The sequence below is a fragment of the Halobellus sp. EA9 genome (genome assembly GCF_051195055.1).
Classification (GTDB): Archaea; Halobacteriota; Halobacteria; order Halobacteriales; family Haloferacaceae; genus Haloquadratum; species Haloquadratum rubicundus.
The window spans coordinates 1-219,104 of the sequence record NZ_JBNTJW010000007.1; the positions used below are offsets into that span (position 1 = coordinate 1).

The window sequence follows — 219,104 nt, forward strand, 5'->3', positions numbered from 1 at the left end:
CCTCCTCATTCCTCACAAAAACGTTCCTCGATAAGCCGCTGCTGTCACGCGGTTATTCTCTTAGCTAAAGACGGATGCCGTTACTCCGTTACGGACTGTTTCAAAATACTCTACTTGTTGATTTGGGGGAGTACGGCAAAATCACCCCCCGTTACGTATCAAGACTTTCTTGCTTCGTCTCAGTTGTGTTAGTCCACCGGATATTGGTGTCTAATTCATCAACTGCAGGAGCAAATGGCTTGATTCCGGTGAATACCTTTGTGTTGCTCCCTGTGAGCTTTTTACTCTGGCCGTCATTGATCCCTGAAGTTTCCTTCAACGTTCTCGTGAAGCCGCTCTGTGCGTTCCATTCAGGGTCTTTGTCTATGTCGTCGGCATAGGCTTGCGCAAAGTCGTGTATATCGCCTTTGTGAGCAACGTGATTGCTCTCGCCTGTCACTTCAAGACAGTTGTGGATGAACCGATCAACTACGCCACCGAAGGCGTCACACAACTCTTTCTTGCCGCCAACGCCACGCTCGCCTGAGAATTGGCCTTGATCCATTAACCGCTGCAGTCCCTCCAACATCCAGTTAAGGATACCTGATTTTTCGTCCTGCAGTTTGTCCAGTAAGGCCTTATCCTGTTCACCCTCCGGAACAGTATCGGGGAATCGAACGAACAGACAGCGGTTATAGAAGGCTTCATCCGCACGTTCGATAGAAGGCACCTCGTTCGTGGCGAACAGGAACTTTTGCGTGACGGTAAACTCGAACTTATCTTGTCCTTTGTATTCGGCTGCGATCCGATCACCGCCACCCGTAAGCTCCTTGAACCGTTCGACGTTGCCCAATCCATCAGCTGTTATTTCATTTCGGATATTCGCGGCTGTGCCATAGATCCCCGCTGCTCCCCAGCGGGATTGCATCAGGTCGTCTAAACTTTCGCTGCCAACGTTCTCCTCGCCAAGAACGGATTGAATCGCTTTCAACGCCGTGCCTTTGCCGGAATCAGTTGGCCCAACCAGAAAGAGCGCCTTTCCGAACGGTTGGCTGTGGTGCCACAGCGTATATCCGGCGTACTCTTGGAACTTTCGTAAGTCTGTGTCGTCGCGGATTGATTCATCAAGGAACCGAAGCCACGTTTCGGGTGGATCAGCGTCAGAGTCGTATTCAACATCTAATTGCCGTATCGCCCGGTGCTCGCGCTTCAACGGTTCAAGCTGCGGTCCGTCGCGTTCAAGCAAATGAAGCAACCCGTTTTTGACGGCAATCGTCTCATCAGGAGCACCCAATTCGTCGGGAGTGATGATCTTCCGCGCCCGCGTTTCCTCTTTCAGTTGGTCAAGCACACGGGACGAATAGGCAGATTGCAACCCTTGGCGGCCATATTCCCGTAGTTGCTGTTCGCCGTTGAGGTTCCATATCCCGTTATCGTATGCTCGCAGTTGCCCATTAGAGACTGCTAACACGTCGTCACGGCCGGTCTGTTCCATTACGTCCCACACATACGTTGCTGCCTCAGCGTTCCGAAGGTCGTGAATTGTGGGCTTGTCGCCGTCATCTGAGACGGATAGGCGGCCGTATGGGTCATCCAACGCCGCGTTGATAATCCCAGTCGGTGTAAGGGTGTATTCCCCCGTCTGAGTGTGGGGGTTAGTGCTTGAAGAACCGGCTTTAGACGGGGTTGGAACCGTCCAGCCACCTTCTTTCGCCTTGTGAACTAAGCTTGCAACCGTTACCCCGGACCCTTGCGACCCCTGCGACCATATCCAGTCGATGGAATCTTCCGCAGCGTCGTCGTACTTACTGCCTTGTCGGGACCAGTCCTCGAAGAGCCTACGTCCGGTTGAACCGGAGCCAAAGTCGTGAACAGCAAACCCGACGTTGATCCATTCGCTATGTGGAAGGTCCGGGTCAATGTGGCTTAGTGCCTCCTCAATATCCGACTCAGTTAGATATTCGCCGCGGTCCTCGCCGTCGTTGGTGGACCTACCCTCGCCCGTGGTGGGGAGCGTCCCACGAATATTTTTGTAGGCTTTGAGTAGCCACGGTGCGGGATCTATCGGTTCGATTGAATCCCCGCTTAGTTCGTGCTTGTCGCCCGTGAATATGCTAAATTGCTTCCGTAACACCTCAACACCTTCGTGATTGCCCATTTCACAATTAGACCACCACTCCGGTATCTTGCTGTTGTAAACAGGGATTGTAAGCCCGGTGCCTGAGGTTGAATATTCGATATACGATCCCTCGAAGTGGTTTAGATCTGGCACCCACTCTTTGAGGGAGTTATCTTCAAGCACCGCGCCGTCAATATCCAGACAAGCGTACTTCCCGTCTGAATAGTCATCGTTTTCACCAGCAAACACATAGCCGATGTCAACTGATCCACCGGAGTGTGCGGCGTCTCTCGCCTCCTCGAAGGTATGCCACACGTTCGGGTCGGTGTAACTAACGGGCGTTCCGTTCCACCGCGGGCGCTTGGGTTTCTCTGCAGAACGATCCCGATTAAGCCATTGGGGGCGTTGCTTCAGGTCGTCGGTTATTGCCTCAAGCGGGGAGACAGTCTTACTCATTCAATCACCCTGTAGGCTTTCGCGTGAATCTCACACACGGCTACCCCGTTGACGTGGGTAAACGTCGGTTCGTAGCACTTACCGCAAAATCTTTGAGACTCCCCGACATACTTTGACTTGACGGATCTCCCATTCCCGTCACCCTTCATTCTACAGTCACCTCGCGCAGCTTCAGGTGTCCGTTTTTGACTTGGTATTGAACCGACTCGGCGTCAGTTACGCCAAGTCCTTCAAGTTCGGATTTACCGAGAAAGAGCACAACGCCGGGCGTATTCCCGTCCGGCGTAGTGTTGACCGTTGCTTCTGGATATTCATCATTCTGTTCGGTCGCCGCTTTTGAATCTTGAATACTCATTTATATTCAGAGTTAGAATCACCGCCTGCAGGGGACCGCCTCCCTGCGTAGTTACCAACGCCGTCATACGGGTGGGTCGCTCCTACACAACTACACCCGGACGGCGTATCTTGTCAATACGTCAATCTTCAAGAAGCCGGTTTACTACGTCGTCGTATGTGTCATTCGGCCCTTCCTTTCGCTTGAACAGTTTTTCGCGCGTTTCAGGCCGAATCGCAATTTGTGCTTCGCTTTTTGACATATTTTTGTATGAATATATTTCCGAAATCTATACATCACAGCATCCAACTCAGACTTTTTGCCATATTCTGGTTCAAAGTCTACTAACCTTCGCGGGGCTTCCATCAGATCCCCATCTTACGTTAATCCCGCAGGGGTGGGATCCTCACGATCTTCAGTAGATTCAACGCACCCCGAAGACTCAAGTATTTATATACTATATGTCCGGTGTGACAGAACAATCCACCAACCAAACCACACCGAAGGGTCGAACGGTTAGCATTCTACAGCCGAACGAACGAGCGTACTTAGCCGAAAACGGGCTTTATCCGGCTAATTGGAACGATGACGCCGAGAGCGGAGGGAGACAGGCAAGATCACGTATCAAGAACGAAATAACGACTACGCCGGGCTTCAACACTCCAATTCGTGGGTTCTATATCGACTTGTTAGCTCTGTCGAATTTTATGATTCACGCGGACAGGAAAGAGCGGCTCCAATGGGAGAACCACACTCTCCCGGCGGCAAAACACGATCTTGAGCTACTCCGTGACCACCTCAACACCCTGATTGAAATAGCAGAGTCTGACGAAATAGCCACAGAAAGGAACGAGGTGAAAGAAGCAGTACAATCGCTCTATCAATATAATGACCTGCTTGATGCTCTCACAATGTTTTCGGAATCAGAAAATCCGGAACCGACAGACATTCCCGAGGAGGGCTGGGCCGAGGCGTTTGAAGAGCGGCAAGAGCGGCAAGAGGCCCTAATGGAAATCTTATCCAAACCGGATCGCCCGCAAATTCTTGAATATTTCGATGAAAACGGACAATGCGAATTGCCTGATAAAAAAATCAATGGCAAAGGAGAGCCGTGGAGTCGTGTTGCGTCCAGAGAGTTAGGATCGAATTTGGAATTAGTGGAGAAAGAGGAAATAAGCAACCGACGAAGGGAGTACCGGATTACGGATAGGGGGAAAGCAGTCTATGAAACGTGGAAAGAGCTACAGGATACTGAAGCCGTGACTAAAGCTGAAAAGGTATACGCGGAAACAGACACAAGAGAGGTAATCCGTCAATTGCTCTTAGATCATCTTCCGAATACTTTTGGAGAATCGTAACCGCTCACTCCTCGGACAATCTCTCAAGTCGTGCGATTATTCACGTTATACTTTGTATTAGTATATTCTCACTTTAGCCCGTGTTCAGCACCTCGGCGAACGTCTCGAACGACTCGGGCGTGTTGACCTCGGCGATCACCTCCACGTCGGGGTTCAAATAATTGGCCTCGGTCATCAGGTCCGCCATCGAGACGCGCTTGTAGGCGTTCTCGTGCTCGCGCGTCGTCAGCGACACGCCGGTCTCGTGGGGGAGATACACCTCGCGGGAGCCCTCGTCGATGCTGATCGGCCGGTGGTCGTAGGGGATGAACGGCATATGGGCGTTCATCAGCGTCGTCTTTCCCGCACCGGTCGGGCCCGAAAAGAGGACGACGCGGTGGTGCTCGTAGCAGAGCCACAGCAGCGTCACCAACTCCGGCGGCATCGACCCGAAGCCGACGAGGTCGATCGGCGTCAGCGGCGACGCGGACTGCTTGCGGATCGAGACGTGCGGGCCGTCCTCGGAGATGGCCGGCAGCGCCACGGCGCACCGGATCGTCTCGCCGTGGCCGGAGGCGTCGGGCGCGACGCCCGCGGGCCGGAGATTCACCTTCGCGGAGGGCTGGCTCGCGCTGAGTTCGACGCCGTCGGCGGCGGCCAGTTGGGTGACGACGTTCACGAACGCGGTCTCGGTCTCGAAGGCGAGGTTCGTCGGAACGCGCTCGCCCGCGCGGACGACGTCGGCGCGGGGAACCACCTTCACCCGCTCGCCGACGCGGTTGGCCTCGACGTCCTCCAGATTGGGGTCCCGGATCGGGACCGTGAGGACGCCCTCGCCGACGTAATCCCGGAGGACGTAGTAGACGAGGTCGTCGAGGCGGTCCTGGGCGTATCGGCGGTCGACCGGCGGGACGCCGAGGCCGTACGCCGAGAGCGCGCTCCGGGCGCGGTAGCGCGTCGCCGCGAGCCACGCGCGGGTGTTGCGGGCGGTGAGCCGTCGGGAGAGGAACCGCCGGGCGCGCTCGCGGATGAACGCCGTGCGGTCCTCGACGACCTCCTCGACGTTCGCCTCCCAGATCCGCTCTTTGCACTCGGCGATGAGGGCCTCGTCGCCGGGGAGCAGATCGGGTTCGAGGACCGCGTACTTGGCCTCGAAGCGGTCGTCGCCGAGCAGCCGGTCGCGGTGGACGACGACCTCGACGTCGAAGCCGGCGAAGGGGACCGTATAGCGCCGGAGCCGCTCGCCCGCGACCGAGCTGGCGAAGTCGGCGTCGGCGCGGAAGTCGGTGACTGCGGGCGCGTAGTTCTCGGTGTGGACGACGAGCGCGCCGTCGGTCCCGCCTTCGAGGTCCACGACGTCGACCCGGTCGTCGAGCGCGATGGGCGTGAGCGACCCGAGCAGCCGGAGTTCGCACGTCGCGTAGTAGTCGATACGGCGACGCGCCGCGGGCGAGACGTCGACGAGCCGGTCGATGACGCGCCGGTACTTCGGCGGGAGCCCCCGGGCCGCCCGCTCGGCCGCGCCCTGTCGGGTGAGCGGCCGGCGGCTCTCGACCCCGGCGAAGTACTCAAGGACGGTTTCGAGCGCCCGCTCTGCGGCCGCGCTCAGCGTCGGTTCTCTGATCTGATACGCGAAGCCGACGCCGGCGGGGGCGTCCCGGACGGTGACGACGACGCCCGGCGCGACTTCCCGCTGCGAGCGGACGTCGTCCGCGTACCACGCCGCACTGCTGTCCGGCGGTTCCGGGGCCGGAGCGGCGGGCGGTTCGATGCCTGTCTCCCTCGTCTGCCGGCCCGGACTCATCCGGCCCTCGCGGCGGAAAGGCGGTCGTGCATAGCTTCGAGTCCCGCGTAGTAGGATATAAACACACACGAAAGGTATCGCGATCGATAATCGGGCGGCGTCCGGTCTCGATCAGAAGCAGGCCGCGTCGCCCAACAGGAGACTTATCCGGACGGATCGGGAGGTACGGATATGCGATTCGGCATCATCAGTACCGCGGACATCGCCCGAACGGCGCTGATCCCCGCAGTCCAGAAGAGCGAGCACACGGTCGCGGCCATCGCCTCCCGGGACGAGTCGCGGGCGCGCGACGTCGCCGACGACCTCGGAATCCCGCACGCCTACGGCTCCTACGAGGCCCTCCTCGCCTCCGAGGAGATCGACGCGGTGTACAACCCCCTCCCGAACGGCCTCCACGGCGAGTGGACGAAGCGCGCCGCCGACGCGGGGCTCGACGTGCTCTCGGAAAAGCCCCTCACCGCCGACGCCGACGAGGCCGAGGAGGTCGTCGAGCACTGTCGCGAGGCGGGCGTGACGCTGATGGAGGGCTTTATGTACCGCTACCACCCGCGGACCGAGCGCGCCGCCGAACTCGTCTCCGAGGAACTGGAGGGCGTCCACTCGGTGAACGCCTCGTTCAAGTTCCGGCTCGACTGGGAGGAGGACGTCCGCCTCGATCCCGACCTCGCCGGCGGCGCCTTGATGGACGTCGGCTGCTATGCGGTCTCGGCGGCGCGGCTCTTCCTCGGCGAGCCGGACCGGGTGTACGCCCACCAGCGCGACTCCCGCGAGTCGGGCGTCGACACCGACCTGATGGGCATCTTGGAGTACGGCGACGCGATGGCGCACGTCGACGGCTCGTTCGACGCCCCGGAGGTCCAGCGGTACCGGGTCGAAGCCGAGAACGGCTGGGTCGAGGCGCAGCCGGCGTTCAACGTCGACGCCGACGCGCCAGCGACCCTGGAGTACGAGATCGACGGCGAGCGAGGCAGCGAGGAGTTCGAGCCGGTCGACCAGTACCGGGCGGAGGTCGACGCCTTCGCCGAGTGCGTCGAGCGCGGCGACGAGCCCCGGACCGGCGGCGACGAGGCGATCGCGAACATGCGCGTCATCGACGCGCTCTACGAGAGCGCCGAGCGGGGCGTCCCCGTCGACGTCGAGTAATCGCGGCCGGGCGACCGCGGGAGCTCCGAACCCCTCGCTGCCGCCGGTTCCCGAAGCGTTAGGGGAATTTGGAACCGAGACGGAGGTATGGACGAGCGACCACTCGGAACGACGGGCGCAAGCGTCACCGAAATCGGTCTCGGCACCTGGGAACTGGGCGGCGACTGGGGCGACGTCGACGAGGGGAAGGCGCGGGAGGCGATCCACGCCGCGCTCGATGCTGGCATCGATTTCCTCGACACCGCCGACGTGTACGGCGACGGCCGGAGCGAGCGGCTCATCCGCGAGGTGCTGGCCGAGCGCGACGAGGACCCGTTCGTCGCGACGAAGGCCGGGCGGCGGCTCGATCCCCACACCGCGGAGGGGTACGACGAGGCGAACCTTCGAGGATTTATCCACGACTCCCGCGAGCGCCTCGACGTCGACTCGCTCGACCTGGTACAACTCCACTGTCCCCCCACCGACGTCTACTACCAGCCCGCCGTGTTCGACGCGCTGGCGGACTTCCGCGACGAGGGGCTGGTCGACCACTACGGCGTGAGCGTCGAGCGCGTCGAGGAGGCGCTGAAGGCGATCGAGTACCCCGGCGTCGAGACGGTCCAGATCATCTTCAATCTCTTCCGACAGCGCCCCCGGGAGCGGTTCTTCGAGGCGGCCGCCGCGCGGAATGTCGGCGTCATCGTGCGGGTGCCGCTGGCCTCGGGGCTACTGACCGGGACGCTCTCGGCGGACACGGAGTTCCCGGAGAACGACCACCGGAACTTCAACCGCGAGGGCGAGGCGTTCGACGTCGGCGAGACGTTCGCGGGCATCCCCTTCGAGCGGGGGCTGGAGGCGGTCGACGAGCTGGAGTCGGTCGTCCCCGAGGGCCAGTCGATGGCGCAGTTCGCGCTCCGGTGGATCCTCGATCACGACGCCGTGACGACCGTCATTCCGGGGTCGAAGAGCCCCGAGCACATCCGCGACAACGTCGCGGCCGCGGCCCTGCCGCGGCTCTCCGCGGACCGACACGCGACGGTCCGAGAGATCTACGACGAGCACGTCCGCGAGCACGTCCACCAGCGGTGGTAGGTGGGTGTCGGATCCGGCTCCGACCCCGCTCCGACTCCTGACCGACATCGTTTTGAGACGCGCTGCCGACCCGACGAGACGTGTTCGGAACGTCCGCGGATCGGTGCCTGACTCCGACAGCGACCCCGCCGCGAGGTGACTGAGTTGTTCGTCGACGCCCTCCGCTACCCCGTTCGGGACCGCACGCGCCTGGACGGCACCGCGATCTGTCTCGTCGCCGTCCTGCTCGCCGGCGCGCTGTTGCGCGTCGCCGGCGCGCTCTGGCCCGACTGGGCGTTCGCGGCTCCGGCCCTGCTCGCCGTCGTCCCGGTCCTCGCGTTCCTCGGGCTCGTCGGCGGCGTCCTCGCGGGTGAAGGCTTTCCCGAACTGCTGTCGCCCGCGACGGCGACGGTGGCCGGTCGGCTGCTCGGCGTCGCCGTCGTCTACCTCGTTCCCCCGGCGCTCGCCGTCGCCGCCGTCGGCTACGTCGCCGCGACCGGCGCCATCCCGGCCGTGATCAGCGGCGTGACGACCGCGACGCTGGCGACGGTCGCCCTGCTCGTGGTCGTCGTCTGCTCGTACCTTCTGCCGGCGGCGGCCGTCGCCGCCGTCCGCGAGGGGCTCCGGGCCGGCCTCCGGCGCGAGGCGCTCGCCGGGACGGCCTCGGGCGCGTACTTCCTCGCGTGGGTCGGCGCGGCCGTGCTCGTCGTCATCTCGTGGAGCCTGGTCGCGACGACCGCCTCCCGGAGCGCCGCCGCGCTCGTCGCGCTCTGTGTGTTCGCCTACGCCCACGTCGCCGCCGCCGCGCTGGTGGCCGAGGGCGTCGATCGGGCGAACTACTGGTCGTCGTAGGCGAGAGGTACGGAAGTCGAGCGGGTAACGAAGCGAGAAAGGAACCGCGAGGCCGTCTCAGCTCAGTTCGACCGGCTCGACGTCGTCGTCGATCGAGCGGTTGTGGAGCGCCTCGCCGCTGGCGCGGTCGAAGACGTGGATCGCGTCCTCGGGGATGCGCGCGGCGACGGTGTCGCCCGCGGAGACGCGGGTGAAGCCGTCGACCGCGGCCACGAGGGTCGCGTCCTCCTCGCCGGCGTCGGCGTCGAAGCGGAGGTAGACGGTGTTCTCGTCGCCCATCGGCTCGACGACGTCGACGACCGTCTCGAAGTCGTGGTCGCCGCTCGGGTCCTCGACGAGCTCGACGGCCTCGGGGCGGATGCCGAGCACGAGCTCCGTCGAGTCGCCGACGGCGGACTGGATCTCGGATCCGATCGGGTACTCGAAGTCGTCACCGCGCAGGTGGCCGTCCGCGAGCGTCACGTCGAAGAAGTTCATCGACGGCTCGCCGAGGAAGCCCGCGACGAACTGATTGGCGGGCTCGTGGTAGCACTCGAGCGGCGTGCTGATCTGCTGGAGTTCCCCGCCGTCGAGGATCGCGATGCGGTCGCCCATCGTCATCGCCTCCGTCTGGTCGTGGGTCACGTAGACGGTGGTTACGTCGAGGTCGTCCTGGAGCCGCTGGAGCTCGGTGCGCATCTGCGCGCGGAGCTTCGCGTCGAGGTTCGAGAGCGGCTCGTCCATCAGGAACACCTCGGGGTCGCGGACGATCGCGCGGCCGAGCGCGACGCGCTGCTGCTGGCCCCCCGAGAGGTCGCTCGGCTTCCGATCCAGCAGGTTCGAGATGCCGAGCAGTTCGCCCGTCTCGGTGACCATCCGGTCGATATCGTCGTCCGGGAGGTCGGTCGACTCCTCCAGCCCGAACGCCATATTTCCGCGGACGGACATGTGCGGGTACAGCGCGTACGACTGGAACACCATTGCGATGTCGCGGTCCTGCGATTTCACGTCGTTGACGACGCGGTCGCCGATCGAGATGGTCCCCGACGAGATCGTCTCCAGGCCGGCGATCATCCGCAGCGTCGTGGACTTTCCGCACCCGGACGGACCGACGACGACGACGAACTCGCCGTCGTCGATCGACATCGACACGTCGTCGACGGCGACGATCTCGTCGCTTCCGTCCTGGAAGGTCTTCGTTACCGAATCGAGTTCAAGCGTTGCCATATCTGTGAGTTGTCGTAGGGAAGTCGTTCGCACGCCACGCCACGTCTCGCGTCGGGAAGGCTCTTTGCCCGCGACGCCCCGCGCTCGGGGTCACGCTGCCACCCCCTCGGCGAACTCGTCGCCGAAGAAGATGTAGACCGCAAGCGTCGGCAGCGCCGCGAAGAACGCCCCGGCCATCCGGAGCGCGAAGTCCTGGCCCTCCATCGAGGTCCCGAGGCCCGCGAGGATCAACACGACGGGCGCGGCCGGGCTCGACTCCGTCGAGACCAAGACCAGCGTGAAGAGCAGGTCGTTCCAGATCTGGGTGAACTGATAGATCAGCACCACGGCGAACATCGGCCCCGAGAGCGGGAGGACGATCCGCTGGTAGACCCGGCGGAGCGAGGCCCCGTCGAGCCGCGCGGACTCGACCATCTCCTCGCTCATCGTCTTGTAGTACGTCCGGAACAGGAGCGTACAGATCGGGATCCCGTACGCGACGTGGGTGACGACCAGCTCGATGATGCCGGCGTAGTCGTCGGGGACGCCGAGCGCCCAGACGAACGAGAGGTGTTGGGTGAGCTGGACCCACTGCGACCAGAACTGGGTCAGCGGCACCAGCACGGCCTGGTACGGGATGAAGATGCCCGCGACGATGATCGCGAGCAGCGGCGCCTTGTAGGACTGCTTCCAGTCGGGGATCGTCAGCCCGTAGGCCGTCAGGCTGCCGACGAACGCGGAGATGATCGTCGCCGGGACGGCGTACAGGAGACTGTTGCCCATCCCGCGGAGCAGCGCGTCGATGGCCGTCTGCCACTTCTCGACGGTGAACCCCTGTGGTCCCGGCGGCGCGAAGGGCGCCGTCTCGACGACGGCCGTGCCCGTCTTGATCGAGGTGACGAGCCCGGACTCGATGGGAGCGAGGTAGAACCCCGCCATCAGGAGCAACACGGCGTAGAGCCCCGCGTCTTCGATCGTCATCTGGTCGAGGTTCCGGCGCAGCCGCGCCGTCACCGTCGCGCCGCCGTCGGCTCTGAGTTCCTGGTCGCTCATAGGTTGTCCCTCCGGTACTCGTAGACGAGATACGGGCCGATGACCGCCAGCGCCATCCCGAAGAGGACGATGGCGATGGCCGCCCCGTAGGCCCAGTTGAGGTTCGCGTAGGCCTCACGGACCATCTTCGTCGCGAGGATGTCCGCCCCGTTCGGCGGCCGGTAACCCCCCACGAGCGAGTAGAGGAAGTCGAAGGCCTTCATCGCGAAGACCATCAGCACGACCGCCGCGCTGATCGTCGCGCCCTTCAGCTGGGGGATGATGACCCGCCAGTACATCTTCAGCGTCGACGCGCCGTCGACCTTGGCCGCCTCGTAGTGCTCTGTCGGGATCGCGCGCAGCCCCGCGAGGTACACGACCATCGCGTACCCCGAGAACTGCCACATCAGCGCGAAGATGATCGCCCAGAGGACGATCGCCTGGTTCCCGAGCCAGCTCACCGGGCCGAGGCCGACGATGCCGATCACCCGATTGACGATGCCGTTGTTGTAGTTGTACATCCACAGCCAGAACTGCGCGGTCACCACGAACGAGAGGCTCATCGGCAGGAGGTAGATCGTCCGGAACGTGTTCTCGAACCGGATCCCCCTGTCGACGAGGACCGCCAGGACGAGCCCCACCAGGAGCGTCGCGACGGTGAACGCGATCAACAGCACGAAGGTGTTGATCGCGGCGTCGACGAAGCCGGCGTCCGCGAGCGCCCGGGCGTACATCTCGAAGTCGAGGTCGGAGTAGTCGGGGGCGTTCGCGAAGCCCTGGTAGTCGGTCAGGGAGATGAGGAGGTTCCAGATGATGGCGCCGTAGACGAAAAGCGCCATCAGCAGGAACGGCGGGAGCCAGAACACCGACGACTCGAGGAAGTCGCTCCCCAGGCGCTGGTCGAGCGCCGAACTGAGTCGGGCGAGCGGGCCCGGGTCGGACTCGGCCGGCTGCCGGGAGGAGCCGTCGCTCACGACGCCGCCGTCGGGCCGGACCTCGTCGCCGTCACCGCCGTCCCGCGACGACGGGCTGAGCGCGTGGTACAACCGTCGATAAAAATCCAGCATACGGCTGCGTTCAGTTCGAGACCGCGTCCAGGAAGCCTTGCGTCGCCGCGTCGACGTTGTACGGCCCGGTGAACTCCGAGGAGATGACCTCGTTGAGCTGGGTCATCGTCTCGGAGGGGACCGCGAGCCCGTGCTGGAGCGTCGGCGGGCGGTACTCCGCGTTGGCGAAGTCCTTGGCGGTCTCCTGGAGGTACGGACCGAACGCGTCCATACTCACGTCGGTCCGGGTCGGGATCGAGCCCTTGTACTGATTGAACGCGACCTGGGCCTCCGGACTGCCGACGAACGCCTCCCATATCTTCGAGGCCTGGGGCGTCGGGTTGTTCGCGGGGTAGAGGAACGAGTCGAAGTGGAGCGTGTACATCCCCTCCGTGCCGGGGAACGTCTTGAAGCCCCAGTCCTCGTTGTACGCGAAGTCCTCTGCGTTACGGAATGCGCCGGCCGCCCAGTTACCCTGGTGGATGAACGCGGCGTTGCCCTTGATGATGTTCTGATTCGACGCGGTGAGGTTCAGCGAGGCCGCGTCCTTGGGGATGTAGTTCCGGAGCATCTCCGCGGTCGTCTCGAACGCCGCGCGGACGTCGCTCTCGGATCCGTTGCCTTCGATGAAGTCCATATAGGACTGGTAGCCGTTCACGCCGAGCATCACGGCGGCCCACAGCTGTGTCGTCGTCCAGGTGCCGGACATCGCGTGGGTCATCGGGGTCGCGTCCGTGTTTTTCTGGACTTTCTTGAACGCGTCGATGAGCGCCGAGGGGCTGTTCAGCGAGGAGACGTCGATGCCGGCCTCCTCGACGACCGAGACGTTGTAGAACAGGCAGTTCAGGCGGTGGGAGCCGAGCGGGACCGCACGGAAGTGGCCGTTCTGCTTGTGGAGGTCGATGGCCTCTTGGACCATCACCTCCTCGAAGTTGTTCTCCGACCAGACGTCGTCGACGTTGCCGAGGACGCCCTCGTAGCGGAGCAGGTTCGGGCCCGGCCAGTTGGCGAAGGAGCCCGGCGGGTCGTTGCTCTGGAGCCGGTTGGCGACGACCGCGTCGAGGTTCTGGTTCCCGCCGCCGCCGATGGGGTTCATGTTGAGGCCGACGTCGGGGTGGGCCTCGTTGAACGCGTTCGTTAACGCCTCGGCCGCCCGCGCGCCGTCGCCGCCGGTCCAGCCGTGGAGCACTTCGACGGGACCCTGCATCCCGCCGTCGCCGCCGCTGGTCTCGGTGGCGGTGCTTCCGCCGCCGCTGGTCTCGGTGGCGGTGCTTCCGCCGCCGCCACCGCTACTACATCCGGCGAGTCCGGCGAGCGCCGCCACGCCGGACGCCCGAATGAACGTCCGTCTGGTCCGCGATTTCTGATCGTCACCGTTGGGAGACATACGCACACGATTTTTTACGACGCATATAATAAATTTTTATGTTGGCAATCATCGAATACCCCCGTCGAAGCCCGGCATATCCGTTTCGTACAGTATGGCGCCTCAGATGTGTCTGATGGAGAGTTAGTAAAGAATTAACAATACATACGTTTCGAAAAGTGGTAAGATCCCTGTCAATGGAGTGTTCGGATCGATAGCGCGCCCGCGGGTGCGTCGGCGTCCGGAAGCAGTTGTCGGTACCATACCGCTTAGGTAGGATGAGGCGAGTCACTCCGAAAGTGGCCCTCAGAGAACCCGCCGCGAGCGTGGTCCGCTCGGTCGACGGGGACCGCGCCGTCGCGCTGTTGGAGTCCGTCTACGAGCACGACCTGCCGCCGGAGATCCAGGAGCTCGTCGCCGAGTACGGGCGCCTCGACGGAGATCGGTCGACCTTTCTGTGGAAGTGGATCCACCACCTGGCGCCGAAGAACGTGATGCCGTTCGTCGACGAGTCCGACCGCGACACGGTCGCGATAAACAACACGATGCTCGTGATCTTCGTGACGCTGTTGGACGACCTCATCGAGAAGCGGCGCGACTACGAGACGTTCGACGCCATCACCGGTCTCGTTCGGCTCAAGGGCTGGTCGGACGGGACCGCGCTCGGTCACGGCCCGGGGCGTACCGACGGGGGGGCGTCGGACGGGACCGCCATCGACGAACCGTACGCGGCCTTCGCCGTCCGGGTGTGGGATACGCTGCTTGACCGGCTCGAACGGAGCCCGGAGTTCGACCGCTACGCGCCGCTGTTCCGGTTCGACGTGAGCCAGATCGTCACGTCGATCGAGTACAGTGTGCTCGTCATCGAACACCCGGAGCTGGCGTCACTCGAGGACCTCGAACGGTACGAGTCACACAACATGGGGATGCACAGCTTCCTCGACATCGACCTGATGTACGCGCCCGCGAGTCAACAGGAGGACCTGCCGGTCCTGCGGGACGCGGTCGAGATCGCCCAGGAGATGGCGCGGATCGGCAACTGGCTCAGCACCTGGGAGCGAGAGGTCCGCGAGGGCGACGTCAGTTCCGGCGTGGTCGTGTCGGCGCTCGAACGCGGCATCGTCGACGTCGGTGACCTCCCGGACCCTGAGGACCCGGATCCAGCGGCCGCCGACCGCGTGATCTCGCGCATCAACGACCACGACGTCGAGTCGGCGCTCCTCTCGACGTGGAACGACAAGTACCGCCGGCTCGTCGCGCTCGATCGCGAGGCCGACACGGTCGACCTCGGCCCGTTCATCGACGGGACCGAGGAGGTGCTCCGCTACTACCTCGCGAGCCGGTGGTTCACCTGATCGTCAGGTCGCCTGCCGCTTGAACGCCGATTTCGACGGCCTCATAGTGATTATACTCACTATCAGTTGCCGAACCGTTCGCGCTCGCGGCGACAGATCCGCGCCCACAGGGAGAGCAGGGAGCTGTCGAGGCCGTACCGCTCGTCGATCGCCCGGACCCACTCGTCGTCGGTGAAGAGCAGGTACTGGAAGCGGCGGACCGTCGGGTCCAGGTCGTCGAGCGCGAGGTCGCCGACGTAGTAGCCGACGGTCTGGGCTCTGGTCTCGGCGATCAGTTCGGGCGGGACCCCGATCCCGCACTCGCCGGCGACGTAGTCGAACCACTCCAGGTGGAGGACGGCGTCCGCGAAGGCGAACCGATCGGCGAAGCCCGAGACCGACTCGATCGCCGGCGCGCCGCGGGCGACGACGTCCTTCGGGCGGCTGAACCGCGGGACCGACACGTGATCGATCGTGCGCGCGTACTGGTCGGCGACGCGCCTGAGCCGCCAGTCGGCGTACGCGACCGGCGCGGTCAGCGGGAGCTCGTACCACGCGGGCGTCCACTCCAGAAACGGGAGCCCGAAGGCGGCGTCGGCGTACAGGTCGGCCGCGACGAGCCGATTGACCGCGGGGGCGACGTCGGCGCCGGTCCGTCCCGCCCGCATCGCGGTCTCGGCCTCGTCGAGGAAGCCGGCGAGGTCGCCGGTGTGGAACCCCATTCCGTCGGCGACGCGGAGGAGGTAGTCACCGCCGGGGCGGAACCAATCGGCGAAGTCCGCGGGAGTCCGCGCGCGGAGTAGCGAGAGGACGCTCACGGTCGCGGTAGGCGGGCGAGCGGTTTATACCGTCGGTTCCCGAGGCGTCAGTCCCGCGACGGCTCGTCGTCCAGCTGGTCGGCCAGCCCCCACTCGTCGGCGCGGGAGCGGGCCTCCGCGCGGGCCTCCTCCCGGATGGCCTCGATCCGGTCGGCGTCGGCCAGGAACGCCTCGACGGCGCTCCCCCGTTCGGCGTCCAGCCGATCGTCGGGCGCGGCGGCCCGCGTCCGCTCCGCGAGCGCGTCGTCGCCGGCGAGCTCCCGGGCTGGCGCGGCGGGCGGGACTCGGAGTTCCTCGACGCGGTGGGCTGCCGACAGCGACTCGGCGGGGAGTTCGTACAGTTCGGCGTGAAAGAGGTCGCCGGTGAGCGCCGCCAGCGCGTCGGGGCCGCCGGCGTCGCTCGCGGGGTGGTACGCCAGGACGGGGACGCCCGACTCGAAGGTGAGAACCGCGCGCTCGCCGTCGCCGAAGAGGATCGACCCCTGCGGCTCGAAGACGACGTAGCCGGTGAGTTCACGGTCGAGGACGTCCGCGAGCGTCGCGCCGACGTCGGCGTCGGTCCGGGAGCGGCGGAGTTCGCCCTCGGGGATGTGGCCGTCGGCGAGCATCTTACACTCGGTCGGGCACGACCGCGCTCCGGAAGCGGTCCGCGACGCCGTCGGCGTCGCCCGCGCGGACGTCGAGCGCCGCGGCCGCCTCGTGGAACGCGTCGGCGGCGGGGTCCTCCGGCGCGTGCGCGAGCAGGGGCTCGCCCGCGCGACGGGCCGCGCGCACCGCGTCGCTCTCGGGCACGCTCGCGAGCGCCGTCCCGCCGAAGTACCGGCTCGCCTGGTCGGCGATCGTCTCGACGTCCTCGTCGGGGCGGACGCGGTTGAACAGCACGCCCGCGGTCTCGGTGCCGTACGAGCGGGCGTACTCCTGGACCTTGAGCCCGTCCGACAGCGAGGGGACCGTCGGCTGGAGGACGACGACGACCCGATCGGCGAGGACGATCGGCAGGACGGCGCTCTTCGAGCCCAGCGCCGCGGGCGAGTCCAGGAGGAGCACGTCGGCGTCGGCGGCGAGTTCGGCGACGACGTCCCGCAGGCGTTCGGGGTCGGCCGACTCGAAGTCCGCGAGGCTCGTCCCGCAGGGGACGACCGACATCCCGAAGCGCTCGTAGACGGCCTCGGAGACCGGGACGTCGCGCTCGGCGACCAAGAGGTCGTGGAGCGTGACGTCGGCGTCGTCGAGGGCGGCGTGAAACAGCAGATTCGCCATCCCGGTGTCGGCGTCGATCACCGTCACGTCGTACCGCTCTGCGAGCGCCATCCCGAGCGCCAGCGTGCTCGTCGTCTTCCCGGTGCCGCCCTTCCCGCTGGCGACGGCGAACGCCTCGACCATAGGCTCCCCACGGGGTACCCCTTCAAAAGTCTTCGAGTCCGCGTCTCAGCGCTGATTCTCCGACGGCGACGCGGCGAGGAGCGAACCGAGCGGAACCGACCCGACGAGGTCGGCGGCGCGCGCGTGCGGGTCGCGCTCGCTCCTGTCCGCGAACGGCCGCTCGCTCGGACGCGGGACACCGGCGCGCTCGAAGACGGTATCGACGAACGCCTCGCGCGCCGCGTCGTTCTCGAAGAGTCCGTGGAGGTACGTGCCGAGGACGTCGCCCGCGGCGGCGCCGAGCGTCACGGGCTCACGGTCGGCGGCCGAGAATGGCGTCTCGATGGACTCGGGCCCCGCGCCCGACACGCGCGTCTCGCCCGCGTGGATCTCGTAGCCCGCGACGACGCCCGAGGCGCCGGCGAGCGGGCCGCAACCGTCGATCGTCCACTCGGCGGGCGCGACGCGCTTCGCCTCCGAGAACGCGGTCTCCACCGGCAGGAGCCCGAGCCCCTCGACCGTCGCTTCCGCGCCGACGCCTTCGACGTCGGCGTCGACGAGGCGCTCGCCGAGGAGCTGGTAGCCGCCGCAGAGGCCGACGACCGGGCCGTCGAATCCTCGCAGTCGCTCGTGCAGGCCGGCCTCGCGGGCCGCCCGGAGGTCGTCGGCGGTGTTCTTCGTGCCGGTGAGGACGACCGCATCGAAATCTGAGAGCGGGGCGTCGAGCGGGACGAAGGCGACCCGGACGCCCGGGGTGTCGGCGAGCGGGTCGACGTCGGCCGTGTTCGACGCCTGCGGGAGGCGCGGGACGGCGACGGTAACGGACCGGGAGTCCGGTACGCCGTCGTCGGCGCCCCGGACCTTGCGCTCGTCCGGGGCGGGGAGGGAGACGCTGTCCTCGTCGGGGAGTCCGGGGTCGTCGTAGGGAAGCACCGCGAGAACGGGAACACCGGTCCGCTCTTCCACGGCCGTGATCCCGGGGTCGAGGAGCGAGCGGTCGCCCCTGAATTTGGTGATGACGACGCCGGCGACGCGCTCGCGGACGTCGTCGGGGAGGAGATCGAGCGTCCCGATGATCGAGGCGAAGACGCCGCCGCGCTCGATGTCCGCGACGAGCAGGATCCGGGCGTCGGCGAAGCGCGCGGTCTCGACGTTCGCGAGGTCCCGGTCGTGGAAGTTGATCTCCGCGATCGAGCCCGCGCCCTCGGCGACGACGACGTCGTGGGCGGCCGCGAGGCGCGCGTGGGCCGCTTCGGCGGCCGCCAGAGCATCGGACCAGTGCTCGTCGTAGTAGTCGCCGGCGGCGTAGTGACCGACCGCGACGCCGTCGACGACGAGCTGTGACTCGCCCTCGCCGCGGGGCTTCAGGAGGACGGGGTTGTGGTCGGTCGTCGGCCGGACGCCCGCCGCGCGCGCCTGGACGTACTGCGAGACGCCGATCTCGCCGAAGGCCGGATCGTCGCGGTCGGGAGCGCCCGTCCCCGAGGCCCCGCCGTCGTCGCCGCGGACCGCCTCCGGCCGGAGGACCGCGCGCGCCTCGTTGCTCATGTTCTGCGCCTTGAACGGCGCGACGTCGACGCCGGCGTCCGCGAGTCGGCGGCAGAGCCCCGCGGCGACGGTGCTCTTGCCGACGTGGCTCGCCGTGCCCGCGACGAGGATCGTCTCGGCTGCGTCCCCGCCCGCCGCGTCGTCTGGGTCGTCGGGATCGTCGGCCATCGCTCAGTACTCGGTGCCCTTCCGCGCGCGGACTCCCCGATCGAAGGGGTGCTTCACCTTCCGCACCTCCGTCACGAGGTCGGCGGAATCGAGGAGGTACGTCGGTTCGGTGTGGCTCCCGGTCAGGACAAGTTCCAAACTGTCGGGCTTTTGCTCCAGGAGATCGAGGACGTCCGACTCGTCGAGGAGTCCCTGGTCGACCGCGTAGAGCACCTCGTCGAGGACAAGCAGGTGGACGCCGTCCGTCGGGTCCCCGTCGAGGTCGAGCGGCTCGGTCAGGTCCGCGTCGGCGGCGCCCGAGAGGATCTCCTCGGCGCGGGCGAGCGCGCCGCGGGCCTTCGCCAGGTGTTCGTCGTCGTCGGAGCCGTCGAGCAGGCCGTGCCAGCCGTAGTGGCCGGTGTTCTCGTAGGAGATGCCCGGGACCGCCGCGATGGCGTTGTACTCGCCGCGGACGCCCTCGACGGAGTCGGCGCCGCCCTTCAGGAACTGCAGGACGTGAACGCGGTAGCCGTGGCCCGCGGCCCGGAAGGCCATCCCGAGCGCGGCCGTGGTCTTGCCCTTGCCGCCGCCCCACCAGGCCTGGACCAGGCCGAACTCCGCGGGCGCGGCCGGCTCGATCGAATCGGCGGTCGGGCGGACGCCGCCGCCGGGCGTCTCGCGTCGGGTCTGCTCCGGCGTCGTCTCCGAGGGCGTCTCGGGCGCCGTCTCCGAGGCCGACTCCTCGGACGCCGCCGGATCGCTGTCTGTCATACGGGCACGGACGGAGAGCGCGGATAAGAAAGCGACGCGTCCGGGTCGAAGGGGGAGGGTGAGAAGGAGAGTGAAAGGGAGAGAGTGAGTGAGAACGACCGCGACTCAGTCGTCGGCGACGGCGGCGTCCCCGCGGAGTTCAGCGGGCAGGTCGGCGGGCAGGCGGTCGCGGTTGTGCGGCGCCGAGAAGTCGATGTCGGGGCCGGTCGGGACGAGCCGCTTGGGGTTGATGTCGCCGTGGCTCTTGTAGTAGTGGCGCGTGATGTGGTCGACGTTCACCGTCTCGGAGATGTCTCCCAGCTGGTAGACCTCCTTCGTGTAGTTCCAGAGGTTCGGGTACTCGTGGATCGCGCGGCGGTTGCACTTGAAGTGGGTGTGGTAGACATGGTCGAAGCGGACGAGCGTCGCGAACATCGCGACGTCGGCCTCGGTGAAGACCTCGCCCGCGAGGAAGCGCTGGTCCGCCAGGACCTCCTCCCAGTGGTCCAGGGCGTCGAAGAGGTCGTCGACGGCCCGCTCGTAGGCGTCCTGGGCGTCGGCGAAGCCCGCGCGGTAGACGCCGTTGTTGATCGACTCGTAGACGTCGTCGATGATGTCGTCGATCTCGTCCTCGCGGCCTTCGGGCAGGAGGTCGACGTCGTTCCGGTCGTCGAACTCCGTGCCGAGCATCCGCATAATCTCGCGGGACTCGTTGTTGACGATGGTCTCTTCCTCCTTGTCCCAGAGCACCGGGACCGTCACGCGCCCCGTGAAGTCGGCGTCGGCGCGGACGTAGATGTCCCGGAGGTACTCCGCGCCGTAGAGCGGATCGGGGTACTCCTCGGAGAACTCCCAGCCGTCGTTGTACCGCTCGGGCTCGACGATCGAGAGGGTGATGTCGTCTTCGAGGCCGAGCAGCCGCCGGGTCATCGCCACGCGGTGGGCCCACGGACACGCCCGGGAGATGTAGACGTGGTAGCGGCCGGACTCGGCGGGGAACTCCGCGTCGGGGTCGTCCTGGATCCGGTCGCGGAAGGACGTCTCGTCCCTGTCGAACTCTCCGTCCTCGTTCGTCGCCTCGTAGGCGTCGGTGCGCCACTCGCCGTCGACGAGCATATTCATCGGTACTGGACCTTGCACCCGAACGGGCCTAAGTCGTTCGCCACCTGCCGCGGGTCGCGCAAGACCGCCGTCTCGGACCCGGCCGCGACGCGGCGAGCGTCACCGATCGAGGAGGGCCTTGACCGCGGTGACGACCGCGTCGGCGTCGGGGCCGAGCACGTAGGTGATCGGCTCGATGCCGTACCCGCCGGTCTGGTAGCAGACGAAGGTGTCCGAGAGATCCTCACGGTCGGCGAGCGCCTCGCGGATCGGGTCCACGGGCGCGTCGGCGTCGAACTCGATGCAGTCGTAGCCCGCGGCGTCGAGGTCGTCGACGATGTCGGGGTCGTACCGGATGTTGACGGCGGCGTGGACGTCGCGGCCGGCCTCGCGGGCCGAGAGGAGCACGCTCGCGACGTGCTCGGAGACGCCGAACTCCGGGTCGCCGGGGACCGTGGCGCGGCCCTTCACGTCGAAGATCCGGCCGGGCACGCCCGCGACGTCGTCGACGGTCGCCGCGTCGGGGAGGCACTCCACGAGGTTCGAGCCGACGTTCGGGATCAGGCCGGCGAAGCCGCTGGCGTTGGTGAGTCGGCGGAGCGCCCGCCGGACCGACGAGCGGACCTGCTCGCTCGTCCGCAGGCCGCTCTCGGGGTCGTGGATCCGCTCGTAGCCCTCGTAGTCGGCGAGTTCGGGCATCGCCTCCTCGTGGAGCCTCGCGAGGAGGTCGCCGGCCTCCAGCCGGCGGATCAGGACCTCGGCCTCGACGAGCGCCTGCACGCGGCTCATGTCGCCGGTCGCGAGGCCGTCGGCGACGCGCTCGACCAGGTCCCTCACGCGCTCGTCGTCGAGGACCTCCTCGCGCCGGCTCACGTCGCCGTGGGCGTACTTCGAGACGGCGCTCTGGCTGATGCCGAGCGCCTCGGCGACCTCGTGTTGGGTGAGGCCGCGCTCGCGGAGCGCCTCGGCCAGCATCGACCGAAAGGTGGGGAGGAACTCGTCGACGACGACCTCCTCGATGAATCTCATCGTGGCTCCGAGTCGGGGGCGTTGCGGGCGTCGGGAGCGGTCCCGGCCTCGTCACCGTCGCCGCCGGCCGCGAACTCGGGGTCGGCGCCGATCCGCGAGGCCTGCGGGCCCGACTGGCCCTGGTACTTCGAGCCGCGCTCGACGCCGTAGGGGCGCGCCGCGGGCTGTTTCAGTTCGGTGAAGATGAGCTGTGAGACCCGCATCCCGGGCGTGAGCGCGACCGGCGCGGTGCCCAGATTCGAGAGCTCCAGGGTGATCTGGCCCTCGTAGCCGGGGTCGACGATGCCGGCGGTGGCGTGGATCACGACCGCCAGCCGGCCGAGCGACGAGCGGCCCTCGACGCTCGCCAGGAGATCGGGGGGGACCTCGACGCGCTCTTTGGTCGTCCCGAGGACGAAGTCGCCCGGGTGGAGGATGAACTCCTCGCCCTCGGGGACCCGCGTCTCGGTGACGTACTCGGAGACTTCCGACTCCCGGTTGGGGTGGATACAGGAGATGTTCGTGCGCTGGAACTCCAGGAATTCCTCGCCGAGGCGCAGGTCGAGGCTGGCCGGCTGGACCTGCATATCGAGGTCGTCGATGGGCTCGACGACGAGATCGCCGGCCTCCAAGCGCGCGAGGATGTCGTCGTCCGAGAGTATCATTGTCCGGGGTACCGTGAGCGAGGGACGTAAAGCCATCCGTTGCCGGAGCGCGTCGAGTACCGACAGTATATAGCCGCGCGGCCGACATCCCCGCGTATGAAGCAGGCCATCGTCGCCCGGACCGACCTCGGGATGGGCCGCGGGAAGCTGGCCGCACAGGTCGCCCACGCGTCGCTGTCGGCGTACGAGGACGCCGACGACCGGACCCGGAAGCGCTGGAAGGGCGAGGGACAGAAGAAGGTCGTCCTCAAGGCCGACGGCGAGGAGACGCTGTTCCGCCTCGCCGACGAGGCCGAGCGGCTGGGCCTGCCGAACGCCGTCGTCCGCGACGCCGGCCACACCCAGCTCGACCCCGGGACCGTGACCTGTCTAGGGGTCGGTCCGGCCGCCGACGACGATGTCGACCGCGTGACGGGCGACCTCTCGCTGTACTGAACGGCGGTCCAGAGCGGCCGGCGGAGCGGGCGAGACGACAAACGGCCGAACCACTTACCAACTCTCCCGACGGAGAACAACGTGATGAATGACCCCGCGGGATCGGACGCGGCAGCGGCGTTATCGCAGGTCGCCTCCGACCTCGGAGACGCCGTGCTGCTGTACGACGCCGAGAGCGGCGCGCTCCGTCACGCGACCGGCGGCGTCGACGACGTCTTCGGCTACTCCCGCGAGCGGTTCTGCGACCTCGACCCCGCGGCGTACGCCGACGACCCGGAGCGCGAGGCCGCCTCGCGGGCGGCGGCCGCGCGGGACGCCGCAGACGCCGGCAGCGGGACGTACCGCTGGCGGGCCCGGCGGGCGGACGGCACGACTTTCACCGCGGAGTCGACCGTCTCCCGGACCGCCGTCGACGGCCGCGCGTGTCTGGCGTGCGTCGTCAGGGACGTCACGGCGAGGGCCGAGCGCGAGCACCGGCTCGAACGCCTCGCGGAGACGCTCGTCCACGACCTCCGGAACCCCCTGAACGCGGCCGAGGCCCAGGCGGGCATCCTCAGGACCGAGGTCGAGGGCGGCCGCGAGTTCCTGGACCGACTCGATCGGGTCCACGCCCGGATGCGCGACATCGTCAGCGACGTCCACGCGCTCGTCAGCGACGGCCGCCGCGTCGACGACCCCGAGAGTGTCGACCTCGACGCGGTCGTCGCCGACGCCTGGGCGGCCGTCAGCGACTGCCAGGACGACCGGGCCGGCGCGGACTGCGACGACGTGGGGCGCTGTGAGTTCAGCATCGAGGGCTCGCTCGGGACGGTCGTCGGCGACGCGCGGCGGCTCGGCCGGCTGTTCGAGAACCTCTTCGAGAACGCGCTGCGGCACGCCGGCGACGGCGGCGTCAGCGTCCGCGTCGCGCCGCTCGACCGCGGGGGCGTCGCCGTCGTCGACGACGGCCCGGGCATCCCGGCCGGAGACAGGGGTCGGATCTTCGAGCACGGGTACACAACGGCCGACGACGGGACGGGCTTCGGCCTGAACATCGTCGCCGCCGCGGTCGAGGCCCACGGCTGGGAGATCACCGTCTGCGAGTCGGAATCGGGGGGCGCCCGCTTCGAGATCACCGGGATGGACGCGGTCGGGGCCGAGCGGGCGGACGGCCGGCGGTGAGCCGATCGGCGATCGGGGGAGCGCCGAACCGGAGCGGCCTTGACCGTCGAGCGGGAACCCGAACCCGATCGGATGCGCGAGGCACACCCGCGGGAACGGCGCGTCGGCATCGAGTACTACCTGAGCGACGCCGCCGGGACCGGCGGTCGGCTCCGCGCGACGCCCGAGGACTTTCGCGTCCGGGAACTGGAGACCGTCGAGCCGGAGCCGCTGTCGGCGGACGTCGGAGACTACCCCCACCTGCTCGTCCGCGCGACGCTCCAGGAGTGGGACACGAACGACTTCGCGCGCCGGCTCTCTGACGCGCTCGGCGTCAGCCGCGAGCGGGTGTCGTGGGCGGGCACGAAGGACAAGCACGCGGTCACGACACAGCTGTTCTCCCTCGCCGAGGTCGACCCGGACGCCCTCCCGGACGTCGACGGCGCCGAGATCGAGGCGCTCGGCCGGGTCGGGCGCGCGCTCCACTTCGGCGACCTTGCGGGGAACGCCTTCGAGATCCGCGTCCGCGACGCCGACATCGGTTCGGTGGAGGCGATCACCGCCGAACTGCACGCGCCGTTCGAGGGCGGTTCGGACAGCGGAGGGGACCGAGCCGGCCCCGTCGACGCCGCCGTCCCGAACTACTTCGGCCACCAGCGCTTCGGGAGCCGGCGGCCCGTCACCCACGAGGTCGGCCTCCGCATCGCCCGCGGCGAGTGGCGCGAGGCGGTCCTGACCTACGTCGGCAACCCCTTCGACGCCGAGCCCGAAGCGACGCAGGAAGCCCGGACCTTCGTCGACGAGCAGGCCGAAACGGCCGATCCCGATTGGGCCGAAGCGATCGAGCGGATGCCCGGCGCGCTCCGCTTCGAGCGCTCGATGCTCCACCGGCTGCGCGAGGACGGCGCCGAGTCGCCCGAGGATTGGCGGCACGCGCTGGAGGCGGTCCCGACGAACCTCCAGCGGCTGTTCGTCAACGCGGCGCAGTCGTTCGCGTTCAACCGCATCGTCAGCGAGCGCCTCTCGCGGGGGCTCCCGCTGGCACGGCCCGTCGAGGGCGACGTGGTGTGCTTCGCCGACACCGACGCCCCGGAGGAGCTCTACCGACCCGACCCGGACCGGACGCAGACCGCCACCGAGCGCCGCGTCGACGTGATGACTCGCCACTGCGAGCGCGGGCGGGCGTTCGTGACGGCGCCGCTCGTGGGTACCGAGACCGACCTCGCCGACGGCGAACCCGGCGAGATCGAGCGCGCGGTGCTGGACGACCTCGGGCTCGAACCGGGGGACTTCGACCTCCCGGGCGAGTTCCACTCGACGGGGACGCGGCGGGCGGTGTTCGTGCGGACCGCGGTGGACGTCGCGGTCGGCGGCGACGGGCTCGGTGATGAGGAAGGGCCCGCCGACGCCTACGACCTCTCGTTTTCGCTTCCGTCGGGATCGTACGCGACCGTCCTGCTCCGGGAGTACCTGAAGGTCGACCCGCACGATCTCTGATAGTGATTACTCTCACTGTTTACCGCCGAACGCGACGCCCGGTGACGGCGCTCGGCGGTAAGAGACGAGAGTACTCACTATGAGTCGCCGCCGAGTCCCGGACCGGCGAGACTGCCCCGACCGGCGATAGCCGTCCTTTTATTTTCGCGTCGACTCTTGCCGCTATGGACTGCCGGCGGTGCGGGACGCCGCTCGAACGCCCGGGCGACTACTGCCTGGTCTGCGACACCGCCAACTGCGACGCCGTCGTGGTCATCTTCGAGCGCGACCGCGCGGAGCTGACGATGCTCGACGGCGAGGAGGTCGTCGGCCGGACGACGGTGACGACCCTCCCCGAGGACGACCCCGAGGCCGAGGTCGTCGAACTCCGGAACTTCGCGGGCCAGGTCGCCGACGACATCAGGCGCAAGCGCCCCGAGACCGTCTTCGCCGCGGGGAACCGCGACGTGCTGCGGGAGGCCCGCGCGCAGTTGCACCACGAGTTCTACCGGATCGCCGGCGACGACCCCGTCGAGCGCGTGCTGGAGCGCCGCGGCGACCGCTCGCTGGAGGTCGTCGACACGCCGCCGAAAGAGAAGCTCGGCGGGTCGCACTCGACGCTCATCGGCGGCCGCGACGGCCGGAGAGCGATCGGCGTCGTGGCCGACCACCCGCACGTGAAGAAGATCGTCCCCGGGCCGATCGACGCCGGCGGCACCGGCTCCCGGACGGGCCTGCGGGCGAAGGTGACCCGCGCCGACGACAACGGCAACGTCCGACTCCTGCTCAGGGACGGATCGAGCGTCCAGGAGAACCGGATCGTCACGACCGCGATGGACAGGGAGACGGGCGAGTTCGTCCGCGACGACCTCAACGACGCGCTCGTCGACGCCGAATTACAGGAGTAGCGGTCGCGACTCAGTCGAGGTCGCCAGACCGGATCGCGTCCTCGGCGGTCGCGAGCGCGCGCTCTGGGTCGAACTCCCGGACGATTCGCTCCAGTTCCTCGTCGGACGCGGCCGACAGTTCTCGGGCGTGTTCGGTGATGTTCGGGACCGCCCGCAGGATGTTGTCGATTATCGGGACCGCGGCGGTCTGAGCCGACCGCGAGAGGGGGTTCAGGTCGATCACGATCTCGGTCTTGCCCATCGCCGAGAGCGCCTCCGCACGGTCGCCGTCCTCCAGGGGGACGAGCACGACGTCCGCGCTTCCGATGCCGTCGGCGTCGACCGTCGCGCGCTCGTGGTCGAGGCCGGGGATGCGCCCGTCGGCGGCGAGGCCCTTGATCGGGACGCCCGCGTCGTCGGCGCCGTGCTCGCGGAGGTGGTCGACGATCGCGCGCATCCGCTCGTCGGTTCGGTTGAATAGGTTCACCTCGACGTCGGCGCCGACCGCGGCCGCGAGGTCGATCATCTCGCCGGGCACGAGCGCCGCGACGTTGCCGTTCACCGAGAGGACCGGGCGCTCGGCGAGGAGCAACAGCGCGGCCGCGGCCCGCGCGGCCTCGTCGGCCGAGGCGATGGTGCGCTCGCCCAGCAGGTAGTCGAAGGCCTCGCCGCGGCCCTCGGCGATCAGGCCCTGCTTGCTCGTGATGCCCCTCTCGACGCCCGCCTCGATCCGGTGTCGCGTGAGCAGCGACTGGTATCGGGGGTGGCTCTCGGGCACGTCGATCTCGCTCATACGCCCGGAATCGGCGGGTGACGGGAAAAGCGGGACGGTTCGTCGGGGTCCGGTGAGCCGTCAGTCCGACTCGGACCGCAGCGTGGCGCCGGCGGCGTGGACCGAGCAGACGGCGGGGTCGTAGCCGGCCGCCGAGAGGCCGTCGCCGAAGGCGAAGACCGTGTCGCCGAGCATCGCCATCGCGGCGTCGCCGCCCGCGTCCCGGACGTCCGCGACGGCCTCGGCGACGCGGTCGGTGAGGAGGTCCGCCTCGCTGGCGAAGCGCCGCGAGAGCGCGACGAAGCGCTCGGTCGTGGGATCCTCCCGGAGATCCGCGAGCGCACGCTCGCCCGCGGCGGTGAGCGCGTCCGTGTCGCCGGAGAGGACGGCCTCGGTCGAGACCGAGCCGAAGGTGACGTACTCGACGCGCGGGCTGGCCGGGACGCCGTCGAGTCGGCCGTGGTCGGGTCCGCCGGGATCGAGGCGGATCGGGAGCCCGCCGCGGGCCTGCGCGACCACGTCGCCGAGGCCGGTGCCCGCCTCGACCTCGGCGCGGTGGGCGATCCCCACCAGACTGTTCTCGGTCCGCCGGGCGTCGTAGACCGCGTTGACGGCGTAGGCGGTCCCGAGCGCGAGCGCGCCGGAGACGCCGAAGCCCGCCCCGAGCGGGAGGGGCGTCTCGGCGGTCACGACGGCGTCTGACGCCCCCAGTTCGCGGAGGACGGCGCCGACGGCGTCGATTTCGACGGCGTCGCCGTTGAGCGCGACCGCAGGCCCGGACTCGTCGTGGTCGTCGCGGACGTCGCCGCGCCGGACCCGGACGTCGACGCCGTGCGACAGCGTGATCCCGGCGCCGCGCGAGCCCGCGGCCGACGGATCGTCGGCGGGGTGGGCGCTGAAGAAGCCGGTAATGTGGCCGGGCACGAACGCCGTCGCCTCGTCTGTCATCGCGTGTCGATTGCGCGGGCCGCGTTAAATCGGGCGCGGTTCGAGAATTGGGGGAATCGCCTCAGTTCTCGTCTACGGGCTCAGACGTTGGCGATCGCGCGGGAACAGCACCGCTTCCCGGATGTTGTCCAGGCCGAGCATCGTCATCACGAGGCGCTCGCCGCCGAGGCCCCAGCCGGCGTGCGGCGGCATCCCGTACTTGAACATCTTGGTGTAGTACTCGAACTGGTCGGGGTCGAGGCCCTGCTGCTCGAAGCCCGCGACGAGGTGATCGTAGCGGTGCTCACGCTGCCCGCCGGAGACGAGCTCCATCCGCGGGTGCATCATGTCGAAGCCCGTCGAGAGCTGCTCGTCGTCGTCGTGGTCCTTGATGTAGAACGGCTTGATCTCGCTGGGCCAGTCGGTGATGAAGTAGTGGGAGCCGACGTCGTCGCCGAGCGCGCGCTCGCCCTCGGTGGGGAGGTCGTCGCCCCACACGAGCTGTTCGTCGAGTTCGCCCGTGGCGTTGATGCGCTCGATGGCCTCCTCGTAGGTGAGCCGCGGGAACTCACCCTCGGGGACCTCGAACTCCTCGGCGAGGCCGAGGGTTTCGAGCTGCGACTGACAGTTCTCGGCGACGCCCTCGTAGGCGCTCTTGACGACGTGCTCGCAGGCGTCCATCGCCTCGGTGTGGTCGACGAAGGCGGACTCGAAGTCGATCGAGGTCGCCTCGTTGAGGTGTCGCGGCGTGTTGTGCTCTTCGGCGCGGAAGATCGGCCCGATCTCGAAGACGCGTTCGAGGCCGGAGCCGACCATCAGCTGCTTGAACAGCTGCGGCGACTGATTCATGAACGCCTCCTCGCCGAAGTAGGTGATCGGGAAGAGCTCGGTGCCGCCCTCGGTCCCGGTGGCGACGATCTTCGGCGTGTTGATCTCCGTGCAGCCGAGGTCGCGGAAGGCGTCGCGAACGGACCGAAGGATCTCCGAGCGGATCTCGAAGATCGCCTTTACCTCTTCTTTGCGGAGGTCGAGCGTCCGATTGTCGAGCCGCGTCGACAGCTCGGCGTCGACCTTCCCGGAGGGGTCCAGCGGGAGCTCGGTGTCGGACTCGGCGAGCACCTCGATCGACTCCGGAACGATCTCGACGTCGGTCGGCGCGCGCGGCTCTTCCTTCACCGATCCGGTGACGGTGATGACGCTCTCGCGCGCCACGCCGAGGCCGGTCTCGACGAGCTCGTCGTCCATCGAGTCCTCTTCGAGCTTGATCTGGATCTTGCCCGACTTGTCGCGGAGGATGAGGAAGGCGATGCCGCCGAGGTCGCGGACCTCGTGGACCCAGCCGGCGACTGTGACCGTCTCGCCCGGCTCGGCGTCCGCCGTGTAGGTTCTATTCTTCATACCCCGTTGTTCCGGCCGGCCGGTCTTAAAAACGGGCGATTCACATCCACCTTTTTGCGCCTCGGGCGCGCCAAGCGCACCGCTCGGCGCAAAAACCTGGAGGGAAAAATGCCGCCGGACTCGCGGCCCGCGGCCGCTCGTCGGCGGTGAACCGCTCGCTTCGCTCGCGGAGAGATCGACCATCGCGGGAAGTGCAGAGCCGGCCCGATCGCTCGGTGAACCGGCGGAGGATACGTACTCTGACAAAAATTTTATAATTTATTAACATTATTGATAAACCGGACGTGGTGGAGGAGTGAACCAATGGCGACGTTCCTCACGTTCATCGAGATCCAACCGGAGCATCGAGCGGAAGTGACGCGAAACTTCGACGAGCGGTTCGAAGAGGCCGTCGAGTTAGTCGAGTCGAACGGGGGAGAGGTCAAAGACGTCTACTTCGGGAACATCGCGGGGTACGATGCGATGACCGTCACCGAGTTCCCCGACAGGGAGTCCATCGAAAGAGCGGACATCCTGTATAATATGGACCCCGCTATCGACGCGGACGTCACCCGAGTCCATCCGTCCGAGGAATACGCCCAACTCATCGGCGAAGCCGTGGGCGAGTAAGAGCGTCGACCGTGCGATAGCATCCGCGGGTCGGAGGGCAAACGATTCGTCGACGGCGCCCGCGGGTCAACGTCGGGCTTTTTTGTACAGGTCGATGGGAAAGGGGCGAGACGAGCTGTAGAACCGAGTGAGCGTTACTCCACGACGGCCTCGGCGTGAGCGTCCTTCACGCCCTCGACGGTCTCGCGGACGGCGTCGACGCCCTCGTCGTGGAGCAAGTCGCCGACGACGATCGCGTCCGCGTGCTTGCCCATCTCGTATGCGCTGTCGTAGTCGCCGATGCCGCCGCCGTAGAACAGCGTCGACTCCTCCAGGGCGTCGCGGGCGGCGGCGACCTTCTCGGGGTCGCCGAAGGTCCCCGAGTACTCGACGTAGACGATCTCCTGGCCGAACATCTTCTCGGCGACGGCCGCGAAGGAGGCGACGTCGTCGGCGCTCTGGTTGGTGTCGGCCTCGGTGAGTTCCGCCACCGACGCCTCGGGGTTGAGGACGATGTACGCCTCGGTCGTGGTGCGGTCCCAGTCGAGCGGGCCGTCGATCCGGACCCACTCCTTGTGCGCGCCGGTGACCCAAAAGGAGGAGTCGGCGTTGAACACGGTGGGCACGAGGTAGCCGTCGAGGTCCTCGGACTCGATGACGACGCCGGGGTTCGAGGGCTCCTGGTAGAGCGGCACGTCGTAGCGCGCGCAGGCGTCGACGACGTTCTGCATCTTTTCGGTCGTGATGTCGAGGGTGCCCCCGATCTCGATGGCGTCGGTGCCCGTCCGGCAGACGTCCTCGAACGTCTCTCCGTCGACGAGGTCTTTGTCCGGGTCCACTTTCAGCACGTGGTCCCACTCGGTCCAAGGCCCGGTCATTAGCGACACGTCGCCGGGAAGCGTTAAAAATGACGCGAAACGGCCGGTGATCGACGGCGAGCGCCGGTCTGGGGACTACGCCGACTCGTCCGCACCGTCGGCGTCGTCGTCGCCGGCGTCGTCCGTGTCGTCGGCGCCGTCGGCGTCGGTCTCCGAGCGGTCGGGCTCGTCGTCGCTCTCACCCACGGTGATGCTGACCGGTCCGGTCCCGTCGTCCTCGTCGGACCCGCCGAGCCGTCGGTCCAGATTGAACACCGTGTTCAGCTCCGACTGGACCTGTTCGGCGACGCTGCGGACCAGGTCGCTCGGCGCGATCGCGGTGTACTCGTAGGGGTTGTTGCCGGCGCCCGCGCTCTCGCGCTTGCGCCGCGACACCGTGCTCTCGTCGTGGAGTTCCGCCAGCGCCTCGCGGACGGTGCTCGGATACAGCCCCGTCCCGTCGGCGACTTCCTCGCTCGTGGAGTGGGGGTTCTTCCGGAGGTACACGTAGATCCGGGCGCGGGTCTCCGTGTCGAGCAGCCACGCCAAGAGGTCGACGATCCCCTCGTCGAACTCGGAGACGGCGCGGTCGGCCTCCGCCTCCAGTCGCTCGCGCGCGCTCTGGGACTCGCCGTCCGCGTCCGCCTCTGCGGCGCCGCCGACGTCGCCGACCTCGACGTCGACGGTTCCCTCCTCGGGCTCGGCGTCCGAATCGCCCGCTCCGCGCTCGGTGCTGTCGTCGCCGTCGTGTGGATCGTCGGAGGACATCGTGTTCTACTCGTGAGGTCAGATCTCGCGAGGCAAAAGCCTTTCTCGCGGCGTCTCCGCGCCCGCTCTCAATCGAGACAGAGCGACTCACAGAGCGCGTCGAACCCCCGCTCGTCGGCGAGGCGTCGCTGCCGGACGGCGTCGCTCTCGGCGTCGAACCGGCGGCGGAGCGCGTCGGTCGCGAGGCGGTCGGTCTCGGCCGCGACGAACTCCGCGAGGGTCACGGTGTCTTCTGCGTCCCGCGTGATGAACTCGGCGTCGTAACCGTAGCGCATCGCGTGCCACTTGTTGGCATCGAGGATCTCCCGGCGGACGTCGGTCCCGGACTCGCCGTCCTCGTAGCGCGCGGCGAGGTCCGTCACGAGCGCGTGGACGTACTCGACGAAGTCGGCCGTCGCGGCGGGGTCGGTCTGGGCGTCCGGCGTCCGCACCTCGACGGTGCCGAGGCCGGTGTGCGGGCGGACGTCGTACCAGAGCTCGCCGCGGTCCTCGATCGAGCCGAGTTCGACCATCCGGCGCTCGAAGTCGAGGTACGCCTCGAAGTCCGCAAAGCGGGTCGGCATCCCCGTGTTGGGGAGCGCCTCGAAGATCTTCGCGCGGGCGGAGGCCAGCCCGGTGTCGTACCCGCACCAGAAGGGAGAGTTGACCGAGAGCGCGAGCACCGGCGGGAGGTACCACCGGAGCTCGTTCGCGATCCAGGTCGCCTTCTCCGGGTCGTCGACGCCGACGTGGACGTGGAGCCCGGAGGTGATGTTCCGGTGTTGGGGGTACCGGATCCGGTTCAGCTGGGACTGGTACCGCGGCTTCGTGGCGTGGTCTTCCTCGTACCACTCCGCCGTCGGGTGGAGCCCCGCGGCGGCGACGCGGTAGCCGTGCGCGTCCGCGTGGTCGACGAGCGCCTCGCGGACCTCGCGGATCACGGCGCCCGCGGCGCCGACGTCCTCGATCAGCGGCGTCTGGGTCTCGATCGTGAACTGGAACAGCTCGTGGTCGATGCGGTCTTCGAGGACGCCCGTCGGCGGGTGGTCGTAGACGAGATCAGAGATGCCCGAGACCGGGCGGCCGCGCTCGTCGACGATGTAGAACTCCTCTTCGACGCCGAGCGTGCCCATCCGGTCGAAGGCGTCAGCCGACCCTAGGTCCATCGGGCCGTCGTTTGGCGCCGCCGACTAAATATGTCGCGGGCTCCGGCGAAGGCTTCGCCAAACGGCGGCGTCGCGGACGGCCGCCGACCGACGCTTCGCCCCGCCGCGTCACTTCGGCTCGGCGACGACCGCGAGGTGGTCGTCGTGGAAGCGGTCCAGCCGCTCGGTCTCCAGAATTCGATACCCCTCCCCGAGCTCGTCGAGGACGTCGCCGAAGACTTCCGAGGGGTCCACCAGGACGTCCTCGCTCCGCGCCTTGATCGCCGCGAGCAGCCGCCCGTCGGGCGCGAGGAACTGTCGGTTCCGGACGGCGACGGTCGCCTGTCCGCGGGTGGCGACGTCCTGGATCAGGCAGTCGAGGTCGGCTTCGACGACGTGGGCGTACGTCTCGGGCTCGCGGGCGTCCTTCAGGAGGGGAAAGAGATTGTCCCGGTCCTCCGCGACGCCGACCAGGTCGCGGGCCGGACGCGGCGCGAACTCGACGGCGTAGGTCGGGCCCGCGAAGTCGGCGACGTGGGAGACGGTCGTCCCCGAGGCCGCGCCGAGGTAGAGCACGCGCTCGCCGCCGTCGAGGCCGAGGTCCAGCCCGAGTTCGAGCATCGCGCCGAGCTTCGAGCGGCCGGGGTCCCACGCGCGCCAGCCCTCGTCGGTCTGCGGCTCGCCGTAGACCGGGGCGCCGCGCGTCGCGAGTCGCTCGCGGCCGTCGATCGACAGCCGACGGACGCCGTCGGGGAGCGCGTCACTCATCGCCGCCCTCCCGCGCGCGGATCGTCGCCATCCGGTCTTCGAGGTCGTCGTGGACCGACTGCTTGTACTCGCCGGAGTAGTGGTCGATCCGGGCCGCGAGCGCGAGCTTGCCCGCGAAGGCGCGGGCGGCCGACCCGCGGTGCTCGGGGTGCGTCCCGCGGACGTACTCGTGGGTGAAGATGACGCCGTGCTTCGGCGAGGAGCCCCGGCCGCGGAGGTGCGCGAACAGCGCGTCCTCGGCGCCGAGCAGCTGTACCGTCCCCGCGGGCTTCTTCGCCAGCGGCTCCAGGCCGCCCGCGAGCGAGATCAGCCGCGCCGCCAGGACGGGGCCGGCCATCGCCGCGAGGTTCGGCGCCGCCTCCGGCGCGTGGGACTCGACGAACGACCGGAGCGCGGCGCGCTCGGCGTCGAGGTCGACGACGCGCTCGGCCAGCGAGACGATCCGCTCCTCGGCGGGCGTCTCGGGCGACCACGCGGCGACCTCGCGCGCGCCGTCGATCCCGGGGGGGACGTCGCGGTCGACTGAGCCGGCCCACTCGGCGAGCCGCTCTGCGAGCTCGTTCGCGGTCCGCTCGACGTCGTCCATCGCGCGGACGGCGTGTTTCAGCTGCTGGTCGTCGGCGCGCTCGCGCTCGGCGACGGCCTCGCGGGTCGCCCGGAGGGTCGCCGCCCGGAGCGCGTCGTAGTACGCGTCTTCGTCGTCGGCGAACCCCGCTGCCACGGCCTCGCTCGGCCACGCGCGGGGGCGGTCGGCCGATCCCTCCCGGACGGCCGCCGCGGCCGCGTCGACGTCGCCGGGGTCGACGTCGGCGAACCACCCGGCCCGTGCGGGACGCTCGTCGGTCATACGTCCCTGTTGCGTGCGGCCTCGTATATGTATTCGCGAAGCCGGTCGGCGCGGACTGCTCACGCCGCCGGCAGTTCGACGGCGAAGACCGCCCCCGACGCGCTGTCTTCGAGCGCGACGGACCCGCCGTAGGCCTCGACGAGCGTCCGCACGAGGTAGAGCCCGATCCCGGTCCCGCCGCTGGCGAGCCCCTTGGCCCCCTGCGCGAAGATCGTCGACCGGAGGTGCTCGGGGACGCCCGGGCCGTTGTCGGCGACCCTGACCGTGACCGTCTCGCCGTCGGCGACCGCGGAGACGACGACCTCGGGAGACGCCGCGTCGTTGTGCTGGATGGCGTTCTTCAGGAGGTTCCGGAAGACGGACGGCAGCATCCCGTCGGCGAGGACCCGGACCTGCGGGAGGCTCCCGTCGACGGTGATCGACGCCGGCCCGAACGTCGTCTCGACGTCGGCGATCTGGGCTTCGAGCGTCTCGGCCAGCGGAACCGACGTCCGCTCGCGCCGCCGTTCGAGCATCACCTCCGCGAGGTCGGCCGCGGTGTGGGTGAGTTCGGTGGCCGACTGCGCGCTCGTGAGGATCCGCCGCAGGTGGTCCGCGCCGTCGGCGTGACGTGGGGTTCGAGGAGGTCGCCGTACCCCGAGATGACCTGGAGGGTGTTGCGGATGTCGTGGCGGACGACCTCGTTCAGGAGGTCCAGCCCGTCGCGCTGGGCTTCGAGTTCTGCGCGGGCCTCGATCCCGACGATCGCGGTCGCGATGGTCTCTCCGAGTTCGGTCAGCAGCGCGCTCTCGGCGTCGTCGAAGGCGTCCGGCCGCCGCGAGTAGAGGCTCAACACGCCGTAGGCGACCCAGTCGGTGACGAGCGGGATCGCGATGCTCGACTCGAAGCCGTGGGCGAGGGCGCGATCGCGCCACGGCTCGGCGTCGGGGTCCGTTCGGAGGCGACGACGCACCTGCGTGGTCGCGGTTTTGAGGGCGGTGGCGCTCGGCTCGGTCGCGGTCGGCGCGTCGTGGACCCGGATCGCGAGCCCGTCGAGGTACGAGGCGTCCTCGCCCGCGCTCGCCGTCGGGACGATCCTGTCGGTCGCGTCGTCGTGAACGCCGATCCACGCGAGCGCGTACGGCTCGTCGCTGACGAAGGCGCGACAGCTCGCCGACTCCAGATCCGCGCGCGTGTCCGCGGCGACGAGCGCCCTGTGGACCCGATGCACCACCGCATCGACGTGGGCACCCGCCGGTTCGTCACCCACACTCATGGTAGACGTTGGTCCGGTGCAACAATGAAGATATCGACGGTTCTCGCCAGAGGAACGGCAGATATCGGAGAAATTCGGTCTCTCGACGAACGACGCTGAATCGATACCACGATAAGAGTTAACATACCCGAACGCATACCGGCGTGTGATGAGTAGTCGACGCTCCTTCGTCTGTCGGGACTGCGGCTGCCGCGTCACTCCCGGTTCGTTCCGCGCGCGGTGCCCCGAGTGCGACGGCGAACTGGGGACGACCGACGCGGCCCACTGGGATACGCGGTGAGATGGGCACGGAGGACGACGGGACGCCGGCGAGCGACCGCGTCGACGCGGATCCGACCTCGTCGGACCCGCGCCGGATCCGCTCGCTGGCGGTGACCGGGGACGACGTCGTCGACGCGCTGGAGGCGAACGCGCGGGGGCGAGACCGGCTCGTCCTCCGGGTGACGCCGCCCTTCTCCGGCCGGATGCGGGCGCGGCTCCACGACGCCGGCGTCGTCGAGGCCGACGGCGACGCGGGCGAGGGAGACGGCGGTCCGGCGCCGATCCACCTCCCCCCGGAGCGGTTCGTCGCCGACGTCCCCCCGTATCCGACGGTCGACGACACCGAAGACGAGCTGCGGGCGTCGTCGACAGCGTACTCCCGCGAGGAGCACCGGCGGCGCCACCAGCGCGCCGTCGAGGCGTGGCGCGAGCGGGTCCGCGAGCGCCTGGTCGCGGACGTGGAAATCGAGACCGAAGCGGGCCCACAGTCCGTCTCGGTCTCGTATCTGTGAGACGCTCGAACATTACTCCGTGGGACGGTTGAGTGCTGTCGCGTCCGCTCCGCGGTCGCGACGGAGCGATGAGAGACGGGAAGCCACGCCTCCAAGACGGGCGACGTGTCAACACAACAGCCCGCGGATTTAACACCGTTTAGTCGGGAACAGGAGTCGATGGCACCGAACCGTCGCGCGTTGGTCGCCGTCGCGCTCGCAGTGCTGCTCGCGACGAGCGGCTGCATCGGCTTTCTCACGGGGGATGAGGCGCTTTCGTTCACGGCGGAGCCCGCGGCCGTCGCCGACTCGGCGGCCCAAGAGGCGGGCTATGAGTCCAACGGCACCCGGTCGATCGAGGTGAACCGCACCTTCGAGGTCGCCGGCCAGGAACGCCGGGTCGTGGCCACGAGCCAACTCACCGGATACACCAAGAGTATGGAACTCGGACCGCTGGGCGAGACCGAAGTCGGGATCTTCACCGTGGTCTCGACGCCCGCGGTCGAAGTCGCCGGCCAGACGCTCAACCCGATCGCACAGTTCTCGAATCGACGGTTGATCCAGTTCGTCCAACAGCAGTACGAGGGGCTGAGCGACGTCCAGCAGGTGAGTTCGCAGAACATCACGGTCCAGGGGACCGAGACGACGGTGACGAAGTTCTCGGGGACCACGACGCTCCAGGGGCGGGAAGTCGACGTCTACGTCCACGTGACGAAGTACCGCGACGGCGACGACTTCATCCTCGCGCTGGGCGTCTACCCGCAGCGGCTGAGCGGCGAGGAGGAGAACGTCCTCTCGATGATGCGGGCGATCGAGCACCCGGTCGAGGACTGACCGCCGGCGGTCGCCGGATCGGGAACGGCCGCCCGGACGCGGGGGCCCGGGCGAACAACGCTTTTGTGCGCACTCCGTGAGTGTGGGCTATGCGACGAACGCGGGCGTTCGGAATCGCGCTCACCGCTCTCGCCGTCGTCGGGTACGCGGTCGGGGTCGCCGCGCCATATCCGGGGCGGTCGACCACGCTGATCGGCGTGATGGTCGGCGTGACGCTCTATGCGATCGGCTACGAGGAGGGGGCGGCGTGATCTCGGCGATCGTCTACGACGTCGGACGCGTCGAACACTACACGATCGAGAGCGAGGCCGACCTCCGGGAGGCCAGGGAGGCGGCGGGGACGACCTGGATCCGGGTGAGCGCGCCGTCGTTGGAAGAACAGCAGCGAGTCGCCGAGGCGTTCGGGCTGCATCCGCTCTCGATGGAGGACGTCCGCGACGACGTCCGGCCGAAGACCGAGGAGTTCGACGGCCACACCTTCGTCCTCGTGAAGACGGCCGCGCTCGAACGCGGCGAGACGACCTTCGAAGAGGAGATCCGTACCCAGCCGATCGGGCTGTTCCTGGGCGAGGACTGGCTCGTGACCGTGACCGCCGAAGACCGGCAGGTCGCGGTCGTCTCGGACGTCTGGCAGTCCGTCGAAAATCAGGAGGGTCGGACCCTGAAACAGGGGCCGGACTTCGCGGCCTACCGCGTGATCGACCGCACGGTCACGGAGTACTTCGCGCTCTTGGACACCGTCGGCGAGACCATCGAGGAGCTCGAAGAGGCGATCCTCTCGAACCCCGAGGAGGCGCTCATCGAGGACCTCAACGCCGTCCGCCGGGACCTGCTCTCGTTCCGGAAGGTGGTCTGGCCGATGCGGGAGGCGGTGGGGACCCTCGCCAGGGGCGACGCCGACGGCGTGCGCGAGGAGACCGAGAAGTACTACCGCGACGTCTACGACCACCTCGTCGAGATCGTCGACCTCACCGAGACCTACCGGGACCTCACGCGCGGCACGCGGGACATCTACCTCAACGTCCTCTCCCAGTCGACGAACGAGGTGATGAAGCGGCTGACCGTCGTCGCGACCATCTTCATCCCGCTCACCTTCGTCGTCGGCGTCTACGGGATGAACTTCGGCGACCACGCGACGAACCTCCCCGAGCTGACCTGGCCGTTCGCCTACCCGGCGGTCGTGGTCGGGATGGCGCTCGTCACCGGCATCCTGCTCGTCCACTTCCGGCGGGAGGGGTGGATCTGACGGAAGCGACACTCCCAGGCTCTCTCCGAGACGTAGCGGGCATCGACGGACGGGAATGGAACGTCCGGCGGGAGCTATATATGGTACAGAGAAGGGAGGACCGACATCAAGAGAAGAAGAGAGATCTGATCACCGTATAGTGAACATATCAATCTTCTACACAACTGCAGGATCTTTTCTATCCGATTTCAAATGGATCAGGCGAAATCTCGGCGACGGTTCCTCACTGGTGCAGGCGCAGCGGCGATCGCCGGACTGGCGGGCTGTTCGGGAGGCGGCTCGCAGGGCGGCAGCACTGACACCGACACCGCGACCGAGAGCGGCGGAACGGCGGGCACTACCGCCGGTTCGGCGCGGACGAACACGGTCAGCATCAAGTTCTGGCACGCGATGGGCGGCGACCTCGGCAAACTGGTCGATTCGCTCGTCAGCGACTTCGTGGGCCAGGCCGACGGAATCGAGATGACGGCGACCCAAAAGGGGAGCTACCGCGAGACGCTGAACGCGACGACGTCGGCGGTACAGGCGGGCAACCCGCCCGCGATCGCACAGATCTTCGAGATCGGAACGCAACTGGCGATCGACAGCGGGGTGTTCACCCCCGTTGAGAACATCGTCCCCGACTCGGTCAACTTCGACAACTACCTCGATTCGGTGATGAGCTACTACCGGATCGACGGCAAGCTCCACTCGATGCCGTTCAACTCCTCGAACGCGATCTTCTATTACAACAAGAACGCCTTCGAGGAGGCCGGCCTCGACCCCGAGAACCCCCCCACGACGTTCCAGGGGATCACCGACGCCGCGAACACGCTCACCGAGGCGGGCGTCGTCGACAAGGGTACGACGTGGCCCAACCACTCGTGGTTCGTGGAGCAGTGGTTCGCAGAGCAGGGCCAGACGCTCGTCAACCACGAAAACGGCCGCGCATCCCGGGCGACCGAGATCTTCCTGGAGAGCGACGCCTCGAAGAAGATCTTCAACTGGTGGGCGGACCTCTACGAGAAGGACCAGTACCTCAACCCCGGCATCGAGGCCTGGTCGGAGGCCCAGCAGGCGTTCCTGACGCAGAAGACGGGAATGCTCGGTTACTCGACGTCGAGCATCGCGCCGATGAAAGAGGGTGCGAAGCAGAACGGGTTCGAACTCGGCACTATGAAACTGCCGACGCCCGGCGGCGTCCGGAACGGCGTCGTCATCGGCGGGGCGTCGCTGTGGACGCCCGCGAGCCTCTCCGATGCAAAGAAAGAGGCCGCCGGAGAGTTCATCGCGTGGCTGACGAAGCCCGAACAGCAGAAGCGCTGGCACAAAGGGACGGGCTACTTCCCCGTCCGCGAGGAGGCCATCTCCCAACTGAAGAGCGAGGGCTTCTACGAGAAGCACCCCAACTTCCTGACGGCCATCGAACAGCTCCGGGCGACGGAAGATATGCCCGCTACCCGCGGAGCCCTGATGGGGCCGTTCACGAAAGTTCGGACCATCGTCGAGGAGGGCTACGTGAATATGATCCAAAACGAGAACCGGAACGTCACCGACGTCCTCGGCAATGTCGACAGCGAGGCCGAGAAGGCGCTCAAATCGTACAATCAGAAGGTGAACTGAGGCGCTGCGACGAGCACCGAAGAGCGAACACCTCACTGTCACTCGAATGTCGGAATTCACGAAACCGTACGACTCCACGCTGCAGGCCGGACTGCTTCTCCTGCCCACAGCCGTCGTGCTCGTCGCCTTCCTCTACTATCCCGCACTCCAGACGGTGCGGCTAAGCTTCTTTCAGACGCTCCTGCTCGGGACGAAGCAAGCGTTCGTCGGGCTGGAGAACTACGCCACGCTCGCGACCTCCCACGCGTACCACGTCAGTATCCTAGTCAGTTTCGCGTTCGCCGCCGTCGTCGTGGTCGGCACGCTCGCGGCGTCGCTGTTTGTCGCGTACCTGCTTTTCGAGGTCGAGGTCGGCGAGTCGAGCTACCTGCTGATCGCGATCTGGCCGTACGCGCTCCCGACGGCCGTCGCGGCAACGATACTGATGTTTATGCTCCACCCCAACCTGGGCGTGATCACCTACTTCGTCGAATCGCTGACTGGTCTCTCGATAGACTGGTTCACGAGCGGTCCACAGGCATTCCTGGTCGTCGCCGTGGTCGCGATCTGGAAGCAACTCGGCTACAACATCATCTTCTTGACCGCGGCGTTGAACAACGTCCCCGAGACGCTGACCGAGTCCGCGAAACTCGACGGCGTGGGCCGGCTTCGAATGCTGTACCGCGTGTACGTCCCCCTGATTTCGCCGACGCTGGTCTTCCTGATCGTGATGAACACGATCTACGCCTTCTTCAGCACGTTCCCGATCATCGACCTGATGACGAGCGGCGGGCCCGGAAACGCCACGAACCTCCTGATCTTCAAACTGTACCGCGACGCGTTCGCGTACAGTAGTCTCGGGAAGGCGTCGGCGGAGTCGGTCGTCCTGTTCGCCATCGTCTCTGTCCTGATGTACCTCCAACTCCGCTACACGGACAACCACACCCACTACGCCTAACGATGTCCACAGAAACTACTCGGACGACCGAAACGAACGACACGGTCACGGCGCCGGTCGGCGTCGCGGATCTCTTCGGCGACCAGCTCTTCGTCCACCTCGGACTCATCGCCTCGGTGTTCCTGATGGCGCTCCCGCTCATCCTGGCGATCTTTATGAGCACGCAGACGCCGACAGAGGTCTACGACATCGCGAAGGTCGGCTTCGGGAGCGCCGGCCTGTCGAACTACCGCACCGCACTCACCGACTACAACCTGATGCGGTATATGATGAACTCCTTCGTGATGTCGGCGGTGATCGTCGGCGGCAAGGTCGCCCTGTCGCTGCTCGCCGCGCTGGCGCTCGTCTACTACCGCCTGCCGTACGAGCGGGCCATCTTTATGTTCATCCTGCTCACACTTCTGATTCCGGTCCCCGTCCGGATCGTCCCGCTGTTCCAGCTGATGGCCGACCTCGGGTGGGCGAATACGCTGCTGGCCATCACCGGTCCATACATCGCGAGCGCGACGGCGGTGTTCCTGTTTAGACAGCACTTCCTCTCGATTCCGGAGTCGTTGGTCGAGAACGCCCGGCTCGCCGGCGTCGGTCCGATCAGGTTCCTCGTTCGCGTCCTGATCCCGATGTCGAGGGGAATGATCGCCGGAGTGTCCGTGATCACGTTCGTCTATGCGTGGAATCAGTACCTCTGGCCGCTCATCGTCATCAGCGCGCAAAAGAAGCAGGTGATCCAGGTCGGCATCAAGTACCTCCAGGGAGCGAGTCAGTCCGGACTGACCCAGTGGGGACTGATAATGGCTGGCGCAGTCATCGCACTGCTCCCGCCGCTCGTCGTCCTGTACGCACTGCACCGCCCGCTCCTCGAAACGTTCGCGCTCCAACAGAAGTGACACGAATGACACACATACAACTCGACAACCTCACGAAACGGTTCGGGTCGGTCGAAGCAGTCGCCGGAATCGATCTGGCGATCGAGGAGGACGAATTTCTCGTGCTCGTCGGACCGTCGGGCTGCGGAAAGTCGACGACCCTCCGGGCGATCGCCGGTCTCGAAGACGTCACCGAGGGGACGATCGCGATCGACGGGCGCGTCGTCAACGATCTCCCCCCGAAGGACCGGTCGATCGCGATGGTGTTCCAGAACTACGCGCTGTACCCGCACATGACCGCGGCGGAGAATATGAAGTTCGGGATGCGCTCGGTCAGCGACTACTCCATCGCAGAGATCGACGACCGGGTCGCCGACGCCGCCGAGACGCTCGACATCGAGGAGCTGCTCGAACGGAAGCCCAAGAACCTCTCCGGCGGCGAGCGCCAGCGCGTCGCGATCGGGCGGGCGCTCGTTCGCGAGCCGCAGGTGTTCCTGCTGGACGAGCCGCTTTCGAACCTCGATGCGAAACTCCGGGTGCAGATGCGCGCGGAACTGCTCAAGCTCCACCGGAAACTAGAGACGACTACGGTGTACGTGACCCACGATCAGACCGAGGCGATGACGCTGGGCGACCGGGTCGCCGTCCTGGACGACGGCGAACTCCAGCAGGTCGCGCCGCCGCAGGAGCTGTATGACTTCCCCGAGAACCGCTTCGTCGCCGAGTTCATCGGCGAACCGGCGATGAACGTCCTGCCAGTGGAGGTGCGGGCCGAGGGCGGGGAGACCGTTGCCGTCCACGACGGGTTCGTCCTCGCCCTCCCGGGCGTCGACCGTCCGAGTGACGACGTCGGCGTCGCGAGCGGGACGGCGGCCACACTGGGCGTCCGCCCGGAAGACATCAGCCTCGCGTCGACCCTCTCCGACGGGATCGACACCTTCCCCGCCGAAGTGACGGTGACCGAACCGCTCGGCGAGCAGTTGCTGCTCCACTGCCAGGTCGGCGGCGACGAGTTCCAGGTGAAGGTCGAGCCCCGAAGCGAGATCGCGGTCGGCGAGTCGGTGAGGCTGGGGTTTGACCCCGACCGCCTCCACCTGTTCGATCGATCCACGGGTGACGCACTGTATCACTCGGCGACGCAAAGAGAGGGCGGCACGGCGGGGGTCGACGGCGAAGCGGTTGCCGGGCGCGACGGCGGCGTCGCGACCGAAGCCCGGCCGGAGTAGAGGTGACAAATTAGCGTGATTGGTAGGCCAGCCACCGGCGCAGATCCGACCGACGACGTCAACCTAATCGCCCACCGTGGGTGTGCCGGCCAGTATCCCGAGAACACGGTGTTCGCCGTGCGGAGCGCCGCGCCGCACGTCGAGATGATCGAGATTGACGTCCGGCGGTGCGGGTCCGGCGAACTCGTCGTGTTCCACGACGAGGACCTTGGACGACTAACCGACGAAACCGGGGTGGTCGCCGAGACCGATTGGGAGACTCTCCGGACGGTCACGATCGGTGGGTCCTCGGAGCCGATCTCGCGGCTCGAATCACTCCTCGGTGCGGTCCCCGCAGACGTCGCTGTCAACGTCGAACTCAAGCACGACGGGATGGCCGCCGACCTTCTCGACGTCTCGAAACGATACGAGAACGAACTCCTGTTCTCGTCGCTTTGGGCGGACGCACTCCGGGAAATTCGACGTCTCGATCCGGGAGCCAATCTGGCCTACGTCTTTTTCGACGGTCCGGAACTCGCGCTGTCAGTCGCGTCGGAGATCGGGTGTACCGCAGTCCATCCATCGATCGATCTCCTCTCGGCCACAGATTTCATCGACGAAGCACACGCTCTCGGAGTCGACGTCAACGCGTGGACAGTCACAGACAGGGCGATCGGTACCGACCTGATCGCCGCCGGCGTCGACGGACTGTTCGTCGACCGCTGGGACGTGTTCCGAACCGATGGGTATAGCGATTATCGCGAGTCCCGATAGATTTCTCGCCGGACGGTACGGCGAGAATCTCTGGACGGTGACGCGAATCATCATAAGGGACTCGGCCCGGGGGACGGTCACCGGTGTGACTCCGGCGACGGGCAGCGATTCGTCTCGTACAGAACGTATATATACCCTAGCGGCGCGCTTCGTGCGGATCGGTCAAAACCGAAATACCCGCGAAATCAGGTTCAAATATCGTGTAAAACCGCGTTTCGTGCCCGAGCAAGGTTTAAGTACTTCAGGTACTTACACATAGTAAGGTCAGTTCGGGCCGGGTCGTTTTTTGATCTGCTTTCCCCGGCCGCGGACGAGCCCCCTCCCCAGTATGAGTGACACACGCACCACAGAACACGTAGAGGACCGCAACGCGCCGGAGACGGAGCGAACGCGGACGGACGAACGGGAACACGAACACCGACACGAACACGAGGCCGAACAGGCGAGCGAGGAAGAGCACGTCTGCCCCGAGTGTAGCGGCACGCTCATCACGGACAGCGCCCGCGGCGAGACGGTCTGTGCGGACTGCGGACTGGTCGTCGACGAGGACTCGATCGACCGCGGCCCCGAGTGGCGCGCCTTCGACAGCGCCGAGCGGGATCGCAAGTCCCGCGTGGGCGCGCCGACGACGAACCTGATGCACGACAAGGGCCTGTCGACCAACATCGGCTGGCAGAACAAAGATGCCTACGGCAACTCCCTGTCGGCGCGCCAGCGCGAGCAGATGCAGCGGCTGCGCACCTGGAACGAGCGGTTCCGCACTCGCGACTCGAAGGAGCGCAACCTCAAGCAGGCGCTCGGCGAGATCGACCGGATGGCCTCGGCCCTGGGCCTCCCCGAGAACGTCCGGGAGACGGCATCGGTCATCTACCGCCGCGCGCTCAGCGAGGATCTCCTCCCCGGCCGCTCCATCGAGGGCGTCGCGACCGCGGCCCTCTATGCGGCCGCGCGTCAGGCGGGGACGCCGCGCTCGCTCGACGAGATCAAGCGCGTCTCCCGCGTGGACAAGATGGAGCTGACCCGGACGTACCGCTACATCGTCCGCGAGCTCAAGCTGGAGGTAGAGCCCGCCGACCCCGAGCAGTACGTCCCGCGGTTCGCCTCGGACCTCGACCTCTCGGACGAGGCCGAGCGGACAGCCCGCGAACTGCTGAAGAAGGCAAAGCGCGCGGCGATCCACTCCGGGAAGTCGCCGGTCGGCCTCGCGGCGGCCGCGGTCTACGCGGCGGCCCTGCTGACGAACGAGAAGGTGACCCAGAGCCAGGTCAGCGAGGTCGCCGACGTCTCCGAGGTGACGATCCGGAACCGCTACAAGGAGCTCCTGGAAGTCGAAGAGCCCGACGACGCCGGCGCGGTCGCGTAGGCGGGGAGGCGGGCCGCGAGGCGGCCGACTGCCAACATTTATTGACGTACCGGGATTCGACTCGGCTATGGTCGAAGCGTTTGTGCGGCTGTTGTGTCCCGAGTGCGGCAAAGACTGGGAGGCCCAACCGACGGCGCTCCCCGGTCACCGCGAGAACTTCACGTGTTCGGCCTGCGGGGCGACCCGCCGGCTCGCGGAGTTTATGCGGACCGAACACGACCTCGAAACCGTAAAGCAGTTCGAGTAACCGATCAGAGGTCGGGAACCGACGAGAGCGCCCCGCAGGCGTCGCATTTCAGCACGGTCGTCCCCTGTTCTTCGACGAGTCGCGTGTCCGGAGAGGCGCATTCGCTGCAGGTGACGAAGTCCTCGACGTAGGCGTCGAGCGCGTCCGCGACGCGCCGCTGTTTGAAGTCGCCGGTGAAGCGGGCGCGGTCGCGGTCGTCGATCTGCGCGCTCGTTCCGAGTTCGGACTGCATAAACCGGACCAGGTGATCGGGGTCGCGCGCGAGGCGATCGTGTGTCGCCTCGAAGTTCTCCCAGACCGTGACGTTCCCCTCGGGGCGGACGTCAGGGTCGGGGACCTCGAACCGCTCGCCGCCTTCGGCGATCTCGGGAGCCTGTTCGAGCGCTCGGTCGAGTTGGTCCTCGTAGTCCATACGGCGGGGTAGGAGACGCGTGGTGTAAAGCGTTCATATACCGCGCGCCCGAGACGACCCCGTCGACGGAGCGACGGCGTATCCCTCATCATTGAACACAGCAAATCGGGCGAATACGGGCGTTTCGGGCGGATATCCGACAGGTGTGTGTTAACGAGACTCAGGATAATAATATATCCTTCCAGTCGCAAGTGAGGGTTGCTCATGAAGAAGCAGGAGCTCATCCACCTTCACGGCCTGCTTGCGGAGGTACACACACAGGTCGAGGCGTGGGAAGACGAGGAAGTACCGCTCGAAGCGTATAACGAACTCGGCGTCCGACCCACCTCGATCCACAAGTCGAAGACCGACCACAAAGCCGCCGTCTTCAAACTGGTCAAAGGAATCACCTCCTCGATGGAGGAAGTCGAGCAGGACCGCGTCCCAGCGGCCGCCGACTGATCACGACGACTTCGCCGTTCCTCAGGACCCCACGCCCGCCAGCGACGGCGTCGCCGCCCCCGCGCTTCTATCCTCTCTCCCTCCGATCCGGACCGCGACCCCGAGCTACGCCTCTTCGTCCGGGTGCGCGAGCAGCTCCTCCTCGTAGTCGGCGACGGCCCCGATCACGAGCTGGGCGTCGTCCTCCGGGACGTCGAAGGCGTCGAGGCTGTCGGCGAGGTGCTCTACGGCCCGCTGGATGTGCGCCTCGGTGAACGGAACGTGGAGGTGCGCCTCCCGGACGGGGGCCGCGTCGTAGGTCTCCGGGCCCCCGGCGGCCTCACACAGGAAGTCGGTCTGGGTCCGCCGGAGCATTTCGAGGTCGGCGTCCGCGAAGAACGGACCGATCTCCTCGTCGTCGAGCAGTCGGTCGTAGAAGTCGTCGACGACGGCGCGGATCCCCTCGCGGCCGCCGAGCCGCTCGTACAGCGTCGATTGTGCCATACGTACGGGTATCTCGTCAATTCATACGAGAGTGTCGGTTCGAGCCGCCGATCGAGAACGGAACCGAAAGTCCAAGCGGCCGAGAAGTGATCAAGGGCCCAGTCGTGAGGGACGGCTCAGCCGTCCTCGACCAGGTCGTCGAACTCGGGGATGAGATCGTCGTCTTCGTCTCCGTCGTCGTCGCCCGTGGCGTCGTCGCCGTCGTCCGCTCTGTCGCCGTGGTCGTCTTCCTCGTCGTCTGCGTCCTCGACGGTCTCGACGGAGAGCACCTTGAGCGGGACGTTCTCGAGGCGCTGGCCGATCTCCTTGCGGGCGATCCGGGAGGCGTGTTCCTGCTGTTCGACGTTGAAGACGGTCATCTCCAGTTCGAGGGCGACGAGGGCCTCGTCGGCGGCGATGAACGCGGGCGGCAGTTCCTCGCCGTCGGGCGAGGTCCGCGACCCCATCGAGATCTCGACGTAGCTCAGATCGGGGTTGAGCATCTCGCCCGTCTTCGAGATGGCGATGCGGATCGCCTCGTCGGGCGTCGTCACGTCGTACACCGGGATGGCGGCCTCAACGACGACTCTGCAGTCCATACGAGTATGTAGCGTCGCCGACGGCATCAAAGGTTCGCCCGGGCCTACGCGCCGCGCGCCCGCAGGTAGTAGAAGAGGTACGTCTGCGCGTAGCCGGCGTACTCGCCGCCGAGGCGCTCGCGGAGCGCCCGCGAGGTCTCCGCGTAGCTCCCGCGGTCGCAGTCGGGGTAGTGCTCGGCGATCGCGCTCCGGATCCAGGTGTCCAGCGGGACCGCCTCCAGGTAGCCCAGCGAGAAGAGGAGGACGCAGTCGGCGACCTTGTCGCCGACGCCGACGAACCGCGTCAGCGATTCGCGGGCCTCCTCGTACGGCAGGCCGACCGCCTCGCGGGGGTGGGCCTCGCCGTCGGCGACCATCCGGGCCGTCTGCTGGACGTAGGGCGCGCGGTAGCCGAGCTTGAGGTCGCGGAGCTCCGATTCGGTCCGGGCGGCCAGCTGCTCGGGGCGGGGGAACGCCGCGAACGACTCGCCGTCGGCCTCGTGGCGCGTCCCGAACGCCTCGGCGAGCGCCGTCTGCATCCCGTGGATGCGCGAGACGCGCATCTGCGCCGAGCAGATGAACGAGATCAGGCAGGGAAACGGCGGGTCGCGGACGAGCCGCATCCCCCGATAGGCGTCGTAGGCGCGCTCGATGAGGTCGTCGTCGGGCGTCGCGTCGTAGATCGCGTCGAGGTCGTCGTCCAAGCGGAGGAGGTGCGTCAGGAGCGGGACGGGATCGGTCGTCGCCTCCCACTCCAGGGGGCCGTCGCGCTGGCGGACGCGGACGACGACGTCCTCGTCGCTGACGCCCTCGATCGGCGGCACGACCGTCTCGTACCACGCGTCGCCCCCGTGGACATCCATCGACTCGTACATCCGCCCGTCCGCGCGGTCCCAGAGGTACGACTGGCCGCTCTCCAGGGTCGCCTGGAGGTCGAAGGGGCCCGGAATCGACGACAGCGGGATCGCGCCGGACTCGAACGTCGTCGGAGCGGTCATCGACGGAGGGTAGGGACCGGCGGGTATCGGGGTTTCGATGCGCGGCCGGTCGCCCGAGGTCTGCGACCGCGGGGCGGCCTACCGGTTCCGCCCGATCGGGAACTTCACGCGCTCGGGCTCGTCGTTGAAGCGGTCGAGGATCCGCTCGTAGAGCGCGTTGCGGTTGCGGGTCGCCTGCCGCGACCGCGAGAGGAAGCGGAGCCGGAGTTCGACCCACGACTCGGTCTGGACGACGTTGACGGAGGGGCCCTCGCGCACGTCCAGGTCGACCGCGGTGCGATCGAGGCGGTTCCGGTAGGTCTTGATGCCGCGGCGCATCTCCTCGCCCAAGAGCGCGTCCGCCTCCTCGACCATCACCTCGCGGGCGAACGCGAGGTCGGTCTCGTAGGCCACCTGAATCGTCACCTCCGTCCAGACGAACTCGAAGAGCCTCGTGTCGTTGACGACCTGCGCCGACAGCACCTGCGCGTTGGGGACGGTCACGACCCGGCCGGAGGGCTGGCCCGACGTCACCAGGCGGCCGCCGACCTCCCACAGCGTCGTCGTGAGGAAACCGACCTCGATGACGTCGCCGCGGGTGTCGGCGATCTCGACGCGGTCGCCCACCGCGTAGGGGCGCTTCACCAGGATGTAGAACCACCCGATGAGCGAGAGCAGCGGCTGCTGGAGCGCGAAGGTGACGGCGAAGCCGACGACGCCAAGCGAGAAGAGGACGCCGAGCCACTGCTCTGTGAGCGCGCCGGCGACGCCGACGGCCGCGACCGCGCCGAAGGCGAGCCGGAGGACGTTGCGGGCGTCGTGACTCCGGCGCTTGTTCGCCACGCGGGCGACGAGCACCGACTCGACGACGAGGTAGGCGCCGGCCGTGGCCGAGAGCACGGCGGCGGCGTTCAGCCCGCGGACGACGAGCGGCTGGACGGCGATGTCGCCGAGCGCGGCGTCGGCGAGCAGCCCGACCGAGGGGACGAGCGCGGACGCGACCGCGAGCACCGCGGCGGCGACGAGCGAGAGGTATCCGACGGAGCGACGTACCACGGTCGCCACACGTCGGCTCGACACAAAAAACGGCGGGCTCGGGCCGTGCGTTTATGTACGAGAGCGGGACCACGGCGCGTATGCGCTGAGAGCTGTCCCGCGTCGGCCCGCGGTTGCTCGGCACGACCGGCGCGGACGTGGGAGCGAGAGCGGGAGTGCCGACTGTTCGCCTTTCGCGAGTCAGTTCCGGATGTGCTCGTCGGTCACGCGGGCGAGCCGCGCGGCCAGGTCCTCGTCGAACGCCGCGGCGGTGGCGCGCCACGCCCAGTTCCCGTCGGTCGTCCCCGGCTCGTTGAACCGCGCGTGGGAGTCGAGGCCGAGGACGTCCTGCATCGTCGTGAACGCCAGCACCGAGTCCGAGCGCCAGACCGCCTCGATCATCGACCAGGTGAGCTCCGCGCCGGCGCCGATGTTGTACTCCAGGCAGCTGCGCTGCTCGTCCGACAGCGACTCGTAGTAGCCGACGAGGGTGTCGGTGTCGTGCGTCGAGGTGTAGGCGACGCTGTTCTCGGGGTAGTGCATCGGCTGGTACATATCGCCCTCGCGGCACCAGTCGGCGTAGTGCGGCACCCGCATCGACGGGAAGCCGAACCGGTCCCGGAGATCGACGAGCCCCTGGTCCAGGAAGCCGAGGTCCTCGACGACGAACGGGAGGTCCCCGAGCCGCCGCTGGAGGGTCTCGAAGAAGTCGTGACCGGGCGCGTCGCGCCACTCGCCCGCCGCGGGCGAGTCCGCCTCGGCGGGGATCGCCCAGAACTCGTCGAACCCCTTGAAGTGGTCGATGCGGGTGACGTCGGCGAGGTCGAAGAGCCGCTCCAGCCGCCGGATCCACCAGCCGTAGTCGTTCGCGCGGAGCGTCTCCCAGTCGTAGACCGGGTTCCCCCACCGCTGGCCGTCGTCGCCCGGATTCGGCGGGACGCCCGCGACGGCCGCGGGGCGGCCGTCCGCGTCGAGGTCGAAGACCTCGGGGTTCGCCCAGACGTCGGCGCTGTCGAGCGCGACGTAGATCGGGAGGTCGCCGACGAGGTCGACGCCGCGGTCGTGGGCGTACGAGCGGACGGCCCGCCACTGGCGGTCGAAGACGAACTGGACGTACTCCCGGTAGGCGATCTCGTCGGCGAGGTCCTCGCGTGCGGCCGCGAGCGCCTCGGAGTCGCGGGCCCGGATCGGCTCCGGCCACGACGTCCACGCGCCGTCGTGGCGCGTCCGGAGCGCCATAAACAGGGCGTAGTCGGCGAGCCACGCGGACTCGCGCTCGCGGAAGCGCGCGAAGGCGTCGCGCTCCTCTTCGTCGATTCCGGGCCCGTCGCCGTCGTGGAAGCGCTCCGCGGCGGTCCGGAGGCGATCGGCCTTGTACTCGCGGACGCGGTCGTAGTCGACCTCGTGCGCCGAAAACTCGGGGACCGGCTCCAGGTCCGACTCGTCGAGGTGTCCGGCCGCGACGAGCCGATCCAGACTCACGAGGAGCGGATTCCCCGCGAACGCCGAGTACGCCTGGTACGGCGAGTCGCCGTGGACCGACGCGGTCGGCCCCAGCGGGCAGAACTGCCAGTAGGACTGCTCGGCGGCGGCGAGCCAGTCGAGGAACCGCCGGGCGCCCTCGCCCAGGTCGCCGATCCCGTGCGGGCCGGGCAGCGCGGTGACGTGGAGGAAGACGCCGGCGCGTCGATCGAACTGCATACTCGGACCAACTCTGGCAGGCAGTTAAGCGTGTGGCCGGGCGGCGGCGGAGCGGCGCCGCGCCGACGGCGCGAGGACCGGACAGTTAACACCGCGTGGGTCGTTGCTCCGGCCGTGCATCCGAAGACGGTCCTCATCACTGGCTGTTCGTCCGGGATCGGTCGCGCGACCGCGCTCGCTTTCCTCGAAGAGGACTGGCAGGTCTACGCGACCGCCCGCAACCCCGCCGACGTCGAGACCCTCGGCGAGAAGGGGTGTCAGATCGCGACGCTCGACGTGACGGACCAGACCGACGTCGACCGCGTCGTCGACCGGATCATCGAGGAGGAGGGCCACATCTCCTGTCTCGTCAACAACGCCGGCTTCGGGCAGATGGGGCCGCTGGAGGACGTGCCCACAGAGCGCGTCCACCGTCAGTTCGACGTGAACGTCTACGGTCCCCACCGGCTGGTCCGCGCGGTGCTCCCGCATATGCGCGAGCAGAAAGAGGGGACGATCGTGAACGTCTCCAGCGCCGCGGGGCGGGTCTCCTTCCCCGGCGGCGGCGTCTACGCGGGCTCGAAGTTCGCCCTGGAGGCGATGAGCGACGCGCTCCGCAACGAGGTCGACGAGTACGGCATCGACGTCGCGGTGATCGAGCCCGGACCGGTCGAGACCAACTTCAGCGACCGCGCCGAGCGCGAAGTGCTGGGCGAGGACGCCGGCGACGCCGACGGCGACCGAGAGGAGAACGAGGCCGACGACCGAGGAATGAGCGGACTGGACCGCTCCGGCGCCTACGAGTCCTTCTACGAGCTTTTCAGCGACACGCAGCTGATCGGCGGGGGCGGGCTCGGCGCGATCACGCCCGAGCGCGTCGCCGAGGACATCGTCGACGCCGCCTCCTCCACGAAGCCGCGGGCGCGCTACCAGCCCGGGACGGCCGCGCGGCTCACCGTCCTGGCGCGGTTCCTGCCCGACGCGTGGCTCGACGCCGGCTACCGGTACCTGCGGAAGCTCTGACGGACCGGCGGCATTGATCCGCAGTCCGCTACTCGCTACTCTAAGCAGGACGCCACGACGCGGAGCGCCTGTTCGCCGCGGACTTCCTCGGCGAGCAGCGGCACGCGCTTTACGTCCCGGCCGCGGAAGAGGTCGGTCGCGCGCTGGATCGCGTCCTGCTGGACCTGCCAGCGCCGCTGGCAGAACTCACAGTGCTCCAGGTCGGGCGCGACGATCCAGCGGTCTTCGACGGTGGCGTCGGTCACGTCCGCGAGGTCCTGCATCACGCGGTTGACCACGAGCGTCTGGACCGGGATGCCGTAGCCGTCGAGGCGCTCGACGAGGCGCTCGGTCTCGACGACGCTCATCTCCTCGGGGATCATCACGACCCGGAAGTCCGTCTTTGCGGGGTCCCGAAGCACCGTCCGCAGGCGCTCGATCCGCTCGCGGAGTTCGTCGAGATCGATCTCGGGCGCGGCGTCGTCCGAGCCCATCCCGAACATCCCCTTCACGCCCTCCATCATCCCGGAGAACTGCTGGCGGACCTTCGCGATCTTCCCGAGCATCGAGTCCATCATCTCGGGGAGCTCCAGGAGGCGGAGCGTGTGGCCCGTCGGCGCGGTGTCGACGACGACACGGTCGAACCGGGGGTCGTCCAGGTACGCAAGCAGCTGCTGCATCGCCGCGGCCTCGTCGGCGCCGGGCATCGAGCCCGGGCCCATCGCGCCGCCGAGGAGCTCTTCCATCCCGCCGAGGTCGCCGAAGGGAGATTCCGCGCCCGCACCCGCGCCAGCGCCGGTGAAGGGGTTGCCCTCGACGTCGGCGTCCTGGTCGAAGCCGCTCCCGGTCGCGTCGTCAGCGCCGCCGGGGCCGCTCGCCGCGTCGCCCGCCGCGGACTCGCCGCCGAACGGCCCCGCGACGACCGAGTCGGGATCGATCTCGGCCGCGTACAGCGGGATCTCCTCGCGGATGCGCGTCGGGTCGGCGGGCACGTCGACGTCGAGGGTGTCCGAAAGCGAGTGCGCGGGGTCGGTCGAGACGACGAGCGTCGCGACGCCGGAGGCGGCCGAGGCCAGCGCCGTCGCGGCGGCCATCGTCGTCTTGCCGACGCCGCCCTTCCCGCCGTAGAGGACGTAGTCCGGGGCGTCGATCTCGTCCGGCAGGTCCGTCGCGTCGTCGGTCTCGACGCGGTCGACCGGCTCGACGTCGACGGTGTGGTCGTGGTCTGCCTCGGGTGCGTCGCTGTCGTCATCGCCGGCGTCGTCGGCCTCGTCGACGGCGTCGACGTCGATGCTCGACATACGCGGCACGACGGGGTGGGGACTTGTGTACTTCTCGGTCGCGAGACAGGGCCATCGCGCGTCGGGGTGGTCGGGGGCACCTTCACCGCGCGTGGGTCTGGAGACAACACGTGCGCCCCCGACCGCGGTCAGGATCCGGCGGCAGACGTGGTCAGCGTCCGCGGACCGGGTGGGTACGGTATCGGTACCCACACGACGTACGTTCCCTGCGCTCAATAAACCCCTCGCCGGGCCGTGGGAACGTCGTCGGCCTCGCCCCGCAGTCATACGCTGAGGAGCGTCTGCGTGAGGACCAGAAGGAATCCGCTCGCGTTCACGACCGCGGCCAGTTCGAGCGCCCGACGCGACGTGAGTGCCGTAAGCTCGCGGAGTCCGTGGTAGTGGATCCAGCCCGTCCAGAGGGTGGCCAACGCCGGAGGGACGAGCGTGACCGGGAGGGCCGCCCGGAACTGCGAGGCGAGCGCGTCGGCCGTCGCCGACGCTGACTCCCCGGCGACTCGGACCGCCGAGGGATCGGCGGTCGCGAGCAACACCCCGGCGCCGGCGAGCGCGCTCGCCGCCCAGGGGACGGTCCCCCAGCCGGCGATCGCCATCGCGTCACGTCCGGTCTCGAACGACTGGCGCGCGAGCGCGTACAGGGCGGCGGTGATGCCGACCCACGCGAGACACAGGGAGAGCCCCTGCGCTAGCGCTTCGATCCCGACGACGCGCCACACGACCGACCGGACGCCGATCCGGGCGGGCTCGGCACACCCCTCCGGCGTCCCGAACGTCACCGATTCGCCGTCGACGGTGAGGTTGGGGAAGTCGTTGGGCTCACAGAGGGACTCGTCGGGGCGGTCGGGGTTCGGGACGGTCGCCGACGGGTCGAAGCTGGTCGCAACGAGCCAGCCGACCGGGAGCAGCGCGAGGCTAGCGACGAGCGCCGAGAGCGCGACCACCGTGAGCGCCCGCTCGGCGGAGACGTCGCGCTCCCGGAAGTACGCTTTCGGGGAGAGAACAGCAGTTCGGGGCGCCATTCAGGCGGTCCGAACACGGAGTCGATCATAAGGCCTGGTATGAACCGTATACATCGATATATAGCTCGGATGGTCCGGCCTCGGGGGTCGCGAGGACGGATACGAACGGGGACCCTCTCCGATTACGTGTCGGTCACCTCAAGAAATATATTCCGCGTCCCAGATGTCGGGTCTGATGCCCTCCGGACCGACATCGCTGTTCGTCCTCCTGTTCGTCGTCCTGATGGCGTGGGTGGGAATCGCGACCGCCGTGGCGGTCGGCGTCGAACAGGGGCTGAAGCGGTACCACGGCGAATCGAATCGGATCGTCCAGCGGGAGTCTGAGGATGGATAGGGAGCGGGTCGCGGCCGCGACGGAAGTGCTCGGAGTGACCCTGGCGCTGATCGCCGGAGTCGGACTCGTCGCCGTCGCCGACTCCGGCGCGGTCCTGGACGACCCCGCCGACCTCCGAGTCCTCCTCACGATCGGCGTCGGAGCGGGGCTGTTCCTCCTCGGCGTGGCGCTCGAATCGCTCGGCGGGGAGAAACGGGCGTAGCGTTCGTCGGCTCCCGCTTCGGCTCACCCCCCTTCGAAGTAGTCGGCGAGGCGGTCTGCGGCCTCGGCGGCGCGGTCGGTGCAGAGCGAAAAGCGGATCCAGTCGTCGTAGGCGTCGCCGAAGGCCTCGCCGGGCATCCCCGCGACGCCGGCCTCGTCGATCAGGCGCTCGACGTTGTCCATCGTGCCGGGGAAGTCCTCGAACCGAGCGAGCACGTAGAACGCGCCGTCGGGCGTGGTGTAGTCCGCGCCCGCGGCGTCGAGCGCGGTGGTGAAGGCGTCGATGCGCTCGCGGAGCGTGTCGCGAACGGACTCGTAGTACGACGGCGGCGTCTCGTCGAGGGCGTGGGCGACGGCGGCCTGGGCGGGGCGGCTGCCGGTGACGTTCACGAGCATGTGTCGGGTCCGCGCCGCCTCGACGAAATCCTCGGGGAAGACCGCGTAGCCGACCCGAAAGCCCGTGATCGCCATCGACTTCGAGAACGAGGAGGTGACGACGACGTGGTCCCGATCGAGGGTGAGCGCGCTCTCGAACCGGCCCGAGAAGTCGAAGTGGTCGTACACCTCGTCGACGATCAGGAGGGCGTCCGCCTCGGCCGCGACGTCGGCGATATCGGCGACGGCGTCGACGTCGTAGACCGCCCCCGTGGGGTTGTTCGGCGTGTTGAGGACGATCGCCGCCGTGTCCGTCGAGGCGGCCGCGCGCATCCCCGCGACGTCGACGTGGCCGTCGTCGTGGACGGGGACGCGGGTCGCCTCGCCGCCGAGCATCGTCGCCTTCCCGGGGTAGTACGGGTAGACGGGGTCGGTGAGCAGGAACTCCGCGCCGGCGTCCCGTTCCATCGCTTCCGCCATCGCGAGGTAGTTGGCCTCGCCGGCGCCGTTGGTGACGACGAGTCGCGAGGCGTCGACGTTCCGGCGGGCGGCGATCTCCTCGCGGAGGACGCGCAGGCCCTCGCTCGCCTGGTACTGGAAGTCCCGCGGCTCGCCGTCGGCGTAGGTCTTCAGCCCCTCGCGGAGCGCCGCCGGCGGCTCCCAGTCGGGGTTCCCGGACACCATGTCGACGACGTCGCGGTCGGCGTTCACGGCGTACTGGATGACGCGGTAGAAGAGCGGCTCGTCGTACGCGTCGTCCGTGTCGGTCATTCGTCTTCGGTGAGGGAAGCGGCGTAGGTGTGTGTTTCGCTCTCGTCGGCGGACGCGACCGCGGACCCGACGCGGACGCCGCACCTTTACCCGTCGGCGTCGTTGCCGGGGATATGCGCGAGTTCGCTTCCGACCCGCCGATCGAGCGCCGCGTCGGCGACGCCCTGCGCGACGCCGAGGCGACCGTCGCCGTCGCCGAGTCCTGCACCGGCGGCCTGATCGGCTCGCTCCTGACCGACGTGCCCGGCTCCTCGGACTACTTCGACCGGTCGCTCGTGACCTACTCCTACGAGGCGAAGCTGACGTCGCTGGGGGTCGCGCGGGAGTCCCTGGACGACCACGGCGCGGTCTCGACGCCCGTCGCGCGCGAGATGGCCGCCGGCGTCCGCGACGTCGCCGGGACGGACTGGGGCCTCGCCACGACGGGCATCGCGGGCCCCGACGGCGGAACCCCGGAGAAGCCGGTCGGCACGGTGTTCGTCGGCCTCGCCTACCGGGGCGAGTGGGGCACCGGCGACTCCTACACCCGCGTCGAGCGCCACGAGTTCGACGGCTCCCGGACGCAGATCAAAGAACAGATCGCCAGGCGCGCGCTGTCGGCGCTCCGCGAGGCGGTCGCGGAGTCGTGACGGCGCGAGCGGGGACGATCCGACGAGGCGTTTCCCGCGGACCGGGAAGGCACAACGTTTGTAGGGCCCGGGAGCGGAGCCACATCCGATGAACAAAGAGGGACACGTGCTGAACGGCGCGCTCCTGGCGGTCGGCCTGGGCGTCATCCTCACCATCGACCCGACGACCGGATCGCTCCTCAGCGGCGGGGAGGGCGGCGCCTCGCCGGACCTGGCGACCGTCGCCGGCGACACGGCCTGGATGGTCGCGGAGCTGTCGCTGCCGGTCGTCCTCGGCGCGCTCTTTCCGGACGTCGACACCGCGTTCGGCCGCCACCGCAAGACGCTGCACAATCTGCCGCTGTTGGTCGTCTTCGTTGCGTTCCCGTACCTCTTCGGGAACCTCCAGTTCGTCTGGATCGGCGTCGCGACGCACTACGTGCTCGACGTCCTGGGCTCGAAGCGCGGCATCGCGCTGTTTTACCCCCTCTCCGGCAAGGAGTACGGCTTCCCGACCGGCGTGGCGACCTCAAGCCGGTGGGCGAATCCGGTGACGGTCGCGGTGACGGGAGTCGAACTGCTCGCGCTCGCGCTCGTCCACTACTACGCCTTCGCGCTCGACACGTCGCTCGCGGACGCCGGGAACGTCTTCCGGACGGCGATGGGCGTCTGATAGTGATTACTCTCACTGTTTACCGCCGAACGCCACCCCCGGTAACGGCGTTCGGCGGTAAGAGACGAGAGTAATCACTATGAGGCCGGCTAGTACACGCTCACGGCGTCGAAACGACCGTCGTACGCGATGTGGTCGGGATGGGTCGGCTCCGTGCCCGAGAGGAAGATCCGCTCGATCTTCTTCCAGGTGTTCTCGTATCCCAGGTGCGCGAACTCGACTGCCGCCCGGGCCCGATGGCGGAGGCCGTCGCGGCGCAGGACGCGCCGGGGCGCGCCCTCGCGGAGCGCCGCCACGAGGTCGGCCTCGCTCTCGATCCGGCGCTCGAAGACCGTCCAGACCTCGCCGACGCTCCCGAGCAGGTGGGCGTACGAGGAGCCGAACCCGGGGAGGTCGACGTCAGCGGCGACCGCCCGGGCGCGGCGGTTCTGCCGCGGCCAGGCCTTGAAGTTGTGCGTCTCGACCGCGTGGAGTCGGTCGCGGTGTTCGGCGACCGCGTCGGCGTCGAGGCTCACCGTGAGGAACTCGGGGTGCGGCACGAGCGCCGCGGCGCCCTGTTCTTCGAAGGCCGACAGGGCGCCGTCGAGGGTGATGAAGTCCGGGACCGGCTCGGAGAGCCCCACGGCGAGGACGTGGCGGCGGTTCCGCCACGACCCGGTGAACACCTCGCGGCCGGGGACCACGAGCAGGTCCTCGTCGGAAAAGCGCTCTGCGCGCTCGCGGATCTCCGGCAGGCGGGTGAAGTGGGGGGCGTACACGAGGACGTCGAGGCCGCGGGCCTTCGCGCGGGCGACCACGCGCTCATTCAGGATCTTCACGTGGAGGTCCACGCGGGTCGACGCCGCGTCGGTGTCGGGGTCCGCGTCGGTATCGGCGTCAACGTCGGCGCTTCGGTCGACGTCGTCCGCTCGCCCGCCCGCCGCCGCTGTCGGCTCGGCGGACGCGGGCTCCCCTCCGGGCGCGGCCGTGTCGGTCACGTCCACCGATCCGCTCGGCGTCCGGTTAGTGATTTCCATTCGCCGGCGGCTGCGGAACGGTTTTGTCACCCCTGGCCGTGCGTTCCGGTATGTCCCTGTGGAAGTGCGGCATCGGTGGCTGCGCGGAGCGCTTCGAGGACATCGAGTCCGCCATCATCCACCAGACGGTGGACCACGACCGCCACGAGTGTGCGGTCTGCGGCAGCGTCGTCCCCGACGGCTACTTCGCGATCCGCCACGCCTTCGAGGAGCACTCCCGCGCGGAGTACGTCCGCGCCTACGACGCCGACTCGACGGCCGTCCGCGTCCGCGAGGACGTCAAATCCGAGATCGAAGCCGAGGCCGACCTCCGGACCGTCGTCGAGGAACTGAAGCGCCGCGACGCGCTGTGAGGACCCGCCGCGCCCTCCCGCCGCAGGCCGCCCCGAGCGCGACGTGACATAGCGAATCGAAAAGAGACAGACCCTCGGGAGCCGATCGGCCGCTCAGCGCTCGTCGCTGTCGAGGACGCGGATCTGGTCGCCGCGGACGGTGACCGGAATCGGGACCGTCGCCTCGTAGAGCTCGACGGTGACCTGGTCTTTCGTCTCGTCGATCCGCTGGACGCGGGCCTTCTCGCCCTTGAACGGGCCGGCGATCAGCTCGACGATGTCGCCCTCGGCGATGCCCTCGACGTCGGGCGTCGGCGAGAGGAAGTGCTCGACCTCGGCCATCGAGGACTGCCCGGCCTGGCCGCCGCTCTCGACGAGGCCGCGGGCGTGGGGGATCTCCTCGAGGACGCGCGTGATCACGGCGTCGTTGTCGGCCTCGACCATCACGTAGCTCGTGAGCGAGTCCGGCGCGAGGACGGCGTGGATCTCGTTTTCCTCGCGGTTGGCTATCATGTCCGCGACGGTGCGCTCCTGGCTGGCGGTGGTCTTGACCGAGTAGATCGGCACCTCAGACACCTCCCGGGAGGAAGCTCATAATCGCGTAGATGAGAAAGCCCAGGAAGCCGACGAGGACGATGCCGGCGCCGGCGATGAGACCGATCTGTGAGAACTCCTCCCACGAGGGCGTGCTGGCCAGCTTCAGCACCCGCACGTAGCTGGTCAGGTCGTACTTGACGTCCATCTTGTCTCTCCAGTAGTGCGTCGGGCTTTTTCTATCTATTGATGCGCCGACCGGGCCGCGAGATCGGCCGAAGCCGCGGCTCCGCCGTCGAGACGGGCGTAGGAGAGACGAGCGGATCGGGAGCGAGACCGAACGAACGCCAAAAACGCGCGGGATCGGGAGTGGACTCCGGCGAGGCGGCTATTCGACGTAGTCGATCTCGGGCTCGCCGCCCTGACCGCCCTGGCTCTGGTTCTGCTTCCGACCCTGTGTCTGGCCCTGGCTCCCACCCTGCGGCGGGGCCCGCGGCTGGGCCTCCTCTTCCTCGCTCCGGCCGTAGATCTGCGGCGACTCGACGCCGGTGACGACGATCATCGTCCGCATCGTGCCGTCGATCTCCTCGTCGACGGAGGTCCCCCAGATGATCCGGGCGTCGGGGTCGATCCGGTCGTAGATCTCCTCGACGACGCCCTCGGCCTCCTCGATGCTCATGTCCGACCCCCCGGTGACGTTCACGAGCGCGGAGTTGGCGCCGGAGATGTCGACGTCCAAGAGCGGCGAGCGGAGCGCGCTCTTGACCGAGTCCTGGGCCTTCGACTCCGAGTCCGACTCGCCGAGGCCGATCATCGCGACGCCGCCGCGCTCCATCACGGTCTTGACGTCGGCGAAGTCGAGGTTGACGAGGCCGGGCTTCGTGATCAGTTCGGTGATGCCCTTCACAGAGCGCATCAGTACCTCGTCGCTCACCTTGAACGCCTGCTTGACCGGGAGCTTGCCCACGGCGTCGAGCAGGCGGTCGTTGGGGACGACGATGACGGTGTCGGCCACGTCGCGGAGTCGCTCCAGGCCCGCCTCGGCGTTGGTGCGGCGGACCTCGCCCTCGGCGGTGAACGGCGTCGTGACGATGGCGATGGTGAGCGCGCCGGCCTCGCGGGCGGCCTTCGCGACGACCGGAGCCGAGCCCGTGCCGGTGCCGCCGCCCAGGCCGGCGGTCACGAACACCATGTCCGAGCCGTCGATCGCCTCGTAGATCTCGCCTTGGGACTCCAGTGCGGCCTCCTCGCCGACCTGGGGGAGCGAGCCCGCGCCGCGCCCCTGGGTCTTCTGTTCGCCCATCAGGATCTTGGTGTCGGCCTCGATCTCGACGAGGTGCTGGACGTCGGTGTTGGCGGCGACGAGCGTCGCGCCCTCGATGCCCTCCTCGTGCATCCGGTTGACGGTGTTCCCCCCGGCACCGCCGCAGCCGACGACCGTGATGTCGGTCTGGAGGTCGACCAGGACCTCCTGGAGTTCCTCGTCGGTCATCGTCCCGGTTCGTGGCGCCTCGTCGTCGGCGTCGACGGGGCTCCCATCCCCCGTCCCCTCGGCCTCGTCTATTGCGTCGTCGACGATGGAGTCCATTGTATGGCCGTCCGTACCGGATACAGCCTAATTATCTTTCCCCCTTTTGTCTGACGCGCGTCTGACGCGCAGACCGTTCGAGGCGGCCGTTCGCGGGAATTATTCGAAATCGGCCGCGGATCCGGCGCCCGGAGCGGACTCAGAACTGATATCGGGCTCGGGGAGCGGGAACCGCGCGGTCTCGGTCGTCCGGACCTCCTCGGGAGTGACCTCCCGGCCGTCGACCTCGACGGCCTCCCCCGCGGCCAGCCGGCCGAAGGCGGGGCCCTCTGGAACGCCGGCCTCCGCGGCGGCCGCCGGGTCGAACGTCTCCCGGGTCGCGGCGACCTCGCGGTCGGTCGCGGCGACGTCGTCGTACTTCTCGCGGAGGATTCGACAGACCGCGTCGACGAGCGCGTCGAGGGAGTCCGCGTCGGTGACGGCGGCGCGGCCGCGCGGCTTCGTGCCGCCCTCGACCGTCTCGAAGGCGAGGACGCGCTCGGCGACCGCGTCGAACGTCGCCTCCCGGTCGATGCCGGCGGCCTCCGCGAGCAGGTCGCCGGGGAGGGAGACGACGGTGACCGCGTCGGCCGCACTCGACGAGGCGGCCTCGGCGGGCGCGCCGAACCGCAGTCCGTTGTCGATCGAGTCGAGGTCGTCGGCGCCGTCGAGCGCGTCCACGAGCGCGAGATCGACGCCGCTCGTGACGCGGAGCCACGTCTCGTCGACGACGCGGTAGCCCAGGTCCTCGATCACGGCCCGGAGGTCAGACTCGGAATCGGAGTCGCCGTCGGCGACGAGCGCCCGGGTCGCCGCCGACTGCGCGAAGGCCCGGTCGACGGTCTCGGCGTTGGCCTCGGGCGCGCCCATCGACTGACGGACCCAGTCGGCGGCGACGTGGCCCACGCGCCAGTCGGTCTCGCGGAGGACCCGCTCGAACTGCGGGGCGTAGTGGCCGCCGCCGAAGCCGACGACGTGGCGGCGCTGCGGCGGCTCCGACTCCGACTCTGACTCGGCCGCCTCGGCGTCGGCCGCGACGCCCGACAGCTCCAGCACCGCGCGGGCGACCGCCTCGGCGCCCGCGGGATCGCTCCACTCGGACTCGCTGCTGCCGAGTTCGACGAACAGCGAGGGCGCGCCGACGTCCGAGGGGCCGTGGTGGGTACACTCGATGCCGACCTCGTAGCCGTCGGGTGCGTGGCGGTCGAACGCCGCCAGAACCGCGCGCTGGACGTTCGGACAGGCGCGGGCGAGCTCGCCCGGCTCGCCGCCGAACTCCGCGGGCCCGAAGTTGCCGGTGAAGTGCGCCGTCAGGAGCGGGCCGGTCTCGCCCGCGTGCCGCGAGAGGAAGGCGACGAACTCCGGCTCGGTCGAGAAGGCGTCGGCGACGCCCGAGAGTTCGAGGTGCCACTCCGCGAAGGTCCGGAGCTCGAAGTCGCCGTGGCGGTAGTACGTCCCGCCGCCGTCGGCGTTGCTCCGGGCGTCGTCGGTCCGCGCCTCCCAGTCGACGAGCGAGCGGAGCGCCTCGCCGATCGCGACCGACGCGTCGTCCGCCCGGCTCACTACGAGTCCGATCACGCTCGGCTCTGAGCGCTCGGCGGTGTAAAAGGTCTCGAAGCGGCGGAGGTCGGAACGACCGTGGCGATGGAGCGACCGGGGCGATCGGGGCGACCGGCGTCAGTCCGCGTGCTCGGGCTCCGGAATCGGCTGACCGCGGATGTTCGCGACCGTGCGCTCGCCGAGCAGCCGGAGCTCCTCCCGGCGCGTGGCGAGGAGCGCGACGCCGAGGACGACGTACAGCGCGGTGTAGGCCAGCAGGACGTAGATCGAGTACGTCTCCGCGAGCGCCTCGGGATAGATCCGGATGAACGCGAACTCGATGAGCACCTGCGAGACGAAGAGCACGAGGAGGACCACCGCCTCGCGGACGCTGATCCGGAAGTTCACCAGGATCGCCAGCGCGAAGAAGCTCTGGGCGGCGGTCAACCAGATCTCGGCCGCCTGCTTGAAGTCGAACGGGAGGACGCCGATCGCGCCGAGCGAGATGCTGTAGACGACCGCGAGCGTCCCGATGAGGAGCGTCCACTGATTGAGCTTCGAGGAGATCAGGGCGTTGAACGCCGCGGTCGCGCGGGCCTTGTTCACGAGGTAGGCCGTGACGATGAGTTCGGGGCTCTCGGAGGCCAGCGGAGCGATCCACTGGATCATAAAGAACTCGGGAATGCCGTACTGCAGGCCCAGTTTCTCCAGGCCGTGGGCGAACGGCTCGACGGCGGTGAGGATCAGAAAGCCGGAGTACGCGAAGAGCACCAGGACGACCGGGATCCGCACCGTTCGAGGCTTGGCCTGGAAGTAGGCGGGCACGCCGACCTGCTCGTCGTGCTCGTCGACGTCGCCGCGGACGATGATCCCGATGTAGGTGAAATACAGCCCGACGAGGACGATCGTATCGACCATCCCGATCCCGCCGTTGAGCGGGACGAAGAAGGCGAACACCGTCGCGGCGAAGAGAAAGAGGATCTCGGTGGCGATGCTCGGATCGAGCTTGACGGCGTCGCGGAGGCGGCCCTCGCGGTCGACGACGCTCCCGTCGTCGCGACCGCCGGTGGTGGCCTTGTAGATCGAGAAGAGCGCGATCCCGGACCAGCCGAGGCCGATGAGGATGCGGTTCGCCCCGGTCATGTTCGCGACTGCGAGGTTCGCAGCGGCCGAGTTCCCCGGATCGGCCCCGGCCTGCCACGCGTAGAGCGCGTCGACCGCGTACTCCGGCGCGACCGCCAGGACGGCGAGCACAGCGAGCGCGAACGCCCGCGGGACGTCCTTCTCGGCCGTCTCGGCGCCCCACGCGAGCAGGAACGAGGCGCCGAGCACGGCGAGGCCGCTGACGGCGACGGTGGTCAGCGGGGCGAACCCCTCGGCGATGCTCGTTGCCCAGGACACGACCCACGGAAGCGTCAGGACGACGGCACCGCCCAGGGCTGTGAGCGGATGGCGCAAGCGCGAAGTCATCACCGGAGATTCGGACCCTTCCGCGCCTATTTCTTGTGGTTTGCGACGCGTCGGATTGGGGAGCAGTATCGAGGCGAACGGAGTGCTATTGTGACAACAGTCCGCGCGGCTCCCGCGGCGGGAGACCGGCCGCCGGGACACCATTTAATTCGGTCGCCGGCCGACGGAGGGGTATGCAGGTATTCGGACTCCTCGGGAACCCCGTCGAGCACTCGCTGTCGCCGCCGATGCACGAGGCGGCCTACGAGGCGCTCGGCCTGGACGCCCGCTACGTCACCTTCGAGCCCGACCGCGACGCCGCGGCCGCGGCCGTCGAGAGCGCCGAGACGCTGGGGATCGCGGGGCTGAACGTCACCATCCCGTTCAAGCGGGACGTCCTCGATGCGGTCGAGCCCGACGGCGTCGCCCGCCGCGTCGGCGCCGTGAACACGATCGACTTCTCCGCGACGCCGCCGACCGGCCACAACACCGACGTCGCGGGCGTCGAGCGCTCCTTCACCCACCACGGCGTCGCCCTGGAGGACCGAGACGCGGTCGTCGTCGGCGCGGGCGGCGCGGGGCGGGCGGTCGCGTTCGCGCTCGCCGACGCGGGCGCGAGCGTCCACGTCGCGAACCGGACGGTCGAGCGCGCGGAGTCGCTGGCGGCGGACGTCCCCGGCGCGACCGCGGGCGGCCTCGACACGCTCGATCGGGTCGCGGACGCCGACGTCCTGGTCAACGCGACGAGCGTCGGGATGGAGCCCGACGACGGCGTGACGCCCGTCGATGCCGAGTACCTCCACGGCGACCTCGCGGTGCTGGACGCCGTCTACGCGCCGATCGAGACGCGGCTCCTCCGGGAGGCCGCAGCGGAGGGCGCGACGACGATCGACGGCGCCTGGATGCTGCTGTTCCAGGGCGTCGAGGCCTTCGAGCGCTGGACCGGCCGCGACGCCCCGGTCGAGGCGATGAACGAGGCGTTGCGGGCGGAGCTGTAACGCGGACGCCGCGGGCGACGGATCAGCAGTGGCTCGCGGCGGGCCCGACCGCCGGCGAGTCGATCTCGACTTCCAGGATGGTCGCCGACTGGCCGTCGTCGGGCCGGTGGACCATCCGGTAGACCTCGCCCTCGCAGGCGTGATTGAGCGCGCCGTCGCTGCCGTAGCCGTCGATGTGGGCGTAGTCGCCGGCGGTGAGCGGGCCGTCGGTGGTCCAGACCTGGTCCCACCGCACCGCGTTGCCGTCGCCGTCGACGACGTAGAAGTCCTCGCCGGGTTCGATCCGTCCCCCGGTGAGCGTGATGTTCACGTACGGGCGGTCGTCGGTGTTGCCGGCGCCGTCGGCGACGTACTCCGTCTGGTGGCGGTACTGCGGCGTGGGTTCGCTCGGCATCTCGATGCCGAGGAGGAGGCCGCCGAAGACCGCGACGATCGCGACGAGGATCGCCAGCATCAGCGCCGTGCCGATCGCGGGCGAAACGGCACGCGTCGAGCCCCGGATGGAGGGGTCCATAGACAGAGATGCCGCCCGTCACGGATCAGTGTTCCCTCCGGAGTATCGGATCTGAAACTGCGGTGTCACGTGCGGCCGCGCGACAGCATCTCGTCAGTCGTCAGTCGTCAGTCGTCGGCGTCCGATTCCACCGTCCGGGAGGCCCGGCGGCTGGCGCGCTCGACGAACTCCTCGGGCAGTTCGTCGATCTCGCCCGCCTGGACGCCCCACAGGTGGGCGTAGAGGCCGTCCTCGGCGAGCAGTTCCTCGTGGGTGCCGCGCTCTTTGATCCGCCCGTCTTCGAGGACGACGATCCGGTCTGCGTCCTTGATCGTCGACAGCCGGTGGGCGATGCTGAAGGTCGTCCGGTCCTCGGTGAGGCGGTCGAGCGACCGCTGGATCAGCATCTCCGTTTCGGTGTCGACGTCGGAGGTCGCCTCGTCGAGGACGAGGATGTCGGGGTCGCGGAGCACCGCGCGGGCGATCGAGAGCCGCTGGCGCTGGCCGCCCGAGAGCTTCACGCCGCGCTCGCCGATCTCGGTGTCGTAGCCGTCCGGGAGGTTCTCGATGAACTCGTGGGCCTCGGCGGCCTTCGCGGCCTCGACGACCTCCTCGTGGGTCGCACCGAAGGTGCCGTACCGGATGTTCTCCGCGACGGTCCCGTAGAACATAAACGTCTCCTGGCTGACGTAGCCGATCGACTTCCGGAGGCTGGGGATCGTCACCTCGCGGACGTCGGTGCCGTCGATCGAGATCGATCCCTCGTCGACGTCGTACATCCGGAGGAGAAGTTTGAGGACGGTCGACTTCCCCGCCCCGGTCGGGCCGACGAGCGCGAGCGTCTCGCCGCCGTCGACCGCGAAGGAGACGTCCTCGATCGTCGTCTCCTCGGCGTCGTAGCCGAAGGTGACGTCGTCGTAGACGACCCGGCCCACGTCGACGGCCAGCGCTTCGGCGTCGGGCGCCTCTTCGATCCGCGCGGGCTCGTCCATCAGCCCGAAGATCCGCGCGGCCGACGCGTAGGCCCGCTGGTACATGTTGATGATCTGTCCGAACTGCGCCATCGGCCAGATGAACCGCTGGGTGAAGAGGATGAAACCGACGAACTCCCCGGGGGTGAGTCGGCCCGTGAAGAAGAACGGCGCGCTCCCGGTCTGCTGGTAGGTGAGCACCCAGACGCCGCCGAGGACGAAGGTGAGCACGAAGCCGACCCCCGAGAGGACCCGCAGGCCGGGGAAGAACTTGATCCGCGTGCCGATCGCCTCCCAGTTGGCGTCGAAGTAGTCCTGTGAGACGTCGTCGACGCGGTCGGACTCGAAGTCCTCGGTGTTGGCGGACTTGATGACGCCGATGCCGCCGAGGTTGTTCTCCAATCGGGAGTTGAGCTGGCCGACCGACGAGCGGACCTCGGCGTACTGCGGTTGGATCGTCTGCACGAAGCGGTAGGTGAAGAAGGCGATGAGCGGGACGACGACGAGCGTGACGAGCGCGAGCTGCCAGTTCCAGTACAGCAGGATACCGGCGATGCCGAGCACCATCACGCCCAGCCGGAACGCGGAGTTCATCCCGTCGTTGAGGAATCTCTCTAATCGGTTGACGTCGTTCGAGAGGATCGACATCATCTCGCCGGTCTGCTTGTCGGCGAAGAAGTCCATGTTCAGCCGCTGCATCTTGTCGTAGGTGTCGGTCCGGACCGCGTGCTGGATGCGCTGGGCGAAGGCGTTCCAGCCCCAGTTGCGCGTCCAGTGGAAGGCCGCGCCGCCCAGGAAGGAGACCGCGATGAGCCCGGCCGAGAGGTAGAGCTGGTCGATCTGCGTCGCCGGGAGCCACGCGTCGGGCACGAGCCACAGCGAGAAGGGCCGCGTGTCGAAGAAGATCGAGTCGACCGCCACCGCCAGGAGGATCGGCGGCAGGAGGTCGAGCACGCGAGCGACGACGCTGGAGACCAGCCCGACGAGGAACGCGGTGGCGTTGTCGCGGCCGTACTCCGCGAAGAGCCGCCGCATCGGGTTCTCCGCGCGCTCGCGTTGGCGCTCGAAGGGATCGTCGTCGTCAGCGGGGACGTCCATCGTCGTCTCTCGGGGCTCGTCGGACCTAAAGGGTCGGTTCGGAGCCGAATTCCCCGGTGATCGGCGACGAGGGCCTAGAGCGCTCGCCCCTCGACGTCGGGGTCGATCCCCGCCTCGACGAGGTCCTCGCGGATCCGCGCCCGGAGCGGATCGGGCACGGTGTCGCGGGCGACGGGCACGGCCGTCTCGCCGTCGCCCTTCACCTTCCAGTAGAGCACGCACGCGGAGGGCGCGTAGAACTCGATGCTGTACCGGTCGCCCGTCCCCTCGTAGTGCGCCCGCGCCGCGTACCCCTCGGCGTGCCAGCCGTCGAGGGCGTCGAGGGCGTCGACCCGGTCGTCCTCTGCCATACGCCGACGCACGGACGCGACCGCCCTCGGCCTTTCGCTTCTCTTTCGCTCTTCGCTTTCGCGACCGGATTACGCCTCCTCGTCCGGCCCCCAGCGGCCCGCGATCTCGACGCGGTCGCCGATCTCGATGCCGCGGTCGACGGTGTAGTTATACGGGACTTCGAGGACGTACTGTCCGCGGCCGGCGTAGCGGGTCAGCTCAGAGTCAGACGTGCCTTCGGGCGGGAGCTCGGCGTGGTGGATCTGCGTGATCCTCCCGTCGGCGCCGATGAAGACGATGTCGAGCGGGAAGGCCATCTCGCGCATCACGTACGCGTGGCGCTCCTCGGCGTCGTGGACGAAGAGCATCCCCTCGTTCGGCCCCAGGGAGTCGGTGTCGCTGAGTCCGGTGTAGCGCTTCTGGAAGGTGTCGGCGACGCGGACATCGACCGACGCGAGCGTCTCGCCGGTGTCGGCGTCGACCACGGCGACGGTCGTGCGTTCGTAGTCGCCGATCGGGAGCAGGCCGGGGTTCGTCGCGACCGCGACGGCGCCGAGCGCGAGGAGGACGGCGAGAGCGACGGCGACCGCGTAGAGCGTCCGTCGATCGGGCATATGACGGGGTTCGAGTGGACGGGCCTAAGCGTTCCGTCGCTCGGGATTGGAAACGGTTATACACGTGAGCGGACTCGTTTCGCCTGCGGGCTCGTGGTCTAGTGGTTATGACGCTTCCCTTACAAGGAAGAGGTCGGTGGTTCGAATCCGCCCGAGCCCACTGAAATCTGCGAGCGACAGCGAGCAGGATTTCTGTTACTGAGGGCGATTCGAACTCAGAGAGTCGCAGCGCCGAGCGGAGCGAGGCGACCGTCTCTCGATTAGTTCGAATCCGCCCGAGTACGACAGAACCCCTACGACGCTCGAAGCGACAGGATCACTCCGAGTCCCGGCTGCGGAAGCGACTCCCGCGGCCGAAGAGCCGCTCGCGGAGCGTCCGATCGGAGGGCCGCTCGGCGAGCAGGACCGACGCCTCGACGTGGTGCGAGACCGAGAAGTGCAGCGAGTCGGTGACGAGCCGCGAGAGCAGGCCGCGCTCTGTCGCGCCGAGGATGAGCATCGTCGAGTCGGCGGCGCGTCGCTCGATGGCGTCCTCGATGTCGCCGGCGGTGTCGATCGTCCGCGTCGCGTCCGAGAGGTCCTTGCGCTCGGCCCACTCGTCGAGGAACGCCTCGCCGGCCTCGCGCTCGTCGTCGCCGTCGACGACGTGGAGCAGTTCGACGGCCGAGCCCGCGACCGACTGGAGCGTCCGCGCGATCTCGCCGCCGAGCTCGGAGTCGAGTCCCGCGGCGATCGGCAGGAGGAGCCGCGAGGGATCGAGGCCGCGGTCCTTGATCACGAGGAAGTCACACGGCAGGCGGTTCGTCAGCTCGTCGATCGGCCGCTCGGCGCGGGCGGACTTCCACAGCCGGTCCTCGCCCCAGCCCATCGCCACGAGGTCCGGGCGGGTCCGCCGCGCCCGGTCGAAGACCGCCTCGAAGGACCGCGAGGAGACGATCGTCGAGGTCTCGAACGCGACGTCGTAGCCTCTGTGAAGGAGACGACGACGTGAAAGAGGTTGCCGAGCGGGATCGCCAGGAACGCCAGGTAGACGATGGCGGTGCGGGAGATGGTATCCCGCGCGGCGAAGTTCATCCAGACGACGCCGGCGACGATGAGCCCCGCGAAGACGGCCTTGAAGAACAGCTCCGAGGCCGGCGTCACGACGCCCTTTTCGGCGATGTCGACCGCCGTGCGCATCGTCGCCGGATCGAAGACGCCGCCGTACGCGAGGACGACCGCGCCCGCGCCCCCGCCGAGGAAGTTCCCCGCGAGGACGATCAGCCAGTGGCGGAGGAGCGCCGGGATCGACGCCAGCCGTTCGAGCGTGAGCGCCACTGGCGGGAGGGTGTTTTCGGTGTAGAGTTGGTAGCCGCCGATGATGATGTAGACGAACTCGAGGGGGTACAGGAGCGACGCGATCACCCGGCTTTCGGTCCCGGTCGACATCGACGCGTAGAGGAGGAACGTGATCGTGATCGCGAAGCCGGTGGCCAGGCCGCTGAAGAAGAGCTTGCGGGTGCCCGAGGTGATCTCGTGGTCCGCGTCGGCGACGATCCGCTGGAAGACCTCGTCCGAGGAGAACCGATGGGGACGACCTCCCCGCTCGAGGGCACGCTGTTCGTCGACCGCGCGTCGTCGGTCGAATCCGAACCCGAGTCGCACATTACCGATCCGACTCGCCGGAACGGTGAAAAAAAGCCCCGTTCGGCTACGTGGGCGCCACCACCCGATCGCCGCTCCAGCAGTCGACGAATCGGGCCACTAGGGGTGGTTCGACCGTTCCAGACGGCCGGTTCGCTTTTGTCGTTTGGACCCTAGTTGAGAGATGGTATGGTCTGCCACCGCAAGAAATCGCACGCGAAGCGCGGAGCGACGACCGGGGCCGCCGTGGGCGCGGCGCTCGGCAGTCCCTTGGGGCCGTTCGGCGCCGGAATCGGCGCGGGGTTCGGCGGCGCGACCGGCTATCTCGCGGGTCGCGTCCGCGACGACTTTGGCCCCTGATCGGCGCGGGCGTAGACGCCGTCCGGTGCCGGAATCCCACCGACAGCAGAGCGATCCGAAACCCTTTTTTATATACTGGGCCTCGGTCGAACTGCGCGCCGCCTTAGCTCAGACTGGGAGAGCACTCGACTGAAGATCGAGCTGTCCCCGGTTCAAATCCGGGAGGCGGCATCCGATTTCTACGCGATTTCCATTGGAGAAGCTTTCGCACTCGACTGAAGATCGCGCTGTCCCCGTTCCCGCGAGTGGAGCGAGCGGGAAGTCGAAAGACGAGCGCAGCGAGTCTTTCGGAAGTTCACAATCCGGGAGGCGGCATTTTCCTGCGTCTTCGTGAACGAAGTGAGCGAAGGCTCGTGGCGGCTTGCCGACACGGCGAACGAAGTGAGCAGCTGACAGCAGCGTCGGCACGTCCGCCGCGATGGGGAGAACCGGGGGGACAACAGGTCTCGCTTCCGTTTTCAGTATCCTCAGCGTGGATGTTGGCGCCGGCCAGCCGACGGTCCGGTTCATCCCACGACCGGTCAGACGGAAGTCCCAGATCCCTCCGGAAGAAAGTAAAACCGCTCGCCTCAGGACATCAGATAGACCATCTCGCGGAAGGCCTCGCCGTCGGTCTCGGGGTAGACGAGGTGCTGATTCCCGTCGATCCACTGGCCCATCGGGGTGGTGAAGTCGGTGGGACGGCCGTAGTCGTCGAACCCGAAGCTCCCAGAGACCGTCTCGTAGGTACCCGAGCGGATCGCGTCGCGGACGGTCGCGCGGTCGGTCGTCTCCGCGGCGTTGACGGCCTGCTCGGCCACCTGCGTGAGGTTGTACGACGCGCCGACCATCACGGACAGGAGCTCCCCGGAAGCGATGTCGTAGGACTCCCGATAGGTCTGGGTCATCTGCTCGTTGCCGTTGCCGGTCAGGCCCGGCACCCACCCGGGCGACATCAGCACGTGCTCGCCGGCCTCGCCCATCGCGGACCACCACGAACTCGTGTCGGCCGCGCGGGTGAACTGGACGAGCTTCGGCGAGAAGTCCGAGTTGTTGATCTGCTGCTTCGCCGTGATCCCGCCGTCGGGGGCCGGCGTGTCCAGGAGGACCTCCGCACCCGCCGACTGGGTCTCCGAGATGAGGGTCGTGAAGTCGCTCGAGTGGAGCTAGTGCTTGCCCCGATAGAGGATCTCGTACCCCGCCGAAGAGAGCGTCTGCTCCCACATATCCGCCATCTCGATGCTCCAGTTGGTGTTCGGCGCCCAGATGGCCACCTTCGAGGGCCGCTCGCTCTCGGGGATGAGATCGAGCGCGTTCTTCGTCCCCCGCGTGTGGTCGCTGCTGACGGGGAACGGCGTCGACGTCCACTCGAAGCCCTGCTGTTCGTGGACCTTGTCGCCGGAGCTGGCGATCTTCAGGAACGGGATCTCCGAGCGCTCGGCGACGGCCGCCGCCGCGAGGTTGAGCACGCCCGCGAAGCTCCCCCAGAGCATATCGACGTCGTTGTTACTGATGATCGCCTGGAGCCCCTCGCGGACCTTCTTCGGGGTCGACTCGTCGTCGCGGACGATCAGTTCGACCTCCTGTCCGTGGAGGCCGCCGTTGTCGTTGATCCGCTGGACGCCCATCTCGTAGCCCCGTTTGAGGTCCTGTCCGAGCGAGGAGAACACGCCCGTCTCCGGGATCGTCGCCCCGATCGTGTACGTCCCGCTCGAACTCGATCCGGTCACGGTCCCCGAATCGGAGTCCGTCTCGGAGTCCCCTCCCGACCCCGAGTCGAACTCCGTGTCCGACTCCGATCCCGATCCGCCAGAACAGCCCGCGAGTCTGGCCAGTCCAGTCGTCACTACGAGCCCGCTACACGGAGATACTGCCGCCGATTGATTGTCACGGTTTATGACACCAAATCTCGGGTTTTGAGTGTGTCATATAAGTACGGTGATTTGCACAGGAAAATCCGATATTTCCGGATCAGACGCATCCAAAACACGAAGTTGCAGGCTCTGCCGCTCAATCGACGAAATAGAATTTTCGCCCCAATCTGGGGATTCAGAGCGTGAAAATTCGCTCATCTACCGAATACGGATGGAATAGCCGTTCAAATTCTGTCCGATATACGAATATTGTATTCAATTCTACTTATTTCTTAAATACTGATCTCAGCTTTGCACGTTAGCGTCAGCGGTTGAGTGAACGAAGAGGTGGTCGATCTCTTCTATAAGGTCATCGACGCCACGATCATCGTTGTCTCGAACCCACGAGAGAAGGTTGTAGACAGCTTCTTTCAGGGAGTGTTCGAGGTTCGCTCGAAGCGATGACGCCTTCGAGCGAACCGTTCCCAAGGCGCTCGACTCAGGATCAAGACGAACGAGACTGTAGGCAGCCATCAGAAGGTGCCAGTGCCGACTGGCACCTTCGTCGGTCTGCATCTCGCAGTCTCCCAAGCCGAGATTCTGCTTCGAGTCCTCGAAGAACGTCTCGATGCGCCATCGCATCCCGTAGGAGCGAATCACGTGCTCGGTCGGTGCGTCGATTTTGTTCGTGGCGAGGTACTTGACCGGGTTCTCTTCGTCTTCATCGGTTTCTTTCTCGGCGATAACCAGCTTCACGTCTCCCAGCTGGGAGACGGGAAGCTTCTTCGTCCAGATGTGGTAGGTGTCGTCATCGACATCGCGCTCAGCCGTGTCGATGCGCTTGGCCAGCGCATCGACGCGGAGTTCTTCACCGGCGTAGGTCACCTTCCGATTGCTCCGAAGCGGGCCGATCCAGTCCTTGTCGTAGGATTCGATGTGGTCAGGAAGGCCAGAATCGTGAGCGAACCACGAGTCGAAGAGGTAGGTGTCCGCAGGCACACCTACCTCTTCTTCGAGTTCGGTGACGATCTCTCGGGCGAGATCATATTTAGTATCGTGATCGTTGTCTTCGTCGTCTTGCTGTTCGTAGAGGCGGAAGGTGAGGGGATAGGCGGTTTTGTCGTCAGCGTAGAAGGCGTAGATGAGGTCTTGGCCCCAGACAGTGTCATTTTCGGCGTGATCGTAGAACTGGCCGACGCCGGGGACTTCGTCCCCGGCTTTCTCGGTGATCGTGTCGTCGAGGATGATGTAGCCGTCTTTCGACCAGCGCGTTTCACCGTGTTTCTGAAGCTCTTCGAGGCGTTCGTGGTTGAACTGCTGTTCGTCCCAGTCGTACTCGGTGAGGAACTTGTTGAGAGCGCGTTTGCCGCTGGCTGGAAGGACTTCGCGTGCGATGCCCGCCACGGTCTTGTTGCTGGCCGCAACAAGACCGGTGGCGTAGGTTTTCGCGTGACGGCGTTGTGCCGGTGATAGCGAATCGAACTCGTCGAATACGCGCGTACACGACAAGAAGTCCGTGATCGGCATCATCCGTCTTTGCGTCCGCCTACGTTACGCTCCTACTTCAACGTGCAAAGCTGAGTACTGATTTTATTTTACTTAATAGTTAACAATAGAATGAGTTCTAATCTCAATCTGAAATGAGCGTATACTCTCAGAAAATTCCATTTTCAGTCGTTCTGTTTGTCCGTTATTATCGGATTTGTCTGCTGGGAAAATCGGAGAGTCGAATCGGGGAACGGAACGATCCGCCGACACGTTCTCGGCGGTGGGGTTCGAAGCGTGCGTATGGTCGAGATGGAGTACGCGGAGGCGTACGGGACGCGGGTTCCGAAGGTGGGGCTCGGCACGTGGCAGCTCACCGGCGAGCCGTGCTATGAGGCGGTGTCGACCGCGCTGGATCTAGGATACCGACACATCGACACCGCACAGCTCTACGAGAACGAATCCGAGGTGGGCCGAGCGATCGCCGACAGCGACGTCGACCGCGAGGACGTCTTCCTGACGACGAAGGTCGCGCCGGGGAACGCCCGCTACGAGGACGTCCTCGAATCGACCGAGGGGAGCCTCGATCGACTTGACACGGAGTACGTCGACCTCCTCTTGCTCCACTGGCCGAATCCCCTCGTGTCGGTCGGCGACACGATGGCGGCGATGGGCCGGCTGGTCGAAGAGGGCGCCGTAGAAAACGTCGGCGTCAGCAACTTCCCGCGCGTCCTGCTCGACCGCGCTCGCGACGCCGCCGACGCGGACGTCGTGACGAATCAGGTGCAGTTCCACCCGTACAAGCCCCAGCGCGGGATGCTCGGCCACTGCCAGGAGGAGGGGCTCTTCCTCACGGCCTACAGCCCGCTGGCCCGCGGCGAGGCGCTCGACGACCTCGACGTGCGGCGGCTCGCCGAGGCGTACGACAAAACGCCCGCGCAGGTCGTCCTCCGGTGGGCGACCCAGCACCGCGACGTCGTCGTGATCCCGAAGTCCGCGAGCGAGGCGCACCTCGAACAGAACCTCGCGCTCTTCGACTTCAAGCTCACCCGGTCGGAGATCGACGAGCTCACGAAGCCCTCGCTGCTCAAATCGAGCGCCGCGATGCTCGGCGGAGTGCTGAGCGAGTTCCGCTCCTGATGTCGACCGCGACGCGACGGCCGCGCCGACTCGCGGTCACTTGGCTCGCCATCGTCCTGCTCGCGTCGGTGGTCGACCCCTCGGGGGTGCTCCCGGCCCAAGGGGCGAACGGCTCCGGCGGCGGCCTCGCGATCGGACTCGACACCTGGCTGCACCTCGGGGCGTATTCGGTCCTGGCGTGGCTCCTCGCGGCCGCGTTCGACGCATCCGGTCCCCGGAGGGGTGCCGCGCGCCTCGCGGTCGTCGTCGCGTTCGCGGTGGGCGTCGGCATCGAGTTCGTCCAGGCACCGCTCGCGGCCCGCACCGCGAGCGTCGCCGACGCTGTCGCGAACGCCGTCGGGGCGGTGATCGGCGTCGCGGCTCGGACGGCGTGGGAGAGGGCGGTCGGAGCGAGTCCGTCGGAGAGGTGAGGTGAGGTGAGGTGAGGTGAGGTGAGGTGAGGTGAGGTGAGGTGAGGTGAGGTGAGGTGAGGTGAGGTGACTGACCTGCGCGGTCGAACGACGCGCAGTTTTTACACGGCGAAGGCGAACTTTCGCGGAGATGGCGGTCACGACGCTCCACCGACCCGCCCACCGGGACGCGCTGGGGCTCCTCGAATCGGCGTTCGGCGACGGCCGGCTGGTGACGGCCTTCGGCCGCTGCACCGTCGAGTACGACGGCCGGGCCGCGTCGAGCCTCGGCCCCGGCGACCGGCTCGTCGTCTGCAAGCCCGACGGGGCGATCCTCGTCCACACCGACGGGGGGCGCGAGCCCGTGAACTGGCAGCCGCCGGGCTGTACGCACCGCGCGAGCGTCCGCGACGGACGGCTGCGGATCCGGAGCGAGCGCACCTCGCCGTCGGAGGTCCTCGACGTCGCCTTCGAGCGGATCGAGCAGGTGACGGCCTACGAGGTCGACGACCGGAAGGACCTGACGCTGACCGGCAGCGAGGAGGACCTCCGCCGGCGGATCCTCGACGAGCCCGACCTCGTCGAGCCGGGGTTCGAGCCGCTCGCGACCGAGCGGGAGACCGCCGCCGGACCGGTCGACGTCTTCGGCAGCGACGAGGCGGGGCGGCCGGTCGTCGTGGAGTTGAAGCGGCGGCGCGTCGGCCCCTCTGCCGCGAGCCAACTCCGGCGCTACGTCGAGGCCGTCGACGAGGAGTTCCCCGACGAGGGCGTCCGCGGCGTCCTCGTGGCGCCCTCCGTGACCGACCGGACGGCCGCGCTCTTGGACGAGCGGGACCTGGAGTTCGTCGCGCTGGAGCCGGTCGGCGGCGACGAGGACTCATAACGTCTATAGTAGCGTCTGCAACCGATTGCTCGTCCGATCGCACGACAGCGTGCGATCGAGCGAGTGAAAACTTGCAAACGCTACTATATTGTCAGTCAGTATCGTAGCGGCGGTCCGACGACGTGGCCGCGGGCGAGTCGGCGCACAGTTCGAAGCGCTTTTAGGTCGTATGGGCGTTCTCCTTCACAAGTAACTATGTCCGACAAACCCGCCTCGATGTACCGGGAGCTGTCGAAACCGTCGTACACGCGACGCGAGTACATCACCGGCATTCCCGGCTCGAAGATCGCACAGCACAACATGGGCAACCTCGAGACCGGCCCCCAGGACTACGAGGTCCAGATCAGCCTCCGCATCGAAGAGGAGTGCCAGATCCGCCACGGGTCGCTCGAATCCGCGCGGCTGTCGGCGAACCGCGTGATGCTCAAGGAGGTCGGCCAGGAGAACTACAAGATGGTCCTCCGGAAGTTCCCCCACCAGGTCCTGCGCGAGAACAAGCAGGCGACCGGTGCGGGCGCGGACCGCGTCTCCGACGGGATGCGCCAGGCGTTCGGCAAGCCCGTCGGCACGGCGGCGCGGGTCCAGGCGAACGAGCGCGTCTTCACGGTCTACTGCGACCCCGAGGACGCCGACGTCGCCAAGGACGCGCTGCGCCGGGCCTACAACAAGATGTCGCCGCCGTGCCGCATCGACGTCGAGAAGGGCGAGAAGCTGCTGGTCTCGTAGAGCCGCCGGCTCCGACCCCACCGCTTTTTGCGCTGCCGCTCCGTTCTCGTAGCCGATGCTTCGCCTGGCCGTGACGACCGCGGCGGAGACGTTCGAGCGGATGCGCGAGCCGCTCGCCGACCGCGGAATCGCCGTCGAACACCTGCAGGCCTCGGAGCGAGCGGTCGATCTGACCGAACAGCCCGCCCGCGACCTCGACGTCGGATTCGTCTACCCGAGCCGGCTGATGGAGGGCGGCGTCGTCGACGGCAGACGCGGAATCCCGTGGGTGAACGGCCGCGACGCGGTCGCGACCTCGCGGAACAAGGCGGGCGTGATCGCCGCGCTCGCCGGCGCGGACGTGCCCGTCCCCGAGACGAAGCTCGTCTCGAACCCCGTCGACGAGGCGGAAGTCCTCGCGGCCGCGGCCGACCTCGACTTCCCGGTGGTCGTCAAGCCGAACTCGACGACCCGGGGCGTCGGCGTCGCGAAGGCGCCCGACCTCGATTCCCTGCTCGGGATCGTCGACTACCTGAACCTCGTCCACGACTACCGGGCGACCGGCGACAAGTCCTACCTCCTCCAGGAGTTCCTCCCCGACGCGCGCGACTACCGAGTGATGGTGCTGGACGGCGAGGTCGTCGGCGGAGTCGAGCGCCGGCTGCCCCCGGACGCCCGCGACGACGGGCGCTGGAAACACAACGTCCACCGGGGCGCGTCGGCGCGTCGGATCGACGTCTCAGGGGAGCTTCGGGACCTCGCCGTCGAGACGGCGGCCGTCCTCGGCATCGACTACCTCGGCGTCGACGTCCTCGTCGCGGACGGGCGGGCGGTCGTCTCCGAGACGAACGCCCGGCCGACCATCGACGACGCGAAGTACGAGGCGGGGTTCTGGGACCGGCTGGCGGACGTGATCGAGCGGACGGCGGAGAACGGCGGCTGAGGTCGGGTCGAGGGCGACCCGGTCGATCAGTCGAGGTCGATCGACGCGGAGTCGTCGACCTTCGCCAGGGTGACCTGGAGGATGCCGTTGTTGAAGGAGGCGCTGGCGGAGTGTTCGTCGACGCGGGTCGGGAGGCGGATCCGCTCGTCGTACTCGCGGCGCGGGCCCGCCGCGGAGATCGTGAGCACTTCGCCGTCGCACTGGAGTTCGACGGCGTCCTTCGAGACGCCCGGGAGGTCGGCGACGAGTCGGAGCTCCTCGCCCTCGTCGTATATGTCGACGTGGGTCTCGGAGGCGAATCCGGAAGCGTCGCTGCCGGTCATTTCGTCCATCATCCGTTCGATCCCGTCGAAGAAGTCGTCGAACGGGTCGTCACGGTCGTCTCTCATCACCGGGTAGTAGGTCGGTTCCGATGAAAAGCCTTCTCCCCGCGGCGGAATCGACCAGTCCGGCGATCCGACGTATGCACAAGCACGGAGACGGACGAGGCCCCGAACGGCCGAATCCGGAGGTGACGTGCGTCCGCCGGGAGTCCCGCAGCCACGCCGCACACGGACAGACGGAATCGAAACCTCAGCCTTTCTTTATCGACGCTTCGCCCGAATCAGCCGGCGGCGCGTCACCGGGATTCAAGTAGGAGGAGCGGGTGTACTCGGATATGAGTGAAAAGTATGAAACCGACGCCGCGGCCGACGCCGACGAGACCGTTCGCGTCGCCCTGAACGGCTTCGGGCGAATCGGCCGGAACGTCCTGCGGGCCGTCCGGGCGGATCCCCGCATCGAACTCGTCGGGATCAACGACGTGATGGACTTCGAGGATATGGCCTATCTCGCGAAGTACGACACCGTGATGGGCCGGCTCGACGCGATCGACCGCGACGGCGACACGCTGCTCGTCGGCGACAGCTCCGTCCCGTTGTTCAACGTCCAGAACCCCACCAAACTCCCCTGGGACGACCTCGACGTCGACGTGGCCCTGGAGTGTACCGGCATCTTCCGCACCCACGAGGACGCCTCGGCCCACCTGGAGGCCGGCGCCGACAAGGTCATCATCTCCGCGCCGCCGAAGGGCGAGACGCCCGTGAAGCAGTTGGTCTACGGCGTCAACCACGACATCTACGACGGCGAGGACGTCGTCTCGAACGCCTCCTGTACGACCAACTCCGTGAGCCCGGTCGCGAAGGTGCTCGACGAGGCGTTCGGCATCGAGAGCGGCCTCCTCACCACGGTCCACGCCTACACCGGGAGCCAGAACCTCGTCGACGGCCCGATGGCGAAGACCCGGCGAGGGAGGGCCGCCGCCGAGAACATCGTCCCCACCTCCACGGGCGCCGCGCAGGCGACGACGGAGATCCTCCCCCAACTCGAAGGGAAACTCGACGGGATGGCGATCCGCGTCCCCGTCCCGAACGGCTCGATCACGGAGCTCGTGGTCGACCTCGACGCCGCGCCGGCCGCCGAGGAGATCAACGACGCCTTCCGCGACGCCGCCGACTCGGGCCCGCTCGCGGGCGTCCTGGGCTACACCGACGACGAGGTCGTCTCCTCGGACATCCTGGGGCTGCCGTTCTCCTCGACGGTCGACCTCAACTCGACAAATGAGGTCAACGGCGGCGGCCTCTACAAGGTCCTGACGTGGTACGACAACGAGTACGGCTTCTCGAACCGGATGCTCGACGTCGCCCACTACGTCACTCACGGATGAGTCGCGGCCGAGCCCGATTCGTGCCCCGGACCGGAGCCGATCCGAGTAGCACTAAGTAACACGCCCGCGACACACTCACCGATGTCCACCTCCACCGCCAGCTTCGACACGCTCGACGACCTCGACCCCGGACAGCGCGTCCTCGTCCGCCTCGATCTGAACTCCCCGATCGAGGACGGCGAGCCCCAGGACAACCGCCGCTTCGAGCGCCACGCCGAGACCGTCCGCGAGCTCGCCGAGGCGGGCCACCGGGTCGTCCTGCTCGCCCACCAGGGCCGGCCCGGCCGCGACGACTTCGTCTCGCTCGCCGGCCACGCCGACATCCTCGCCGCCCACCTCGACCGCGAGGTCGCCTTCGTCGAGGACACCTACGGCGAGCGCGCGGTCGACGCCATCGAGGCGCTCGGGGCCGGGGAGGTCCTCCTCCTCGAGAACACCCGGATGTGCGAGGACGAACTGCCCGAGGAAGCCCCCGAAGCGAAGGCCGAGACGGAGTTCGTCCGGGCGCTCGCCCCCCACTTCGACGCCTACGTAAACGACGCCTACTCGGCGGCCCACCGCTCGCACGCCTCGCTCGTGGGCTTTCCGCTGGTCCTGCCCGCCTACGCCGGCCGCGTGATGGAGACCGAGTACGGGGCCAACACCGCCATCGCGTCGAAGGAGTTCGACGGGCGGGTGACGATGGTCGTCGGCGGGACCAAGGCGACGGACGTGATCGACGTGATGGACAACCTCGGCGACACGGTCGACGACTTCCTGCTCGGCGGCATCGCGGGCGAGCTGTTCCTCCGGGCCGACGGCCGCCCGCTCGGCTTCGACCTCGACCCCGAGCAGGACCTCTATGACTCCCAGTGGGAGGCGAACCACGACCTCGTCGAGGGGATGCTCACGGAGCGCCGCGACCAGATCACGCTGGCGACGGACCTCGCCTACGACGACGGCGGCGAGCGCGCGGAGGTCGACGTCGCCGACATCGACGAGAAGGACGTCTCCTACCTCGACGTCGGCACCAGGACGGCGGAGGCGTACGCCGACGTCGTCCGCGACTCCGAGGCGGTCTTCGTGAAGGGCGCCCTCGGCGTCTTCGAGGAGGAGGCGTTCTCGGTCGGGACCGTCACGGTGCTGGAAGCGATCGCCGAGACCGATTGCTTCTCGGTCGTCGGCGGCGGCGACACCTCCCGCGCGATCGGGATGTGCGGGCTGAACGAGGCCGACTTCGACCACGTCTCGATCGCCGGCGGCGCCTACATCCGGGCGCTGACCGGCCAGCCGCTGGCGGGCGTCGAGGCGCTGAAGCGCTCCTGAGCGGCGCACCGTCGGCCGAACACACTCCGAACCACCGCCCCGCCGTCACTCCCGCGTGTCGCCGTCGTCCAACAGGGACGAGGCGATGAGCCGCTTGACGCCGCGCCGGAGGAGTCCGCTCGCTGCGGGCTGGGAGATGTCCAGTTCGTCTGCGACCTCGCCCAGCGTCGCGTCCCGCGGTTCCTCGAAGTAGCCGGTCTCGAACGCGACGAGGAGCGCGTCCCGCTGGCTGTCTGTCAGCCCGGCGTCGGTGTGGCCCAGGCTCGCGTACTCGTTCACGCGCAGGAGCTCGATGTCGATGCCGTGCTGTTGTGCGTACTCCCAGAGGTGGACAAGGTCCGTTCGGTCGGGGATCCACACCGTGAGGATCCACGCGCGCCCGTCGTTCTTCATATCGAGGATGACGCCGTTCGCGGCCGAGATCACCGGCGAGAGGATCTTCGCCTCGTCGGTGTACTCGAAGCTGTAGATCGCCCTCCGGTCCCTGGTTTCGATGACCCGTTCGAACGCGCCGACGGTCCGGTCCATCTCCAGGCCCGCCTCGAACCGGGCGAAGTCGGACGACTCGATGTGGTAGAAGAACTTCCCCGAGGTGGGGTCGGTCCCCGCCTCCGACACCGACTTGACCTTCGAGCTCCGGTCGTGGGCGACCGTCTGCGTCAGCACTATGTCGGGGTGCTCGGCTCGGACGACCGCTTTGACGTCGGCCATAGTTTAGGGGGGAGTCGGACCGCGTCGGACCCGCATCCGCGTCCGACGGCCTCCGCGACAGTCGGCGAGGTCCGACGGCGCCCCGCTACTGGTGTCGTGCCGGTGGCCGCGTGGCGGCTTAACTGAGTCGGTCATCCCTCGGTCTCACTCCGCGTCGTCTCCGGCGTCGTCGCGAGCGTGGAGCTTGGCCTGTTCGCGGGCGCTGGGGTTGACCGACTCCTTGAACGGGACCTCCGCCGTCGTCGCGTAGACGGGCTCGCCGGGCGCTTCGGCGTACTCGTCGGGGAGGTGGACCGCGAACTCCAGATCGAGGTCCGCGTCGTATACCGAGTCGTCGAGCGGGACGTCGGTCGCGGCCTGGAGCGTCTCCGCGGGGACGTATCCGAGGCCGATGTTGGCTTCGAGTTCCGGATTCCACCCCGCCGACGTCACGTACCCGCATTCCTCGCCGGTCTCGGGGTCAGAGATGAGCCAGAAGTCCGACGGCCACTCCAGGATCGGATCGCCCGCCATCTTCAGGCCGACCAGTTTGTGCGTGAACGGGAACTCGCCGTCTTCGATGGCCTCCTTCTGCCGTTCCAGTTCGGCCTTGCCGACGTAGTCGGCGTCCTTGTCGTCGGGGACCTGATACCCGAGGTTGACTTGGAACGGCGAGGTCTCGTGGTCCATATCCTGGCCCAGCGACAGGATCCCGGCGGCGATCCGCCGCCGACCGTTGACCGGCGCCGCGGCGCCGCCGTGGTCTTTGACCGTTTCGAGCACCGGGTTCCACACCGCCTCGGCGTTCGTCGTCGCCTCGCGGACGTAGATCTCGAACCCCGCCTCGCCGGAGAAGCCCGTCTGGCTCACCAACACCGGCACGCCGTCGATCGTCGCCTCCAACAGGCCGTAGTACGGGACGTCCTCGACCGCGGCGTCGATGAGCGACTCGATCACGTCGGGCGACTTCGGGCCCTGGACCTGCATCGGCGAGACGTCGATCTCGTCGATGTCGACTGCGAAGTCGTTGCCGACCGTGACCCCTTGCAGCCACTGCAACAGGTCCGCGTCGGCGATGGAGAACCAGAACTCGTCTTCCTCGGGCCGCAACAGGACGAAGTCGTTGAGGATGCCGCCGTCGTAGTTGCAGCAGATGGCGTACTTGCCGCGCATCGGCTCGATCTCGGTCGCGTCCCGCGTGATGACGTAATTGACGAACGCCTCGGCGTCGGGGCCCGCGACGCGGATCTGGCGCTCGACCGCGACGTCCCACAGCGCGACGTCGTTGACCAGCAGGTCGTACTCGGCTTCCGACCCGCCGTCTTCGGGGTCGATGAACGCCCGCGGGTGGTACATGTGGTTGTACACCGTCGCCTCGTGGCAGCCCTCCTCGACGGAGAGGTGCCAGAAGGGCGACTTCCGGACCCGGGTCGAGATCACGAGATCGACGTCCGCATCGCCCGTCTGCCGCAGATTCCTGGGCACGGTGCGGTCCGACTGGTCGACGTCGGGGAGGTTCGAGCGGTGATTGTGTCCGGACATCGGCGACCTACTTCAGGGGGTCGACACGGTGGCTGAACAGCGTCTGCCAGAGACGCGTGAGGCGATCGGCCTCCGCCGACGGGGGGATCCCGGCGGGGAGGTAGACCGCGGTGTCGGTCGCGCTGTCCCGATCGGTGGCACGAGTGTTCGCTGCCATACGTGAGCCGACGGCCCGCGACTGCATCGGTCTGTAGCTTAATCGTATAACCTTCTTATACCGGGGCGGCTCTCGCCGTTCTCGACGGCCGTAGATCGCCCCGGTCGCATCGAGCGTCGAGGCCGCACATCGCCGAAGCGCTGAAGCGCCCGCCTGCCGAAGCGGGGCCTATGCGAATCGGGTTCTGTTCCGACACTCACGACAACCTCGATCTGGCGCGGAGCGCGGTCGCGACGTTCGAGGACGCGGGCGTCGAGGCGGTCGTCCACTGCGGCGACGTCGTCGCGCCCTTCACCGCCTCGGTCTTCGACGCCGACTTCGCGTTCCACGCGGTCCGCGGCAACAACGACGGCGAGTGGGCCCTGGCCGAGACGATCGACGAGTTCGGCACCTACCACGGCGAGAGCGCCCACCTGACGTTCGACAGCGTCGACGTCGCGGTCTACCACGGGACGAGCGAACGGCTCGTCGACGCGCTCGTCGCCTCCGGGGAGTACGACTACGTGGTCCGCGGCCACACCCACGAGCGGACCCGCGAGGAGCGGGGAGGGACCGTCCACGTCAACCCCGGTGGCCTCCCGTTCCCGGGCGCCGACGACGTCTACCACGTCGCGGTGCTCGACACCGACGGGGAGACCGTGGAGTCAGTGGCGATCGAGTGACTCGCGGTCACGACCCCGGTAGGATGTCGCCGAGCGCGGCGCCGACGCTCATCGGCGCGAACGCGACGACCACGTCCGCCAGGGCCAGCATCGGCGTCGCCCAGTCGACCCGCCCCCACGCGGTCATCACGACGACGGCCGTGACGGCGGAGACGCCGAGCACGCCGACGAGCCGCCGCGGGACGACGCCGAGGAAGGGCTCGTGGATCCGGACGTCCTGGATGTCGGCGACGTAGAGGATGCCGACCACGAGGCCGACCGCGCCGACGACGGTCCCGACGAGCGAGACCGGGTGCGCCGCGAGGTGGTGGCCGACCTCGTTGGTCCCGCCCTCGACGAACATCGGGATGCCGAACAGCACCGATCCGAGGAACGCCTCCGCGAGGTCGGCGCGGTCGAAGCCGCGGATGACGCGGCCGAAGGCGCCGGCCTCGTGCGCGGCGACGACCGCCGCTCTGCGGGCCGATCGGACGCGCTCGCGCTCGGCCGGGGAGTCGACCGTCTCCGCGAGCGCGTCGAACTCCGCGAGGAGCCGCTCCATCTCGTCTGTCGAGTCGGCGGCCGCTTCCGGGTCGCCCGCGGCGGCCGGATCGTCGCCCACGTCGGGGCCGCCGGGCTCGGACGGCGGGTCGTTCGCTGACATACCGGCGGCCACGCCGGGAGCGGTGATAAACGTGGGCGTGGGCGTGGACGCAGAAGGTAAGTGAAAAAAACGCGGGACGCTCCGAGGTCAGTCGTCGGCCGCCTCGGCCTCGACCTGGGCGTCGCCGAAGCCGGAGGGGTCGCCCGAGAGGCCGATGCCGAGCGTCTCGTTCGTGCGCTCGATACTGGTCTCGGCGTCGGCGGCCTCCGCCACCGCGCGGACGGCGTCGACGTTCTCGGGGACGACGTCGGACTCCTGGTGGATCGCCTGGAAGAGATACAGGTCGCGGCCCTCGGTGGCGATCGACTCGCCCCACAGGCAGTTTTCCCAGAGGTCGCCGCGCGGCCGGCCGGCGTCGAGCGCGAAGTCCTTGAGCTTCCCGGCGCCGTCGAGGCCCATCCCCTCGGGGATGACGTAGATCCGGGTCTGCTTGTCGAGGAGCTGGCGGACGTGCGCGGCGGTCACGTCGGATTCGAGCGTGACGTTGAGCGCGTGGACGTGCATCAGCGTCGCCGGCACCTTCAGGCCCATCGTGTCGATCTCCAGGTCGGGGAAGATCGTCTTGACGTCCGGGCCGTGGTGGGAGGGGATCTCGATCGGGTTCGGGAGGATGTCGTTGATCGGGCCGCGGGAGTTCTGGCTCGGGTCGCCGCCCCGGCGGACGAGCGTCGCGCGGACCTTCTCGACGCCGTACTCCTCTTCGAGCGGCGCGACGACGCGCGAGAGCCCAGTCGTGTTACAGGAGACGACGCGGACCGTGTCGGCGCCGTAGGCGTCCTCGTAGTTCGAGCGGGCGTTGAAGCTCGTCTCGGCGACCGTGGCGTCCTCGCCGCCCTGGAAGATCGCGGGCGTGTCGTAGGAGGCGTACAGCGATCGGTTCTCCGCACCGATCCCGGAGGGCGTGGCGTCGACCATCACGTCGGCGTCGGCGACCAGCTCGTCGACGACGCCCGCGATCTCGATCCCCGCGTCCGAGAAGAGCGGGGCGCGCTCGGGGATCGCCGCGTACATCGGATAGCCGCGCTCGACGGCGGTGTGGGCCTCGAAGTTCGGTTGGGTCTTGGCGACGCCGGCGACCTCCATATCGGGCTGGGCGGAGACCGCGTCGGCCACCCGCTTCCCGATCGTTCCGTAGCCGTTGACACCCACTCGTATCATTGCCGCGAAATCTGACGAGCAGACGCATAGTTATTTCGGAGCGCCGGGGCGAGGAATTAATTCCCTGACGAGTAACGCCGGGGATTTTCGCGGACGCGAGTAAGCTCCCGGCGGTCGACCGAGCGCGGCCGATCCCCTCGATGCGAACCCCTAACTCCGCGGAGCGCACACACCACGGTATGTCGAACGACGGACTCGCGGCCGCCGCGACGACGGCGGTCGAGCAGTGTATGGCACTCGGCGAATCGGAGTCCTGCGTCGTCGTCACCGACGACGAGCGCCGGCCCATCGGCGAGGCCCTCTACGAGGCGGCGAGCGCGGTCACGGGCGACACCGTGATCCTCCAGTACCCGCCCGGAGCCCAGCACGGCGAGGAGCCGCCGGGCCCGGTCGCCGACGCGATGGCGGGAGCGGACGTGTTCCTCGCGCCGACGACGAAGAGCATCAGTCACACCCGCGCCCGCGGGAACGCCTGCGAGGCGGGCGCCCGCGGGGCGACGCTCCCGGGAATCACCGAAGACGTGTTCCTCACGGGCCTGGACGCCGACTACGACGCCATCGCCGAGCACTGCCGCGAGGTGCTGGCGCATATCGAAGGCGCCGAGGAGATCCGCGTGACCACGCCGGCCGGCACCGACGTCACCTTCGAGCCCGGCGGCCGCGAGTGGAACACGGACACGGGCATCGTCCACCAGCCGGGCGACTTCTCGAACCTCCCCGCGGGCGAGGTGTTCGTCTCGCCGACGAACGCCAACGGCACCTACGTCGTCGACGGAACGATGCGACCCCACGGCCGCCTCGACGATGGCGAGGAACTCCGCTTCGAGGTCGAGGACGGCTACGTGACCGAGATTTCGGACGACGAGATCCGCGCGCAGGTCGAGACCGCCGCCGAGGAGGTGGGACGGGACGCCTACAACCTCGCGGAACTGGGGATCGGCACCAACGTCGGCGTCACGGAGCTAGTGGGCTCGGTCCTCCTCGACGAGAAGGCCGCGGGGACGGTCCACGTCGCGATCGGCGACGACGCCGGGATCGGCGGCGACACCGACGCGCCGCTGCATCTGGACGGGATCATTCGGGAGCCGACCGTGTATGCGGACGAGGAGGTCGTAGACCTCCCGAATGTCGAGCGGTGAAACCGCGAGACGGCGCGGAAGTGGAGCTTCCGCGATAGGCGAACGACGGGGGCGGCGCCGGGCGAGGGAGTCGCTGGCACGCGACGCCCGGAAGGGCGGACTTTTACGGCGCGACGGGCTATGAGGCCGTATGAGCACGCCACAGGACCGCGTCGCGGCCGACTGTCCCTCCTGTTCGCCCGCCGAGTCGACGGTCCACGAGGTACTGAAGGAGGGCAGCGGCCACCACACCGTCCGCTGCACGGAGTGCGGCCACGTCCACAAGGTCCAGGTCGAATCCGAGACCGAGATCGAACGCGACGTCATCGTCTCCCAGGACGGCGAGTCCTTCGCGACCACCGTTGAGGCGCCGCCCGCGGAGACCGTCGCCGTCGGCGAGGAGTTCATCGTCGACAGCGAGGAGGCCATCCTCCAGGTCCGGATCACCGGCATCGAGGTCGGGCCGGAACAGCGCGCAGACGAGGCGAGGATCGAAGACGTCGACACGCTCTGGACGCGCGCCGTCGACAACGTCGCCGTGAAGGTCACCGTCAACCCCAAGGAGGGCACCGGCGACCGCGAGGACTCCCGGAGCTTCGACCTGCGGGTCCCCGGCGACCACGAGTTCGTCGTGGGCGAGACCGAGTCCTACGGCGACGAGGAGTTCGAGATCAAGGCGATCCAGGTTCGCTCGGACGCGCCGGAGTACCGCCACGGCAAGCTCGACCACGAGGGCGATATGGTCTACGCGAAGGACGTAAAGCGGCTCTACGGCACCGACCAGACCACCACGGCCTGGTCGGCCTGGTAGCATCTAGCACCTCGCTGGCGGAATACCGAGCGGCTGTTCTCCGCAAGCGAAATACCGAGCGGCTGTTCTCCGCAGGCGGCGAAAGAGTCGACCCGCTGGGGCGTGAAGTGCCGCTATGGCCGACGACTACGCCGAGGCGCGGGCGTCGCTGGTCGAACGCCTGCGACGGGGCGGATACGTCGAGAGCGACCGCGTCGCCGACGCGATCGGCGCCGTCCCGCGCCACGAGTTCGTGCCCGAAGCGAGTCGGTCCCGGGCGTACGCCGACCGCCCGCTCTCGATCGGGAACGACCAGACCGTGAGCGCGCCGCATATGATGGCGCTGATGACGGAGCTCCTCGATCCCGACCCCGACGGTCGGGTCCTGGAGGTCGGCACCGGCTGCGGCTACCACGCCGCCGTCACCGCCGAGGTCGTCCCCGACGGCCACGTCTACACGGTCGAGTACGACGCCGAGTTGGCGTCCGAAGCCGAAGCGCGGCTCGATCGGCTGGGCTACGGCGAGCGCGTGTCGGTTCGGGTCGGCGACGGCCGCGAGGGGTGGGCCGAGCGGGCAAGGTTCGACGGCGCGTACGTCACCTGCGCCGTTCCCGACGTGCCCGACGCCCTCCGCGAGCAGGTGCGCCGCGGCGGCCGGATCGTCGCGCCCGTCGGCGACGTCCACCAGGAACTGATCGTCCTCGACGAGCGCGAGGACGGGACGGTCGAGCGCTCCGAGCACGGGAGCGTGCGGTTCGTCCGGATCCGGGGCTAGAAATCCGAGGCCTCCCCCGCGGAGCGTGGCGTTGATTACGACCCGGCCCCGAGGGCGGGTATGGACCCCGAGGACCTGCGCGCGGAGATGGTCGACGGCCTCGAAGAGCGGCTGTCGATCGACGACGCCGTCGCGCTCGCGATGCGGACGGTCCCTCGGCAGTCGTTCGTCGACGAGGCGCCGTACCAGCACCGGGCCGAGGAGCAGGCGGGCACGACGGTGCTCGCGCCCGAGACCGTCGCGCGCCTCCTGACGGCGCTGGAGGTAGTCGCCGACGGCGGACCGGCGGTCGGCGACGCGAGCGGCGAGAACGACGACAGCGACCCCACCGGCGACGTGCTCGTCGTCGGCGCGGGCGTCGGCTACACGGCCGCGCTGCTCGCAGAGATGTTGGACGAGACGCGCGTCCACGCCGTCGACATCGACCGCCGGCTGGTGTACGCGGCGCGCTCGAACCTCGAATCCGCGGGCTACGGCGGCGTCCTCGTCGACGCCCGCGACGGCGCCGACGGCCTCCCCGAGTACGCGCCCTTCGACCGGATTCTCGTGGAGGCGGCCGCCATAGACCCGCCGAGGTCGCTCGTCGACCAGCTCGCGCCGGGCGGCCGGCTCGTCCTGCCACTCGGCGGCCCCGAGCAGTCGCTCGCCGTCGTCGACGACGCGGGCGAGGTGATCGACCGCCGCGGCCCGGTGGCGTTCAAGCCGCTCCTGGTCGAGGGCGAGCAGGGCAGTCGCCCGACGCGGAACCGGACCGTGAGAGAGGACATCGAACGCCAGGAGGCGGACGGCTACTTCGCGAAGACCGGCTGGGAGCAGGAGTGGATCGACTGGGACGAGCAGTTGCAGGGTAGCGGCAGGCGCCGTCGGCGGTAGCGCGGACTCACTGGATTTTCAGGCCGCTGCCCGTGAGCGCGACCACGACGTCGTCGTCGGGCGCGACGGCGCCGCGCTCGCGGTAGGTATCGAGCGCGGCGGGCGCGACCGCGCAGGTCGGCTCGACGTCGAAGCCACGCGACCGAAGGGCCGCGAGCGCGTCTTCCGTATCGAATTCGGGGACGGCGACGGCGTCGCCGCCGCTGTCCGCGATCGCGTCGAGGATCTGGTCCCGCCGCACGGGCTCGCGGATCTGAATGCCGTCGGCGACGTCGTTCCTCTGTCCGTCCCGACCGTGCAGTTCGTCGGCGATGGGCGCGTAGCCGGCGGCCTGGGCGCCGAGCATCTTGGGGAGGGAGTCGATCCAGCCGGCGTCGACGAGCGCGCGGAAGCCGCGGTACGCGCCCAGAAAGAGCGTCCCGTGGCCGAGCGGGGTCACGACGGCGTCGGGCGCCGTCCAGCCGCGCTGGGCGCAGATCTCGTAGGCGACGGTCGCGGTGCCGGCGAAGAACGCGGGGTTCCACGCGTGGGAGGCGTACCAGGCGTCCCCGTTTTCGACGGCGTCGACGCAGGCGGCGGTGACGTCCTCGCGGCTCCCCTCGATCGGGACCGGCGTCGCGCCCGTCCGCTCGATCGCGCGGCGCTTGGCGGGCTTGATCGACGCCGGGACGTAGATCTCGGCGTCGACGCCCGCGCGGGCCGCGTAGGTGGCGATGGCCGCGCCGGCGTTGCCGGAGGAGTCCTCGACGACCCGCTCGACGCCGAGGGCGTCCGCCAGCGAGAGCGTCACCGTCGCGCCGCGGTCCTTGAACGACCCCGTCGGGAAGACGTACTCCGGTTTGAATTCGGCGTCCCATTCGGGCGCGTCGACGAGCGGCGTGAGCCCCTCGCCGAGCGAGACGCGGCGGTCGACGGGGAGGAAGGGCTCGAAAGACCACAGGCCCGCGCGGGTGTCGATCCACGAGTCGGGCGGGCGCTCGGGGAGCGGGTCGGCGGCGCGGTCGGTCGGCGGCGCGGCGACGTCCAGCGGCGCGCCGCAGTCACAGCGCCAGGCGTGCGCGTCGTATTCGCGGCCGCAGGACGAGCACACGAGAGAGGGAAGCGGGTCGGTCATTCGGGCGCCTCAGTAGGTGTCGACGTTGGTGCCGACAGAGCAGACGTACTCGCCGGTCGCGACCTGCGGCAGGCGGCGGGTGCGCCAGAAGACGCCGCTGTTGTTCGCCGTGACGCGGGCCTTCAGCTCGCCGAAGGGGTCCGTGATCTCGAAGAGGAGGTCGCCCGCGCCGACGCGCTCGCTCAGGTCGGCCTCGAAGCGGACGAGCCCGCCGGCGGGCGAGCCGTACTGGTCGAAGCCCTTCGCGCGGGTCTGTCGCTCCGGAGAGGCCGAGCCGGAGAGGAAGCCGTACTCCCGCAGGACGTTGAACACGCCGTCGACGCCGGCCTGGATGCTCTCTTCGTCCCAGCCGACGCAGCCGCCGAGTTCGGGGTCGATCGTCGGGATGCCCTCGTCGGGGCCGGCGCGGGCGAGCTGTCCCTCGGGGCCCTTCTGGTCGAGCACGTAGCCGCAGCCGAAGGTCTTCGCGAGCTGGAGGCACTCGTCGTGGAGGCGGTGGCGGCGCCCGCAGCGGACGCGGACCTCGTCGATCATCCGCGAGGTCGAGCCCTGGTGGAGGTCCAGAATGATATCCGCGCGGGTGGCAGCGTCGAAGGTCGCCGCCGCGATCCGCTCGGAGGACGTCCCGTTGTCGTCGCCAGGATACGCGCGGTTCATTTTCGTGTCGTCGATCGGGTTGCGGTGCTCGGCCACCTGGAAGGCGTGGTAGTTGACGATGCCGACCACCAGGACCGTCCCCGAGAGCTCCGTGGGATCCAGTTGCGGAACGACGCGGCTGACGACGCCGACGCCGTTGAGTTCGTCGCCGTCGGAGGCCGCCTGCATATAGAGGGTCTGGCCGTCGAACGCGCCGTTGATGACCGCACAGGGGAGGGCCACGGTCGTCCCGTCGCGGGCTTCGCCGACCTCGAGACGGCCCGTGTCCATCTCGCCGGGGGCCGCACTCGCCGTGCCGAGTGTCGTCATTACTCCACAGTCGGAGGCACCGGCCTTTAGGGGTTCGGTATACGGCCTTAGCGCCGACCGGACGTTTATATACGATCGGGCGGCCAACGGCCCCGTGATCTGAGGAAGGCCCGCGTCGGGCTGCGGGTGTCCGGCACGTCGGCGCGGGGGAGCGGAGTGCCGGCTGTTCGCTACTCGCGGTCGAGTCCCGGGAGCGGTGGAACCGACGGCGCTTTGCCGACGGCGTCGCTACCACCGCGCGTGAGCGACGAGGTTCCGAACCGACCCCCCAGCGCGGGACTGATCGATACGCTTCGCGTGCCGCGAAACGCCGCGATCGGCGCCAGCGTCGGCGTCGCGCTCGCGCTCGCCGCGTACCTCGCCCGCGTGCTCGAACTGTTCGGCCCCTTCGCCGGCACGCGCGAATACCCCGTCCTCGGACCGGAAGGGTGGTTCCTGCTCCTGGCGTTCGTCCTCGCCACGTCGACGGCGCTGCTCGTGACGTCGGCGCTGACCGCGATCGAGGCGATCAGGCGGGCGCGGGAGCTGTGAGCGGCCGCGCGCTCCCCTCGACCGTCAGCCCTCGAACTCCCGAGCGTCGCCGACGAGTTCGCTGAGCCGCCCGGCGCCGGCTCTGGTCCCCTTGGCGATGATGACGTCGCCGCCGCGGAGCTCCGTCGTCGGGCCGGGCTGGACGACCCACTCGCCGCTGTCGTCGGCGCCGTCGCCGCCCCGCCGAACGGCGATCACCCGCATCCCCGTCTCGGTCTTCACCATCTCCTCGCCGAGCGTCGTGCCCGAGAGCGGCGCGTCCGGGGCGACAGAGAGCCGGACGATCACCTCGTCGGACTCCTCGACGGCGGCGGCGACGACCGGGTGCGCGTCGATCCCGCGGTAGACGCCCTCGCTGATCTCTAAGGCCGCATCGGAGATGACCTCCGTCGCCGACGCGAGGTGGACCAGGCCGCGGAGCTGGACCGGGTCCTCGACGCGGCCCGCCGCGCGGAGCGTCCACGCCTCGAACCGGGACTTCAGGGCATCAACCTCGGCTTCGAGCTCCTTAACCTCCTCGGCGACGCCCTCGCTGTCGAACAGCATCGCGCCGTAGGCGAGGTCGACCGCGAGCTCGCTCATGTCCTTCATCAGCGTGATCGAGTCGACGGCGCGTTCGAGGTCCTCGATCGGCGGCTCGGCCACCGCCGGCGGCTCGTACGGCGTTCCGGTGGCGGTCTCGTAGACCGTCGCGACGCCGTCGTGCGGGCCGCGGAGGAGGAGCGAGTCGCCGGCCTGCAGTTGGCTGTCGGGGCCGGGGTTCGTCAGCCACCGGCGCTTGCCCGTCGCCGACTCACGGCGGATCGCGATGACCCGGACGCCGGTCTCGGTCTCCATATTGATGTCGAGGAGCGTCCGCCCGACGTACGGCGATTCCTCGGCCACGGTCGCGCGCACGAGCGCCTCGACCGCCTCGGGGAGCGACGCTCTGATGGCGTCGGGCATCCCGATGTCTTCGAGGACCACCTTCGCGATGTCGCCGGCGGCGTTCGAGATCTTCTCTGCGGCGCCGATCACGCCGAGGACCGGCGCCAACTGCTCGGCGTCTTCGGGGCTTCGGGCCGACATCAGGAGACTCATCCGCCCCTGGAGCTGGAGGATGTCCATCCGGCCTTCGAGTTCGAGGACCTCGCGGGCGATGTCGTCGCTCCCGTTCAGGACGGCCGAGTACGAGAGGTCGATGAGCAGCTCGGCGGTGTCTTTCATCTCTGCGAGCACCTCCTTGACGCTGACCGGCTCGTACTCGACGTCTTGGAGATCCATACCTCGCCGTTCGCCGCGGGTGACAAAAACGCTTGGTGGTCGAGACGGCCGGGGGGACCAGAATCACCCGTAAACGGTAACGCTTTTTTCACGTGACCGGGAATCGCACAGGTATGTCAGACGACCTGGAGCGCGGGCTGGAAGGCGTCCTCGTCGCCGAGTCGGAGTTGAGCTACATCGACGGCGACGCCGGCAAGCTGGTCTACCGTGGGTACCCGATCGAGGACCTGGCCCGCGAGGCGTCCTACGAGGAAGTCGTCTATCTGCTCTGGCACGACGAACTCCCCGACGCCGAGGAGCTCGCCGACTTCGAGTCGTGGATGGCCGAGCGGCGCGAGCTCGAAGACGAGGTGCTCTCCGAGATCGAGAAGCTCGCCGCGGCCGACGAGGTCCCGATGGCGGCGCTCCGGACCATCGTCTCGTCGCTGTCGGCCTACGACGAGGACGCCGACCACGAGGACGTCACCGACATCGACGCGAACCTCCGGATGGCCTGCCGGATCACGGCCAAGATCCCGACCGCCCTCGCCGCGTTCGAGCGCCTCCGGAAGGGCAAAGAGCCGGTCGAGCCCCGCGAGGATCTGAGCCACGCCGCGAACTTCCTGTACATGCTCAACGACGAAGAGCCCGACGACGTCCTCGCGGAGACGTTCGATATGGCGCTCGTCCTCCACGCCGACCACGGACTCAACGCCTCGACGTTTTCGGCGATGGTGACCGCCTCAACCCTCTCGGACCTCCACAGCGCCGTCACCTCAGCGGTCGGCACGCTCGCGGGATCGCTCCACGGCGGCGCCAACGCCAACGTGATGCGGATGCTGAAGGAGGTCGACGAGAGCGAGATGGACCCCACCGCGTGGGTCGAGACCGCACTAGAGGAGGGCCGGCGCGTCCCCGGGTTCGGCCACCGCGTCTACAACGTCAAGGATCCCCGCGCGAAGATCCTCGGCGAGAAGTCCAAGGCGCTCGCGGAGGCCGCGGGCGACACCAAGTGGTACGACTACTCGGTCGCGATCGAGGACTACATCACCGAGGAGAAGGGCCTCGCTCCGAACGTCGACTTCTACTCGGCGTCGACGTACTACCAGATGGGGATCCCGATCGACATCTACACCCCCATCTTCGCGATGTCCCGCGTCGCCGGCTGGATCGCGCACGTGCTCGAACAGTACGAGGACAACCGCCTGATCCGCCCGCGGGCCCGTTACGTCGGTCTCAAGGACCAGACGTTCCCGCCGCTCGACGAACGGTAACGTCGCTCCCTCGTTTTTTCCGCGCGTATCAACGGTCGTCTTACTCGCCACTGCAAACCGAACGAAGCCGAACGAGCGGCAGATCCGAGCGCCGCCAGCGATCCACGAACGCCGACAGTTCGCGCTGTGATCGCAGCACCGTGAGGAGGTCGGACCGTGTTGAGAGAGCAGACGGAGGACAGACGTCCGGCAGACAATCGTCAGACAGCGGCAGTTGCGTCGCCGCTGTCGGGCGATTTCACTTTCGCCTCGCGTGGGGGATATTTATGTACCTCGCGGCTGCATAGGTAACTGCACGTCACACGCGTGCATTCCCCCCCCTTCCCCCTTTATCCCCTCTGAGCGACGCGACAGGGCCGAGCCCGTGGTCCGACAGTATTAGGCACGACGACGGGAAACTTCGGGCGTATGCTCTCTCTCGCCGACGTCGAAGCGGCGCGCGACCGGATCGCGGACGCGGTCCGGCGGACGCCGCTTCTGTACTCGTTCTCGTTCTCGGAGATGACGGGCGCGGACGTCCACCTGAAACTGGAGACGTTCCAGCGGACCGGCGCGTTCAAGCTCCGCGGGGCGACGAACCGGATCGCGACGCTCTCGGAGGCCGAGCGCGAGGCCGGCGTCGTCACCGCGAGCGCGGGCAACCACGCCCAGGGGGTCGCGCTCGCGGCCACCCGCGCGGGCGTGGACTCGAAGATCGTGATGCCCGAGCACGCGCCGATCTCGAAGATCGAGGCGACCGAGCGCTACGGCGGCGAGGCGGTGCTCCACGGCGCGGACTACGACGAGGCGCAGGCGCGGGCCCACGAGATCGAACGCGAGGAGGGCCGGACCTACGTCCACGCGTTCGACGACGAGACGGTGATGGCCGGCCAGGGGACGATCGGCCTGGAGATCGTCGAGGACTGCCCCGAGGTCGGCACCGTGGTCGTGCCCGTCGGCGGCGGCGGGCTCATCGCGGGCATCGCCACGGCGGTGAAGGCCATCGACCCCGAGATCCGCGTGGTCGGCGTTCAGGTGGAGGGCGCGGCGTCGCTCCCGCAGTCCTTCGAGACGGGCGAGATCCACGAGCTCGACGCCGTGAACACGATCGCCGACGGGATCGCCACCCGGAAGGTCGGCGAGAAGCCCTTCGCCGTGATCAAAGAGCGCGTCGACGAGGTCGTGACCGTTACCGACGAGGAGACCGCGGTGGCGCTGACCTACCTCCTCGAACGCTCGAAGACGCTCGTCGAGGGCGCCGGGGCGGTCCCGCTGGCGGCAGTCCTCTTCGAGGCGTTCGACTACGAGGACGGCGAGACGATCGTCCCGGCGCTCTGCGGCGGCAACATCGACACGAATCAGCTGACGACCGTGCTCGTGCGCGGCCTCGTCGAGACGGGACGGTACCTGAAGATCCGGACCGTGCTGCGCGACCGCCCGGGCGCGCTCGATGACCTCGTCGAGATCATCTCCGAGCGGCGCGCGAACATCTACGCGATCCAGCACGACCGGACCTCCCGCGACGTCGCGATGGACGAAGCGGACGTCGAGATCGACATCGAGACCCGCGGCCACGACCACATCGACGAGCTCCTCTCGGCGCTCCGCGAGGCGGGCTACGAGGTCGAGGTGCTGGCGTGACCCGAACGAGATCGGCGCTCCTCTGGGGGCTCGTGGGCGCGTTGGCGTTCCTGGTCCTCGTGCAGGCGTACCGACTGGTCGCGGGATCGCTCGGTCTCGATCTCCTCTCGGGGGCCCTCCTCGCGCTCCTGGTCGGTGCCGTGGTCACGGCGATCGCGTACGTCGCCGAGCCGCGACTTGCGACGAAAGGAAGGACTTAAACGGCGCAGTAGGGTAGTTCTGACCGAGCCGGGATGGCCGAGTGGTAAGGCGCACGCCTGGAAAGCGTGTTCCCTCTGGGATCCAGGGTTCAAATCCCTGTCCCGGCGCTTTTTGAGCCGCAATCCCCGCGAGGCGTCTCGGCGCCGAGCGGACGCGTTGCGGCGCGAAACTGACGAAATCAGGAATCGTCACTCCGTCCCGACCGCCCGCCCGGTCTTCTCCTCGACGTCGAGCGCCCAGACCTGGGGATTCTCCCGGACGTCGACCTCGGTGAGGAGCTCGGGCCGGAACGCGTTGTCGGCCATCGCCTCGCGCGCGGCGTCCCACTCGTCGGCGGAGATGCGCTCGAACGGCCCGGAGACGATGGCGCTCCGCCACCCCCTATCGGCGTCGACGTCGAGGACGAGGAAGCTCACCACCGCCGACTCGTCGGCGTAGGTCATCTTCTTCCACTGCTCCGAGTAGCCGACGAACACGAAGTAGAGCCGGTCGTCGCCATCGTAGCCGAACGAGAGCGGAATCCCGTAGGCCCGCTCCCCGTCGGCCATCGAGAGCACGCCGTACCCGCGCTCTTCGAGCAGTCGATCGACCGCCGAGTCGTCCATTCGCGCGCCCTGAATCGGCTGGAAGTCGGTCGCCATAAGATCGTATTGAACATCACCCAATAAATAGCATAATTCGATTTTCATTCGCGTGGAAATACGCGAATATCGAGGTCGTTCAGATTCGGATATTCATATAGAGACGACGATCAGTCGATTCTGTCGAGCAGTCGCTCCGCGCGCTCGACGTCCGCTTCGGTGTTGACGTTCACCTTCCGGCCCTCGAACGGGACCGTCTCGACCCTGTATCCGGCGCGAACGAGCAGATCGATCGCGTCGGCCAGTTCGTACTCGCCGCGCGAGGAGGGCCTGACGAGCCGGCACGCGTGGAAGACCGCCGGCGGGAGGACGTAGAACGCGGCCGGGGCGTACCGCGACGGCGGATCGTCGGGCTTCTCCACGAATCCGGTGACGGTTCCGTCTTCGTCGAGTTCGCACACGGCGCCCGCTCTCGCGGTCTCACGCGAGACCTCGTGGACCGGGACGGTGAGATCTGCGTCCGTCTCTCGGTGTCGGCGGAGCACCGTATCGAGATTCCCGGCGTAGACGTTGTCGCCGTTCAGAACCGCGAAGTCGGCGTCGACCTGGTCCGCCGCCGCGAGGACGGCGTGCGCCAGCCCGGTGCGCTCTTCCTGGTGGGCGTATCGGAGGTCGAGGTCGCGGTAGGCGTCCCCATAGCGGTCGACGATCGCCTCCTTCTCGTAGCCGACGACCACGACCGCCTCGTCGACCCCCAGGTCGCGCACCGTCTCGAAGCAGCGGGTGAGGATCGGCGCGCCGGCGACCTCCACGAGCGGCTTCGGTATCTCCGCGGTCCGCGGGCGGAGCCGCGTGCCTTCGCCCGCGGCGAGAATGACGGCCTTCATCGTCGGGGTCGTCGATCGGAGGGCCCTCGGGCACTCGGATCTGTCGATCCATCCGATGGGAGCGGGGAGGGGGCGGCCTCAGCAGGCGCCGTCGTCATCGTCGTTGTCGTCGTGGTCGTCTCCATCGTCGTTGTCGTCGTAGTCGTCGTCATCGTCGTCATCGTCGTCATCACCGTCATCGCCGTCGCCGTCGCCGCCGGACTCGTCGACGTACGTCGGCACGCGCTCGCTGGCGGTGACGACCAGGCCGCCGTCCAGTTCGGCGGTCACGGTGACGTCGACGGCGTCGGCGCCGGACCGGACGCCGACGACAGAGACCGTCCGGCTGTCGCCGGAGTCGAGATCGAAGACGTACTCGGTGCCGCGGTCGGCGCCGTTCGGAGCCAGGAGCGATCCGCCGCCGGACTCGGTGAGCCGGACGGTGACGGTCGCGGACTGGGCCCCGTTGTTTCGGACGGTGACGAGCGGCGCCGAGCAGCGGACCGGCACTTCGGCGGCCGGCTCGATGCTGACGACCGCTCGGTCGGGGGCCGCGACGCCGACGCGGGCGTCCCGGACCTCGTCGATGACGCCGAAGCCGCCCGAGGGGACCGCCAGGAGCGCGAAGGCGACGAGCACGACCGCGACCGCGAGGGGCTTACCCGGGGTCACGGCGCCTCACCGCCGCGGCCGCGCCTCACTGGACGCTCCCGGACTGCGGCGAGCCCTGGACCGTGAGGCCGTTCGTGTTGCCGCTCAGCGCGAGGGTGTCGTCGCGGTCGGCGATCTCGACGCCGGCGACGCGAAGCGTCGCGCCCGACGACGAGAACGTGAGACGGAGATCCGTTCCCGCATCGAAGCGGGCCTCGCGGGTGGCCGAGTCGCCGAGGTCGGCGCGGTCGTCTACCTTGAGTTCGATCTTCCCGTGGGCGGTCACCGTCGCGCCCGCGGCGTCGAAGTCGCCGCCGCCGTTGCGGTCGGCGAAGAGTTCGACGGAACTGCCCTGAGAGGTGACGTCGGCGTCGAGGAGGCCGAGCGCCTCGCCGTGGAGCTTCACGGCGTGGAGGGCAGAGAGGGTCGCGCCGTCGGCGTCGATGTCGGCGTCGCCGTTGTCGTTGGCGAGAAGCTTGACCGATCCGCCCTGCGAGGTGACGGTGGCCCCGTCCGCACTGATCGCGCCGGCGTGGAGCTTCACGGCGTGGAGCGCCGTGACCGTCGCGTCGTCGACGGTGATCGGATTGCCGTCGTTCCCGTTGCCGTTGGCGAGGAGTTCGACGGCGCCGCCCTGGGAGACGAGCGTCGCGTCGGCCGCGCTGATCGCGCTCCCGTGGAGCCGCACGGCGCCGTTGGCGGTGATCGCCGTGCCGTCGACGGTGACGGCGTTGTCGTCGTTCCCGTTGCCGTTGGCGAGGATCTCGACGCTTCCGCCCGTCGCGGTGAGGTCGATCGACGACGTGACCTTGACCGCGTGGAGCCTAATCGACGACGCCTGGAGCGCCCCGCCGGCGACGTCCCTGGGGATCACGAGGTTGACCCGGTCGTTGAAGTCTTCGAGCTCGCCCGCGGTGTAGGTCTCTTCGCCCGCGTCGTAGACGAGGTCGTCGTCGTCGTCGGCGTACGCCAGCCCGCCCTGCGGGCCGGGGTCGTACGGGTACGGATCCGTCGCGTCGCCGACGCGGTCGCCGTCGCTGTCGGTGTCGCGGTAGTTGTCGACGCCGTCGCCGTCGCCGTCGTCGGTGCCCTCGGCGGCGTCCCCGAGGCCGTCGCCGTCGCTGTCGAGGTCGAGGGCGTCGATGACGCCGTCGCCGTCGGAGTCGACCTCCCAGCCGGGCGCGAGGCCGTCGGCGCTGGCGCCGCGGGTGGTCTCGATCCCGTCGCTGATGCCGTCGCCGTCGGAGTCGGCGTCGTTCGGGTCGGTGCCGATGGCGGCCTCGGTGCTGTCGTCGATGCCGTCGCCGTCGGCGTCGCCGGAGCCGGAGCCGCCGTCGCCGCTTCCGTCACCCGAGCCGTCGCCCGATCCGGACCCCGAGTCGCCGTCGCCGCAGACGACGCTGGTGGTCGGGGCGTCAGTGCCCTCGACGGTCGCGCTCGCGTGGATGGAAAGCGAGTCGAGGAGCGTCTCGTCGGCCGCGGTGAGCCCGGTGGAGTCGATCTGGAGGCTCACGACGAGCGTCTCGCCCGGCGCCAGCCGGACGGCGTTCTCCTCAGTCTCGATCGACTTCACGCCGTTTTCACACCGCAGGGCGGTGGTGGCCGCGCCCCCGCCGAAGGTCGGATTGTAGAAGGTGACCCGCGGCGCGCCGCCGTCGCCCTCCGTCACCCAGACCGCGACCGGCTGAGTCCCCTGATTCGTGACGTTGAACACCCCGGGGATGGTGGTCTCGGCGTCGGCCGGGATGGCGTCCAGTTCGAGCTGGATCATACCCTGAGAGACCGGCGCGTAGGCGCCGTTCGGCCCGCTGTGGGGCGTCAGCTGCACCAGCGCGTTCGCGTCGCCGGCGATGCCGACCGACGCCGTGCGGTCGGCGGCGACCGTGGTGAACGCGCCGCTCCCAGTGACCAGACCGATGGCCACGACGACAACGGCGAGAGAGATGAGTTTGGGACCGGCCATATGTAGGGGACAGAAGGCGTGATAGCTATTTAGTTAGCCCCCCCTACCCGGGGAAATCTTGCCGCTGAGGCGCGATAACGTCCCATTATTCGATTAGCGGGAAGGTCTCCAACGGTCGGAAACGGCCACTACACCCCTCATACGGGTGTTCGGACGGGCGTCCGGACCTCGGCGAACGTCCGAAAACACCCGAAATCGGCGGAATCTGGCGGTAGGACGCCCTAACGCGGCGTTAGAGCGGTCTTACAAAGACCCTATAGATCGTTGAGAGAAACGAGCCCGGTCCCTGGCCGAGACGGCTGTGGCGGGCACGGAGACGAAAACACATGAAACTCCCAAAAGGAAAGTTACTCGCACTGGTCACGATCGTCGCGGCGCTCGGAGTCGTCACCGCGACGGGGGCGTTCACCACCGTGTCCGCCGATCGGACGGCCGAAGTCAGCGTCGCCGGCGACAGCTCGGCGCTGCTGGCGCTCAATCCCACGAGCGGCTCGAACGGTGGCGCGTACGCGGCAGAGGAAAACGGGCTGTTCCAGATCACCTTCGGCGAAAGCATCGGTAGCGGCGTGAACATAGAGGCCCAGACCGACATCCAGGACGTCTTCACCATCACGAACCAGGGGACCCAGAACGTCTCGATCTCCATCAACGACACGGGCGATCACCCCGACGCGGTGACGTTCTACAACGTCAGCGTGGACGGCGAGAAGGCCACCACGAGCGCCTTCGAGGACGGCGACTACTACCTGGACAGCGGTGAGACCGTGACCGTCAGCATCTACGTCGACACCGCCGGTCTGGACGTGGATGACGAGGACTTCCTCATCGAGACGATCGAGATCAAGGCTGACGCCGTCTAGTCGTAGCCCGTCTTCGGCCGGGGACGAAAACGGTATCTCTCCGGGGCGCGTTCCGATACGCGAAATAGACGAAACACTGCGGCAAATCCGTTCATACACCCGATGACGCACACCGATTCCATCGCTCTTCGAGACCCCGCAACCGTCCGTAGCGGGCGCTCCGGGACCCCCACTCGCCGGAGCATCGAATGAGTCGGTCGGCGTCGTCGATACTCGCCTCGCTGTCGCTCCACCAGGTCGCGGCGGTCGCCGGCGTGCTGCTCTTGTTGGTCGTGCCCACGGGCGCCATCGTCGTCAATCAGTTCGACGCCGTCGGCCCCGACGGGTCGGTCGTGCTCGCGCCCGCGACGGGCTCGAACGGCGAGTACGCGCGGATCGACGCGAGCAACGAGCTCACGCTGAACATCACCGAACACGGCGTCAACCCCGACGCCGTCACCGTGATCGACGGCGTCTTCACCGTGACGAACACCGGGAACTCCTCGGTCCGCGTCTGGATCACGCAGACGAACGTGGAGGCAGTGACGTTCTACTCCGCGGCGAGCGGCCAGCCCGTCGGCGCCGAGCGGAACGTCACCCTCGTCCCGGGCGAAGAGCTCCTGATGAGCGTGCGAATCGACACCCGGAGCCCCGGCGTCGCGCCCGAGAGCACGCTCGTGACGAAGCTCATCCTCAACGTCGAGACGATCGACCCGACGACGAGCGCCCAGATCGACGTGCCCGACTCGGTCGACGCCGACGAGGTCCCGCTCGGCACGAGCGCGGTCGTCGACGTCACGGTCCGGAACACCGGCGGCGAGCCGCTCGTGCTCCGCGACCTCGCGATCGTCGGCGACGACGCGGCCGCCTTCGAGAGCGAGCTGGGCGCGCTCCCGACGATCGCGCCGGGCGGCTCGGCGACGATCCCGATCCGGTTCGCGCCGGAGGCCGAAGGCGACGCGACCGCGACGCTCCGGCTCGGCACGAACGACCCGAACGCGGCGACGGCGACCGTGACGCTGCGCGGGGAGGGAACGATCCAGTCGCTGTCGGTGATCGGGACCCGCGACGTCGACTTCGGCGACGTCCGCGTCGGCGACCGCGAGCGGACCGCCGTGACGGTCGCGAACACCGGCTCCGCGCCCGTGACCATCCGAGGCGTCAGTGTCGAGGGGACCGACGCGGCCGCGTTCGCGGCCGACGACGGCGGCGCGCCGGTGACCCTCGCGCCGGGCGCGCGGCACGTCCTCGTGGCGGCGTTCGAGCCGACGGCCGGGGGGTCCCAAGCGGCGACGCTCGCGGTCGAGACCGACGCCGACGACAGCCCGCTCCGCGTCGACCTCGCCGGGCGGGGCCTCGCGCCCGACATCGCGGTCCCGACCGGGACGGTCGCCTTCGAGCCGATCGGCCGCGGGCTGAACGCGACCGCGACGTTCACCGTCGAGAACCGCGGGACCGCCCCGCTCACCATCACCGACGTCGCCGTCGTCGGCGGCGGCCGCGAGATGTTCGCCGTGACGTCCGACCTCGGGACGCCGCTCACGCTCGACGTCGGCGCCAGCGAGACGGTCACCGTCCGATTCGAGCCGACCGACGACGGCGCGTTCACGGCGGGCGTGCGCTTCGAGAGCAACGATCCGAACGAGCCGACCGCCCGGGTCGGCGTCTCGGGCACCGGGCTCCCGCCGCACATCGACGTGAGCACGGACCACCTCGACTTCGGGGACGTCACCGTCGGCGGCTCGAAGACGCTGAACATCACGCTCTCGAACCCCGGCGACCCGAAGATTCCGGTCCGCGTGACCGACGTGCGGTTCGTCTCCGGCTCCTCGGGATCCTTCGAGATCCTCGAGGGCGAGGCGCCCTTCGAGATCGCCCCCGGCGAGACCGAGCGGGTCACGGTCCGCTACACGCCGCAGTCGGTCGGGATCAAGACCGCCCAACTGCGGATCCTGAGCGACGCCGACCAGGAGCAGATCGACATCTGGATGTCCAACACCGGCTGGCGGATCCGCGTCCAGCAGCTCGCCGAGAACGACCCCGGCGTCGACAGCGACGAGGAGTCCTGGAGCCGGCCCGTAACGCTCCCGGACGCCGCCAGCGCCGAACTCGACGCCAACGACGTCCCGCCGGGCGTCGGCCTGACCGTCGACGTGTCGGTGCCGAGGACGCGCGAGAAGCAGGCGACGATCACGACCGTCAGCGTCGCGCCCCGGTCCAAATCCGGGGAGAAGGTCACCTTCGACATGCACTTCGTCCACCACGACACCGCGCCCGGCGTCGTCGGCGGCGTCCAGTACGAGCCGGAGGCGGGCCGCGCCGTCACCCAGCACTTCGGGCTGGAACACACTATCCCGAACGAGCGGCTGGACCTGACGGAGTTCACCTACTCGGTCAAGAAGAGCGCGCTCCCCGCCGACGTCGACCCCGAGGACCTCCGGATCTACCGCTACGCCGACGGTCGGTGGAACCGCCTGAACCCCGAGCTGATCGACGAGACGGCCACCGCGTACGTCTTCTTCGTCGACCCGCCGGGCTTCTCGCAGTTCGTGCTCACCGCGCCCGAGGGCGAGCCCCAGACCGAGCCCGGCGACGACGGGCCGGACGGCGACGGGGGCATCGACGGCGACGGCGACGACGACCCGGACGACGAGGGCGACGAGGACGACGACGGCCCCGAGACGGTCGTCCGGAAGGGCGACACCACGATCACCTTCCCCGGCGAGGAGAACGGAGACCTCGCGGACCTCATCAACGTCCAGGACCTCGGGGTGCCGGCGCCCGACGTCGGCGGCCGCGACGGGCCGGAGGCGGCCATCGCCCAGGGGAGGGAGATCGGCGAGAACGCCGAGCGGATCGACTTCGGCGACGACATCTCGCTGACGATCTCGGGCGAGGGGACTTCGGAAGCGCAGATCGACTTGAAGGGCGCAGACACGCTGACGCTCGTCCGCGATCCCATCCTGCTCGTCGGGAGCCACTCGCTCTTCGGCTCCAAGGAGTCGATCGACGACAACCTCCGGATGATCCACCGCGTCGAGATCACGGTCCCGCCGGAGTACGAGAACCGCTCTGCGATCCTCCAGCTCCGCGTCCCGCGTGAGCGCTTCGGCGAGACCGACCCCGCGAACGCGACGATCGCCCGCGGCAGCGGCGGCTGGCAGCTGCTGGAGACCGAGGTCGTCGAGGAGACGCCGGAGTACGTCGTCCTCAGCGCCTACACGCCGGGCTTCTCGGAGTTCGCCGTCTTCGCCGACAACAGCGTCAGCTACGAGTGGACCGTCGAGACCTACGACGAGCCGTTCACCGGCCGCCAGATCGAGCCCTCGTTCGACGCCGTCGGGATCTACGAGACGACGCTTACCGTCACCGACGCCTTCGGGCTGACCGACGCGGCCACGTACCGGATCCTCGTCAACGACGTCCCCGGGGTCGCGGTCCAGCGGCCGCCGGTGATCTGGCCGAACGAGACGGTCACGCTCGTCGCCGACGTCGTCGACGAGTACGGCAACGTCACCGTTACCTGGGAGTTCTCCGACGGGACGACCGCCACCGGCCGGGTAGTCGAGCGGCGCTTCCCCGCCGGCACCGAGACGATCACGGTCGTCGCCGCGGACGAATTCGGCGCCAGCGGGGAGACGATCGAGACGGTCACCGTGGGCCGGTCGCTCCCCTCGGTCGAACTCCAGCAGGTCCCCGTGAGCGGGCTCGGGTGGCTCCTGCTCGGACTCCTGTTGCTCCTGCTCGTGCTCGCCCGCGACGCCCTCTCGGGGTGGATCGTCGCGGCCGTGCGGCGGCACCCACCCGAGATCACGGCGTTCGAGTCGCCGTCGATCGACGTCGTCGCGGCCCGCGTGGTGATCGAGCGGCTGGCGGTGCGGGACCGCGGCGACGACCTCGACGAGATCTCCGTGGAGGTCCGCGACCCCTCGGGCCGCCGGATCGGGATGGAGTCGGGGACGATCGGCGGCGGGCGCACCTACGAGGGGACGAAGGTGTACGTCACCCTCGACGAGTCGGCCGCCCTCCCGCCGGATGCGACCTACACCGTCCGGGTCCGCGTCACCGACGAGGCGGGCGCCGAGTGCGTCGAGCGGGCGACGGTCCGGTCCGACCCGTTCCGGTACCCCCTCGGCCGGCCGAGCGCGGGCGGCGAGTCCGCCGCGGACGACGACTGATAGTGATTACTCTCACTGTTTACCGCCGAACGCCACCCCCGGTAACGGCGTTCGGCGGGAAGAGACGAGAGTAATTACTATGATACCGAACCCCTCGGGCGTTACCGCCGGGCGTCACTCCGTGACGGCCACTCGCGATCGGACAGACCTCACAGCGGGCCGATCCGACGCGAATAGCTATACGTCGGCGGGTGCTACCGAAGTGCAGGAATGTCGGCAGAACTGCGGGCGAAGCGGCTGATCGGTTACTACGGGCGGTATCTGTTCTTCGCGCTTCTCGTACTGGGGGTCCTCGCGGCCGCGGGGGCGGGCTACGTGTACGCGACCCCGCCGACGGAGCGGGTCACAGAGCAGACCGAGGTCCAGCAGGTCAGCGCCGACGTGCGGACCAGCGCCGTCGTGACCGGCAACACCACCTTCTACCGGAACGGCCAGCGGCTGGTCGACCAGCCCGCGTACCTGATGGCGGCCACGCCGAATCTGACCGTCGAGACGCGCGTGGCCGTCCCCTCGGGGACGGACGTTCGGGTCACCCAGCGGCTCGCGCTCGTCCAGACGGCGACACGAGGCGACCGGCCGTTCTGGACGTCGAGCCGCGTGATCACGGAGGGGGAAACGACCACCAGGGAGGGGAGCGCCGCGACGAGCGCGACGGTGAACATGTCCGCGATAGAAGACGAGGTGCGGCGGAACCGCGGGACTCTCGGCACCATCGGCGGCTTCGAGACGCGGCTCGAACTGAACGTCACCTACGACACGGGCGCGTACACCGGGAGCCTGACCGCCTCCAGTCCCGTGGTGGTCTCCGAGCGGGCCTACTGGATCGAATCGCCGCTGTCGGCGACGCGGACCCACTCCCGGCCGGTGACCCGGACCGTCGCGGGCGAGTCGAACATGGCGCTCGTGGGGCTGCTCGGGCTCTTGACGCTGTCGGCGTTCGCCTCCGCCGGCGGCGTCGCGTACGTGCGGCGGGAGGACATCGACGTCGAGGCGATCGAACTCCGGATGGACCGGGCGCGCTTCAAGGAGTGGATCACCACGAGCGAGATCCCGACCGACCCGGACCGAAAGTACGTCCGGACCACGAGCCTCGAAGGCCTCGTCGACATCGCGATCGACTCGAACAACCGCGTGCTCCACGACCCCGAGCCCGACGTCTACACCGTCGTCACCGACGACATCGTGTACTACTACGCCACCGACGAGAGCGCGATGACGTCGTGGTTCAACATGTAGCGGCCCCCCGACGCCGACGCCGCTGCCACTATTTGAAGAACCGATACAGCCGCTCGCGAAGCGGGAGGTCCCGCGAGCGGACCCGCCGGGTCCCGTACAGCGTCGACAGGCCGAGCGAGGCCACGCCGGCGCCGAGGAGCGCGTCGATGGCGACGATGGGGAGCCACGGGTGGATCCGGTAGAGCGCCTCGATCGTGCTCGTCGGCAGCACGGCCAGGTAGCGGTGCTCGACGAGCGTGCGCTGGTAGTAGCCCGTCGACGGCGGCGCGGTCACCGTGACGATGCTCTCGCGGACGCTGTTGGACGAGACGTACACGGTCGACGGCTGGGCGGCGATGCCCTCGGTCGCGGGTTCGAGGAACACCACGACGGGGAGCAGTCCGTTCGAGGGGACGAGGTACCGGACCGTCTCGGAGGTCCCCGAGGCGACGACGCGGATCCCCGGCGCGTCCTGGCTCGAGCTGACGATGTCGAACGACTGGGGGCCGGCCGGGACGGTCATACTCCCGGTCACGAGGATGAGCAGGCAGGCGGTGAGCGCGAGGACGTAGACGCGGCCCATCGCCCGTCCGTCGTCGATGCCCGATCGCGACGTCCGCCGCGTCCGCGTCGGGCCGGACTTCCGACCGAGGAGGTCCGTGAGGACGTACGTCACGATGCCGAAGCCGAAGAGGATGTACGCGAGGCCCTGACTGCCCAAGAGCGCGCGCGTCCCGAACAGGGTCGCGAGGCTCCGTTGGATGCCCGAGAGGCCGTCGTTGATGGTGACGACGACGACGCCGAGCTGCGGCACGACGACGATCCGACCGCCCACCTGGAGCGCCTTCGCGACGATCTGGGCGTCCTGGACCGGCGGCTCGGCGCTGTCCTGGTCGGTCACTGGGTTGGCGTCGCCCTTCGTGATGTAGCCCCCGTCGGTCTCGCCGACGACCCGGTGGGTGACCAGGTCGCCGCCGTTGAGGTTCACCGCGTCGAAGACGATCACGTCGCCGGTGCGGACCGGGCCCGCGACGGCCATCGGGATCGCGACGAAGCCGTCGTTCGGGCGGAGCATCGGCTCCATGCTCCCGGTCTCGACGTAGCTGAAGAGCACCGGCTGGCCGGTCGCCTGCCCGAGGACGAGCGAGCCGATCACGAGCAACAGGACGCCGACGAGGGCGTATTCGGCCGCGCGACGGGGCGTCATCGACCGCGCGACTCCGGCTCCGGCGGCCGTCGCTCGGTGTCGGGGGCGACAGAACGGCTGTGGGTGGTGATCGGCATACGAGGAGATTACTGGCCGGCGGGACGGTCGCGGTGTCCGCCGAGCGGACGAGCGGACGGCGCTCCGACAGTCCAGCTATGTTTACATAAATAACGCGAGAAGGACATAAGATGGTTTCGGGAGTCGGGGTCCGAGCGAGCCGACGCGCCGTGAGACGGTCCGGCGCGGGCGGGTAACGTAGATTTAATACGACATCTGACGAACGGTCGGTGGAAGTCGAACACCCGTGAGTGACGATTACAGAGACCAGTCCAGTTCGCCCAACGCCACGGGCGCGTTCGAAGACTGGATGGAGCAGTTGGCCGCGGAGACGGATCTGAGTACCGAGGAGGCGTTCGAGCAGTTGGTCTCGGCGTACTGGACGCTCAACGAGATCTTCGGATTGGTCGAGCGCGTCGGCAGCGAGTCGACGCTGTTTCGACGGGCGGAAAGCGGCGACCGAAACGCCGAGCCGACGCCGGAGAGATCGAGGCCGCGGGACGCCGAACGGACGATCCACCGCGGGACGAACGACCGCGGGACGGAGGAACCGTCCGGACCCGACGCCGACGCGCTTCGGGCGGAGCTGTCGCACCTCCAGGCGCGGCTGTCGGACGTCGAAGCCGCGCTGGCGGCGGCGCAGTCCGACTCCCGAGAGGAGGTGACGGCGCTGGCCGAGCAGTTCGACGCGGCGCGGACGGCGGACCGCTCCCGGCTCGACTCCCTCGACGCCCACGTCAACACCGAGTTCGGGAACTCCCGGACCGTGCTGCGCCGCCTGATCGAGAGCCAGCACGGCCACGACGACGCGCTCGCGGCCGTCCGTTCGGAGCTGGCCGCCCTCGGGGACCACGTCGAGGCCGAAGCGGCGCTGGGCGAACTGAAAGAGCGCGCGAACCGGCTCGGCGTCGAGCGGGCGGACTGCGAGGCGTGCGGTTCGACCGTCCGGCTGGCGCTGTTATCGACGCCGGCCTGCCCGCACTGCGCGGAGCCGTTCGACGGGATCGAGCCGCACGCGGGCTGGTGGTTCGGATCGGACGTGCTCACGGTCGCCAGCGGCGGTGAGGGCGCCGAGGCCGACGAACAGCGGCCGAGAGAGGACCCAAAGAGAAAGACGGTGCTGCCGGAGTTGCCGCCCGACGCGGAGTAGCGAGTGGCGCGGCAGATCGGGAGTGTGGGCCCCGAGACTGTCGAACCGAGATTATCGATGGCCGATTACTGATCACCGATAGCCGATTACTAATTACTGATTACCTATCACCGATCGAGCGAGACGCTCCCGTCGCGATCGAACCGAAGGACGGTGTCGAACAGCGACGTGAACGTCAGAATCAGCTGTGAGGGGTGGGCCTCGGGATCCAGGTGGAAGTGGGCCCGCGCGTCCGCGGCCTCGATCTGGTGTTGGAGGACGTGCAGGAACCGAAGCACGAGCCGCGGGTCGGAGACCGCCTGGAGCGCGTCGGTCAGCGAGTGGAAGCACACGAGCGTCCGAGCCGACGACGACTCCCACTCCGAGAGGTACTTCGTGATCGCGAATCCGAGCTTCATCAGATCGCCCTGATTGGGGACGGACTTGACGGGGATCGTCGCCTCGGACCCCGGCGCCGAAACCGTCGTCCGCGCCCGGTCGGAGCCGCCGAGGCTGACGATCGCCGTGCGCTCCGGCTGGCCCGCCAGGTCGCCGGCGACGGCCTCGGCGCGCTCGGCGGCCGACTGCCCGTAGGTGACGAGGAGGAGATTGACCGCGTCGCCTTCGGATGCGGCGGGCGAGAGGAACTGCGTACAGAGGTGCTGGTCCGCGGTGCAGGACTCCGGGCCGACCAGGAGCACGTTCGGAGAGTCACCGACGAGGTCCCGCACCGTCTCGCGCCCGAGACCGCGCGTCGGGGCAGAGAAATCCGCGTCGACGCGGTCGGATCCCTCGGCTCGCTTGGATCGGGTCGCTCCGGCTGACGCTCCGGCCGACTCCGATCCGTCGCGTCCCGCCGACCCTCCCAGTCGGGAGACGCGGTCGGCGAGGTCACCCAGCGACGGGCGTTCGTCGCCAGATCGGTCGGTGGGGACGGCAGTCGGGTCCGGATCCTCTGACGGATCGGAGCGGGCGTCCGCCGAGTCGGCTTCGAGGGCGTCCGCCTGTGCGGGATCGGGGTCGTCGTCCGGCGGTTCGCGGTCGTCGTGAGAGGCGTCGGTCGCGGCGTCCAGTTCCGGGTCCGCCCAGAGGTCCGGGTCCGGCTCCGCTTCCGAGGGCGGAGAGAGCGGGCGTTCTCGCTCCAGCAGTTCCACGAGGTCGGCCAGGGAGTGCCGCTCCGGCCCCCCGTCGTCGGAGTTCATCGGCGGCGCCCCCTCACGAGCGCTCCCGGAGTTCGGGCGGCGGGACCCCGTCGCCGAAGCGCATCCGGCGCGTCTGGTACGTCTGGACGAACGCGGAGATGGCAAAGGAGACGAGGACGACGCCGCCCCAGGCGAGGTCCGGAACGGTGGCGAAGGGCCACAGTTCGAGCCAGGCGACGAGGAGCAACACCGCGTTGACGATCGAGAGGCCCACGTAGTACAGGCTCCAGGGGATCGTGCCGCCGGAGACGACCTCCAGGTAGACGTCGAGGTCGGCGAAGGCCTGAGAGATCGAGACGACCCCGCGGTCGGCGTCGTAGTCGACGATACCCTCCTTCGCGAGGGTCTTGAGGTGCGACTGGTACATCGCGATGTAGACCCGCTTTCGCTCCTTCGAGGTGAGCTCGTCGACCGGCTTGTCGTTCTCCCAGGCGGCGACCTGCTCGGCGAGCTCGCTGAGCGGCACCGGCTCGTCGCGCTGCTTGAGGTAGTGAACCGCGTAGCGCCGACGTTTGTCGGACAGTACGCTGTAGGCGAGATCGCTCGAACGGAGTCTGTCTGGCGTGTGCTGTGTTTGCATCAGGCCCTCGGATGGATGGGGGCTGGAGATTATCGGCGTCGTCGGCAACTGTAACGAGTGTGGTATCGCTTCCCAGTTATATAGTTTCATCGGGGATCACTACCGATCTGTCAACTTTTCGTCGTCACGGCAGGTCGTACGCGGCGAAGTACTCCCAAACGTACTCGTGGAAATCGGGGTCGGGCCGTGAGACGAACCGGTAGTCGGAGTGTTGGTCGTCGAGGTCGATCTCGGCGTCGGGAGCTGCGGGCGACGCCCGGTAGACGATGTTGACGGTGTGGCGGCTGACGCCTTCTGGCGTCCGGTCGGCGTCCCAAAAGTGCGCGTGGACGCCGAGGCGCTCGCCGACGTCGATCTCGATGCCGAGTTCCTCCCGGCCGACGCGGCGGGCGGCCGCGGTCAGTTCCTCGCCCTTGTAGAGCCGGCTCCCCGGCCAGAACCAGACGCGGGGTTCGTGGTTCCGCTCGGCCAGGAGCACCCCATCGTCCGTTTCGAGAACGACCTCGACGCACACCTGCGGCATCGCTTCGAGGAACGCCCGGAAGTCGTCGTCGGGGACGAACTGGTCGTGGACATCCATACCGACCGAGTCGGGAGCCGACGACAAGGATCCGGCGATGGCCGGAGTCGCCACGAACACAAAGTTGATTAGTGTGGCAAGCATTCCCACGAGTGACAATGCCTGACACGAAAGCGGGCCGCGAGCGGAAGGGGCGGAACAAGCGCACCCAGCTCCAGCAGGAACTCTACGAGGAGGAGATCGACGCGCTCGACTCCGACGAGGACCTCCCGGAGTTCGAGCCCGAGCGCGACCGCCCGTTCGTGGCGGACGAACTGCCCGGCGAGGAGTAATCACTATCAGTCGACCGCGGTCCACTTCTTCGATCGTCGCGAGGCGCCAGTCGTGACACCGTCGCGAGCCGGAGCCGAGAGCCGACGGTGAGGCCCGACCAGGGCGGCGTACCGCCGGAGAGACAGTGACAAGGGCGGCGGTACCGTCGTGGGCGTATGACCACGTGGGACGAGCGGTTCCGCCGCGGCGAGTACCCCTCCGATCCCGACCCGTCGCCGGTGCTGTGCGAGTACGTCGGGGAAGCGGCCGACGGGCGGGCGCTCGACGTCGCCTGCGGGACCGGACGCAACGCCGTGTTTCTCGCCGATCGGGGGTACGAGGTCGACGCGCTCGATCAGTCCGCCGAGGGGCTCCGCATCGCCCGCGCGAACGCCGCAGAGCGTGGCGTCGACGACCGCCTCAATCCCATCCGTGCGGATGCGACGCAGTTCGCGTACCCAGAGGGTCGATACGACGTGGTGACGATCAGCTTCTACCGGACCCTCGATCGGCTGGGCGACATCAAGGCGGCGCTGCGGCCCGGCGGGCTGCTGTTCTATCAGCATCACCTCCGAGCGGACCCGCCGGCGGAGGTGGGCCCGAGCACGGACCGCTATCGGTTTTGCGCGAACGAACTCCTCCGGGCGTGTCTCGACCTCACCGTGCTGTACTACGAGGAGTCGAGCGAGGAGGTGGACGGAAGCCGCTCGGCGACCGTCGAGATCGTCGCCCGCAACAGCCACGGCGGGAGGCAGTCGTATCCCGAGACGGCGTGGAGCGAGCCGCGCCGCTGACGGTCGGTAGTATATAAAACCCGGAACGGGGACCGTAGTGAGTCGGCATAACGTGGTGTTTGTTACCACATATTGAGCGACGTATATGGCCGTTTCGCGCGGTTTTCGAGGCGATTATCGTTTTTCATCGGGCTCGGAATTCCCCGACGGCGACCGCTCCGGAGCAAAGAATTTATATAGAATCACAAACAATCAGTCGGTGTCTATGAGCCAGCGAATGCAACAGGGTCAGCCGATGATCATCATGGGCGAGGACGCCCAGCGCGTCAAGGACAAGGACGCCCAGGAATACAACATCCAGGCCGCTCGGGCCGTCGCGAACGCGGTACGCTCGACACTCGGCCCGAAGGGGATGGACAAGATGCTCGTCGACTCGATGGGCGACGTCACCATCACGAACGACGGCGTCACCATCCTCCAGGAGATGGACATCGACAACCCGACGGCCGAGATGATCGTCGAGGTCGCCGAGACCCAGGAGGACGAGGCCGGCGACGGCACCACCACCGCGGTCGCGATCGCGGGCGAGCTCCTCAAGAACGCCGAGGACCTCCTCGAACAGGACATCCACCCGACGGCGATCATCAAGGGCTTCCACCTCGCGAGCCAGGAGGCCCGCTCCCAGGTCAACGAGGTCGCCGAGGGCGTCGAGCCCGGCGACAGCGAGGTGCTCCAGAAGGTCGCCGAGACCTCGATGACCGGCAAGAGCTCCGAGCTCAACAAGGACCTGCTCGCCGAGCTCGTCGTCGACACGGTCGAGGCCGTCACGGTCGAGGCCGACGACGGCTCCTACGTCGTCGACCTGGCGAACGTCAACATCGAGACCCAGACCGGCCGCGCGACCAGCGAGTCCGAGCTCCTCAACGGCGCGGTCATCGACAAGGACCCGGTCCAGGACGACATGCCCACCGAGTTCGACGAGGCCGACGTCCTGCTCCTGGACGAGCCCATCGAGATCGAGGAGACCGACGTCGACACGCAGGTCAACGTCGAGTCCCCCGACCAGCTCCAGCAGTTCCTCGACCAGGAGGAAAAGCAGCTCCGCCAGAAGGTCGACAAGATCGTCGACTCCGGCGCCGACGTCGTCTTCTGCCAGAAGGGCATCGACGACCTCGCCCAGCACTACCTCGCGAAGGAGGGCATCCTCGCCGTGCGCCGGACCAAGAAGTCCGACATCGCGTTCCTGCGCGACGTCGTCGGCGCGAACGTCGTCTCCGACCTCGACAGCCTCTCCGGTGAGGACCTCGGACGCGCCTCGGTCCGCCGCGACGCCGACGACGAGCTGTTCTACGTCGAGGGCCTCGACGAGGAGACCCACGGCGTGACCCTGCTGCTCCGCGGCTCGACCGACCACGTCGTCGACGAGATCGAGCGCGGCGTCCAGGACGCCCTCGACGTCGTCTCGACGACCGTCTCCGACGGCCGCGTCGTCGCCGGCGGCGGCGCCATCGAGGTCGAGGTCGCGCGTCGCCTCCGCAGCTACGCCGGCTCCGTCGGCGGCCGCGAGCAGCTGGCCGTCGAGGCCTTCGCCGACGCGCTGGAGCTCGTCCCGCGCGTCCTCGCCGAGAACGCCGGCCTCGACTCCATCGACACGCTCGTCCGCCTCCGCGAGGCCCACCAGGAGGACGAGGACACCCGCGCCGGCCTGAACGTCTTCAGCGGCGACGTCGAGGACACCTTCGAGGCCGGCGTCGTCGAGCCCGCTCAGGCGAAGGAACAGGCGATCTCCTCCGCCACCGAGGCCGCGAACCTCGTGCTCAAGATCGACGACATCATCGCCGCCGACGAGCTGAGCACCAGCGGCGACGGCGACGACGAAGGCGGCGCCCCCGGCGGCGGTATGGGCGGTATGGGCGGCATGGGCGGTATGGGCGGCGCGATGTGAACGTCGGCGACGACGCTCCATAGGCCCGCAGGCCCCACGCCACCGCATCCGTCCGAACCGCTCCGAACCGCTCCGAACCGCTCCGAACCGCTCCGAACCGCTCCGAACCGTTCCGAATCACGTCCAGTCGACCCCCTCCGCTCTCGTCTCCCCGGTCCGTCGGATCGCTCGGCTGACCGCCCGACGGGCGCGGCCCCATCCTCCCCACGACGACGCGTCGCGATTTTCCGTCTCCGCATCGACCGCGTAGCCGCCAGTCGAGGGACTGTCGCGGAACGTCGGCGAGTGACAAATAGTTGTAGTTGTATTCTACTTTATTCGCTATATTGGAATTCAATTCGATGTAATAGTATTAAGTGGAATAAGCGGGAACGTCGAGGTATGAAGACGCTCCTGTTGAACCACGCGGACGTCCGCGAGAACGCGCCGATGGCGGAGCTCGTGCCGGCGATCGAGGCGGCGTTCGGGGCGTACGAGCGGGGCGACGCCCAGATGCCCCCGAAGTCCTACATCGACCTCCCGCAGTACAACGGCGACTTCCGGTCGATGCCGGCGTACCTGGACGCCGGATCGTGGGACGCCGCGGGCGTCAAGTGGGTGAACTCCCACCCCGACAACCCCGAGCGGTTCGACCTCCCGACCGTGCTGGGGACGATGATCTACACCGACCCCGAGACGGCCGTGCCCCTCGCGATCCTCGACGGCCGGACGCTGACGATGCTGCGGACCGGCGCGGCCGCGGCGGTCGCGACCGACCACCTCGCCGTCGCGGACGCTTCCTCGCTGGGCATCGTCGGCGCGGGCGCCCAGTCCTACACCCAACTGCGGGCGATTTCCGAGGTGCGGGACATCGAGACGGTCGTGATCTCGGACCTCGACGAGGAGCGCGTCGCGGCCTTCATCGACGAGTTCGAGGCCGACTACGACGTCCGCGCGGGGTCGGTCGCGGAGGCCGCCGCCTGCGACGTGCTCTCGACGGTCACGCCCGTCGAGTCGCCGATCGTCTCCCGCGAGTCGGTCGGCGAGCACACCCACATCAACGCGATGGGCGCCGACGCGGCCGGCAAGCACGAGCTCGACGACGAGATCCTCCTCGATTCGAAGCTCGTGATCGACGACTACGAGCAGACGACCCACTCCGGCGAGATCAACGTCCCCTGGAGCGAGGGCGTCCTCGGCGACGGCGACATCCACGCCGCGCTCGGCGAGATCGTCGTCGGAACGAAGGCGGGCCACGTCGACGCCGACGGGCTCACCGTCTTCGACTCGACCGGGCTGGCGATCCAGGACGTCGCCGCCGCCCACGTGGCCTACGAGCACGCGGAGGACAACGACAACGGCTACCCGTTCGACCTCCTCGGGCTGGCGTAGGCCGGCCGTCCGACGCATAGTTTTTACCGGGGAGCCGACACCGATGGAGTATGGTGTGGGTCCGCTCGGAGTACGCGGGGGAGCTGGCGGTCGTCTCGACGTGGCTCGCGGCGCTCATCCCCTGGAACGTGACGTATTCGAGCGACGTCTCCGGCGGCGCGGTGCTGTTCGTGCGCTTCCCGTTCTTCCAGGTCCGGTACGCCTTCGGCGTCCCGCTGGCGCGCCGCGTCGCGGTCTCGGATCCGCTCTCGGCGATCGCGTTCCAGTCGGGCCAGACGATCCAGGCGGCCTACCAGGCCTGGGCGTTCGGGGCAGCGGTCCTGGCGGTCGGCGTCCTCGTCGCGGTCGCGTACTACCTCGACGAGGAGCGCGTCGAGTCGGGGCCGGTCGATCCCGTCCGCTTCCTCGGGGGGATCCTCGGGCTCTCGGGGCTCGTCCTCGCGGGCGCGACGTACCTGCTCGTCACCCGCGGCTTCCCCGGGATTCCCCTGCCCGTCGGCGTCGTCTTCCTCCTGGTCCTCGGCGGCGTGTTGCTGACGGTCGAGCGGGCGTGATAGTGATTACTCTCGTCTCGTCCCGCCGAACGCCGTCACCGGGGATGGCGTTCGGCGGTAAACAGCGAGAGTAATCACTATGAGAGGGGGCCGCGGCGCCGCGACGGCGCCCGAACGCGGCCGACAGTATAAGTCGCTCCGAGCGAAACCGTAGGTAACGGCTCGGATCGCAGAACAATGGAGGGGAACGATCGGGACGGAGACGCCGGGATGGGGGAGGCCCGCCCGCCCGGGGACGGCATCGACTCGGCGAGCGGGCACGCGGAGCCGTCGGTCCCGTCCGCGTCGCCGGCGGCTTCGTCGTCGGACGCGACCGGGGACCGCTTCACCGACGACGGCGCCGACGGCGGGGCGCTCGACGGGCTCCGGCGGCGCATCGAGCGGCTCGTCGACGTCCTGCGGGGCTCGTCGCTGGACGTGCGCCCGTACCGCCCCGACGACGGCGTCTTCGCGTCGTTCGAGCCCCCGGCGGGCGAGGAGGTCGTCGACCGCTACTGGGTGAACGCGCCGTACGCCTACGTCGCGATCACCTACGACGACGCGAACAGCGAGCACTACTACTACGCGGTCGAGCCCGACCTCGACGACTTCGGGGCCGAACTGCTCTCGCGGGCCCGCGTCGACATCCGCGACCCGCTCCTCTACCGGGGCGGCGACGAGCCGACCGCGGAGTCGACGCTCCGCGCGGAGCTGCAGACGCTGCTCGAACAGTACGGCGTCGACGTCTCGATGCGGACGTTCCACGCCCTCCTGTACTACCTCAGCCGCGACTTCCGGGGGTTCGGGCGCATCGACCCGCTGATGCACGACCCCCACATCGAGGACGTCTCCTGCGACGGCTACGACCTGCCGATCTTCGTCTACCACGACGAGTACACGGACGTCGAGACGAACGTCGTCTTCGGCGCCGACGACCTCGACGACTTCGTGATCCGGCTCGCCCAGGAGTCGGGGCGCCACATCAGCGTCGGCGACCCCGTCGTCGGGACGACGCTGCCGGACGGCTCGCGGGTCGAACTCGCCTTGGGCGAGGAGGTGACCCCGCGCGGGTCGGCCTTCACGATCCGGAAGTACGCCGACGAGCCGTTCACCCCCGTGGATCTCATCGAGTTCGGGACGTTCTCTGTCGACCAGATGGCGTACCTCTGGCTCTGCATCGAGAGCAACAAGAGCCTGATCTTCGCCGGCGGCACGGCCTCGGGGAAGACCACCTCGATGAACGCCGTCTCGATGTTCGTCCCGCCGCGGGCGAAGGTGCTGACAATCGAGGACACCCGCGAGCTGTCGCTGTACCACGACAACTGGCTCGCGTCCGTGACCCGCGAGCGCCTCCACGAGGGGTCCGACATCGGGATGTACGACCTGCTGCGGTCGGCGCTGCGCCACCGCCCGGAGTTCATCATCGTCGGCGAGGTGCGTGGTGAGGAGGCGGTGACGCTGTTCCAGGCGATGAACACCGGCCACACCACGTTCTCGACGATGCACGCCGACAGCATCGAGACGGTGATCAATCGCCTGGAGAACGAGCCGATCAACGTCCCGCGGGCGATGGTCCAGTCGCTCGATCTCCTGTGCGTCCAGACGCTCACGCGGGTCGAGGGCGAGCGCGTGCGGCGGTCGAAGTCGATCGGCGAGATCGGCGAGATCGACCAGCGGACGGGCGAACTCGACTACGCGAAGGCGTTCAGCTGGGAGCCCGACACCGACAGCTTCCGGGAGTCGGACTCGAACCTCCTCTCGGAGATCCAAAGCGAGCGCGGCTGGAGCCGGACCGAGCGCAAGCGGGAGATGAACCGCCGCAAGCGGTTCCTGCGCCTGCTCGTCGACCTCGGCGTCACCGACTACCGGGAGTTCACCGCGCTCGTCAACGAGTACTACGCGAACCCCGAGCGCGTGATGGAGCGGCTGGAGGGCCTCCACGACGACAGCGAGGCCGGCGACGTCACCGCCAGCGTCGGGGCGGAAGTCGACGGCGACGGCGACGCCGGCACCGAACGGACCGACGTCGGGGAGATCGAGACCGATGGCGGTAATTGAATTGCTGTTGGGCTACGGGCCGCTCGTCGCGGTGACGCTGCTCGCGCTGCCGGTCGCGCTCGTGCCCGTGAGCCCCCGGGCGCGCCTGCTCGTCACCCGGCTCTCGCTGCCGATTTTCGGTCAGTACGTCGAGCGGAGCCCGCGTCGCCGCGAGCAGACCGCGCGGATGCGGGCCGCGTTCGTCGGCGAGAGCCACCGGGTGTTCGCCGCCCAGACGCTCTTCATCTCCGGGGTCGCGGGGGTCGCGGGGAGCGTCTACGGCGTCTACCTCGCCGCGGTCGTCCTCCGGTCGCTGGCGATCGAGCCCGAGGCGCTCCGGGCGGCGCTCCCGGAGCCGCTCGCCTTCCTCGGGGCGATCGCCAGCGTCCCGGACCTCTCGTTCCTCCAGCTGTTCGCGCTCTTTCTGGTCGCCAGCGCCACCGTCGGGACGGGCCTCGCGGCGCTGGCGTACTGGGGCCGGTGGGCGTACCTCGACCAGCGGGCGCGGGCCCGGGCGATCGAGATCGACACGTCGCTGCCGGGGACGGTCGCGTTCGTCTACGCGCTCTCGCGGTCGGGAATGCCGTTCCAGGCGGTGCTGCGGACGCTGGCGCGGAACCAGGAGGTCTACGGCGAGTCCGCGCGGGAGCTGGCGGTCACCGTCCGCGACATCGACGCCTTCGGGACGGACATCCTGACGGCGCTGCAGGACACCGCCGAGCGGACCCCGAGCGACGGCCTCGCGGAGTTCACAGGGAACCTCGCGAGCGTGCTCTCCTCGGGCCAGAGCGTCCCGGACTTCCTCCGGGACCAGTACGAGCGGTTCCAGGAGGAAGCAGAGGCCCAACAGCGGCAGTACCTCGAACTGCTCTCGACGTTCGCGGAGGTGTACGTCACGGTGCTCGTCGCCGGGCCGCTGTTCTTGCTCACCGTGCTCGTGGTGATCGGTCTCGTCATCCAGAACACGCTCACGCTGGTCCGGATCGTGAGCTACGTCGCGATCCCGCTCTTGACCTTCGGCTTCGTCGTGTACGTCGACAGCATGACCGAGAGCCTGACCGTTCCGACCCGCGGGAGCGAGGACGCGACGGCGCAGGCCATCGCCTCCGGCTCTCCGACGGAGCGGGGAGCGGGCCGCTGGGAGGCGGTCGGCGAGGGGGCGCGACGCGGCGACGGCGGGACCGACGCCGCGGCGCGGGCGAACTGGGAGCGGCTGGCCGTCTACGACCGGATCGGCGCCCTGCGGCGGACGCTCTCGAACCCCATCGGGACGGTGCTGGAGTCGCCGGTGTACTCGCTCTTCGTGACCGTGCCGGTCGGGCTCGTCGCGCTCGCGCTGTCGATCGACGGGGCGGTCCGGGAGGCGGTCGCCGCGTTCCAGTCGGGGGCGACAGATCCCGCGGACGCGGTCCTGACGCTCGCGGCGGCGATCGACGGGCCGGTCGTGCAGGTGACGATCCTCGCGCTCGCGGGGATCGCGCTGGCCCACGAGATCCAAAAGCGCCGCATCAGCGCGATCGAGGCCGACACGCCGGACTTCCTCGACCGGATGGCGAGCATCAACGAGGCGGGCGTCACCGTCGTCGGCTGCCTGAAGCGCCTGTCGGACGCCGACCTCGGACGGCTCGGCGACGAGGTCGCGCGCGTCTGGCGGGACATCCGGTGGGGGTCGAACGTCGACGCGGCGCTCGCCCGAATGGAGCGGCGGACGGGCGCGCCCTCGGTGTCGCGGGCGGTCACGCTCATCCGGAACGCGATGGCCGCGAGCGGCGACATCAGCCCGGTGCTCCACATCGCGGCCGACGAGGCCCAGGAAACGCGTCGGCTCCGCCGGGAGCGCCGCCAGGAGATGCTGACCTACCTCGTCGTGATCTACGTCTCCTTTTTCGTCTTCCTCGGGATCGTCGTCGCGCTGACGGTCTCGTTCATCCCCGCGATCGAGGCCGCGAGCCAGTCCGCGGGCGGGGCGGCGGGCGATATCGCTGGTGTCGACACCGGGATCTTCGGCGGCCTGCAGGACGTCGACACCGACGCCTACGAACTGCTGTTCTTCCACACGGCGGCGATCCAGGGGCTCTGCTCGGGGCTCGTCGCCGGCCAGCTCGGCGAGGGGAGCGTGATGGACGGCCTGAAGCACGCGAGCTTCCTGCTGACGGTCGCGTACGTCGTGTTCGCGGTCCTGTGACGCGCGAGATTCCCGCCTCGCCGCCGGCGACCGCTGCGGCTTTGTGTCGCCGCCGACTGGCCGAGGTATGGACGACGAGCGGTCGTCGAGCGACGGTGACTCCGGGGTCGAGCCGGGACCGGACGCCGAGTCGGTCAGGGAGACCTACGACCGCATCGCCGACCACTTCGCGTCGACGCGGGAGTACCCGTGGCCGGAGGTCGCGGCGTTCCTCGGGCGGGAACCGGGCGGGGGTGCCGACCTCGACGACGACGCGGCGACGCTCGCGGACGGCGCCGGGCCGGCGCTCCGCAGTCGCGGCGCGGAGTCGACCGGCGGAAGTGGCATCGACGCCGACGACCGGGCCGAGCGCGTCGGCCTCGATCTCGGCTGCGGCAACGGCCGCCACGCCGAACTCCTGGCGGACGTCACAGAGCGCGTCCTCGCGGTCGACGCCAGCGCCGGGCTCCTGCGGACCGCGCGAGAGCGGGCGGCCGATCGAGGGTTCGACGCCCGCCTCGTGCAGGGCGACGCGGCGTCGCTGCCGCTCCGTGGGGACCGCGTCGACGTCGGGGTCTACGTCGCGACGCTCCACCACCTCCGGCCGCGCGAGCGCCGGGTCGCGAGCCTCTCGGAGTTGGCGCGGGTGTTGCGGCCGGGCGGCCGCGCGCTCGTCAGCGTCTGGTCGACCGCCCACGACCGCTTCGACGCCGCGTCGGGGTTCGACACGACCGTCGACTGGACGCTGCCCGGCGGCGAGACCCTGCCCCGGTTCTACCACATCTACGACCCCGCGGAGTTCGACGCAGACCTGGCCGCGAGCGACCTCCGTACCGTCGACAGCGTCGTCTCCAGCGGGAACTGCTACGCCGTCGTGACGCCCGAGCGGGGCGGCGACGGATCTGGTGTGTGAAGCCCTGGCGGGCGGGCGATCGCGGCGCACGCGAACTCTGCGTTTAAGTCGGCGCGACCGCTACTCGGAGGCAATGAGTGACACCGAGGACGGATCCGAGACCGAGGCGCGCGACTACGAAGTGGTGGTCGTCGGCGGCGGCCCCGCGGGGGTACAGACCGCGCTGTACACGACCCGACTGGGCCACGACACGGCGGTCGTCGACCGCGGCGGGGGCCGCGCGGCGATGATGCTCGACACGCACAACGTGATCGGCGTCCCCGAGGAGACCTCGGGCAACGAGTTCCTCCAGACCGCCAAAGAGCAGGTGCGGTCCTACGGCGGCGACGTCGTCCGCGACTTCGTCACCGGGATCGAGCGGACCGACGACGGCCGCTTCCGACTCGTCGGCAACGACGCCGAGTTCCTGGCCGACCGGGTCGTCCTCGCGGTCGGCTTCAACGACGAGCGCCCCGACCCGCCCGTCCCGCGCACCGGCAAGGGGCTGCACTACTGCCTCCACTGCGACGCGTACATGTTCATCGACCGGCCGGTCTACGTGATGGGCGCCGGCGAGGCCGCGGCCCACGTCGCGATGATCATGCTCAACTTCACCGACGACGTGGACCTGCTCCTCCGCGGCGAAGACCCCGAGTGGAGCGACGAGACCGACGAGCAGCTCCGCGCCCATCCGATCGAGATCGTCGGCGCCGAGATCACCGGGATGCAGAAGAGCGACGACGGCTGGCTGGAGGCCTTCGAGTTCGACGACGGGACGATCCGCCGGTACCGCGGCGGCTTCCCGATGTACGGCTCGGACTACAACACCGACCTCCCCGAGCAACTGGGCTGTGACCTGAACGACGACGGGACGGTCGCCGTCGACGAGGGGATGGAGACGAGCGTCGACGGGGTCTACGCCGTCGGCGACATCACGCCCGGGCACAATCAGGTCCCCGTGGCGATGGGCGAGGGCGCGAAGGCCGGCATCGACATCCACTACGGGCTCCGGGCGTTCCCGCGCGACCTCGACGAGATCCGCGAGCACGGCCCCGTCGGCGCCGACGACGTGCCGAACGTGAGCGAGCGGATCCGCGGCGCCGCCGAGGCGTTCGAGGAGGCCCGCGCGCCGCCGCTCGACGTCCCGGACGCCGAGCCCGCAGACGACGACTGATCCGGGCCGACCGAAAGGGTAACACCCTTATTCGGGGACCGGAAAGAGTCGGGTGCGCGCCGGTGGTCTAGTGGTAGGACCTGAGCCTTCCAAGCTCATAGCCCGGGTTCAAATCCCGGCCGGCGCATTTTCTGTCCGAGCGACAGCGAGGACGAAAATCGCCTCCTAGGGATTTGAGCCAGGCGAGTCGCAGCCCGCGGAGCGAACGAAGTGAGCGAGCAGGAACGTCTCGACGTGGTTCACAATCCCGGCCGGCGCACTCACTTCGGTCGTTTGCCGGCCGACATCCCCCTCGCTCACTCCGTCCGCTCGCGGGATTCCCGGCCGGCGCATTTCTGCTGCGAACGAAGTGAGCAGCGAAATCGCCCCGCAGGGATTTGAATCAGGGAGCGACGCGAGCGCAGCGAGCAGAGCGACCGTGGTTCACAATCCCGGCCGGCGCACTCCCTTCGGTCGTTTGCCGGCCGACATCCCCCTCGCTCGCTCCGTTCGCTCGCGGGATTCCCGGCTGGCGTATCACCTCCGAGCCGAACCGACCGAAAACACGTCGCTCAAATTTCATCTCCGACATTCTGTTGTCACTTCAGGACCAAAATCTTATATTCGCTTGCAGGCGTTACTCGCTCGATGGCAGACTCGATCCGGGTCCTCCACGTCGATGACGAGCCGAACATCGGCGATCTGACCGCGGACTTTCTCGAACGGGTGGATCCGCGTTTCGAGGTCGAGACCGTGACGTCGGCCGAAGCTGGGCTCGAACGGCTGCGGTCGGCCGACGCCGAGGTCGACTGCGTCGTCAGCGACTACGAGATGCCGGGGCGCGACGGGATCGAGTTCCTGGAAGCGGTCAGGGAGACCCACCCGGATCTCCCGTTCATTCTGTTCACCGGGAAGGGCTCCGAGGAGGTCGCGAGCGACGCGATTTCGGCGGGCGTCTCCGATTACCTCCAGAAGAGCCCGGGCACCGAGCAGTACGAACTGCTGGCGAACCGGATCCGGAACAGCGTCGAGCGGGCCCGCGCCCAGCGGGAGCGCCAGCGACACCTCAGCGCGATCGAGACCGCCAGGGAGGGCATCAGCATCCTCGACGAGAACGAGGAGTTCGTCTACGTGAACGAGGCGTACGCCGACCTCTACGGGTACGACCCCGAGGAGATGGTCGGCGAGCACTGGGAGCTGATCTACCGCGACGAGGACATCGAGTGGATCGAAGACGACGTCCTCCCGATGGTATACGAGGAGGGCTCCTGGCAAGGGAAGACGGTCGGGCTCCGAGCCGACGGGAGCACCTTCGTCGAGTCGCACTCGCTTTCGAGGACCGAACAGGGCGACATCGTCTGTACGATCCGAGACGTCACCGAACAGCAGGAGCGCGAGCGCCAGCTCCGCCGGAAGACCGCTCGGCTGGAGGCGCTCTTCGAGCAGTCCCCCGATATGATCGACGTCCACGACGCCGAGGGGACGATCCTCGACGTGAACCGTCGGTTCTGCGAGGAGATGGGCGCCTCGAAGGAGGAGCTCGTCGGCAAGAAGGTCTGGGAGGTCGACACGAACCTCGACCCCGACACGCTGAAGGAGACGATCAGGGGGCTCGACCTCGACGAGCGGCTCAGCGTCGAGACCGAGTTCCGGCGGGTCGACGGCTCGACCTTCCCCGCGGAGGCACACGTCCGCCGGCTCGACATCCAGGGCGAGGACCGCTTCCTCGTGATCACCCGCAACATCTCCGAACACGAGGAGCAAAAGCGGGCGATCGAGCGGAAAAACGAGCAGCTGGAGGTGTTTGCGAGCACCGTCAGCCACGACCTCCGGAATCCGCTGGCGACCGCCCAGGGCTACGTCGAGCTCGCCCGCGAGACCGGCGACGACGCGTACTTCGAGCAGGTCGAGCGGAGCCTCGACCGGATGGAGCGGATCATCGGCGACGTGCTGTGGCTGGCCCGCGAGGGCAAAGACATCGGGAGCACGGACCGGATCGATCTCGCGAAGGCGATCGAGGACGCCTGGGAGGTCATCGGCGGGCCGAGCCACCGGACGTCCCTCGAAATCGGAGAGCTGGGATGGATCGAAGCCGACGAAGACCGGCTCCGACAGCTGTTGGAGAACGTGTTGGTGAACGCGATCGAACACGGCGGCGAGACGGTCCGCGTGGAGCCCCTCGCCGACGGGTTCGCGATCGAAGACGACGGCCCGGGGATAGCGGTCGCGGACGCGTCGCGGGTGTTCGACCGCGGGTACTCGACCGCCGACGAGGGCACGGGGATCGGCCTCGCGGTCGTCCGCGAGATCGCGGACGCCCACGGCTGGAGCGTCGACATCGCGGAGTGGGACGGCGGCGCGCGCTTCGAGTACACCGGCGTCGCCGGCACCGACCCGCGCTGACGCCCGTCGCCACGACGGCGGTTCGTCGAACGTCGAATCGAAATCCAGTCAGATTTGTATTGCTGATATGTCCTTATATGTGGTTAGTGAACCATTATGCTTACAGGAGAAGGTCCTTTAGGGGGTAGTTCAAAGGAGGCCTATGACCAAGCCACACAACCACACGACTGGCGAGTCCGTCGGGCTCGCGGATCCGACGGACGAGCGGTCGAACTGCGGCGTCGGCGCCGTAATCGACCTCGACGGCGGCCGATCGCACGAGACCATCGCCGACGGGGTAGAGCTCCTGGAGAACCTCCAGCACCGAGGCACCACCGGTGCGGAGGAGAACACGGGAGACGGTGCCGGGATTATGATCCAGCGGCCCGACGAGTTCTTCGAGGCCGTCGTCGACGTCGACCTCCCCGAGGAGTACGCCGTCGGCTCGATCTTTATGCCCCAGGACGACGCCGCCCGCGAGGGGCTCATCGCCATCTTCGAGCGCATCCTCGCCGAGCACGGGCTGGCCGTCCGCCACTGGCGGGACGTCCCGACCGACAACAGCGGTCTGGGCGCGACCGCGCTCGAATCCGAGCCGGACATCTGGCAGGCGTTCGTCGTCCCCGACGGCGACCTCGACGCCGACGAGTTCGACCGCGCGCTGTACGTCGCGCGGCGCGCCGTCGAGAACGAGGTCGAAGAGCTCGACTCCGCGGGCGCGGCGCGCTTCTACATCTGCTCGCTCTCCCGGAAGACGGTCGTCTACAAGGGCCTGCTCAAGGGCGACCAGCTCGCCGACTACTTCCTCGACCTCTCAGACGAGCGGCTCAAGACCACGCTGACGCTCGTCCACGCGCGCTTCTCGACGAACACCCTGGGCGCGTGGCACCTCGCACACCCCTACCGGCACATCATCCACAACGGCGAGATCAACACCATCCAGGGCAACATCAACTGGATGCGGAGCCGCGAGACGGACCTCGAACACCCGGGCTTCGGCGAGGACCTGGAGACGCTCAAGCCCGTCATCAACGACCCCGACCAGTCGGACACGGCCTCGGTCGACAACGCGGTCGAACTCCTCCTCCAGAGCGGCCGCGAGCTCCCGCACGTCCTGCGGATGCTGATCCCCGAGGCCTACCGCAACGACGACCGGATGGACGAGGAGCGCCGCGACTGGTACGACTACCACGCCTCCCTGATCGAGCCGTGGGACGGCCCCGCGCTCGTCGCCGCGACCGACGGGGACCGCGTCGCGGCCGTCCTCGACCGGAACGGGCTCCGACCCTGCCGGTACGACGTCACGACCGACAACACGCTCGTGATGGCCAGCGAGGTCGGCGCCCTCGACACCGACCCCAGCGAGATCAAAGAGCGCGGCCGGCTCCAGCCCGGCCAGCTGTTCGTCGCCGACCCCGACGAGGGGCGCGTCATCCCCGACGAGGAGGTCTTCGAATCGCTGACCGACGAGAAGTACGGCGAGTGGGTCGACGAAGAGCAGCGCCAACTCGACGAGCTCGTCGACGAGGACGACTACGAGCCGCGCGGCGAGGTCGAACACCTCCGCTCGCAGCAAGCGGCGTTCGGCTACACCCACGACCAGCTCGATCACCTGATCGAGCCGATGGCGAAAGACGGCAAGGACCCCGTCGGCTCGATGGGCGACGACACGCCGCTGTCGGTGCTTTCGGACTTCAACCGACCGCTCTTCACGTACTTCAAGCAGCTGTTCGCCCAGGTCACGAACCCGCCGCTTGACTACATCCGCGAGGAGCTGGTCACGTCCCTGGAGTCGCGGCTGGGCGCCCAGCAGAACCTCCTCGATGAGACCCCCGAACACGCCCGGCAGCTCGTCCTCGACTCGCCCGTCCTGACCGACGCACAGACGGCGGGGATCAAGTCGCTCGGCGACGCCGACGACGACGCGATGGAGTCGACGATCGTCGACATCACTTACGAGAAGGGCGAGGACCTCGAAGCGGCCGTCGAGGCGGTCCGCGAGGACGCCGCGGAAGCCATCGAGGACGGCGCCGACGTGGTCGTGCTCTCCGATCGCGACCTCGGCCCCAGGCGGGTGGCGATCCCGAGCCTGCTCGTGACCGGCGCGGTCCACCACAGCCTCGTCCGGAACGGCCTGCGCAACCACGCCGGCCTCGTCGTCGAGTCGGGCGACCCGCGGGAGGTCCACCACCTCGCGACGCTCGTCGGCTACGGCGCGGACGCGGTCAACCCCTACCTCGCCTACCAGACGATCGGCGACATCGTCGCCGGCTCCGACGGCGCCGACGAGAGCGAAGCGATCGCGGCCTACAAGAAGGCGCTCGAAGACGGCCTCCTGAAGACGATGGCCAAGATGGGCATCTCGACGGTCGAGTCCTATCAGGGCGCGCAGATCTTCGAGGCGGTCGGCCTCGATTCGGAGTTCGTCGCCGAGTACTTCGAGGGCACCGAGATCCGCACCGAGGGCATCGGCATCGACGTCATCGAAGAGGACACCCTGACGCGGCACGCCGTCGCCTACGGCGCCGACCCCGAGCTCGAACGCCAGGGCGAGTACGAGCACCGCTCCGACGGGATCCACCACCAGTGGAACCCCCAGACCGTCGGCACGCTCCAGCAGGCGGTCCGCTCGGGCGACTACGAAAAGTACCAGGAGTTCGCCCAGCTCATCAACGGCCAGTCCGAGGAGCTCCAGACGCTTCGCGGCCTCCTGGAGTTCGACTCCGACCGCGACCCGGTCCCGATCGAGGAGGTCGAGCCGGTCGAGGAGATCGTCCAGCGCTTCTCGACGGCGGCGATGTCGCTCGGGAGCCTCTCGCCGGAGGCCCACGAGAACAACTCCATCGCGATGAACCGCCTCGGCGGGAAGTCCAACTCCGGCGAGGGCGGCGAGCCGCCCGAGCGGTTCAACACCGAAAAAGAGTGCAACGTCAAGCAGGTCGCCTCCGGCCGCTTCGGCGTCACCTCGGAGTACCTCTCGAACGCCGAGGAGCTCCAGATCAAGATGGCGCAGGGCTCGAAGCCCGGCGAGGGCGGTCACCTGCCCGGCAAGAAGGTGAACGAGATGATCGCGCACGTCCGCTTTGCGACGCCGGGCGTGGGCCTGATCTCGCCGCCGCCACTCCACGACATCTACTCGATCGAGGACCTCAAGCAGCTGATCCACGACCTCAAGGCGGCCAACCCCGACGCCGACATCAACGTGAAGCTGGTCTCGGAGGCCGGCATCGGCACCATCGCCGCCGGCGTGGCGAAGGCCAACGCCGACGTGGTCCACATCTCGGGCCACGACGGCGGGACCGGCGCGTCGCCGAAGACGTCGATCAAGAACGCCGGCCTGCCGTGGGAGCTCGGCCTCTCGGAGGCCAACCAGATGCTCCGGGCGACCGGCCTGCGCTCGCGGATCCGCGTCACCGTCGACGGCGGGATGAAGACCGGCCGCGACGTTGCCGTCGCGGCCCTTCTGGGCGGCGAGGAGTACGTCTTCGGGACGGCCTCGCTCGTCACCTCGGGCTGTGTGATGGCCCGGCAGTGCCACGAGAACACCTGTCCGGTCGGCGTCGCCACCCAGCGGGAGAACCTCCGGAACCGCTTCCCCGGCCAGCCCGACCACGTCATCAACTATATGACGTTCATCGCGCAGGAACTGCGCGAGATCATGGCCGAACTGGGCTTCACCTCGCTCGACGAGATGATCGGGCGACCGTCGCTCCTGACCCAGCGCGAGACCGACCACGAGAAGGCGAGACACCTCGACCTCTCGGAGGTCATCGCCGAGCCCGCCGGCGACTCGCGGCGGAAGACCGAAGAGCAGACCCACGCGGGCGTCGAGGCCCAGCTCGACCACGAGCTGATCGAGCGGGCCCAGCCCGCCATCGAGTCGGGCGAGCCGGTCGCGATCGAATCGGAGATCTCGAACGTCGACCGCGCGGTCGGCGCGATGCTGTCGAACGAGATCAGCACGAAGTACGGCGGCGACGGCCTGCCGGACGACACCATCCGGTGTACCTTCGACGGCGTCGCCGGCCAGTCGTTCGGCGCGTTCCTCGCCGACGGCGTGACGATAGACCTCACCGGCGCGGCCAACGACTACATCGGCAAGGGCCTCTCCGGCGGGAAGCTCATCGTCAAGACGCCCGAGACGGCCGCCTACGAGGCCGACGAGAACGTCCTCGTCGGCAACGTCGCCCTCTACGGCGCGACCCAGGGCGAACTCTACGTCAACGGCGTCGCCGGCGAGCGCTTCGCCGTCCGCAACTCCGGCGTGAAGGCCGTCGTCGAGGGCGTCGGCGACCACGGCTGTGAGTATATGACCGGCGGCGTGGTCGCGGTGCTCGGCGACACCGGGCGCAACTTCGCGGCCGGGATGTCGGGCGGCGTCGCCTACGTCTACGACCCCGACGACGAGTTCGCCGGCAAGACCAACACGGGAATGGTCTCGCTGTCGGAGGACCTCGACGACTCCGACCTGCGGATGCTCCGCCGGCTCGTCGAGAACCACGCGGACTACACCGACAGCGACCGCGCGCAGTGGATGCTCGACGACTGGAACGAGGTCGTCTCCGACTTCGTGAAGGTGATGCCCGACGCGTACGCGGCGGTCATCGAAGAGCGCGCCCGCGACGACGTCCGCAAGGAACTGCCGCCGGCGGCCACGGCGGCGGCCGAAGACGACGGCGCGGCGGCGGCCCAGACCAGCGACGACTGACGACTGATGGTGATTACTCTCACTGTTTACCGCCGAACGCAGTCGCCAGGGGCGGCGTTCGGCGGTAAGAGACGAGAGTAGTCACTATGACGGGCTCGCCCGACTCCGAAACCGCTCGCGTTTTCCGCGTTCGCGACGCTCTCCGAGAGCCGAGTGCGAACAGTCGGCACGGTCCACCGCCCCTCGCGTCGGGATGCCGAACACCCGCGGTCCGACGCGAGGCCGTCGTCAGATCACGGCGGTCGTGGGTCCGTCATCGCGTATAAACGTCCGGCAACGCGGGGGAGTCGCCGACAGCACACTTAACTCCGCGACCGTGATAGCTTCGGGTATGCGACGCGGGGGCGGGAGGAAAGCGGGGGGAGACAGCCGCGACCGCGCGGTCAGCGAGACGATCAGCTTCGTCCTCGTCTTCGCGCTCGTCGTCGCCTCGGTCGGCACGGTCTACGCCCTCGGGGTCTCCGAGCTCGAATCGACCCGCGACGCCGAGCGGGTCGAGAACGCCCAGCGGGCGTTCGACGTCCTCGCGGACAACCTCGGCGACCTCCTGGAAGGCGCGCCGAGCCGGGGGACGGAGGTGAAGCTCGTGGACGCGACCCTCCGCTCGACCGACGGCGTCGCGGTGAACGTGACGGTCGACCCGGCGATCGGTCCGGCGGAGTCGTGGTCGTACGCGACCGCCGCGCTCGTCTACGACGTCGAGACGGGCGGCGAGATCCGCTTCGCAAACGGCGCGGTCCTCCGCGACAGCGAGCGGGGCGGCGCGGCGGTCGTCCGGGGGCCGCCGCTCGTCGTCGCCGACGATCGGGTGCTGTTGCGGCTGATCAAGCAGGAACACGTCGGTACGCCGGCCGTCGGCGGCTCCGACACCGTCCGGATCCGGATGCTCGCCGACAGGCCGCGGGTGTTCTACGACAACGAGTCGGCGAGCTACGATATGGTCCGCGTGAACGTGACGACGCCCTACACCGACGCCTGGGCGCGACACTACGAGTCGCGGGGGTTCGCCTGCGACGAGGTCGCGGCGCCGACGCCCGACGCGTCCGGCCGGATCTCCTGTACCGTCTCGGACGTCGGCGACGTCGAGCGGGTCACCGTCGTCTGGACGCGGGTGACGACCGCCTTCGAGTAGCGATCACTCAAAAGGCGCTTTGACCCTAGGGTGGCTATTTGTTAGTCGAAGACAACGTCTCGAATATGGCCCCGCAGCAGACGACGCGGCGACGCGTCACCGACGAGCGAACCGACGCCGGCGCCGCCCTCAGCCCCTCCCGCGAAGCGGTCGCCGATGAGGTCGAAAGCGACGACGTCGACAGCGACGTCGGCGTCGACGATCCGCGAACGCTGAACAGCGAGGACGTCCACGTCCGGAGCTACGCCCACGAGACGACCTACGAACTCGACCTCGAAGTCCGCGCGCCGGACGGCGACGTCGCGTTCGAGACGACGTACGCGCTGGAGCCGGGCGCGCTCAGGAGCGAGATCAACGCGCTCCCGACGGGCGCCTACGAGGTCCGGGCGACGCTCGGTGACGAACGCAGCCGGACCCTTCGCTGTCTGATCGACGACTCGCCGGACGGGACGGTCCTGGTCGAGGTCGGCAACGGCGTGCTCAGCCTCACCGAAGGGCTGCACGACCGATAGGACCGCCCTCAGTTCAGCGCCACGCTCACGTTGTTTTCGGTCACGTGCAGGTAGGTGATGTAGGAGCCCTCGCCCGTGGTGTTGTAGCGGAGCGTCCCGCCAGAGCCACTCACGTCGATCTGTGAGGTGCCGCGGTCGCCCGGCCCGTGGCTGACGGCGAGCTCGAAGTCCGAGTCGAAGGTCGCGAAGTAGTGGCGGGTGAGGATCCGGAGGTTCTGCCGGTCCCCGAACGAGTAGGTGGTGTTCTCGCCGTCGTCGCCGGGGTGGGCGAAGGTGGTCGGACTCGGCGCCTGCGCCGACGAGTCGTTCCGGTCCGCCCAGTCAAGTGCGGTCTCGTCGCCGTCGTCGCCGTCGTCGCCGTCGAAGTCGCCGTCGGTGTAGGTCAGCGGCTGGTCGGGGCTCGTGAAGTCGACCTGGATGATCATGTCCTCGCCGTCGCAGGCGAGCTGGACCGGGCCCGAGTCCGAGGGGATCGAGTCGTTCGACCAGAGGTGGACGCCTTCGGGCGTCGCGGCGTCGTGGTAGTAGACGTCCATCGAGACGGACTCCGTGGACGCCTGGCCGGGACAGTAGCTGTTGCCGATGCCGTTCGGGACGCCGACGCGCGTCTCCCAGGCCTTCGATCCCTCCTCGATGTAGAAGGAGACATAGAGGTTGTTGAACGTCCCGTCGTCCTTCCGCACCGACACCTGAAAGTCGGTGACGGCGTGGCCGGCGGCGATCCCGCGGACCGCGATGCTGTCTTCCTTCTGCGGGAAGTCGAAGGTGCCGACGCCGCGGGTCGTCTCCAGGACGACCGTGGCCGTGCGGGCGTCGTCGTCGACGGAGACGTTCCCGCTCGTCCGCGTCCGGAAGTAGTCGGCCCAGCCCTCGTAGAACTGGCTGTGGACCGTCACCGAGACGGTGCCGTTGCGGACCGGATTGACGTACTGTCTGGTCGACCCGTCGGGGTCGTCGACGTCGTACGGGGCGCCGACGCCGTCGGTGTCCGTCCCGGTCTCGTTCGGGAAGATCCGGACCGTCTCGTGGGTGCGCCGGATCGTCGCCGTCGTCGTTCCGCTGGCGGCGTCGTTGGAGCGGATTCGGATGACGGGGAGCGTCAGCGTCGTCCCGCGGTAGTGGAACTCCGGCGGCGACACCATCGACGTCCCGCCGTCGCGGGCGCGCCAGACCCCGCCGCCCTGGTAGGCGATCGTGGTCTCGCCGTCCTCGTACGCGACGGCACCGAGGCTGGCGTTGTAGATCGTCTCGTCCTCCGATTCGGTGTAGTTCCTGTGCCTGACCCGGATCCAGCCACTCTCGGCGTCCGCCGTGTAACGACCGCCCTCGACGCGGCCGAGCCGGACGGTCTGGACCGAGCCCTCGCCGAGGCCGACGATCGCGGTCCGGGCGTCGAGCAGCGTCATCGCGTTGGCCGTCCGGTCGAGCGACGCCTCGTTCTGGACGTCGGCGAGCGCCGACGAACCGACGGCGACGACGACGCCCGCGCCCACGATCGTCAAAGCGAGCAGCAGCACGAGCCCGATGTTCGACGATACCCCCCGATCTATGTCGGAATCTCCCATCATATTCCCCCCATCGGTTCGAGCGCCAGCGTCCCCTCCCGGTCGCCGCCCGCCACGACGAGCGTGTCGTTCGCCGCGTCGAGTCGGACGACGGTCCAGCCGCCGGCGGTCGAGCCCTCGGTGAGGTCTACGCTTGTCGTGAGGGTAAGGGTGACGCTCACGTCGGAGCGCTCGGCGCGTAGCGTCAGGTCGTGTCGCGCCGGTCCGGGGCCGGGTGCGGCGACCTCCGTGATCTGGATCCGATAGGACTCGCGGGCGACCCGCCGCGGGAGGTCGACGCCGACCCGGACCGAACGGGAGACGGCCTCGGCGGCCGCGAGCCGGTCGGCGTCGGCGATCCCGGCCGCGAGCTGCTCGGCGACGACGTCCAGTTCCTCGCGGACGACTCGCTCGCGCTGGTCCTCGACGTAGCCGCCGGCGCCGACGAGCAACCCCGAGATCAGGACGGCCGTGATCGCCAGCGCGATGACGTAGTTCACCGTGATCGAGACGGCGCGGTCGGCATCGGGGGCGCAGACGGCGTTCGGCTCCCGATTCACGGCGGCTGCACCTCGATTGTGGCCGCGTAGTCGAGCTGCGGCGTCCGGTAGGTGACGCGGAGCTCCGCCGCGTAGAGCCCGTAGGTCCAGTACGGCTGGCCCGCGCCGGCGGTGGCGAACCCCGACAGCGGGAGCGCAGCGGGCGGCTCGTCGACGACGAGCCGATAGGTCCCGCCGGCCGCGTCCCCGTCGCGGAACGTGATCGAGACGTTCCCGGAGGTGTCGTCGAGGCGGGCGAGCGGCGGGCACGACGCGCCGCCGACGGACGCGTTCGCGACGTCGACGACGAAGGTCCCGTCCGTCACGGAGCCGGCGGCGCAGGTCGTCGTCCCGGCGGGCTCGACGATCCGCGCCGTGGGCGTGCCGGAGTCGTTGTAGAGGAAGAGGCTCCGCGTCCCGACGTCGGAGGAGACGTTCACGTGGAAGACGTCGGCGGCGACGTAATCCGAGGGGTCGTCGGTGAGCCGCGTCGCGTCGACGGCCAGCCGGATCGAGTGGATGCCCGTGACCCCCTCGGAGTCGGCGACGAGCGTCCAGTTCTCGGCGCCCCCGTGGCTGGTGAAGTTCCGCGAGGAGTCGTTCTGTCGGAACTGCGTGCCGTTCGTGACGGCGACGACGTCGACGTCGGCCAGGTCGCCCGCGGTCGCCCGGTGGTGCGAGGCGGCGTCGTCCCAGGCCCGCATCGTCGCCTCGAACGCGGTCAGAAGCGCCGCGTGGGAGCTGTCGTTCCGTTCGTTGACGGACCGCACGGCGTCGACGCCGGCCGACTCGGCCGCCCCGGCGTAGTCGATCCCGGCGGTGCCGTCGACGCCGGCCTCCCGCGTCGCGAGGTTGCCCGTGTAGATCGCGGTGTTCAGGAGGAGCGCGAGCGAGACGAAGAGCACCGCGAGCGCGAGCGCGCCCACCACGAGGAGCTGGCCGCGGTCCGCTCGGCCGTCGCCGCCGTTTGCCGGCGCGCCCGTCCGATCCCGAAGGGAAGAGAGACGCCTCAGATCCGCCATACGACGAGCTCCACCTCCACGACCGCGTAGAGATTCTGTTCGGGGTCGGCGTCGCCGACGAAGTACGACGAGTCTCCGAGCGTGTCGTCGGTGCGAGTGCCGTCGGCCGCGCGGAGCCGGTCGCCGTCCGTGAGGGTGACGAGCCGGCGGGCGGTCGAGGCGTGGTCGCTCGGCTCGCCGAGGTCGACGATCGGCAGTCGGCGCCTGTCGCCCTCCTCGTCCACGTAGTACACCGTCAGGTCGAACGCGATGCCCCGGTTCGACAGCGCATCGTCGAGGACCGCGCCGAACGCCGTCGGCGGCGGTCCCCGGACGTAGCCGTCGTCCGTGGCGCCGTGCCAGTTCTCGTCCGACTCGTTCCAGTACAGGAGCGTCGGCCGGAGCGTGTCGTTCGCGTCGGCCGTCGCGAGCAGCCCCTCGGCGACGGCGGCCTGTTGGTTCTCGATGTGCTGGCTGGAGGTGCTGCCCGTGAGCGGCGTCACCGCCGTCACCTGGAGCGCGAAGACGAGACTGGAGACCAGAATCATCGCGGCGGCGATCGCCTCCAGCGTGTGAGCCTGTGCGCGCGCCATCTGTCACCACACCCGCACGAGGAGCCGGTACGTCTCGCCGTCGAGCAGGACGACCCGCCGCGCGGCCGTCACGGTGCCACTGTCGGGGACCGCGGGGCCGGCGGCGAGCGCCTCGCCGAACGGGGCCGCCACCGGGCCGTCGAGGCGGTGGACCGAGACGTTGACGCCGCCCGGATCCGGCAGCGCGAACATCGCGGAGGTGTTGTCGACGGTGGTGTCGTACCGGCACGTCGTCGGCGCGCCGCCGTCGTCGGCGTCGCCGTCCAACTGCTCGAAGAACGCGCTCGTACACGTCTCGTTCAGGACGTACGGTTCCGCGGGGTCGCCGAGGCGGTCCGTCGAGAGCGACGTCGCGACACGATCGGCCGTCTGCGGGCCGTCGGCGCTCTGGAACGGCGCGAAGATCGTCGGCACGAAGGCGGCGACGAAGGCGACGACGACGAGGAAGAGCCCGATCGCGATCGCGAAGTCGATCGTGGTCTGGCCGCGCGCCGTCGTTGGTCGTGTCTCGCGCATCTGCCTCACCCGACCACCATCCACACGGCGAGCGCGACGGTCTGGAGGACGACCACGAACTTCACTCCGGAGACGATGTCGGCGTCCCGGATGTAGCCGCTAATGAACCCCGACAGCCCCGCCTGGAGCGTCACGGCGTGGAAGAACAGAAGCGACAGCACGGCGGTGTCGACCCCCTCGCCGAAGTTCAGTCCCTGCCCGGAGAGTTCGCTCCCGCCCGCCGAGGAGGCCTGCGAGGCCAGCCCGGCCATCACGTCGAGGAACTGCGTCTTGAGGATCGCCATCACGCCCAGAAGCGTGAGGTAGGTCATCAGGATGATCGCCACCTGCATCCGCGTTCTGGACTTCCGCTCGCGCTCGATGTCGTCTCGGTTCTCGGAGGCCTGCGCCGCGGTCGTCAGCACCTCGGTGATCTCGCTTGAGGCCTCCTGGGCCTTCGAGATGAGCTTGACCGTCCGGGCCAGGCGGGGGATGTGGTACTTGTTGTTGAACTCCACGAGGGCGCTCCGGAGGCTCATCCCGTAGTTCACCTTCGCGTGCATCACCTCGAACTCGTCGGCGAGCTTGCCCGAGGAGGTGTCGGCGACGGTCTTGACAGACTCCAGGAGCGTCTGGCCGGTGTCGTTCGCGCTGGAGAGCTTCCGGAGGTCGTCCGAGAGCTTGCCCGTGATGGCGTTCCGCGAGCGGACGTTCCAGGAGTGGAAGAAGGCGAGCGGGATCCCGACCACGTAGGTGGGGACGTACCACCAGACGAAGGTCCCCCAGACGGGCGAGTCGAGCATCCGACCCCAAGAGAGCGGGGCGGCGCCGTTGGCGATCGCGACTCCGAGGAGCGCGAGCGCGGCCGGCACCGTCACGACGAGGGAATAGAGCGGGTGATCGCGGAAGAAGATGTGCGGTCGGCGGAGGAGCTGGGCGGTCTTGTGGGTCCCCTCACGGTCGCGGATGCGGTCGAACAGCCGGAACTCCCCGACGAAGCTCTCGATCAGGCCCATGTGGATGAGCCCCTCGCGGGTCACCTGTTCGAGGCGGTCGGTGCTCTCGGAGGGCTGGAGGTAGCCGTCGCCGGGCTCGTCCTGCTTCACGGTCGAGACGAGCACGAGAAAGCCCACGCCGGTGAGCGGGATGAGGGCATAAACGGTGGCGTACAGGAGGCGCTCCTGGGAGTTGCCGAGCATACTCATAATCACGAGGATGATGATGAGAAGCAGGGGAAACAGCGAGAGCGTCATATACATCTCGCCGAACAGCTCCAGCGTCTCGAGGATCGTCTCCTGTTCCTGCTTCGCCGTCCGGAGGTGCTTTTCCTTCTTGTCGTCGAGGAAGCCCTCCATATCGCCGCCGGAGTTGACGATCGAGAGCATATCGGTGAGGAACTGCGAGAGCTCCTCGGAGGGCGTCAGCATCGCCTGATCGCGGATGGCGTTCCGGTAGTCGGTCCCGAAGTACTCCGTCTCGCGGACGATGCTCTGGAACTCCTTTGCGACCTCCCCGTAGGTGTCGTCGGCGCGGGCCATCGCCTCCAGGATTTCGAGTTGGTTCAGCCCGCCGACCGACAGCGCGTACATAAACGAGATCGCGTCGGGGAGCAGCATATTGATCTCCCGCTCCCGCGCGGAGGCCCGCGAGTACGGGACCGCGACGAGCGTGCCGAACCCGAGCGCGAAGCCGATCGAGCCGAAGACGAGCCCCGAGACGATCGTCACCGCCGGGACGGTGAGCGCGTTGAGGGCCGCGGCCGTCGCGCTGTCGGATACGGGGAGGCCGATGCTGAAGACGGCGGGGTCGACGAGTCCGAACTCGAAGACCGCCCAGCCGACGAGCGTGCCGAAGAGCCACAGCGCGCCCCCGGCGATGACGCCGATCGCCAGCGCGTGGGAGAGATACAGCTCCACGGTCGCGCCGATCCGCGCCTGTTCGAGCTTCGTCCCGACGTCGGCCACGAAGTCGCCGTCCTCGTCGAAGAGGAACCGGAAGAGGGGATAGAACGCGTCGCCGAGCGCGTCGGTGCTGCGGTCGATCTCCTCGCCGTCGCCGACGTCGAGGCTCATCCGTCCTCACCCGAGCGGTCGTCGGTGTCGGTCGGTTCGCCGTCGCGTTCGTCGTCCGCCGCGCCCTCGACGTCCCCGAAGTCCCAGTCGGACTCGTCGACGGTGGGGTCCGAGTCTGAATCCGCATCCGAATCCGAGCCGTCTCCCGCGTCGGCGCCGCGACCGCCGCCGAAATCGCTCCCGTCGGCGATCCCGACGTCGCTGTCGCTGTCGCCGTCGGCGGCGAGCGGATCACTACCGCCGTCGTCCGTCTCCGGGGAGTCACTGCCGGCGTCCTCGGCGTCGTCACTCCGTGCTTCCGTCGGGCCGCCGCCCTCGACGAGGTCCTCAAAGGTGACGTCGCCGGATCCGGATCCGGACCCGGATCGGGAATCGGAGCCCGTCTCTGCGGGCCCCTCGGTGTCCCCGTCGAGTGCGGAGACGTCGTCTTCGGCATCCGCGTCCGCGTCCGCGTCGATTGCGGCCGGGCCGTCGTCCGCCGCGTCGTCCGCGTCGAGTGCGGGCGTCTCGGTTCGCTCGTCGAGCGCGTCGAGTTCGGGGTGCTCGTCGCCGGGGTCGGCGGCGAGGTCCGGGGCGGACTCGACGTCGACCAGGGCGTCGGCGACGTCGACGTCCTCCAGGTCGCGGTACTCGGGCCACAGCTCCGCTTCGGCCCGGTCGAGGATCTCGCGGCACTGCGCTTGGACGTCGGCCTTCGGGTCCGGTCGGGGGACCATCTCCTCCTTTTCGGGATCGACGTCGATCTCGACCGATTCCATCTCGCGGAGGTCCTCCAGGCTCCGTTCGAGTTCGTCGCGGGCCATCAGCGCGAGGATCGTCTCGGGGTCGTTGATGAACGCCTGGAGCGTCGCCGCGACCTCGGTGTAGGTGTTGAGCCCGCGGTCGATCAGGTACGCGAGGACGACGTGTCGCTGGAACAGCTCGTCGTCGAGCCGCTCGCGGGTCCACCCGCGGTCGAAGCGGATGTCCTCCAAGGTGTTGGACGACCCCATCTTCAGGAACTCGTCGCCTTCTGCCTGCCACTGGTAGACGTCCTGGACGTTGATCTCGTCGTTCTCGGCGTCGTAGTGGTTGATCTCGGTCAGGGCCTTGTTCCGCCGGACCTTGTCGCCCTGGACCCGCGTGGAGGTCTGGACCGAGACGAGATCCAAGGCAGTGAACATCGTCTTCGAGACGTTGATCGGATCGGTCGTGAACCGCTTGAGGACCTCGCCCACGCTGTCGGCGTGGAACGTCGTGTACGTGGTGTGGCCGGTCGACATCACCTGGAAGAGCGTCCGCCCCTCCTCGCCGCGGATCTCGCCCATCACGATGTAGTCGGGGCGTTGGCGGAGCGCGGCTTCGAGGAGGTCGAACTCATCGACGTCGCCGCGGTCGTCGTCGCTGAAGGACGGCCGGGTGACGGAGGCGACCCAGTTGCGCTGGGGGAGTTCGACCTCGCGGGTGTCCTCGATCGAGACGATCTTCGCGTTCGAGGGGATGAAGAGCGAGACGGCGTTCAGCGAGGTGGTCTTCCCCGAGGCCGTGCCGCCGGCGAAGATCAGGCTCTTGTCGTTCTCGATGCAGAGCCAGAGGAAGGCCATCTCCTCCAGAGAGAAGGTCTTCCAGTTCACGAGGTCGATCGGCGTGTAGGGGACGTCCTTGAACTGCCGGATCGTGTAGTTCGTCCCGTGGTCCGAGACCTCCCGGCCGAGGGTCAACTGCGCCCGCGACCCGTCCGGGAGCGTGGCGTCGACCTGCGGCCGGCGTTTCGAGATGCCCTTGCCCGAGCGCTGGGCGAGCTTGACCACGAAGTCGTCGAGCTCCTCCTCGCCGTGGTAGACGTTGGTGATGATCTGCTCGTAGTCGGAGTGGTAGACGAAGACGGGGGAGTTGTAGCCGTCGCAGGAGATGTCCTCGACGTTGACGTCGTGTTTGATGCCGTTGATCCGCTCGTAGCCGATGAAGTCCCGACGGAGCGCGTAGAGCAGCTTCTCGACCTGGTAGTCGTTCAGTTCCGTCGGGTCCTCCTCCAGGACGGCGGGCTCGGGGCGCGCCGCGATCCCGTCGAGCGAGGGGTCCGGCGGACCGCGCGTGTCGTCGGCGAGGAGGCCGTCGAGCCGGCCGCCGAGCGAGCCCTCGCGGAGGCCGAGCGCGCGGGCGACCGACGCGAGCGAGCGACCGCCCGAGGGCGGCGCGTCGTCGTTGCCGTCGGCTTCGCCGCTCGCCGAGTCGTCGTCGGAGCCGAATCCGAGGTCCAGATCGAGCCCGGCGAGCAGTCCGTCGTCGTCGCCGTCGCTCGATCCGGTCGGAAGCACCGAGAGCCCCGCCTCGCGGGGCCGCTCCGGCGTCCGGTAGAGGTTGTAGCGTTCGAGCAGTTCGAGCGCCTGCTGTTCGATCACCCGCCGCCGCGTGTCGGGGCCCTCGGCGACGACGCTCTCGTCGTCGTACTTGATCGCCGTCCGGAGCTTCCCGGTGAGGAACTCGACGAGGTCGGCCTCGATGCGGTTGCGGTGCGGCTCGATCACGTAGTACTTCTTCTCGTTTTCCTTCTCGGAGTGAAACAGGATCACGAACGCGTGGGGCTTGTTGACCCAGTAGCGCTCGACCTCCCGGAAGTGGGTCTTCTTTTCCATCGGGACCGCCTTCTCCAGGTCGTAGCGGTTCACGACCGTCGTCGCCCCGCGGGCGTCGGTGAAGAAGGCGTCCTCGTCGAACTCGGGGTCGACGTCGACCGTCCGCTCGTCGACGAGGTCCTTGAGCTCTGCGGCGCGCTGCCCGCCGCGGGCCAGCGCGTTCTCGACGCGGTCGGGATCGGAGCCCGGCGCCTCCGTCGCGTCGAAGGGCTCGATCTCGCCCGCGTCGTCGCGCGGTCGCGACCCGTCCTCGTCGTAGTAGTACTCCCGCTTGTAGTGCTCCCAGAGCCAGACGTCCTTGACGACGGGCGTGGTCGCGGGGTCACAGAAGTCCTCGAACTCGCGGTCGAGCCGGACCGCCTCCGCGACGGCGTCGGCGACCTCGCCGTCGACGTCGACGGGGTGGAAGCCGAGGTGCGACTCGGGATCGAGGCTCACCCCGTCCCAGTCCTCGCGGGTCGGCGTCGGAATCTCGACGCCGTCGTCCCAGCGCGCGCTGTCGGCGTCGCCCCGGTCCAGTTCGCGGGGGTCGCGGCCGCGGTACAACGCCTCGACGTCGCCGTCGGCGCCGTACTCGTCGAGGAAGTCAGCCCAGGTGTACTCGCCGCGGACCGCGCCCGGGGCGGCGTCGGCGTCGGCATCGCCGTCGTCGGATTCCGAGCCGCCTTCGGCCGACGGATCGTCCGATCGGACCGCGGGCTGGTCGGTCGCCTCGGCCGCCGCTGCGGCACGATCGACGGTGCCCCCCTCGAGGGTCGACGGCGGGCCGTCCCCGTCGCCCTCCGACGCGTCGTCGCCGCCCCCCTCGGCGGTCACCGACGCGTCGTCGTCGGTTGCCATCGTTCGACGGAGGGCGCCGTCAGGGAAAAAGACTTCTGCCGCGGTTCTCAGAGGCGGTATTTTGCCCGGTTGTTTTATGTGAGCCGTTTCGGTAAGGGGCCTTATGAGCCACGACGCCGACCCCGACCGAACGGTCTCCGTTGCAGACGAGGGAGTGCGCGTCGAGAAATCGTTCGCCGGCGAGGAGTTCCCGGTCCCGGCGATCAAGTTCCGACTCACCTCCGAGAGCGACGAGCCCGTCCACGTCCGCATCGTCGACCAGATCCCCGAGGACTTCCCGATGGAGGGAGTGGGGTTCCACCCGGACTACGAGAGCGAGGCCTGGACGGCCTACATGGACCACCGCGTCGAGTTCGAGCGGACGCTCGGCCCCGGCGAGTCGGTGACGACGGTCTACGGCATCCGGCTGGACGACTCCGCGGAGATCGAGGACTTCCTCGGCGAGCCGATCCTCGAACGGCCGCCGCGCCCCGAGGAGATGGCCGAGGGCGACGAGGCCGGCTCGAACGTCGAGGACATCCTCGGCGCCGACCGCAGTCAGCTCGTGCGCGACGCGCTCCAGGGGCGGGGGCGACTCGCCGACGAGGCCCAGGAAGCCCGCGAGGCGGAAGAGCCCCCGGCGGCCGATCCCGGCGAGGAGCCGGGCATCGAAGCGGCCCCCGGCGACGTCGAGGCCGACCCGGACGTCGGGGCCGAAGAGGCCGACATCGAGCCGGAGGTCGTGGAGTACGACGTGGCCGCCGACGCGGAGCCGACGCCGTCGGACGCCGAGGAGTCGCCGACGCCCCGAGCCGTCGCCCCGGGACTGACGCCGGCGCTCCAGCGGACGGAGGAGGCCACGGTCTCTCCGGTCGAGACGGGCACCGAAGAGGCAGAAGCGGAAGCCGAAGCCGCCGCAGAGTCGGCAGACTCCGAGCCCGAGGAAGCCGCGGGGGAACCGGAGCCCGCGGAGACGGCCGAAGAGGCCGACATCGAGCCGGAGGCGGCAGAGCCGTCGGTCGACGAGGGAGCCGAAGTCGAATCGGATGCCGACGTGGACTACGTCGACATCGAAGCGGAGGTCGACGTCGAGGACGGCGAGACCGCGGGCGCCGACGAGGAGCCGGCGAGTGAGGCCGAGGCCGCCGGCGGCGCGGCCGCGACACCGACGAGTCCCGAGGGCGGACTGGCGGCGACGCTCGCCGCCGAGGTCCGCGCGGGCGAGGTCGACGACGACGACCTGGAGACGCTCCGCGAGGAGTTCGACGCCGGCCTCCCGCGGAGCGCCGACGTGCGCATCCGCCGCGTGCAGGCGCAGATGGAGGACCTCAACGCCTACGCCGACGCGATCGCGGAGTTCATCGACGAGGAGGGCACCGGCGCGGAGCTCGTAGAGCGGGTCGACACCGAGCTGACCGAGATCGAAGCGGAGCTCGACGACCTCCGGGACGCCGTCGGCGACGCCGCAGAGGAACGCGAGGCCATCCGCGAGGACGTGACCGGAGTCCGCGCGAACGTCGAGTCGACCGCGTCGGACCTCGCGGCGACGGACGAGCGCCTCGACGACGTGGCGGAGACGGCCGCGGCCGCGAGCTCCGGCGTCGACGACCTCCGGGAGCAGACCGACGCGATCGAAGACCGGCTCGACGAGACGGCGGAGCGGCTCGACGCCGTCGCGACCGACGTCGACGCGGTCACGGGCGACGTAGACGACCTCGCGGGCGACCTCGACGACGTCGCGCTCGACGTCGCCGACACCGACGAGCGGGTCGCGCGGCTCGACGACGAGATGGGCGACGTGCGCGAGGACATCGCGGCCCTCGACAGCGACGTCCTCGACGCGCGCGAGGCGCTCGAAGCCGAGATCGACGACGTCCGCCGGGAGCTCTCGGAGCTGTCTGCGGCGCTCGACCGCATCGAGTCGATCGAAGACGACATCGAGACGCTCAAGCAGTTCCGCGACCGGCTCAACAGCGCCTTCGGCCCCGGCGGCGCCGGGAACGGAGAGTAACCGGGACAGAGACCGCGAAGCGCAATCGGTTTAGCGCGCCCACTCGTGGGTCCGGTAATGACCCAGACGGAGGCGATTCGCGTCGCCGTCCCGCGCAAGGGCCGCCCGCTCGAAGCCGTGCTCGAACGCGTCGCCGACGTCGGCGAGGCCCGCCAGCCGAGCGACTGGGCGCAGTCCGGCGACGGCCGCGACCCCGAGCACGTGGCCGACGAGATCATCTCGACGCTCCGCCACGAGAAGGCGATCACGAAGGGCAACGCCGAGCCGGGCGCGGACGTCTACCAGCGCCTCACGACCTACTCGGACCTCGACGACGACTACGCGCCCGAGTACACCCTCCTGCGCGACCAGCGGGAGGGGATGCCCCGGCGGATCGTCTTCGACAGCCTGACGGTCGACGTCGCGGGCGTGCCCGTCCAGTTCGTCGGCCGCGAGGAGCCCTTCCGCGCGCTCCGGACCCACGAGTTCGCGCTGGGCTTCGACAGCGCCGACCTCGTCCTCGAAGAGGTGGTCGAACTCGAACCCGAGGGCGTGGAGTCGATCGAAGACGTCAACGCCCGGATCGACCCGATGAACACCGACGTCCGCGTCGTCTCCGGCCTCGGCGACACGGTCTATCACACGCTTATGGCCCGCCCCGAGATCCTCCCGCCCGGCGCGGACTTAGACCGGGAGTTCGTCGCCGGCTACGAGGGGCCGCTGTGCATCTCGCCCCGGTACGAGCGGCTCGTCGAGGCCGTCCTCGGGACGCTCCCCCTGGAGGGCGTCACCTTCGCGTACCCCGACGACGAGCGCGAGGAGGAGGCCGCCATCGCCGACGTCGGCCTCGGCGTCTACCTCACGATGACGGGCTCGACCGCCCGCGAGCACGGGCTGATCCTCGGCGAGCACCTCTTTCCGTCCGAGACCGTGCTGATGGAGAACGTCGTGGAGGCCGCCGACCTCGACGCCGCAGAGCGCGTGTGTGAGGCGCTCTCGACGGCGCCACACGAGACCGAGATCGCGGTGTAAGACTAATTCTTAAGAGTAAGAGCGGCGTACCGTCGGTAAGAAGATGTCCGTCTCGGAAGACGCCACGGTCACGAGCAAGGGGCAGGTCACGATCCCGAAGCGGATCCGCGACGCGCTCGGCATCGACTCCGGGACCGAAGTCGAGTTCGTGCTCGAAGACGACGGGACCCTCCGGCTCCGACCGAAGGAGCCGGCGATGGAGCGGCTCCGCGCCGTCAAAGAGCAGCTGTCGGCGCACGACGTCGACCTGGAGGCGCTCCGGCGGGACTCGAAGGCCGCGTGGAGTTCCCGCGACGGGGACGGCGCGTGATCTTCCTCGACTCGTGGGTCTGGCTCGAATACCTGTTCGACGGCGACGCGGCGGCTGACGCCGAGTCCGTCATCCGACGGGCCGACACGCCGGAGACCGAGGGGCTCGTCGCGCCGACCGTGCTCGCCGAGGTCTCGTATCGGATCCGCGTCGTCGAGGACGGCGAAACCGCAGACGAGGCCGTCAGGGCGATTCGGGACTACGACCACATCGAGAGCGTCCCGGTCGTCGACGACGTGGCCGAGTACGCCGCGGAGCTCCGCCACAAGTACTACGAGCGCGGCGATCGGGAACTGTCGTACGCCGACGCGATCCACCTGGCCACCGCGGTCGTTCACGAGGACTGCGACGCCCTCTACTCCGGCGATCCGGACTTCGCGGGGATCGACGAAATCGAGACCGTCGTGCTCGGATAGCGGAGACGCGGCATCGGCGAGGCGGCCGCCGCTACTCCTCTGCGACTGCCGCGGCCGGGCCCGCACCGCCGCCGGGTTCGTCCGAAAGCGACTCGCGGACCTGCGAGTAGACGAGGACGAGCGCCGCGAGCGCCGCGACGGCGCCGACGGTGAAGGGCGTCGCGAAGCCGCCGAGGTTGTAGAGGAACCCCGAGGCCAGCGGGCCGACCGCGACGCCGAGGCCGAACGCCATCGTCAGCACCGAGAGCGTGCTCCCGGACTGGCCCTCGCCCGCGAGGTCACCCGCGAGCGCGAGCGACGGCGCGAACACGAGCGCGACCGCGACCCCCTGGAGCAATCGGGCGCCCAGCATCGTCAGCGGCGTCGTGACCACGCCCTGGGCGAACACCGAGGGCACGAGGAGCACGAAGCCCGCCAGCAGGAACGGGCGCCGGCCGTAGGCGTCGCTGGCGTTGCCGATGGGGATCTGGAGGAGCACGTTCGCGATGACGACGGCGGCGAACTGGACGCTGAAGAGGAAGGTCCCCTCGCCGAGCCGGGCGCGGATCGGCGCTTCAAGCGGCGCGAACAGCGCGATCGTGGCCGCCATGAAGAAGGTGCCGACGCCGAGGACGAACACCGAATCGAGCAGACGAGGGCCGCCGCGGTCGAGGATCCGGATCGAGAGGTCATCGCCAGCCTCGGCGTCGACCGAGGGCGGGTCGTCCACGACCGCGGCGACGAGCAGGAAGCTCACGATCGCGCCCAGCACGGCGATGCCGAACGCGGCGTTGAAGCCGGAGAGCGCGCCGAACGGCGTCGCGTACGGACCGAACCGGATGACGAGGCCGGCGACGATCGGCCCGAAGCCGAACCCGATCAGCCGGAAGGTGTTGAAGACGCCGAAGTTGCCGCCGCGCTCGCGGTCCGAGCGGGCGTAGTCGTTGACGAGCGCGACCGTCGCCGGGACGCTGAACGCCGCGCCGACGCCCTGGAAGCCCCGCGCGAGCAGGACCGCCCAGTAGTTGCTCAGGAAGGGGTAGGCGACGCTCCCGATCGCGAAGAGCACCAGCCCGAACAGGACGAACGCCTTCCGCCGGCCGGTCCGGTCCGACAGGCGGCCGGTGAACGGCTGGCCGAAGCTGTTGAGAAAGCCGAACAGCGAGAGGACGAACCCGATCAGGAACTCCTCGCCGACGACGAAGCCGAGGAGGTTCCCGCCGACGAGTGCGTCGATCGAGACCTGTCCGCTGGCGATGTAGAGGGGCAGCACGATGATGAGAAAGGAGTTCCCCAGGGCGTCGGCCATCCGGGCGAGACCGAGAGCGATCACCCGCTCGTCCGTGTCGCCGATCATCGGTCGGGGTCACCTCCGGACGACGCTGTCGGGGCGGTCGCCTGTGCCGTCGATCGCATCGGATGGGAAAAGCGACGCCAGACGGAAGGCCGTTTGCAATCCGGCGGGCTTCGAATACCGGAGTCAGTCCGCGTCGGCCTGCCACTTCCGCACGGTGTCGGGGCCGACGCCGTCGACCCGCTCGGCGAGGGCGTCGGGCTCGGCGGACTTCAGCGAGTCGACGTCCTCGACGCCCGCGTCCTTCAGTTTCTCCGCCGTCTTCGAGCCGATGCCGCTGACGCTCTCTAGGTCGGTGCCGCTCTCGTGCTGTTCGGCCTGGTACTCGCGGTAGTTGCAGATCGGACAGCCGAGCTCCCAGGGCTCGCTGTCGTCGTCGTAGACGATCCGGAGCTCCGGGAGGCCGTGTTCGTCACAGGTCGCGTCCGTCACCTCGACGTCGCCGCGGCGGGGGAGGGGAAGCGAGTAGTCGCAGTCGGGATAGCGCGTGCAGCCGACGAGCCGCGAGCCCGAGCGGAGGCGCTTGATCGCGAGTTCGCCCCCGTGTTCCTCGCCGCAGTCGGGACACGGCCCGATCACCAGATTCTCCTGCTCGTCGGCCTCCTCGGCCTTGCAGAGCGGACAGCCGTGGACGAACGTCTTCCGGCCGGCCAGCATCTTGACGTGGTGGAGGCCGTGGTCCTCGCAGGTCTCTTCGAGCAGCAGGGGCTTGCCCGTCGAGGGCAGCGGCAGCGTGTTCTCGCAGTCGGGGTAGGAGTCACAGCCGATGAAGTACGAGCCGCGCCGGCTCTTTCTGATCACCAGGTCGCCGCCGCACTTGGGGCATTCCCCCACGGTTTTGTCGGCCTTCAGCGACTCCTGGAGGTGTTTTCCGACCTCCTCGCCGGACTCCATCAGCCCCTCGAAGACGGCGTCGAGCATCTCTCGGGACTCGGCGGTCACCTCCTCCAGGCTGGCCTCGCCGCGGGCGATGGCCTGCATGTCCTGCTCCAGGTGGGCGGTCATCTCCTCGCTCACGATCCGGTCGGCGAACTCCTCGGCGGCCTCGACGACGGCGCGCGCCAGGCGGGTCGGCCGCGGCGGGTCGCTCTCGATGTAGCCACGGTCGTAGAGCTTCTGGATGACGTCGTGGCGGGTGGCCTTGGTGCCGATGCCCATCTGCTCCATCGTCTCGATGAGCCGCGACTGGCCGTAGCGCCGCGGCGGCTGGGTCTGCTTCGCCTCGAACGCGGTGTCGGTGACGGCCAGCTCCTCGCCCTCGGTCACGTCGGGAACGAACGACTCGCTGGCGTTGGAGTAGGGGTAGACCGCGTGGTAGCCCGGCTCCAGGAGGCGCTTGCCGTTGGCCTTCAGCGAGAGTTCGTCCTCGTCGCCCCCGACGACGGCGACGACCCGGAGGTGCTCCCAGGTGGCCGGCTCGGCGACGGTCGCGAAGAACCGCCGGACGACGAGCTCGTAGACCTCCCACTCGTCCTCCGTGAGGTCCGACCGGCCCGGCAGTTCGCCCGTCGGGTGGATCGGCGGGTGGTCCGTCGTCTCCTCGTCGCCCGAAGTGGGCTCGATCGACTCCTGTTCCAGGAGGGAGTCGGCGTCGTCGCCGAAGGTCCGGGTGCCGGTGAAGGAATCGAGCAGTTCGCGGGGGTCCAGGTCGTCCGGGTAGACCGTGTTGTCCGTCCGGGGATAGGTGATGTAGCCGGCGGTGTAGAGGTCCTCGGCGATGCTCATCGCGCGCTGGGCGGAGTAGCCGAGCGAGCCCGCCGCGCGGATGAACTGGGTGGTGTTGAACGGCGCCGGCGGGTCGTCGGTCCGGGTGCGCCGGCGGACCGACTCGACCGTCGCCGTCGACGCCGACTCCAGGGTCTCGTAGGCGGCCTCGGCGGCGGCTTCGTCCCAGACGCGCTCGGCCTCGTTTCCGTCCTCGTCGAGGTAGAAGTACTGCGCCTCGAAGGCGCCGTCGCTCCCCTCGTCCTTTTCGAGGTCGGCGAACAGCTCCCAGTAGTCCTCGGGGTCGAACGCCTCGATCTCGCGCTCGCGGTCGACGATGAGCTTCAGCGTCGGCCCCTGGACTCGTCCAACAGAAATGAAGTCGTCGCCCAGTTGGCGGGCCGAAAGCGAGAGGTAGCGAGTGAGCGCCGCGCCCCACACGAGGTCGACGATCTGGCGGGCCTCGCCCGCGGCCGCGAGGTCGAAGTCGAGCTCGTCGGGGTTCGCGAACGCCTCCCGGACCTCGTTTTCGGTGATCGACGAGAAGCGGACGCGGTCGACCGGGACGTCCTCGTTGACCTCGCGGACCAGCTCGTAGGACTCCTTGCCGATGAGTTCGCCCTCGCGATCGTAGTCGGTCGCGATCACGACGTTGCCGGCGCGGCGGGCGAGCCGGCGGAGCGCCGCGACGATGTTCTCCTGGGTCGGGTGCTTGTCGATCGGCGCGTCGATCAGCTCGACCGGCTCGACGTCGCGCCAGTCGTTGTACTCCGGCGGGAAGTCGACGCCGACGACGTGGCCGGAGAGGCCGATGCAGCGCTTGCCGCCCCACTTGTAGACGTTGACGCCGTTGAGGCGGTCGGCCTCGGCGGACCCGCCGCTCAGGATGTCCGCGATCCGCCGAGCGGCGTTGTCCTTCTCGGTGATGATGAGTTCCGGGCCCTGGCTCATTGGAGGCCGCTAAGCGGGGGGTCGGCCTAAACCTTTCGCGGCGGAGGCGGAGAAATCGACCGACAGCGCGCCCGTGCGCGCGGAACAGGATCGAAGTGGCCCGTGGTGGCTCTCACCGCGAGCCGGTCGTCTCATCCGCCTGCGCCCGACCGACGGCGCCCGCCAGCGAGAGGAGGTACCCGAGCCCGTACTGGACCTCGGGGTCGCGGGTCGCCTTCAGCAGGCCGACGGCGCCGACGCGTTCGGGCTCCGCGCGCTCGGCCTCGCCGACGCCGCTCAGCATCGTCTCCAGGCCGTTCCGCACGTCGTCGTCGCCGGCAGTCTGTGCGACCTCGCCAAGGGCCGCCCCGGTTCCCGAGAGCGAGCGGACCATCTCGTCGTCCAGCGCGCTCGACAGGAGCGAGATCACGGACGCGATCTCGACCAGGTCGTCTAAGGCACCGCTTCGTTGGAGTTCGAGCACCGCCTCCAGCGCCTCGCGGAGGTCGTCGCCGTTCTCGCCGACGGTCTCGGCCAGCGCCACCGTCTCGTCGGTCGCGAGGCCGTCCGCGGACTCCGCGAGCGTCGCGCCCGTGGAAGCGAGTTCGCGCGCCATCTCGTCGGAGAGGGCGTTCCCACCGAGTGCGAGGACGTCGAGCAGTTCGTTGACGGCGTCCAGCCGCCGGACGAACGCGGCGACGGCCTCGGGATTCTCCTCGATGGCCGATTCGAGGTCGGCGTGGTCGGCGAGGGGCGCGTCCTCGCCGGCGTCGTCGGGTTCGGCGTCGGACATCTACAACAACCCCCGTGCGGTGAGCCAGTACGCCTCGTTGTACCCCAGCTTCGACCAGTGGAGCTTCTGGGAGGGCGGCGCGGGCGACGGCGGATTCTCGTAGTCGAACTCCACGAACGAGGCCGCGTCCATCCCGGTCTCGATGAAGCAGAGCGTCTTGCCGTCGTAGGTCGCCGTCGCGGGCCGGCCGCGGACCTCGCTGGTGAGCCGCTGGCCGGCGACGCCCGCCTGGTAGTGGGCGACGCTCCCCGCGTTGGGGACGCCCGTATCGGCGGTGTCGCCGAGCGCGTAGACGTTCTCGGCGTTCGCGGCCTCCAGCGTGTGCTTGTCGACGTCGACCCAGCCCCGATCGCCCAGGCCGGCGTCGGCGATCAGGTCGACGCTGCGGTGGGGCGGGATCGACACGAGGAGGTCGTAGTCGAGTTCGGTGCCCTCCATCGAGGTGACTGTCCCGGCCTCGGGGTCGACTTCCTCGGCGTTGAAGAACGTCTCCACCTCGATGCCGCGCTCGTCCATCAGGGGCCGCGCCCACTCCGCGATGTGGGGGTTGCCGTGGACGCGCTGGATCGGGTACGTGTAGGTGATCTCGACGTCCTCGCGGAGCCCGCGCTCGCGGAACCAGTCGTCGGCCATAAACACGAACTCCAGCGGCGCGGCCGGACACATATGCGGCGTGCCGATCACGCTCAGGACGAGCCGGCCCTCGGTGAACGACAGCAGTTCCTCGCGGAGCGCCGTCGCCCCCGACTCGCTGTAGTAGTCGTGCCCGCCCTCGGGGAGGCCGGGAATCTCCGCGGGCGCGAGCGTCGACCCCGTCGCGAGGACGAGATAGTCGTACGCTTCGCTCCCGCCCTCGCGGTACTCAATTTCTTGTGCGTCAGTGTCAATACTAGTCACGCGGTCGATCCGGAGATCGACGGCGTCGTTAACCAGCTCGGCGAGGCGTCGTCGCCCGTCCGCCGGCTCGCGCTGGCCGAACGGGACGTAAAGCCAGACCGGCTTGTAGACGTGGTCCGGATCGTCGTTGATCAGCGTGACCCGGACGTCGCCCGCGTCGAGTTCGGCGCCGAGCCGGTCGGCGAGGTCGTTCGCGAGGACGGTCCCGCCGGTCCCGCCGCCGACGATGGCGATGTGTTCAGTCATCGTCGATCACGCCTTCTCGACGTAGATCTCGTAGTAGTCGTCGATCTCTTCGGTCGCGAGCACCTCGTTTCCGGACTCGTCGGCCCACTCGGGGACGTCGGTGAGCGACTGGTCGTTGTCGCTCAACAGCCGGATCACGGTCCCCGAGTCGGCGCCGCGGATGGCGCCGATGAGGTCCATCAGCGGGCCGGGGCAGGCGGCGCCTCGCGCGTCGACGGTCTCGTCGGGTTCGATTGTGGATTCGGTCATACGCGTGGACGTTCGACCCGCGCCCTATTAGTATTGTGCAGCAATTCCAATATAACGAGAAAAGATAGAAGGCGACGTGGGACCGTCTCGCAGGGGAGGTCCGACGAAGAAAAGGCGGCGCCGAGGACGAGAAACGAGACGAGACAGGACGAGACGGGACGTTCGCGGCGGACACCCGACGCTCGACGCTTTACTCGTCGAGTTCGTCGCGGAGCAGCTGGTTCACGTCGCCGGGGTCGGCGCTGCCGCCGGTCTTCTGCATCACCTGCCCGACGAGGAAGTTGATCGCGCCGCCCTCGCCGGCGTGGTAGTCCTCGACGGCGTCGGGGTTCTCCTCGATCGCCTCCGCGACGGCGACGGCGACCTCGTCGTCGTCGGCGGTGCCGAGGTCCTCGGCCTCGATGATCGCGTCCGGGTCGTCGCCGTCGTCGAGCATCCGCCGGAGGACGATCTCCTCGGCGTTCTTGGTCGTGATCTCCTCCTCGGCGACGAGTTCGACGAGGCGCGTGAACTCCCCGAGGCGGTGGTCGACGTCGGTGATCGACATATCGCGGTAGTTCAGTTCCCCGAGGAGGTTGTCCGCGACCCACGTCGCCGCCAAGTCCGGATCGAACTGCTCGGCGACGTCCTCGAAGAAGTCCGCGACCTCCTTGGTCGAGGTGAGCTTCGCGGCCGACTCCTGATCGAGGCCGTACTCCTCGCGGAAGCGCTCGCGGCGGGCGTCGGGGAGTTCCGGGATCGCGATCTTCTCCTTCCAGTCGGAGACTTCCAATGGCGGGAGGTCGGCCTCGCGGAAGTAGCGGTAGTCCTTTTCTTCTTCCTTCGAGCGCATCGAGACGGTGATCCCCCGCGACTCGTCCCAGTGGCGCGTCTCCTGTTCGACCGCGCGGCCGCGCTGGACGGCGTTCTTCTGTCGCGTCACCTCGTAGGCGAGCGCCTGTTCTGCGCCCTTGTGGCTGGAGATGTTCTTCACCTCGGTCCGGTTCGCGGCCTCGAGCGACTCGACGGCGATGGATCCGTCGTCGTCGACCTCCTCGGCGGGCACGAGCGAGATGTTGGCGTCGACCCGGAGCGAACCGTCGCGCGTGGAGTCGAAGACGCCGAGGTATTCGAGGACCTCCTCCAGTTTGGCGAGGAACGCGCGGGTCTCCTGGGGGCTGCGGAAGTCCGGCTTCGTGACGATCTCCATCAGCGGGGTGCCGGCGCGGTTGTAGTCGACGAGCGTGTAGTCGGCGGTGTCGATGCTGCCGCCCTTGTGCTGGAGGCTCCCGGGGTCCTCTTCGAGGTGGGCGCGCTGGATGCCGATCTCGCGGCGCTCGCCCTCGACGGAGATCTCAAGGGTCCCGTCGGCGCAGATCGGCGCGTCGTACTGCGTGATCTGGAAGTTCTTGGGGAGGTCGGGGTAGTAGTAGTTCTTCCGGTGGAAGCGGGTGTGCTCGGCGACGTCGGCGTCGAGGGCCTTGCCGACCTTGACGGCGGCCTCGACGGCCCCCTCGTTCAGGACGGGCAGGGCGCCGGGCAGGCCCAGACAGACGGGACAGGTCCGGCTGTTCGGCTCCTCGTCGTCGGCCGGTTCGGTCGAGCACCCGCAGAAGATCTTCGTGTCGGTCTCGAGCTGGACGTGGACCTCCAGCCCGATGACGGTGGCGAGATCCCGCTGGGAGAGCGCCTTCGCGGTCATTACCGGCCGGTTCGACGTAGCGCGGCTAAAGGCTAACGGGACCGGGATAGCAAAGCGAAACCTATTCCGCGCCGCGCGGAGACGGCAGGAGCGATGACCTCCGGCCTCGGCGACGCGACGCCGATCGACGTCGACCGCGGGGTGCCGTTCGCGGCGCCCGAGGGGACGACGCTGCGCCTCGACCTCTACCGCCCGGGTCGGCCGCGCGGATCCCCCGCGGGAACCGATCCGGCCGCCGCCCGCCGCGCCGCCGTCGTGTTGGTGCCGGGCCGGGACTGGCGATCGCCGGACCGCGGCCAGTGGGCCCGCTACGCGCTCGACCTGGCCGAGCGAGGGTACGTCTGCGCCGTCCCGGAGTACCGCGGGAGCGACGCGGCGACCTTCCCAGCGCAGGTGCGGGACCTGAAGGCCGCAGTCAAGTGGCTCCGTGCGCGCGGCGGCGATATGGGGATCGATCCGGCCCGGATCGGGGCGTTCGGCCACGGCGCCGGAGCGCACCTCGCGGTGCTCGCGGCGCTTTCCGCCGGCGACGACGAACTGGCGCCGCGGGCGACGGCGTTCGCGGAGTCGACGCGCGAGGGCGCCGCGGCCGCGAGCGACGCGCTGGCGGCCGTCGTCGGCGTCGCGGGCACGTACGCGCTCGAACACCAGCCCGAGACCGACGCCCTCGTCGCGCTCCTCGGCGGGGACCGCGAGGCCGAGCCCGAGGCCTGGAAGCGGGCGTCGCCGTCGACGTACCTCGGCGCGGACGGCGCGACTGACGACCGGCGCCAGCCGCCGGTCCTGCTCCTCCACGGCGAGGACGACGACGTCGTCCCCCCGATGTGCTCGGAGCTGTTCTACGACCTCCTGGAGGCCCGCGACGCGCCCGCGGACTGCGTCGTCGCCGCGGACGCCGGCCACGACCTCTACGAGACCCAGCGGGCGTTCGTCCTGGAGTGGACCGCGGGCTTCCTCGATCGGCACCTCCGGTAGCGCCGGGAGGTGGTCGGCGGAACGGTCCGTGGTCCGCCCTCACACATTCACGAGAACTATCATTTTCCGGGTAGGTGTCTGACGTACGTTTATGTGGCCGGAGACGGGCTATCTACCCTATGAGCAACCGCGTGGAGGAACTGGAGTCGAAGGTCGCCGAGCTACAGGCCGCCGTCAACGGACTGACAGAAGAGCTCGTCGAGACGAAAGAGCGGGTGCGGCTCCTCGAAGAGGAGATCGAGGTCGACCTCGCGGCCGGGAGCCGCCCGGTCGGTCACGAGCCGCAACAGGGGGTCGAGCAGGGCGCCGACGCCGTCGAGTCGACTGCCGATGCGACCGCGACAGCGGAGGCCGCCCAGGAGACGGCCGACGAGGAGCCGGCGGGGGGGCCGCTCTCCGAGTCGCCCGCGCAGGCCGAGTCGCGGCGGGAGACCTCCGCGCAGACCGCCGACGACGCCGACTTCATCGACGCCGACGCGGACGAGCAGATCCCGAGCGAGGTCGGCCCCGAGGGGCGGACCGACGCCGCGGGCGACGGGGATAAGGCCGACGACGCCGAGAGTGAGGACGAGGCGGCGACCGAAGACGACGACATCATCGTCGCGTAATCGGGCGCTCCGCCCGCCACGAGCACATCCATGCACATCAAAAAGCTCGTCCTCGACGGTTTCAAGAGCTTCGGGCGGACCACCGAGATTCCGTTCTACGAGGACTTCACGGTCGTCACGGGGCCGAACGGCTCCGGGAAGTCGAACATCATCGACGGCGTGCTGTTCGCGCTGGGGCTCGCGCGGACCCGCGGTATCCGCGCCGAGAAGCTCACAGACCTCATCTACAACCCCGGCCACGCCGACGGCAGCGACGGTGACGCGGCCCCGACCGGCCCGAACGAGGCGACGGTCACGGTCGTCCTCGACAACGGCGACGGCACGCTCGACCGCTCGCAGGTCGTGAACGCCGCCGGCAGCGAGGACGTCGGCGACGTCTCCGAGATCGAGGTCAGGCGGCGCGTCAAGGAGACCGAAGAGAACTACTACTCCTACTACTACCTCAACGGCCGCGCCTGCAACCTCTCGGACATCCAGGACCTCCTGGCGCAGGCCGGCATCACCCCCGAGGGCTACAACGTCGTGATGCAGGGCGACGTGACCGAGATCATCAACATGACGCCCCACCAGCGTCGGGGGATCATCGACGAGATCGCGGGCGTCGCGGAGTTCGACGCGAAGAAGGAAGACGCCTTCGAGGAACTTGAGGCGGTCGAAGACCGCATCGAGGAGGCCGACCTCCGGATCGAAGAGAAGGAAGACCGGCTCGAACAGCTGGCGGACGAGCGCGAGACCGCCCTCGAATACCAGTCCCTCCGGGACGAGCGCGAGGAGTACGAGGGCTACAAGAAGGCCGCAGAACTGGAAGACAAGCGCGCGGACCTCGAATCGACCGAGACGAAGGTCGAAGCAACGGAAGCGAAGCTCCAGTCCCACCGCGAGGAGCTCGACAAACGCCAGGGGCGCGTCACGCGCTTGGAGGACGAACTCGACGAGCTCACGCGGGAGATCGAACGGAAGGGCGAGGACGAACAGCTCCGGATCAAGTCCGAGATCGAGGAGATCAAAGGCGAAATCTCCCGGTTGGAAAACGAGATCGAGGCCGCCGAAGAGCGGATCGACGACGCCGAGAGCGACCGCCGGAACGCCTTCGTCCAGCTCGACCGCAAGCAGGAGCAGATCGACGAGCTCGACGAGGAGATCCGATCGGCGAAGGTCGAGAAGGCCTCGGTGAAGTCCGACATCGGCTCGCTGGAGACCGACCTCGCGGAGGTGCAGGCCGAAATCGAGAACGTCGACACCGAGTTCGACGAACTGAAGGCCGACCTCGAATCGAAGAAGGAGCGCTTAGAGGAGCTCAAGACCGAGCGCAACGACAAACAGCGCGAGAAGGACCGCCTGCTGGACGAGACCAGGCGGCGGGCAAGCGAGATCGACGAACTCGAAGCCGAGGCCCAAGAGCTCCGAGAGAAGCTCCCCGATCTGAAGGCCGAGGTCTCGGACCTCCGCTCGGAGCTGGACAAAGCCGAGACGAACGAGGCGAAGATCGAGGGGATCGTCGACGACCTCCAAGAGGAGAAATCGGAGTTGAAGAGCGACCTCAACGAGGTCGTCGAGGAGATCCAGTCCAAGCAGTCCGAGTACGCGACCCTCGAAGCCCGCGCCGGCGACGACGGCGACGACTCCTGGCCGCGGGCGGTCACGACGATCCTCAACGCCGGAATGAGCGGCGTCCACGGCACCGTCGGCCAGCTCGGCGCCGTCGACGGCGAGTACGCGACCGCCTGTGAGACCGCCGCCGGCGGCCGCCTCGCGCACGTCGTCGTCGACGACGACGGCGTCGGCTCCGACGGGATCGACTACCTCAAGTCCAGGAACGCCGGCCGCGCGACGTTCCTCCCCATCACGGAGATGGACGACCGCGGCCTCCCGTCGCTGCCGAGCCACCCCGGCGTCGTCGACTTCGCGCGCAACCTCGTCGACTACGACGCCGAGTACGAGGGCGTCTTCTCGTACGTGCTGGGCTCGACGCTCGTCGTCGAGGACATGGGGACGGCGAGGGACCTGATGGGCGACTACCGGATGGTGACGCTCGACGGCGACCTCGTCGAGCGCTCTGGCGCGATGACCGGCGGCTCCGGCGGCGGCTCCCGATACTCGTTCTCGAAGTCCGGCAGCGGCCGGCTCGAACGCCTCGCCGAGGAGATCGAAGACCTCGAAGACGAGCGCCGGGAGCTCCAGGCGGAGATCCGCGAACTCGACGAGGACATCGAGGACGCCCGCGGCCGCGCGGCCGACGCCCGAGAGCGCGTCCGAGAGGTCGAATCCGACATCGAAGACGCCGAGGCCGACGTCGCCGAGGCCGAAGACCGGATCGACGACCTCGAAGCCGAGGCCGAGGAGCTCCGCGAGGAGCGGGCCGACGTCGACGCGGAGATGCGGGAGATCGACGCCGAGATCGACGAACTTGAAGGCGAGATCGCGGAGGTCAACGGGGAAATCGACGACCTGGAGCAGGAGCTCGCCGACTCGAAGATCCCCGAGCTCACGAGCGAGGCCGACGAGATCCGCGCGGAGATCGCAGAGAAGGAAGATCGGATGGACGACCTCGACGGTCGGCTCAACGAGCTCGAACTGGAGAAGGAGTACGCCGAGGACGCCATCGACGACCTCGAAGAGACGATCGAGACGGCCCAAGAGCGGAAGGCCGACGCCCGCGACGCCATCCGCGAGAAGGAGGGCGAGATCGAGGCCCGCGAGGAGAAACTCGACGAGAAGCGCGCGGCCGTCGAGGAGCTGGAATCGGAGCTCGAAGACCTGAAGGCGGAGCGCTCGGACCTCAAGGAGACGCTGCGCGAGGCGAAGAGCGAGCGCGACACAAAGCGCGACGAGGTCGAACGGATCGAGTCGAAGCTCGATTCCCTGGAAGACACCGCCGAGCGGCTGGCCTGGGAGATCGACGAGCTCGAAAGCGAGGTCGGCGACTACGACCCCGAGGCGATCCCGGACCACGACGAGGTCGAGGCCGAGATCGAGCGCCTCACCGAGGAGATGGGGGCGCTGGAGCCGGTGAATATGCTCGCGATCGACGAGTACGACGACGTGAAGGCCGACCTGGAGGACCTCCGGGAGCGCCGCGACGTCCTCGTCGAGGAGCGCGAGGCGATCGAAGAGCGGATCGAGCGCTTCGAGGCCCAGAAGAAGGAGACGTTTATGAACGCCTTCGACGCGATCAACGGGAACTTCACCGAGATCTTCGAGCGCCTCTCCGACGGGACGGGCGAACTCCACCTCGAAGACCCCGAGGACCCGTTCGAGGGCGGGCTGACGATGAAGGCCCAGCCCGGCGACAAGCCGATCCAGCGGCTGAACGCGATGTCCGGCGGCGAGAAATCCCTGACCGCGCTCGCGTTCATCTTCGCGATCCAGCGGCACAACCCCGCGCCGTTCTACGCGCTCGACGAGATCGACGCGTTCCTCGACGCCGCCAACGCCGAGCGCGTCGGCGAGATGGTCGACGACCTCTCGGCGGACGCGCAGTTCGTCGTCGTCTCGCACCGCTCTGCCCTCCTGGAGCGCTCTGAGCGCGCCATCGGCGTGACGATGCAGGGCGACAACGTCAGCGCCGTGACGGGCATCCAACTGGGCGCCGAAGAGGAGCCGGAGGTGCCCGCGGATGACTGACTCGGCCGGCTCCGCGCCGGGAACGAAGGGCCTCGCGCGCGGTCTGGGGAGCGGCGGCGACCCCGACGCGAACGCCGACGGCGACCGTTTCCCCGGCGGCCCGGGCGACCCCTCGGGCGGGGACGTCGACGAGGACGAGGTCGAGCCGGTCGAACTGCTCGTCCAGCTCGCAGAGGAGGGCGAGATCGACCCCTGGGACGTCGACCTCGTCGAGGCGACGGACGCCTTCCTCGACGCGCTCGACGAGACCGACCTGCGGACGTCGGGGCGGGCGCTCTTCTACGCCGCGGTGCTCCTGCGGATGAAGAGCGACGCGCTGCTCGAACCCGACGAAGAGGAGGAAGCCGAACTGGAGCCGTGGGAGGAGGCCCTCGAACGCGGCGGGAGCGGCCCGATCGCCGGCGGCGCCGACGGCGACGGCGCCCCGGGGTTCGACCCCGTCGACGCGCTCGAAGCCGAGATGGACCGCCGGCTCGACCGGAAACACGCCCGCGGGTCGCCGGAGACGCTGGACGAGCTCGTCCGCGAACTCCGCGAGGCCGAGCGGGAGTCGTGGTGGAAGCGCCGCCGCGAGTACGACACCTCCGACTCGCCGCGGGGCGCCCAGCGCGGGACCCAGACGCTCGATTACCGGTCGGCCGACGACTTCCGGGACACGAACGAGCCGACCGCGGCCGACGTGACCGACACGGCCCACACCGAGGACATCGAGACCTCGATCGCCGCGGTGCGGGAGGCCGTCGAGGTCCACTACGACAACGGCCGCGACGAGGTGCTGTTCGCCGAGATCAAAGGCGCCGCCGAGACGCCGGTGACGACGTACCTCGCGCTCCTGTTCCTCTCCCACCGGGGGCAGATCCGGCTCCAGCAGGACGACCTCTTCGGCGACCTGTGGGTGCAAAACCCCGGGGCGGAGTTCGACGACGGCGACGAAGCCACCGAAACGGAGGCCGAGACGGGCGACGCGGACGTCGACGGCGCGGACGAAAACGAAGCCGACGCCGAAGCCGAGGCGCTCGCGCCGACGACTGACGACGACTGACTCTGATCCTCGATTTCGAGTTCAGTCGACGTACTCGCCGAGCAGCGGCTCCAACGCCTCTTTCGTCGAGGCAGGGATGGCATCGTCGGGCGTGTTGACGGTGCCCGCGAGCGCCGAGTGACAGTCGCACTCGTGGTCCGCGGGGAGCGCCCGGATGGCGGCCTCGACGGTCTCTTTGATCGCGGTCTCGTTCGCGGCGGCGTTCTCAAGCACCTCCTCCAGGGAGACCTCGCTGTCTTCCTTCCAGACGTCGTAGTCGGTGACGCCCGTGATCGTCGCGTAGGCCAGTTCGGCCTCGCGGGCGAGCTTCGCCTCCGGGATCGTCGTCATCCCGATGACGTCCCAGCCCTGCGAGCGGTAGAACTCGCTCTCGGCGCGGGTCGAGAATTGAGGCCCTTCGATGCAGACGTAGGTGCCGCCGCGGACGACGTCGGCGTCGGTCGCGGAGTCGGCCGCCTCGGCGAGGACGTCGTTCAACTCCGCGCAGTAGGGCTCGGCGAACTGCTGGTGGACGACGACGTCCTCGTCGAAGAACGTCAGGTCGCGGTGCTTGGTCCGGTCGTAGATCTGGTCCGGGAGCACGAGCGTCTGCGGCGGGAGGTCCTCGCGGAGACTCCCGACGGCGTTCGAGGCGATGACGTGGGTGACGCCGAGCTTCTTCAGCGCGAAGATGTTCGCGCGGTACGGCAGCGTCGTGGGCGAGTACTCGTGGTCGACGCCGTGTCGCGGAACGAAGGCGACCTCGCGGCCGGTGTCGCCGAACTCCCCGACGGTGAGCGGCGCCGAGGGCTTCCCGAACGGCGTGTCGATGTCGACCTCGCGCGTGTTCCGCAGCGGCAGGGCGTCGTAGATGCCGCTGCCGCCGATGAATCCGATGGCCATAAACGACCGTTCGGCCGCCGACGCTAAAATCCGTGGGTCTCGGGCGTTCGGGCTCGGGCTCGCGGAGATTTATGTACCAAGACGGGACCAGCGCGGGTGTGTACTGAACACGACCCCGCGTCGGGCAGCGATTGTTCGGCCCGTCGACGTGGGGACGAGTCCGTGGGCCGACTGTCAGCCACGCACACGTGCGTCACAGCCAATCGACGAGCGGAACTCACACGACGACGCCGCTCTCCAGGACGGCGATGAGCGCCGTCAGCGTGACCACCGAGACGAGGGTGGTCGCGAAGATCGCCGTCGAGACGAACTCCGTGACGGGGACGCCCGCGACCTCTCCATCGGCGAACTCCGCGGCGAGGATAACGGCCGTCACCGCCGACGGCATCGCGGATTCGAGCACGAACGTCCGCGCGACCGCGGGTTCGGAGAAGCCGACCGCGAGCGCGATGCCGATCCCGAGCAGCGGAGCGACGAGCATCTTCAGCACGACGACGCCGCCGACTGCCGACAGCGTCGAGCCGATGTCCGTCCGCGCGAGTTGGATGCCGAGCACCAGCAGCATCACCGGAATCGAAGCGTCGCCGGCGAGCTGGATCGTCGACATCGCGGAGGAGCCGGCCGGCGGCACCACGCCGATCGCACGGGCGAGCAGCGCGGCCGCGACGGCGTAGACGAGCGGCACGCCGAACACCCGGCGGAGACCGTCCAGGCGGCTCTGGGCGTTCCCGCGCGAGGCGATGTAGACGCCGACGGTCCAGATGAGGACCGACTGGACGGTGAGGAAGATGACCGCCGTCGCCCGGCCCGTCGCGCCGAACGCGAAGTTCGAGACGGGGATGCCGTAGTTGCCGGTGTTGCCGAACGCCGCGACCAGCACGATGGCTCCCAGTGCTCGTTCGGACGCGCCGAAGACCCGGCCCGCCAGCTCGGCGACGGCGATCGCGAGGGCGTGAAACGCCAGGATGGCGACGGTGATCCGCACGAGCGTCGACTCCGCGAGCGTCGTCGTCGCCAGGCTGTGGAAGATGAGCGCCGGGACGAGCACGTAGACCAAGAGCGTGTTTATCCCGTCGGTCTCGACGTCCCGAACTCGGCCGAGCAGGTAGCCGACGCCGCCGACGGCGACGATCGGGAGGATGGCGGTCGCAAAGACGGAGACCAGAGAGACCACAACGGAGGGACAGCTAGTCGCTACTCAAGCGCTTCGATCGATGGCCGACGGCGGGACGGGCGGCGCCGGAGCCGGCAGCTGAGGCTGATTACGCCCCGGAATCGTCGACGAGCCGCCACGCCGCGCCGTCGGCGGACTCGACGTAGCCGCGGCGGTCCATCTCGGTCATCACCTCGTCCATCCGGCCGGGCTGGGCGATCTCCATCTCGATCCGGTCGACGGAGTGATATTCGGAGAGGTAGTGGCGGATGTCCTCGACCTCGAAGGTCTCGGCGTCGGCTTTCTCCATCACGCCCGAGACCAGATCGATCATATCCTCGATGAAGTTCCAGGGGTAGACGATCCAGGTCCACTCTTCCAATCGTTCGCCGACGAAGTCGGGCTCGAAGGCGCTCGTCTGGAGGAGCTGGAGCGTCGCCGTCCGCACCTCGCCGGCGGCGCGGTCGGTCACGTACTCGTAGGCGCGCTCGATCGATCCGCCGGTGTCGGCGATGTCGTCGATGATGAGGACGTCCTTGCCCTCGACGCTGCCCTCCGGCATCGGGTAGCGGACCTCGGGCTCGTCGGACTTCTGGGCGGTGCCGACGTAGTGTTCCATCTTCAGGCTCGTGAGGTCGTCGAGGCCGAGGAAGTCACAGATACACCGGCCCGCGAACCACCCGCCGCGGGCCAGCGCGACGACGACGTCCGGTTCGAAGTCCGCGGCCTTCACCTGATCTGCGACGTCGCGGCAGAGCCCGTAGATGTACTCCCAGTTAGTGATCGTGCAGTTGAACTGATCGGGCAGGTCGCCCATATAGGGTCACCGTTCGGGTAAGGGTCCGGTGGGCTCCTTAATCTGTTCGTCTCGTCCAGCAGCCGGTCAGCCAGGACTTTTCATCCGGCGCGCCCTGGAGCGGGTATGGACACCCGTCGCGCGCTCCTGGTCGACGCCTTCGCCGACGAGCCGCTCGCCGGCAACGCCGCCGGGGTCGTGCCGGCGGCCGGCGACCTCTCCGAGGAACAGATGCGGGCGATCGCCCGCGAGCTCGCCGTCAGCGAGACGGCCTTCCTCCGCCCCTCGACGACTGCCGACCGCCGGCTGCGGTACTTCTCGCCGAGCCAGGAGGTCGACCTCTGCGGCCACGCGACGATCGCCACCTACGCGCACCTCCACGAGGCCGGCGAGGTCGAGCCCGGCGAGCGGACCGTCGAGACGAACGTCGGCGTCCTCGACGTCGAGGTCGAAGCCGACGGCACCGTCTGGATGAGCCAGGATCGGCCGCGCGTCGAGCGGGTCGAGGTCGACTACGACCGCCTGGGGACGGCGCTCGGTATCGACCCCGCCGCGCTCCGGGACGTCGGCGCCGACGCGCCCGTCGCGGTCGCCTCCACCGGCCTGCCGTTCCTGATCGTGCCGGTGAACTTCCTGGAGAATCTGAGCCGGGCCGACCCCGACCCCGACGCGGTCGAGACGCTCACCGACGAACACGACGTGGCGGGCGTCTACGCGTTCACCTTCGACGCGCTGGAGGGCGATTCGACGCTCCACGCCCGGGCGTTCGCGCCCTCGCTCGGAATCCCCGAGGACCCGGTCACCGGCACCGCCGCCGGGGCCTGCGGCGCGTACCTCCGCGAGGTCGGCGCCTTCGACGACTTCCCCGACGAGATGGTCTTCGAGCAGGGTCACTTTCTCGATCGGCCTGGGCGGATCCGCGTCGAAGCGAAGACGGAAGTCAGAGTCGGCGGGCGCGGCGTGACCTCGTTCGACGGGCGGCTGGCGGTACCCGACGACGAGGACGACGGCATCATCGAAGCCTGAGAAAAAAGAGACTCAGCCGATGTACCGCAGGTCGTCGTCGGTCGGCATCCCCTGCTGTTGGTTCTGCATCTCCTGGATCTTTTCGGCGACCTCCTTCATCTCCTCGGCGCGCTCTTCGAGGGAGTCGTAGCCGACCTCGAAGCCGACGACGGTTTCGAGGACTTCGAGGACCGCCTGCGCGCTCGTGGGGTCGACGAGGTAGCCGCTGGTCTCGCCCATCAGACACGCCGCGCGGCAGTCGCGGCGCTCGCCGAGGCCCAAGAGCAGGCCGCTCACGCCGACGATGCCGCCCGCGGGCTCGCCCTCGCGGAACTCCACGGCCGCGTCTTCGAGCGCCTCGATGTCGGCGGCGTCGCTGACGGCGCCGAGGACGTCCGGCTCCTCGACGAGCTCGCCCGTGGGGACGCCGCCGAGGGCGTAGATCTCGCTCACGCCGTGGGACTCGGCGACGTCGAGGAAGGCGTCGGTGAGGTGGTAGTGGCCCGAGTGCGACTGCGCCTGGTGGTCGCCGGTCAGGACCAACAGGTCGCGGTCGGCCGTCTCGACGGCGTGGAACTCCGCGCAGGCGAGTTCGGCGACGCCGTCGTCGTCGACGGCGACCTGCGGCGGGAACTCGTCGGAGAACACGCGGGCGACGACCTCGGAGTCGAACTCCTCCAGCAGGTGCTCTGCGGCCAACTTTCCGACGTGCCCGACGCCCGGGAGCCCCTCGATCAGCACCGGATCGCGCAGATCGGGCTCTGCGACCGTCTCGACCTCGATGTCGTCCATACCCTCACTCGCGGCCGCGGCGTTTAAGAGCGCGTCGGTACTCGCCGTAGGCGTCTTCGGGGTCGAACGGGGCCGGCGCGGAGTTTTCGGTCGCCGCGCCGCAGTCGGGGCAGGTATCGGAGAGCGAATACACCGGGCGGTCGTGGGCGTCGCGCCACGCCGAACAGACCCGGATGTCGGATTTCATCCGGCTACTCGTCGTCTTCGCGCCGCTCGCGGTGGTACTCCGCGGTGCCGCCGTCGGCGACGATCGAGTCGCCGGCGCGGTCGGCCGCGGCTTCGAGTGCGTCCTCGGCGGTCTTGTAGTCGGGCGCCTGCACGCGGATCCGGTACTCCGGCGCGCCGACGTAGGTGACTTCCAGATCGATCTCCTCGGGGACGTCCTCGCCTTCTGCGGCCTGGAGCGCCTCCTTGATTCGGTCGACGCCGTCGCCGGTCGGACACCGGAGGTCGACGTAGCCCGTGACGTTCACGTAGGGGACCGAGACGTTCTGGCGGGCGGTCTCGACGATCGCCTCGATCTCCTCGTCGTCGAGGTCGACGTCTTCGAGCGCGTCCGCGCCGTGGATCGCCGCCGACTCGAAGGCGTCGTAGAGGGACTCGAAATCGACGAGCAGCGCGTTCGCGATGGCGCCGTAGCGCTCGTCGGTGACGTCGTCGCCGAAGGCGATCTCCATCCAGTTGTCGGCCTTCTGCTCGTTCTTCCAGTCCTGGATCTTCTCCTTGCGCTGGTGCTCGTTTACGTCCTTGATCGAGAGGTCGATCTGCTGGGAGCCCTCGTCGACCTCGAGCACCTTCGCGACGACCGTCTGTCCCTCGCGGACGTGGTCGCGGACGTTCTTGATCCAGCCGCTCGCGACCTCGCTGATGTGACAGAGGCCGCGCTTGTCCTCGTACTCGTCGAGGTCGACGAAGACCCCGAAATCCGTGATCTCGTCGACCTCGCCGACGACGAGGTCACCCGATTCGGGCCATCCGCTGTACTTCATATATGAGAGCCTCCGAAGGGAGCCTTATGCCTCGGCCTCGGCGTCGGCCGAGCGGCGCTCGACCGTCTCGACGACCTCGCCGTGGATGTCGGCGTCGCCGCCGGTCGGCGTCGCCAGCGTCGTCCCGCAGACGGCGCAGTTGACGGTCGTCGAGGCCTTGCCGAAGACGACCTGTTCGTTGTCGCAGTCCGGACACTGCACGCGGTAGAAGTTCCCTGCCATCGTTACTCCTGGAACGTGAGTCGGCCCGCGCGCCAGCCCTCGCGCATATGGGCCTTGCCGCAGTCCGAGCAGATGTACTTCAGGTGGGTCTTCTTCGTCGGCTTGTCGCCACCGGGCACCTTCGAGAACTTCCCGGCGTTCCCGATGACCGCCTTGCCGCGGCGGGTCTGCCGCGCGTTCCACTTCATTCCGGTCGAGCGGCCCGTCCGGACCTTCTCGACCTCGTGCTCGTGGTGCCCGTCGCAGTTCGGGCAGTACGTGTTGAATCGGCGTGGCATCTCCATAGATATCGACCTTGTGCGCGTTTCGACATCGTCGGTTAAAACCCGTTTGGTTCGGAGGCGGGACCGCGAGCGGCCGTCCGGCGGCAGGGCGACGACGGCTGCCCAGCCGCGCCGAGCCGTCTCCGAAGCGATTAAGCCCCGACTGAGCCAACGGCGTGGTATGAAGAAGGTCATCATTCGCGGCGACCCGGACATCAACCGCGGCGCGACCATCGAGGTCGACGGCGAGGAGGTCGTCTGCTTCTCGATCGACCGCCAGGGCGACTACCACGGTCCGGACCGCCCGCAGCTGTGGTGTACCGTCGGTACCGAAGACGAACGGGAGACCTTCGAGAAGCGGGAGTTCGTCCCGCACTTTCTGGACGTCGTCGCGGTCGACGCCGAGGCGGTCGACGTCATCTCGAAGCGCGGCGCGTAGTTCACGGATCCGGGTGCTCCGTCCCCGGGTTTTATGTAATTTCTTCGACTATTACGGCCGATGAGCGAGCCGACAGAACAGAATCGCGAACCGCTACTGATCGAAAGGATCGCGCGCTGGCTCGGCTTCGAGCGTCTCTCCGAGTGGCTTCCGGGCGACATCTATCCCCCGTACCTCTACGTCGTGTTCTTCGTGCTCTTCGACGCCGGGGTGTTGAACGTCTACAAGCACCTCACCGGCGGGACCCACGCGCTCCTCGTCTCGCCCTCGTGGATCTCGATCCCGCTCGGGCTCCTCCTGGGCGTGTTCGGAATTCGGTATATGTCCGAACAGTACAGACGGACGGTGCGAGATCTGCGGATCGACGATCGCCTCGGTGCGGAGCACCGGGCGGCGTTCGAAGAGACCGTCCCGATCCGGGTGGAACTCGCCGTGTTCGGAATCGCCGTGGGGCTCTACTTCGCGAACTTCCTCGCGACGGGGTTCGGTACGATCGCGGCCTACGAGGGCGTGGTCGTCGCGATCGCCTCCTATCTGTTCCTGCAACCGTTCGTCTACCTGCCGATCGTCGTCGAGTTCGGCCTCGTATACTTCAGCGTCCACGTGCTGTTGCCGCGACGAATCGAGACCGCTGGCCTCGGCCTGTTCTTCTACGACCCGCGGAATATGGGCGGATTCGGATCGGTCGGCGAGCTCCTGAAGCGGTCGTATTACCTCTTTACGGCGGGACTGCTCCTCTACTTCTTCAGCAAGTACGGCCCGTGGCTCCTCTCGCAGATCGGACCCGTTCCGTATCCGGAGCCGGGGGTTTCCACGGCGGTCTTCTTCTCGGTCGCGTGGCTCGTCGGGTGTCTCTCGATCGCCTACTCGATGCTGTCGCTCCACCGGATAATGTCCGAGGAAAAGGAGACGAAGATCCGCGAACTGGAAGACGAGATGCGGGACATCATCGAGAACCCCTACGACATCAACGCGTCGTCGGTCACCGACGAATCCGAGCTGGAAGACGTCACACGGCGCCTAGAGCAAGTACGGAGTACGCGGGTCTATCCCGCGACGTTCACGATGTGGTCCCAGATCGGGATCAGCGTGCTCCTCCCGCAGGTGCTCCAGGTGGCACTTCGAGCGACGATGTGACTGCGACCCTCGGCAACGCGGCGTGGTCGACGCCGTAGATCGTCACGTCGCCCGAGCGGTGGACCACCTCGAACGCCGCCCCCGAGAACGATACCGACCCGTAGCGGGCGCGTTCATTGGGGCTCACCCAGATGTACTGCACCTCGTACTCGCGGAGTAACTCCGCGCGGACCGTCGCGTTCCCCGTGTAGATCGCGTCGACGTCGCGGACGCGCTCCCGGTAGGCTTCTCTCCCGCGGTACCCCACCTCGTGTTGCCACCCGGCGACGGTCGGCACGCCGGTCAGGCTCGACGCGGGGTTCGCGTGCCAGGAGTACATCACGCGCTCGCGCTGGTCCGATCCCCCGGGGTAGTACCGCGTCCCCGGGGCCTCGAGGATCGTCGGCTGGCCCTCCAGGTCGTCGACCCACGCGATCGCCCGGTCGTAGCCGGGGTGCTGGGTCTCCACGAACTGCGTCGCGTCCAGCGTCGCGCCGCCGGCGGGGGCGGACTGAAAGTGCGCGCCGACCGCGATGACGCCGTAGACGCTCGTCGAGGCGACGAGCAGGACCGCGAGGCCGACCGCACCGACGCGCCGCCAGGGGAAGTCGGGGGCGCGCCGGAGCCGCGAGTCGTGGTCGGGGTCGGCGTCACTCCCCGCGGCCCGTTCGCGGTCGAAGGTGCCCAGGACGAGCCCGGGGAAGGCGACGCCCATCGCCGTGCCCCAGAAGACCCACACCTGCATATACGTCTTGAACACGGTGTTCATCCGGCCCGGTCCGGCCTGTTCCTTCACGTAGACCAGTTCGACGAGCGTGACGAGTCCCGCGCCGGCGACGACGAGGACGGCCTCGTAGCCCAGCGACCGCGACGCGCGCAGGCCGACCCACGCGAGCACGAGGATCGGCACCGACACGGCGAGCGCCGCGAAGCCGATCCGGTGGCCGATGTACGCGGCCCAACCGACCGCGAGGACGAGCGCCCAGGCGCACTCGATGCGCACCCGCGCGAGGAGGTACGCGGCGAAGCCGACGACGAACGCGCCGTGGACGATGAGGAGGCCGCCGAAGCCGCTCCGCATCGCTGGGCCGAGGAACTCGATCGAGCGGCCGCCCGCGCCGGTCGCGGCGCCGAGCAGGAACGGCGACGCCAGCACGGCGGCGACGAGGGCCGCGACGGCCGCCGCCAGCGTCGCCGCGCCGACGCGGCGGAGTTCGGCGCGGAGCCGCGCGGGAGCCGAGGCGTCCGCAGCGACGTCCGCGTCGGTGTCGAGCCGACGCGCGAGCGCCGCCGGAAGCAACGTCGTCGGGGCGGCGGGCGCGAAGACCGCCGCGAGCCACCCGAGCGCGAGGACGCTCGGGAAGCTCCAGGTGTTCTGGACGGCCTGCCAGGCCGCGATCGGCGGGAGCACGGCGAACAGGAGCGCGCGCCGCCGCAGCAGCGCCGACTCTGGCGCCCGGTAGTACGAGTAGCCGACGGCCGCGGCCAGGAGCAGCGTCGGCGTGCCGATCATGTGCGCGTGGAGGTCGCCGTTCAGCCACGCGAACAGGGGGAACTCGTTGATCGTCCCCGGGATGATCCGCGAGGCGCTCCAGTACGAGAAGGAGTCGGCGCCGGCGAGGATCCGATCGACGGTGTACTGGCTCTGTGCCGCGACCAGTTCGGCGGCCGAGCGCCGGAGCGGTTCGGGGAGCGCGAGCAGGGCGAACCGACCCGCGGTGGCGAGGTTGCTCGCGACGCCGACGAAGAAGACCGCACACGCGCCCGCGATCCGGCGCGCGCGGTGCGGGGAGAGGCCGGACAGCGACGGCAGCCGATCGGCGCCGACAGCGCCCGCGAGCTCGAAGGCGGCCGAGAGAAGCGCCGCGTAGAAGCCCGCGAGCGCGAGGTTGTAGGCGAACCTCGGCGGCATCGCGGCGAGCCACCCCAGAAGCGTCGCCGTCAGGTGGCCGCCGTAGTAGTACTTCACCGGCTCGTTCGCGAACCAGAAGTCCTCCGGCGGGAGGACGGGCGAGCGCCGGAGCGTCTTCAGGAGGCCGAAGTCGAGGAACTTCTCGCCGCCGACGGGGTAGACCGCCGGATCGAACGACCGGATCGCGACCACGAGGAGGAAGCCGACGAGGAAAACGAGCGCCGCGTCGGTGACGGCGTCGCGGTCAACGTCGACGGCCGGGCGGACCTCGCGCTCGCGGAGGGCGCCGAGATCGAGCCCCGCGAGCGCGCTCGCGACGAGGAGCGCGAGGACGCCCGATGCGAGCGCGAGCGGCCCCCACGCGAGGTGGCCAACCCAGTACGCGGGGACGCTGAGGACGACGAGCGCGATCGGAATCGCCAGCCCGGCGCCCCGGCCGCGCGCGTCGGGGAGCAGCCGCGCCGCGAGGGGGAGGCCGAGGGCGAAGAGGGCGGCATAGAGGACGAGCCAGCGGGCGACGAGGGCGTACTCCATTCTCCGTATCCCACGGGGGCGGGCCCGGAACATACGCTTTGTGATGGCCGGCGAATCGCGGATCGGTCGAGGGGCGCCGGACGGGGGCGGGACGGTAGCGGTTCGTTTTTCACACAGAAGCCGATACCTGTGGGTGATGACTCGCGCCGTCGGGATCGTCGTCCCCGCTTACCGCCCGGATCCCGAGCGTCTCAGCGGCTACCTCGGCGCCCTCGTCGATCGGCTCGACCCCGCGGTCGTCCGCGTCGAACTCGACGCGCCGCGGCCGGACATCCGCGATCGGCTCGCGCCCCTCCCCGATCGCGTCGAGGTCGCGACCGCCGACCGCCGGCGCGGCAAGGGCACCGCGATCACCGCGGGCTTCGAGGCGCTCGCCGACGACGTCGACACGCTCGCGTTCGCCGACGCCGACGGGAGCACGCCCGCGCCCTCCTTCGCCGATGTCGTCGACGCCGTCGCCGACGGGAAGGCCGACCTCGCGGTCGGTTCGCGCCGCCATCCCGACGCCGACGTCGCCGCCCACCAGACGTTCGCCCGGCGGCGCCTGGGCGACGGCTTCGCGTGGCTCGCGCGTCGGATGCTCGACGAGCCGCTCTACGACTACCAGTGCGGCGCGAAGGCGATCAGCGCCGACGCGTGGCGCGACGTCCGCAGGCACCTCTACGAGCCCGGCTTCGCCTGGGACATCGAACTCGTCTCCGTCGCGGGCGCGCTGGGGCACCGCGTCGTCGAGGTGCCCGTCCGCTGGGAGGACCGCCCCGGCTCGACGGTCTCGACGGTCGGGACGACGTTCCGCCTGGCCCGCGCGCTCGTGACCGCCAGGCACCGCGCCCGGCTGCTCGGCGACGACCGCCTCCACGAACTCCTGGACTCCCAGCGCGACGAACAGTCGCTGATCGAACGCCTCGCCGTCGCCGACGCCGAGGTCCGCGAGGCAGACTGAATGCTCCGGGATTCGGCCGACGCCCTGCTCTCGGGCGTCCGCTTCGGGAAGTTCGTCTCGGTCGGCGCGGTCGGCGCCGTCTTCGATATGGCGACGACGACGGCGCTCATCGTCAGCTTCGGCGTGCTCGGCGAGTACGCGAAGCTCGTCGGCGCGGAGGTCGCGATCGTCGTGATGTTCGCGATCAACGAGCGCTGGACGTTCTCCGAACTCGGGAAGTCGGGCGCGGTCCCGACGTTGAGCCGGTTCGTCCGCTCGAACATCGTCCGGAGCGGGGGCCTCGCCGTCCAGTTCCTGATCGTCCGCGCGCTCCGACAGCTCTCGGTCACGGTTCCGGTGTTCGGCTTCGACCTGTGGCAGCTGATCCCGATCCCGATCGCGATCGGCGCCTCGGTCGTGTTGAACTACGTCGCCGAGAGCCTGCTCACCTGGCGTGTGACCCGGTCGTGAGCGGGATCTACTGCGAGGGAAATTGCCACACTGCGAGCGAAACACAACCCTTAACCGTAGCCCACGGCTTCGTTTCGGTAGCGGGATGGGATAGCCAGGAGATTCCGCCGGGCTCATAACCCGGAGATCGGTAGTTCAAATCTACCTCCCGCTACTGTTTTGCCGAACTCACTCTACGAGGCGCTCCGTCGCCGAGTACCACGTTCGTTCGGCACGGTAGCGTCGGGAGATTTGGACGAGAGAATCGAGCGTAGCGAGATTCGCGTGGTTCAAATCTACCTCCCGCTACTGTCTTGCCGAACTCAATTTGCGAGACGCTCCGTCAAGCAGCCGTCAGAAGTCGATCCGGCCGCCGGACGAGAGGTCACGTTCCTCTGAGAGTCCCGGTTCCGCGGCGTCCCAGTCGTCGTCGGTGAGGTAGACGTCGCCGTTCTCGACGGTGACCTCGAAGGTGTCGAGGACGGCGCCCTCGCAGGGGCCGAAGTCGCAGTGGCCGTCGGCCTTCTGGAAGGTCGCGCCGTGCTTACCGCAGACGAGCTCGCCGTTCCGGACGGTCGCGCCCGAGCCCTTGTCGAGGCGGACGTCCCGCCAGTGCGGGCAGTAGTTCGTGTAGGCGACGACCGTCCCGTCGGCGAGTCGGGTGAGGATCCCCTCGGTCGACTCGAAGCCTCGCTTCGCGGTGAACACGAGCGTCTCGTCGGCCGCGACGTCCTCGGCGGCGGCGATCCGGCGGTCCGCGTCCATACCTCCGCTCGGGAGCAGCGCGATTCAAGTGTGACGATTCGGCGCGGAGAGAGGGGAAGTCAGTCGGCCGGACCGGACTCCGCGCCGTCTCCGATCCGCTCGCCGCCGTAGTGTTCGCGTTCGATGCGGGCGTCGTAGACGCGCTGGAACAGCGTCGTGACGGGGCCGCCGCCGACGTCGATGCCGTCGACGGTCTCGACGGGGCGGACTTCCCAGGTCGTGTTCGTCACGAAGGCCTCCTCGGCGTCGCGGAGGTCCTCGGGGGTGAAGGAGCCCTCGTTGACCGGGATGCCCTCCTGGCCGGCGACGTCGAGGACCTCCGCACGGGTGATTCCCGGGAGGACGGGCCCGTCGAGGCTCGGCGTGCAGAGCGCGTCGCCGTCGACGAAGAAGAGGTTGCTCGTCGCGCCCTCCGCGAGGTGGCCCTCGGCGTCGAGCATCACGGCCTCGTCCGCGTCGGAAACGCGGAGCTCCAGGCGCGCGAGGACGCCGTTCAGGTAGTTGTGGGTCTTCGCCCGCGAGGGGATCGCCGCGTCGGGCACGCGGCGGGTCTTCACCGTCTGGAGCGTCGCGGGCCCGTCCCAGATCGGCTCGGCGTCGACGCCGCCGCGGGGGAGCGGTTTCGCCTGGACGACGACCGTCGGGTCGACGTCGGACGAGGGGGTGAGCTTCCCCGGCTGGACGCCGCGGGTGACAGAGAGCTTGACGTACGCGTCTTCGAGGTCGTTGGCGCGGAGCGTCTCGTCGATTCGGCGCTTCAGGTCCGCCGAATCGAGGCCGTGGTCGAGTTCGATCGCCGCCGCCGATCGGGCGAGGCGCTCGGCGTGGGCGTCCCAGCGGAACACCTCGCCGCCGTAGGCCCGGAGCGTCTCGAAGACCGCGTCGCCGTACATAAAGCCGCGGTCGCGGACGCTCACGGTGGCCTCGTCGGCGGGGACGAGGTCGCCGTCGACGTGGTAGCGCAGGTCAGCCATTCGAGCCGCGATCGGGGGAGGCGCTACGACTGCTCACGGGCGCGCTCGATCCAGGTGGTGACGCGCGTCTCCGAGAGGTCGGTGTTCGCCGTGATCTCGTCGACGTCGGCGTCGGCGAGGTCCGCGACCGTCTCGATGCCGACGCTCGCGAGGCGCTCGGCGTACGCCGGGCCGATCCCCTTGAGCGTCTCGACGGGGCCGGACTCGGGTCCGTCCTCGTCCGCCGACTCCTCGCTCTCGTCTTCTTCGGGCGCCTCCGGATCGGCGACGGTCTCGGCGGGCTCCTTGCCGGTCTCCTCGTCGACGAGGGTCTCGGTCGACGCCGACGCGTCCGTCTCGGCCGCCGCGGCGTCGTCTTCGGTCTCTACGTCCGCGACGTCGGGGTCGGTCTCGACGGCTTCCTCGCCCTCGCCCGCCGTCTCGACGGCCTCGCCCGGCTCGCGGCCCTCGGCCTCGTCGACGAGGGTCTCGGTCGACGCCGACGCGTCCGTCTCGGCCGCGGCGCCTTTGACCGCCGACTCCGTCGAGGGGTCGGCCTCCGAGCGGTCGGGCTCGGCGTCGGGATCGTGTTCGACGGAGACGGTCCCCTCCGAGCGCGACGAGCCGGAGTCGGAGCCGCCACCCGACGCGCCCGACCGGTCACCGCCACCGATCAGCGAACGCAACGACGACAGGATCGTATCGAAGATACTCATCGCGTCGTGGATATGTCCGTCGACTATTTAAAAGCCGTTGGGAAATCGGGGCTCGCGGGCCGATGGGGCGGCCGATCCGCGGTTCAGTCGTCGGACTCGCCGCCGTCCTCGGCGTCGGCCGCCGCTTCGGCGGCCTCCTGGAGTTGGCTCCGCAGTTGCGGCATCGTGCCGGTGAGGTCGCCGACGAGCGCCTCGGCCTCGTCGATCGAGGCGAGCAGTTCCTCGATGGCTTCGATCTCTGCCTCCAGGGAGTCGGGGTCGTCGAAGGCCTCGGCGCGCTGGCCGACGATGAACGTCTTCTTCGCCTGTCGGAGGTGCTCCTCGGCGTCGCCGACGTCCAGCGCCGACTTGAGCGCGTTGAGGACGCCGAGGACGTTGTCCGCCTCGGCGTTCCAGACGTCCTCGGAGTCGGGAAGGCTCGCCCGTGCGTCGGCGAGGTGGCCCTCGACCTCCTCGCGCATCTCGGCGGCGGCCTCGCCGAACAGGTCGTCGTCCGCGAGCGTGCTCTGACTACTCATACCAGGTGATTCGACGCCGGAGGGGTTAAAAACACGCCCGAAAGTGAAAGTGAAATCCGCCAGTGTCGGGAGCGCGGCGCCAGCGTCCCCGTCCGCCGATTCCCGCCGTCGGTCACTCCTCGACCGCGACGAGTCGCATCAGCGGGTAGTCGCCCTCCATCTCCATCTTCGCCCGCGCGGTGACGCCCTCGTACTCGATCCGCATCTCGACGTCGAGGAAGCGCCCGGTGAGTTCGGTGTACTCGGCCGACTGGGACTCCAGTTCGGCCGCGATGCGGTCGGTCCGCACCGTCACGTCGACGTCGACGCAGTGCGGTTGGTTCTCGATCGCCTCCTCCATCGCGCGGCCCAGGCTCTCGGCGCTGTCGGGGCTGACGGGCGTCCCGGCGAACTGGTGGTAGAGCGAGCCGAACTTGATCCCGGCCTCGAAGCTCGCGCGCTCCGTGTCTGTCGGCATAGTCGACGCTCGGCCGCGGGGGCAAAGGACGTTACTGTCGCCGTCGAGCGACGACCGCGCCGGGCGTGCCGGGCGCGCCGCGAAGGTGTTAGACGGCTGTCACCGGCGCGAATCGGACGTTTCTTGGCCTCCCTGTGCGGATAGGCGAGCGAATGGACGAACCGGTGCTCCTGACGGGAGCGAACGGACGGGTCGGCAAGGCGATCCTCCGGCACCTCGGCGAGCGGTTCGAGTGGCGGCTGCTCGACCGCGCCCCGCTGTCGGCCGCACGGCGGCCCGAGGGGATCGACGAGGGCGACGTCTACGTCGCGGACGTCACCGACCGCGAGGCCGTCCGGGAGGCGATCGCCGGATGCGAGGCCGTGATCCACCTGGCGGGCGACCCGCGTCCGGAGGCCCCCTGGGACAGCGTCCTCCAGAACAACATCGACGGCACCCAGGCGATGTTCGAGGCGGCGGTCGAAGCCGGCGTCGAGAAGTTCGCCTTCGCCTCCTCGAACCACGCGGTCGGCGCCTACGAGACCGAGCCGAGAACGCCGGAGATGTACCGCCCCGAGGACGACTACCGGCTCGACGGGACTGAACTCCCGCGGCCGAGCAACCTCTACGGCGTGAGCAAGGCCACGGGCGAGGTGCTGGGCCGGTACTACCACGACCACCACGACCTCTCGGTCGTGAACGTCCGTATCGGAAACCTCACCGAGGGACACCCGCCGATCGACTACGAGCGCGGGCAGGCGATGTGGCTCTCCTACCGCGACTGCGCGCGCCTCTTCGAGCGCTGTGTTCTCGCGGACTACGACTACGAGATCGTCTACGGGATTTCGGACAACGACAGGAAGTACTACTCGATCGACCGCGCGCGAGAGGTGCTGGGCTACGATCCCCAGGACAACTCCGCGGAGTGGAACGGCAAGGAGCACGTCGACGGCGAGCGCTGAGGCGGCGCGTCGCCGATCGGCGTCCGTTCCCTACGATCCGCTCCACGCGTCGTGGGCGCGAATCTCCTCGCGGACCGCCTCGCAGTCCGCCTCGGAGCGCATCTCGAAGGCGTCGACGACCTGCGAGCGCGTCTGGCGGTCGACGACGCTCGTGCCGTCTGCGGTCTCGATGCGGAACGTCGGCGTGGACGAGCCGAGCAGGTCTGATCCCGACGAGTCGTCGACGACGGTCGGGAGCACGCCGTGGCTCGCGAGCACGCGGACGAGTTCGTCTCGGCCCTCTTCGAGCGCGTCTTTGATATCGTCTTGGATGACCATAGCCACGCGTCGGTAGGGGCCGGGACTCGTATCAGTGTTTTGTCCGGTCAGTGGCTCGGCTCCGGGGGTTCGTCAGTCGAACAGCCCCGAGACGTCGCGCTCGCGGCTCCGACGCCGCTCGACGTGGGCCCGCAGTCGGTCGTAGACGACGGCCCGGCGCTCCCGGTCGGCGGCGAACTCGAACAGCATCCCGGGGAAGCCGCGCGAGCGGTCCGAAGCGAGCGTCGAATCCGAGTCCCCGTCCAGTTCCGCGCGGGCGTACCGGACCGCGTCGTCGACGACCGATTCGTCGAACGCGTCGTACTCCTCGGCGAGGAGCGCTGCGGCGCTGGCCACCTCCGCGAAGGAGAGCACCCGCGGCGTCAGTTCCGCGCCCTCGTGTCGCAGCGGGAGCGGGCGGCGACGTTCGGCGAACTCCGGGTCGGCGGCGAGCCGGCGGAGGCGTCCTCGGACGTCGCCGACGTTCATATCCCGGTAGTCGTCGTCGAGGTCGGAGAGGTACTCGGCCGCGCTCGCGGCGAGCCCCTGCGCGCCGCTCCAGTTGCGTCCGCGGGCGTGGTGGACCGCCGCGGCGTACTGGATGAGTCCGTGGAGGAGCCGCTCGTCGGCCGTGCCGGAATCGAGTCCCAGCCACGGCTCCTCCCAGGCCTCGTGCGCCGCGCGGTAGTCGCCGGCGTTGAACACCGCGACGCCGACCCGCAGGGACTCCTGCACGCTCGGGCGTCGGCCGCGCGGGAGTAAATACTCGGCGCTCGGGGCTTCGGGAATGTCATCCGGTGACGGACTTATCCGCGTCCAGTGCCTCTGGTACGATGAATAGCGTATGATCAGACAGCCCGCCTCCACGGTCCGACGATGACCCGCTCGCGCGTGACCTGCCTCGACTGCGGCGCGGAGTTCGTCCGCCCGAACGGCTACGCGGGGAACTACTGCCCCGACTGCCACGAGTCGTGGACCGACGAACACGACGCCGATCCGGAGCCGCGACGCCTCGGCGGTCGGACGACCCCCTCGGTGCGGCACCTCGACGACGACGAGGCCGACGCGCCCCCGCGGTACGACGAGCGCGAGGAGTAGCCGGCGCCGTCGACGCGCGATCTTTTCACGTGTAGAGACTGAGAACAGAGTCCTCGCTACGCTCGTCGCGTGGCGCCGGTGAAATGTAGCGTCCTGACGGAGTCCACGCGAGCAAACGCGAGCGTGGGCACGTCAGGTCGCGAACGAAGTGAGCGTCCTGACGGAGATTTGAACTCACTCGCATCGCGAAGCGATGCTCGCTGCTCAAATCTCCGGGAGTCGCATAAACCGGCGCAGGCGACTCGCTACGCTCGTCGCGTGGCGCCGGTAAAATGTAGCGTCCTGACGGAGTCCACGCGAGCAAACGCGAGCGTGGGCACGTCAGGTCGCGAACGAAGTGAGCGTCCTGACGGAGATTTGAACTCCGGTCCCTGGCTCCGCAAGCCAAGAGGATAGTCCACTACCCTATCAGGACTCATCTCTCCGTACTCCGCTTTGACTTATGAGGGTTACGATGCGAGAGCCCCGCGGTACGGCGACGCACGGAACCGGGAGAGGGACAAGGGCGCGTTTGATTCTCCGGTACGGCTTTTGGGGTGACTGTCCAAGCGGAGGTATGCGCCGCCGAACGGTCCTCGAAGGCGCCGCCGCGTCCCTCCCGCTGTTGGCCGGCTGTACCGGCAGCGCGAACGACGGTTCCGAGCCGACGACCGACGAGTCAGCGACCGCGACCGACGAACCCAGCCGAACGGCGGACGACGCCGACCTCGTCAGCGGGACGCTCGTCCCGCGCGAGGAGTGCCCGACGGCCGGCGACGCGACCGTCGAACTCGGCGACGGTTCGGCCACGGTCCGCGGGTGCGTCGTCGGACGGGACGCCTGTTACGTCCCGCAGTTGCAAGAGGTGACACTCGATTCTCAGACGGGGGTGGCGACCGTCGTCGTCGCCGCGGTCGACGAGAGCGACGAGCGGGAGTCGTGCGCGCAAGTCATCGTCGACCTGGGCTACGAGGTCCGAGTCGACGCCGGCGACGCGACGCTGACCGGGGTCGAAGTCGTCCACGACGACAAAGACGGCCGCCGAGTCGTCGCGGACGTGACGCGATAGACGAGCGAAGGTTCATAGGCGAAGGCGGGGCCACAGCCGATATGCATTTGTCGAGCCACGCGCCGGAGATCGCCGGACTGCGGCGTGACCGCGGCCGCGACAGCGACGGCGGGACCGCCGACAAGACAACGCTTAAGCGGCGGCCTACCTTGGCTGTGGATATGCCTGTGGTCGTATTCGCTCGACCCGCGGGGCTCCCGATCGGACCCGCGGGTCGCCGGGGGGGTGTCGCGTAGATGGGTGCCATCGAGGAGGTGTACGAGGACCTCGACACCGACGTCGACTTCGAGGAGTTCGAGGCCGCCGTCGAGGACAAGGTCGAACAGATGGGCGGCCTCGCCGACGAGGAGACCGCGGCGATGCTCATCGCCCACGAGCTCCGCGACGAGGAGGTCGAGGGCGTCGCCGACGTCGCGCCCGGGATGGACGACGTGAAGTTCCTCGCGAAGGTGATGCGGATCGGCGAGCTGCGGACCTTCGAGCGCGACGGCGACGACGAAGACGGCAAGGTCGTCAACGTCGAGGTCGCCGACGAATCCGGCCGCATCCGGATCGCGATGTGGGACGATATGGCCGAGGACGCCGTCGAGAGCCTCGAAGAGGGGGAGACCCTCCGCGTGGCCGGCCGGCCCAAGGAGGGCTACAACGGCGTCGAGGTCGACGTCGACAAGGTCGAGCCCGCTCCGGACGCCGAGGTCGACGTCGACACCCAGGACACCTACCGCGTCGAGGACCTCGCGCTCGGGCTCTCGGACGTGAACCTCAAGGGCCGCGTCCTCAGCACCGACAGCGTGCGGACGTTCGACCGCGACGACGGCTCGGAGGGCCGGGTCTCGAACCTCACGCTCGGCGATCCGACGGGGCGGATCAGAGTGACCCTCTGGGACGAGAAGGCCGACCTGGCGACGGAGTTCGGGCCGGGCGAGTCCGTCGAGGTCGTCGACGGCTACGTCCGCGAGCGCGACGGGACGCTCGAACTCCACGTCGGGAACCGCGGCGCGGTCGAGGCCCTCGACGAGGAGATCGAGTACGTCCCCGACACGACCGACGTCGCCGACCTGGAGATGGGCGAGACCGTCGACATCGCCGGCGGCGTGATCGAGACCGATCCCAAGCGGACGTTCGACCGCGACGACGGCTCGGAGGGCCAGGTGCGGAACGTCCGCATCAAGGACGAGACCGGCGACATCCGCGTCGCCCTGTGGGGCGACAAGGCGGACCTCGACATCGACCTCGCGGACTACGTCGTCTTCACCGACGTCGAGATCCAGGACGGCTGGCAGGACGACCTCGAAGCCTCGGCGGGCTGGCAGTCCGCGGTCAGCGTGATGGACGACGCGCCCGAGGACGCCACCGACACCGAGACCGAGTCCGCGCAGTCGACCGGGTTGGGCGCGTTCGGCGACGGATCCGGCTCCGACGCCGGGAGCGAGGCGGCCTCAGCGACCGCCTCGTCGGGGGCGCCCGACGCCGGCGGGAGCGCGAGCGGCGGCAACGCCGCGGCCGTGGCCGAGCGCCCCGACGACGCCGACGACGGCGCGAACGAGACCGAGACCTTCACCGGCACGGTCGTCCAGGCGGGGAGCCCGGTCGTCCTCGACGACGGCACCGAGACCCGGAGCGTCGAGACCGACGAGTCGCTCCGTCTGGGCGAGGAAGTGACCGTCACCGGGCCCGTCGACGGCGGGACGATCGCGGCGACGGAGATCGAGCGGCCGAACTGAACCCGCGGTCGTCAGTCACCGGTCCTCGGTCCTCGGTCCTCCGTTCCGCCCCCGACCCCGAGAGGGGACTCGTGAATCGGCTCGGAGCCGGCGCCGAGCGGCGGCGCTCGCACCGAGCCACCGGCCGCCACAGTACGGCTACGGAAAGGATTATACGCCGGTCGAACAGGATATAGTGGTAATGAGTGTCGAGTTGCCGTTCGCCCCCGTGGACGCCATCATCCGACGGAGAGCCGGCGACCTCCGGGTCAGCTCGGGGGCCGCAGAGGAACTCGCTCGCCGCGTCCAGGAGCACGGGGCGGAGCTCGCCGTCGACGCGGCCGAGCGAGCGGGGAGCGACGGCCGCAAGACGCTGATGGCCGAGGACTTCGGGGTCCAGCAGGTCGTCAGCCGACGCGAACTCGAACTCCCGATCGCGCCGGTCGACCGCATCGCCCGGCTGAAGATCGACGACCGCTACCGCGTCGCGATGGACGCCCGGATCGCCCTGGCGGACATCCTCGAAGACTACGCCGACAACGTCGCGAGCGCGGCCGCGACGCTGGCGCGGCACGCGGACCGCCGGACCGTACAGGCCGAAGACATCGAGACGTACTTCGCGCTCTTCGAGTAGCGATGCAGTTCGGCTACAGCGAGACCTGTCTCGCACACGATACCGGCGAGCGCCACCCCGAGACGGCCGACCGGCTCCGGGCCATCCGGCGGGCGCTCGCGAAGCGCCACGGCGTCTCCTACGTCGAGGCCGACCCCGCCGACGCGGCCGCCGTGACGGCCGTCCACGACGACGACTACGTCGAAGAGATCCGGGAGTTCTGCGAGGACGGCGGCGGCAACTGGGACCCCGACACGGTCGCCTCCGAGGCCACCTGGGACGCCGCGCTCACCTCCGCGGGGCTGGCCCAGTGGGCCGCCGAGGCGGCCGTCGACGGCGCCGACGGTCGCGACACGCCCTTCTCGATCGGCCGGCCGCCCGGCCACCACGCCGTCGAGGACGACGCGATGGGCTTTTGCTTCATCAACAACGCCGCCGTCGCCGCCCAAGCCCTCTTGGACGATTCCACTACTGACGTCGAGCGCGCGGTCGTCTTCGACTGGGACGTCCACCACGGCAACGGCACCCAGGACATCTTCTACGACCAGGGCGACGTCCTCTACGCGTCGATCCACGAGGAGGGGCTCTACCCCGGCACCGGCGAGGTGGCCGAGACCGGCGACGGCGACGGGGAGGGGACGACGCTGAACGTCCCGCTCTCTGCGGGGGCCGGCGACGAGGACTACCTGCTCGCCGTCGAGGAACTGCTCCGTCCGGTCACAGAGCGGTACGACCCGGACCTCTTCATCGTCAGCGCGGGCTTCGACGCCCACCGCCACGACCCCATCTCGCGGATGCGCGTCTCGACAGAGGGCTACGCCCTCCTCACGGATCGGATCCGCTCGCTCGCCGACGACGTCGGCGCCGCGCTCGCGTTCGTCCTGGAGGGCGGCTACGGCCTCGACACGCTCTCGGAGGGCGTCGCGATCGTCCACGAGACCTTCGACGGCCGCGAGGCGATGGATCCCGACGGCGAGCCCGACGAGAAGACCCGTCGGCTCGTCGAGGACGTCCGCGAGGCCCACGACCTCGACGGGTGAGCCACCCGCCTACGGCCGCGGCGCGAAGTACCGGGCCAGTTCGGTCCCGAACTCCGCCGCCAGCGACGCCACCTCGTCGCCGGCGAGCACCTCGTAGTCGTTCTCCAGTTCGGTCTCGACCTGGGCGCCCAGGCCCACGGAGAACAGTTCCTCGGACTTCAGGAACGCGACCGCGTCGGTGAAGTCGCGCTCGCGCTCGACCACGTAGCGGTCGCCGTCGATGAACGGGCCGTAGGGGTCGACCCGCTCGCCCGATCGGTCGGCGTAGGCGTCCGCGAAGCCCTCGGCGTGCCGGCGGACGCGGACGGGCGGCCCCTCGTGGCGCTCGACGGTCGGGAGCGTCCGGTGGGCGAGTTCGACGAACAGCGCCGCCCGGTCGTCGGCGAGGGCGGTCGCGCGGAGCGGGTCGAACCCCCGCCGGTCGAGCGCGTCCCGAATCCCCGACAGCGACTTTTCGAGCTGGGGGTACAGCTGATCGTCGACGACGTCCGGGGCGTCGAAGACGACCGCGACGGGCGTCGTCCCCCGGCGTTCGACGTGCGTCGCGACCGCCTCCGCGTCGAGCGGCTCGGGCTCGCGGGGCTCGAAGAGCGCCTCTCGCGGGTCCGCGCGGAACTCGCGGGCGTAGTGCTGGAGCCGCGCGACGTTCTCGGCCGAGCAGACGGCGGCGACGTTCCGGGACGGGTCGGTCGGGTCGACCATCACCAGCGGGTCGTCGTGCTCGGTAGTCGCGTGGCCCTCGGGGTCGAAGGCGACCGGCGGGTGCCAGTCCGCCGCCGCCGCGAGCAGCGAGTCGAGGTCGCCGAACTCGAGGACCAGAAGCTCCGAGAGGTAGCCCGAAAAGCCCCGGGTTCGGAGGTCGCTCCCGTAGGCGCCGATCCCCTTCAGGAACTGCTTGAACACCCGGATCTCGCCGGCGAGGTCGTCGTCGATGTGCGCCCGGAGGTACGCGTTGTGGTGTGGCGTGCGGTCGACCGACGACTGGAGAGCCGAGCCCTCCGCGACGTCGTAACAGGGGACCAGATCGACGTCGAACCCCGCGAACTCGCCGGTGACGTAGGGGTGTTCGGCGTACTCCTCGTGGCCCTCGGGGAGGACTGCGTTGCCGATTTCGAGGCCGTAGCGCTCCAGCGTGGCGCGGTCGAGCGAGGGCGGAAAGCGGACGAAGACGTCGATGTCGCGGTCGCCCGCGAGCCACGTGCCGCGGGCGGTCGAGCCCACCTGGACGACGTCGGCTTCGACCGGCAGCGCGTCGAGTTCGGCCTCGATGCGCGAGACGAGCGTCGCGGTCGCCTCGCGCATCGCCTCGCGCTCGTCGGCGTCGGGCGTGACGCGCTCGCGGACCCGCTCGATCACGCGGCGGCGTGCCTCCTCTGCGGCCATCGTTGTCGCGGCTTCGCGGGGCGCCGGCGAAAGGGTGTCGATACGGGCGCCGGACCGCGTCGGCGTCGCCAACGGCATCGGCGCGGATCGCCGTACTCCGCTCCGTGCGGCGAAAACGAAAGCCCTATCATTGCACCTCGGTCTACGTTCGTGTGCGGACAGAGAGCCGTCGTAGCTCAGTTGGTAGAGCACCTCGCTGTTAACGAGGTGGTCCCAGGTTCGAGCCCTGGCGACGGCGTGGTTTCCGAGCGCCCAGCGCCCCGCATCCGTTTCCTGTGGTTTTATTTTGTCGTTGTCTCTGGCGGATTATATGCTGACGCCGCCAGACACGGATCCGCTCACGCCGGAGGATCGGACGCTTATGGGGCCCGGGCCGAGCGAGGTCCACCCGCGCGTGCTTCGGGTGATGAGCGCGCCGCTCGTCGGCCACCTCGACGACTCGTTCATCGAGATCATGGACGAGGTACAGGAGCTGCTCCGGTACACGTTCCAGACCGAGAACCAGTGGACGATCCCGGTGAGCGGCACGGGATCGGCGGCGATGGAGGCCGCGTTCGCGAACGTCGTCGAGCCGGGCGACACCGTGCTCGTCCCGACGAACGGCTACTTCGGCGGCCGGATGGCCTCGATGGCCGAGCGCGCCGGCGGCGAGGTCGCCTACGTCGAGGCGCCGTGGGGCGAGCCGCTCGACCCGGACGCCGTCGCCGACGCGTTCCACCGGCACGACCCCGACGTCTTCGGGTTCGTCCACGCCGAGACGAGCACGGGCGCGCTCCAGCCGAACGTCCCGGCGCTGACCGACATCGCCCACGACAACGACGCGTACGTCATCGCCGACACGGTCACGTCGCTCGGCGGCGTCGAACTCCGCGTCGACGAGTGGGGTATCGACGTCGCCTACTCCGGCGCCCAGAAGTGCCTCTCGTGTCCGCCGGGCGCGAGCCCGCTCACGCTCTCGGACCGGGCGATGGAGAAGGTGCTCGACCGCGACTCCGAGGTCCGGTCGTGGTACCTCGACCTCTCGCTGCTCGAAGGCTACTGGGGCGACGAGCGCTCCTACCACCACACCGCGCCGATCACGAACGTCTACGCGCTCCGCGAGGCGCTCCAGCTGGTCGCCGAGGAGGGCCTCGAAGCGCGCTGGGAGCGCCACCGCGAGATGGCGACCCACCTCAAGGAGGGCCTCGAAACGCTCGGGCTCGAACTGAACCCCGAAGACGAGTACTGGCTCCCCTCCCTGAACGCGGTTCGGATCCTCGAGGGGATCGACGAGTCGGCGCTGCTCCGCGATATGAAAGAGGACCACGATCTCGAAGTCGCGAGCGGGCTCGGCGACCTCGAAGGCGAGATCATCCGCATCGGCTGTATGGGGTACTCCGCGCGGACAAGCAACGTCGAACTGGTCCTGCACGCGCTCGAAGACGCGCTGCGCAAGCAGGGCTACGAGCCGTAACTCCGCCTTCTCAGCCGTCCGCGTCGGCGGCGACGACCTCGTTCCGGAGCGTGCCGACGCCCTCGTAGCTGATCTCGACCTCGTCGCCCGGTTCGATCAGCCCGGGGTTGGCCGGGCTCCCGAACGCGACGACGTCGCCGGGGCGGAACGTGAACCGCCGCGAGAGGAACGAGACGATCTCGCGGGGGCCGAACAGCATCAGTTCGGTGTTCGCGTCCTGGCGGACCTCGTCGTTGATCCGCGTCTCCATATCGATCCCCGCGGGGTCGAGGTCGGTCTCGATCCACGGGCCCAGCGGCCCCGACCCGTCGAAGGCCTTCCGGGCGGTCCGCCCCTGCTGGTCCAGCGCGTCGACGTCGTTCATAATGGTGTAGCCGCGGACGACCTCGGGGACGTCTTCGACGGCGACGTCGCGACACCGCTCGTCGATGACGGCGGCGAGCTCGCCCGCGTAGGTGAGTTCGTCCGTCCACTCGGGGTACCGGATCGGCGCGTCGTGGGCGGTCAGCGACGCCGGCGGCTTGATGAAGAAGTCCGGCTCCTCGGGCCGCTCGTAGTCCATCTGATCGAGCGTCTCCGCGTAGTTCCGACCGACGCAGTACAGCACCGAGGGCGAACAGGGCGTGACGAGCGAGCCGTCCCGGCCCACGGCGTACTCGCCGTCGTCCGCGACGACGACGCCGTCCCTGTACCGTCCGCGAACGATCCCCTCCGAGGTCTGCAGTCGTGCGAGTCGCATACGGGACGGTGGACGACCGGGATCATAGGTCTACTGCGACGGCGTCAACGGTAACGTCTAAGAGGGAGACAGCGGTAGCGTCTCGCAGGGCCCTTAGCTCAGTCTGGTTAGAGCGCTCGGCTCATAACCGAGTGGTCGATGGTTCGAATCCGTCAGGGCCCATCCGAAGAACACCCGATTCTGAGCCGAAGCGAGGAGCGGTTCCCCCGACGAATCCCGCGCCTCAGTCGTGTTCTCCGGCGGACGGCCCGGTCGCCTCCGCGGGGAGGTCGTGCTCGCGGTTGATCCGAAAGCCGTCGGTCTCCGCCCGCCCGGAGACTTCCATCTGCGGGTAGGGGATCTTGATCCCCTCGCGGTCGTAGGCCTCCTTGATCGCGCGGACGACCCGGGAGATCGCGTTGACCTTCAGCGGGGGGCTCGGCGGCTCGATCCAAAAGCGGGCTTCGAGGACCACAGACGACCCGCCGAAGGACTTGGGGAACACCCGCGGCGGCGGCGCGTCCGCGACGACGTCGACCCCCCGGATCGCGTCCATCGCCACGTCGACGGCGTGGTCGACGTCGGCCTCGTAGTCGATGCCCACCTCGACGGTGAGACGCAGGACCCCCTTCTCGCTGCGGTTCGTGATGGCGGCGTTCGCGACGCTGTCGTTCGGCATCACGACGTACTCGCCGTCGAAGTTCTCCAGTCGGGTGTTGATGATCGTGACGTCGGTGACGATCCCCTCCTCGTCGCCGATCTCGACCCAGTCGCCGATCGTGAACGGACGGGAGAACATCAGGACGAAGCCGGCGATGAGCGAGCCGAGCGTCTGACGGGCGGCCATCCCGACGACGATTCCCAGGAAGCCCGCGCCGACGAGCAGGCCCCCGAGGTCGATCTGCCAGACGGACAGGCCGGCCATCGCGACGAAGACGAAGAGCCCCACCTGGAGCACCCGGACGATGATCTCTTCCTGGTGGGCGGTGATCTCGTCGGTCCCGGAGCCGAACTCGGCGACGATCTCCTCCAGGAGGTCGGTCGCGACGTACGCCCCGAAGAACAGGAGCCCGGTGAGCACGATCTGGCCGGCGGTCGGCGCCGAGGCGACGAGGACGCCGAGGACGAACGCCGCGGCGTCGATCTGCCCCCAGACGACCAAGAGCGCGATCCCGAGCCCCACCGCGATCAGTAGCTGGACGGACCGGATCAGCAGCCGGGCCGGCCGGGACATCGGGACGTACTCGAAGACGCGCTCGATGGCTTCCCCGGCGCGGGTCTCGGCGATCCGTTCGGTGGCGAAGCGCCTGGACCGCCGGATCACCAGCGGGACGACGAACCGGGCGAAAACGGCCCCCAGAATCAGGAGCGCCACCGTCGCGACCGCTCGCGCTTCCGTGCTCGTGACGGTCCGGAAGACGGTTCTGAGCCCCTCCAGAAGCTCGACCTGGGTGAGCGAGGGTCCCGCTTGGAGCGGGCCGACAGCGAACATACACCGGCTCAGCGAAGCCCGTACTTGAATCTGTTGTGACGGCAGACGGGCGTTCAGGGGCGCTCCCGCCGGAAATGACCAGAGCGGGAGAGCGTCTCATAGTGATTACTCTCGTCTCTTACCGCCGAGCGCCGTTACCGGGCGTCGCATTCGGCGGTAAACAGTGAGAGTAATCACTATCAGTCGTCGGTCTCCGACGGAACGGGCGAGTCCGTCCCCGCGGCGTCCGAGTCGTGAAGTCCCGCCGAACCGAGAGCGCGCCGTCGGAGAGCGCGCCGGAGGCCGATCGACGCGATCGACGCGGCGCAGTCGGCCGTTTCGCGGATCGCCGGGAGCGCCCGGGGGAGGGGGTACGCACCGTCGGGCGCCTCGAAGAGCCGGCGCCCGAGGTCGTCGACGGTCGCGCGGACGTCCTCGCGGCGTTCGAGGACGCGCCGGACTCCATCGGTATCTGGATCGAAGACCGTATCCGCGGCCGTCTCGACGGCCTCGCGCGCGTCTTCGGCGACCGCCTCGAACGCGTCGACGTGGGCGTCGGCGCCGGTGCGTCGGGGGGCCGCGTCGGACTCGGGAGGGGCCTCGGACTCGGCGGCGACGGTCGCGATCCGATCGGCGCAGGCCGCGACTCGGCGGAGATTCTCCGCCAACTGGAAGAAGCAGAACAGATCGGGGCGGCCCTCGCCGAGCCTGTCGACCTCGTCCAGCCGCGCGAGGCTCCGGACGAAGTACCGCTCGACGACCGCCGACAGGCGATCGGCGCGGCCGTCGTCCGTCGCGGGCCCCGCGTCGACCGCGGGATCACACAGGGCCGCCGTCGCCTCGCGGTGGTGCGAGAGGGCGACGAACCGGAGGTGCCGAACCGACTGCCTGATCGAGACCTGCTCGGAGTCGAGGACGTTTCTGACCGCGACGGTCGTCTCGGACGCTTCGGCGATCGTGACGCCGGAGAGGACCCGCACGGTCGAGCGGATGGCGGCCCGTTGCTCGTCGTCGAAGCCGTCGGCGGCGACGACGTCGACGTCGTCAGCGCGCGGCTCGACCGCTACGAGGCGACGCTCGACGGGATAGACTCGCGCGTGCGGGACCTCGGAGCCGACCTCCAAGCCGTCTCGAACCCGGCGGACGATCCCGACGCAGTCTACGAGGCGGTGTGCGAACTCCGCCGGATCGCCGGCGAGGCCGACGGCGTCCAGCAGACCGCGGACGAACTCCAGTTCGACCTCGAGGACTTCGAGGCGTGGCTCGGCTCCCACGAGCGCCGGCGGCAGGCGTTCGAGGAGGACGTCGACGTCGTCGCCGACGCGCTGGAGGCGGCGCGGACGGCCGCGGCGTCGCCGCTCGACGCGGAGTCGTGGGTCGACGCCGTCCTCCGCGTCGAGGTGACGCCGGTGCTGCTGGCGGACCTGTGCGCCGAACACGACGATCTCCGCGCGATGGCCGAGCGCGCGGGCGTCGACGGGGGCTGGGCGGACGATCTCGAAGATCGACTGGCCGACCTCGACTCGCGGGTCGCGGCCGCGCGGGCCGCGCTCAACGACGCCGCCGAGCCGTCGTGGCGGGAGCGCTACGGCGCGCGGATCGCCGCGTTCAGGGAGCGGGGAGCGGCTGCCGAGCCGCCCGTCGAGTGGGGCGAGGTGCAGGCCGAACTCGACAGCGCGCGGGCGCTGGACGGGCCCTACGCGCCCGGCTGAGAGCGTCGGCGATCAGTCCGCCGCTTCGAGTTCGTCGAACAGCGCCGCCACCCGCTTTTCGATCTCGTCGCGGATGCGCGCGACTTCTTCGAGGGGCTCGCCGTCCGGATCGGACAGGTCCCAGTCCCGATTGTCGCCCGCCCAGCCGGCGGGACAGACGTCGTCGGCGGAACAGCCCATCGTGATCACGTAGTCGCTCGCCCGGAGCTCCTCGACGGTCACCTCGCGGGGCGTCCGATCGCCGATGTCGACGCCGACGGCGGCCATCGCGTCGACGACTTCGGGGTGGACGCGGTCTGCCGGACGCGTCCCGCCGGTGACGAGATCGACCGCGGATTCGAGTCCGCGAGCCGCCCGCTCCCGCTCGGCGAACGCGTAGGCCATCTGTGACCGGCCCGCGTTCTGCACGCAGACGAGGGCGATGCGGATCGGGGCGTCGTCGGAGTCGGCTTCGGAATCGGAATCGGAATCGGAATTAGTTCGGGACATTGGTGGTGGGAGTCGGCGCGGCGGTGAACAGGCGGTCCTTCGTGGCGAGCGCGACGCGGACGAGCGCGAGCATCACCGGCACCTCGATCAGCGGGCCGACGACGGTCGCGAGCGCGACGTCGCTCCCGATGCCGAAGACCGCGACGGCGACGGCGATCGCGAGCTCGAAGTTGTTGGACGCCGCGGTGAACGCGACGCTCACGCTCTCCGTGTAGTCGAAGCCCGCCAGCGCGCTCGCGCCGTAGGCGAGCGCCCAGAGCGCGACGAAGAAGACGAAGAGCGGAACCGCGATGAGCAGGATCTGCTCGGGATTGGCGACGATGTACTCGCCCTTCAGCGCGAACATCACGACCACCGTAAACAGCAGTCCGAGCAGGCCGAACGGGCTGATACGCGGCACGAACCGCCGGTAGTACGTCTCCCGGCCGACCGTCCGGAACGCGACCCGCTGAGTGAGGTAACCGAGGACGAGCGGCAGGCCGAGGAAGATCCCGACCATCTGGGCGACGAGCCCCATCGAGACCGAGATCGTCGTCCCGCGGAGGACGGTGAGAAAGAGGAAGGCGTAGGGGACGAAAAGCGCGATCTGGAGGAGGCTGTTGACGCCGACACAGACCGCACACAGCTCCTGATTGCCCGCCGCGAGCTCGTTCCAGACGAGCACCATCGCGATGCAGGGCGCGATCCCGACGATGATGAGCCCGGTGACGAACTCGGGGTGGCCGCCGAGGAAGGCCGTCGCCAGCCCGTACATCAGAAAAGGCGCCACGAGCCAGTTGAACGCGAGCGTCAGCCCGATCTCCCGGCGGGTAGTGCGGGTGACCCGCGGGATGCGGTCGTAGTCGATCTCGGCCATAATCGGGAAGATCATCACGAACAGTCCGACCGCGATCGGGAGGCTCGTGCCGTGCCAGGTGACGGCGTTGAGCGCGTCCGTGACGCTCGGAACGAAGTGGCCGAGCAGGACGCCGACGGCCATCGCGAGGCCGATCCAGAGGGTGAGATACCGGTCGAGGACCCCGAGGCTGTCGCTCATTCCGTCGTCACTTCCGCTTCGGCGGTCTCGAACAGCGCCGTCGCGAGCGGGGTCGCTTCGTAGTACCGCCAGTTCCCCGCCTTGCGGCGCGTGAGGAGCCCCGCCTCGACGAGGTCCGAGAGGGCGTGGCTGACCGCGCTCTCGCTCACGTCGACGAGCGGTTCGAGCTCGCAGACGCAGAGCTCCTCGTCCGCGACGACGAGCGCTCGCGTGAGTCGGTACCGCGTCTCGTTCCCGAGGGCGGCGAACGCCGGGCGGACCGCGTCGCCGTCGAACGCGTCGTCCGCGAGCGTCCCCAGTTCGTCGAGCCGTCGCTCCACGTCGGCCTCACAGCACTCCTGTAGTTGCTCCGAGAGGAGCCGCCGGATCCGATCGGATGCGGTAGCCATCGACTCTATTTGAGATGGTATTCAGATAAGCATTCCCGTCTGAATTCCGCTTCAGACAGTCCGCCGACTCGCGCGGATGACGCCCGACGCGCGGGCGAGTCCGCGATCGAGCCGGACCGCTCACTCCGTCACGTCGAAGCCCGCATCCCGTCGGAGCGACGAACGGTCTCGCGATGCGTCGGCGCTCGCGTCGGCCCGACGCATCAGTTCCGCCTGGACGGAACGCGGCTCCTCGCCGGCGTCGGGGTGGCGCTGGACGTAGCTCCCGTCGGACTGCATCAGCCACGCCTGCCGATCGTCCGCGAGGTACAGGTCGAGGATCGCGTCCAACTCGGCCCGGATCTCGGGGTCCTCGATCGGCGTGACGGCCTCCACGCGTCGGTCGAGGTTGCGCGTCATCCAGTCGGCCGAACCGATGAAGTACGCGGGATCGCCGCCGTCGGCGGATTCGGGGGCCGCCGGCTCCCCGCCGTTCTCGAAGTAGAAGATCCGCGAGTGTTCGAGGAACCGACCGACGACACTCCTGACCGTCACGGTGTCTGTGACGCCAGCGACCCCGGGGCGGAGCCGACAGATGTCGCGGACGATCAGGTCGATGTCGACGCCGGCTCGGGCCGCGCGGTAGAGCTCGGCGACCACGTCCGGATCTTCGAGCGCGTTCATCTTGGCGACGATGCGACCGCCGTCCCCGCTCCGGGCGTGCTCGGCCTCGGCCCGGATCAGCTCGACGAGCCCCCGCCGGAGCGTCCCCGGCGCGACGAGCAGCTTCCGGTACTCCTCGTGGAACGAATGGCCGGTGAAGAAGTTGAAAAGCCGGGTGAGGTCGTGACCGACGTCGGCGTCGTTCGTCATCAGGCCGAGGTCGACGTAGCCCTTGGCCGTCTCGGCGTGGTAGTTCCCGGTGCCGATGTGGGAGTACAGCTGGACGCCGTCGTCCTCCCGGCGGACGACGAGCGCGGTCTTCGTGTGGGTCTTCAGCCCGATCGTCCCGTAGGCGACGTGGATTCCCTCCTCCTCCAGGCGCTCGACCCACCGGAGGTTGTTCTCCTCGTCGAAGCGCGCCTTCAGTTCGACCATCACGGCCACCTGCTTGCCGTTTCGGGCCGCCTCGATGAGGCTCTCGATCACCTGGGAGTCCCGCGAGGTCCGGTAGATCGCCGCCTTGATCGCCAGCACGTCGTCGTCGCGGGCGGCTTGGCTGAGGAACGCCTGAACGGTCTTCTGGAAGGAGTGATACGGGTGGTGAACGAGCACGTCGTCGTCGCGGATGACGTCGAAGACGTCGCGGTCGGTCTCCTCGTCGTCGACGCCGACAAATCTGGGATGGGGCTGGGGCGTCCACGGAGAGGCCGAGTGCGCCGGCCGGTCGAGATCAGTCAGCCGGGAGACGTGTCGGAGGTTCAGCGGCGGCTCGCGCTCGAAGACCTCGCGCTCGTCGAGGTCGAGCTGCTCTTTCAGGAGCGATCGCACCTCGTGAGGCATATCCGCGGAAACCTCCAGCCGGACGACCGTCGCGAAGCGGCGGTCCCGGAGGACGCCCTCGATCATCTCGATCAGCCCCTCGGCGACCTCCTCGTTCCGGCGGACCTCCGCGTTCCGCGTGACCCGGAACGTCGACCAGTCGAGCACCTCGACGTTCGGGAACAGGAGGTCGAGGTTGGCCGCGATGACCTCCTCCAGGAAGACGAACCGATCGGTCCCGTCGCCGGCCGACGCATCCGTCCGCCCAGACCCGAGCGCGCGGGCGACCTCCGAGTCCGCGACGACGCGCTCGACGTCGAGGAGCCGCGGTTGGTTCTCGGGGATCTTCACCCGGGAGAACTTCGGCTCCTCGCCCTCCCGGCGCGTCCGGACCGCCAGCGACAGCGAGAGGTTCGAGATGAAGGGGAACGGGTGGGCGGGATCGAACGTCAGCGGCGTCAGCGTCGGGAGGATCTCCGCTTTGAAGTGCGCGCGGAGTGCGTCCTGCACCGCGGTCGGGAGGTCGTCGTAGCGGACGATTTCGATGCCGATCTCCGGCAGCGACTCCCTGACGACTTCGCGGTAGCACGCGTCCTGGCGCTCGAACAGCTCGCGGAGCGTCTCCAGCGCGAGCCGCCACTGCTCTTCGGGCGTCCGGCCGTCCGGGGTGAGATCCGAGACCTCGCCGGCCATCTGCTGTTTCAGCCCGCCGACGCGCTTCATACAGAACTCGTCGACGTTCTTGGTGAACAGCCCGAGAAAGCGCGTCCGCTCCAAGAGGGGATTCCGCGGGTCCATCGCCTCGTGGAGCACCCGCTTCTGGAACGAGAGTTCCGAGAGTTCGCGGTTCAGGTACCACCGCGGCTCCGAGAAGTCCGTGTCGTCGGGATCGACCGGCTCGATCGGCTCGACGGGATCGGCGGAGAGCGGGCCGTGGACGACCCTCCCCGGCCCCTCGTCGTCGGGGTCACAGACCGTGCCGACGGCGGAGCCGGGCGGGTCGGACGCTTCCGCCGCCTCCGCCTCTGCGTCTCCTCCCGTCTCCGCCGACTCCGCCTCTGCGTCTCCTCCCGTCTCCGCCGACTCCCCCGTCGCGTCGCCGTCCGCCGACGCGCGCGGGGTCGACGGTCCCCGGTCGGGCTCGCTGTGGTCGCTCATCGGGGTTCAGGTGTCCAGCCGGTCGGGTCCGAGAACCTTCTCGTCGGCGCGGGGCTCGTAGGTCCGGCTCGCCGGAACGCTCACGACGGTGTCCGCGGACCAGTCGTAGGCGGTGAGCGAGCCGCCGTAGACGCAGCCGGTGTCGAGGCCGATCGCCCACTCCGTGCGGACCGGCTCGTCGAGCACCGTGTGGCCGAAGAACGTCCGCGGCGGTCCCCGGTACTGCTCGAACCAGAACGGCCCGTCGTAGCCGTTCTCGGCCGGGATCGAGCGGCAGTTCAGGAGCGACTCGATGTCCTGGCTCGCGAGCGGCCGGGTCGGGTCGACCCCGCCGTGGACGACGAACGCGTCGTCCCACGAGATCGCGACCGGCAGCGACTTCAGGTACCGGCGGTCCGCGTCGTCGAGGCCGTCGAGGGTCTTCCGCCCGTGGATGAGCTTGTCCTCGTTGTTCCCGCGGACCGACCGGAAGTTCTCGCGCTCGCGGACGAACTCCAGGACGGCCTTGCTGTCGGGGCCCTTCCGGACGAGGTCGCCGACGAAGACGACCAGGTCGTCGGGGCCGGGATCGAGCGCGGCCATCAGCCGTCGGAGCTCGTCGATACAGCCGTGGACGTCGCCGACGACGTAGATGTCGTCCCACGCCGAGGCGTCGAGGCGCTCGTGGCGCTCGGCGACGGCCGGGTGGAGGTCGCCGTCGGAGACCGTCGCCCCCGCGTCGGGACGGGGTGCGAGGGGCCGGTCGTCGGTCGGCGTCGCGGTGTGATCCATACCGGACGGATCGACCAGTCCGGCGTAAACGGTTGCTATGACCGCTCCGTCCGCGTCCGGACGGCTATATCGACCTACATATCGATGGGGAGACCGCGGGCGACGCGCCGCTCGGAAAAGAGCGAGCGATCCCGACCGCTCACTCATCGCCGCCGTCGGTGAGGATCCGGACATCCTCTGCCTCCTCCATCTCGTCGAGGCCGGGATCAGCCTCGTCCGCCTCGGTCGCGTGGTCGTCAAGCAGTGCTTCGAGCCGCTCGTGAGTCGGTTCTCGCGGGTGGTCTCCGTAGTGGCACATCGCGGGTCCAACCGTTCGAACGGGCTGCAAACAGTTAACGTTTGATACAGCGTGCCAAACAAGACGGCGGATCAGCCGAGCGAGTCAGAGCCCGAACGCGACGACGTCGGGCGAAAACCCACAAGACCTAATCGGACGCGTGCGAAGGCGTACGTATGGGAAGCCGTAGCCGGCGGGGCAAGCGGCCGTGGCTGGCCGCGCTGCTCGGGACGCTCGCCACGGGGCTCGGCCACTTCTATCTCCGGCGGTGGCGACGCGGGCTCGGGTGGTTCCTCGCCGCCGTCGTGACCTCCCTCGCGTTCGTCCCGGCGGACGCCGCGCAGGCGCTCCTGAGCGGCGGGGGCGACCCCTCGGCGCTGTTCCCGATGTTCGTCGTCGGCGTCGCGAGCGTCGCGGACGCGTACGTCCTCGCGCGGGCGAGCCAGCGCGAGGCGCGGTCGCGGACCGGCGAGCCGACGCCCGACGACGCGGCGGACGCCGAATCCGGGGACGCCCGACCGGCGGCGACGCCGTCGGGGATGCCCGGCGTCGGCGGGACCGTCGGCGAGGAGCCGACCGACGAAGACACCTGTCCGAACTGCGGGAAGGAACTGGATCCCGACCTCGACTTCTGTCCGTGGTGTACGACGCGGCTGGATTGACCGCTACTCCTCGATCTCGTACCCGCTGAACTCGTCGACCGGCATCACCGAGTAGTCGACGCTGAGGGTGTCCTTCGTGGCGCGGATCTTCCCGACGAACGTCGAGATGTCTTCGAGGCCGCCTTCGAGGACGAACAGCTCCATACAGCGGTGCTCGCCGACGTGGCTGTGGAAGTTCGAGGCGACGAGCCCCTCGTACTCGTGACGGAGGTTCATCATCCGCTCTTCGACGTTGGTGGTCTCGTAATCGAAGACGACCGTGACGACGGCCATCAGCTCCCGGTCTTCGAGCCGCTTGTCCTCGAATTCGCCCAGCAGATTCCGGGACGCCTCGCGGACGACCTCGCTGCGGCCGGTGTAGCCGTGTTCCTCGGCGAAGGCGTCGATTCGCTCGACCAGGGCTTCGGGCATCGAGACGCTGACGACGGTCATATATTAACGTCTTCCCGAGAATATGTTAAATCTTGATAAGGGGAGCGCGGCCGCGACGGGGCTCACTCGGGGTCGATCTCGACGGCGAGGAGCCGGAACGCGACGTAAGGGACGAGGAAGCCGAAGCTGTACCCGAGGAAGTGGACGAAGAGATTGAGGATGGTCCCGTCGGCGGGCGAGACGTGCGGGAAGGCGATCACGAGCATCAGCACGAAGAGCAGCGCGCCGAACGCCACGGACGGCGGGAAAAGCTCCGAGAGCGACGCGTCTCCCCGACGCAGGCGGGCGGCGATCGGGTGCGCGAAGACGACGACCGAGAGGAGGCTCCCGATTCCGGCGGCGAGAAGCGGCGTGTACGCGGCCAGCGGCACTGAATCGAGCATCGACAGCCCCATCCGAACGGCGACGATCACGGTGCCGACGAAAAAGGCGAGCGGCAGGACCGAGTCCGCGACCGGCGCCGACTCGGGGCCGTCGCGTCCGAGTCGATCCGCCAGGACGTGCGGCAGATAGCCCACGAAGGCGAGATTGACGCCCGAGAAGCCGAACCCGAGCCGGGGGCGGGGAAAGAGGACGTTCAGCCCCGAGAAGACGAGGGGAAAGACGGTGAGGAACGTGAACGCGACGAGGTAGAATCGGCGGCGACGGCCGCTCTTGACGCTCACGAGGAGGGCGAAGGGGACGACCGCGAGGAACACGAGCAGGTTCGCGAGGAGGTGGGTGCGTTCGAGGTGGACGAAGTGTGAAGTGTAGGCGGTGAGCGCCGTCGGCTGGAGGTACGAGAGGCCGAGCGACACCCGGAGGGGCTTCGGGAGGGCGAAGACGCCGACGAGGACGGCCGGGATCGCGGCGAGAAACGCGACGTCCGCCGGGCCGAGCGAGGGCCCCGACTGCGACCGGGCCACGGCCGCGTCGCTGTCGTCTGCGTCCACGGACTCGTCTGAGGATCGCGTGTTCGACCGGGGGCGGTCCCGGTTTCGCCTGTGGCCTGGGTAGTCCATCGATATCACGTCCGAGACGGAGAGCGGCGTCGATTCCGCCCCCGTCGGGTACTCAGAGAGCCGTTGTGCCTCGGATCGTATGTAGACACCGGCCAAATTCTCAGAGTTGGAACTGGGCGAGGGCGTCGCTGTCGTCGCCCACGCGGGACGCGCGGACCGTCGTCTCAGCCGTACGTCGACCGGAGCGCCTCCGCCAGCACCCCGTCGCGGCGGAAGACGACGTAGACGACGACGAAGGGCTCGGCGACGGGACGCAGGACGAAGACCGCGCGGGCCTGATCGCGCTCCGGCGGGACCGACTCGGCGCGGTCGGCCCGTCGAACGAGCGGGTCCAGCGGCGTCACGCCCGTGCGGAACTCCTCGAAGAGGTCGCGGGCGCCAGATTGCTTGGCGAAGACGTACAGCGCGCCGTTGGGGTCGCCGTCGGTGTTCTTCGTCACCCGGCCGTGCATCGGCGCGTTGTCGCCCTCGGCGACCATCCAGGTCCGCTTGGCCGCCTCGAAGAGGCCGGTGACGTCGTCGTAGAACTCGAAGGCGGTCTCGGCGACGACGGAGACGGCGTCGAATCGCGGGTCGCCGTCGACCCACTCGATCGTCGCGTCGACGAGGACGCCCGCGCGGAGGGCCTCGACGGTCGCCGCCAAGTCGCCCTCGTAGTCGAACCGCTCGGTGTCGAGGTAGACGGGCGCCAGCGCGTCGGCCGAGTCGGCCGAGTCAACAGAGTCGGCCGAGTCAGTCGGCTCGGCGCCGCCCGCGCCGGCGACGGGCTCTGTGGGGACGCGGTCGGCGTCGATCGCCTCAACGGAGAGCAGGAGGAGCTCGGCGGGGTCGTGCGGGCGACCGAGCACGCGGTAGCGGCCGTCGGTCGTGGGATGCATCCCCGGCCATCACCTCGAAATCCCGCCGGCGTCGCGGTCGATCACGGCCTCTACCTCCGCGGGCGTGACGACGGCCAGGTCGCCGTCGATCGTGCGCTTCAGCGACGCCGTCGCGGCGGCGTACGCGAGCGCGTCGGGGATCGAGCCGCCGTCGGTCCGCCTCGCGAGGTAGCCGCCGACGAACGCGTCGCCGGTGCCGATCGCGTCGAAGGTGTCGGCGTCGTAGATGGGCTGTTCGTAGGCCTCGCCGTCGGCGACGGCGACCGAGCCGTTCTCGCCGCGGGTGAGCACCACGGTCTCGAAGTCGTAGTCGCGGAGCAGGCCGTTGGCGACCTCGATCGGGTCGCCCTCGCGGCCGAGGCAGGTCTCGACGTCGCGCTCGGCGGCGAACAGCACGTCGACGTGCGGGAAGAGCGCCTCGTACCCCTCGCCGGCCTCGCCGGGCGACCACAGCTTCGAGCGGTAGTTCAGGTCGAAGGCCGTCCGCGCGCCGGCGTCCCGGGCCCCCCGGAGGAGCGCGGCGGTCGTGTCCGAGAGCGTCGGCGACAGCGCCGGGGTGATCCCGCTCGTGTAGAAGACGTCGGCGTCCCGGAGAACCGCCGTCGGGAGTTCGTCGGGCGTCGCGGTCGTGACCGACGCGTCCGCCCGGTCGTAGATGACGTCGGTGCCGCGGGGGTCGCCCCCGTGTTCGAGGTAGTACGTGCCGAGCCGGGCGTCCGCGCTGTCGTCCCAGGCGACCGCCGGATCGACGCCGTGGCTGCGCAGTTCCGCGGTGATCCGTCGGCCGAGCGGCGAGTCGGGGAGCTTCGAGAGCCAGGTCGTCTCCGCGCCGAGTCGGGCGGTCGCGACCGCGACGTTGCTCTCGGCGCCGCCCTGCTGGGCGTCGAGGGCGCGCGTTCGTTCGAGACGTTCGCCCCGCGGGGGCGAGAGCCTGAGCATCGTCTCGCCGAACGTCACGATGGCAGACATACCCCCTCGTTCGGTCAGGGGGTACATAAGAGCGATTGTCGGCCGCGGACCGACCGGTCCCCGAGCCTCACTCGCGGCGGCGCCCGCCGTGGCCGGGGTAGTCCCGCTCGAAGCGGTCGCCGATCTCCTCGGCGTCGATCGAGACGACGACCGGGCGGCCGTGCGGGCAGGCGTAGGGGTTCTCGCAGTCGTCGAGCGCCTCCAGGAGGCCGACGGCGGACCCCTCCGTGAGCGAGGTGTTTCCGGTCACCGAGGGGTAGCACGCGAGGTCCGCGAGGAGGTCGTCGACCACGGCGTCGACCGTCCGAGCGCCGCCCGAGTCGCCCTCGGCGACGAACGCGGTCAGGGCGTCGCGCAGGCGCTCGGGATCGAGCGCTTCGGCGAACACCGCGGGCACGGACGCGACCTCGACCGTCCGGTCGCCGGTGCGCTCCGCGTGGAAGCCCAGTTCGGCGAGCGCCTCGCGGTACTCCGCGAAGAGCGCGGCCTCCCGGGCGGTGAGTTCGAGCGCGACCGGCTCGGCGAGCGCCTGGGTCGCGACGTCGCCGTCGAGTTCGGTCTGCAACCGCTCGTAGTTCACGCGCTCGTCGGCCGCGTGCTGGTCGACGAGCACCATTCCGGAGTCGGTCTCGGCGACGACGTAGGTGTCGTGGAGCTGTCCGAGGATCCGCATCGACGGCAGCGAGTCGAGCTCGGGCTCCAGCGTCGCCCGCTCGCCGGAGAGGTCGCGCTGGGTCGTCGGCCCGACGATTCCCGTCGGCCGATCGGGACGGGACGACCGGCCGGGTCGCGACCCCGACGCGGCGGCGTCGTGGTCGGCGGTAGTGGAGTCGGTGTCGAAGCCCGATTCCACGCCGGAGTCAGAATCCAGGCCCGGAGCGACGTCCGACGAGCCGCGGCGGTTCGCGTCGGACGTCGAGGTGTTCGACGCGGAAGCGCCGTCGAGGCTCCCGTCCGCGCGGCCGCTCCCGCCACCGGTGACGCTCCAGGCGTCCTCGTCCGACGGGTCGACCGCGCGCGCCCGGTCGCCGTCGGCGGGGGCGGCGAAATCGGCGGCGACCGTGTCGGAGTCGTCCTCGTCGAGGTCGCCACCGTCGAGATCCCCTCCATCGAGGTCGTCACCGTCGAAGCCGTCGAGGTCGGAGGCGGTCGCTCCGGCGTCCGCCCCGTCGTCGGCGGGGTCGGGCGCTGTCGTGTCCTCGGGACCGTCGCGGGAGCCACCTCCGCCGTCTCTGACGTCGGCGCTCGTGGACCGGCGGGAGCCGCTCTCTGATTCCCCCTCGCGCGGCTGCGGGCTGTGGCCGGCGCCGCCGCGCACCTCGTCGTCCGGCGATTCGGGCGCGATCTCCGCCTCGTCGGGGGCCGAGCGCCCCCGGGGCGCGGTCGAGCGGATCAAACCCTCTTCCAGGAGCGCCGAGCGGACCGCCTCGGTGACGGCCTCGCGGACGCCCGGCTCGTCGTCGAAGCGGACCTCCATCTTTCGGGGGTGGACGTTGACGTCGACCGCGTCGGCGGGGACGTCGACGAACAGGACCGCGAAGGGGTAGCGATCCGTCGCCAGCTGGCCGCCGTAGGCGTCGAGGACGGCCTCTCGGAGCGCGCCGGCGGTGACGTACCGGTCGTTGACGAACGTCGAGAGGTACTCGCGGGTGCTGCGAGTCGTCTCCGGGTGGCTCACCAGCCCCTCGATCCGGTCGATCGGGCCCGCGTCGGGCCCGTGGTCGACTTCGATCATCGACTCGGCGACCTCGCGGCCGTACACGGAGAGGACCGCCGAGCGGAGACTCCCTCGGCCCTCCGTCGCGAACACCTCGCGGTCGTCGTGCTCCAGGGAGATGGCGACGTCGGGGTTCGCCAGCGCGTAGTGGGTGACGACGGTGTTGACGTGGTCGAACTCCGTCGCGGTCGTCTTCAGGAACTTCCGGCGGGCGGGCGTGTTGTAGAAGAGGCCCTCGACCGCGACGACCGTGCCCTCAGGACAGCCCGCGGGCTCGACCGCGGTCACCTCGCCGCCCTCGACGCGGAGCTCCGTGCCCGTGTCGCCGCCGCGGGGCTTCGTCCGGATGGTGAGCCGCGAGACCGCGCCGATCGTGTGGAGCGCCTCGCCGCGGAAGCCGAGGGTGCCGACGCCCGCTTCGAGGTCGTCGATGTCCGCGATCTTGCTCGTGGTGTGTTCTTCGACCGCGCGCTGGACCGCCTCGCGGTCCATCCCGACGCCGTCGTCGCGGACGCGGACGCCCTCGGTGCCGCCGGCGTCGACCGCGACCGAGATCCGGGAGGCGTCGGCGTCGAGGCTGTTTTCGAGGAGCTCCTTCACGACGGAGGCGGGGCGCTCGACGACCTCGCCCGCGGCGATCTGCCTGACCGTCCGGTCGTCGAGTTCGTGGATCGTCGGGCTCGGGGGCTCGTCGCCGCCGTCCGCACGTTCGTCCGCGTCGGTCCCGCTGCGTTCGGCGTTCGCGTCGGGGCCCTCACCCATCGTGGACCTCCAGCGCGGCCGCGACGGCCTCGCTCTGGACGTTGCTCAGCCGGTCTGCGGCCGCCTCGGGCGGCAGCCAGGAGTGATCCGTGTGCTCGTCGCTGAGCGAGACCGGGTCGCTGCTCGCGACGTCGAGCGCCGCGGGGACGAGACACCGGTAGTAGACCGCGAACCGCCCCCGGTCGACGTCGTTGCGCCACGACGCTGTGTGAACCGGACGGCCGACGTGGACGTCCAGACCGGTCTCCTCGACGATCTCGCGGTGGACGCCGACGGGCGCGTCCTCGTAGGGGCCGAGCCGGCCGCCGGGCAGTTCCCAGCCACCGTCGGTGCTCCGGCGGACGATCAGAATCCGGTCCGCGGCCGAAAAGAGGACCCCGCGCTGGCTGATCGTCGCCTCCAAGTGGTCGTCGCGGTCGTCCGCCGCGGCGTCGGCGTCGGACTCGGCCTCCGCTTCGGTCACGGCCGCTCACCCCGGCGCCCGCCGGCCGGCCGGCGTCGCGGTCGCTCGTCCCCACACATATGCTACCCGAAGGAAGTATACGTCCTAATCGTTACCGGTCGCGGGCAGTTCGGCCCGCGGTTCGGTCAGTCGTCACCGAGGCGCTCCTGCCACTCCTGGACGCGGCTCATCAGTTCGATCGGCGAGACCTCCGCCAGATCGAGGGCTTCGAGGTCCGCCGCGACGTCGGCGAGCGCCGGGTCGGGATCGGATTCGCCGGCGGAGTCGGTCCCGGACGGGGGCGCCGACGCCCCCGACTCCGAGCGCTGGCCGCCGTCGGTCGCCTCCGCCGCTCCCGACGCGTCGGCGCCGCGGTCCGAGCCGTTCCCGTCGACGAACTGCCCCGACGAGAGGTCGAAGACGGCCTGCGTCGGGCCGCTGTCGCTTCCGCCCCCGCCGCTGCCCTTCGCCTCGACCGCCTCCTCGGCGCGGAGCCGTTCGAGCACCTCGTCCGCGCGGGAGACGACGGGGTCGGGGACGCCCGCCAGCTCCGCGACGTGGACGCCGTACGACCTGTCGGTGGGCCCCTCCTCGATCGTCCGCAGGAAGGTGACGTCCTCGCCCGAGTCGTCGACGGCGACGTGGACGTTCTCCACGCGCCCGAGGTGGTCCGCCAGCGACGTGAGCTCGTGGTAGTGGGTCGCAAAGAGCGTCTTCGCGCGGATCTCGTTGTGGAGGTACTCGGTCGCGGCCCACGCGATCGAGATGCCGTCGTATGTGGCGGTCCCCCGCCCCACCTCGTCGAGGATGACGAGCGAGTCCTCGGACGCCGAGTGCAGGATGTTCGAGAGCTCCTGCATCTCGACCATGAACGTCGAGCGGCCCTGCGCGAGCTCGTCGAGCGCGCCCACGCGAGTGTAAATTCCGTCGACGAGCCCGATCGTCGCCGAGCGCGCGGGGACGAAACTGCCGATCTGAGCCAGGAGCGTGATGAGCGCGACCTGGCGCATATACGTCGACTTCCCGCTCATATTCGGCCCGGTGACGAGCAGGAACCCCCGCTCTCGGTCCATCGAGAGGTCGTTCGGGACGAATTCGGTGGTCTGCTCGACGACCGGGTGCCGGCCGGCCTCGATCGCCAGCGGCCCTGACTCGACCAGCTCCGGCCGGACCCAGTCGTTGCCGACGGCGTGGGCCGAAAGCGACGCCAGCGCGTCAATCTCGGCGAGCGCCCGGCCGACGTCCTGGAGGAGTTCCGCGCGCTCTCCGATCCGATCGCGGAGGTCGCAGAACAGCTCGTATTCGAGGTCGCCGCGGGCCTCCTCCAATCGGAGGATCTCCCGCTCCCGCTCTTCGAGTTCGTCGGTGACGAACCGCCTGGAGTTCTTGAGCGTCTTGATCTCCGTGTAGTGGTCCGGTACCTGATCGGCGACCGACTTCCCGACCTGGATGTAGTGGCCGTCGGTCTTGTTGCGGTCGACGGTGACGTGGCTGAGGCCGTGCCGTCGCTTCTCGCGCTCGGCCAGCGTGTCGATCCACTCCTGGGCCTCGTCGTGGCGGTCCAGCAGGTCGTCGAGTTCGTCGTCGTAGCCGCGCTCGAACAGGCCGCCCTGGCTGACGGTCTTCGGCGGGTCGTCGGCGAGCGCCGCGTCGAGTTCCTCTCGGATCTCCCCGGCGGTCTCCCGGTCGGGGCGGTCGACGACCTCAGCCAGGGGCGAGTCCGCGAGCGACGAGCCCGCGATGGCGTCGGCGACGGCGGGGAGGATCCCGAGCGTGTCCCGGACGGCGAGGAGGTCGCGAGCGTCGGCGCTCCCCGAGGTCGTTCTGGCCGCGAGCCGTTCGAGGTCGTAGCCGCCGTCGAGCGCCTCGCGGACGCGCTCGCGCGCCAGCGCCGCCGACGCCAGGGCTTCGACGCAGTCGAGCCGACGGTCGAGTTCGTCGCGGTCGCGGCGGGGGCGCGTCACCCACTCCCGCAGGAGCCGGCGCCCGGGGCTCGTGACGGTGTGGTCGATCGTCTCGAAGAGCGTCCCGTCGCTGCCGCCCTGCATCGTCTCTGTGAGTTCGAGGTTGCGCTGGGTTGTCGAGTCGAGTTCGAGGTGGTCCGTCGTCTCGAAGCGCCGGACCCGCGTCATCGACGGCAACACGCCCGCGCCGGTCTCCTCGACGTAGCGGAGGACCGCGCCCGCGGCGCGGATCGCTTCTTCCTCCCGGATGCCGACGCTGTCGAGCGTCTCCCGGCCGAACTGCTCGCGGAGCGCGTGCTTCGCGCGGCCGGGCGCGAAGGCGTCGACCTCGAACAGCGAGACCGTGGCGTCGGTCCCCTCGCGGAGGCGCCGGGTGACGGCGTCGTCGCCGCGGACGTCCGGCCCGGGGAGGACCTCGACGGGCCCGAAGCGGTGGAGTTCCGACAGCGCCGCGTCGACGCCGTCGGCGACGGTCACGAGGAACTGCCCGGTCGTCGCGTCCGCGAAGGCGAGGCCGATCCGTGCGTCGTCGGCCGCGGTCCCGGCGCCGCCCACGTCGCCGACGACGGCGGCGGTGTACCGCGCCTCGGCGTCGTCGGTTTCGAGCAGGGTGCCCGGCGTGACGACCCGGGTGATCTCGCGGTAGTGGTCGCCGCCGTCGCCCTCGAACTGGTCGGCGACGGCGACCCGATAGCCGCGCTCGACGAGCGCCTTCAGGTACGGCGTGAGGTCGTCGACCGGGACGCCGGCCATCGGGTACGACGAGCCGTGTGAGGACTTCTGGGAGACCTTCAGATCGAGTTCGTCGGCGACGCACTCGGCGTCGTCGGCGAAGAACTCGTAGAAGTCACCGCACTGCATCGTCAGAATGTCGGCGTCGGTCTCGGACTTCAGAGAGAGGAACTCCTCGACGATTCCCTGCGAGGCCATACGCGCACCTGGGCGGCGGGCGGATAAAACGCTACGGTGTGGACGCTGCCGCGCTCCTGGACCCGAAGAGCCTGCGGCCACGAGCGTTTACATACGATCGCGCGGGCAGGCCCGCCGTGACGTAACAGCGATCCTGCGCCGGTCAGCGGGTGTCCGGCACGTCGGCGCGGGAGCGGTTCGAAAAGGAGGTGCCGGCTGTTCGCAAATCGCCTCGGAGCGACTGTGCTCGCCGAGCTACCGGTCTACCTCGCCCATAATCGTATCGAGGCTCCCGAGCGTCGCGATCAGGTCGGGGATGTAGCCGCCGCGGGTCATCTCGGGGAGCGCCTGGAGGTGCGAGAAGGAGGGGCCGCGGATCTTGAACCGCGCGGGCGAGTCGGTGCCGTCCGCGCGGATGTAGATGCCGAGCTCCCCTTTCGCGGCCTCGACGGCCCGGTAGACCTCGGTGTCGTCGTCCGGTTTGAGCGTGCGGGGGACGTTCGCCTGGATTTCTCGATCCGCCTCGGGCCAGTCTTCGAGCAGCTCGGCGCACTGCTCGACGATCCGCGCGGACTGCTCGATCTCGCGGAGGCGGACGAGCAGCCGCGCGAAGTTGTCGCCGTCGGGCTGGGTGACGACGTCCCACGCCAGTTCGTCGTAGTAGCCGTAGGAGTCGTCGCGGCGGAGGTCGTAGTCGACGCCGGAGCCCCGAGCGACGGGGCCCGTGCAGCCGTAGGCTTTCGCCGTCTCCGCGGAGAGGACGCCCGTGTCGACCGTCCGCAGCTGGATGACCTCGTTGCCGGTGAGGAGGTCGTGGTACTCCGCGAGCCGCGTCGGCAGGTCGTCGACGAAGTCGTAGACCCGCTCGAAGAACTCCTCACGCGGTTCGGGGAGGTCCCAGACCACGCCGCCGAGCCGGAAGTAGTTGAACATCAGCCGCTGGCCGGTGAGGTCTTCGAGGATGTTCTGGATCCGCTCGCGGTCCTTGATCGCGTACATAAACGTCGCCGTGAAGTCGCCGATGACGTCGAGCGCGTACGCGCCGACGGCTAGGAAGTGCGAGAGCATCCGCGAGAGCTCCGCGGCCATCGTCCGGATCACTTGCGCGTACTCCGGGATGTCGATATCGGCGAGTCGCTCGGCCGTGCGGGCGTAGGCCCACTCGTTGAGCAGGCCCGCGCCGCCCCAGTCCCAGCGGTCGGGATACGGCATAATCTGGTGGCGGTAGGCCTTCGATTGGCACATCTGCTCCTCGCAGCGGTGGATGTAGCCGATGTCGGGCTCGACGTCGACGACCTGCTCGCCGTCGAGGGTCACCTCCAGGTGGAGGACGCCGTGGGTCGCGGGGTGGTGCGGCCCGATGTTCAACAACAGGGTGTCGCCCTCGCGATCGTCGCCCTGGATCGGATTGACGTTCTCCGTGTAGGGGACGATCTGCGGCCGGTCCCGGTCGTAGTCCCTCGACAGCGGGTGGCCCTGCCACGTCTCGGGTAAGAGCAGGCGCCGCAGGTCCGGGTGGTCGTCGTACTCGATCCCGATCAGGTCGTAGGCCTCCCGCTCGTGCCAGCCGGCGGTCGGAAAGACGGGCGCCGCCGACTCGCTCGCGGGATCGTCCAGCGGCGCGGGCACGACGACGCTCAGTTCGGCGGTGGGGTCGTCGTACCGCTTGAGGTGGTAGATCGTCTCGTAGCGGTCCTCGTACTGCTGGGCGGTGGCACACGAGCAGTGGTCGAAGCCCGCCTCGTCGCGCAGGTAGCTGAGGGCGTCCTGGACGGCGTCGGGGCGGATCACGACGCCCGGCGCGTGGAGGTGGTCGTCGCGGCGGACCGAGAACCGCTCGTCCAGGCTGCGAATCGCGGCCTCGGCGGAAGGACGGGACCGCGCGTCGGGCGAAACCGATTCGGCGGGGGACGCGGAGGAGGGTCGCATACGCACGTGTTCGGAACGGGAGTGCCTGGGATTACTGCCTCAGACGTGAGGATAATTTTTATTTGACGCTCGAGACGGCGCCCCCGATGCGCTCGGTCCGACTCCGACTCGATCTGCCCGCGGCGTACGTCCACCCGATGCACGCGTTCGTCGCCGACACGCCCGGTTTCCGGGAGACGCGGCTGCGACACTGGAACCCCTCGGTCGGCGAGCGGAACACGCTCGTGTTCTTCGTCGACGGCGACGACGAGGCCGCCTACACCGACGCCCTGGCGGACCAGCCCTCGATCGCCGAGTACGAGACCGCGGCGGCGGAGGGCCGGCGCGGCTTCCACCTGGCCGTCACCGAGGACCAGCGGACGGCCGACGCGCGGCTCACGGCGGCGTTCCTCGGCACCGGGGTCGTCGTCGTCCCGCCGGTCGTCTACCGACAGGACCGCGCGATCGACGTCTCGCTCGTGGGGGCGAGCGGCGAGCTGACCACGGCGATCGACGGCCTCCCGGGCGACGTCGACGTGACCGTCCGCCGCGTCCGCCCCTACGACGGCCGGGTGGCGGATCCGACGGCCGCGCTCACGCCGCGGCAGTTGGCGGCACTCGAAATCGCGGTCGACGTCGGGTACTACGCGAGCCCGCGCGAGGCGACGCTCGACGCCGTGGCGGCGGAACTCGACTGCGCGGTCGGGACCGCGGCCGAACACCTCCGGAAGGCCGAGGCGACCGTACTGCGGCAGGTCGTCGCGTCGGTCCCGGGCGGGCGCCGGTGAGAAGGGAGGCGCTCAGTCGCCGCCGACGGCGCACGCCTCGGTGTACTCGACGTCCTCGATGGTCCCGATCGGGTCGTCGCCGCAGACGGGGCAGTCGGGGTTCCGCTGGTAGGGCACCGTCTCGAAGGAGAGGTCCATCGCGTCGTAGAAGAGCAGTCGGCCCTCCAGTCGCTCGCCCGCGTCCAGGACCAGTTTCACGGCCTCGGTGGCCTGGATACAGCCGACGGTGCCCGGCAGGACGCCGAGGACGCCCGTCGTCGCGCAGTCGGGGACCGTCCCGGGCTCCGGCGCCTCGGGGAACAGACAGCGGTAACACGGCCCCTCGGGTGTGAGCGTCGTCATCTGGCCCTCGAACTTGTAGATCGCGCCGTGAGCGATCGGGATGTCGTGGATCCGACAGAAGTCGTTCAGAAGGTAGCGCGTCGGGAAGTTGTCCGAGGCGTCGACGACGACGTCGTACTCGGGGACGATCTCGGCGACGTTCGTCTTATCGAGGCGCGTCTCGTAGGTCTCGACCGCGACGTCGGGGTTGAGATCGGCGACGAAGTCGGCCGCGCTCTCGACCTTCGGGCGACCGACGTCGGCGTCGGCGTGGACGATCTGGCGCTGGAGGTTGCTCCGCTCGACGACATCGTCGTCGACGACGCCGAGCGTGCCGACCCCCGCGGCCGCGAGGTACTGGAGGACCGGCGAGCCCAGCCCGCCCGCGCCGACGACGAGCACCCGCGCGCCGAGCAGTCGCTTTTGGCCGTCCGGACCGACCTCGTCCATAATGATGTGTCTGGAGTAGCGGTCCAGCTGCGTGGCGTCGAGGGAAAGGGACATACGCGTACTGGGAGGTCGAGGGGGATAACTTCTCGTGGAACCAGTCGGCTACGTCGGCTCCCGTCGCCCCCGCGACGAGACCGAACGAGACCGGTCGGAGGGAGACGTACAGACGCGACTATCGGCGACTGTCAGCGCCGGCGTCGGGTCACTCCGCACAGCAGGCTTCGGCCTCGTCGGCGTCGCCCTCGGCGGGGTGGGTCTCCGGCGCGTCGTCGGTGAGTTGATACAGGTTCTGGCGCGCGTCCGCGAAGTAGACGTCTTCGTCGACCACGTCGATGTCCTCGAGCCGTTCGAGGGCGTACCGGACCGTCCGTGCGGAGAGCATCGACTCCTGCACGATCCCCTTCTGGGTCAGCGGGCCGTTGTACTCGAGTACTTTGAAGACGAGCTTCGCGCTCGGCGGGAGGTCGTCGAGACTCTCCTGTTCTGCCTCTGCCATCGGTACGAATCGAGAAGGCGAACGGTCATAAACCTTCGCGAGTCCGGACGGCGAATCGGGACGATAACGGAACGATAGCGGGTGACAACGGTGTAATCGCGTTTCGGCCGACCGCCCGCTCAGTCGATCGTGATCGACCGTTCGACTCTTTCGGCTCGCCTAAAATTCGCGACGATTATACGGTGGATTAGGTTTGCCTAAAGGCCCTGCTCGCGCGGATCCGCGCGGACCTCCCGCCGAAGTCCGAGCGGCCGACGGCCGTGCGGGTCACCCTCGGCGACGGGCAGTTCTGGACCTACCACCTGAACCGCCCGGGGTACTGGCTGGCCGACACGCGCCCGCTCGCCGCGAACGACGCCGTCGGGAGCGAGACCTGGGACGGGCTCTGGGGCTCGGTCGGCTACGGGACGATGGCGGAGGCCGACCCCGACGTCATCCTCCACCTGTGGGGAGTGACGCCCCGTTACGAGATGGCGTCGGTCCAGGATCGCCTCCGCTCGCACCCCGTCGGGAGCGATCTGACCGCCGTGCAAAACGACCGCGTCTACGCCCAGGGGATGCGCTACCAGGGGCCGCTGATGAACCTCTTCCAGATCGAGAGAACGGCGAAGCAGCTCTACCCCGACGTCTTCGGCGAGTGGCCCGGCTACACGGACGGCGAGGCGTACCCCGAGATACCGCCGAGGGAGCGCCTCTTCGATCGGTCCCGTGTCGCCGAGATCGTCACCGGGGCGTAGCGGACCCAGGCGGCACCGAGCGGACGCCACGCTTTTGCGGCGACCCGCCCTACGGGTCGGAGATGACAGACGGTGCGAAGATCGCAGACGTCGGCGACGTGCCCGAGTCCGGGTCGTATCTCTTCACTGCGGAGGACGCCTTCACGAACGAGACCGAACTCATCCTGGTGCGGTGCGAGGAGGAGCCGGGGATCGCCGCCTGGCCCAACACCTGCACGCATCAGGAGCAGGCGTTCGACCGCGGCGACGGCGCGGCGATGCGCGACGGACAGATCATCTGCCCGCGCCACGGGTCGCTGTTCGACGCCTGCGACGGCGGCTGCGACAACGGCCCGGCCGCCGGGACGGAGCTTCCGGAGATCGAGATCACCGTCGAGGACGGCGAAATCTATCTGACCGACGATAATTATGCGTACCAGCACGACGGCGGCACGGGCGGCGACGGGCCGGGGTCGTCGTCGCACATCTCGTTTTGAATCGGCGGCGCAGCGTACGCCGCGCGGAAGGGAACGTCAGAACACGCTGCTACCGGGCAGCAGGTCGCGGTGGCAGGCCCGACACGCGGTGAAACCGTGCTTCTCGAAACACCGCGTCTCGGACTCGCACAGCTCACACGTCGTGAACTCCCCGACTCGCGGTCCGGTGCTCACGGACTTCCGGTACGGACTGATCGAACTGCTCTTGCTCCGCGTCCGCGACGAACCTAACATCTCGTACGTGACGGTTGCGTTCGTAGACGTATAACCCTGTTTTGATATGAAAGATGATCTTAAGATAAGTACTCGCGACCGGGTTCCCGTCGGACGCAGACCGCCGAGGCGCGCCCGCTGACTGCCGGGATCGCTTACTCGGCTTCGAGTTCGATCGCCGGGCGGAACGGCACGGCCTGCTTCCGGGCCTCGACGTCGTCGCCCTCCTTCTCGACGACGACCTCGGCGTCGAACTCCCGGCCGAGGAAGTCGGCGGCGCGCTCGTAGGCCCCGGCCTCGTCGAGGGCCGCGAGGGCGTCGAGGTCGGCGTCCTCGCGGCCGCGCGCGAACTCGATGAGTTCGCCGACCAGGTCGTTGACGGCGTCGCCGCGCTCGCGGAGGTCCGGGTCCTGCATCACTTCGCCCATCACCGCGCCTTGGTCGGCGCCGACGTCGGCGACGGCGCCGAAGACGTCGTGCTTCCAGTCGGCGGCGACGGTGATCCGGATGCGGTCGGGATCGGCCTCCGGGACGTCCTCGTCGGCGTTCTCCAGCGACTGCTGGATGCCCTGGACGTCCTCGACGAGCCGCTCGATCTGCGTCTCGGCGACCTCGATCTCGCGGTCGAGGAGGGCGGCCTCGACCTCCGGCCACGGGGCGTCCTCGGCGGGCGTGCCGGTCAGCCGCTCGTGGAGTTCGTTCGCCAGGAAGGGCACGAACGGCGCCAGGAGGCGCAGGCGCGTCTCGGCGACCTCGCGGAGCGTCCACCGGGCCGCGGGGCGGGTGAGGTCCGTCCGTCGGCGGTACCACCGGAGATCCTCCTCGAAGTCGTAGAAGGCGGCCTGGCTCGCCGTCCGGGTCTCCGAGCCCTCCATCGCGTCGGTGACCTTCGCGACCGTGCGCTGGAGCCGCGAGAGGAGCCAGCGGTCCGCGGTGTCGAGGTCGGGTCGCTCCTCGGGGCCGGGCTCGTCTACGACGTCCCGGACGCGGTTCCAGAACCGCTCCAGTTGATTCCGGACGGAGGCGACCTGCTCGGCGCGCCAGTCGTAGTCCTGCCAGGGCTCCGCCGAGTTGAGGAGGAAGAAGCGGACCGTGTCGGCGCCGTACTCCTCGATGGCGTTGCCGGGGAGGACGACGTGACCCTTCGAGGAGGACATCTTCTCGCCCTCCAGCAGGCCCATCCCCATAATGACGATCCCCTCGGGCCACTGGTCGGGGTCGAACAGCTCGGCGTGGTGGAAGAGATAGAAGGTGAGGTGATTGGAGATGAGGTCGTTCGCGGAGAAGCGGTAGCTGACGGGGTACCAGTAGAGCCACTCCGAGCGGAGCTCCAGCGCCCGCTCGTCGGGGTCGTCGACCGCGTCGGGGCCGTAAAAGAGCGCGTCGAAGAACTCCCGGTCGAGGTCCTCGACGGGGATCTCAGCAAGTCGGTGGGCGATCGTGTAGTACGCCATGTAGATCGTCGAGTCCGACAGCGGCTCGATGACGAAGTCCTCGTCCCACGGCAGGCGGGTGCCGAGCCCGTAGTTCCGGATGCACGGCCACTCGTTGAGCCAGTCGATCGTGTGGTCGTACTCGCCGCGGGTGTTCTCCGGGATCGCCTCCATCTCCGCGACGGCGTCGTGGGCGAGCTGCTTCCAGTCCTCGTCGTTGTAGCGGAGGAACCACGTGTCCTGCTCGGCGACGACGACGTCGCCGCCGCACCGGCAGACGACCTCCTCGGAGAACTCCTGCATCGTCCCGAAGGCGCCCTCGTCGCGGTAGGCGTCCTTGAAGCGCCCGCGGACGTCCTCGACGACCTCGCCTGCGAACTCGCCGTACTCGTCGTTCAGTTTCCCTCTATGGAACTCGCTGTTGTAGAGCTCCTTCGTCGCCGCCTCCAGATCGGGGTCGGCGCTCGATTCAATGCCCGCCTCCTCGACGGCGGTCTCGGCCGGGATCTCGCCGTAGCCCTCGATCGAGAGGATCGGCACGGGCTCGATCGCGTCGACGTCGGCGGGGTCGATGCCGTACTCACGCATCCGCTCGTCGTCTTCCTTCGCCTCCCGGAGCGCGACGTAGTCGTCGGGCGAGTGGGCCGGCACCGACATCACGACGCCCGTGGCGTTCTCGGCGTCGACGAAGTCGGCGGGGAGGACGAGCACCTCGTCGCCGGTGATCGGGTTCGCCACGCGCTCGCCGACGAGGTGTTCACCGGAGACGGTCCGTTTGGGGACGACCTCGTGACCCTGGAGCTGGAGCTTTTCCACCGCCGGCGCGGAGACGAACCACTCCTCGTCGTCGACGTCGGCGATCACGTAGTCGGCGTCGGGGTCGATGTAGGCGTTCGTGACCCCGCGGACGGTCTCGGGCCGGAGCGTCGCCATCGGGACGACCGTGTCGCCGTGGCCGAAGCGGATGAGGGTGTACTCCTGGAACTCGGCCTCCTCGCCTTCCAGCAGGTCGTGGGTCGTGACTGGCTGTTCCTCGTTGGTGCAGTACTTCACGGGGTGGAGGCCTTTCTCCAGGCGACCGCGGTCCCGCAGCGTCTCGTACTGCCAGGTGACGAACTTCGAGTAGCGGTCGTCGTTGGTGGTGAACTCCCGCCGCCAGTCGATCGAGAGCCCGAGGTCCTTCATCCCCTTCTTGTAGTGGTCCTCGATGAAGTGGCGGGCGTAGCCCATCGGGGTTTCGAGGTCCTGGAGAGTGTCCTCGGCGACGTTGTAGGTGTCCCGAAGCACCGACAGTTGCTCTTCTTCGCCCTTCTTCAGGCGCTCGACCGCGCCGATGATCGGCGTGCCGGTGACGTGCCAGGCGATCGGAAAGAGGACGTTGTCGCCGCGCTGGCGGCGGTACCGGGCGTAGACGTCGGGGACGGTGTAGGTGCGGGCGTGGCCGATGTGCATCCCGCCGCTGGGGTAGGGATACGGGACCGTGATGAACGTCGGGTCCTCGTCGGCCTCGGCGGGGTCGGCCTCGTACCGACCCTCCTCGGCCCACCGCTCGCGCCAGCGCGCTTCGAGTTCCTGCGGGTCGTACTCGTCCATACCTGTTCCCTGACGACGCCGGCGTAAAATATCTCCTAACTCCGCCGCGCCGAACGGACAACGCTAAGGCCGCCGCCGGACGCCTTCGGGTATGCACGCAGACGCGGTCGTCCTCGACATCGACGGCGTCCTCGTCGACGTCGCCGACTCCTACCGGCGCGCGATCGTCGAGTCCGTCGAGCGGGGGTATGGAAAGACGATCGACCGCGAGGACGTCCAGTTCTTCAAGGACGCCGGCGGCTTCAACAACGACTGGGACGTGACCTACGCGGCGGCGCTGTACGTCCTCGTCGACGAGCGGCGCCCCCTCGACCTCGACGCCTTCGCCGACCGGATCGAGGCCGCAGGCGGCGGCCTCGACGCCGCCGAGTCCGTCGCCGAGGCGCACCTCGACGGCGAGGCGTGGGAGGCCGTCCGCGCCGAGTGGGACCGCGAGGGCCTCCGGGACGTCTTCCAGGCGCTCTACCTCGGCGCGGACCTCTATCGCGAGCTCGAAGGCGGCGAGCCGCCGGTCGAGACCGCGGGCTACATCCACGACGAGCCGGTGCTCGTCGAGCGTGAGACGCTCGACCGACTCGGCGAGCGAGCCGAGGTGGGCGTCCTTACGGGCCGGCCGGCCGCCGAGGCCGACATCGCCCTGGAGCGCGCCGGGCTCTCGGTCCCCGCGGACCACCGCTTCACGATGGACGACTGGGAGGAAGGAAAGCCGCACCCGAACGCGCTGACGACGCTCGCGGCGCGCTTCGGCGCCGACGCGGTCGCGTTCGCCGGCGACACCCTCGACGACGTGAAGACCGCCGTCAACGCCGCCGAGGCGGACCCCGACCGGACGTACCACGGGATCGGCGTCCTCACCGGCGGGCTGACGGGCGAGTCCGGCCGGGAGGCGTTCGAGGCCGCCGGCGCCGCGGCCGTGGTCGACTCCGTGAACGGCCTCCCGGATCTGTTGTTCGGAGAGTGAGGCCGACACCGACGCCGACGCCGAAAGGGGCCACCGCACGCGACGAGTAGGCTTATCTTCCCGGTGGCCGACGGTCCGACGATGGACGCGCTCCGACTCGAACGGCTCGCCTGGGCGGTCGTCTTCGCCGCCGTCGTCGCGGTCTTCGGGACCCTGCTCGTCGTCCCCGACCCGACCGGGGCGGTGGCGGCCGGCGTCGCCCTCGTGGTCTTCGCCGTCGTCAGCGTGCTCGCCGCGCGCTTTGCGCTCGGGTCGATCCCCCGCGACGCGGTCGTCGGCGACCAGACCGCCCGGTATCTCGCCTTCTTCGTCGTCGCGCTCGCGCTGCGGGTCGCGTTCGGCGCGCTCGGCTTCGGCGGGTTCGCGGGCGCCGCCGTCGCCTTCGGCGCCGCGTGGCTCGCGGCGATGTGGGGCGAGCGCCTGAATCCGAAGCGCTGGGGCGAACGCGGGGAGGGCGCCGCGTGAGCGGGGAAGACGCGAGCGGCGGAGACCGACCCGACGGACCCGAGGCGGACGGAGCGAGCGCCGCGGGGAGCGACGGCGGATTCGAACGCGGCGTCGCCCACCACTTCCTCCGGTTCGTCTCCGTCGTCCTCGCGGTCGACGCGCTCGGACTGGGCGTGTGGTGGCTTCTACCTCCGGAGGCGTCGATCCGAACGGTCGTGCTCGTCGGGACGCTGATCGTCGCTCCGCTGCTTGGGCTCCTGCTCGTGTACGCGCCCACGGTGTCGCGGTCGCGAGCGCGGAGTTGATGCTGTCGGACACAAGTCTGTGAAGAATTTCGCCGTCCGGGGCGGCGAATATCTTGAAACAGGTGTGTCCGACAGTATGAGGGGCTTCCGACACCGGTAGGCGTCCCCGCACACCCAATCCTTTAGCGGGTCGCCGCCGACCCCTCGGTATGCGAATCGCACTGCTCGGCGGGACCGGCGACGTCGGCGAGGGGCTGGCGCTCCGGTGGGCCTACCACTCCGACCACGACGTCGTGGTCGGCTCCCGCGACCCCGACGACGCGCACGACGCGGCCGACAGGTACGAACGCGCGGTCGCCGACCACGGCCGCGAGCGGAAGATCACGGGCTTCGAGAACGCGATGGCGGCCGACCGCGCCGAGGTCGTCGTCCTCTGTGTGCCGCCGTACCACGTCGCCGACACGGTCGAGTCGATCGAAGGGAGCCTCGACGACGGCGACGTCCTCGTGACGCCCGCCGCGGGGATGAAGCGCGACGACGACGGCTTCCACTACCACCCGCCGAGCGCCGGCAGCGTGACCGCCCTCGTCGCCGACGCCGCGCCCGACGGCGTCCCCGTCGTCGGCGCCTTCCACAGCCTCGCGGCCGGCCGCCTCGCCGACCTCGACGCAGAACTGGGCGTTGACACGCTGGTGATCGGCGACGACGCGGACGCGAAGTCGCGCGTGGCGGGCCTCGCAGAGGACATCGACGGCCTCCGCGCGCTCGACGCCGGCGGGCTCGCGAACGCCCCGGAGGTGGAGTCGCTGACGCCGCTCCTCGTCAACGTCGCCCGCGAGAACGACGGCCTCGGCGACCTCGGGGTCTCGTTCCGGTAGAATCAGAACCGATCGCGGAGCTCCACGCGGAGGTCGTCGAGGTCGCGGTCCTCCATCGCGAGCAGGACGAGCAGGTGGTAGACGAGGTCGGCGCTCTCGGCCAGCAGCTCCTCGTCGTCGCCGTCCTTCGCCGCCAGGATCGTCTCTGTCGTCTCCTCGCCGAGCTTCTCTAAGACGGCGTTTTGCCCCTTCTCGTGGGTGAAAAGCGAGGCCGTGTAGGAGCCCTCGGGGAGCGTCTCCTTCCGGTCTTGGATCGTCGCGAAGAGCTCGTCGAGCACCTCCGCCGGCGGCGTGTCCGAGTCCATACGGGTGCGTAGGTCGGCCTCGGGGGAAGAATCGTCCGGTTCGGCGGGCGATCCGTGGCGGACGGCCGGGGCGAACGACCGATTCAGGCCGGGTGGACCGTGATCCGCTCCTTCCGGTCGATCGCCTGCTCCAGTTCGTCGGCGATGGCGCTGCCGCGCGAGACCTGGATGTCGCCGCCGCGGCCCACCGTCGCGGTGAAGAGGTACTCGCCGTCGGCGCGGATCTCGACCGTCTCGCCGACGTGTTCGTCCATCCGGATGACGACGTGCCGGGAGGTGACCTCGGGCGTGACGACGATCCCGTCGTCGCCGCCCGAGCCGCCGGCACCCGCGCCGGCGCCAGCCCCTCCGGCACCACCGGCACCCCCGCGAGAGGGCTTCTCGTCGTGGGTCCGGACGTCGATGTCGATCCCCAGGCGGTCCTCGACGTCGGAGATCCGCCCGCCGCCCTTGCCGATCACGTAAGAGATGTCGTCCTCCTCGACGTAGACGACGGCCTCGTTCTGACTCTTGAGTTCGACGTCGACGTGCCCCCGGGCGATCGAGCGGATCTCGCGTTCGATCTCCTGGCGAGCCAGGCGGTCGACGCCCGTCTCGCTCGCCCCCTCGTCGTCGCCGAGCGGGACGGTGATGACCTGGCGGTTGAAGGTGTAGATCTCGTACTCCGGCTTTCCGGTCTCGAAGTCCGCGACCTGGATGACCGGCCGCGCGAGGTCCTCGGCGGTGAGGCCCTCGGGGACTTTCACCTCGGTCGTGACGTCGTAGACGGTGTCGACGCGGCCGTCCTCGATGTAGACCACGGTGTCGACGACCTGCGGGATCATCCCGAGTTCGACGCGGCCGACCAGCCGCTGGAGGGCGTCGATCGCGCGGGTGGCGTGGACGACGCCGACCATCCCGACGCCCGCCAGCCGCATGTCCGCGAAGACGCCGAAGTCCTTCGTCTTCCGGACCTCGTCGTAGATGGTGTAGTCCGGGCGGACCAGGAGAAGGGAGTCGGCGGTCTTTTCCATATCGCCGCCGAGCGCGGTGTACTGGGTGACGTCGGGGCCGACCTGGAGGTCGCGGGGCTTTTCCATCGTCTTCACCGCGTAGTCGGCGTCGGTGAGGAACTCCGCGACCGCCTGGGCGAAGGTGGACTTCCCGGCACCGGGCGACCCCGAGATGAGGACGCCGCGCTGGCGTTCCTTCAGTCGGTCCCGGAGCTCGTCGGCGAACTCGTAGTCGTCGAGGTCGGTCTTGACGATCGGGCGGACCGCCGTGATCTCGATGCCGTCGGCAAAGGGCGGCCGCGCGACCGCGATGCGGTAATCGCGGAACTGGACGATGCTCATCCCCGGCTCGGAGAGTTCGAGGAAGCCCTCGGAGCTCGTGCGGGCGGTCTCCTCGATGTCGTCGGCCCACTCCTTCATCTGAGCTTCGTCTGTGACCTCGTCGCGGATGGTCTGGTAGGACATCTCGCCGATGGCGCCGCGCTTGGCCTTCGGTCTGGTGCCCGTCTTGAGGTGGACCGACATCGTCTGCTCGTCGAAGAACTCCTCGATGACGAGGCCGCCGGAGCCGCGGACGCGCGGCTCGACGTACTCGACGTCGAGGCCCTTCGCCTTCGCGACCTCCGACTGGACGACGTCGCTCGTCAGGAGCGTCGCGTCCTCGTCCTCTGCGACCTCTCGGATGAGCGCGTCGACGTCGCCCTCGTGGGCGCCGGTGGCCTCGCTCGGCTTGGTCCGCCGGCCGACGTAGCGGACGGTGACGTCGCCGTCGTCCGCGAGCCCGGCGAGGCGCTGGAGCTCTTCGAGCCCGGCCCAGCCGGTGTCGAAGCCGTCGTTGGCCTGCGACTCGAGTTCGCCGACGACGGCCTCGGGGACCAACACAGTCCCGCCCTCGCCCGACTCGACCCGCTCGGACACGCGACCGTCGACGACCGCGCTCGTGTCCGGCACTATCTTCATATCACCGCGTTCGCCCGGCGGACGGATAAGGGTATAGACTGGGACTCGAAAGAGCGCGGAACGGTCCCTCCGAGATCAGTCGTCGGCGGACGCCGGCGCGGCGATCCCGTCGCCGTCGCCGAACTCGAAGCCGCCGAGGGAGTCGGCCGCGTCCGTGCGGTGCTCTTCGAGGACCTCGAAGGCCCCGACGAGGCCGTCGAGGCCGTTCGCCCGGTCGGAAAGCGTCGCGGCCTGGTCGTCGAGTTCGTGGAGCGACTCGGACTGCTCGGCGGCGTCGTCGACCGCGGCGGCCGTCTGCGCCGTGGTCTCCTCGGCGATGTTCGCGACCTCGTCGACGCGCGCGGAGACGTCCTGTGCGGACTGGGCCTGCTGGTCTGTGGCGTCGCTCACCTCGCGGATGGAGGCGTCGATCCCCTCGATGTCGTCGACGATGGACTCGAACTCCGCGATCGCCTCCGAGACCGTATCGACGCTTGATTTGACCTGCTGGTCGGTCTCGCGCACGGTCGCGAGCGTCTGCTCGGAGCGGGCGGTGACCTCCTCGATGAGCGTCGAGACCTCCTCGGCCGAGTCGCGGGTCTCCTCGGCCAGATCCTTGACCTCCTGGGCGACGACGCCGAAGCCGTCGCCCGCGTCGCCGGCGTGGGCCGCCTCGATCGAGGCGTTGATCGCCAGCAGATTGGTCTGGGAGCCGATCTCGTCGATGAACGCCGCGATCTCGTCGATCTCCTCGATCTGGGCGGCGAGCTCCTCGACGGCCGCGGCCGTCTCCTCGATCTGGGTCTCGACCGTGTCGAGTTCGTCCATCGCGCTCGTCGCGACGTCCCGGCCCGCGCGGCCGCGCTCGGCGGCGCGCTCGGCCGAGCCCGCGACCTCGTCGGCGGAGGCGGCGATCTCCTCGACCGTCGCCGAGAGGGTCGAGAGCTCGGAGGCGACGGTCCCGAGGTGGTCGGCCTGCTCGTCGGCGCCGGCCTCGATCTCGTCGACCGCGGCCGCGACCGCCTCGCTCGACTCGGTCGCGCGCTCGACGTGCCGCTGGGCCTCGTCGCTCATCGCGGCGACCTGGTCGGCGAACGCTTGGACGTCCGCGATCGTCTCCGAGAGCGTCCGGACGAACTCGTTGTACGAGCGGGCGACCTCGCCGTAGCGGTCGTCCTCTTCGGCCAGTTCCTCGGCGGGCATCAGCACCGTGAGGTCGCCCTTCCGAGCGCGCTCTGTAGCCTCGGCGAAGGCGTCGACGAGCCGCTGGAGCGCCCGCGTGTGAGTCGTCAGGTCCGTTGCCATCCGGCCGAGCGAATCGCCGAACGCGCCCGGGAGCCGCTCGTCGAGGACCGGATCGTCGAAGTCCCGGTCGGCCATCGCCGTCGCCTGGGCGGAGACCAACCGGAGGTGGTCGTGCATATCGGCGAAGTCGTCGACGAGCTGTGCCACCTCGTCGTCGCCGTCGGTCTCGGGCGGCGGCGTCGAGAGGTCGCCGGCGGCGACCGCGGCGGCCGACGTCGAGAGCGCGTCGATCGGCTCGACGACGTCCCGGCGGACGACCAACACGGTGTTCAGAAACGCTACGAGCGCCGCAAACAGGAGGCCCAGGGACAAGAGCGTCTGGGTCCCGCCGCTCGTGACGAGCGGCAGGCCGGCCTGGGCGATCGAGATGCCGAACTGGATCCCGACGGCGGTGAGCATCTTCCGAGCGACCGACCGGGAGACGCCGAGGACGTCCATCGTCCCCCACAGGAGCCGTTCGTACGATTCGAGGAGCATACGAAGTCGATGCCGACGGGCATCTATAAGACCACGATCCGTTTTCAGTTTCCGATAACGCGAAGAGGCGAGAATCGGTAGACGATATTAATGTTCGCGTTCGAAAATCGAATTTGATATTTTCTCAAAATACGGCCGCCGGTCCGTCGCGGTCGGACGGCTACCGCTCCTGGTACCAGGACGCGAACTTCGCGAAGGCGCGGCCGCGGTGGGAGACGGCGTTCTTCGCCTCGGCGCTCATCTCGGCGAAGGTCGTCCCGTCGTGCTCGAAGATGGGGTCGTAGCCGAAGCCGCCGTCGCCGCGCGGTTCGACGATCCGTCCCCGGACGGATCCGGTGAACAGCTTCACCGGGAGGGGGTCGTCGGCGTCGTCCGCGTCATCGTCGGCCCCGACGGCCGCGGCCGCCGCGCGGTCCTCGCGGTCGACGGGGTCGGGGGTCGCGTCGAAGGCGTCGCCGTCGCAGTACGCCAGCACGCAGCGGAACGACGCCCGGCGCGGGGCGTCGATCTCGCGTGCGACGAGCCGCTGGACGGTCTCGATCCCCAGCGTGTGCTCGACGAAGGCCGAGTACGGGCCAGGAAAGCCGTCGAAGCCCTCGACGAACAGGCCGGCGTCGTCGACGAGGACCATCTCGCCGGCGTGGCGGTACGCCTCGCGGGCGCCCCGGGCGGCGATCGGGCCCAGTTCCGCGGCCTGGATCTCGGTGTAGTCGTAGTTCAGTTGCTCGACCGCGTCCAGGTACTCGCGCGCCTCCCGCACCTTGCCGGAGTTGGTCGTGACGTAGCGGAGCATTCGCCTGTACTGGCCGGCGTCGGGAGAAAGTCCCGTCGGTTCGCGCTCCGATTCGGTGCTCCGGTAACGCAGAGCGGGTCGAAGGTACCGAAAATCAGTCGACGATGACCTCGACCGGTCCCTCGTCCTCGTCGTCTTCGGTCTCGGCGCTCCCGCCGGACTGCTGTTCCTGCCAGAGGAGCGCCCCGACGACGACGAGGGCGATCCACGACCGCCAGTTCGCGAGGTTGAGGGTGTAGCCGATGCCGAACGGCTTCTTCACGAGCATCCCCTCGCCCGGCTGCCAGTACGACGAGAGGAGTCGGCCGATCGACGGCCGCTCGAAGTTGTACGGGATCCCGAGAATCTCGCCCTGTTTCGGTTTGTCTGCCATACCGACGGGTACGCCGGGCGGTAATAAATCGTTTTGGCATCCGAATACGGTCTGGCGGTCGCCCGGCGCGAGCGTTTATATACGAACGGGCGGCCAGCGGCCGTGTGATCTGACCGACGCCCCCGCGTCGTCAGCGGTCGTTCGGCACAGCGACGCGGGGAACGACGAGAGCGACCGTGCCGACTGTTTGCCACAACACGAGCTCGAAACGCCCGCAGGAGCTACTGGTACCGACCGCGGCCCTCGACGTCGCGGAGTCGCTGTCGGACGGCGTCGTCGCCGACCGCGGCGTAGCCGGCCTCGAACGCCTCCAGCAGCGGCGCCGGGTCGGCGCCGGTGCCCGCGACGCTCTGCTCGAAGACGTGGAGGTCCATCGCGTGGTCCTCGACGTGGCCCGTGTGGTAGCCGAGGCCGAAGTCGATCAGGTACGTCCGCGCGTCGCCGACGCGGACGTTCCGGGTCGTCGGGTCGCCGTGGACGAACCCCGCGCCGTGGATCGTCGCGAGGTGCCGCCCGACGTCGCGGCAGCGATCGGCGGTGAGCGCCGCCGCCAGGTCGTCGTCGCCGACGCGCTGGAAGACGAGCGTTCCCTCGGCCGGATCGACGTCGTAGACGACTGGCGTGGGGACGCCGGCGCGCCGCGCGGCGCTCGTGAGCCGCGCCTCCGCGCGTGTCCGTTCAGCCCGGAGCCGGTCGTCCAGCGCCGGGTGTCGGTACGCCTTCGGCACGCGCTCTTTCACCACGCGGTCCGCCTCGATCGTGACGACCGCCTCCGCACCGCGGATGGTTCCGGCCACCGCTGGGTCGCGGACGATCGACTCCGCGTCGCTGCGCCAGGTCACCGGCACCTCGTCCGGCCGGAAGTCCGGGTCGACCGACGAGTCG

The 219,104-nt window shown here is 68.9% G+C and carries 210 protein-coding genes, 8 tRNA genes and 3 pseudogenes (1 of these 221 running past the window's edge); 100 read left to right on the top strand and 121 right to left on the bottom strand.

Annotation, left to right across the window (positions count from 1 at the left end):
* Positions 1-151: 151 nt before the first annotated feature.
* Both ACQUQ0_RS10090 and ACQUQ0_RS10095 read right to left on the bottom strand, forming a co-directional pair.
* Positions 152-2,554: a phage/plasmid primase, P4 family gene (locus tag ACQUQ0_RS10090; RefSeq protein WP_435184902.1), complete on the bottom strand. Its 2,403-nt coding sequence runs from the start codon at positions 2,552-2,554 to the stop codon at positions 152-154.
* A 145-nt stretch (positions 2,555-2,699) separates the two neighbouring features.
* Complete coding sequence (locus ACQUQ0_RS10095) at positions 2,700-2,909, bottom strand: hypothetical protein (protein WP_435184903.1); 210 nt, start codon at positions 2,907-2,909, stop codon at positions 2,700-2,702.
* A 449-nt stretch (positions 2,910-3,358) separates the two neighbouring features.
* On the opposite strand from ACQUQ0_RS10095, the gene ACQUQ0_RS10100 reads away from it, so the two are divergent.
* Positions 3,359-4,246 (top strand): hypothetical protein, encoded by an 888-nt coding sequence (locus ACQUQ0_RS10100; RefSeq protein ID WP_435184904.1) that lies wholly within the window; start codon positions 3,359-3,361, stop codon positions 4,244-4,246.
* Between the two features lie 73 nt (positions 4,247-4,319).
* Here the strand turns inward: ACQUQ0_RS10100 and ACQUQ0_RS10105 are convergent, their stop codons facing one another.
* Positions 4,320-6,029 (bottom strand): type II/IV secretion system ATPase subunit, encoded by a 1,710-nt coding sequence (locus ACQUQ0_RS10105; protein WP_435184905.1) that lies wholly within the window; start codon positions 6,027-6,029, stop codon positions 4,320-4,322.
* 171 nt (positions 6,030-6,200) lie between these two features.
* Here ACQUQ0_RS10105 and ACQUQ0_RS10110 point away from each other — a divergent pair, with 171 nt between their 5' ends.
* From ACQUQ0_RS10110 to ACQUQ0_RS10120, 3 genes are all read left to right on the top strand, one after another.
* Positions 6,201-7,172: a Gfo/Idh/MocA family protein gene (locus ACQUQ0_RS10110; RefSeq protein WP_435184906.1), complete on the top strand. Its 972-nt coding sequence runs from the start codon at positions 6,201-6,203 to the stop codon at positions 7,170-7,172.
* An 87-nt stretch (positions 7,173-7,259) separates the two neighbouring features.
* Entirely contained in the window at positions 7,260-8,243 is a 984-nt protein-coding gene (locus ACQUQ0_RS10115) for an aldo/keto reductase (RefSeq protein ID WP_435184907.1), read from the top strand.
* Between the two features lie 135 nt (positions 8,244-8,378).
* On the top strand, positions 8,379-9,074 hold the full coding sequence (locus ACQUQ0_RS10120; protein ID WP_435184908.1) for a hypothetical protein: 696 nt from the start codon (positions 8,379-8,381) through the stop codon (positions 9,072-9,074).
* Between the two features lie 57 nt (positions 9,075-9,131).
* On the opposite strand, the gene ACQUQ0_RS10125 is transcribed toward ACQUQ0_RS10120, so the two are convergent.
* The 4 genes from ACQUQ0_RS10125 to ACQUQ0_RS10140 form a co-directional block, all read right to left on the bottom strand.
* A complete protein-coding gene (locus ACQUQ0_RS10125; RefSeq protein WP_435184909.1) occupies positions 9,132-10,280 on the bottom strand; it encodes an ABC transporter ATP-binding protein in 1,149 nt (382 codons plus the stop codon).
* A gap of 90 nt (positions 10,281-10,370) precedes the next feature.
* On the bottom strand, positions 10,371-11,312 hold the full coding sequence (locus ACQUQ0_RS10130) for a carbohydrate ABC transporter permease (RefSeq protein ID WP_435184910.1): 942 nt from the start codon (positions 11,310-11,312) through the stop codon (positions 10,371-10,373).
* Positions 11,309-12,358 carry a carbohydrate ABC transporter permease gene (locus ACQUQ0_RS10135; protein WP_435184911.1) on the bottom strand — a complete coding sequence of 350 codons (1,050 nt, stop codon included), beginning with the start codon at positions 12,356-12,358 and terminating at the stop codon, positions 11,309-11,311. Before ACQUQ0_RS10135 ends, ACQUQ0_RS10130 begins: the two co-directional genes overlap by 4 nt.
* 10 nt (positions 12,359-12,368) lie before the next feature.
* Positions 12,369-13,526 (bottom strand): ABC transporter substrate-binding protein, encoded by a 1,158-nt coding sequence (locus ACQUQ0_RS10140; protein ID WP_435185108.1) that lies wholly within the window; start codon positions 13,524-13,526, stop codon positions 12,369-12,371.
* A 476-nt stretch (positions 13,527-14,002) separates the two neighbouring features.
* Between ACQUQ0_RS10140 and ACQUQ0_RS10145 the strand changes: the two genes are divergently transcribed.
* A complete protein-coding gene (locus ACQUQ0_RS10145) occupies positions 14,003-15,058 on the top strand; it encodes a hypothetical protein (RefSeq protein ID WP_435184912.1) in 1,056 nt (351 codons plus the stop codon).
* A 62-nt stretch (positions 15,059-15,120) separates the two neighbouring features.
* On the opposite strand, the gene ACQUQ0_RS10150 is transcribed toward ACQUQ0_RS10145, so the two are convergent.
* From ACQUQ0_RS10150 to dcd, 8 genes are all read right to left on the bottom strand, one after another.
* A complete protein-coding gene (locus ACQUQ0_RS10150) occupies positions 15,121-15,855 on the bottom strand; it encodes a hypothetical protein (protein ID WP_372387740.1) in 735 nt (244 codons plus the stop codon).
* A gap of 47 nt (positions 15,856-15,902) precedes the next feature.
* A complete protein-coding gene (locus ACQUQ0_RS10155) occupies positions 15,903-16,463 on the bottom strand; it encodes a hypothetical protein (RefSeq protein ID WP_435184913.1) in 561 nt (186 codons plus the stop codon).
* A gap of 1 nt (position 16,464) precedes the next feature.
* On the bottom strand, positions 16,465-17,238 hold the full coding sequence (locus tag ACQUQ0_RS10160) for an AAA family ATPase (protein WP_435184914.1): 774 nt from the start codon (positions 17,236-17,238) through the stop codon (positions 16,465-16,467).
* Between the two features lie 45 nt (positions 17,239-17,283).
* Positions 17,284-18,933 carry a cobyric acid synthase gene (locus tag ACQUQ0_RS10165; protein WP_435184915.1) on the bottom strand — a complete coding sequence of 550 codons (1,650 nt, stop codon included), beginning with the start codon at positions 18,931-18,933 and terminating at the stop codon, positions 17,284-17,286.
* A gap of 3 nt (positions 18,934-18,936) precedes the next feature.
* Positions 18,937-19,683: a cob(I)yrinic acid a,c-diamide adenosyltransferase gene (locus ACQUQ0_RS10170; protein WP_435184916.1), complete on the bottom strand. Its 747-nt coding sequence runs from the start codon at positions 19,681-19,683 to the stop codon at positions 18,937-18,939.
* 105 nt (positions 19,684-19,788) lie between these two features.
* On the bottom strand, positions 19,789-20,784 hold the full coding sequence (locus ACQUQ0_RS10175; protein WP_435184917.1) for a glutathione S-transferase family protein: 996 nt from the start codon (positions 20,782-20,784) through the stop codon (positions 19,789-19,791).
* Between the two features lie 99 nt (positions 20,785-20,883).
* Positions 20,884-21,792, bottom strand: coding sequence for a thiamine-phosphate synthase family protein (locus tag ACQUQ0_RS10180; RefSeq protein WP_435184918.1), 909 nt, complete (start codon positions 21,790-21,792; stop codon positions 20,884-20,886).
* Entirely contained in the window at positions 21,789-22,436 is a 648-nt protein-coding gene (gene dcd / locus ACQUQ0_RS10185; protein WP_435184919.1) for a dCTP deaminase, read from the bottom strand. The genes ACQUQ0_RS10180 and dcd overlap by 4 nt, the downstream gene beginning before the upstream one ends.
* Positions 22,437-22,532: 96 nt before the next feature.
* Between dcd and pth2 the strand changes: the two genes are divergently transcribed.
* The 4 genes from pth2 (at position 22,533) to ACQUQ0_RS10205 (ending at position 26,395) form a co-directional block, all read left to right on the top strand.
* On the top strand, positions 22,533-22,871 hold the full coding sequence (pth2, locus tag ACQUQ0_RS10190) for a peptidyl-tRNA hydrolase Pth2 (protein ID WP_435184920.1): 339 nt from the start codon (positions 22,533-22,535) through the stop codon (positions 22,869-22,871).
* Positions 22,872-22,955: 84 nt separating this feature from the next.
* Positions 22,956-24,032, top strand: coding sequence for an ATP-binding protein (locus ACQUQ0_RS10195; RefSeq protein WP_435184921.1), 1,077 nt, complete (start codon positions 22,956-22,958; stop codon positions 24,030-24,032).
* A gap of 72 nt (positions 24,033-24,104) precedes the next feature.
* A complete protein-coding gene (gene truD / locus ACQUQ0_RS10200; RefSeq protein ID WP_435184922.1) occupies positions 24,105-25,508 on the top strand; it encodes a tRNA pseudouridine(13) synthase TruD in 1,404 nt (467 codons plus the stop codon).
* 164 nt (positions 25,509-25,672) lie between these two features.
* Positions 25,673-26,395 (top strand): DUF2103 domain-containing protein, encoded by a 723-nt coding sequence (locus ACQUQ0_RS10205; protein WP_435184923.1) that lies wholly within the window; start codon positions 25,673-25,675, stop codon positions 26,393-26,395.
* A 10-nt stretch (positions 26,396-26,405) separates the two neighbouring features.
* Here the strand turns inward: ACQUQ0_RS10205 and ACQUQ0_RS10210 are convergent, their stop codons facing one another.
* The 3 genes from ACQUQ0_RS10210 to aspS form a co-directional block, all read right to left on the bottom strand.
* Positions 26,406-27,167: a 4-phosphopantoate--beta-alanine ligase gene (locus ACQUQ0_RS10210; RefSeq protein WP_435184924.1), complete on the bottom strand. Its 762-nt coding sequence runs from the start codon at positions 27,165-27,167 to the stop codon at positions 26,406-26,408.
* Positions 27,168-27,227: 60 nt separating this feature from the next.
* Positions 27,228-28,094, bottom strand: a complete 867-nt coding sequence (locus ACQUQ0_RS10215; protein WP_435184925.1) for a pantoate kinase — start codon at positions 28,092-28,094, stop codon at positions 27,228-27,230.
* A gap of 72 nt (positions 28,095-28,166) precedes the next feature.
* Positions 28,167-29,471 carry an aspartate--tRNA(Asn) ligase gene (aspS, locus tag ACQUQ0_RS10220; protein WP_435184926.1) on the bottom strand — a complete coding sequence of 435 codons (1,305 nt, stop codon included), beginning with the start codon at positions 29,469-29,471 and terminating at the stop codon, positions 28,167-28,169.
* A gap of 303 nt (positions 29,472-29,774) precedes the next feature.
* Between aspS and ACQUQ0_RS10225 the strand changes: the two genes are divergently transcribed.
* On the top strand, positions 29,775-30,080 hold the full coding sequence (locus ACQUQ0_RS10225) for a GYD domain-containing protein (protein WP_435184927.1): 306 nt from the start codon (positions 29,775-29,777) through the stop codon (positions 30,078-30,080).
* Between the two features lie 134 nt (positions 30,081-30,214).
* Here ACQUQ0_RS10225 and ACQUQ0_RS10230 read toward each other — a convergent pair whose 3' ends face one another.
* The 7 genes from ACQUQ0_RS10230 to ACQUQ0_RS10260 all read right to left on the bottom strand — a co-directional run bounded on the left by ACQUQ0_RS10230 (position 30,215) and on the right by ACQUQ0_RS10260 (position 35,672).
* Positions 30,215-30,937 carry a phosphoglycerol geranylgeranyltransferase gene (locus ACQUQ0_RS10230; protein ID WP_435184928.1) on the bottom strand — a complete coding sequence of 241 codons (723 nt, stop codon included), beginning with the start codon at positions 30,935-30,937 and terminating at the stop codon, positions 30,215-30,217.
* 75 nt (positions 30,938-31,012) lie between these two features.
* Entirely contained in the window at positions 31,013-31,684 is a 672-nt protein-coding gene (locus ACQUQ0_RS10235; protein WP_435184929.1) for a winged helix-turn-helix transcriptional regulator, read from the bottom strand.
* Between the two features lie 68 nt (positions 31,685-31,752).
* A complete protein-coding gene (locus tag ACQUQ0_RS10240) occupies positions 31,753-32,829 on the bottom strand; it encodes a glutamate--cysteine ligase (RefSeq protein WP_435184930.1) in 1,077 nt (358 codons plus the stop codon).
* A 108-nt stretch (positions 32,830-32,937) separates the two neighbouring features.
* Positions 32,938-33,576 carry a fibrillarin-like rRNA/tRNA 2'-O-methyltransferase gene (locus ACQUQ0_RS10245; protein WP_435184931.1) on the bottom strand — a complete coding sequence of 213 codons (639 nt, stop codon included), beginning with the start codon at positions 33,574-33,576 and terminating at the stop codon, positions 32,938-32,940.
* Entirely contained in the window at positions 33,569-34,423 is an 855-nt protein-coding gene (locus tag ACQUQ0_RS10250) for an NOP5/NOP56 family protein (RefSeq protein ID WP_435184932.1), read from the bottom strand. The genes ACQUQ0_RS10245 and ACQUQ0_RS10250 overlap by 8 nt, the downstream gene beginning before the upstream one ends.
* 59 nt (positions 34,424-34,482) lie before the next feature.
* A complete protein-coding gene (locus ACQUQ0_RS10255; RefSeq protein WP_435184933.1) occupies positions 34,483-34,938 on the bottom strand; it encodes a sensor histidine kinase in 456 nt (151 codons plus the stop codon).
* Positions 34,938-35,672, bottom strand: coding sequence for a GAF domain-containing protein (locus ACQUQ0_RS10260; protein WP_435184934.1), 735 nt, complete (start codon positions 35,670-35,672; stop codon positions 34,938-34,940). Before ACQUQ0_RS10260 ends, ACQUQ0_RS10255 begins: the two co-directional genes overlap by 1 nt.
* A 154-nt stretch (positions 35,673-35,826) precedes the next feature.
* Between ACQUQ0_RS10260 and ACQUQ0_RS10265 the strand changes: the two genes are divergently transcribed.
* The 12 genes from ACQUQ0_RS10265 (at position 35,827) to ACQUQ0_RS10320 (ending at position 45,504) form a co-directional block, all read left to right on the top strand.
* The gene (locus ACQUQ0_RS10265; protein ID WP_372387691.1) at positions 35,827-35,958 is read left to right on the top strand and encodes a hypothetical protein; all 132 of its coding nucleotides are present in this window, start codon (positions 35,827-35,829) and stop codon (positions 35,956-35,958) included.
* 1 nt (position 35,959) lies between these two features.
* The gene (locus ACQUQ0_RS10270) at positions 35,960-36,451 is read left to right on the top strand and encodes a hypothetical protein (protein ID WP_435184935.1); all 492 of its coding nucleotides are present in this window, start codon (positions 35,960-35,962) and stop codon (positions 36,449-36,451) included.
* Between the two features lie 159 nt (positions 36,452-36,610).
* Positions 36,611-37,264, top strand: coding sequence for a DUF6517 family protein (locus ACQUQ0_RS10275; protein ID WP_435184936.1), 654 nt, complete (start codon positions 36,611-36,613; stop codon positions 37,262-37,264).
* An 89-nt stretch (positions 37,265-37,353) separates the two neighbouring features.
* Positions 37,354-37,515, top strand: a complete 162-nt coding sequence (locus tag ACQUQ0_RS10280) for a hypothetical protein (RefSeq protein ID WP_435184937.1) — start codon at positions 37,354-37,356, stop codon at positions 37,513-37,515.
* Complete coding sequence (gene corA / locus ACQUQ0_RS10285) at positions 37,512-38,510, top strand: magnesium/cobalt transporter CorA (RefSeq protein WP_372387684.1); 999 nt, start codon at positions 37,512-37,514, stop codon at positions 38,508-38,510. The genes ACQUQ0_RS10280 and corA overlap by 4 nt, the downstream gene beginning before the upstream one ends.
* Positions 38,511-38,702: 192 nt before the next feature.
* Positions 38,703-40,112 carry an ABC transporter substrate-binding protein gene (locus ACQUQ0_RS10290; RefSeq protein ID WP_435184938.1) on the top strand — a complete coding sequence of 470 codons (1,410 nt, stop codon included), beginning with the start codon at positions 38,703-38,705 and terminating at the stop codon, positions 40,110-40,112.
* A gap of 46 nt (positions 40,113-40,158) precedes the next feature.
* Positions 40,159-41,049: a carbohydrate ABC transporter permease gene (locus ACQUQ0_RS10295; RefSeq protein ID WP_435184939.1), complete on the top strand. Its 891-nt coding sequence runs from the start codon at positions 40,159-40,161 to the stop codon at positions 41,047-41,049.
* Between the two features lie 2 nt (positions 41,050-41,051).
* Positions 41,052-41,936 (top strand): carbohydrate ABC transporter permease, encoded by an 885-nt coding sequence (locus ACQUQ0_RS10300; RefSeq protein WP_435184940.1) that lies wholly within the window; start codon positions 41,052-41,054, stop codon positions 41,934-41,936.
* Between the two features lie 5 nt (positions 41,937-41,941).
* The gene (locus tag ACQUQ0_RS10305) at positions 41,942-43,141 is read left to right on the top strand and encodes an ABC transporter ATP-binding protein (RefSeq protein ID WP_435184941.1); all 1,200 of its coding nucleotides are present in this window, start codon (positions 41,942-41,944) and stop codon (positions 43,139-43,141) included.
* A 15-nt stretch (positions 43,142-43,156) separates the two neighbouring features.
* On the top strand, positions 43,157-43,894 hold the full coding sequence (locus ACQUQ0_RS10310; RefSeq protein WP_435184942.1) for a glycerophosphodiester phosphodiesterase: 738 nt from the start codon (positions 43,157-43,159) through the stop codon (positions 43,892-43,894).
* Positions 43,895-44,222: 328 nt separating this feature from the next.
* Positions 44,223-45,257 (top strand): transcription initiation factor IIB, encoded by a 1,035-nt coding sequence (locus ACQUQ0_RS10315; protein ID WP_435184943.1) that lies wholly within the window; start codon positions 44,223-44,225, stop codon positions 45,255-45,257.
* Between the two features lie 67 nt (positions 45,258-45,324).
* Positions 45,325-45,504, top strand: coding sequence for a hypothetical protein (locus tag ACQUQ0_RS10320; protein ID WP_435184944.1), 180 nt, complete (start codon positions 45,325-45,327; stop codon positions 45,502-45,504).
* Between the two features lie 4 nt (positions 45,505-45,508).
* Here the strand turns inward: ACQUQ0_RS10320 and ACQUQ0_RS10325 are convergent, their stop codons facing one another.
* Positions 45,509-45,916: a translation initiation factor IF-2 subunit beta gene (locus ACQUQ0_RS10325; RefSeq protein WP_372387679.1), complete on the bottom strand. Its 408-nt coding sequence runs from the start codon at positions 45,914-45,916 to the stop codon at positions 45,509-45,511.
* Between the two features lie 204 nt (positions 45,917-46,120).
* Here ACQUQ0_RS10325 and ACQUQ0_RS10330 point away from each other — a divergent pair, with 204 nt between their 5' ends.
* Positions 46,121-46,357, top strand: a complete 237-nt coding sequence (locus tag ACQUQ0_RS10330; RefSeq protein ID WP_372387677.1) for a UPF0058 family protein — start codon at positions 46,121-46,123, stop codon at positions 46,355-46,357.
* A 105-nt stretch (positions 46,358-46,462) separates the two neighbouring features.
* Here ACQUQ0_RS10330 and ACQUQ0_RS10335 read toward each other — a convergent pair whose 3' ends face one another.
* The 5 genes from ACQUQ0_RS10335 to malQ form a co-directional block, all read right to left on the bottom strand.
* On the bottom strand, positions 46,463-46,840 hold the full coding sequence (locus ACQUQ0_RS10335) for a group I truncated hemoglobin (protein ID WP_435184945.1): 378 nt from the start codon (positions 46,838-46,840) through the stop codon (positions 46,463-46,465).
* Positions 46,841-46,956: 116 nt separating this feature from the next.
* Complete coding sequence (locus ACQUQ0_RS10340) at positions 46,957-47,418, bottom strand: DUF555 domain-containing protein (protein WP_435184946.1); 462 nt, start codon at positions 47,416-47,418, stop codon at positions 46,957-46,959.
* A gap of 44 nt (positions 47,419-47,462) precedes the next feature.
* A complete protein-coding gene (locus ACQUQ0_RS10345) occupies positions 47,463-48,395 on the bottom strand; it encodes a DNA-3-methyladenine glycosylase family protein (RefSeq protein ID WP_435184947.1) in 933 nt (310 codons plus the stop codon).
* 78 nt (positions 48,396-48,473) lie between these two features.
* Positions 48,474-49,430: a mechanosensitive ion channel family protein gene (locus ACQUQ0_RS10350; RefSeq protein WP_435184948.1), complete on the bottom strand. Its 957-nt coding sequence runs from the start codon at positions 49,428-49,430 to the stop codon at positions 48,474-48,476.
* A gap of 180 nt (positions 49,431-49,610) precedes the next feature.
* Positions 49,611-51,110 carry a 4-alpha-glucanotransferase gene (gene malQ, locus ACQUQ0_RS10355; RefSeq protein WP_435184949.1) on the bottom strand — a complete coding sequence of 500 codons (1,500 nt, stop codon included), beginning with the start codon at positions 51,108-51,110 and terminating at the stop codon, positions 49,611-49,613.
* Positions 51,111-51,224: 114 nt separating this feature from the next.
* Here malQ and ACQUQ0_RS10360 point away from each other — a divergent pair, with 114 nt between their 5' ends.
* Positions 51,225-52,112 (top strand): SDR family oxidoreductase, encoded by an 888-nt coding sequence (locus tag ACQUQ0_RS10360; protein WP_435184950.1) that lies wholly within the window; start codon positions 51,225-51,227, stop codon positions 52,110-52,112.
* 35 nt (positions 52,113-52,147) lie between these two features.
* Here the strand turns inward: ACQUQ0_RS10360 and ACQUQ0_RS10365 are convergent, their stop codons facing one another.
* Together ACQUQ0_RS10365 and ACQUQ0_RS10370 are read right to left on the bottom strand one after the other, a co-directional pair.
* The gene (locus ACQUQ0_RS10365) at positions 52,148-53,383 is read right to left on the bottom strand and encodes an ArsA family ATPase (RefSeq protein ID WP_435185109.1); all 1,236 of its coding nucleotides are present in this window, start codon (positions 53,381-53,383) and stop codon (positions 52,148-52,150) included.
* Between the two features lie 272 nt (positions 53,384-53,655).
* Positions 53,656-54,411: a YIP1 family protein gene (locus tag ACQUQ0_RS10370; protein ID WP_435184951.1), complete on the bottom strand. Its 756-nt coding sequence runs from the start codon at positions 54,409-54,411 to the stop codon at positions 53,656-53,658.
* A gap of 175 nt (positions 54,412-54,586) precedes the next feature.
* On the opposite strand from ACQUQ0_RS10370, the gene ACQUQ0_RS10375 reads away from it, so the two are divergent.
* Positions 54,587-54,745 (top strand): hypothetical protein, encoded by a 159-nt coding sequence (locus ACQUQ0_RS10375; protein ID WP_435184952.1) that lies wholly within the window; start codon positions 54,587-54,589, stop codon positions 54,743-54,745.
* Complete coding sequence (locus ACQUQ0_RS10380; protein WP_435184953.1) at positions 54,738-54,947, top strand: hypothetical protein; 210 nt, start codon at positions 54,738-54,740, stop codon at positions 54,945-54,947. Before ACQUQ0_RS10375 ends, ACQUQ0_RS10380 begins: the two co-directional genes overlap by 8 nt.
* Before the next feature lie 23 nt (positions 54,948-54,970).
* Here the strand turns inward: ACQUQ0_RS10380 and ACQUQ0_RS10385 are convergent, their stop codons facing one another.
* The gene (locus tag ACQUQ0_RS10385; RefSeq protein WP_435184954.1) at positions 54,971-56,092 is read right to left on the bottom strand and encodes a pyridoxal phosphate-dependent aminotransferase; all 1,122 of its coding nucleotides are present in this window, start codon (positions 56,090-56,092) and stop codon (positions 54,971-54,973) included.
* A 113-nt stretch (positions 56,093-56,205) separates the two neighbouring features.
* Between ACQUQ0_RS10385 and ACQUQ0_RS10390 the strand changes: the two genes are divergently transcribed.
* Both ACQUQ0_RS10390 and ACQUQ0_RS10395 read left to right on the top strand, forming a co-directional pair.
* On the top strand, positions 56,206-56,721 hold the full coding sequence (locus ACQUQ0_RS10390) for a CinA family protein (protein WP_435184955.1): 516 nt from the start codon (positions 56,206-56,208) through the stop codon (positions 56,719-56,721).
* Positions 56,722-56,809: 88 nt separating this feature from the next.
* A complete protein-coding gene (locus ACQUQ0_RS10395) occupies positions 56,810-57,373 on the top strand; it encodes a metal-dependent hydrolase (protein WP_435184956.1) in 564 nt (187 codons plus the stop codon).
* 89 nt (positions 57,374-57,462) lie between these two features.
* Here the strand turns inward: ACQUQ0_RS10395 and ACQUQ0_RS10400 are convergent, their stop codons facing one another.
* Positions 57,463-58,203, bottom strand: a complete 741-nt coding sequence (locus ACQUQ0_RS10400; protein ID WP_435185110.1) for a PHP-associated domain-containing protein — start codon at positions 58,201-58,203, stop codon at positions 57,463-57,465.
* A gap of 236 nt (positions 58,204-58,439) precedes the next feature.
* Here ACQUQ0_RS10400 and ACQUQ0_RS10405 point away from each other — a divergent pair, with 236 nt between their 5' ends.
* Positions 58,440-58,742 (top strand): DUF7565 family protein, encoded by a 303-nt coding sequence (locus ACQUQ0_RS10405; protein ID WP_435184957.1) that lies wholly within the window; start codon positions 58,440-58,442, stop codon positions 58,740-58,742.
* Between the two features lie 93 nt (positions 58,743-58,835).
* Here the strand turns inward: ACQUQ0_RS10405 and ACQUQ0_RS10410 are convergent, their stop codons facing one another.
* From ACQUQ0_RS10410 to ACQUQ0_RS10430, 5 genes are all read right to left on the bottom strand, one after another.
* A complete protein-coding gene (locus tag ACQUQ0_RS10410; protein WP_372387658.1) occupies positions 58,836-59,288 on the bottom strand; it encodes a transcription elongation factor Spt5 in 453 nt (150 codons plus the stop codon).
* A 1-nt stretch (position 59,289) separates the two neighbouring features.
* On the bottom strand, positions 59,290-59,463 hold the full coding sequence (locus ACQUQ0_RS10415) for a protein translocase SEC61 complex subunit gamma (RefSeq protein ID WP_372387656.1): 174 nt from the start codon (positions 59,461-59,463) through the stop codon (positions 59,290-59,292).
* 180 nt (positions 59,464-59,643) lie between these two features.
* Positions 59,644-60,843, bottom strand: a complete 1,200-nt coding sequence (ftsZ, locus tag ACQUQ0_RS10420; protein ID WP_435184958.1) for a cell division protein FtsZ — start codon at positions 60,841-60,843, stop codon at positions 59,644-59,646.
* A gap of 99 nt (positions 60,844-60,942) precedes the next feature.
* Positions 60,943-62,400, bottom strand: coding sequence for a D-aminoacyl-tRNA deacylase (locus tag ACQUQ0_RS10425; protein ID WP_435184959.1), 1,458 nt, complete (start codon positions 62,398-62,400; stop codon positions 60,943-60,945).
* A 99-nt stretch (positions 62,401-62,499) separates the two neighbouring features.
* A complete protein-coding gene (locus tag ACQUQ0_RS10430) occupies positions 62,500-63,831 on the bottom strand; it encodes a sodium:calcium antiporter (RefSeq protein ID WP_435184960.1) in 1,332 nt (443 codons plus the stop codon).
* A gap of 173 nt (positions 63,832-64,004) precedes the next feature.
* Here ACQUQ0_RS10430 and ACQUQ0_RS10435 point away from each other — a divergent pair, with 173 nt between their 5' ends.
* A complete protein-coding gene (locus tag ACQUQ0_RS10435) occupies positions 64,005-64,808 on the top strand; it encodes a shikimate dehydrogenase (RefSeq protein WP_435184961.1) in 804 nt (267 codons plus the stop codon).
* A gap of 22 nt (positions 64,809-64,830) precedes the next feature.
* Here the strand turns inward: ACQUQ0_RS10435 and ACQUQ0_RS10440 are convergent, their stop codons facing one another.
* The 4 genes from ACQUQ0_RS10440 to ACQUQ0_RS10455 all read right to left on the bottom strand — a co-directional run bounded on the left by ACQUQ0_RS10440 (position 64,831) and on the right by ACQUQ0_RS10455 (position 68,314).
* Positions 64,831-65,322 (bottom strand): type IV pilin, encoded by a 492-nt coding sequence (locus ACQUQ0_RS10440; protein WP_435184962.1) that lies wholly within the window; start codon positions 65,320-65,322, stop codon positions 64,831-64,833.
* A gap of 107 nt (positions 65,323-65,429) precedes the next feature.
* Positions 65,430-67,370, bottom strand: coding sequence for an ABC transporter ATP-binding protein (locus ACQUQ0_RS10445; protein ID WP_435184963.1), 1,941 nt, complete (start codon positions 67,368-67,370; stop codon positions 65,430-65,432).
* Positions 67,371-67,444: 74 nt separating this feature from the next.
* On the bottom strand, positions 67,445-67,720 hold the full coding sequence (locus tag ACQUQ0_RS10450) for a DUF7538 family protein (protein ID WP_435184964.1): 276 nt from the start codon (positions 67,718-67,720) through the stop codon (positions 67,445-67,447).
* A gap of 69 nt (positions 67,721-67,789) precedes the next feature.
* Positions 67,790-68,314, bottom strand: a complete 525-nt coding sequence (locus tag ACQUQ0_RS10455) for a DUF192 domain-containing protein (RefSeq protein ID WP_435184965.1) — start codon at positions 68,312-68,314, stop codon at positions 67,790-67,792.
* 87 nt (positions 68,315-68,401) lie between these two features.
* On the opposite strand from ACQUQ0_RS10455, the gene ACQUQ0_RS10460 reads away from it, so the two are divergent.
* Positions 68,402-68,474, top strand: a tRNA-Val gene (locus ACQUQ0_RS10460).
* Between the two features lie 156 nt (positions 68,475-68,630).
* Here the strand turns inward: ACQUQ0_RS10460 and ACQUQ0_RS10465 are convergent.
* A pseudogene (locus ACQUQ0_RS10465) lies at positions 68,631-69,960 on the bottom strand (formate/nitrite transporter family protein).
* A 166-nt stretch (positions 69,961-70,126) separates the two neighbouring features.
* Between ACQUQ0_RS10465 and ACQUQ0_RS10470 the strand changes: the two are divergent.
* Positions 70,127-70,297: a glycine zipper domain-containing protein gene (locus ACQUQ0_RS10470; protein ID WP_435184966.1), complete on the top strand. Its 171-nt coding sequence runs from the start codon at positions 70,127-70,129 to the stop codon at positions 70,295-70,297.
* A gap of 97 nt (positions 70,298-70,394) precedes the next feature.
* Positions 70,395-70,468 (top strand) — tRNA-Phe (locus ACQUQ0_RS10475).
* A gap of 398 nt (positions 70,469-70,866) precedes the next feature.
* Here the strand turns inward: ACQUQ0_RS10475 and ACQUQ0_RS10480 are convergent.
* Positions 70,867-72,123, bottom strand: a pseudogene (locus ACQUQ0_RS10480) (ABC transporter substrate-binding protein).
* 312 nt (positions 72,124-72,435) lie between these two features.
* Entirely contained in the window at positions 72,436-73,659 is a 1,224-nt protein-coding gene (locus ACQUQ0_RS10485; protein ID WP_435184967.1) for an IS701 family transposase, read from the bottom strand.
* Between the two features lie 267 nt (positions 73,660-73,926).
* Between ACQUQ0_RS10485 and ACQUQ0_RS10490 the strand changes: the two genes are divergently transcribed.
* From ACQUQ0_RS10490 to ACQUQ0_RS10510, 5 genes are all read left to right on the top strand, one after another.
* On the top strand, positions 73,927-74,754 hold the full coding sequence (locus ACQUQ0_RS10490) for an aldo/keto reductase (protein WP_435185111.1): 828 nt from the start codon (positions 73,927-73,929) through the stop codon (positions 74,752-74,754).
* Positions 74,754-75,164, top strand: a complete 411-nt coding sequence (locus ACQUQ0_RS10495) for a VanZ family protein (protein WP_435184968.1) — start codon at positions 74,754-74,756, stop codon at positions 75,162-75,164. Before ACQUQ0_RS10490 ends, ACQUQ0_RS10495 begins: the two co-directional genes overlap by 1 nt.
* Before the next feature lie 130 nt (positions 75,165-75,294).
* A complete protein-coding gene (gene nucS / locus ACQUQ0_RS10500) occupies positions 75,295-76,026 on the top strand; it encodes an endonuclease NucS (RefSeq protein WP_435184969.1) in 732 nt (243 codons plus the stop codon).
* A gap of 195 nt (positions 76,027-76,221) precedes the next feature.
* Positions 76,222-76,752, top strand: coding sequence for a 50S ribosomal protein L16 (locus ACQUQ0_RS10505; RefSeq protein ID WP_435184970.1), 531 nt, complete (start codon positions 76,222-76,224; stop codon positions 76,750-76,752).
* A gap of 55 nt (positions 76,753-76,807) precedes the next feature.
* Positions 76,808-77,674: an ATP-grasp domain-containing protein gene (locus tag ACQUQ0_RS10510; protein WP_435184971.1), complete on the top strand. Its 867-nt coding sequence runs from the start codon at positions 76,808-76,810 to the stop codon at positions 77,672-77,674.
* 26 nt (positions 77,675-77,700) lie between these two features.
* On the opposite strand, the gene ACQUQ0_RS10515 is transcribed toward ACQUQ0_RS10510, so the two are convergent.
* Complete coding sequence (locus tag ACQUQ0_RS10515; protein ID WP_435184972.1) at positions 77,701-78,066, bottom strand: Hsp20/alpha crystallin family protein; 366 nt, start codon at positions 78,064-78,066, stop codon at positions 77,701-77,703.
* Between the two features lie 266 nt (positions 78,067-78,332).
* Here ACQUQ0_RS10515 and gap point away from each other — a divergent pair, with 266 nt between their 5' ends.
* Positions 78,333-79,379: a type I glyceraldehyde-3-phosphate dehydrogenase gene (gap, locus tag ACQUQ0_RS10520; protein WP_435184973.1), complete on the top strand. Its 1,047-nt coding sequence runs from the start codon at positions 78,333-78,335 to the stop codon at positions 79,377-79,379.
* A gap of 81 nt (positions 79,380-79,460) precedes the next feature.
* Complete coding sequence (locus ACQUQ0_RS10525; protein WP_435184974.1) at positions 79,461-80,684, top strand: phosphoglycerate kinase; 1,224 nt, start codon at positions 79,461-79,463, stop codon at positions 80,682-80,684.
* Positions 80,685-80,729: 45 nt separating this feature from the next.
* On the opposite strand, the gene ACQUQ0_RS10530 is transcribed toward ACQUQ0_RS10525, so the two are convergent.
* The 3 genes from ACQUQ0_RS10530 to ACQUQ0_RS10540 form a co-directional block, all read right to left on the bottom strand.
* Positions 80,730-81,395: a helix-turn-helix domain-containing protein gene (locus tag ACQUQ0_RS10530; RefSeq protein WP_435184975.1), complete on the bottom strand. Its 666-nt coding sequence runs from the start codon at positions 81,393-81,395 to the stop codon at positions 80,730-80,732.
* Positions 81,396-81,539: 144 nt separating this feature from the next.
* Positions 81,540-82,916, bottom strand: a complete 1,377-nt coding sequence (locus ACQUQ0_RS10535) for a glycine cleavage T C-terminal barrel domain-containing protein (RefSeq protein WP_435184976.1) — start codon at positions 82,914-82,916, stop codon at positions 81,540-81,542.
* A gap of 7 nt (positions 82,917-82,923) precedes the next feature.
* A complete protein-coding gene (locus ACQUQ0_RS10540; RefSeq protein WP_435184977.1) occupies positions 82,924-83,073 on the bottom strand; it encodes a hypothetical protein in 150 nt (49 codons plus the stop codon).
* Positions 83,074-83,243: 170 nt separating this feature from the next.
* On the opposite strand from ACQUQ0_RS10540, the gene ACQUQ0_RS10545 reads away from it, so the two are divergent.
* Positions 83,244-83,735 carry a metallophosphoesterase family protein gene (locus ACQUQ0_RS10545; RefSeq protein WP_435184978.1) on the top strand — a complete coding sequence of 164 codons (492 nt, stop codon included), beginning with the start codon at positions 83,244-83,246 and terminating at the stop codon, positions 83,733-83,735.
* A gap of 7 nt (positions 83,736-83,742) precedes the next feature.
* Here ACQUQ0_RS10545 and ACQUQ0_RS10550 read toward each other — a convergent pair whose 3' ends face one another.
* Positions 83,743-84,378, bottom strand: coding sequence for a DUF2391 family protein (locus ACQUQ0_RS10550; RefSeq protein WP_435184979.1), 636 nt, complete (start codon positions 84,376-84,378; stop codon positions 83,743-83,745).
* 87 nt (positions 84,379-84,465) lie between these two features.
* Positions 84,466-85,536 carry a type II glyceraldehyde-3-phosphate dehydrogenase gene (locus ACQUQ0_RS10555; RefSeq protein WP_435184980.1) on the bottom strand — a complete coding sequence of 357 codons (1,071 nt, stop codon included), beginning with the start codon at positions 85,534-85,536 and terminating at the stop codon, positions 84,466-84,468.
* A 179-nt stretch (positions 85,537-85,715) separates the two neighbouring features.
* On the opposite strand from ACQUQ0_RS10555, the gene ACQUQ0_RS10560 reads away from it, so the two are divergent.
* From ACQUQ0_RS10560 to ACQUQ0_RS10575, 4 genes are all read left to right on the top strand, one after another.
* Positions 85,716-86,675 (top strand): aminopeptidase, encoded by a 960-nt coding sequence (locus ACQUQ0_RS10560; protein WP_435184981.1) that lies wholly within the window; start codon positions 85,716-85,718, stop codon positions 86,673-86,675.
* A gap of 130 nt (positions 86,676-86,805) precedes the next feature.
* Positions 86,806-87,465, top strand: a complete 660-nt coding sequence (locus ACQUQ0_RS10565) for an HVO_0476 family zinc finger protein (RefSeq protein WP_372387605.1) — start codon at positions 86,806-86,808, stop codon at positions 87,463-87,465.
* Between the two features lie 115 nt (positions 87,466-87,580).
* Entirely contained in the window at positions 87,581-88,219 is a 639-nt protein-coding gene (locus ACQUQ0_RS10570) for a protein-L-isoaspartate(D-aspartate) O-methyltransferase (protein ID WP_435184982.1), read from the top strand.
* Positions 88,220-88,279: 60 nt separating this feature from the next.
* Entirely contained in the window at positions 88,280-89,092 is an 813-nt protein-coding gene (locus tag ACQUQ0_RS10575) for a protein-L-isoaspartate O-methyltransferase family protein (protein ID WP_435184983.1), read from the top strand.
* A 7-nt stretch (positions 89,093-89,099) separates the two neighbouring features.
* On the opposite strand, the gene ACQUQ0_RS10580 is transcribed toward ACQUQ0_RS10575, so the two are convergent.
* Complete coding sequence (locus ACQUQ0_RS10580) at positions 89,100-90,206, bottom strand: pyridoxal-phosphate dependent enzyme (RefSeq protein WP_435184984.1); 1,107 nt, start codon at positions 90,204-90,206, stop codon at positions 89,100-89,102.
* A 9-nt stretch (positions 90,207-90,215) separates the two neighbouring features.
* On the bottom strand, positions 90,216-91,172 hold the full coding sequence (locus tag ACQUQ0_RS10585) for a succinylglutamate desuccinylase/aspartoacylase family protein (RefSeq protein ID WP_435184985.1): 957 nt from the start codon (positions 91,170-91,172) through the stop codon (positions 90,216-90,218).
* A 240-nt stretch (positions 91,173-91,412) separates the two neighbouring features.
* On the opposite strand from ACQUQ0_RS10585, the gene ACQUQ0_RS10590 reads away from it, so the two are divergent.
* Complete coding sequence (locus ACQUQ0_RS10590; RefSeq protein ID WP_435184986.1) at positions 91,413-91,703, top strand: DUF7536 family protein; 291 nt, start codon at positions 91,413-91,415, stop codon at positions 91,701-91,703.
* Positions 91,704-91,727: 24 nt separating this feature from the next.
* Here the strand turns inward: ACQUQ0_RS10590 and ACQUQ0_RS10595 are convergent, their stop codons facing one another.
* Complete coding sequence (locus ACQUQ0_RS10595) at positions 91,728-92,966, bottom strand: potassium channel family protein (protein ID WP_435184987.1); 1,239 nt, start codon at positions 92,964-92,966, stop codon at positions 91,728-91,730.
* A 113-nt stretch (positions 92,967-93,079) separates the two neighbouring features.
* Here ACQUQ0_RS10595 and citZ point away from each other — a divergent pair, with 113 nt between their 5' ends.
* The 4 genes from citZ (at position 93,080) to ACQUQ0_RS10615 (ending at position 96,147) form a co-directional block, all read left to right on the top strand.
* On the top strand, positions 93,080-94,219 hold the full coding sequence (gene citZ / locus ACQUQ0_RS10600; protein ID WP_435184988.1) for a citrate synthase: 1,140 nt from the start codon (positions 93,080-93,082) through the stop codon (positions 94,217-94,219).
* Positions 94,220-94,627: 408 nt separating this feature from the next.
* Complete coding sequence (gene ilvA, locus ACQUQ0_RS10605; RefSeq protein ID WP_435184989.1) at positions 94,628-95,839, top strand: threonine ammonia-lyase; 1,212 nt, start codon at positions 94,628-94,630, stop codon at positions 95,837-95,839.
* Positions 95,836-96,039: a hypothetical protein gene (locus ACQUQ0_RS10610; RefSeq protein ID WP_435184990.1), complete on the top strand. Its 204-nt coding sequence runs from the start codon at positions 95,836-95,838 to the stop codon at positions 96,037-96,039. The genes ilvA and ACQUQ0_RS10610 overlap by 4 nt, the downstream gene beginning before the upstream one ends.
* 27 nt (positions 96,040-96,066) lie before the next feature.
* Positions 96,067-96,147: transfer RNA gene (locus ACQUQ0_RS10615), tRNA-Ser, on the top strand.
* Between the two features lie 81 nt (positions 96,148-96,228).
* Here the strand turns inward: ACQUQ0_RS10615 and ACQUQ0_RS10620 are convergent.
* From ACQUQ0_RS10620 to ACQUQ0_RS10635, 4 genes are all read right to left on the bottom strand, one after another.
* Positions 96,229-96,681 (bottom strand): pyridoxamine 5'-phosphate oxidase family protein, encoded by a 453-nt coding sequence (locus ACQUQ0_RS10620; RefSeq protein ID WP_435184991.1) that lies wholly within the window; start codon positions 96,679-96,681, stop codon positions 96,229-96,231.
* 110 nt (positions 96,682-96,791) lie between these two features.
* Entirely contained in the window at positions 96,792-97,508 is a 717-nt protein-coding gene (locus ACQUQ0_RS10625; protein ID WP_435184992.1) for a sugar phosphate nucleotidyltransferase, read from the bottom strand.
* Positions 97,509-97,586: 78 nt separating this feature from the next.
* Complete coding sequence (locus ACQUQ0_RS10630) at positions 97,587-98,159, bottom strand: hypothetical protein (protein ID WP_435184993.1); 573 nt, start codon at positions 98,157-98,159, stop codon at positions 97,587-97,589.
* Between the two features lie 25 nt (positions 98,160-98,184).
* On the bottom strand, positions 98,185-100,101 hold the full coding sequence (locus ACQUQ0_RS10635) for a hypothetical protein (RefSeq protein ID WP_435184994.1): 1,917 nt from the start codon (positions 100,099-100,101) through the stop codon (positions 98,185-98,187).
* A 326-nt stretch (positions 100,102-100,427) separates the two neighbouring features.
* On the opposite strand from ACQUQ0_RS10635, the gene ACQUQ0_RS10640 reads away from it, so the two are divergent.
* The 3 genes from ACQUQ0_RS10640 (at position 100,428) to ACQUQ0_RS10650 (ending at position 106,354) form a co-directional block, all read left to right on the top strand.
* Positions 100,428-100,961 carry a DUF1102 domain-containing protein gene (locus ACQUQ0_RS10640; protein ID WP_435184995.1) on the top strand — a complete coding sequence of 178 codons (534 nt, stop codon included), beginning with the start codon at positions 100,428-100,430 and terminating at the stop codon, positions 100,959-100,961.
* Between the two features lie 188 nt (positions 100,962-101,149).
* The gene (locus tag ACQUQ0_RS10645) at positions 101,150-105,118 is read left to right on the top strand and encodes a choice-of-anchor D domain-containing protein (RefSeq protein WP_435184996.1); all 3,969 of its coding nucleotides are present in this window, start codon (positions 101,150-101,152) and stop codon (positions 105,116-105,118) included.
* 210 nt (positions 105,119-105,328) lie between these two features.
* Positions 105,329-106,354: a DUF5305 domain-containing protein gene (locus ACQUQ0_RS10650; RefSeq protein ID WP_435184997.1), complete on the top strand. Its 1,026-nt coding sequence runs from the start codon at positions 105,329-105,331 to the stop codon at positions 106,352-106,354.
* 28 nt (positions 106,355-106,382) lie between these two features.
* On the opposite strand, the gene ACQUQ0_RS10655 is transcribed toward ACQUQ0_RS10650, so the two are convergent.
* Complete coding sequence (locus tag ACQUQ0_RS10655; RefSeq protein WP_435184998.1) at positions 106,383-107,540, bottom strand: signal peptidase I; 1,158 nt, start codon at positions 107,538-107,540, stop codon at positions 106,383-106,385.
* 304 nt (positions 107,541-107,844) lie between these two features.
* On the opposite strand from ACQUQ0_RS10655, the gene ACQUQ0_RS10660 reads away from it, so the two are divergent.
* On the top strand, positions 107,845-108,747 hold the full coding sequence (locus tag ACQUQ0_RS10660) for a hypothetical protein (RefSeq protein WP_435184999.1): 903 nt from the start codon (positions 107,845-107,847) through the stop codon (positions 108,745-108,747).
* 107 nt (positions 108,748-108,854) lie between these two features.
* On the opposite strand, the gene ACQUQ0_RS10665 is transcribed toward ACQUQ0_RS10660, so the two are convergent.
* The 3 genes from ACQUQ0_RS10665 to ACQUQ0_RS10675 all read right to left on the bottom strand — a co-directional run bounded on the left by ACQUQ0_RS10665 (position 108,855) and on the right by ACQUQ0_RS10675 (position 111,088).
* Positions 108,855-109,928 (bottom strand): DUF7504 family protein, encoded by a 1,074-nt coding sequence (locus ACQUQ0_RS10665; protein WP_435185000.1) that lies wholly within the window; start codon positions 109,926-109,928, stop codon positions 108,855-108,857.
* 13 nt (positions 109,929-109,941) lie between these two features.
* Positions 109,942-110,508 carry a DUF7344 domain-containing protein gene (locus ACQUQ0_RS10670; RefSeq protein WP_435185001.1) on the bottom strand — a complete coding sequence of 189 codons (567 nt, stop codon included), beginning with the start codon at positions 110,506-110,508 and terminating at the stop codon, positions 109,942-109,944.
* Between the two features lie 124 nt (positions 110,509-110,632).
* Positions 110,633-111,088, bottom strand: coding sequence for an NUDIX domain-containing protein (locus ACQUQ0_RS10675; protein ID WP_435185002.1), 456 nt, complete (start codon positions 111,086-111,088; stop codon positions 110,633-110,635).
* 98 nt (positions 111,089-111,186) lie between these two features.
* Here ACQUQ0_RS10675 and ACQUQ0_RS10680 point away from each other — a divergent pair, with 98 nt between their 5' ends.
* From ACQUQ0_RS10680 to ACQUQ0_RS10745, 14 genes are all read left to right on the top strand, one after another.
* Positions 111,187-111,360, top strand: coding sequence for a hypothetical protein (locus ACQUQ0_RS10680; RefSeq protein WP_435185003.1), 174 nt, complete (start codon positions 111,187-111,189; stop codon positions 111,358-111,360).
* A 156-nt stretch (positions 111,361-111,516) separates the two neighbouring features.
* Positions 111,517-112,134 carry a class I SAM-dependent methyltransferase gene (locus tag ACQUQ0_RS10685; protein WP_435185004.1) on the top strand — a complete coding sequence of 206 codons (618 nt, stop codon included), beginning with the start codon at positions 111,517-111,519 and terminating at the stop codon, positions 112,132-112,134.
* A gap of 235 nt (positions 112,135-112,369) precedes the next feature.
* Positions 112,370-114,019: a thermosome subunit beta gene (gene thsB, locus ACQUQ0_RS10690; protein WP_435185112.1), complete on the top strand. Its 1,650-nt coding sequence runs from the start codon at positions 112,370-112,372 to the stop codon at positions 114,017-114,019.
* Positions 114,020-114,400: 381 nt separating this feature from the next.
* Positions 114,401-115,390 carry an ornithine cyclodeaminase family protein gene (locus tag ACQUQ0_RS10695; protein WP_435185005.1) on the top strand — a complete coding sequence of 330 codons (990 nt, stop codon included), beginning with the start codon at positions 114,401-114,403 and terminating at the stop codon, positions 115,388-115,390.
* A gap of 50 nt (positions 115,391-115,440) precedes the next feature.
* On the top strand, positions 115,441-115,944 hold the full coding sequence (locus ACQUQ0_RS10700; RefSeq protein ID WP_435185006.1) for a DUF7549 family protein: 504 nt from the start codon (positions 115,441-115,443) through the stop codon (positions 115,942-115,944).
* A gap of 177 nt (positions 115,945-116,121) precedes the next feature.
* Positions 116,122-117,981, top strand: coding sequence for a type II/IV secretion system ATPase subunit (locus tag ACQUQ0_RS10705; RefSeq protein ID WP_435185007.1), 1,860 nt, complete (start codon positions 116,122-116,124; stop codon positions 117,979-117,981).
* Positions 117,968-120,145, top strand: a complete 2,178-nt coding sequence (locus tag ACQUQ0_RS10710; RefSeq protein WP_435185008.1) for a type II secretion system F family protein — start codon at positions 117,968-117,970, stop codon at positions 120,143-120,145. The genes ACQUQ0_RS10705 and ACQUQ0_RS10710 overlap by 14 nt, the downstream gene beginning before the upstream one ends.
* A gap of 67 nt (positions 120,146-120,212) precedes the next feature.
* Entirely contained in the window at positions 120,213-121,037 is an 825-nt protein-coding gene (locus tag ACQUQ0_RS10715; protein ID WP_435185009.1) for a class I SAM-dependent methyltransferase, read from the top strand.
* Between the two features lie 73 nt (positions 121,038-121,110).
* Positions 121,111-122,190 (top strand): NAD(P)/FAD-dependent oxidoreductase, encoded by a 1,080-nt coding sequence (locus ACQUQ0_RS10720; protein ID WP_435185010.1) that lies wholly within the window; start codon positions 121,111-121,113, stop codon positions 122,188-122,190.
* A 56-nt stretch (positions 122,191-122,246) separates the two neighbouring features.
* A tRNA-Gly gene (locus tag ACQUQ0_RS10725) sits at positions 122,247-122,317 on the top strand.
* Positions 122,318-122,817: 500 nt separating this feature from the next.
* Entirely contained in the window at positions 122,818-124,572 is a 1,755-nt protein-coding gene (locus tag ACQUQ0_RS10730; RefSeq protein WP_435185011.1) for a PAS domain S-box protein, read from the top strand.
* Between the two features lie 142 nt (positions 124,573-124,714).
* Entirely contained in the window at positions 124,715-129,259 is a 4,545-nt protein-coding gene (gltB, locus tag ACQUQ0_RS10735) for a glutamate synthase large subunit (protein ID WP_435185012.1), read from the top strand.
* A gap of 331 nt (positions 129,260-129,590) precedes the next feature.
* Positions 129,591-130,391 carry a DUF7289 family protein gene (locus tag ACQUQ0_RS10740; protein ID WP_435185013.1) on the top strand — a complete coding sequence of 267 codons (801 nt, stop codon included), beginning with the start codon at positions 129,591-129,593 and terminating at the stop codon, positions 130,389-130,391.
* Between the two features lie 65 nt (positions 130,392-130,456).
* Positions 130,457-130,903 carry a hypothetical protein gene (locus ACQUQ0_RS10745; RefSeq protein ID WP_435185014.1) on the top strand — a complete coding sequence of 149 codons (447 nt, stop codon included), beginning with the start codon at positions 130,457-130,459 and terminating at the stop codon, positions 130,901-130,903.
* 8 nt (positions 130,904-130,911) lie between these two features.
* On the opposite strand, the gene ACQUQ0_RS10750 is transcribed toward ACQUQ0_RS10745, so the two are convergent.
* Genes ACQUQ0_RS10750 through ACQUQ0_RS10780 form a run of 7 tightly spaced genes read right to left on the bottom strand, consistent with a single transcriptional unit; the run spans position 130,912 to position 140,602 of the window.
* Positions 130,912-132,468 (bottom strand): DUF7289 family protein, encoded by a 1,557-nt coding sequence (locus tag ACQUQ0_RS10750; protein WP_435185015.1) that lies wholly within the window; start codon positions 132,466-132,468, stop codon positions 130,912-130,914.
* Positions 132,468-133,007 (bottom strand): DUF7266 family protein, encoded by a 540-nt coding sequence (locus ACQUQ0_RS10755; protein ID WP_435185016.1) that lies wholly within the window; start codon positions 133,005-133,007, stop codon positions 132,468-132,470. The genes ACQUQ0_RS10750 and ACQUQ0_RS10755 overlap by 1 nt, the downstream gene beginning before the upstream one ends.
* Positions 133,004-134,008 (bottom strand): DUF7261 family protein, encoded by a 1,005-nt coding sequence (locus ACQUQ0_RS10760; RefSeq protein WP_435185017.1) that lies wholly within the window; start codon positions 134,006-134,008, stop codon positions 133,004-133,006. The genes ACQUQ0_RS10755 and ACQUQ0_RS10760 overlap by 4 nt, the downstream gene beginning before the upstream one ends.
* Positions 133,996-134,580, bottom strand: a complete 585-nt coding sequence (locus ACQUQ0_RS10765) for a DUF7288 family protein (protein WP_435185018.1) — start codon at positions 134,578-134,580, stop codon at positions 133,996-133,998. The genes ACQUQ0_RS10760 and ACQUQ0_RS10765 overlap by 13 nt, the downstream gene beginning before the upstream one ends.
* A 3-nt stretch (positions 134,581-134,583) precedes the next feature.
* The gene (locus ACQUQ0_RS10770) at positions 134,584-135,096 is read right to left on the bottom strand and encodes a DUF7287 family protein (protein WP_435185019.1); all 513 of its coding nucleotides are present in this window, start codon (positions 135,094-135,096) and stop codon (positions 134,584-134,586) included.
* A gap of 5 nt (positions 135,097-135,101) precedes the next feature.
* Positions 135,102-137,147: a type II secretion system F family protein gene (locus tag ACQUQ0_RS10775; RefSeq protein ID WP_435185020.1), complete on the bottom strand. Its 2,046-nt coding sequence runs from the start codon at positions 137,145-137,147 to the stop codon at positions 135,102-135,104.
* Complete coding sequence (locus ACQUQ0_RS10780; RefSeq protein ID WP_435185021.1) at positions 137,144-140,602, bottom strand: type II/IV secretion system ATPase subunit; 3,459 nt, start codon at positions 140,600-140,602, stop codon at positions 137,144-137,146. The genes ACQUQ0_RS10775 and ACQUQ0_RS10780 overlap by 4 nt, the downstream gene beginning before the upstream one ends.
* 103 nt (positions 140,603-140,705) lie before the next feature.
* Between ACQUQ0_RS10780 and ACQUQ0_RS10785 the strand changes: the two genes are divergently transcribed.
* Genes ACQUQ0_RS10785 through ACQUQ0_RS10800 form a run of 4 tightly spaced genes read left to right on the top strand, consistent with a single transcriptional unit; the run spans position 140,706 to position 144,329 of the window.
* Positions 140,706-142,592, top strand: a complete 1,887-nt coding sequence (locus ACQUQ0_RS10785) for a hypothetical protein (protein ID WP_435185022.1) — start codon at positions 140,706-140,708, stop codon at positions 142,590-142,592.
* Positions 142,593-142,649: 57 nt separating this feature from the next.
* On the top strand, positions 142,650-143,603 hold the full coding sequence (locus ACQUQ0_RS10790) for a hypothetical protein (RefSeq protein ID WP_435185023.1): 954 nt from the start codon (positions 142,650-142,652) through the stop codon (positions 143,601-143,603).
* A 43-nt stretch (positions 143,604-143,646) separates the two neighbouring features.
* On the top strand, positions 143,647-143,913 hold the full coding sequence (locus ACQUQ0_RS10795) for an AbrB/MazE/SpoVT family DNA-binding domain-containing protein (protein WP_435185024.1): 267 nt from the start codon (positions 143,647-143,649) through the stop codon (positions 143,911-143,913).
* Positions 143,910-144,329, top strand: a complete 420-nt coding sequence (locus ACQUQ0_RS10800) for a type II toxin-antitoxin system VapC family toxin (protein ID WP_435185025.1) — start codon at positions 143,910-143,912, stop codon at positions 144,327-144,329. The genes ACQUQ0_RS10795 and ACQUQ0_RS10800 overlap by 4 nt, the downstream gene beginning before the upstream one ends.
* A 31-nt stretch (positions 144,330-144,360) precedes the next feature.
* On the opposite strand, the gene ACQUQ0_RS10805 is transcribed toward ACQUQ0_RS10800, so the two are convergent.
* The 6 genes from ACQUQ0_RS10805 to gatB all read right to left on the bottom strand — a co-directional run bounded on the left by ACQUQ0_RS10805 (position 144,361) and on the right by gatB (position 152,162).
* Positions 144,361-145,665 carry an MFS transporter gene (locus ACQUQ0_RS10805; RefSeq protein ID WP_435185026.1) on the bottom strand — a complete coding sequence of 435 codons (1,305 nt, stop codon included), beginning with the start codon at positions 145,663-145,665 and terminating at the stop codon, positions 144,361-144,363.
* Between the two features lie 123 nt (positions 145,666-145,788).
* Positions 145,789-148,317, bottom strand: coding sequence for a DNA topoisomerase I (locus ACQUQ0_RS10810; protein WP_435185027.1), 2,529 nt, complete (start codon positions 148,315-148,317; stop codon positions 145,789-145,791).
* A gap of 112 nt (positions 148,318-148,429) precedes the next feature.
* Entirely contained in the window at positions 148,430-149,089 is a 660-nt protein-coding gene (locus ACQUQ0_RS10815) for a DUF1641 domain-containing protein (protein ID WP_435185028.1), read from the bottom strand.
* Positions 149,090-150,232, bottom strand: coding sequence for an NAD(P)/FAD-dependent oxidoreductase (locus ACQUQ0_RS10820; protein WP_435185029.1), 1,143 nt, complete (start codon positions 150,230-150,232; stop codon positions 149,090-149,092). It lies immediately after the preceding gene.
* Between the two features lie 6 nt (positions 150,233-150,238).
* A complete protein-coding gene (locus tag ACQUQ0_RS10825) occupies positions 150,239-150,481 on the bottom strand; it encodes a sulfurtransferase TusA family protein (RefSeq protein WP_435185030.1) in 243 nt (80 codons plus the stop codon).
* Between the two features lie 190 nt (positions 150,482-150,671).
* Positions 150,672-152,162: an Asp-tRNA(Asn)/Glu-tRNA(Gln) amidotransferase subunit GatB gene (gene gatB, locus ACQUQ0_RS10830; protein WP_435185031.1), complete on the bottom strand. Its 1,491-nt coding sequence runs from the start codon at positions 152,160-152,162 to the stop codon at positions 150,672-150,674.
* A 93-nt stretch (positions 152,163-152,255) separates the two neighbouring features.
* Here gatB and ACQUQ0_RS10835 point away from each other — a divergent pair, with 93 nt between their 5' ends.
* The 4 genes from ACQUQ0_RS10835 (at position 152,256) to ACQUQ0_RS10850 (ending at position 158,411) form a co-directional block, all read left to right on the top strand.
* Complete coding sequence (locus tag ACQUQ0_RS10835; protein WP_435185032.1) at positions 152,256-153,137, top strand: prolyl oligopeptidase family serine peptidase; 882 nt, start codon at positions 152,256-152,258, stop codon at positions 153,135-153,137.
* 119 nt (positions 153,138-153,256) lie between these two features.
* Positions 153,257-153,745, top strand: coding sequence for a DUF7518 family protein (locus ACQUQ0_RS10840; protein ID WP_435185033.1), 489 nt, complete (start codon positions 153,257-153,259; stop codon positions 153,743-153,745).
* Positions 153,746-153,775: 30 nt separating this feature from the next.
* Positions 153,776-157,369, top strand: coding sequence for a chromosome segregation protein SMC (gene smc, locus ACQUQ0_RS10845; RefSeq protein WP_435185034.1), 3,594 nt, complete (start codon positions 153,776-153,778; stop codon positions 157,367-157,369).
* On the top strand, positions 157,362-158,411 hold the full coding sequence (locus ACQUQ0_RS10850) for a segregation/condensation protein A (protein WP_435185035.1): 1,050 nt from the start codon (positions 157,362-157,364) through the stop codon (positions 158,409-158,411). The genes smc and ACQUQ0_RS10850 overlap by 8 nt, the downstream gene beginning before the upstream one ends.
* A 21-nt stretch (positions 158,412-158,432) precedes the next feature.
* Here ACQUQ0_RS10850 and mtnP read toward each other — a convergent pair whose 3' ends face one another.
* The 3 genes from mtnP to ACQUQ0_RS10865 form a co-directional block, all read right to left on the bottom strand.
* Positions 158,433-159,293: an S-methyl-5'-thioadenosine phosphorylase gene (mtnP, locus tag ACQUQ0_RS10855; protein WP_435185036.1), complete on the bottom strand. Its 861-nt coding sequence runs from the start codon at positions 159,291-159,293 to the stop codon at positions 158,433-158,435.
* Between the two features lie 217 nt (positions 159,294-159,510).
* Entirely contained in the window at positions 159,511-160,467 is a 957-nt protein-coding gene (locus ACQUQ0_RS10860; protein ID WP_435185037.1) for an AEC family transporter, read from the bottom strand.
* A gap of 88 nt (positions 160,468-160,555) precedes the next feature.
* Positions 160,556-161,263 carry a phosphoribosyltransferase gene (locus tag ACQUQ0_RS10865; RefSeq protein ID WP_372387511.1) on the bottom strand — a complete coding sequence of 236 codons (708 nt, stop codon included), beginning with the start codon at positions 161,261-161,263 and terminating at the stop codon, positions 160,556-160,558.
* A gap of 105 nt (positions 161,264-161,368) precedes the next feature.
* Between ACQUQ0_RS10865 and ACQUQ0_RS10870 the strand changes: the two genes are divergently transcribed.
* The gene (locus tag ACQUQ0_RS10870) at positions 161,369-162,268 is read left to right on the top strand and encodes a PhzF family phenazine biosynthesis protein (protein ID WP_435185038.1); all 900 of its coding nucleotides are present in this window, start codon (positions 161,369-161,371) and stop codon (positions 162,266-162,268) included.
* Between the two features lie 12 nt (positions 162,269-162,280).
* On the opposite strand, the gene ACQUQ0_RS10875 is transcribed toward ACQUQ0_RS10870, so the two are convergent.
* Genes ACQUQ0_RS10875 through ACQUQ0_RS10895 form a run of 5 tightly spaced genes read right to left on the bottom strand, consistent with a single transcriptional unit; the run spans position 162,281 to position 164,534 of the window.
* Positions 162,281-163,039 (bottom strand): proteasome assembly chaperone family protein, encoded by a 759-nt coding sequence (locus ACQUQ0_RS10875; protein ID WP_435185039.1) that lies wholly within the window; start codon positions 163,037-163,039, stop codon positions 162,281-162,283.
* A 4-nt stretch (positions 163,040-163,043) separates the two neighbouring features.
* Complete coding sequence (locus tag ACQUQ0_RS10880) at positions 163,044-163,226, bottom strand: RNA-protein complex protein Nop10 (RefSeq protein ID WP_435185040.1); 183 nt, start codon at positions 163,224-163,226, stop codon at positions 163,044-163,046.
* Positions 163,227-163,230: 4 nt separating this feature from the next.
* Positions 163,231-164,028 carry a translation initiation factor IF-2 subunit alpha gene (locus ACQUQ0_RS10885; protein ID WP_435185041.1) on the bottom strand — a complete coding sequence of 266 codons (798 nt, stop codon included), beginning with the start codon at positions 164,026-164,028 and terminating at the stop codon, positions 163,231-163,233.
* 24 nt (positions 164,029-164,052) lie between these two features.
* Positions 164,053-164,250 carry a 30S ribosomal protein S27e gene (locus ACQUQ0_RS10890; protein ID WP_372387502.1) on the bottom strand — a complete coding sequence of 66 codons (198 nt, stop codon included), beginning with the start codon at positions 164,248-164,250 and terminating at the stop codon, positions 164,053-164,055.
* A 2-nt stretch (positions 164,251-164,252) separates the two neighbouring features.
* Positions 164,253-164,534 carry a 50S ribosomal protein L44e gene (locus ACQUQ0_RS10895; protein ID WP_103992813.1) on the bottom strand — a complete coding sequence of 94 codons (282 nt, stop codon included), beginning with the start codon at positions 164,532-164,534 and terminating at the stop codon, positions 164,253-164,255.
* 160 nt (positions 164,535-164,694) lie between these two features.
* On the opposite strand from ACQUQ0_RS10895, the gene ACQUQ0_RS10900 reads away from it, so the two are divergent.
* Positions 164,695-164,952, top strand: coding sequence for an HAH_0734 family protein (locus tag ACQUQ0_RS10900; RefSeq protein ID WP_435185042.1), 258 nt, complete (start codon positions 164,695-164,697; stop codon positions 164,950-164,952).
* A gap of 60 nt (positions 164,953-165,012) precedes the next feature.
* Positions 165,013-166,089 carry a hypothetical protein gene (locus tag ACQUQ0_RS10905; RefSeq protein ID WP_435185043.1) on the top strand — a complete coding sequence of 359 codons (1,077 nt, stop codon included), beginning with the start codon at positions 165,013-165,015 and terminating at the stop codon, positions 166,087-166,089.
* On the opposite strand, the gene ACQUQ0_RS10910 is transcribed toward ACQUQ0_RS10905, so the two are convergent.
* Complete coding sequence (locus tag ACQUQ0_RS10910; protein WP_435185044.1) at positions 166,037-168,514, bottom strand: DUF2298 domain-containing protein; 2,478 nt, start codon at positions 168,512-168,514, stop codon at positions 166,037-166,039. The two genes, ACQUQ0_RS10905 and ACQUQ0_RS10910, sit on opposite strands and share 53 nt — an antisense overlap.
* 136 nt (positions 168,515-168,650) lie before the next feature.
* Between ACQUQ0_RS10910 and ACQUQ0_RS10915 the strand changes: the two genes are divergently transcribed.
* From ACQUQ0_RS10915 to ACQUQ0_RS10925, 3 genes are all read left to right on the top strand, one after another.
* Entirely contained in the window at positions 168,651-169,457 is an 807-nt protein-coding gene (locus tag ACQUQ0_RS10915) for a glycosyltransferase (protein WP_435185045.1), read from the top strand.
* Positions 169,458-169,907 (top strand): GtrA family protein, encoded by a 450-nt coding sequence (locus tag ACQUQ0_RS10920; protein WP_435185046.1) that lies wholly within the window; start codon positions 169,458-169,460, stop codon positions 169,905-169,907.
* A gap of 79 nt (positions 169,908-169,986) precedes the next feature.
* Positions 169,987-170,061, top strand: a tRNA-Met gene (locus ACQUQ0_RS10925).
* Between the two features lie 179 nt (positions 170,062-170,240).
* On the opposite strand, the gene ACQUQ0_RS10930 is transcribed toward ACQUQ0_RS10925, so the two are convergent.
* From ACQUQ0_RS10930 to ACQUQ0_RS10950, 5 genes are all read right to left on the bottom strand, one after another.
* Positions 170,241-170,651, bottom strand: a complete 411-nt coding sequence (locus tag ACQUQ0_RS10930; RefSeq protein WP_435185047.1) for a Rieske (2Fe-2S) protein — start codon at positions 170,649-170,651, stop codon at positions 170,241-170,243.
* Positions 170,652-170,710: 59 nt separating this feature from the next.
* On the bottom strand, positions 170,711-171,625 hold the full coding sequence (locus ACQUQ0_RS10935; RefSeq protein WP_435185048.1) for an aminotransferase class IV: 915 nt from the start codon (positions 171,623-171,625) through the stop codon (positions 170,711-170,713).
* A 23-nt stretch (positions 171,626-171,648) separates the two neighbouring features.
* Entirely contained in the window at positions 171,649-172,320 is a 672-nt protein-coding gene (locus ACQUQ0_RS10940; protein ID WP_435185049.1) for a helix-hairpin-helix domain-containing protein, read from the bottom strand.
* Positions 172,321-172,403: 83 nt separating this feature from the next.
* Positions 172,404-172,838, bottom strand: a complete 435-nt coding sequence (locus ACQUQ0_RS10945; RefSeq protein ID WP_435185050.1) for a DUF5790 family protein — start codon at positions 172,836-172,838, stop codon at positions 172,404-172,406.
* 112 nt (positions 172,839-172,950) lie between these two features.
* Positions 172,951-173,295: a dihydroneopterin aldolase family protein gene (locus tag ACQUQ0_RS10950; RefSeq protein ID WP_435185051.1), complete on the bottom strand. Its 345-nt coding sequence runs from the start codon at positions 173,293-173,295 to the stop codon at positions 172,951-172,953.
* Between the two features lie 152 nt (positions 173,296-173,447).
* Here ACQUQ0_RS10950 and azf point away from each other — a divergent pair, with 152 nt between their 5' ends.
* Positions 173,448-174,236, top strand: a complete 789-nt coding sequence (azf, locus tag ACQUQ0_RS10955) for an NAD-dependent glucose-6-phosphate dehydrogenase Azf (RefSeq protein WP_435185052.1) — start codon at positions 173,448-173,450, stop codon at positions 174,234-174,236.
* Between the two features lie 30 nt (positions 174,237-174,266).
* On the opposite strand, the gene ACQUQ0_RS10960 is transcribed toward azf, so the two are convergent.
* Positions 174,267-174,554 carry a hypothetical protein gene (locus ACQUQ0_RS10960; RefSeq protein ID WP_435185053.1) on the bottom strand — a complete coding sequence of 96 codons (288 nt, stop codon included), beginning with the start codon at positions 174,552-174,554 and terminating at the stop codon, positions 174,267-174,269.
* Between the two features lie 72 nt (positions 174,555-174,626).
* Positions 174,627-175,268, bottom strand: a complete 642-nt coding sequence (locus ACQUQ0_RS10965; RefSeq protein ID WP_435185054.1) for a DUF309 domain-containing protein — start codon at positions 175,266-175,268, stop codon at positions 174,627-174,629.
* A 141-nt stretch (positions 175,269-175,409) separates the two neighbouring features.
* On the opposite strand from ACQUQ0_RS10965, the gene ACQUQ0_RS10970 reads away from it, so the two are divergent.
* Positions 175,410-175,631 (top strand): DUF7564 family protein, encoded by a 222-nt coding sequence (locus tag ACQUQ0_RS10970; RefSeq protein WP_372387445.1) that lies wholly within the window; start codon positions 175,410-175,412, stop codon positions 175,629-175,631.
* Positions 175,632-175,973: 342 nt separating this feature from the next.
* Here ACQUQ0_RS10970 and ACQUQ0_RS10975 read toward each other — a convergent pair.
* Positions 175,974-176,046: transfer RNA gene (locus ACQUQ0_RS10975), tRNA-Arg, on the bottom strand.
* 141 nt (positions 176,047-176,187) lie between these two features.
* On the opposite strand from ACQUQ0_RS10975, the gene ACQUQ0_RS10980 reads away from it, so the two are divergent.
* From ACQUQ0_RS10980 to ACQUQ0_RS10995, 4 genes are all read left to right on the top strand, one after another.
* Positions 176,188-176,679: a hypothetical protein gene (locus tag ACQUQ0_RS10980; RefSeq protein WP_435185055.1), complete on the top strand. Its 492-nt coding sequence runs from the start codon at positions 176,188-176,190 to the stop codon at positions 176,677-176,679.
* Between the two features lie 236 nt (positions 176,680-176,915).
* Complete coding sequence (locus ACQUQ0_RS10985) at positions 176,916-178,403, top strand: single-stranded DNA binding protein (protein ID WP_435185056.1); 1,488 nt, start codon at positions 176,916-176,918, stop codon at positions 178,401-178,403.
* A gap of 181 nt (positions 178,404-178,584) precedes the next feature.
* Positions 178,585-179,016, top strand: coding sequence for a histone family protein (locus ACQUQ0_RS10990; protein WP_372387440.1), 432 nt, complete (start codon positions 178,585-178,587; stop codon positions 179,014-179,016).
* Between the two features lie 2 nt (positions 179,017-179,018).
* Positions 179,019-180,035, top strand: a complete 1,017-nt coding sequence (locus tag ACQUQ0_RS10995) for a histone deacetylase family protein (protein ID WP_435185057.1) — start codon at positions 179,019-179,021, stop codon at positions 180,033-180,035.
* 9 nt (positions 180,036-180,044) lie between these two features.
* On the opposite strand, the gene cca is transcribed toward ACQUQ0_RS10995, so the two are convergent.
* Complete coding sequence (gene cca, locus ACQUQ0_RS11000) at positions 180,045-181,418, bottom strand: CCA tRNA nucleotidyltransferase (protein ID WP_435185058.1); 1,374 nt, start codon at positions 181,416-181,418, stop codon at positions 180,045-180,047.
* Positions 181,419-181,583: 165 nt separating this feature from the next.
* On the opposite strand from cca, the gene ACQUQ0_RS11005 reads away from it, so the two are divergent.
* Together ACQUQ0_RS11005 and ACQUQ0_RS11010 are read left to right on the top strand one after the other, a co-directional pair.
* A tRNA-Asn gene (locus ACQUQ0_RS11005) sits at positions 181,584-181,656 on the top strand.
* 72 nt (positions 181,657-181,728) lie between these two features.
* Complete coding sequence (locus ACQUQ0_RS11010) at positions 181,729-182,871, top strand: pyridoxal-phosphate-dependent aminotransferase family protein (RefSeq protein ID WP_435185059.1); 1,143 nt, start codon at positions 181,729-181,731, stop codon at positions 182,869-182,871.
* Positions 182,872-182,881: 10 nt separating this feature from the next.
* On the opposite strand, the gene ACQUQ0_RS11015 is transcribed toward ACQUQ0_RS11010, so the two are convergent.
* A complete protein-coding gene (locus ACQUQ0_RS11015) occupies positions 182,882-183,610 on the bottom strand; it encodes a fumarylacetoacetate hydrolase family protein (RefSeq protein WP_435185060.1) in 729 nt (242 codons plus the stop codon).
* 87 nt (positions 183,611-183,697) lie between these two features.
* Between ACQUQ0_RS11015 and ACQUQ0_RS11020 the strand changes: the two genes are divergently transcribed.
* Positions 183,698-183,772: transfer RNA gene (locus ACQUQ0_RS11020), tRNA-Ile, on the top strand.
* A gap of 61 nt (positions 183,773-183,833) precedes the next feature.
* Here the strand turns inward: ACQUQ0_RS11020 and ACQUQ0_RS11025 are convergent.
* Positions 183,834-185,081 (bottom strand): mechanosensitive ion channel family protein, encoded by a 1,248-nt coding sequence (locus ACQUQ0_RS11025; RefSeq protein ID WP_435185061.1) that lies wholly within the window; start codon positions 185,079-185,081, stop codon positions 183,834-183,836.
* 179 nt (positions 185,082-185,260) lie between these two features.
* Positions 185,261-186,040, bottom strand: coding sequence for a hypothetical protein (locus ACQUQ0_RS11030; RefSeq protein ID WP_435185062.1), 780 nt, complete (start codon positions 186,038-186,040; stop codon positions 185,261-185,263).
* 21 nt (positions 186,041-186,061) lie between these two features.
* Here ACQUQ0_RS11030 and ACQUQ0_RS11035 point away from each other — a divergent pair, with 21 nt between their 5' ends.
* Positions 186,062-186,772 (top strand): halo transducer protein, encoded by a 711-nt coding sequence (locus tag ACQUQ0_RS11035; RefSeq protein ID WP_435185063.1) that lies wholly within the window; start codon positions 186,062-186,064, stop codon positions 186,770-186,772.
* 12 nt (positions 186,773-186,784) lie between these two features.
* On the opposite strand, the gene ACQUQ0_RS11040 is transcribed toward ACQUQ0_RS11035, so the two are convergent.
* The 6 genes from ACQUQ0_RS11040 to ACQUQ0_RS11065 form a co-directional block, all read right to left on the bottom strand.
* A complete protein-coding gene (locus tag ACQUQ0_RS11040) occupies positions 186,785-187,261 on the bottom strand; it encodes a low molecular weight phosphatase family protein (RefSeq protein ID WP_435185064.1) in 477 nt (158 codons plus the stop codon).
* Positions 187,248-188,297, bottom strand: coding sequence for an ACR3 family arsenite efflux transporter (gene arsB / locus ACQUQ0_RS11045; RefSeq protein WP_435185065.1), 1,050 nt, complete (start codon positions 188,295-188,297; stop codon positions 187,248-187,250). The genes ACQUQ0_RS11040 and arsB overlap by 14 nt, the downstream gene beginning before the upstream one ends.
* Positions 188,294-188,686 carry an ArsR/SmtB family transcription factor gene (locus ACQUQ0_RS11050; RefSeq protein ID WP_435185066.1) on the bottom strand — a complete coding sequence of 131 codons (393 nt, stop codon included), beginning with the start codon at positions 188,684-188,686 and terminating at the stop codon, positions 188,294-188,296. Before ACQUQ0_RS11050 ends, arsB begins: the two co-directional genes overlap by 4 nt.
* Positions 188,687-188,806: 120 nt before the next feature.
* Positions 188,807-191,305, bottom strand: coding sequence for a polyphosphate kinase 1 (gene ppk1 / locus ACQUQ0_RS11055; RefSeq protein WP_435185067.1), 2,499 nt, complete (start codon positions 191,303-191,305; stop codon positions 188,807-188,809).
* A gap of 6 nt (positions 191,306-191,311) precedes the next feature.
* Entirely contained in the window at positions 191,312-192,076 is a 765-nt protein-coding gene (locus tag ACQUQ0_RS11060) for a metallophosphoesterase family protein (protein WP_435185068.1), read from the bottom strand.
* 139 nt (positions 192,077-192,215) lie between these two features.
* Complete coding sequence (locus tag ACQUQ0_RS11065) at positions 192,216-192,374, bottom strand: hypothetical protein (RefSeq protein WP_435185069.1); 159 nt, start codon at positions 192,372-192,374, stop codon at positions 192,216-192,218.
* A 155-nt stretch (positions 192,375-192,529) separates the two neighbouring features.
* On the opposite strand from ACQUQ0_RS11065, the gene ACQUQ0_RS11070 reads away from it, so the two are divergent.
* Positions 192,530-193,015: a DUF7575 domain-containing protein gene (locus tag ACQUQ0_RS11070; protein WP_435185070.1), complete on the top strand. Its 486-nt coding sequence runs from the start codon at positions 192,530-192,532 to the stop codon at positions 193,013-193,015.
* Positions 193,016-193,018: 3 nt separating this feature from the next.
* Here the strand turns inward: ACQUQ0_RS11070 and ACQUQ0_RS11075 are convergent, their stop codons facing one another.
* The 8 genes from ACQUQ0_RS11075 to ACQUQ0_RS11110 all read right to left on the bottom strand — a co-directional run bounded on the left by ACQUQ0_RS11075 (position 193,019) and on the right by ACQUQ0_RS11110 (position 204,018).
* Positions 193,019-193,447, bottom strand: a complete 429-nt coding sequence (locus tag ACQUQ0_RS11075; protein WP_372387402.1) for a CopG family ribbon-helix-helix protein — start codon at positions 193,445-193,447, stop codon at positions 193,019-193,021.
* 62 nt (positions 193,448-193,509) lie between these two features.
* Positions 193,510-194,448 (bottom strand): hypothetical protein, encoded by a 939-nt coding sequence (locus ACQUQ0_RS11080; protein WP_435185071.1) that lies wholly within the window; start codon positions 194,446-194,448, stop codon positions 193,510-193,512.
* Positions 194,449-194,612: 164 nt separating this feature from the next.
* Positions 194,613-195,326, bottom strand: a complete 714-nt coding sequence (locus tag ACQUQ0_RS11085) for a DUF6663 family protein (RefSeq protein WP_435185072.1) — start codon at positions 195,324-195,326, stop codon at positions 194,613-194,615.
* Positions 195,327-195,335: 9 nt separating this feature from the next.
* Positions 195,336-196,295 carry a bifunctional 2-dehydro-3-deoxygluconokinase/2-dehydro-3-deoxygalactonokinase gene (kdgK1, locus tag ACQUQ0_RS11090; RefSeq protein ID WP_435185073.1) on the bottom strand — a complete coding sequence of 320 codons (960 nt, stop codon included), beginning with the start codon at positions 196,293-196,295 and terminating at the stop codon, positions 195,336-195,338.
* Positions 196,296-196,362: 67 nt separating this feature from the next.
* Complete coding sequence (gene mutL, locus ACQUQ0_RS11095; RefSeq protein ID WP_435185074.1) at positions 196,363-198,774, bottom strand: DNA mismatch repair endonuclease MutL; 2,412 nt, start codon at positions 198,772-198,774, stop codon at positions 196,363-196,365.
* Complete coding sequence (locus tag ACQUQ0_RS11100; protein WP_435185075.1) at positions 198,767-199,237, bottom strand: NUDIX hydrolase; 471 nt, start codon at positions 199,235-199,237, stop codon at positions 198,767-198,769. Before ACQUQ0_RS11100 ends, mutL begins: the two co-directional genes overlap by 8 nt.
* Before the next feature lie 125 nt (positions 199,238-199,362).
* Complete coding sequence (mutS, locus tag ACQUQ0_RS11105) at positions 199,363-202,110, bottom strand: DNA mismatch repair protein MutS (protein ID WP_435185076.1); 2,748 nt, start codon at positions 202,108-202,110, stop codon at positions 199,363-199,365.
* Between the two features lie 234 nt (positions 202,111-202,344).
* Positions 202,345-204,018, bottom strand: coding sequence for an NADH-quinone oxidoreductase subunit D (locus ACQUQ0_RS11110; protein WP_435185077.1), 1,674 nt, complete (start codon positions 204,016-204,018; stop codon positions 202,345-202,347).
* 86 nt (positions 204,019-204,104) lie between these two features.
* Between ACQUQ0_RS11110 and ACQUQ0_RS11115 the strand changes: the two genes are divergently transcribed.
* The gene (locus ACQUQ0_RS11115) at positions 204,105-204,785 is read left to right on the top strand and encodes a helix-turn-helix domain-containing protein (protein WP_435185078.1); all 681 of its coding nucleotides are present in this window, start codon (positions 204,105-204,107) and stop codon (positions 204,783-204,785) included.
* Between the two features lie 12 nt (positions 204,786-204,797).
* Here the strand turns inward: ACQUQ0_RS11115 and ubaA are convergent, their stop codons facing one another.
* Complete coding sequence (gene ubaA, locus ACQUQ0_RS11120) at positions 204,798-205,610, bottom strand: SAMP-activating enzyme E1 (protein WP_435185079.1); 813 nt, start codon at positions 205,608-205,610, stop codon at positions 204,798-204,800.
* 148 nt (positions 205,611-205,758) lie between these two features.
* A complete protein-coding gene (locus tag ACQUQ0_RS11125) occupies positions 205,759-206,052 on the bottom strand; it encodes an ArsR family transcriptional regulator (RefSeq protein WP_372387382.1) in 294 nt (97 codons plus the stop codon).
* Between the two features lie 206 nt (positions 206,053-206,258).
* Between ACQUQ0_RS11125 and ACQUQ0_RS11130 the strand changes: the two are divergent.
* Together ACQUQ0_RS11130 and ACQUQ0_RS11135 are read left to right on the top strand one after the other, a co-directional pair.
* Positions 206,259-206,789, top strand: a pseudogene (locus tag ACQUQ0_RS11130) (ABC transporter substrate-binding protein); the annotation flags it as partial.
* A gap of 62 nt (positions 206,790-206,851) precedes the next feature.
* The gene (locus tag ACQUQ0_RS11135; RefSeq protein ID WP_435185080.1) at positions 206,852-207,265 is read left to right on the top strand and encodes a Rieske (2Fe-2S) protein; all 414 of its coding nucleotides are present in this window, start codon (positions 206,852-206,854) and stop codon (positions 207,263-207,265) included.
* A gap of 368 nt (positions 207,266-207,633) precedes the next feature.
* Here ACQUQ0_RS11135 and leuS read toward each other — a convergent pair whose 3' ends face one another.
* The gene (gene leuS, locus ACQUQ0_RS11140) at positions 207,634-210,504 is read right to left on the bottom strand and encodes a leucine--tRNA ligase (RefSeq protein WP_435185081.1); all 2,871 of its coding nucleotides are present in this window, start codon (positions 210,502-210,504) and stop codon (positions 207,634-207,636) included.
* Positions 210,505-210,595: 91 nt separating this feature from the next.
* Between leuS and ACQUQ0_RS11145 the strand changes: the two genes are divergently transcribed.
* From ACQUQ0_RS11145 to npdG, 4 genes are all read left to right on the top strand, one after another.
* A complete protein-coding gene (locus ACQUQ0_RS11145; protein WP_435185082.1) occupies positions 210,596-211,465 on the top strand; it encodes a TIGR01548 family HAD-type hydrolase in 870 nt (289 codons plus the stop codon).
* A gap of 81 nt (positions 211,466-211,546) precedes the next feature.
* Positions 211,547-211,930: a hypothetical protein gene (locus ACQUQ0_RS11150; RefSeq protein ID WP_435185083.1), complete on the top strand. Its 384-nt coding sequence runs from the start codon at positions 211,547-211,549 to the stop codon at positions 211,928-211,930.
* Positions 211,927-212,217, top strand: coding sequence for a DUF7534 family protein (locus ACQUQ0_RS11155; protein ID WP_435185084.1), 291 nt, complete (start codon positions 211,927-211,929; stop codon positions 212,215-212,217). The genes ACQUQ0_RS11150 and ACQUQ0_RS11155 overlap by 4 nt, the downstream gene beginning before the upstream one ends.
* A gap of 149 nt (positions 212,218-212,366) precedes the next feature.
* Complete coding sequence (gene npdG, locus ACQUQ0_RS11160; protein ID WP_435185085.1) at positions 212,367-213,035, top strand: NADPH-dependent F420 reductase; 669 nt, start codon at positions 212,367-212,369, stop codon at positions 213,033-213,035.
* 2 nt (positions 213,036-213,037) lie between these two features.
* On the opposite strand, the gene hisE is transcribed toward npdG, so the two are convergent.
* The 6 genes from hisE to ACQUQ0_RS11190 all read right to left on the bottom strand — a co-directional run.
* Positions 213,038-213,340 carry a phosphoribosyl-ATP diphosphatase gene (gene hisE, locus ACQUQ0_RS11165; RefSeq protein ID WP_435185086.1) on the bottom strand — a complete coding sequence of 101 codons (303 nt, stop codon included), beginning with the start codon at positions 213,338-213,340 and terminating at the stop codon, positions 213,038-213,040.
* Positions 213,341-213,423: 83 nt separating this feature from the next.
* On the bottom strand, positions 213,424-215,292 hold the full coding sequence (locus ACQUQ0_RS11170; RefSeq protein ID WP_435185087.1) for a PINc/VapC family ATPase: 1,869 nt from the start codon (positions 215,290-215,292) through the stop codon (positions 213,424-213,426).
* A 75-nt stretch (positions 215,293-215,367) separates the two neighbouring features.
* Entirely contained in the window at positions 215,368-217,053 is a 1,686-nt protein-coding gene (locus ACQUQ0_RS11175) for a methyl-accepting chemotaxis protein (protein ID WP_435185088.1), read from the bottom strand.
* A gap of 160 nt (positions 217,054-217,213) precedes the next feature.
* The gene (locus tag ACQUQ0_RS11180) at positions 217,214-217,846 is read right to left on the bottom strand and encodes a non-canonical purine NTP pyrophosphatase (RefSeq protein ID WP_435185089.1); all 633 of its coding nucleotides are present in this window, start codon (positions 217,844-217,846) and stop codon (positions 217,214-217,216) included.
* Between the two features lie 94 nt (positions 217,847-217,940).
* Complete coding sequence (locus ACQUQ0_RS11185) at positions 217,941-218,219, bottom strand: DUF5808 domain-containing protein (protein ID WP_372387358.1); 279 nt, start codon at positions 218,217-218,219, stop codon at positions 217,941-217,943.
* 221 nt (positions 218,220-218,440) lie between these two features.
* Positions 218,441-219,104: the 3' end of a bifunctional N(6)-L-threonylcarbamoyladenine synthase/serine/threonine protein kinase gene (locus ACQUQ0_RS11190; protein ID WP_435185090.1), read on the bottom strand. It continues 932 nt past the right edge of the window; only the last 664 of its 1,596 coding nucleotides appear in the window; its start codon lies beyond the right edge, outside the window — the gene reads right to left on this strand; the stop codon is at positions 218,441-218,443.

What these genes read in the sequence shown, in the direction of transcription:
- ACQUQ0_RS10915 (WP_435185045.1), top strand. Translation starts at nt 168,651, where the DNA reads ATGACTCGCGCCGTCGGGATCGTCGTCCCCGCTTACCGCCCGGATCCC.
- citZ (WP_435184988.1), top strand. Translation starts at nt 93,080, where the DNA reads ATGTCAGACGACCTGGAGCGCGGGCTGGAAGGCGTCCTCGTCGCCGAG.
- ACQUQ0_RS10770 (WP_435185019.1), bottom strand. Translation starts at nt 135,096, where the DNA reads ATGCGCGAGACACGACCAACGACGGCGCGCGGCCAGACCACGATCGAC.
- ACQUQ0_RS10760 (WP_435185017.1), bottom strand. Translation starts at nt 134,008, where the DNA reads ATGGCGGATCTGAGGCGTCTCTCTTCCCTTCGGGATCGGACGGGCGCG.
- truD (WP_435184922.1), top strand. Translation starts at nt 24,105, where the DNA reads ATGCGCGAGGCACACCCGCGGGAACGGCGCGTCGGCATCGAGTACTAC.
- ACQUQ0_RS10945 (WP_435185050.1), bottom strand. Translation starts at nt 172,838, where the DNA reads ATGAGTAGTCAGAGCACGCTCGCGGACGACGACCTGTTCGGCGAGGCC.
- ACQUQ0_RS10180 (WP_435184918.1), bottom strand. Translation starts at nt 21,792, where the DNA reads ATGAGATTCATCGAGGAGGTCGTCGTCGACGAGTTCCTCCCCACCTTT.
- gltB (WP_435185012.1), top strand. Translation starts at nt 124,715, where the DNA reads ATGACCAAGCCACACAACCACACGACTGGCGAGTCCGTCGGGCTCGCG.
- ACQUQ0_RS11125 (WP_372387382.1), bottom strand. Translation starts at nt 206,052, where the DNA reads ATGGCAGAGGCAGAACAGGAGAGTCTCGACGACCTCCCGCCGAGCGCG.
- ACQUQ0_RS10970 (WP_372387445.1), top strand. Translation starts at nt 175,410, where the DNA reads ATGACCCGCTCGCGCGTGACCTGCCTCGACTGCGGCGCGGAGTTCGTC.
- ACQUQ0_RS10205 (WP_435184923.1), top strand. Translation starts at nt 25,673, where the DNA reads ATGGACTGCCGGCGGTGCGGGACGCCGCTCGAACGCCCGGGCGACTAC.
- ACQUQ0_RS11080 (WP_435185071.1), bottom strand. Translation starts at nt 194,448, where the DNA reads ATGGACTACCCAGGCCACAGGCGAAACCGGGACCGCCCCCGGTCGAAC.
- ACQUQ0_RS10555 (WP_435184980.1), bottom strand. Translation starts at nt 85,536, where the DNA reads ATGATACGAGTGGGTGTCAACGGCTACGGAACGATCGGGAAGCGGGTG.
- ACQUQ0_RS11015 (WP_435185060.1), bottom strand. Translation starts at nt 183,610, where the DNA reads ATGCGACTCGCACGACTGCAGACCTCGGAGGGGATCGTTCGCGGACGG.
- ACQUQ0_RS10540 (WP_435184977.1), bottom strand. Translation starts at nt 83,073, where the DNA reads ATGGCAGCGAACACTCGTGCCACCGATCGGGACAGCGCGACCGACACC.
- ACQUQ0_RS10985 (WP_435185056.1), top strand. Translation starts at nt 176,916, where the DNA reads ATGGGTGCCATCGAGGAGGTGTACGAGGACCTCGACACCGACGTCGAC.
- ACQUQ0_RS10320 (WP_435184944.1), top strand. Translation starts at nt 45,325, where the DNA reads ATGGTCGAAGCGTTTGTGCGGCTGTTGTGTCCCGAGTGCGGCAAAGAC.
- ACQUQ0_RS10550 (WP_435184979.1), bottom strand. Translation starts at nt 84,378, where the DNA reads ATGTCAGCGAACGACCCGCCGTCCGAGCCCGGCGGCCCCGACGTGGGC.
- ACQUQ0_RS10525 (WP_435184974.1), top strand. Translation starts at nt 79,461, where the DNA reads ATGTCCACCTCCACCGCCAGCTTCGACACGCTCGACGACCTCGACCCC.
- ACQUQ0_RS10485 (WP_435184967.1), bottom strand. Translation starts at nt 73,659, where the DNA reads ATGATGCCGATCACGGACTTCTTGTCGTGTACGCGCGTATTCGACGAG.
- ACQUQ0_RS10380 (WP_435184953.1), top strand. Translation starts at nt 54,738, where the DNA reads ATGGATAGGGAGCGGGTCGCGGCCGCGACGGAAGTGCTCGGAGTGACC.
- ACQUQ0_RS10910 (WP_435185044.1), bottom strand. Translation starts at nt 168,514, where the DNA reads ATGGAGTACGCCCTCGTCGCCCGCTGGCTCGTCCTCTATGCCGCCCTC.
- ACQUQ0_RS10740 (WP_435185013.1), top strand. Translation starts at nt 129,591, where the DNA reads ATGCGACGCGGGGGCGGGAGGAAAGCGGGGGGAGACAGCCGCGACCGC.
- nucS (WP_435184969.1), top strand. Translation starts at nt 75,295, where the DNA reads ATGGCGGTCACGACGCTCCACCGACCCGCCCACCGGGACGCGCTGGGG.
- hisE (WP_435185086.1), bottom strand. Translation starts at nt 213,340, where the DNA reads ATGGACTCGGACACGCCGCCGGCGGAGGTGCTCGACGAGCTCTTCGCG.
- ACQUQ0_RS10840 (WP_435185033.1), top strand. Translation starts at nt 153,257, where the DNA reads ATGAGCAACCGCGTGGAGGAACTGGAGTCGAAGGTCGCCGAGCTACAG.
- ACQUQ0_RS10335 (WP_435184945.1), bottom strand. Translation starts at nt 46,840, where the DNA reads ATGGCACAATCGACGCTGTACGAGCGGCTCGGCGGCCGCGAGGGGATC.
- ACQUQ0_RS10315 (WP_435184943.1), top strand. Translation starts at nt 44,223, where the DNA reads ATGAGTGACACACGCACCACAGAACACGTAGAGGACCGCAACGCGCCG.
- ACQUQ0_RS10995 (WP_435185057.1), top strand. Translation starts at nt 179,019, where the DNA reads ATGCAGTTCGGCTACAGCGAGACCTGTCTCGCACACGATACCGGCGAG.
- ACQUQ0_RS10110 (WP_435184906.1), top strand. Translation starts at nt 6,201, where the DNA reads ATGCGATTCGGCATCATCAGTACCGCGGACATCGCCCGAACGGCGCTG.
- ACQUQ0_RS10535 (WP_435184976.1), bottom strand. Translation starts at nt 82,916, where the DNA reads ATGTCCGGACACAATCACCGCTCGAACCTCCCCGACGTCGACCAGTCG.
- ACQUQ0_RS10880 (WP_435185040.1), bottom strand. Translation starts at nt 163,226, where the DNA reads ATGAAATCCGACATCCGGGTCTGTTCGGCGTGGCGCGACGCCCACGAC.
- ACQUQ0_RS10685 (WP_435185004.1), top strand. Translation starts at nt 111,517, where the DNA reads ATGACCACGTGGGACGAGCGGTTCCGCCGCGGCGAGTACCCCTCCGAT.
- ACQUQ0_RS10990 (WP_372387440.1), top strand. Translation starts at nt 178,585, where the DNA reads ATGAGTGTCGAGTTGCCGTTCGCCCCCGTGGACGCCATCATCCGACGG.
- ACQUQ0_RS10175 (WP_435184917.1), bottom strand. Translation starts at nt 20,784, where the DNA reads ATGAATATGCTCGTCGACGGCGAGTGGCGCACCGACGCCTACGAGGCG.
- ACQUQ0_RS11185 (WP_372387358.1), bottom strand. Translation starts at nt 218,219, where the DNA reads ATGGCAGACAAACCGAAACAGGGCGAGATTCTCGGGATCCCGTACAAC.
- ACQUQ0_RS10160 (WP_435184914.1), bottom strand. Translation starts at nt 17,238, where the DNA reads ATGGTCGAGGCGTTCGCCGTCGCCAGCGGGAAGGGCGGCACCGGGAAG.
- ACQUQ0_RS10640 (WP_435184995.1), top strand. Translation starts at nt 100,428, where the DNA reads ATGAAACTCCCAAAAGGAAAGTTACTCGCACTGGTCACGATCGTCGCG.
- ACQUQ0_RS10655 (WP_435184998.1), bottom strand. Translation starts at nt 107,540, where the DNA reads ATGACGCCCCGTCGCGCGGCCGAATACGCCCTCGTCGGCGTCCTGTTG.
- ACQUQ0_RS10435 (WP_435184961.1), top strand. Translation starts at nt 64,005, where the DNA reads ATGCAGGTATTCGGACTCCTCGGGAACCCCGTCGAGCACTCGCTGTCG.
- ACQUQ0_RS10095 (WP_435184903.1), bottom strand. Translation starts at nt 2,909, where the DNA reads ATGAGTATTCAAGATTCAAAAGCGGCGACCGAACAGAATGATGAATAT.
- gap (WP_435184973.1), top strand. Translation starts at nt 78,333, where the DNA reads ATGAGTGAAAAGTATGAAACCGACGCCGCGGCCGACGCCGACGAGACC.
- ACQUQ0_RS10700 (WP_435185006.1), top strand. Translation starts at nt 115,441, where the DNA reads ATGGTGTGGGTCCGCTCGGAGTACGCGGGGGAGCTGGCGGTCGTCTCG.
- ACQUQ0_RS10780 (WP_435185021.1), bottom strand. Translation starts at nt 140,602, where the DNA reads ATGGCAACCGACGACGACGCGTCGGTGACCGCCGAGGGGGGCGGCGAC.
- cca (WP_435185058.1), bottom strand. Translation starts at nt 181,418, where the DNA reads ATGGCCGCAGAGGAGGCACGCCGCCGCGTGATCGAGCGGGTCCGCGAG.
- ACQUQ0_RS10545 (WP_435184978.1), top strand. Translation starts at nt 83,244, where the DNA reads ATGCGAATCGGGTTCTGTTCCGACACTCACGACAACCTCGATCTGGCG.
- ACQUQ0_RS10455 (WP_435184965.1), bottom strand. Translation starts at nt 68,314, where the DNA reads ATGCCCGATCGACGGACGCTCTACGCGGTCGCCGTCGCTCTCGCCGTC.
- ACQUQ0_RS10795 (WP_435185024.1), top strand. Translation starts at nt 143,647, where the DNA reads ATGTCCGTCTCGGAAGACGCCACGGTCACGAGCAAGGGGCAGGTCACG.
- ACQUQ0_RS10345 (WP_435184947.1), bottom strand. Translation starts at nt 48,395, where the DNA reads ATGACCGCTCCGACGACGTTCGAGTCCGGCGCGATCCCGCTGTCGTCG.
- ACQUQ0_RS10125 (WP_435184909.1), bottom strand. Translation starts at nt 10,280, where the DNA reads ATGGCAACGCTTGAACTCGATTCGGTAACGAAGACCTTCCAGGACGGA.
- ACQUQ0_RS10445 (WP_435184963.1), bottom strand. Translation starts at nt 67,370, where the DNA reads ATGGACGTCCCCGCTGACGACGACGATCCCTTCGAGCGCCAACGCGAG.
- ACQUQ0_RS10895 (WP_103992813.1), bottom strand. Translation starts at nt 164,534, where the DNA reads ATGGAGATGCCACGCCGATTCAACACGTACTGCCCGAACTGCGACGGG.
- ACQUQ0_RS10240 (WP_435184930.1), bottom strand. Translation starts at nt 32,829, where the DNA reads ATGGACCTAGGGTCGGCTGACGCCTTCGACCGGATGGGCACGCTCGGC.
- ACQUQ0_RS10505 (WP_435184970.1), top strand. Translation starts at nt 76,222, where the DNA reads ATGTCCGACAAACCCGCCTCGATGTACCGGGAGCTGTCGAAACCGTCG.
- ACQUQ0_RS10890 (WP_372387502.1), bottom strand. Translation starts at nt 164,250, where the DNA reads ATGGCAGGGAACTTCTACCGCGTGCAGTGTCCGGACTGCGACAACGAA.
- ACQUQ0_RS10625 (WP_435184992.1), bottom strand. Translation starts at nt 97,508, where the DNA reads ATGAAGGCCGTCATTCTCGCCGCGGGCGAAGGCACGCGGCTCCGCCCG.
- ACQUQ0_RS10130 (WP_435184910.1), bottom strand. Translation starts at nt 11,312, where the DNA reads ATGAGCGACCAGGAACTCAGAGCCGACGGCGGCGCGACGGTGACGGCG.
- ACQUQ0_RS10930 (WP_435185047.1), bottom strand. Translation starts at nt 170,651, where the DNA reads ATGGACGCGGACCGCCGGATCGCCGCCGCCGAGGACGTCGCGGCCGAC.
- ACQUQ0_RS10940 (WP_435185049.1), bottom strand. Translation starts at nt 172,320, where the DNA reads ATGAGTATCTTCGATACGATCCTGTCGTCGTTGCGTTCGCTGATCGGT.
- ACQUQ0_RS10645 (WP_435184996.1), top strand. Translation starts at nt 101,150, where the DNA reads ATGAGTCGGTCGGCGTCGTCGATACTCGCCTCGCTGTCGCTCCACCAG.
- ACQUQ0_RS10695 (WP_435185005.1), top strand. Translation starts at nt 114,401, where the DNA reads ATGAAGACGCTCCTGTTGAACCACGCGGACGTCCGCGAGAACGCGCCG.
- ilvA (WP_435184989.1), top strand. Translation starts at nt 94,628, where the DNA reads ATGCTCTCTCTCGCCGACGTCGAAGCGGCGCGCGACCGGATCGCGGAC.
- ACQUQ0_RS10495 (WP_435184968.1), top strand. Translation starts at nt 74,754, where the DNA reads ATGTCGACCGCGACGCGACGGCCGCGCCGACTCGCGGTCACTTGGCTC.
- ACQUQ0_RS10570 (WP_435184982.1), top strand. Translation starts at nt 87,581, where the DNA reads ATGGCCGACGACTACGCCGAGGCGCGGGCGTCGCTGGTCGAACGCCTG.
- ACQUQ0_RS10255 (WP_435184933.1), bottom strand. Translation starts at nt 34,938, where the DNA reads ATGCTCGAACGGCGGCGCGAGCGGACGTCGGTTCCGCTGGCCGAGACG.
- ACQUQ0_RS10530 (WP_435184975.1), bottom strand. Translation starts at nt 81,395, where the DNA reads ATGGCCGACGTCAAAGCGGTCGTCCGAGCCGAGCACCCCGACATAGTG.
- ACQUQ0_RS10585 (WP_435184985.1), bottom strand. Translation starts at nt 91,172, where the DNA reads ATGACGACACTCGGCACGGCGAGTGCGGCCCCCGGCGAGATGGACACG.
- ACQUQ0_RS10665 (WP_435185000.1), bottom strand. Translation starts at nt 109,928, where the DNA reads ATGAACTCCGACGACGGGGGGCCGGAGCGGCACTCCCTGGCCGACCTC.
- ACQUQ0_RS10730 (WP_435185011.1), top strand. Translation starts at nt 122,818, where the DNA reads ATGGCAGACTCGATCCGGGTCCTCCACGTCGATGACGAGCCGAACATC.
- ACQUQ0_RS11060 (WP_435185068.1), bottom strand. Translation starts at nt 192,076, where the DNA reads ATGGATCACACCGCGACGCCGACCGACGACCGGCCCCTCGCACCCCGT.
- ACQUQ0_RS10165 (WP_435184915.1), bottom strand. Translation starts at nt 18,933, where the DNA reads ATGGCCGACGATCCCGACGACCCAGACGACGCGGCGGGCGGGGACGCA.
- gatB (WP_435185031.1), bottom strand. Translation starts at nt 152,162, where the DNA reads ATGACCGCGAAGGCGCTCTCCCAGCGGGATCTCGCCACCGTCATCGGG.
- aspS (WP_435184926.1), bottom strand. Translation starts at nt 29,471, where the DNA reads ATGAAGAATAGAACCTACACGGCGGACGCCGAGCCGGGCGAGACGGTC.
- ACQUQ0_RS10560 (WP_435184981.1), top strand. Translation starts at nt 85,716, where the DNA reads ATGTCGAACGACGGACTCGCGGCCGCCGCGACGACGGCGGTCGAGCAG.
- leuS (WP_435185081.1), bottom strand. Translation starts at nt 210,504, where the DNA reads ATGGACGAGTACGACCCGCAGGAACTCGAAGCGCGCTGGCGCGAGCGG.
- ACQUQ0_RS10620 (WP_435184991.1), bottom strand. Translation starts at nt 96,681, where the DNA reads ATGGCGACCGACTTCCAGCCGATTCAGGGCGCGCGAATGGACGACTCG.
- ACQUQ0_RS10675 (WP_435185002.1), bottom strand. Translation starts at nt 111,088, where the DNA reads ATGGATGTCCACGACCAGTTCGTCCCCGACGACGACTTCCGGGCGTTC.
- ACQUQ0_RS11050 (WP_435185066.1), bottom strand. Translation starts at nt 188,686, where the DNA reads ATGGCTACCGCATCCGATCGGATCCGGCGGCTCCTCTCGGAGCAACTA.
- ACQUQ0_RS10960 (WP_435185053.1), bottom strand. Translation starts at nt 174,554, where the DNA reads ATGGTCATCCAAGACGATATCAAAGACGCGCTCGAAGAGGGCCGAGAC.
- ACQUQ0_RS11150 (WP_435185083.1), top strand. Translation starts at nt 211,547, where the DNA reads ATGGACGCGCTCCGACTCGAACGGCTCGCCTGGGCGGTCGTCTTCGCC.
- ACQUQ0_RS10705 (WP_435185007.1), top strand. Translation starts at nt 116,122, where the DNA reads ATGGAGGGGAACGATCGGGACGGAGACGCCGGGATGGGGGAGGCCCGC.
- ACQUQ0_RS10295 (WP_435184939.1), top strand. Translation starts at nt 40,159, where the DNA reads ATGTCGGAATTCACGAAACCGTACGACTCCACGCTGCAGGCCGGACTG.
- ACQUQ0_RS10885 (WP_435185041.1), bottom strand. Translation starts at nt 164,028, where the DNA reads ATGAAGTACAGCGGATGGCCCGAATCGGGTGACCTCGTCGTCGGCGAG.
- ACQUQ0_RS10300 (WP_435184940.1), top strand. Translation starts at nt 41,052, where the DNA reads ATGTCCACAGAAACTACTCGGACGACCGAAACGAACGACACGGTCACG.
- dcd (WP_435184919.1), bottom strand. Translation starts at nt 22,436, where the DNA reads ATGATACTCTCGGACGACGACATCCTCGCGCGCTTGGAGGCCGGCGAT.
- ACQUQ0_RS11025 (WP_435185061.1), bottom strand. Translation starts at nt 185,081, where the DNA reads ATGTTCGCTGTCGGCCCGCTCCAAGCGGGACCCTCGCTCACCCAGGTC.
- ACQUQ0_RS11145 (WP_435185082.1), top strand. Translation starts at nt 210,596, where the DNA reads ATGCACGCAGACGCGGTCGTCCTCGACATCGACGGCGTCCTCGTCGAC.
- ACQUQ0_RS10920 (WP_435185046.1), top strand. Translation starts at nt 169,458, where the DNA reads ATGCTCCGGGATTCGGCCGACGCCCTGCTCTCGGGCGTCCGCTTCGGG.
- ACQUQ0_RS10825 (WP_435185030.1), bottom strand. Translation starts at nt 150,481, where the DNA reads ATGACCGAATCCACAATCGAACCCGACGAGACCGTCGACGCGCGAGGC.
- ACQUQ0_RS10115 (WP_435184907.1), top strand. Translation starts at nt 7,260, where the DNA reads ATGGACGAGCGACCACTCGGAACGACGGGCGCAAGCGTCACCGAAATC.
- ACQUQ0_RS11170 (WP_435185087.1), bottom strand. Translation starts at nt 215,292, where the DNA reads ATGAAGATAGTGCCGGACACGAGCGCGGTCGTCGACGGTCGCGTGTCC.
- ACQUQ0_RS11175 (WP_435185088.1), bottom strand. Translation starts at nt 217,053, where the DNA reads ATGCTCCTCGAATCGTACGAACGGCTCCTGTGGGGGACGATGGACGTC.
- ACQUQ0_RS10235 (WP_435184929.1), bottom strand. Translation starts at nt 31,684, where the DNA reads ATGTCCTCCGACGATCCACACGACGGCGACGACAGCACCGAGCGCGGA.
- ppk1 (WP_435185067.1), bottom strand. Translation starts at nt 191,305, where the DNA reads ATGAGCGACCACAGCGAGCCCGACCGGGGACCGTCGACCCCGCGCGCG.
- ACQUQ0_RS10230 (WP_435184928.1), bottom strand. Translation starts at nt 30,937, where the DNA reads ATGACCGGGCCTTGGACCGAGTGGGACCACGTGCTGAAAGTGGACCCG.
- ACQUQ0_RS10875 (WP_435185039.1), bottom strand. Translation starts at nt 163,039, where the DNA reads ATGGACGACATCGAGGTCGAGACGGTCGCAGAGCCCGATCTGCGCGAT.
- ACQUQ0_RS11065 (WP_435185069.1), bottom strand. Translation starts at nt 192,374, where the DNA reads ATGTGCCACTACGGAGACCACCCGCGAGAACCGACTCACGAGCGGCTC.
- arsB (WP_435185065.1), bottom strand. Translation starts at nt 188,297, where the DNA reads ATGAGCGACAGCCTCGGGGTCCTCGACCGGTATCTCACCCTCTGGATC.
- ACQUQ0_RS10815 (WP_435185028.1), bottom strand. Translation starts at nt 149,089, where the DNA reads ATGTCCGACGCCGAACCCGACGACGCCGGCGAGGACGCGCCCCTCGCC.
- ACQUQ0_RS10385 (WP_435184954.1), bottom strand. Translation starts at nt 56,092, where the DNA reads ATGACCGACACGGACGACGCGTACGACGAGCCGCTCTTCTACCGCGTC.
- ACQUQ0_RS10245 (WP_435184931.1), bottom strand. Translation starts at nt 33,576, where the DNA reads ATGAGTGACGCGCTCCCCGACGGCGTCCGTCGGCTGTCGATCGACGGC.
- ACQUQ0_RS10680 (WP_435185003.1), top strand. Translation starts at nt 111,187, where the DNA reads ATGCCTGACACGAAAGCGGGCCGCGAGCGGAAGGGGCGGAACAAGCGC.
- ACQUQ0_RS10950 (WP_435185051.1), bottom strand. Translation starts at nt 173,295, where the DNA reads ATGCCGACAGACACGGAGCGCGCGAGCTTCGAGGCCGGGATCAAGTTC.
- ACQUQ0_RS10835 (WP_435185032.1), top strand. Translation starts at nt 152,256, where the DNA reads ATGACCTCCGGCCTCGGCGACGCGACGCCGATCGACGTCGACCGCGGG.
- ACQUQ0_RS10415 (WP_372387656.1), bottom strand. Translation starts at nt 59,463, where the DNA reads ATGGACGTCAAGTACGACCTGACCAGCTACGTGCGGGTGCTGAAGCTG.
- ACQUQ0_RS10155 (WP_435184913.1), bottom strand. Translation starts at nt 16,463, where the DNA reads ATGCTCGCCGACGGCCACATCCCCGAGGGCGAACTCCGCCGCTCCCGG.
- ACQUQ0_RS10340 (WP_435184946.1), bottom strand. Translation starts at nt 47,418, where the DNA reads ATGGACTGCAGAGTCGTCGTTGAGGCCGCCATCCCGGTGTACGACGTG.
- mutS (WP_435185076.1), bottom strand. Translation starts at nt 202,110, where the DNA reads ATGGCCTCGCAGGGAATCGTCGAGGAGTTCCTCTCTCTGAAGTCCGAG.
- ACQUQ0_RS10105 (WP_435184905.1), bottom strand. Translation starts at nt 6,029, where the DNA reads ATGAGTCCGGGCCGGCAGACGAGGGAGACAGGCATCGAACCGCCCGCC.
- ACQUQ0_RS10370 (WP_435184951.1), bottom strand. Translation starts at nt 54,411, where the DNA reads ATGGCGCCCCGAACTGCTGTTCTCTCCCCGAAAGCGTACTTCCGGGAG.
- ACQUQ0_RS10280 (WP_435184937.1), top strand. Translation starts at nt 37,354, where the DNA reads ATGCGACGAACGCGGGCGTTCGGAATCGCGCTCACCGCTCTCGCCGTC.
- ACQUQ0_RS10170 (WP_435184916.1), bottom strand. Translation starts at nt 19,683, where the DNA reads ATGACAGACAGCGATCCGGCGGCGTCCGAGGAGTCGGCCTCGGAGACG.
- ACQUQ0_RS10195 (WP_435184921.1), top strand. Translation starts at nt 22,956, where the DNA reads ATGAATGACCCCGCGGGATCGGACGCGGCAGCGGCGTTATCGCAGGTC.
- ACQUQ0_RS10595 (WP_435184987.1), bottom strand. Translation starts at nt 92,966, where the DNA reads ATGGATCTCCAAGACGTCGAGTACGAGCCGGTCAGCGTCAAGGAGGTG.
- ACQUQ0_RS10650 (WP_435184997.1), top strand. Translation starts at nt 105,329, where the DNA reads ATGTCGGCAGAACTGCGGGCGAAGCGGCTGATCGGTTACTACGGGCGG.
- ACQUQ0_RS10670 (WP_435185001.1), bottom strand. Translation starts at nt 110,508, where the DNA reads ATGCAAACACAGCACACGCCAGACAGACTCCGTTCGAGCGATCTCGCC.
- azf (WP_435185052.1), top strand. Translation starts at nt 173,448, where the DNA reads ATGGACGAACCGGTGCTCCTGACGGGAGCGAACGGACGGGTCGGCAAG.
- ACQUQ0_RS10325 (WP_372387679.1), bottom strand. Translation starts at nt 45,916, where the DNA reads ATGGACTACGAGGACCAACTCGACCGAGCGCTCGAACAGGCTCCCGAG.
- ACQUQ0_RS10275 (WP_435184936.1), top strand. Translation starts at nt 36,611, where the DNA reads ATGGCACCGAACCGTCGCGCGTTGGTCGCCGTCGCGCTCGCAGTGCTG.
- ACQUQ0_RS10580 (WP_435184984.1), bottom strand. Translation starts at nt 90,206, where the DNA reads ATGACCGACCCGCTTCCCTCTCTCGTGTGCTCGTCCTGCGGCCGCGAA.
- ACQUQ0_RS10290 (WP_435184938.1), top strand. Translation starts at nt 38,703, where the DNA reads ATGGATCAGGCGAAATCTCGGCGACGGTTCCTCACTGGTGCAGGCGCA.
- ACQUQ0_RS10270 (WP_435184935.1), top strand. Translation starts at nt 35,960, where the DNA reads ATGGGCACGGAGGACGACGGGACGCCGGCGAGCGACCGCGTCGACGCG.
- ACQUQ0_RS10805 (WP_435185026.1), bottom strand. Translation starts at nt 145,665, where the DNA reads ATGATCGGCGACACGGACGAGCGGGTGATCGCTCTCGGTCTCGCCCGG.
- ACQUQ0_RS10810 (WP_435185027.1), bottom strand. Translation starts at nt 148,317, where the DNA reads ATGAGCCAGGGCCCGGAACTCATCATCACCGAGAAGGACAACGCCGCT.
- mtnP (WP_435185036.1), bottom strand. Translation starts at nt 159,293, where the DNA reads ATGGCCATCGGATTCATCGGCGGCAGCGGCATCTACGACGCCCTGCCG.
- ACQUQ0_RS10850 (WP_435185035.1), top strand. Translation starts at nt 157,362, where the DNA reads ATGACTGACTCGGCCGGCTCCGCGCCGGGAACGAAGGGCCTCGCGCGC.
- ACQUQ0_RS10775 (WP_435185020.1), bottom strand. Translation starts at nt 137,147, where the DNA reads ATGAGCCTCGACGTCGGCGACGGCGAGGAGATCGACCGCAGCACCGAC.
- ACQUQ0_RS10265 (WP_372387691.1), top strand. Translation starts at nt 35,827, where the DNA reads ATGAGTAGTCGACGCTCCTTCGTCTGTCGGGACTGCGGCTGCCGCGTC.
- ACQUQ0_RS10790 (WP_435185023.1), top strand. Translation starts at nt 142,650, where the DNA reads ATGACCCAGACGGAGGCGATTCGCGTCGCCGTCCCGCGCAAGGGCCGC.
- ACQUQ0_RS10750 (WP_435185015.1), bottom strand. Translation starts at nt 132,468, where the DNA reads ATGGGAGATTCCGACATAGATCGGGGGGTATCGTCGAACATCGGGCTC.
- ACQUQ0_RS11075 (WP_372387402.1), bottom strand. Translation starts at nt 193,447, where the DNA reads ATGACCGTCGTCAGCGTCTCGATGCCCGAAGCCCTGGTCGAGCGAATC.
- ACQUQ0_RS10090 (WP_435184902.1), bottom strand. Translation starts at nt 2,554, where the DNA reads ATGAGTAAGACTGTCTCCCCGCTTGAGGCAATAACCGACGACCTGAAG.
- ACQUQ0_RS10715 (WP_435185009.1), top strand. Translation starts at nt 120,213, where the DNA reads ATGGACGACGAGCGGTCGTCGAGCGACGGTGACTCCGGGGTCGAGCCG.
- ACQUQ0_RS10980 (WP_435185055.1), top strand. Translation starts at nt 176,188, where the DNA reads ATGCGCCGCCGAACGGTCCTCGAAGGCGCCGCCGCGTCCCTCCCGCTG.
- ACQUQ0_RS10785 (WP_435185022.1), top strand. Translation starts at nt 140,706, where the DNA reads ATGAGCCACGACGCCGACCCCGACCGAACGGTCTCCGTTGCAGACGAG.
- ACQUQ0_RS10745 (WP_435185014.1), top strand. Translation starts at nt 130,457, where the DNA reads ATGGCCCCGCAGCAGACGACGCGGCGACGCGTCACCGACGAGCGAACC.
- ACQUQ0_RS10900 (WP_435185042.1), top strand. Translation starts at nt 164,695, where the DNA reads ATGAAGAAGGTCATCATTCGCGGCGACCCGGACATCAACCGCGGCGCG.
- malQ (WP_435184949.1), bottom strand. Translation starts at nt 51,110, where the DNA reads ATGCAGTTCGATCGACGCGCCGGCGTCTTCCTCCACGTCACCGCGCTG.
- ACQUQ0_RS10765 (WP_435185018.1), bottom strand. Translation starts at nt 134,580, where the DNA reads ATGGCGCGCGCACAGGCTCACACGCTGGAGGCGATCGCCGCCGCGATG.
- pth2 (WP_435184920.1), top strand. Translation starts at nt 22,533, where the DNA reads ATGAAGCAGGCCATCGTCGCCCGGACCGACCTCGGGATGGGCCGCGGG.
- kdgK1 (WP_435185073.1), bottom strand. Translation starts at nt 196,295, where the DNA reads ATGTCTGCCATCGTGACGTTCGGCGAGACGATGCTCAGGCTCTCGCCC.
- mutL (WP_435185074.1), bottom strand. Translation starts at nt 198,774, where the DNA reads ATGGGTGAGGGCCCCGACGCGAACGCCGAACGCAGCGGGACCGACGCG.
- ACQUQ0_RS10250 (WP_435184932.1), bottom strand. Translation starts at nt 34,423, where the DNA reads ATGACCGACGAGCGTCCCGCACGGGCCGGGTGGTTCGCCGACGTCGAC.
- ACQUQ0_RS11070 (WP_435185070.1), top strand. Translation starts at nt 192,530, where the DNA reads ATGGGAAGCCGTAGCCGGCGGGGCAAGCGGCCGTGGCTGGCCGCGCTG.
- ACQUQ0_RS11180 (WP_435185089.1), bottom strand. Translation starts at nt 217,846, where the DNA reads ATGCTCCGCTACGTCACGACCAACTCCGGCAAGGTGCGGGAGGCGCGC.
- ACQUQ0_RS10430 (WP_435184960.1), bottom strand. Translation starts at nt 63,831, where the DNA reads ATGACTTCGCGCTTGCGCCATCCGCTCACAGCCCTGGGCGGTGCCGTC.
- ACQUQ0_RS10710 (WP_435185008.1), top strand. Translation starts at nt 117,968, where the DNA reads ATGGCGGTAATTGAATTGCTGTTGGGCTACGGGCCGCTCGTCGCGGTG.
- ACQUQ0_RS10470 (WP_435184966.1), top strand. Translation starts at nt 70,127, where the DNA reads ATGGTCTGCCACCGCAAGAAATCGCACGCGAAGCGCGGAGCGACGACC.
- ACQUQ0_RS11135 (WP_435185080.1), top strand. Translation starts at nt 206,852, where the DNA reads ATGACAGACGGTGCGAAGATCGCAGACGTCGGCGACGTGCCCGAGTCC.
- ACQUQ0_RS10330 (WP_372387677.1), top strand. Translation starts at nt 46,121, where the DNA reads ATGAAGAAGCAGGAGCTCATCCACCTTCACGGCCTGCTTGCGGAGGTA.
- ACQUQ0_RS10905 (WP_435185043.1), top strand. Translation starts at nt 165,013, where the DNA reads ATGAGCGAGCCGACAGAACAGAATCGCGAACCGCTACTGATCGAAAGG.
- ACQUQ0_RS10440 (WP_435184962.1), bottom strand. Translation starts at nt 65,322, where the DNA reads ATGGACCCCTCCATCCGGGGCTCGACGCGTGCCGTTTCGCCCGCGATC.
- ACQUQ0_RS10375 (WP_435184952.1), top strand. Translation starts at nt 54,587, where the DNA reads ATGCCCTCCGGACCGACATCGCTGTTCGTCCTCCTGTTCGTCGTCCTG.
- ACQUQ0_RS11085 (WP_435185072.1), bottom strand. Translation starts at nt 195,326, where the DNA reads ATGCATCCCACGACCGACGGCCGCTACCGCGTGCTCGGTCGCCCGCAC.
- ACQUQ0_RS10935 (WP_435185048.1), bottom strand. Translation starts at nt 171,625, where the DNA reads ATGGCTGACCTGCGCTACCACGTCGACGGCGACCTCGTCCCCGCCGAC.
- ACQUQ0_RS10390 (WP_435184955.1), top strand. Translation starts at nt 56,206, where the DNA reads ATGCGCGAGTTCGCTTCCGACCCGCCGATCGAGCGCCGCGTCGGCGAC.
- ACQUQ0_RS10565 (WP_372387605.1), top strand. Translation starts at nt 86,806, where the DNA reads ATGAGCACGCCACAGGACCGCGTCGCGGCCGACTGTCCCTCCTGTTCG.
- ubaA (WP_435185079.1), bottom strand. Translation starts at nt 205,610, where the DNA reads ATGTCCCTTTCCCTCGACGCCACGCAGCTGGACCGCTACTCCAGACAC.
- ACQUQ0_RS10635 (WP_435184994.1), bottom strand. Translation starts at nt 100,101, where the DNA reads ATGGCCGGTCCCAAACTCATCTCTCTCGCCGTTGTCGTCGTGGCCATC.
- ACQUQ0_RS10305 (WP_435184941.1), top strand. Translation starts at nt 41,942, where the DNA reads ATGACACACATACAACTCGACAACCTCACGAAACGGTTCGGGTCGGTC.
- ACQUQ0_RS11115 (WP_435185078.1), top strand. Translation starts at nt 204,105, where the DNA reads ATGCGCTCGGTCCGACTCCGACTCGATCTGCCCGCGGCGTACGTCCAC.
- ACQUQ0_RS10225 (WP_435184927.1), top strand. Translation starts at nt 29,775, where the DNA reads ATGGCGACGTTCCTCACGTTCATCGAGATCCAACCGGAGCATCGAGCG.
- npdG (WP_435185085.1), top strand. Translation starts at nt 212,367, where the DNA reads ATGCGAATCGCACTGCTCGGCGGGACCGGCGACGTCGGCGAGGGGCTG.
- ACQUQ0_RS10575 (WP_435184983.1), top strand. Translation starts at nt 88,280, where the DNA reads ATGGACCCCGAGGACCTGCGCGCGGAGATGGTCGACGGCCTCGAAGAG.
- ACQUQ0_RS10870 (WP_435185038.1), top strand. Translation starts at nt 161,369, where the DNA reads ATGGACACCCGTCGCGCGCTCCTGGTCGACGCCTTCGCCGACGAGCCG.
- thsB (WP_435185112.1), top strand. Translation starts at nt 112,370, where the DNA reads ATGATCATCATGGGCGAGGACGCCCAGCGCGTCAAGGACAAGGACGCC.
- smc (WP_435185034.1), top strand. Translation starts at nt 153,776, where the DNA reads ATGCACATCAAAAAGCTCGTCCTCGACGGTTTCAAGAGCTTCGGGCGG.
- ACQUQ0_RS10135 (WP_435184911.1), bottom strand. Translation starts at nt 12,358, where the DNA reads ATGCTGGATTTTTATCGACGGTTGTACCACGCGCTCAGCCCGTCGTCG.
- ACQUQ0_RS10720 (WP_435185010.1), top strand. Translation starts at nt 121,111, where the DNA reads ATGAGTGACACCGAGGACGGATCCGAGACCGAGGCGCGCGACTACGAA.
- ACQUQ0_RS10215 (WP_435184925.1), bottom strand. Translation starts at nt 28,094, where the DNA reads ATGACAGACGAGGCGACGGCGTTCGTGCCCGGCCACATTACCGGCTTC.
- ftsZ (WP_435184958.1), bottom strand. Translation starts at nt 60,843, where the DNA reads ATGGACTCCATCGTCGACGACGCAATAGACGAGGCCGAGGGGACGGGG.
- ACQUQ0_RS10865 (WP_372387511.1), bottom strand. Translation starts at nt 161,263, where the DNA reads ATGGGCGACCTGCCCGATCAGTTCAACTGCACGATCACTAACTGGGAG.
- ACQUQ0_RS11010 (WP_435185059.1), top strand. Translation starts at nt 181,729, where the DNA reads ATGCTGACGCCGCCAGACACGGATCCGCTCACGCCGGAGGATCGGACG.
- ACQUQ0_RS10450 (WP_435184964.1), bottom strand. Translation starts at nt 67,720, where the DNA reads ATGGCAGAGGACGACCGGGTCGACGCCCTCGACGCCCTCGACGGCTGG.
- ACQUQ0_RS11110 (WP_435185077.1), bottom strand. Translation starts at nt 204,018, where the DNA reads ATGCGACCCTCCTCCGCGTCCCCCGCCGAATCGGTTTCGCCCGACGCG.
- ACQUQ0_RS10395 (WP_435184956.1), top strand. Translation starts at nt 56,810, where the DNA reads ATGAACAAAGAGGGACACGTGCTGAACGGCGCGCTCCTGGCGGTCGGC.
- ACQUQ0_RS11040 (WP_435185064.1), bottom strand. Translation starts at nt 187,261, where the DNA reads ATGTCCCGAACTAATTCCGATTCCGATTCCGATTCCGAAGCCGACTCC.
- ACQUQ0_RS10405 (WP_435184957.1), top strand. Translation starts at nt 58,440, where the DNA reads ATGTCCCTGTGGAAGTGCGGCATCGGTGGCTGCGCGGAGCGCTTCGAG.
- ACQUQ0_RS10820 (WP_435185029.1), bottom strand. Translation starts at nt 150,232, where the DNA reads ATGACTGAACACATCGCCATCGTCGGCGGCGGGACCGGCGGGACCGTC.
- ACQUQ0_RS10510 (WP_435184971.1), top strand. Translation starts at nt 76,808, where the DNA reads ATGCTTCGCCTGGCCGTGACGACCGCGGCGGAGACGTTCGAGCGGATG.
- ACQUQ0_RS10490 (WP_435185111.1), top strand. Translation starts at nt 73,927, where the DNA reads ATGGAGTACGCGGAGGCGTACGGGACGCGGGTTCCGAAGGTGGGGCTC.
- ACQUQ0_RS10210 (WP_435184924.1), bottom strand. Translation starts at nt 27,167, where the DNA reads ATGAGCGAGATCGACGTGCCCGAGAGCCACCCCCGATACCAGTCGCTG.